This is a genomic window from Rhodococcus sp. SBT000017 (assembly GCF_003688915.1).
Lineage (GTDB): Bacteria > Actinomycetota > Actinomycetes > Mycobacteriales > Mycobacteriaceae > Rhodococcoides.
This window is the reverse complement of record NZ_REFU01000001.1, coordinates 633,390-864,075: the sequence shown is the minus strand read 5'-3', so window position 1 is coordinate 864,075 and position 230,686 is coordinate 633,390. Positions and strand designations below refer to the sequence as shown.

The 230,686-nt window shown below is 64.4% G+C and carries 178 protein-coding genes, 1 tRNA gene, 3 rRNA genes, 1 pseudogene and 1 riboswitch (2 of these 184 only partly in view); of the genes and pseudogenes, 84 read left to right on the top strand and 99 right to left on the bottom strand.

Annotated elements, in window-relative coordinates:
• Positions 1 to 318, top strand: partial view of a cobalt-precorrin-6A reductase gene (locus tag AYK61_RS03720; protein ID WP_121869858.1) — the 3' end only. The gene continues 447 nt to the left of window position 1, outside the view; 318 of the gene's 765 nt are visible here — the last part of the coding sequence; its start codon lies beyond the left edge, outside the window; its stop codon occupies positions 316 to 318.
• Here the strand turns inward: AYK61_RS03720 and AYK61_RS03715 are convergent.
• The 3 genes from AYK61_RS03715 to cobG all read right to left on the bottom strand — a co-directional run bounded on the left by AYK61_RS03715 (position 301) and on the right by cobG (position 3,616).
• Positions 301 to 1,794: a precorrin-2 C(20)-methyltransferase gene (locus tag AYK61_RS03715; RefSeq protein WP_121869857.1), complete on the bottom strand. Its 1,494-nt coding sequence runs from the start codon at positions 1,792 to 1,794 to the stop codon at positions 301 to 303. The genes AYK61_RS03720 and AYK61_RS03715 overlap by 18 nt on opposite strands.
• Positions 1,791 to 2,417 carry a precorrin-8X methylmutase gene (locus AYK61_RS03710; RefSeq protein WP_121869856.1) on the bottom strand — a complete coding sequence of 209 codons (627 nt, stop codon included), beginning with the start codon at positions 2,415 to 2,417 and terminating at the stop codon, positions 1,791 to 1,793. Before AYK61_RS03710 ends, AYK61_RS03715 begins: the two co-directional genes overlap by 4 nt.
• A 68-nt stretch (positions 2,418 to 2,485) precedes the next feature.
• Positions 2,486 to 3,616, bottom strand: coding sequence for a precorrin-3B synthase (cobG, locus tag AYK61_RS03705; RefSeq protein ID WP_121872407.1), 1,131 nt, complete (start codon positions 3,614 to 3,616; stop codon positions 2,486 to 2,488).
• Positions 3,617 to 3,863: 247 nt separating this feature from the next.
• Between cobG and cobN the strand changes: the two genes are divergently transcribed.
• From cobN to AYK61_RS03690, 3 genes are all read left to right on the top strand, one after another.
• Positions 3,864 to 7,469, top strand: a complete 3,606-nt coding sequence (gene cobN, locus AYK61_RS03700; RefSeq protein ID WP_121869855.1) for a cobaltochelatase subunit CobN — start codon at positions 3,864 to 3,866, stop codon at positions 7,467 to 7,469.
• An 18-nt stretch (positions 7,470 to 7,487) separates the two neighbouring features.
• On the top strand, positions 7,488 to 7,868 hold the full coding sequence (locus AYK61_RS03695) for a PPOX class F420-dependent oxidoreductase (protein ID WP_121869854.1): 381 nt from the start codon (positions 7,488 to 7,490) through the stop codon (positions 7,866 to 7,868).
• An 83-nt stretch (positions 7,869 to 7,951) separates the two neighbouring features.
• Positions 7,952 to 8,377, top strand: a complete 426-nt coding sequence (locus AYK61_RS03690) for a VOC family protein (RefSeq protein WP_121872406.1) — start codon at positions 7,952 to 7,954, stop codon at positions 8,375 to 8,377.
• Positions 8,378 to 8,393: 16 nt separating this feature from the next.
• Here the strand turns inward: AYK61_RS03690 and AYK61_RS03685 are convergent, their stop codons facing one another.
• From AYK61_RS03685 to AYK61_RS03675, 3 genes are read right to left on the bottom strand one after another with little or no spacing between them, the layout of a single operon-like run.
• Entirely contained in the window at positions 8,394 to 9,770 is a 1,377-nt protein-coding gene (locus tag AYK61_RS03685) for a metallopeptidase TldD-related protein (RefSeq protein ID WP_121869853.1), read from the bottom strand.
• Positions 9,767 to 11,323, bottom strand: a complete 1,557-nt coding sequence (locus AYK61_RS03680) for a TldD/PmbA family protein (protein ID WP_121869852.1) — start codon at positions 11,321 to 11,323, stop codon at positions 9,767 to 9,769. Before AYK61_RS03680 ends, AYK61_RS03685 begins: the two co-directional genes overlap by 4 nt.
• Positions 11,305 to 12,072: a TSUP family transporter gene (locus AYK61_RS03675; RefSeq protein WP_121869851.1), complete on the bottom strand. Its 768-nt coding sequence runs from the start codon at positions 12,070 to 12,072 to the stop codon at positions 11,305 to 11,307. Before AYK61_RS03675 ends, AYK61_RS03680 begins: the two co-directional genes overlap by 19 nt.
• Positions 12,073 to 12,089: 17 nt before the next feature.
• Between AYK61_RS03675 and AYK61_RS03670 the strand changes: the two genes are divergently transcribed.
• The 8 genes from AYK61_RS03670 to AYK61_RS03640 all read left to right on the top strand — a co-directional run bounded on the left by AYK61_RS03670 (position 12,090) and on the right by AYK61_RS03640 (position 45,873).
• Positions 12,090 to 13,253, top strand: coding sequence for a sensor histidine kinase (locus AYK61_RS03670; protein WP_121869850.1), 1,164 nt, complete (start codon positions 12,090 to 12,092; stop codon positions 13,251 to 13,253).
• A gap of 16 nt (positions 13,254 to 13,269) precedes the next feature.
• On the top strand, positions 13,270 to 13,926 hold the full coding sequence (locus tag AYK61_RS03665) for a response regulator transcription factor (RefSeq protein WP_121869849.1): 657 nt from the start codon (positions 13,270 to 13,272) through the stop codon (positions 13,924 to 13,926).
• Positions 13,927 to 14,008: 82 nt separating this feature from the next.
• A complete protein-coding gene (locus tag AYK61_RS03660; protein WP_121869848.1) occupies positions 14,009 to 14,545 on the top strand; it encodes an FxsA family protein in 537 nt (178 codons plus the stop codon).
• Positions 14,546 to 14,604: 59 nt separating this feature from the next.
• Positions 14,605 to 16,158, top strand: coding sequence for an amidohydrolase (locus AYK61_RS03655; protein WP_121872405.1), 1,554 nt, complete (start codon positions 14,605 to 14,607; stop codon positions 16,156 to 16,158).
• 58 nt (positions 16,159 to 16,216) lie between these two features.
• Positions 16,217 to 17,740, top strand: a complete 1,524-nt coding sequence (lnt, locus tag AYK61_RS03650) for an apolipoprotein N-acyltransferase (protein ID WP_121869847.1) — start codon at positions 16,217 to 16,219, stop codon at positions 17,738 to 17,740.
• A gap of 665 nt (positions 17,741 to 18,405) precedes the next feature.
• Positions 18,406 to 44,772 carry a non-ribosomal peptide synthase/polyketide synthase gene (locus AYK61_RS03645; RefSeq protein ID WP_259467923.1) on the top strand — a complete coding sequence of 8,789 codons (26,367 nt, stop codon included), beginning with the start codon at positions 18,406 to 18,408 and terminating at the stop codon, positions 44,770 to 44,772.
• Entirely contained in the window at positions 44,769 to 45,176 is a 408-nt protein-coding gene (locus AYK61_RS27730; RefSeq protein ID WP_259467922.1) for a hypothetical protein, read from the top strand. The genes AYK61_RS03645 and AYK61_RS27730 overlap by 4 nt, the downstream gene beginning before the upstream one ends.
• 100 nt (positions 45,177 to 45,276) lie before the next feature.
• Complete coding sequence (locus tag AYK61_RS03640; RefSeq protein WP_121869846.1) at positions 45,277 to 45,873, top strand: hypothetical protein; 597 nt, start codon at positions 45,277 to 45,279, stop codon at positions 45,871 to 45,873.
• A 54-nt stretch (positions 45,874 to 45,927) separates the two neighbouring features.
• On the opposite strand, the gene pabB is transcribed toward AYK61_RS03640, so the two are convergent.
• The 3 genes from pabB to AYK61_RS03625 form a co-directional block, all read right to left on the bottom strand.
• On the bottom strand, positions 45,928 to 48,000 hold the full coding sequence (gene pabB / locus AYK61_RS03635; RefSeq protein ID WP_121869845.1) for an aminodeoxychorismate synthase component I: 2,073 nt from the start codon (positions 47,998 to 48,000) through the stop codon (positions 45,928 to 45,930).
• 9 nt (positions 48,001 to 48,009) lie between these two features.
• A complete protein-coding gene (locus AYK61_RS03630; protein WP_237668972.1) occupies positions 48,010 to 48,405 on the bottom strand; it encodes a chorismate mutase family protein in 396 nt (131 codons plus the stop codon).
• 281 nt (positions 48,406 to 48,686) lie between these two features.
• The gene (locus AYK61_RS03625; protein WP_027497120.1) at positions 48,687 to 49,025 is read right to left on the bottom strand and encodes an RNA polymerase-binding protein RbpA; all 339 of its coding nucleotides are present in this window, start codon (positions 49,023 to 49,025) and stop codon (positions 48,687 to 48,689) included.
• A gap of 192 nt (positions 49,026 to 49,217) precedes the next feature.
• Here AYK61_RS03625 and AYK61_RS03620 point away from each other — a divergent pair, with 192 nt between their 5' ends.
• From AYK61_RS03620 to AYK61_RS03605, 4 genes are all read left to right on the top strand, one after another.
• The gene (locus tag AYK61_RS03620; protein WP_121869844.1) at positions 49,218 to 49,550 is read left to right on the top strand and encodes a hypothetical protein; all 333 of its coding nucleotides are present in this window, start codon (positions 49,218 to 49,220) and stop codon (positions 49,548 to 49,550) included.
• A gap of 89 nt (positions 49,551 to 49,639) precedes the next feature.
• Positions 49,640 to 50,095: a tellurite resistance TerB family protein gene (locus tag AYK61_RS03615; RefSeq protein WP_032398482.1), complete on the top strand. Its 456-nt coding sequence runs from the start codon at positions 49,640 to 49,642 to the stop codon at positions 50,093 to 50,095.
• 211 nt (positions 50,096 to 50,306) lie between these two features.
• Positions 50,307 to 51,980: a cation:proton antiporter family protein gene (locus tag AYK61_RS03610; RefSeq protein WP_259467921.1), complete on the top strand. Its 1,674-nt coding sequence runs from the start codon at positions 50,307 to 50,309 to the stop codon at positions 51,978 to 51,980.
• Positions 51,977 to 52,474, top strand: a complete 498-nt coding sequence (locus AYK61_RS03605; protein ID WP_121869843.1) for a DUF6328 family protein — start codon at positions 51,977 to 51,979, stop codon at positions 52,472 to 52,474. The genes AYK61_RS03610 and AYK61_RS03605 overlap by 4 nt, the downstream gene beginning before the upstream one ends.
• Positions 52,475 to 52,510: 36 nt before the next feature.
• Here AYK61_RS03605 and AYK61_RS03600 read toward each other — a convergent pair whose 3' ends face one another.
• The 4 genes from AYK61_RS03600 to AYK61_RS03580 all read right to left on the bottom strand — a co-directional run bounded on the left by AYK61_RS03600 (position 52,511) and on the right by AYK61_RS03580 (position 57,346).
• Positions 52,511 to 53,593, bottom strand: coding sequence for a diguanylate cyclase (locus AYK61_RS03600; protein WP_183130145.1), 1,083 nt, complete (start codon positions 53,591 to 53,593; stop codon positions 52,511 to 52,513).
• 1,251 nt (positions 53,594 to 54,844) lie between these two features.
• Positions 54,845 to 55,684, bottom strand: coding sequence for an SDR family NAD(P)-dependent oxidoreductase (locus AYK61_RS03590; RefSeq protein WP_121869840.1), 840 nt, complete (start codon positions 55,682 to 55,684; stop codon positions 54,845 to 54,847).
• Entirely contained in the window at positions 55,681 to 56,025 is a 345-nt protein-coding gene (locus AYK61_RS03585; protein ID WP_259467920.1) for a nuclear transport factor 2 family protein, read from the bottom strand. The genes AYK61_RS03590 and AYK61_RS03585 overlap by 4 nt, the downstream gene beginning before the upstream one ends.
• Before the next feature lie 169 nt (positions 56,026 to 56,194).
• On the bottom strand, positions 56,195 to 57,346 hold the full coding sequence (locus AYK61_RS03580) for a GNAT family N-acetyltransferase (RefSeq protein ID WP_121869839.1): 1,152 nt from the start codon (positions 57,344 to 57,346) through the stop codon (positions 56,195 to 56,197).
• A gap of 142 nt (positions 57,347 to 57,488) precedes the next feature.
• On the opposite strand from AYK61_RS03580, the gene AYK61_RS03575 reads away from it, so the two are divergent.
• From AYK61_RS03575 to helR, 5 genes are all read left to right on the top strand, one after another.
• Positions 57,489 to 58,019, top strand: coding sequence for a hypothetical protein (locus AYK61_RS03575; protein ID WP_259467919.1), 531 nt, complete (start codon positions 57,489 to 57,491; stop codon positions 58,017 to 58,019).
• Between the two features lie 37 nt (positions 58,020 to 58,056).
• Complete coding sequence (locus AYK61_RS03570) at positions 58,057 to 58,731, top strand: class I SAM-dependent methyltransferase (RefSeq protein ID WP_121869837.1); 675 nt, start codon at positions 58,057 to 58,059, stop codon at positions 58,729 to 58,731.
• Positions 58,732 to 58,827: 96 nt separating this feature from the next.
• Positions 58,828 to 61,188 (top strand): EAL domain-containing protein, encoded by a 2,361-nt coding sequence (locus tag AYK61_RS03565; RefSeq protein WP_121869836.1) that lies wholly within the window; start codon positions 58,828 to 58,830, stop codon positions 61,186 to 61,188.
• A gap of 55 nt (positions 61,189 to 61,243) precedes the next feature.
• Complete coding sequence (locus tag AYK61_RS03560; protein ID WP_121872402.1) at positions 61,244 to 61,660, top strand: hypothetical protein; 417 nt, start codon at positions 61,244 to 61,246, stop codon at positions 61,658 to 61,660.
• A 174-nt stretch (positions 61,661 to 61,834) separates the two neighbouring features.
• Entirely contained in the window at positions 61,835 to 64,012 is a 2,178-nt protein-coding gene (helR, locus tag AYK61_RS03555; RefSeq protein WP_121869835.1) for an RNA polymerase recycling motor ATPase HelR, read from the top strand.
• Here the strand turns inward: helR and AYK61_RS03550 are convergent.
• Positions 63,973 to 64,872: a LysR family transcriptional regulator gene (locus AYK61_RS03550; RefSeq protein ID WP_121869834.1), complete on the bottom strand. Its 900-nt coding sequence runs from the start codon at positions 64,870 to 64,872 to the stop codon at positions 63,973 to 63,975. The genes helR and AYK61_RS03550 overlap by 40 nt on opposite strands.
• Positions 64,873 to 64,944: 72 nt before the next feature.
• On the opposite strand from AYK61_RS03550, the gene dapA reads away from it, so the two are divergent.
• The 6 genes from dapA to AYK61_RS03520 all read left to right on the top strand — a co-directional run bounded on the left by dapA (position 64,945) and on the right by AYK61_RS03520 (position 71,863).
• Positions 64,945 to 65,889 carry a 4-hydroxy-tetrahydrodipicolinate synthase gene (gene dapA, locus AYK61_RS03545; protein ID WP_259467918.1) on the top strand — a complete coding sequence of 315 codons (945 nt, stop codon included), beginning with the start codon at positions 64,945 to 64,947 and terminating at the stop codon, positions 65,887 to 65,889.
• Positions 65,890 to 65,895: 6 nt separating this feature from the next.
• Positions 65,896 to 68,280 carry an excinuclease ABC subunit UvrA gene (locus AYK61_RS03540; protein ID WP_121869833.1) on the top strand — a complete coding sequence of 795 codons (2,385 nt, stop codon included), beginning with the start codon at positions 65,896 to 65,898 and terminating at the stop codon, positions 68,278 to 68,280.
• 6 nt (positions 68,281 to 68,286) lie between these two features.
• Entirely contained in the window at positions 68,287 to 68,853 is a 567-nt protein-coding gene (locus AYK61_RS03535) for an isochorismatase family protein (protein ID WP_121869832.1), read from the top strand.
• Between the two features lie 7 nt (positions 68,854 to 68,860).
• Positions 68,861 to 69,538: a GAP family protein gene (locus AYK61_RS03530; RefSeq protein ID WP_121869831.1), complete on the top strand. Its 678-nt coding sequence runs from the start codon at positions 68,861 to 68,863 to the stop codon at positions 69,536 to 69,538.
• A gap of 23 nt (positions 69,539 to 69,561) precedes the next feature.
• Positions 69,562 to 70,362, top strand: a complete 801-nt coding sequence (locus tag AYK61_RS03525; RefSeq protein ID WP_121869830.1) for a HugZ family protein — start codon at positions 69,562 to 69,564, stop codon at positions 70,360 to 70,362.
• Positions 70,363 to 70,459: 97 nt separating this feature from the next.
• A complete protein-coding gene (locus AYK61_RS03520) occupies positions 70,460 to 71,863 on the top strand; it encodes an NAD(P)/FAD-dependent oxidoreductase (protein ID WP_121869829.1) in 1,404 nt (467 codons plus the stop codon).
• Between the two features lie 78 nt (positions 71,864 to 71,941).
• On the opposite strand, the gene AYK61_RS03515 is transcribed toward AYK61_RS03520, so the two are convergent.
• From AYK61_RS03515 to AYK61_RS03480, 8 genes are all read right to left on the bottom strand, one after another.
• Complete coding sequence (locus AYK61_RS03515; protein ID WP_121869828.1) at positions 71,942 to 72,610, bottom strand: urease accessory protein UreD; 669 nt, start codon at positions 72,608 to 72,610, stop codon at positions 71,942 to 71,944.
• Positions 72,611 to 72,616: 6 nt separating this feature from the next.
• On the bottom strand, positions 72,617 to 73,321 hold the full coding sequence (gene ureG / locus AYK61_RS03510) for an urease accessory protein UreG (RefSeq protein WP_121869827.1): 705 nt from the start codon (positions 73,319 to 73,321) through the stop codon (positions 72,617 to 72,619).
• Between the two features lie 40 nt (positions 73,322 to 73,361).
• Entirely contained in the window at positions 73,362 to 74,018 is a 657-nt protein-coding gene (locus AYK61_RS03505) for an urease accessory protein UreF (RefSeq protein WP_121869826.1), read from the bottom strand.
• On the bottom strand, positions 74,018 to 75,739 hold the full coding sequence (locus AYK61_RS03500; RefSeq protein WP_121869825.1) for an urease subunit alpha: 1,722 nt from the start codon (positions 75,737 to 75,739) through the stop codon (positions 74,018 to 74,020). The genes AYK61_RS03505 and AYK61_RS03500 overlap by 1 nt, the downstream gene beginning before the upstream one ends.
• Complete coding sequence (locus AYK61_RS03495; protein ID WP_121869824.1) at positions 75,739 to 76,371, bottom strand: urease subunit gamma; 633 nt, start codon at positions 76,369 to 76,371, stop codon at positions 75,739 to 75,741. The genes AYK61_RS03500 and AYK61_RS03495 overlap by 1 nt, the downstream gene beginning before the upstream one ends.
• A gap of 85 nt (positions 76,372 to 76,456) precedes the next feature.
• Entirely contained in the window at positions 76,457 to 77,716 is a 1,260-nt protein-coding gene (locus tag AYK61_RS03490) for a DUF6986 family protein (protein WP_121872400.1), read from the bottom strand.
• 5 nt (positions 77,717 to 77,721) lie between these two features.
• Positions 77,722 to 78,183, bottom strand: a complete 462-nt coding sequence (locus tag AYK61_RS03485) for a PaaI family thioesterase (protein ID WP_121869823.1) — start codon at positions 78,181 to 78,183, stop codon at positions 77,722 to 77,724.
• Between the two features lie 225 nt (positions 78,184 to 78,408).
• The gene (locus AYK61_RS03480; protein ID WP_121869822.1) at positions 78,409 to 79,170 is read right to left on the bottom strand and encodes a hypothetical protein; all 762 of its coding nucleotides are present in this window, start codon (positions 79,168 to 79,170) and stop codon (positions 78,409 to 78,411) included.
• Between the two features lie 181 nt (positions 79,171 to 79,351).
• Between AYK61_RS03480 and AYK61_RS03475 the strand changes: the two genes are divergently transcribed.
• The 3 genes from AYK61_RS03475 (at position 79,352) to AYK61_RS03465 (ending at position 82,790) form a co-directional block, all read left to right on the top strand.
• Complete coding sequence (locus AYK61_RS03475; RefSeq protein WP_121869821.1) at positions 79,352 to 80,827, top strand: iron ABC transporter permease; 1,476 nt, start codon at positions 79,352 to 79,354, stop codon at positions 80,825 to 80,827.
• 83 nt (positions 80,828 to 80,910) lie between these two features.
• Entirely contained in the window at positions 80,911 to 81,924 is a 1,014-nt protein-coding gene (locus tag AYK61_RS03470) for an iron chelate uptake ABC transporter family permease subunit (RefSeq protein ID WP_259468160.1), read from the top strand.
• Positions 81,921 to 82,790 carry an ABC transporter ATP-binding protein gene (locus tag AYK61_RS03465; RefSeq protein ID WP_121869820.1) on the top strand — a complete coding sequence of 290 codons (870 nt, stop codon included), beginning with the start codon at positions 81,921 to 81,923 and terminating at the stop codon, positions 82,788 to 82,790. The genes AYK61_RS03470 and AYK61_RS03465 overlap by 4 nt, the downstream gene beginning before the upstream one ends.
• Positions 82,791 to 82,799: 9 nt before the next feature.
• Here the strand turns inward: AYK61_RS03465 and AYK61_RS03460 are convergent, their stop codons facing one another.
• On the bottom strand, positions 82,800 to 85,367 hold the full coding sequence (locus AYK61_RS03460; RefSeq protein WP_397485404.1) for a bifunctional lysylphosphatidylglycerol flippase/synthetase MprF: 2,568 nt from the start codon (positions 85,365 to 85,367) through the stop codon (positions 82,800 to 82,802).
• Positions 85,368 to 85,459: 92 nt separating this feature from the next.
• Positions 85,460 to 86,764: an esterase family protein gene (locus AYK61_RS03455; RefSeq protein ID WP_121872397.1), complete on the bottom strand. Its 1,305-nt coding sequence runs from the start codon at positions 86,762 to 86,764 to the stop codon at positions 85,460 to 85,462.
• 200 nt (positions 86,765 to 86,964) lie between these two features.
• Here AYK61_RS03455 and AYK61_RS03450 point away from each other — a divergent pair, with 200 nt between their 5' ends.
• The 4 genes from AYK61_RS03450 to gndA all read left to right on the top strand — a co-directional run bounded on the left by AYK61_RS03450 (position 86,965) and on the right by gndA (position 91,982).
• Positions 86,965 to 87,381 carry a BlaI/MecI/CopY family transcriptional regulator gene (locus AYK61_RS03450; RefSeq protein ID WP_032398122.1) on the top strand — a complete coding sequence of 139 codons (417 nt, stop codon included), beginning with the start codon at positions 86,965 to 86,967 and terminating at the stop codon, positions 87,379 to 87,381.
• 23 nt (positions 87,382 to 87,404) lie between these two features.
• Positions 87,405 to 88,361: a M56 family metallopeptidase gene (locus AYK61_RS03445; RefSeq protein ID WP_121869819.1), complete on the top strand. Its 957-nt coding sequence runs from the start codon at positions 87,405 to 87,407 to the stop codon at positions 88,359 to 88,361.
• A gap of 277 nt (positions 88,362 to 88,638) precedes the next feature.
• Complete coding sequence (locus AYK61_RS03440) at positions 88,639 to 90,372, top strand: DEAD/DEAH box helicase (protein WP_121869818.1); 1,734 nt, start codon at positions 88,639 to 88,641, stop codon at positions 90,370 to 90,372.
• A gap of 158 nt (positions 90,373 to 90,530) precedes the next feature.
• Positions 90,531 to 91,982: an NADP-dependent phosphogluconate dehydrogenase gene (gndA, locus tag AYK61_RS03435; RefSeq protein ID WP_121869817.1), complete on the top strand. Its 1,452-nt coding sequence runs from the start codon at positions 90,531 to 90,533 to the stop codon at positions 91,980 to 91,982.
• A gap of 69 nt (positions 91,983 to 92,051) precedes the next feature.
• On the opposite strand, the gene AYK61_RS03430 is transcribed toward gndA, so the two are convergent.
• Complete coding sequence (locus AYK61_RS03430) at positions 92,052 to 92,522, bottom strand: DUF4262 domain-containing protein (RefSeq protein WP_121869816.1); 471 nt, start codon at positions 92,520 to 92,522, stop codon at positions 92,052 to 92,054.
• A gap of 145 nt (positions 92,523 to 92,667) precedes the next feature.
• Here AYK61_RS03430 and AYK61_RS03425 point away from each other — a divergent pair, with 145 nt between their 5' ends.
• The 9 genes from AYK61_RS03425 to AYK61_RS03385 all read left to right on the top strand — a co-directional run bounded on the left by AYK61_RS03425 (position 92,668) and on the right by AYK61_RS03385 (position 105,194).
• On the top strand, positions 92,668 to 93,972 hold the full coding sequence (locus AYK61_RS03425) for a DEAD/DEAH box helicase (protein ID WP_259467917.1): 1,305 nt from the start codon (positions 92,668 to 92,670) through the stop codon (positions 93,970 to 93,972).
• Entirely contained in the window at positions 93,969 to 94,865 is an 897-nt protein-coding gene (locus tag AYK61_RS03420; RefSeq protein WP_121869815.1) for a DMT family transporter, read from the top strand. The genes AYK61_RS03425 and AYK61_RS03420 overlap by 4 nt, the downstream gene beginning before the upstream one ends.
• Before the next feature lie 11 nt (positions 94,866 to 94,876).
• Positions 94,877 to 96,313 (top strand): GuaB1 family IMP dehydrogenase-related protein, encoded by a 1,437-nt coding sequence (locus AYK61_RS03415; RefSeq protein WP_121869814.1) that lies wholly within the window; start codon positions 94,877 to 94,879, stop codon positions 96,311 to 96,313.
• A gap of 346 nt (positions 96,314 to 96,659) precedes the next feature.
• A complete protein-coding gene (locus AYK61_RS03410) occupies positions 96,660 to 98,039 on the top strand; it encodes a hemolysin family protein (RefSeq protein WP_121869813.1) in 1,380 nt (459 codons plus the stop codon).
• A complete protein-coding gene (locus tag AYK61_RS03405) occupies positions 98,032 to 99,168 on the top strand; it encodes a hemolysin family protein (RefSeq protein ID WP_121869812.1) in 1,137 nt (378 codons plus the stop codon). Before AYK61_RS03410 ends, AYK61_RS03405 begins: the two co-directional genes overlap by 8 nt.
• A complete protein-coding gene (locus AYK61_RS03400) occupies positions 99,169 to 100,083 on the top strand; it encodes a 3-methyladenine DNA glycosylase (protein ID WP_121869811.1) in 915 nt (304 codons plus the stop codon).
• Between the two features lie 64 nt (positions 100,084 to 100,147).
• Entirely contained in the window at positions 100,148 to 102,322 is a 2,175-nt protein-coding gene (locus AYK61_RS03395; protein ID WP_121872395.1) for a malate synthase G, read from the top strand.
• A gap of 67 nt (positions 102,323 to 102,389) precedes the next feature.
• Positions 102,390 to 104,051 carry a substrate-binding and VWA domain-containing protein gene (locus AYK61_RS03390; RefSeq protein WP_259467916.1) on the top strand — a complete coding sequence of 554 codons (1,662 nt, stop codon included), beginning with the start codon at positions 102,390 to 102,392 and terminating at the stop codon, positions 104,049 to 104,051.
• A 3-nt stretch (positions 104,052 to 104,054) separates the two neighbouring features.
• Positions 104,055 to 105,194: a metallophosphoesterase gene (locus AYK61_RS03385; RefSeq protein ID WP_121869810.1), complete on the top strand. Its 1,140-nt coding sequence runs from the start codon at positions 104,055 to 104,057 to the stop codon at positions 105,192 to 105,194.
• 61 nt (positions 105,195 to 105,255) lie between these two features.
• On the opposite strand, the gene gcvP is transcribed toward AYK61_RS03385, so the two are convergent.
• From gcvP to idi, 12 genes are all read right to left on the bottom strand, one after another.
• Positions 105,256 to 108,108, bottom strand: coding sequence for an aminomethyl-transferring glycine dehydrogenase (gene gcvP, locus AYK61_RS03380; protein WP_121869809.1), 2,853 nt, complete (start codon positions 108,106 to 108,108; stop codon positions 105,256 to 105,258).
• A 193-nt stretch (positions 108,109 to 108,301) separates the two neighbouring features.
• Positions 108,302 to 108,399: riboswitch (glycine riboswitch) on the bottom strand.
• 11 nt (positions 108,400 to 108,410) lie between these two features.
• Complete coding sequence (locus AYK61_RS03375; protein ID WP_052047548.1) at positions 108,411 to 108,968, bottom strand: MerR family transcriptional regulator; 558 nt, start codon at positions 108,966 to 108,968, stop codon at positions 108,411 to 108,413.
• A gap of 397 nt (positions 108,969 to 109,365) precedes the next feature.
• Positions 109,366 to 109,839, bottom strand: coding sequence for a bifunctional nuclease family protein (locus tag AYK61_RS03370; RefSeq protein WP_037189246.1), 474 nt, complete (start codon positions 109,837 to 109,839; stop codon positions 109,366 to 109,368).
• A 99-nt stretch (positions 109,840 to 109,938) separates the two neighbouring features.
• Complete coding sequence (locus AYK61_RS03365) at positions 109,939 to 110,676, bottom strand: MerR family transcriptional regulator (RefSeq protein ID WP_037189245.1); 738 nt, start codon at positions 110,674 to 110,676, stop codon at positions 109,939 to 109,941.
• Positions 110,673 to 111,170, bottom strand: a complete 498-nt coding sequence (locus AYK61_RS03360; protein ID WP_057479400.1) for an FHA domain-containing protein — start codon at positions 111,168 to 111,170, stop codon at positions 110,673 to 110,675. The genes AYK61_RS03365 and AYK61_RS03360 overlap by 4 nt, the downstream gene beginning before the upstream one ends.
• 213 nt (positions 111,171 to 111,383) lie before the next feature.
• Complete coding sequence (gene gcvH, locus AYK61_RS03355; protein WP_094614226.1) at positions 111,384 to 111,788, bottom strand: glycine cleavage system protein GcvH; 405 nt, start codon at positions 111,786 to 111,788, stop codon at positions 111,384 to 111,386.
• Between the two features lie 41 nt (positions 111,789 to 111,829).
• On the bottom strand, positions 111,830 to 112,579 hold the full coding sequence (locus tag AYK61_RS03350; protein ID WP_121869807.1) for a DUF881 domain-containing protein: 750 nt from the start codon (positions 112,577 to 112,579) through the stop codon (positions 111,830 to 111,832).
• A gap of 3 nt (positions 112,580 to 112,582) precedes the next feature.
• Positions 112,583 to 113,011, bottom strand: a complete 429-nt coding sequence (locus tag AYK61_RS03345) for a small basic family protein (RefSeq protein WP_121869806.1) — start codon at positions 113,009 to 113,011, stop codon at positions 112,583 to 112,585.
• Positions 113,008 to 113,877: a DUF881 domain-containing protein gene (locus tag AYK61_RS03340; RefSeq protein WP_183130141.1), complete on the bottom strand. Its 870-nt coding sequence runs from the start codon at positions 113,875 to 113,877 to the stop codon at positions 113,008 to 113,010. Before AYK61_RS03340 ends, AYK61_RS03345 begins: the two co-directional genes overlap by 4 nt.
• Before the next feature lie 35 nt (positions 113,878 to 113,912).
• Positions 113,913 to 114,515 (bottom strand): CDP-alcohol phosphatidyltransferase family protein, encoded by a 603-nt coding sequence (locus tag AYK61_RS03335; protein ID WP_121869805.1) that lies wholly within the window; start codon positions 114,513 to 114,515, stop codon positions 113,913 to 113,915.
• Positions 114,516 to 114,576: 61 nt separating this feature from the next.
• On the bottom strand, positions 114,577 to 115,212 hold the full coding sequence (locus AYK61_RS03330) for a CoA pyrophosphatase (RefSeq protein ID WP_183130140.1): 636 nt from the start codon (positions 115,210 to 115,212) through the stop codon (positions 114,577 to 114,579).
• A gap of 27 nt (positions 115,213 to 115,239) precedes the next feature.
• Complete coding sequence (gene idi / locus AYK61_RS03325) at positions 115,240 to 115,848, bottom strand: isopentenyl-diphosphate Delta-isomerase (protein WP_121869804.1); 609 nt, start codon at positions 115,846 to 115,848, stop codon at positions 115,240 to 115,242.
• Positions 115,849 to 115,892: 44 nt separating this feature from the next.
• Here idi and AYK61_RS27215 point away from each other — a divergent pair, with 44 nt between their 5' ends.
• The 3 genes from AYK61_RS27215 to AYK61_RS03310 all read left to right on the top strand — a co-directional run bounded on the left by AYK61_RS27215 (position 115,893) and on the right by AYK61_RS03310 (position 117,674).
• Positions 115,893 to 116,051, top strand: a complete 159-nt coding sequence (locus tag AYK61_RS27215) for a hypothetical protein (RefSeq protein ID WP_183130139.1) — start codon at positions 115,893 to 115,895, stop codon at positions 116,049 to 116,051.
• A gap of 103 nt (positions 116,052 to 116,154) precedes the next feature.
• Positions 116,155 to 116,412: a hypothetical protein gene (locus tag AYK61_RS03315; RefSeq protein WP_032398144.1), complete on the top strand. Its 258-nt coding sequence runs from the start codon at positions 116,155 to 116,157 to the stop codon at positions 116,410 to 116,412.
• Positions 116,409 to 117,674 carry a cupin domain-containing protein gene (locus AYK61_RS03310; RefSeq protein WP_121869802.1) on the top strand — a complete coding sequence of 422 codons (1,266 nt, stop codon included), beginning with the start codon at positions 116,409 to 116,411 and terminating at the stop codon, positions 117,672 to 117,674. The genes AYK61_RS03315 and AYK61_RS03310 overlap by 4 nt, the downstream gene beginning before the upstream one ends.
• A 3-nt stretch (positions 117,675 to 117,677) precedes the next feature.
• Here AYK61_RS03310 and AYK61_RS03305 read toward each other — a convergent pair whose 3' ends face one another.
• A complete protein-coding gene (locus tag AYK61_RS03305; protein ID WP_121869801.1) occupies positions 117,678 to 118,439 on the bottom strand; it encodes an SDR family NAD(P)-dependent oxidoreductase in 762 nt (253 codons plus the stop codon).
• 25 nt (positions 118,440 to 118,464) lie between these two features.
• Positions 118,465 to 120,261: an acyl-CoA dehydrogenase gene (locus AYK61_RS03300; protein ID WP_121869800.1), complete on the bottom strand. Its 1,797-nt coding sequence runs from the start codon at positions 120,259 to 120,261 to the stop codon at positions 118,465 to 118,467.
• A 317-nt stretch (positions 120,262 to 120,578) separates the two neighbouring features.
• Between AYK61_RS03300 and car the strand changes: the two genes are divergently transcribed.
• Entirely contained in the window at positions 120,579 to 124,106 is a 3,528-nt protein-coding gene (gene car / locus AYK61_RS03290) for a carboxylic acid reductase (RefSeq protein WP_121869798.1), read from the top strand.
• A gap of 42 nt (positions 124,107 to 124,148) precedes the next feature.
• Here the strand turns inward: car and AYK61_RS03285 are convergent, their stop codons facing one another.
• From AYK61_RS03285 to AYK61_RS03270, 4 genes are read right to left on the bottom strand one after another with little or no spacing between them, the layout of a single operon-like run.
• Positions 124,149 to 125,729 carry a regulator gene (locus tag AYK61_RS03285; RefSeq protein ID WP_121869797.1) on the bottom strand — a complete coding sequence of 527 codons (1,581 nt, stop codon included), beginning with the start codon at positions 125,727 to 125,729 and terminating at the stop codon, positions 124,149 to 124,151.
• Positions 125,730 to 125,737: 8 nt separating this feature from the next.
• The gene (locus AYK61_RS03280; protein WP_121869796.1) at positions 125,738 to 126,451 is read right to left on the bottom strand and encodes a cysteine hydrolase family protein; all 714 of its coding nucleotides are present in this window, start codon (positions 126,449 to 126,451) and stop codon (positions 125,738 to 125,740) included.
• The gene (gene atzF, locus AYK61_RS03275; protein ID WP_121869795.1) at positions 126,448 to 128,280 is read right to left on the bottom strand and encodes an allophanate hydrolase; all 1,833 of its coding nucleotides are present in this window, start codon (positions 128,278 to 128,280) and stop codon (positions 126,448 to 126,450) included. Before atzF ends, AYK61_RS03280 begins: the two co-directional genes overlap by 4 nt.
• A 57-nt stretch (positions 128,281 to 128,337) precedes the next feature.
• Positions 128,338 to 129,012, bottom strand: a complete 675-nt coding sequence (locus AYK61_RS03270; RefSeq protein WP_121872391.1) for a GntR family transcriptional regulator — start codon at positions 129,010 to 129,012, stop codon at positions 128,338 to 128,340.
• Between the two features lie 104 nt (positions 129,013 to 129,116).
• Here AYK61_RS03270 and AYK61_RS03265 point away from each other — a divergent pair, with 104 nt between their 5' ends.
• Positions 129,117 to 129,413 carry a DUF503 domain-containing protein gene (locus AYK61_RS03265; protein ID WP_121869794.1) on the top strand — a complete coding sequence of 99 codons (297 nt, stop codon included), beginning with the start codon at positions 129,117 to 129,119 and terminating at the stop codon, positions 129,411 to 129,413.
• A gap of 16 nt (positions 129,414 to 129,429) precedes the next feature.
• On the opposite strand, the gene AYK61_RS03260 is transcribed toward AYK61_RS03265, so the two are convergent.
• Positions 129,430 to 129,993 (bottom strand): dihydrofolate reductase family protein, encoded by a 564-nt coding sequence (locus AYK61_RS03260; protein ID WP_121869793.1) that lies wholly within the window; start codon positions 129,991 to 129,993, stop codon positions 129,430 to 129,432.
• 81 nt (positions 129,994 to 130,074) lie between these two features.
• Here AYK61_RS03260 and AYK61_RS03255 point away from each other — a divergent pair, with 81 nt between their 5' ends.
• The 5 genes from AYK61_RS03255 (at position 130,075) to AYK61_RS03235 (ending at position 132,823) form a co-directional block, all read left to right on the top strand.
• Positions 130,075 to 131,226, top strand: a complete 1,152-nt coding sequence (locus AYK61_RS03255; RefSeq protein ID WP_259467915.1) for an FAD-binding oxidoreductase — start codon at positions 130,075 to 130,077, stop codon at positions 131,224 to 131,226.
• A 19-nt stretch (positions 131,227 to 131,245) separates the two neighbouring features.
• Complete coding sequence (locus AYK61_RS03250; protein ID WP_121869792.1) at positions 131,246 to 131,536, top strand: hypothetical protein; 291 nt, start codon at positions 131,246 to 131,248, stop codon at positions 131,534 to 131,536.
• A gap of 50 nt (positions 131,537 to 131,586) precedes the next feature.
• Entirely contained in the window at positions 131,587 to 132,006 is a 420-nt protein-coding gene (locus AYK61_RS03245) for a hypothetical protein (protein WP_121869791.1), read from the top strand.
• Complete coding sequence (locus AYK61_RS03240) at positions 132,003 to 132,299, top strand: transcriptional regulator (protein WP_121869790.1); 297 nt, start codon at positions 132,003 to 132,005, stop codon at positions 132,297 to 132,299. The genes AYK61_RS03245 and AYK61_RS03240 overlap by 4 nt, the downstream gene beginning before the upstream one ends.
• Positions 132,300 to 132,403: 104 nt before the next feature.
• On the top strand, positions 132,404 to 132,823 hold the full coding sequence (locus tag AYK61_RS03235; RefSeq protein ID WP_121869789.1) for a VOC family protein: 420 nt from the start codon (positions 132,404 to 132,406) through the stop codon (positions 132,821 to 132,823).
• A 15-nt stretch (positions 132,824 to 132,838) separates the two neighbouring features.
• Here the strand turns inward: AYK61_RS03235 and AYK61_RS03230 are convergent, their stop codons facing one another.
• Positions 132,839 to 134,110, bottom strand: coding sequence for an MFS transporter (locus AYK61_RS03230; RefSeq protein WP_121872389.1), 1,272 nt, complete (start codon positions 134,108 to 134,110; stop codon positions 132,839 to 132,841).
• Between the two features lie 13 nt (positions 134,111 to 134,123).
• Positions 134,124 to 134,756, bottom strand: a complete 633-nt coding sequence (locus AYK61_RS03225) for a GyrI-like domain-containing protein (RefSeq protein WP_220709102.1) — start codon at positions 134,754 to 134,756, stop codon at positions 134,124 to 134,126.
• Positions 134,757 to 134,923: 167 nt separating this feature from the next.
• Between AYK61_RS03225 and AYK61_RS03220 the strand changes: the two genes are divergently transcribed.
• On the top strand, positions 134,924 to 136,117 hold the full coding sequence (locus tag AYK61_RS03220; RefSeq protein ID WP_121869787.1) for an MFS transporter: 1,194 nt from the start codon (positions 134,924 to 134,926) through the stop codon (positions 136,115 to 136,117).
• A gap of 52 nt (positions 136,118 to 136,169) precedes the next feature.
• Entirely contained in the window at positions 136,170 to 137,129 is a 960-nt protein-coding gene (locus AYK61_RS03215; protein WP_259467914.1) for a LysR family transcriptional regulator, read from the top strand.
• A 12-nt stretch (positions 137,130 to 137,141) separates the two neighbouring features.
• Here AYK61_RS03215 and AYK61_RS03210 read toward each other — a convergent pair whose 3' ends face one another.
• The 10 genes from AYK61_RS03210 to AYK61_RS03165 all read right to left on the bottom strand — a co-directional run bounded on the left by AYK61_RS03210 (position 137,142) and on the right by AYK61_RS03165 (position 148,560).
• Entirely contained in the window at positions 137,142 to 138,098 is a 957-nt protein-coding gene (locus AYK61_RS03210; protein WP_259467913.1) for a cyclase family protein, read from the bottom strand.
• The gene (locus AYK61_RS03205; protein ID WP_121869785.1) at positions 138,095 to 138,820 is read right to left on the bottom strand and encodes an SDR family NAD(P)-dependent oxidoreductase; all 726 of its coding nucleotides are present in this window, start codon (positions 138,818 to 138,820) and stop codon (positions 138,095 to 138,097) included. The genes AYK61_RS03210 and AYK61_RS03205 overlap by 4 nt, the downstream gene beginning before the upstream one ends.
• Positions 138,813 to 139,787 carry a fumarylacetoacetate hydrolase family protein gene (locus AYK61_RS03200; RefSeq protein ID WP_121869784.1) on the bottom strand — a complete coding sequence of 325 codons (975 nt, stop codon included), beginning with the start codon at positions 139,785 to 139,787 and terminating at the stop codon, positions 138,813 to 138,815. The genes AYK61_RS03205 and AYK61_RS03200 overlap by 8 nt, the downstream gene beginning before the upstream one ends.
• Positions 139,784 to 140,722: a VOC family protein gene (locus tag AYK61_RS03195; protein ID WP_121869783.1), complete on the bottom strand. Its 939-nt coding sequence runs from the start codon at positions 140,720 to 140,722 to the stop codon at positions 139,784 to 139,786. Before AYK61_RS03195 ends, AYK61_RS03200 begins: the two co-directional genes overlap by 4 nt.
• Positions 140,719 to 141,735 (bottom strand): amidohydrolase family protein, encoded by a 1,017-nt coding sequence (locus tag AYK61_RS03190; protein ID WP_121869782.1) that lies wholly within the window; start codon positions 141,733 to 141,735, stop codon positions 140,719 to 140,721. Before AYK61_RS03190 ends, AYK61_RS03195 begins: the two co-directional genes overlap by 4 nt.
• Complete coding sequence (locus AYK61_RS03185) at positions 141,735 to 142,859, bottom strand: FAD-dependent monooxygenase (RefSeq protein WP_121869781.1); 1,125 nt, start codon at positions 142,857 to 142,859, stop codon at positions 141,735 to 141,737. Before AYK61_RS03185 ends, AYK61_RS03190 begins: the two co-directional genes overlap by 1 nt.
• Positions 142,856 to 143,842, bottom strand: a complete 987-nt coding sequence (locus AYK61_RS03180) for a fumarylacetoacetate hydrolase family protein (protein WP_220709101.1) — start codon at positions 143,840 to 143,842, stop codon at positions 142,856 to 142,858. The genes AYK61_RS03185 and AYK61_RS03180 overlap by 4 nt, the downstream gene beginning before the upstream one ends.
• 222 nt (positions 143,843 to 144,064) lie before the next feature.
• Entirely contained in the window at positions 144,065 to 145,459 is a 1,395-nt protein-coding gene (locus AYK61_RS03175) for an IS1380 family transposase (RefSeq protein ID WP_121869780.1), read from the bottom strand.
• A gap of 212 nt (positions 145,460 to 145,671) precedes the next feature.
• On the bottom strand, positions 145,672 to 147,216 hold the full coding sequence (locus tag AYK61_RS03170; RefSeq protein WP_121869779.1) for a sodium:alanine symporter family protein: 1,545 nt from the start codon (positions 147,214 to 147,216) through the stop codon (positions 145,672 to 145,674).
• Between the two features lie 90 nt (positions 147,217 to 147,306).
• Positions 147,307 to 148,560, bottom strand: a complete 1,254-nt coding sequence (locus tag AYK61_RS03165; protein ID WP_121869778.1) for an EAL domain-containing protein — start codon at positions 148,558 to 148,560, stop codon at positions 147,307 to 147,309.
• A gap of 149 nt (positions 148,561 to 148,709) precedes the next feature.
• Between AYK61_RS03165 and AYK61_RS28155 the strand changes: the two genes are divergently transcribed.
• The 10 genes from AYK61_RS28155 to AYK61_RS03115 all read left to right on the top strand — a co-directional run bounded on the left by AYK61_RS28155 (position 148,710) and on the right by AYK61_RS03115 (position 161,688).
• A complete protein-coding gene (locus AYK61_RS28155) occupies positions 148,710 to 150,059 on the top strand; it encodes a serine/threonine-protein kinase (RefSeq protein ID WP_121869777.1) in 1,350 nt (449 codons plus the stop codon).
• Positions 150,060 to 150,089: 30 nt separating this feature from the next.
• Complete coding sequence (locus tag AYK61_RS03155) at positions 150,090 to 151,424, top strand: NAD(P)/FAD-dependent oxidoreductase (RefSeq protein WP_121872387.1); 1,335 nt, start codon at positions 150,090 to 150,092, stop codon at positions 151,422 to 151,424.
• Positions 151,425 to 151,564: 140 nt separating this feature from the next.
• A complete protein-coding gene (locus AYK61_RS03150; RefSeq protein ID WP_259467912.1) occupies positions 151,565 to 153,001 on the top strand; it encodes a sodium:alanine symporter family protein in 1,437 nt (478 codons plus the stop codon).
• Between the two features lie 88 nt (positions 153,002 to 153,089).
• Positions 153,090 to 154,694: a DASS family sodium-coupled anion symporter gene (locus tag AYK61_RS03145; RefSeq protein ID WP_121869775.1), complete on the top strand. Its 1,605-nt coding sequence runs from the start codon at positions 153,090 to 153,092 to the stop codon at positions 154,692 to 154,694.
• Between the two features lie 186 nt (positions 154,695 to 154,880).
• Complete coding sequence (locus AYK61_RS03140; RefSeq protein ID WP_121869774.1) at positions 154,881 to 156,944, top strand: AMP-binding protein; 2,064 nt, start codon at positions 154,881 to 154,883, stop codon at positions 156,942 to 156,944.
• A 547-nt stretch (positions 156,945 to 157,491) separates the two neighbouring features.
• Complete coding sequence (locus tag AYK61_RS03135; protein WP_121869773.1) at positions 157,492 to 157,719, top strand: hypothetical protein; 228 nt, start codon at positions 157,492 to 157,494, stop codon at positions 157,717 to 157,719.
• 81 nt (positions 157,720 to 157,800) lie between these two features.
• Positions 157,801 to 158,226, top strand: a complete 426-nt coding sequence (locus tag AYK61_RS03130) for a carboxymuconolactone decarboxylase family protein (protein ID WP_121869772.1) — start codon at positions 157,801 to 157,803, stop codon at positions 158,224 to 158,226.
• Between the two features lie 68 nt (positions 158,227 to 158,294).
• A complete protein-coding gene (locus tag AYK61_RS03125; protein WP_121869771.1) occupies positions 158,295 to 159,113 on the top strand; it encodes an Fpg/Nei family DNA glycosylase in 819 nt (272 codons plus the stop codon).
• A 155-nt stretch (positions 159,114 to 159,268) separates the two neighbouring features.
• A complete protein-coding gene (locus tag AYK61_RS03120) occupies positions 159,269 to 161,116 on the top strand; it encodes a DEAD/DEAH box helicase (RefSeq protein WP_121872386.1) in 1,848 nt (615 codons plus the stop codon).
• Positions 161,116 to 161,688, top strand: a complete 573-nt coding sequence (locus AYK61_RS03115) for a hypothetical protein (RefSeq protein WP_147458293.1) — start codon at positions 161,116 to 161,118, stop codon at positions 161,686 to 161,688. The genes AYK61_RS03120 and AYK61_RS03115 overlap by 1 nt, the downstream gene beginning before the upstream one ends.
• Before the next feature lie 21 nt (positions 161,689 to 161,709).
• On the opposite strand, the gene AYK61_RS03110 is transcribed toward AYK61_RS03115, so the two are convergent.
• Together AYK61_RS03110 and AYK61_RS03105 are read right to left on the bottom strand one after the other, a co-directional pair.
• The gene (locus AYK61_RS03110; RefSeq protein WP_121869769.1) at positions 161,710 to 162,174 is read right to left on the bottom strand and encodes an SRPBCC family protein; all 465 of its coding nucleotides are present in this window, start codon (positions 162,172 to 162,174) and stop codon (positions 161,710 to 161,712) included.
• 104 nt (positions 162,175 to 162,278) lie between these two features.
• Complete coding sequence (locus tag AYK61_RS03105; RefSeq protein WP_121869768.1) at positions 162,279 to 162,647, bottom strand: helix-turn-helix domain-containing protein; 369 nt, start codon at positions 162,645 to 162,647, stop codon at positions 162,279 to 162,281.
• A 79-nt stretch (positions 162,648 to 162,726) separates the two neighbouring features.
• On the opposite strand from AYK61_RS03105, the gene AYK61_RS03100 reads away from it, so the two are divergent.
• A complete protein-coding gene (locus tag AYK61_RS03100) occupies positions 162,727 to 163,137 on the top strand; it encodes a RidA family protein (protein ID WP_121872385.1) in 411 nt (136 codons plus the stop codon).
• A 57-nt stretch (positions 163,138 to 163,194) separates the two neighbouring features.
• On the opposite strand, the gene AYK61_RS03095 is transcribed toward AYK61_RS03100, so the two are convergent.
• The 5 genes from AYK61_RS03095 to AYK61_RS03075 all read right to left on the bottom strand — a co-directional run bounded on the left by AYK61_RS03095 (position 163,195) and on the right by AYK61_RS03075 (position 168,968).
• Positions 163,195 to 165,186, bottom strand: a complete 1,992-nt coding sequence (locus AYK61_RS03095) for a TerD family protein (protein WP_121869767.1) — start codon at positions 165,184 to 165,186, stop codon at positions 163,195 to 163,197.
• A 132-nt stretch (positions 165,187 to 165,318) separates the two neighbouring features.
• The gene (locus AYK61_RS03090) at positions 165,319 to 166,068 is read right to left on the bottom strand and encodes an amino acid ABC transporter ATP-binding protein (protein ID WP_121869766.1); all 750 of its coding nucleotides are present in this window, start codon (positions 166,066 to 166,068) and stop codon (positions 165,319 to 165,321) included.
• Between the two features lie 35 nt (positions 166,069 to 166,103).
• Positions 166,104 to 166,844: an amino acid ABC transporter permease gene (locus AYK61_RS03085; protein WP_121869765.1), complete on the bottom strand. Its 741-nt coding sequence runs from the start codon at positions 166,842 to 166,844 to the stop codon at positions 166,104 to 166,106.
• Between the two features lie 30 nt (positions 166,845 to 166,874).
• Complete coding sequence (locus tag AYK61_RS03080) at positions 166,875 to 167,735, bottom strand: ABC transporter substrate-binding protein (protein ID WP_121869764.1); 861 nt, start codon at positions 167,733 to 167,735, stop codon at positions 166,875 to 166,877.
• A gap of 228 nt (positions 167,736 to 167,963) precedes the next feature.
• A complete protein-coding gene (locus AYK61_RS03075) occupies positions 167,964 to 168,968 on the bottom strand; it encodes a LacI family DNA-binding transcriptional regulator (RefSeq protein ID WP_121872384.1) in 1,005 nt (334 codons plus the stop codon).
• 172 nt (positions 168,969 to 169,140) lie between these two features.
• Between AYK61_RS03075 and AYK61_RS03070 the strand changes: the two genes are divergently transcribed.
• Genes AYK61_RS03070 through AYK61_RS03050 form a run of 5 tightly spaced genes read left to right on the top strand, consistent with a single transcriptional unit; the run spans position 169,141 to position 173,826 of the window.
• Positions 169,141 to 170,103 (top strand): dihydrodipicolinate synthase family protein, encoded by a 963-nt coding sequence (locus tag AYK61_RS03070; protein WP_121869763.1) that lies wholly within the window; start codon positions 169,141 to 169,143, stop codon positions 170,101 to 170,103.
• Positions 170,093 to 171,241 carry an FAD-binding oxidoreductase gene (locus AYK61_RS03065; protein ID WP_259467911.1) on the top strand — a complete coding sequence of 383 codons (1,149 nt, stop codon included), beginning with the start codon at positions 170,093 to 170,095 and terminating at the stop codon, positions 171,239 to 171,241. The genes AYK61_RS03070 and AYK61_RS03065 overlap by 11 nt, the downstream gene beginning before the upstream one ends.
• Before the next feature lie 13 nt (positions 171,242 to 171,254).
• Positions 171,255 to 171,641: a gamma-glutamylcyclotransferase gene (locus tag AYK61_RS03060; protein ID WP_121869761.1), complete on the top strand. Its 387-nt coding sequence runs from the start codon at positions 171,255 to 171,257 to the stop codon at positions 171,639 to 171,641.
• Positions 171,611 to 173,026: a dihydropyrimidinase gene (gene hydA / locus AYK61_RS03055; protein ID WP_259467910.1), complete on the top strand. Its 1,416-nt coding sequence runs from the start codon at positions 171,611 to 171,613 to the stop codon at positions 173,024 to 173,026. Before AYK61_RS03060 ends, hydA begins: the two co-directional genes overlap by 31 nt.
• A 47-nt stretch (positions 173,027 to 173,073) precedes the next feature.
• Positions 173,074 to 173,826 carry a potassium channel family protein gene (locus AYK61_RS03050; protein WP_121869760.1) on the top strand — a complete coding sequence of 251 codons (753 nt, stop codon included), beginning with the start codon at positions 173,074 to 173,076 and terminating at the stop codon, positions 173,824 to 173,826.
• A gap of 103 nt (positions 173,827 to 173,929) precedes the next feature.
• Here the strand turns inward: AYK61_RS03050 and AYK61_RS03045 are convergent, their stop codons facing one another.
• A complete protein-coding gene (locus tag AYK61_RS03045; RefSeq protein WP_121869759.1) occupies positions 173,930 to 174,712 on the bottom strand; it encodes a class II aldolase/adducin family protein in 783 nt (260 codons plus the stop codon).
• 190 nt (positions 174,713 to 174,902) lie between these two features.
• Between AYK61_RS03045 and AYK61_RS03040 the strand changes: the two genes are divergently transcribed.
• Positions 174,903 to 175,112, top strand: coding sequence for a hypothetical protein (locus AYK61_RS03040; RefSeq protein WP_121869758.1), 210 nt, complete (start codon positions 174,903 to 174,905; stop codon positions 175,110 to 175,112).
• Positions 175,113 to 175,375: 263 nt separating this feature from the next.
• Here the strand turns inward: AYK61_RS03040 and AYK61_RS03035 are convergent, their stop codons facing one another.
• The 6 genes from AYK61_RS03035 to benA form a co-directional block, all read right to left on the bottom strand.
• The gene (locus tag AYK61_RS03035) at positions 175,376 to 176,623 is read right to left on the bottom strand and encodes a benzoate/H(+) symporter BenE family transporter (protein WP_121869757.1); all 1,248 of its coding nucleotides are present in this window, start codon (positions 176,621 to 176,623) and stop codon (positions 175,376 to 175,378) included.
• Positions 176,620 to 177,969 carry an aromatic acid/H+ symport family MFS transporter gene (locus AYK61_RS03030; protein WP_121869756.1) on the bottom strand — a complete coding sequence of 450 codons (1,350 nt, stop codon included), beginning with the start codon at positions 177,967 to 177,969 and terminating at the stop codon, positions 176,620 to 176,622. Before AYK61_RS03030 ends, AYK61_RS03035 begins: the two co-directional genes overlap by 4 nt.
• 152 nt (positions 177,970 to 178,121) lie before the next feature.
• Entirely contained in the window at positions 178,122 to 180,824 is a 2,703-nt protein-coding gene (locus AYK61_RS03025; RefSeq protein ID WP_121872382.1) for a LuxR family transcriptional regulator, read from the bottom strand.
• A 60-nt stretch (positions 180,825 to 180,884) separates the two neighbouring features.
• The gene (gene benC / locus AYK61_RS03020; RefSeq protein WP_121869755.1) at positions 180,885 to 183,608 is read right to left on the bottom strand and encodes a benzoate 1,2-dioxygenase electron transfer component BenC; all 2,724 of its coding nucleotides are present in this window, start codon (positions 183,606 to 183,608) and stop codon (positions 180,885 to 180,887) included.
• Between the two features lie 31 nt (positions 183,609 to 183,639).
• On the bottom strand, positions 183,640 to 184,179 hold the full coding sequence (gene benB, locus AYK61_RS03015) for a benzoate 1,2-dioxygenase small subunit (RefSeq protein WP_121869754.1): 540 nt from the start codon (positions 184,177 to 184,179) through the stop codon (positions 183,640 to 183,642).
• A 1-nt stretch (position 184,180) separates the two neighbouring features.
• Positions 184,181 to 185,566: a benzoate 1,2-dioxygenase large subunit gene (gene benA, locus AYK61_RS03010; RefSeq protein ID WP_121869753.1), complete on the bottom strand. Its 1,386-nt coding sequence runs from the start codon at positions 185,564 to 185,566 to the stop codon at positions 184,181 to 184,183.
• A 205-nt stretch (positions 185,567 to 185,771) separates the two neighbouring features.
• Here benA and AYK61_RS03005 point away from each other — a divergent pair, with 205 nt between their 5' ends.
• The 10 genes from AYK61_RS03005 (at position 185,772) to istB (ending at position 196,505) form a co-directional block, all read left to right on the top strand.
• A complete protein-coding gene (locus AYK61_RS03005) occupies positions 185,772 to 186,698 on the top strand; it encodes a LysR family transcriptional regulator (RefSeq protein WP_121872381.1) in 927 nt (308 codons plus the stop codon).
• Positions 186,695 to 187,798 carry a mandelate racemase/muconate lactonizing enzyme family protein gene (locus AYK61_RS03000; protein WP_121869752.1) on the top strand — a complete coding sequence of 368 codons (1,104 nt, stop codon included), beginning with the start codon at positions 186,695 to 186,697 and terminating at the stop codon, positions 187,796 to 187,798. The genes AYK61_RS03005 and AYK61_RS03000 overlap by 4 nt, the downstream gene beginning before the upstream one ends.
• A gap of 40 nt (positions 187,799 to 187,838) precedes the next feature.
• The gene (gene catA / locus AYK61_RS02995) at positions 187,839 to 188,705 is read left to right on the top strand and encodes a catechol 1,2-dioxygenase (protein ID WP_121869751.1); all 867 of its coding nucleotides are present in this window, start codon (positions 187,839 to 187,841) and stop codon (positions 188,703 to 188,705) included.
• A gap of 5 nt (positions 188,706 to 188,710) precedes the next feature.
• The gene (gene catC / locus AYK61_RS02990; RefSeq protein WP_121869750.1) at positions 188,711 to 188,995 is read left to right on the top strand and encodes a muconolactone Delta-isomerase; all 285 of its coding nucleotides are present in this window, start codon (positions 188,711 to 188,713) and stop codon (positions 188,993 to 188,995) included.
• 3 nt (positions 188,996 to 188,998) lie between these two features.
• Positions 188,999 to 189,931, top strand: a complete 933-nt coding sequence (locus AYK61_RS02985) for a helix-turn-helix domain-containing protein (RefSeq protein ID WP_121869749.1) — start codon at positions 188,999 to 189,001, stop codon at positions 189,929 to 189,931.
• Between the two features lie 160 nt (positions 189,932 to 190,091).
• A complete protein-coding gene (locus tag AYK61_RS02980; protein WP_121869748.1) occupies positions 190,092 to 191,600 on the top strand; it encodes a GMC family oxidoreductase in 1,509 nt (502 codons plus the stop codon).
• A gap of 49 nt (positions 191,601 to 191,649) precedes the next feature.
• Entirely contained in the window at positions 191,650 to 193,113 is a 1,464-nt protein-coding gene (locus tag AYK61_RS02975; protein WP_121869747.1) for a benzaldehyde dehydrogenase, read from the top strand.
• 188 nt (positions 193,114 to 193,301) lie between these two features.
• The gene (locus AYK61_RS02970) at positions 193,302 to 193,943 is read left to right on the top strand and encodes an alpha/beta fold hydrolase (RefSeq protein WP_259467909.1); all 642 of its coding nucleotides are present in this window, start codon (positions 193,302 to 193,304) and stop codon (positions 193,941 to 193,943) included.
• A 130-nt stretch (positions 193,944 to 194,073) separates the two neighbouring features.
• Positions 194,074 to 195,705, top strand: coding sequence for an IS21 family transposase (istA, locus tag AYK61_RS02965; RefSeq protein WP_121869745.1), 1,632 nt, complete (start codon positions 194,074 to 194,076; stop codon positions 195,703 to 195,705).
• Entirely contained in the window at positions 195,702 to 196,505 is an 804-nt protein-coding gene (gene istB / locus AYK61_RS02960; RefSeq protein ID WP_121869744.1) for an IS21-like element helper ATPase IstB, read from the top strand. Before istA ends, istB begins: the two co-directional genes overlap by 4 nt.
• A gap of 517 nt (positions 196,506 to 197,022) precedes the next feature.
• Here the strand turns inward: istB and AYK61_RS02950 are convergent.
• The 23 genes and pseudogenes from AYK61_RS02950 to AYK61_RS02840 all read right to left on the bottom strand — a co-directional run bounded on the left by AYK61_RS02950 (position 197,023) and on the right by AYK61_RS02840 (position 222,373).
• Positions 197,023 to 197,096 (bottom strand) — tRNA-Pro (locus tag AYK61_RS02950).
• An 85-nt stretch (positions 197,097 to 197,181) separates the two neighbouring features.
• A complete protein-coding gene (der, locus tag AYK61_RS02945; RefSeq protein WP_121869742.1) occupies positions 197,182 to 198,630 on the bottom strand; it encodes a ribosome biogenesis GTPase Der in 1,449 nt (482 codons plus the stop codon).
• A complete protein-coding gene (gene cmk / locus AYK61_RS02940) occupies positions 198,627 to 199,310 on the bottom strand; it encodes a (d)CMP kinase (RefSeq protein ID WP_094612204.1) in 684 nt (227 codons plus the stop codon). Before cmk ends, der begins: the two co-directional genes overlap by 4 nt.
• A pseudogene (locus tag AYK61_RS02935) lies at positions 199,310 to 200,504 on the bottom strand (pseudouridine synthase). Before AYK61_RS02935 ends, cmk begins: the two are co-directional and overlap by 1 nt.
• A 12-nt stretch (positions 200,505 to 200,516) precedes the next feature.
• Positions 200,517 to 201,200, bottom strand: coding sequence for an SMC-Scp complex subunit ScpB (gene scpB, locus AYK61_RS02930; protein WP_121869741.1), 684 nt, complete (start codon positions 201,198 to 201,200; stop codon positions 200,517 to 200,519).
• Positions 201,197 to 202,033 carry a ScpA family protein gene (locus AYK61_RS02925; protein WP_037189201.1) on the bottom strand — a complete coding sequence of 279 codons (837 nt, stop codon included), beginning with the start codon at positions 202,031 to 202,033 and terminating at the stop codon, positions 201,197 to 201,199. The genes scpB and AYK61_RS02925 overlap by 4 nt, the downstream gene beginning before the upstream one ends.
• Positions 202,030 to 202,992 carry a ParA family protein gene (locus AYK61_RS02920; RefSeq protein ID WP_259467907.1) on the bottom strand — a complete coding sequence of 321 codons (963 nt, stop codon included), beginning with the start codon at positions 202,990 to 202,992 and terminating at the stop codon, positions 202,030 to 202,032. Before AYK61_RS02920 ends, AYK61_RS02925 begins: the two co-directional genes overlap by 4 nt.
• A 110-nt stretch (positions 202,993 to 203,102) precedes the next feature.
• The gene (gene xerD / locus AYK61_RS02915; RefSeq protein WP_121872380.1) at positions 203,103 to 204,017 is read right to left on the bottom strand and encodes a site-specific tyrosine recombinase XerD; all 915 of its coding nucleotides are present in this window, start codon (positions 204,015 to 204,017) and stop codon (positions 203,103 to 203,105) included.
• 5 nt (positions 204,018 to 204,022) lie between these two features.
• Positions 204,023 to 204,655 (bottom strand): NUDIX hydrolase, encoded by a 633-nt coding sequence (locus tag AYK61_RS02910; protein ID WP_121869739.1) that lies wholly within the window; start codon positions 204,653 to 204,655, stop codon positions 204,023 to 204,025.
• Positions 204,652 to 206,385 (bottom strand): CTP synthase, encoded by a 1,734-nt coding sequence (locus tag AYK61_RS02905; RefSeq protein WP_121869738.1) that lies wholly within the window; start codon positions 206,383 to 206,385, stop codon positions 204,652 to 204,654. The genes AYK61_RS02910 and AYK61_RS02905 overlap by 4 nt, the downstream gene beginning before the upstream one ends.
• Positions 206,386 to 206,535: 150 nt before the next feature.
• Complete coding sequence (locus AYK61_RS02900; RefSeq protein WP_121872379.1) at positions 206,536 to 207,483, bottom strand: copper transporter; 948 nt, start codon at positions 207,481 to 207,483, stop codon at positions 206,536 to 206,538.
• Positions 207,480 to 208,664: a putative cytokinetic ring protein SteA gene (gene steA, locus AYK61_RS02895; RefSeq protein WP_121872378.1), complete on the bottom strand. Its 1,185-nt coding sequence runs from the start codon at positions 208,662 to 208,664 to the stop codon at positions 207,480 to 207,482. The genes AYK61_RS02900 and steA overlap by 4 nt, the downstream gene beginning before the upstream one ends.
• Positions 208,665 to 208,748: 84 nt before the next feature.
• A complete protein-coding gene (gene recN, locus AYK61_RS02890) occupies positions 208,749 to 210,518 on the bottom strand; it encodes a DNA repair protein RecN (RefSeq protein WP_183130138.1) in 1,770 nt (589 codons plus the stop codon).
• A 2-nt stretch (positions 210,519 to 210,520) separates the two neighbouring features.
• Entirely contained in the window at positions 210,521 to 211,486 is a 966-nt protein-coding gene (locus AYK61_RS02885; RefSeq protein WP_121869736.1) for an NAD kinase, read from the bottom strand.
• The gene (locus AYK61_RS02880; protein ID WP_121869735.1) at positions 211,483 to 212,304 is read right to left on the bottom strand and encodes a TlyA family RNA methyltransferase; all 822 of its coding nucleotides are present in this window, start codon (positions 212,302 to 212,304) and stop codon (positions 211,483 to 211,485) included. The genes AYK61_RS02885 and AYK61_RS02880 overlap by 4 nt, the downstream gene beginning before the upstream one ends.
• Position 212,305: 1 nt before the next feature.
• Positions 212,306 to 212,548, bottom strand: a complete 243-nt coding sequence (locus tag AYK61_RS02875; RefSeq protein ID WP_121869734.1) for a hypothetical protein — start codon at positions 212,546 to 212,548, stop codon at positions 212,306 to 212,308.
• Positions 212,549 to 212,625: 77 nt separating this feature from the next.
• Positions 212,626 to 213,615 (bottom strand): HAD-IIA family hydrolase, encoded by a 990-nt coding sequence (locus AYK61_RS02870; RefSeq protein ID WP_121869733.1) that lies wholly within the window; start codon positions 213,613 to 213,615, stop codon positions 212,626 to 212,628.
• On the bottom strand, positions 213,612 to 214,493 hold the full coding sequence (locus AYK61_RS02865) for a hypothetical protein (RefSeq protein ID WP_121869732.1): 882 nt from the start codon (positions 214,491 to 214,493) through the stop codon (positions 213,612 to 213,614). The genes AYK61_RS02870 and AYK61_RS02865 overlap by 4 nt, the downstream gene beginning before the upstream one ends.
• A gap of 73 nt (positions 214,494 to 214,566) precedes the next feature.
• Positions 214,567 to 214,683, bottom strand: a 5S ribosomal RNA gene (gene rrf, locus AYK61_RS02860).
• 134 nt (positions 214,684 to 214,817) lie between these two features.
• Positions 214,818 to 217,972 (bottom strand): 23S ribosomal RNA (locus AYK61_RS02855).
• A gap of 342 nt (positions 217,973 to 218,314) precedes the next feature.
• Positions 218,315 to 219,832, bottom strand: a 16S ribosomal RNA gene (locus tag AYK61_RS02850).
• The 16S, 23S and 5S rRNA genes sit together here, the layout of an rRNA operon.
• 586 nt (positions 219,833 to 220,418) lie before the next feature.
• Positions 220,419 to 221,693: a tyrosine--tRNA ligase gene (tyrS, locus tag AYK61_RS02845; RefSeq protein WP_121869731.1), complete on the bottom strand. Its 1,275-nt coding sequence runs from the start codon at positions 221,691 to 221,693 to the stop codon at positions 220,419 to 220,421.
• 38 nt (positions 221,694 to 221,731) lie between these two features.
• Entirely contained in the window at positions 221,732 to 222,373 is a 642-nt protein-coding gene (locus AYK61_RS02840) for a DNA-3-methyladenine glycosylase (RefSeq protein WP_121869730.1), read from the bottom strand.
• Positions 222,374 to 222,453: 80 nt separating this feature from the next.
• Between AYK61_RS02840 and AYK61_RS02835 the strand changes: the two genes are divergently transcribed.
• Together AYK61_RS02835 and AYK61_RS02830 are read left to right on the top strand one after the other, a co-directional pair.
• Positions 222,454 to 223,185 (top strand): ABC transporter ATP-binding protein, encoded by a 732-nt coding sequence (locus tag AYK61_RS02835; protein ID WP_121869729.1) that lies wholly within the window; start codon positions 222,454 to 222,456, stop codon positions 223,183 to 223,185.
• Positions 223,182 to 223,937 (top strand): ABC transporter permease, encoded by a 756-nt coding sequence (locus AYK61_RS02830; RefSeq protein WP_121869728.1) that lies wholly within the window; start codon positions 223,182 to 223,184, stop codon positions 223,935 to 223,937. The genes AYK61_RS02835 and AYK61_RS02830 overlap by 4 nt, the downstream gene beginning before the upstream one ends.
• A gap of 29 nt (positions 223,938 to 223,966) precedes the next feature.
• Here the strand turns inward: AYK61_RS02830 and AYK61_RS02825 are convergent, their stop codons facing one another.
• The 6 genes from AYK61_RS02825 to argF form a co-directional block, all read right to left on the bottom strand.
• Positions 223,967 to 224,173 carry a Trm112 family protein gene (locus AYK61_RS02825; protein ID WP_032394286.1) on the bottom strand — a complete coding sequence of 69 codons (207 nt, stop codon included), beginning with the start codon at positions 224,171 to 224,173 and terminating at the stop codon, positions 223,967 to 223,969.
• 86 nt (positions 224,174 to 224,259) lie between these two features.
• Positions 224,260 to 227,277 carry an AMP-binding protein gene (locus AYK61_RS02820; RefSeq protein WP_121872377.1) on the bottom strand — a complete coding sequence of 1,006 codons (3,018 nt, stop codon included), beginning with the start codon at positions 227,275 to 227,277 and terminating at the stop codon, positions 224,260 to 224,262.
• 109 nt (positions 227,278 to 227,386) lie between these two features.
• Complete coding sequence (gene argH, locus AYK61_RS02815; RefSeq protein WP_121869727.1) at positions 227,387 to 228,835, bottom strand: argininosuccinate lyase; 1,449 nt, start codon at positions 228,833 to 228,835, stop codon at positions 227,387 to 227,389.
• Positions 228,832 to 230,031, bottom strand: coding sequence for an argininosuccinate synthase (locus tag AYK61_RS02810; protein WP_121869726.1), 1,200 nt, complete (start codon positions 230,029 to 230,031; stop codon positions 228,832 to 228,834). The genes argH and AYK61_RS02810 overlap by 4 nt, the downstream gene beginning before the upstream one ends.
• A 51-nt stretch (positions 230,032 to 230,082) precedes the next feature.
• Positions 230,083 to 230,598, bottom strand: a complete 516-nt coding sequence (locus AYK61_RS02805) for an arginine repressor (protein WP_037192611.1) — start codon at positions 230,596 to 230,598, stop codon at positions 230,083 to 230,085.
• Positions 230,595 to 230,686 carry the end of an ornithine carbamoyltransferase gene (gene argF, locus AYK61_RS02800; protein ID WP_121869725.1) on the bottom strand. It continues 844 nt past the right edge of the window, so the window shows 92 of its 936 coding nt (coding positions 845-936); its start codon lies off the right edge, out of view; its stop codon occupies positions 230,595 to 230,597. The genes AYK61_RS02805 and argF overlap by 4 nt, the downstream gene beginning before the upstream one ends.

Here is a 230,686-nt window from a genome sequence, read left to right as displayed (position 1 = left end):
GTCGAGCACTCGTGGTTTCTGGTCAGGGCGATCGACCCGCCGACCGGCCCGGTGCCGCCGCACATGACGCTGCACCTGAGCCGTGGGCCCTTCGATGTCGACCACGAGTCGATGATGCTCGCGGACAACCGAATCGATCTGTTGATCACCAAGAACAGCGGCGGTGACATGACGCGAGCCAAGCTCGATGCCGCCCGAGCTGCATCGATTCCGGTGATCGTGGTCGACCGTCCTGCGCGAACCGGCTCGGCACCGACGGTGTTCGACATCGCAGCCGCCGTGGACTGGCTGACGAAACGACTACGCTCCACCCTCTGACGGGTACCGGCGGGAGGTGAACACCTTCGGCCCGCTTCCTGTGTCGACCACCGTCGTCATCGATGATCCGATGATGAGAAGGCATCGCATGTCGATCGACTCCGGGTCGAGTTCGCCGAGCGTCACGGTGCGAACGGATTCCTGCGCGCTGCCCACTGCGCGTCCGATGACCACGGGGGTCTGCGGCGAACGATGCTCGAGCAGAATCTCTTTCATGGCCGCAACCTGCCAGGTGCGCGATTTCGACGCCGGGTTGTAGATCGCGATCGCCATGTCGGCTCCGGCGACCGCCGATAGCCGCGCTGCGACGACGTCCCAGGGCTTGAGGCGGTCGGAGAGCGAGACGACGGCGTAGTCGTGGCCGAGTGGTGCGCCCACTCGACTGGCGACGGCGTTGGCGGCCGTCATTCCGGGCACCACCCGTACCGGTACCGAGTTCCACTGCTGCTCGGCTGCCACTTCGATCACGGCGGTCGCCATCGCGAACACCCCCGGATCGCCCGAGGAGACCACGGCTACTCGGCGGCCCTGCTTGGCGAGATCGAGCGCGAAGGCGGCACGTTCGGATTCGACCTTGTTGTCGCTTGCGTGCCGAATCTGCCCGGGCCTCGGAGGTACCCGATCGATGTAGGTGACGTAGCCCACGAGATCGGTGGCGGCGGCCAGTTCTGCGCGCACCTCGTCGGTCGTCCATGCGTCGTCGCCGGGACCGAGGCCGACGACGACCACTTCTCCACTGTCGGTGGGCATTTCGGCTCTGTTGGACGGGCTCGGCACGACGATCATCGAGAAGTAGGGCACGTTGTCGGCGTCTGCGGCGTCGAGTACTCGCTGCTGGGGCGTGCTGGCGCGTTCGACGTAGCGCGCCTCGTCGAGTCGGCCGGAACGCTCCAGGGCCTCGAGTACGGTGGGGTAGGTCCGGCCCAGTTTCATGATGACGGCTGCGTCGGTGCCGCGCAGCCGGCGCGTGAGTTCGTCCGCGGGCAGCGTGCCGGGCAGCACGGTGAACACCTCGTCTCGCTCCACGAGCGGAGTTGCCAGCGCGGCCGAGGCGGCACTGACCGACGTCACGCCGGGCACGATCTCGACCTCGAAGCGGTCGGCCAACCGTTTGTGCATGTGCATGTACGAGCTGTAGAACAGCGGATCACCCTCGGCGAGAAGCACTACGGAGCGTCCCGCGTCCAGATGGGCCGCCAACCGTGCGGCAGCGGATTCGTAGAATTCGTCGATCGCACCCTGATACCCACCGGGGTGCGCCGTGGTCTCGGTGGTCACCGGATAGACCAGATGTTCCTCGAGCTGCCCGTCCCGCATGTACCCGGCCGCCAGTCCACGAGAGATGCTGCGACCGTGCTGTGCACTGTGGAAGGCGACCACATCGGCCTCGGCGATCACGCGAGCCGCCTTGACGGTCAACAACTCCGGGTCGCCCGGGCCGACGCCGACTCCCCACAGTTTTCCGGTGCTGGTCATTCTTGCTCGCTCGCAATGGCATTGACCGCAGCGACGGTGATCGGACTACCACCACGTCTACCTCGAACGACGAGATACTCGACGCCGAGGTCGGCTGCGATCAGATCTTCTTTCGACTCCGCTGCGCCGATGAATCCCACCGGGCCGCCGACGATGGCTGCTGGCTTCGGAGCCCCGGCCGCGAGCATCTCCATCAGGTGAAACAGAGCGGTCGGCGCGTTTCCGATCGCAACGACGGCACCGCCGAGCTTGTCGCCCCACAACTCCAGCGCGGCAGCGGTTCTCGTGGTCCCCATACTCCGAGCCAAGTCCGGCACCCGAGGATCGGACAGCGTGCACAGCACCTCGTTGTCGGCCGGAAGACGGCGACGAGTGATGCCGGCGGCGACCATGTTGGCGTCGCACAGGATCGGCGCTCCCGAGTTCAGTGCCGCGCGAGCGGAGGTCACGACCGCTGGGGTGTAGCCGATGGTCTCGGTCAGATCGATCTCGCCGACCGCGTGAATCATGCGCACGACGACCTGGGCAACGTCCGGCGCGAACCGAGACAGATCTGCTTCGGCTCGGATGGTCGCGAACGATTGTCGGTAGATCTCCGCGCCGTCGCGGACGTAGTCGTGCATGCGTTTCACGATAGGGGAGAGGGGCCCCTCAGCAGAAAGCCGGTCGCACCTCCGGCCGAGGCACCCACTCAGGACACGCGGTAGCCGATTCCCGTCGCGATCACGTCGGTCACCTCGCCCTTGGGCCGGCCGCAACGCCGTTCGCACCCGGACCAGTGTTGCCGCTCGTCGCGCGGAGTCATTCGAGCATCGACTGCCGCGGAGAGGTCGGCTCGCACGTCGGCCATCGACTTCTCGCACCCCGGCGATCCGGTGCAGGCGCTCACTCGAATCCACGGTGATGCCGCGTCGAAGATCAGTCCCATCGGGGCGAGCACGCGGACGACCTGTTCGGCCGGTTCCTCGTCCAGATCACACACGATCAGCGATCGCCACGGGGTCATGATCAGCGGGCGGTCGATGGCCGCGAGGAATTCGGCGAGCCGCGCCCCGAGTACACCGTTGGCCAATCCGGCGGCCAACGCCACCAGGCCGTCGTCCTGGTCGAGCCATCCGATCGGTGGCACCTCCACGGGTGCGGGCATCGGTAGGATGGGGCCGGCCGAGAGCCCGAGACGGTCGACGATCTGTGCCGGTCCATCGTCCAATTCGGCCACCCGCCACTGGGACTGCCGCAGTTCCACGAAGGTGCCCGCGCAGTTCAGCAGCGTCGGCACGACGCTGTCGCGGTCCACGCGAACGCCGCTGTCCCGGCCCGCCAGCAGCACCGCGTAGGACCCGTCGGACTGGGCGTAGGCACCGAAATCCGGTTCGAGGCCGCACAGGTCGCCTCGGCCGTCGTCGAGCGCGAAGAGCGTCCGACCCGGCAGTTCGGCCAGATCGGGCCGCGCACACAGGCCCTCGTCGAGCGCACCGACCAGCGCGCGCACATCGGTGAGGCCGCCCACCCGGCCCGATAGGGGCGAAGCGAGGATGTTGCGCACTCGCTCGTGAGTCGGGGACGGAAGCAACCCTGCGTCGGCCAACCTGGTCGCGAAGCCGTCCGGGTCCGACACCGCACGCACCTGGATATTGCCCCGCGAGGTCAGTTCCAGCGTGCCGTCACCCAGCTCCGAAGCGGCCTGCGCCAGTACCTGCATCTGCCCCGGCAACACGACGCCGCCCGGCAGCCGAACTCGTGCCAGCGGCCCGTCCGCGGCCAGATGGGTCGTCAGGGCTCCAGGGCAGCCGTCGGGCACCGACCTCTCTGGCGAACTCATGGTCACCAGGCTACAAGCGCAACGGGTGGCCCGATTCCACGCTCGCCCCGGTAGCATTCGATGTTCACGGCTCCGGCCGAGAGGAAACCGGCGAAAATCCGGTACGGTCGCGCCACTGTGATGGCCTTCGGTCCTACGGGACGGGGCAGGAGTCAGACCCTCTCGCCGACGAGTCGAAGAGAAGTTTTCACCGATCGTTCGAACTACCGAAGTCAGGGGCGCGAAACCCCCGAGGAGGGCGTTACCCGTGTTCTTGTTGCTGTCCACGTCGGACACCGATCTGCTCAGCGCCCGTGCCAGTGGAGCCGACTTCACCTGGGGCAACCCTTCCCGGCTGCTCGCCGAGGACATTCCGGCGATGGCAGAGTCGGCCGAGTTGATCATCGTGCGCATCCTGGGATCGAGGCGCTCGTGGGAGTCGGGCATCGACGCGGTTCTCGCGACCGGACTGCCGGTCGTCGTGCTCGGCGGTGAGCAGGCACCCGACGCGGACCTGATGGAAATCTCGACAGTGCCCGCCAACGTTGCTGCGCAAGCGCACAACTACTTGGCCGAGGGCGGATCCGACAACCTCCGTCAGCTGTACAACTTTCTCTCCGACACCGTGTTGCTGACCGGCCACGGTTTCGACGCTCCACGGCACCTGCCCACTTGGGGCCACCTCGACCGGCACGCCGCTCCGCAGTCCGCCGGTCCGACGGTGGCGATCCTGTACTACCGCGCCCAGCATCTGGCCGGAAACACCACGTACATCGATGCTCTCTCCACCGCAGTGGAGAACGCCGGAGCCACCGCGCTCCCGATCTACTGCGCGTCGCTGCGCACCGCGGAAGCCGACCTGCTCGACACTCTGAAGTCGGCGGACGCCCTGATCGTGACCGTGCTGGCCGCCGGAGGCACCAAACCGGCCGGAGCGTCGGCCGGTGGGGATGACGAAGCCTGGGACGTCGCCGAGCTGGCCGCGCTCGATGTGCCGATCCTGCAGGGTCTGTGCCTGACGAGTTCCCGCGCGACGTGGGCCGAGAACGACGACGGACTACCCCCCCTGGACGTGGCAACGCAGGTCGCGGTACCGGAATTCGACGGCCGGCTCATCACCGTCCCGTTCTCGTTCAAGGAGATCGACGACGACGGCTTGACCACGTACGTCCCGGACCACGAGCGCGCCGCTCGGGTGGCAGGCATCGCCGTACGACACGCGCGGCTGCGCCACATTCCGGCTGCCGATCGCCGTATCGCCCTGATGTTCTCGGCCTATCCCACCAAGCATGCGCGGATCGGCAACGCCGTCGGCCTCGACACTCCGGCAAGCGCGATCGCGTTGATGTCGGACATGCGCACCGCGGGCTACGACCTCGGACCGCTGGACGGCCCGGATTCTGTGCCGGGTCTGGCTGCTCGCGACGGTGACGCGCTCATCCATGCGCTGATCGCCCGCGGCGGCCAGGACCCCAACTGGCTCACCGACGCCCAGCTCGAGGGCAATCCCATTCGCATCTCGGCCGCGCAGTACGGCCGGTGGTTCGAGCAGCTTCCCGCAGATCTGCGAGATGGCGTCGTCGAGCACTGGGGCCCGGCACCGGGCGATCTCTACGTCGATCGGTCTGCCGATCCGAACGGTGAAATCGTCATCGCTGCCATGCAATTCGGCAACGTGGTGATCATGGTGCAACCGCCGCGCGGATTCGGCGAGAAGCCGGTTGCGATCTATCACGATCCGGACCTGCCGCCGAGCCATCACTACCTGGCGGCGTACCGGTGGATCTCGGCCACGAAGGCCGACGGCGGCTTCGGTGCGGACGCCATGGTTCACCTGGGCAAGCACGGCAACCTGGAATGGCTGCCGGGCAAGACACTCGGTATGTCCGCTTCCTGCGGAACCGATGCGGCTCTGGGAGATCTGCCGCTGATCTATCCGTTCCTCGTCAACGACCCGGGGGAGGGCACGCAGGCCAAGCGCCGAGCGCATGCAACTCTCGTCGATCACCTGATTCCGCCGATGGCGCGCGCGGAGAGCTACGGCGACATCTCTCGGCTCGAACAATTGCTCGACGAGCACGCGAACATCTCGGCACTCGACCCGGCCAAGCTGCCTGCGATCCGCCAGCAGATCTGGACCCTGATGACGGCCGCGCAGATGCACAAGGACCTCGGGCTCGAGGAGCGACCCGACGAGGAAGTGTTCGACGACATGCTGCTCAATGTCGACGGGTGGCTGTGCGAGATCAAGGACGTGCAGATCCGCGACGGGCTGCACATCCTGGGCCAGGAACCCGTCGGAGACGCCGAGGTCGAACTGGTGCTCGCGATGCTCCGGGCCCGGCAGATGTGGGGCGGGGAGCAGACTGTCCCCGGTCTGCGAGAGGCACTGGGACTCAGCGAGGACGGCGACGAGGACCGTACCCGCGTCGACAGCATCGAGGCCGTGGCCCACGGATTGGTCGCGGCGATGCAGGCAGCGCAGTGGGATCCCGCAGCGGCCGCGCGGGTGGCGGGCGAACACGGCAGCGTGGTTGCACAGATTCTCGAATTCGCAGCAGCCGAGGTCGTTCCGCGTCTGCGCGGCACCTCGCGTGAGATCGCCCAGGTACTGCACGCACTCGACGGCGGTTTCATCGCGGCGGGGCCGAGCGGTTCACCGTTGCGCGGGCTGATCAACGTGCTGCCCACCGGCCGCAACTTCTACTCCGTCGATCCGAAGGCCGTGCCGTCGAAGTTGGCATGGGAGACCGGGCAGGCGATGGCGGAGTCGCTGCTCGCTCGCTACCGCCAGGATCACGGGGAGTGGCCGAAATCCGTCGGGCTGTCGGTGTGGGGCACATCGGCCATGCGGACCTCCGGGGATGACATCGCCGAGGTGTTCGCCCTGCTGGGAGTCTCGCCGGTGTGGGACGAGGCGTCGCGCAGGGTGACGCGGCTCCAGGTGATCGACCTCGACGAGCTCGGCCGTCCCCGCATCGACGTGACGGTCCGCATCAGTGGATTCTTCCGCGACGCGTTCCCCCACGTGCTCGCACTGCTCGACGATGCGGTCCGGATGGTCGCCGCATTGGACGAGCCGGCCGATCAGAACTACGTGCGAGCGCATGCGCAGGCCGATCTCGCCGAGCACGGTGACGAACGACGTTCCACCACGCGCATTTTCGGATCGAAGCCGGGCACGTACGGTGCCGGTCTGCTGCAGCTGATCGACAGCAAGACCTGGCGCAGCGACGACGATCTGGCGCAGGTTTACACCACCTGGGGCGGCTTCGCGTACGGCCGCGGTCTCGACGGCGTTCCCGCCTCGGACGACATGCGCACCGCCTACAAGCGGATCGCCGTTGCCGCCAAGAACACCGATACGCGTGAGCACGACATCGCCGACTCCGACGACTACTTCCAGTACCACGGCGGCATGGTCGCAACCGTGCGTGCGTTGACCGGGAAGTCGCCCGAGGCGTACATCGGTGACAGCACACGCCCGGAATCGGTTCGCACGCGCACGCTCTCGGAAGAGACCGCGAGGGTGTTCCGCGCCCGCGTGGTGAACCCGCGGTGGCTCGAAGCAATGCGCAGGCACGGCTACAAGGGCGCTTTCGAGATGGCAGCGACCGTGGACTACCTGTTCGGCTACGACGCGACGACCGACGTGGTGCAGGACTGGATGTACGAGAAGCTGGCCGAAACGTACGTGCTCGACGAGCAGAACAAGAAGTTCATGCAACAGTCCAATCCGTGGGCGCTGCACGGTATCGCCGAGCGGCTGCTCGAAGCGGCCGAGCGAAAGATGTGGGCCGAGCCGGACAAGCAGGTTCTCGACGGTTTGCGCCAGGTGTATCTCGAAACCGAGGGCGAGCTCGAAGGGGAGTAGCGACGTACTCTGAGCGGTATGGCTGCCACCTTCGAAGACATTGCCAAGGGCAAGTACGTACTGCTGACGACGTTCAAGAAGGACGGCACCGGGGTGCCGACCCCGCTGTGGGGTGCCCTCGACGGGGATCGGCTGCTGGTCTGGACGGTGGCCGATTCGTGGAAGGTCAAACGGATACGCCGCAACCCGGCAGTCACCCTGGCACCGTGCGACATGCGCGGTACCCCCCAGGGCGACGCGGTCGACGCGCGGGCCGAGATACTCGACGCGGCCGAGACGGAGAAGGCCCGCTCGGCGATAGCGTCGAAGTACGGCATCATCGGCTGGCTCACGGTCAAGGGAAGCGTGCTGCGCCGGGGCAAGAGCGGCTCCATCGGGCTGGCGATCACCGCGGCCTGAGTCGCGATCGGTGCCATCGATTGCATGCGCGGTTCCGAATGCTTCGTGAGGCAGCTTCCCCTGCTGTCGGAATGGAGCACCACGTGCCTATCGCAGTGACCGATTACAACCATGTTCGCCTCACCGTCAGCGACATCGACCGGTCCCGGTCGTTCTACGACTCGGTGTTCGGCTTCGACGTCGCGTACGCCTGGGATCCCGACGCGGACGAAGAGACCAAGAAGGCCCTGTGGTTCCTCTTCGGCGGCGTCATCTACAAATTCGGTGGCGGTCTGCTCGGTCTGCGCCCGGTCGCGCCGAGCGACGACACGTTCGCCGAGGACCGCTGCGGGCTCGATCACCTCAGTTTCACCGTCGACACCCGCGCCGCGCTCGAGGACGCCGTGAAGACACTCGACGAGTTGGGCATCGCGCACGAGGGCATCAAGGACGCAGGGCCCGGACTGTCCATCCTGGAGTTCCGCGACCCCGACAACATCGCTCTCGAGCTCTCCGGCCCCGACAAGTAGGCCGAGCCACGGCGCCCTACTGAGCGGCGCTCACCGAGGACATGTGGAAGTCGGGGATGCGTAGCGGCGGCATCGCCGTGCGAGTGAACCAGTCCTTCCACTCGCGCGGAAGTGTCGCCTCCGTTGCGCCCGCCTCGGTGACGCGTCGCAACAGGTCGAGTGGGCTCTCGTTGAAGCGAAAGTTGTTCACCGCTCCGGTGATTCGACCGTTCTCGATGGCGTAGACGCCGTCTCTGGTCAGCCCGGTGAGCAGCAGCGAGGTGGGATCGACCTCTCGGATGTACCAGAGCGTGGTCAGCAGCAGTCCGCGCTCGGTTGCGGCGACCATCTCGTCGAGCCGGATGTCGGTGCCGCCGGTCATGACGAGATTGTTGCCCGGGACCGCGACGGGTGCGTCGAATTTCTGCGCTGCTGCGCGCGGGTAGGACAGGGCCGCCACCGAACCGTCGCGAACCCAGTCGACACGCTCGATGTCCATGCCGTTGTCGAACACCGATACCGAATCACTCGACGACCCGGCGACCACGAACGGCGCATACTCGAGTCCGGATACGCGTGGATCGGAGTACAACGTCAGTGGCAGGTCGGTGAGTTTTTCGCCGACGCGCGTTCCCCCGGCCCGCGAGAGTGCGGTGCGGCCCTCCTGTGCTCCGCGGCCCTCCATGGTCCACATCAGGTAGATCATCAGATCGGCCACCGCCGACGGGGGCAGGAGAGTCTGGTAGCGACCGGCGGGCAGTTCGACGGTGTTCCGGGCCCAGCCGAGTCGGGTGGACAGCTCGGCCAACATGGTTCCGGCCGAGACGTCCTGGAAGTCGGTGGTTCCGGTGCCCACCCAGGCGCTCGCACCGGATCGCTTGCCGTTGATCTCGACCGATCCGGTGGGCTGCGTGAACGTACGACGCACACCGGTGGAGGTTCCGAGCCAGACGTTGTCGACGGTGTGCTGCGCGAATCCGTACAGTGTGTCGTCGCCATCGAAACCGACATTCAATTCTGTTGCCAGCGAACCGAACACGTCGATCGACGTGTGCGCCGCCGTGCGGTCCCAGTTCTCCGAGCCGGAGGCAGCACCGACCGAATCCGGAGGCAGCAGCGGCATCGCGTCCTCGGCAGGCTCTGCCGATCGCGCTGCCGCTTCGCTCGCCCGAACCACTGCCGCGATGTCCTCGGGGTCGACACTCGTCGACGACACGGTGCCCACTCGAACGGTGTCGGCCCCGCGCACGATCGAGATGACCTCCCACCGCCGCGAGGTGGCAATTCCGTTGGTGGTCATGGAGTTTCCGGCCCACCGCAGAGTCGCGTCGCTGGAGTCGGTGACGATCACGATGGTGTCGTCGACACTCGCGCAGGCGAGTGCACGTTCGATCACGAGCTGCGGCGCGATCATCGACCTGCCTCCGATCGGGTGTTGAGGACGTTGACGCCGCGGAACAGCGCGACGGGGCAGCCGTGGCTGACGGCGGCCACCTGCCCGGGTTGGGCCTTGCCGCAGTTGAATGCGCCGCCGAGTCGCCACGTGGACGGTCCGCCGAGCAGTTCCATCGAGCCCCAGAATTCGGTGGTCGTCGCCTGGTACGCCACATCACGCACCTGGCCGTCGAGCACACCGTTGCGGATTCGGTAGAAGCGTTGGCCGGTGAACTGGAAGTTGTAGCGTTGCATGTCGATCGACCAGGATTTGTCGCCGACGACGTAGATGCCGTCCTCCACCTCACCGATGACGTCGGCGGTGGATCGATCGGTGTCGGGGTCGGCCTGCAGCGACACGTTCGCCATGCGCTGGATCGGAACGTGATGCGGGGAATCGGCGTACGAGCACCCGTTGGACCGTTCGAGACCGAGTTTCGGGGCGAACACTCGATCGAGTTGGTATCCGACGAGTGTCCCGTCGCGGACCAGGTCCCATCTCTGCGAGGCCACTCCGTCGTCGTCCCAGCCGATGCTGGCCAGGCCGTTGACCTCGGTTCGGTCGGCGGTGACGTGCATGATGGGCGATCCGTAGCGCAATGTACCCAGCTGGTCCGGGGTCGCGAACGAGGTGCCGGCGTAGGCGGCCTCGTAGCCGATGGCCCGATCGTATTCCGTTGCGTGCCCGATCGATTCGTGAATGGTGAGCCACAGGTTGGTCGGATCGATGACGAGATCGGTCGGGCCTGCCACGACGGACGGCGCCTTCACCTTCTCGGCCAACCATTCGGGGATACGGGCCAGCTCGTCGGCCCAGTCCCACGTGCTGTGCTCACCCAGGTACTCCCAGCCTCGTCCGACGGGGGGCGCGAGGGTGCGCATGGTCTCGAACGCACCGGCGGATCGATCCACCGTGGTGGCCTCGAACTGTGGATGGAGTCGCACCCGCTGCTGAGTGATGCTGCTACCGGCCAGATCCGCGTAGAACGACTGTTCCTTGACCTGCAGAACCGAAGCGGTGACGTGGTCGACGCCGTCCGACGCGGCCAGCCGGGACGAGTACTCCGCCAGCAGTGCCACCTTCTCGGCGGTGGGTACCTCGAACGGGTCGATGTCGTACTCCGACACCCACATTGCATTCGAGTACACCGGCTCGGAAGCGAGTTCCACGCGTTCGCGATTGAGTGCGCGCAGCGCTGTGGCCACCTCGACTGCACTCCGGGCCGTGGCTGCGGCTGCGTCGGTGCCGAGTTCGGCGTGCGATGCGAAACCCCAGGTCCCGTCGACCACGACCCGCACGGCGAGACCGATCTCCCCGGCGTCGATTGCGGATTGAACGGAGCCGTCGCGCAGCGAGATCGACTGAGTCGTCAAGCGCTGCACGCGAACATCGGCGTGCGTTGCGCCGGCCGAGCGGGCCGTGCTCAGGGCGGCGTCCGCGAGGGCATGCAGGGGCAGAGCCAGGAAGTCGGCGTCGACCGACCGATCCGATTGTCTCGTCACGCCTGAAGACGCTAGCCGAATTGCTGCCATCCGAGGCGAACTACCATCCCCACCACCACGACGAGTAGGACGATTCTCACGAATCCGGCACCGCGGGCGACCGCTGTCCGCGACCCGAGGACGGCACCGAGCACGTTGCACACCGCCATGACCGCTCCGAGTTGCCAGTAGACGCTGCCGGTGACGGCGAAGAAGGCGAGGGCACCGATGTTGGACCCGACGTTGATGACCTTGGCCATCGCGGCGCTGCGCACGAACTCGGTTCCGAGCATCGTGGCGAAGACGATGATCAGGAACGTTCCGGTGCCGGGCCCTAGGATGCCGTCGTAGAAGCCGATTCCGGCGGCTGCGCACCCGATGACGATCAGAACTTTGCGATGGGTGGGCGGCGACGGTGCCGCGGTCAGACCGATGGTCGGACGGCAGGTGACCAGTACGGCCACACCGACGAGAACGACCATGATGATCGGGATGAACAGCTCGCGATCGATCAACGACACCGCAGCAGCGCCTGCCGCCGAAGCCACGGCGGCGAGGATGCCGGCCGGAATCAGCACCGCCCAGTTCAGCGAGACCTTCCGCGCGAAGGTGACGACGGCGGCGACGGTACCGAATACGGCGGTCGCCTTGTTCGTCGCCAGCGCTGCCTGTTGGGTCAGCTGAGGTGCCACGAGGAGAATCGCGGGCAACAGGATGAGCCCACCTCCGCCCACCACGGCGTCGACCCAGCCGGCGGCCGTGGCAGCGACCATCAGCAATCCCCAGTCGGCAGCAGTCATACGGCAAACTCAATCACATGCGTCGATTCAGTCTGTGGCTCCGCGGGCAGCCGTTCGTGGCCGATGCCCTACTGGCGGCCGGGCTGTTCGTCGTCGACATTCTGGTGTTCGTCAGCTCGGTCGACGGTCTCAACGGACCGTTGTTCCTGGTGTTCTCGGTCGTACTGACGATTCCCGTCGCGTGGCGGCGCCGTCTGCCTCGCTCGATCGCAGCACTCACTCTCGTCACCACGCTCAGCTCCGACATAGCGGGCAGCCTGGTGGGCGACGCGTACAACGGTCACCCGGCCGCTCTGGCCCTGCCGATCATGCTCTACACCCTGGTTGCGTACGTCGGTCGAGTCCAGGGCGGCATCTATGCCGCCGCACTCGCCGCCTACACCGCCGCGAATCTGTACCTGTTCGCCCAACCGGTCTTCACGACACTGTTGTTCAGCGCGCTGATGTACGCGCTGTCGTGGGTCGCGGCGGAATTTCTCGGTGCCCGCAGGGCATACGACGAAGCGACGCAGGCCCGTCTCGTCGTGGCCGAGTACGACAGGGACCGGCGCGCCGAAGAGGCCGTGATCACCGAGCGCACGCGCATCGCACGCGAACTGCACGACGTCATCGCCCACAGCGTCAGTGTCATGGTGGTCCAGGCCGACGGTGCCTCGTATGCCATCAGGCGCAACCCCGATCGCGCGGAGCAGGCCGTGGCCAACATCTCCGCCACGGGCCGGTCGGCGCTCGCGGAGTTGCGTCGCACGGTCGCGTTGCTGCGGACGTCCCCCGACTCGGACGACATGCCCCAGTACGGGACAGCAGGCCTGGCCCGAGTCGTCGAGATGATGGGTCGCGCCGGGTTGAACGTCGAGCTCGAGCAGACCGGAAACCTGGACGACATCAGCCCGGCGATCAGCCTCGGAGTGCACCGGTTGGTCCAGGAATCGCTGACCAATGTCCTACGGCACGCCGGCCATGCGCCGCGCGCCGTCGTCAAGGTCGTTCGCGGAGAAGAGGCCGTCACCGTCGAGATTTCCGACAACGGCACCGGCTCCGGCGCACCGACGTCCGCGGTCGGCGGTGGACACGGACTGCTCGGAATGCGCGAGCGAGTAGCGGTGCTCGGCGGCACCCTGCACGCGGGTCGGACGCCACACGGCAATTGGCTCGTGCGGGCGACGCTGCCGATCGAGTGAGGGCTAGGTTGGGTCGGTGCCGATCACCGTTGTCGTCGTGGACGACCAGGAACTCATGCGCATGGGGTTGAACATGGTGCTCGAGGCGCAGGACGACATCGAGGTGGTGGGGGAGGCCGCCGACGGGGCGGGTGCCGTCGAGGCCGTGGCCAGACTGGCACCTGCAGTGGTGCTGATGGACGTCCGCATGCCCGGCATCGACGGCGTGGCGGCCACCCGCACCATCACCGAATCGGGTTCGGACGCCAAGGTTCTGGTGATGACGACCTTCGATCTCGACGAACACGTGCTCGGTGCGCTCAGGGCGGGGGCCAGTGGATTCCTGCTCAAGGACACTCCACCGGAAGACCTGGTCTCCGCGATTCGCAGCGTGGCCGCGGGCGATGCCGTCGTCTCACCCAAGGTCACCAAGCGTTTGCTCTCGAGGTTCGTCGCACAGACCCCGTCGACCACCGACGCCTCCGTTCTCGACGCTCTCACCGGCCGTGAGCGCGAGGTGCTGGTGCACTTGGCGACCGGCTTGTCCAATGCCGAGATAGCGGCCGGCCTGCATCTGTCCGAGGCAACGATCAAGACTCACATCGGCCGAATCCTGACGAAGTTGGGCGTCCGCGATCGAGTCCAGGCCGTCGTTCTGGCGTACGAAACCGGCCTCGTACGGCCGGGTTCTTAGAGAACTTCCCGGCAAACCGGTCACTTCGGGAGCGATTTCGATGCCCCGCGCGTTGTACCGGTGAAGCGAAGAAAGGACCGTCATGCTCGCTCTGTTCGTACTCTATGTCGTGGTCGAGGTCGCAGCGCTGGTCGCCGTGGGAAGCGCGCTCGGCGTGCTCTGGACCGTCGTACTGCTGATCGGCGGATCGCTGATCGGGTCACTGCTGGTGCGATCGCAGGGCAGACGCGTGTTGGACGGTCTGCAGAGAGCATCGCGAGGCGAGCGGTCGGCCGGTGGGGCCGTGGCCGATGGAGCTCTCTTCGCCGCAGGGTCGGTTGCAATGTTCGTGCCGGGTCTGGTGACCACGGTGATCGGATTGCTGTTGTTGATCCCGCCGACAAGGTGGCTGCTACGCCCAGCGGTGATGTGGGCCGCCGCACGCTGGTTGCCGCAGGTTGCGACTGCGACGCGGCGCATGCGCCCCACCGTCATCGACGGAGAGATACTCGACGATCACGTCGACGACAGCACGCGAACACCGAATGCATCAGGTCCTGCGGCGATCCTCGAGGGACAGGTGATCGAGCCCGACCGATCCGATCCCGCCGCTGGGGATTTCCGGAAGCCACACCGGTAGGGGCAGACTGGTCGTTCGTGACCACCGAATTGTTCTGCGGCGGACGGATCTACAGTCCGATGGCTTCCGACGCCACCGCCATGGCCGTGACCGATGGGATCGTCAGTTGGATCGGTGAGGATCGCACCGGCCGAGCCCTCCACCCAGGGGTCAACGTCACCGACCTGGCCGGGGCCTTCGTGGCACCGGCGTTCGTGGACACTCACGTGCACGTCACCGATCTGGGCCTGTCGTTGATCGGACTCGATCTGTCCGGCTGCACCTCGCTCGAACACTGCATGCGGGTGCTCGCCGAGCATGCATCGTCGTCCTCGGACGCCCTGGTCTGGGGACACGGCTGGGACGAAACCGAGTGGCCCGAACGTCGTGCACCGTCGAGCGCCGACCTCGATGCGGCAGCGCCCGGGCGGCCGGTGTATCTCACTCGCATCGATTCGCATTCGGCCGCCGTCTCGACGCCGTTGCGCGTTGCCGCGACCGGCATCGAATCCACCGCCGGCTTCTCGGGGCAGTCCCCGCTCACCGCTGCCGCGCATCACCTCGCGCGGCTGACGGCACGGTCGATGATCACGGCCGATACCCGGGAGCGGGCTCGAACGGCTGCGCTCGACAGTGCTGCGGCGCAGGGAATCGTGGCCGTTCACGAATGTGCCGGTCCCATCGTGTCGGGTATCGACGACTTCCGCGCACTGATGTCCACCGAACACGGGGTGGAGGTTCGCGGATACTGGGGCGAGCTGGTCGAGACGGCCGAGCAGGCGCGGCAGCTACTCGAAAGCACCGGTGCCCACGGGTTGGCCGGTGACATCTTCGTCGACGGCTCGCTGGGGTCGCGGACCGCGTGGTTGTCCTCTCCGTATGCCGACAGCTCCGGATCGGGCGTGCCGTACGAGGACGTCGATGCGATCGCCGCTCACATCTCGGCGTGCACGACGGCCGGAGTACAGGCCGGTTTCCACGTCATCGGTGACGCGGCGATCTCGGCTGCCGTCACCGCATTCGAGCGGGTGGTGGCCGAGCTCGGAACTCCGGCCGTCGCCGCGCGCGGGCATCGGCTCGAACATCTGGCAATGGTTGCACCCGAGCAGGCCGACAAATTGGCTTCGTGGGGCGTGATCGCCAGCATGCAACCGATGTTCGACGCACTGTGGGGCGGTACGGACGGGTTGTACTCGGCACGGCTCGGCGCAGATCGGGCATCGGCGCTCCATCCGTTCGCGCGCTTGGCATCGGCGGGGGTCTCGCTCGCATTCGGTTCGGATGCGCCGGTGACCCGACTCGATCCGTGGGCGACCGTCAGAGCCGCGGTCAACCACCACACGCCGGGCAGTGCCATTTCGCCTCGGGCCGCTTTCTCGGCCGGTACCCGCGGGGCGTGGCGCGCAGGCGGAGTCCGAGACGGATTGGCAGGGACATTGGTGCCGGGAGCTCCCGCGTCCTTCGCGGTGTGGGAGGTCGACGAACTCGTCGTCCGAGCACCCAAGGACAGCGTTCAACGCTGGTCGACGGACCCACGCGCGGGGGTATCTCCGTTGCCCGGTCTCGACCCGTCGTCCACCAGCCCACAGTGCTCGATGACCGTGCATCGCGGACAGGTCATCCATGAGAACTGAGTCCGCTTCGGGTGCCGGGACGGTGGCCTCGTCAGCGCAGCGGCTACGCCTGGGCGCGATGTCCACGGCGCTCTCCGTTGCCGGTGGTGCACTGATATTCGCGAGCTTTCCGCCGCGAACACTGTGGTTCCTGGCACCGGTGGGTATCGCGCTGCTGGCCCTTGTCCTGACCGGCTTCGGCGGCCGCAGGTCGGTATCGCTGAAAGCGGGATTCGGCTACGGCTGTGCCGCCGGACTCGGATTCTTCGTTCCGCTCCTCCCATGGATCGGTGTGTACGTAGGACCGATGCCCTGGCTGGCGCTCGCCGTCGCCGAGTCCGTCTTCGTCGGACTGTTCGGAGTGCTCGGGGTGTTGGCGGCACGGAGTGCCTGGTGGCCGTTGTCGATGGCATTGGCCTGGAGCCTGACCGAATGGCTCAGATCCAGTGTTCCCTTCGGTGGCTTTCCGTGGGGCAGGTTGGCATTCGGACAACCCGAGGGCTGGCTGCTTCCCTTGGCGAGCATCGGGGGCGCACCGTTGCTCAGTTTCGGCGTGGCACTGACCGGAACCGGAACGGCGGCGCTGCTGGTCGCGGTCGGCCGGCGAGACGGAGCGCGTTCGTTCCTGGGACCGGTCGCTGCCACGACGGCCGCGTCCATCGTGGCGCTGGCGTTGCTACCGACACTGCACAGCAACGACGCGCCGGAGGACGACGAACGGACGGTGACGATCGCGGCCGTCCAGGGAAGCGTTCCGCGTCTGGGTCTGGATTTCAACGCACAGCGGCGAGCGGTACTGGACAATCACGTTCGGGAAACGATGACGTTGGCCGCTGACGTCGAGGCCGGCAGGCAGCCTGCCCCGGATCTCGTCGTGTGGCCCGAGAATGCGTCCGATATCGATCCGTTGAGAAATACCGACGCTGCGACGCTCATCACACAGGCGTCGGTGGCTGTGGGGGCTCCGATTCTCGTCGGCACCGTACTGGTCAATGCCGATGGCACGAACACGAATTCGGTGATTGCGTGGAACGGTAACGATAGGCCCGGTGAGCGGCACGACAAGAAGATAATTCAACCGTTCGGCGAATACTTGCCATTCCGAAGTTTCTTCCGATTGTTTTCGGAATATGCCGACCGAGCGGGCTATTTCGTCCCCGGCAACGGAAATGGAGTGGTACACGCTGGGGGAATAGCGGCCGGAATAGCGACGTGCTACGAAGTCGCATTCGATCGCGCCCTCGAGGAATCGGTCCGATCGGGCGCAGAGTTCATCGCCATACCCACCAACAACGCGACCTTCGGCGACACCGAAATGACGTACCAACAACTCGCCATGTCCAGAGTACGAGCCGTCGAGCACGGGAGAACTGTGGTGGTGGCGGCGACGAGTGGCGTGAGCGCGATCGTGTCGCCGGACGGGCACGTCCTGCAGCAGACGCCGCTCTTCACCCCCGACGTGCTGGTGTCCAGTGTTGTACTGCGACAATCCCTCACCGTCGCGACACGGATCGGCTTCGGATCGGAACTCGTGCTGTGTCTGGCAGCCGTCGGAGCCCTCGGCGCGACGCTGCTGGCCGGACGCCGCCGCTCCGCCTCCTGAAACAATCGCCGAGTTGGTAAATAGCCGGTTTATCGCATCGTCGAGTCGGATACGAGCGAGGCAATGCCGGTCGATGCGGCGTGCGGAGTCATTCGTTCGACCGAATAGCATCTGTTCGGGTAGCACTCGAGGTCACTTCTGTAACAGGCTGGAGACGGCGATCGATGGTTCTTATGATTACTGCACAAAAGAATCTCGCCGATGTTGTATCTTTGTAAGCCGCTGGGGTGCTCGACGCGGAATTTCCGGGTCGGCTTTCAGCGGATGACCGACGGTCTCGCGTTGGTGTGTGAGAACAGTATCGACACCGACATTGTCGAGCGTGTCGTACGCCTGGCGGGGAGGGGAGTTCATGTCGTACCGAACGATGGATTCGAGGATCACCACACACTCATTCATTGAACTCATGGTTTGTTCCATTCGGTAGAACCGGGTTCTCTCCCTGTTTCAATCCGGTCGGCTGTGCGCGACGAATTGATCCAGAGCCATATCACCACCGAACGTGTGTGAATCGACACGAACGCAGACCAGAACGGAAGCCAGAATTGCTCAATCGCGCGCACAGGCCGCCGCGGCTCGACAGTCCGAACCGAACCGAGGGCTCCGAGTCGTTCGACTCGACGTCGGCCTTCGCCGCCGTGACCGTGCCGCCGAAGGGCAAGTGAATGCGCGCAGCAATTACGGGTGGGTCTCAGACGCCCCCGACCGGCCCCGGTTTCGAGAACGGCTTCCCGCTGTCATCCGCTCAGCGTGGCATGTGGTTCGCCCAGCAGCTGGCCCCTGACGTCCCGGTCTGTATCGCACAATACGTCGACCTTCGCGGCAACCTCGACATCGCCGTGCTCCAAGACGCGACGGCTCGCGCGGCACACGAATTCCAATCTGCCTACCTGAGACTTGCCGAGGTGGACGGCGAACCGGTCCAGATGGTCGATCACTCCATCGACCAGTCCGTGCACTACCTGGATCTGCGCGGCGAAGACGATCCCATGACCTCGGCGCTGCACTGGATCGACGAGAACTACGTGCAGCCTGTCGACATGGAACACGATCCCCTCGTCGAGAGCTGGATCATCCAGGTCGAGGACGATCGCAACCTCTGGTACAGCAAAATTCACCACGTCGCTCTCGACGGCTACGGTGCGATGACGCTCGTCAATCGAACCGCAGCCCTGTACACGGCGGCCGTCGAACACGTCGAGCCTGCCCCCAACAAGGCGGCCGAGCTTCGCCGACTCTACGAGCTCGATCAGGAATACCGGACGTCGTCCCGCTTCGAGTCCGACAAGGAGTACTGGACGGCTCGCGCCGCGGACATCCACGACGGGGCTTCTCTGTCCAACACGGCCGGTCGCACGATCGCCGCCAGTAAACTGCGCAGCGTCGCTCTGCCCGAGGATGTCGTCGCCGACCTCGAGGCGTCCGACGCGACCAAGGGCGGAACCGCGGCCGCGGTGTTCATCGCCGCCTTCGGCTGCTATCTCTCGCGAATGACCGGGCGAGAGGACGTCTCGGTCAACATCCCGGTGTCCGCGCGCACCACCGCACTGCTTCGCCGATCCGGTGGAATGCTGGTCAACGTCGCACCCATTTCGATCCACGTGCCGCAGGACGCGACCGTCGGCGAGCTGGTACAGCAGGTGCAGCTCGAACTGATGGGTGCCCTGCGGCATCAGCGCTTCAGCATCGAGGACATTCGGCGCGAGCTGGCGGCCTCGGGCAGCGACAAACAGCTTTCCGGCCCGATGGTCAACATGATGCTGTTCCATCAGCAGATCAACCTGGGCTCGATCGTCGGCGAGTTCAACATCGTGACCTCGGGCCCGGTCGAGGATCTTCTGGTCAACGTGTATCAGAGCGGTTCTCCGGCCAGGACGTTCGTCGACTTCAGGGCCAACCCCAACCGCTACGACGACGACGACCTCACCGCGCACCATTCGAGCTTCGTGGAGATGGTGGAATCCTTCATCGCGGCCGGGCCCGATGTCGCCGTTCTCGACGTACATCCGGACAGCGCACGCGAAGGCCAACGCCGGCGTCGCGCCGCAGCCCAGCTCGCCTACTGGACCGATCGGCTCGCCGATGCCCCGGATCTCCTCGATCTTCCGACCGACCGACCGCGCCCCTCGCACATCGGTCACGTTCGCGCATCCCACGAGGTGATCATCGGATCCGAATCGTGGTCCGGGGTGGCTCGATTGGCGGCCGAACGTTCCACGACTCCGTTCGTGGTCTTCGAATCCGCTCTCGCCGTGTTGCTTTCGCGACTGGCGAACACCGACGACGTGTCGATCGCGGTGCCCGCGGATGACGACAACACCGTGGTACTCCGGACCAGGCCCGACGTTCGCCACTCGTTCGCCGAGTTCGTCGATGCCTCCGGCATCGACTTCGATGCTGCGATGGCGCACGGTCATACGTCGTTCGACGACGTCGCTGTGGCCCTCGGTCTGCCGGGCTCGGAATCGCACAGCCCGCTTGCTCAGGTAGCGCTCCGGTTCGGTCCGTCCGCACTGCCGAGGGACGGGATCGGCATGGATCTGGTCGTCACTGTCGACGAGTCCGATACTCCCGCAGTCGTTTTCGACTACGTCACAGAACTGTTCGACGCCGCGAGCATGGCGCAGCTCGCCCGCCGCCTCGTACGGATGCTCGACGCTCTGACCAGCGAGCCGGATCTGCTGATCGGCGATGTGGACCTGCTGTCCACCGCCGAGCGCGCTCGCCTGGCTCCGGTGCGTGGTCCGCGGTCTGTGGTGGGTGTGGTGTTGCCGGAGTTGTTGGCTGGTGCTGTGGGTGTTGCTGGTGTCGGTGGTGTTGCGGTGGTGTCGGGTTCGCGGGTTGTTTCGTATGGTGAGTTGGATGCGGCGTCGTCGCGGTTGGCGCGGATGTTGATGTCGTGTGGGGTGGGTCCGGGGTCGTTCGTGGCGTTGGCGTTGGCGCGGTCGGTGGAGTCTGTGGTGGCGGTGTGGGCGGTGGCGAAGGCCGGTGGTGCGTTCTTGCCGGTGGATCCGAATTATCCGGTGGATCGGATCGAGCACATGTTGGTCGATTCGGGTGCTGTGGTGGGTGTGACGTTGGGTGCGGATGTGGGTGCGCTCTCGGGTGTGGGTGGGGTGTCGTGGGTGGTGCTCGATGATGCCGATGTGGTGGCGGATCTGGCGTTTCGGTCGTCTGCTCCGGTGTTGGATGCCGAGCGTTCGGGTGTGTTGCGGCTCGATGATGCGGCGTATCTGATTTACACGTCGGGTTCGACGGGTGTGCCCAAGGGTGTGGTGGTCACTCATCGTGGTGTGGGGAACTTGGCTACCGAGGAGCGGGTTCGGTTCGGTGTGGGGCCGTCGTCGCGGGTGTTGGCGTTTGCCTCGCCGAGTTTCGATGCCTCGATTCTCGAGTTCGTGTTGGCGTTTTCGGGTGGGGCGACGATGGTGATTGCGCCGCCGTTGGTGTTCGGTGGGGTGGAGTTGGCGTCGTTGCTGGCCGCCGAGCGGGTCTCTCATGCGTTCGTCACGCCTGCGGCGTTGGCGTCGGTGGATCCGGTGGGGTTGGAGTCGGTCGAGGTGGTGGTGACCGGTGGTGATGTGTGTGCGCCGGAGTTGGTGGCGCGGTGGGCGCCGGGTCGGCGGATGTTCAATGCGTACGGTCCGACGGAGGCGACGATTTTCTCGTCGATTTCGTCGGCGTTGGTGGTGGGGGAGTCGGTCGATATCGGTTCGCCGACGATCGGTTTCGCGGAGGTGGTGTTGGATTCGCGGTTGAATCCGGTGCCGGTGGGTGTGGTGGGTGAGTTGTATCTGGCGGGTCCGGCGTTGTCTCGTGGGTATCACGCGCGGTTGGGTTTGACGGCGGAGCGGTTCGTGGCCAATCCGTTCGGTGGTGCGGGTTCGCGGATGTATCGCACCGGTGATGTGGTGCGGTGGAATGCTTCGGGTGCGTTGGAGTATGTGGGGCGTAGCGATTTTCAGGTGAAGGTGCGTGGTTTCCGGATCGAGTTGGGTGAGATCGATTCGGTGTTGGCGGCGGTGTCGGGTGTCGATTTCGTGGTCACCATCGGTCGTGAGTCTGCTGCCGGGTCGACGGTGTTGGTCTCGTATGTGTTGCCGGTGGCCGGTGCCGCGGTCGAGGCGGATGCGTTGCGCGAGCATGCCGGTTCGGTGTTGCCTGCGCACATGGTGCCGTCGGCGTTCGTGATGTTGGAGTCGATTCCTCTCACTCCGGCAGGCAAACTCGACCGAAACGCACTCCCCGAACCCGAACTCGGCTCGCAGGGTGCATTCGAGGCCGCAGAGACGGAATACGAAGCCGCGGTGGCGACAGTGTTCTGCGACGTTCTCGAGGTCGATCGGGTCGGCGTCACCGACAGCTTCTTCGACCTCGGCGGAAACTCCCTCGTGGCAACGCGTTTGATCGCACGGGTCAATTCGGCTCTCGGAACCGATCTGAAGGTGCTGGATCTGTTCGAGGCGTCGACGGTTCGGACTCTGGCCGAACGTGCCGAAGCCAAGGGCGCGTCGCTGCATCGCCGTCCGGCACTCGTCCCCGTCGACCGGCCCGCCTCGATCCCGCTGTCTCTCGCGCAACAGCGGATGTGGTTCATCAACCAGTTCGATGTGTCCTCGCCCGCCTACAACATCCCGCTCACCGTGCGCCTGACCGGTCGTCTGGACGTGAGCGCGATGGCTGCGGCCGTCGGCGACGTGCTGTCCCGGCACGAGTCGCTGCGCACGGTGTTCCCGACGGTGGGCGATCTGCCGAACCAGGTCATCGCACCGGTCGAGGACGTCACCGGATCGAAGCTCCCCCTCGAGGTGGTCGACGTCGACGCCGGTTCGGTCGATGCGCTCGTCCGTACCGCTGCGACAACAGGATTCGACGTCACGGTCGATCTTCCTTTCCGCGCGGTGCTGTACCGGACCGGCTCGGAGAGCTTCGTACTCTCCATCGTCGTCCACCACATTGCGGCGGACGGTGCGTCGATGGCGCCGCTGGCCCGAGACGTGATGGTCGCCTACGGTGCCCGGTCCGCTGGTGCTGCTCCGATGTGGGAGCCACTCGCCGTCCAGTACGCGGACTTCGCGCTGTGGCAGCACGCTGTTCTCGGCGACGAGAGCGACTCCACCTCGGTGGCGTCGCGGCAGATCGAATTCTGGCAGTCGGCGCTGGCAGACCTGCCGGACGTCTTGCCGATGCCGCTCGATCGCCCGCGCCCCACCCGGCAGTCGATGCGCGGCAGTGTCACACCGTTCACGATTCCCGGCGATGTCGCCGCTCGGTTGAGTTCGGTGGCCGCCGAACAGGACTCGACGCTGTTCATGGTCGTCCATTCCGCGCTTGCGTTGCTGCTCGCGCGCCTGAGCGGCACTGCGGACATCGCCATAGGTACTCCGATCGCCGGTCGAGGCGACGCTGCCCTCGACGACCTCGTGGGCATGTTCGTCGGGACCCTCGTCCTGCGAACACAGGTCGAGCCTCGAGCGACCTTTGCCGAATTGCTCGCCGACACTCGTAGCTCCGACCTCGCCGCCTTCGACAACACCGACATCCCGTTCGAGCGACTGGTCGATGTACTCGATCCGGTGAGGTCGACCGACCATTCGCCGCTGTTCCAGGTTCTGCTCGAGTTCCAGAACAATGCAGCTGTCACGTTGGAGCTGCCCGATCTCACCGTTCGGTTCGAGGAGATCAGCACCGACACAGCCAAATTCGATCTACAGCTGCGCGTGGATCAGGAGCCCGTCGACCCGTCCGGTGCACTGTCGGCTTCGTTCACCTACGCCACAGATCTGTTCGATCCCGAAACCATCGACCGGTTCGTCGATCGCTTCCTGCGGATCGTGTCGACCATCGGAACGTCGACGGACGTACGCACCGGCGACATCGACATCCTGTCCGCCGCGGAGCGCGAACTCGTCCTGTTCGAGTGGAACGACACCGCACGTCTGATCGAACCTCCGGTCCACCAACAGATTCCGGTCGGCGGCGTCGACATGACGCTCAGCAGCCTCTTCGACCGACAGGTGCAGCGCAGTCCGTACTCGACCGCGCTCGTGTTCGAGGACGAGCACATCACCTATCTCGAACTGGACGAACGTGCGAATCAGCTCGCACGACACCTCATCTCGCTCGGCGTGACACCGGAATCCCATGTCGGCCTGGCGATCCGACGGTCGGTCGACCTGCTCGTCGGTATGTACGCGATCGTCAAGGCCGGTGGAGCCTATGTGCCGATCGATCCGGACCATCCGGTCGAGCGTTCGTCCTACGTCCTCTCCAGCGCCCAGCCCGTGTGCATCCTCACCACGAGCCGCGACTGGATCAACATCCCGGTGGCAACTCCGGTCCTCGCTGTCGATCTACTCGACGTCTCCGATCGCGACCACTCCTCGATCACCGATTCGGACCGTCTGGGAAGACTGCACGGCTCGAACACCGCATACGTCATCTACACCTCCGGTTCGACCGGTCGGCCCAAGGGCGTCGCAGTCACGCACTCGGCCATCGTGAACCGGTTGCTGTGGATGCAGCACGAATATCACCTCGAACCTGCGGACACCGTTCTGCAGAAGACTCCGGCCACGTTCGACGTCTCGGTGTGGGAGTTCTTCTGGCCGCTGCAGGTCGGTGCCAAGCTCGTCGTGGCCGAACCCGACGGACACCGCGATCCCGTGTACCTGTCCCGCATCATCGCGGACGAGCACATCACCACGGCGCACTTCGTACCGTCGATGCTCGCGGTGTTCGCGGCAGGAGCACGGGCCGCCGAATGTGTCTCGCTTCGACTGGTCTTCTGCAGCGGCGAGGCCCTTCCGCCCGCCACCGCGGCGCAATTCGCGCAGTTCTCCCTCGCGGAACTGCACAACCTCTACGGTCCGACCGAAGCGGCCGTCGACGTCAGCTACTACCACGTGACCGGGCGCGACGCTGTCTCGATTCCCATCGGCGCACCGGTGTGGAACACGCGTTTGTACGTGCTCGACGCCTCGTTGCGACCGGCTCCGATCGGTGCACCCGGCGAGCTGTATCTCGCAGGCGTGCAGCTCGCTCGTGGGTACGTCGGTCGCGGCGACCTCACAGCGGATCGCTTCATCGCAGATCCGTTCGGCGAGCCGGGCGAGAGGCTCTATCGCACAGGCGATCTGGTGCGTTGGCGCGCCGACGGCGAACTCGAGTACATCGGCCGCACGGACTTCCAGGTCAAGCTGCGTGGCCTCCGCATCGAACTACCCGAGATCGAGGCGGTTCTCCTTCGATCGGAGTCCGTCGCACAGGCGATCGCGTTGGTGCACAAGGACCCGAACACCGGTGAGACCCTCGTGGCCTACGTGGTCGGTGCGCACGGTTCCGCCGTCGACCCCGCGCAGCTGACGGCCGAGGCCGCGCGCCGCCTCCCGGGGTACATGGTGCCCTCACACGTGGTGGTACTCGACTCGCTTCCGGTCAACGCCAGCGGCAAGCTCGACCGCAAGGCATTGCCTGCGCCCGAATTCACCGTCGCTGCATCGGAGTTCTTCGGGCCCGAGAACCCGGTCGAAGAGATCGTCGCCGGTGTCTTCGGTGATCTGCTCGGCATCGCTCAGGTCAGCGTCACGTCGAGCTTCTTCGAGATCGGTGGCAACTCGCTGATCGCGATGCGGTTGGTGGCGCGAATCAACGCGGTACTCGGAACCGACATCGGCATCAGGGATCTGTTCGACGCCCCCACCGTGCGAGCGCTGTCGGCAGGCATCGAGCTCGGCGAGCACGATGCTGCGGCCGCCCCTCGACTGGTTCCGCAGGAGCGACCGGACGAGGTGCCGCTGTCGCTGGCGCAGCAGCGGATGTGGTTCATCAATCAGTACGACACCGAGTCGGCTGCCTACAACGTCGCGTTCGCCATGCGCCTGAGCGGTGTGCTCGATGTCGACGCGATGCACTCGGCCATCGGTGACGTGTTGAGCCGACACGAGTCGCTGCGCACGATGTTCCCGCTGACCGACGACGCTCCGGTGCAGTCGATCCTCGACGTGGCATCGGCACTGCCGGATCTGACTCCGATTCTCGCGAGCGACGAGCGTCACGTCCTCGAGTTGATCGCCGACGTCGCCGGCGCGGGCTTCGACGTGGTGGCCGATGTTCCGCTGCGAGTCCGCCTGGTTCGGGTGCGCGAGAACGAGCATGTGCTCGTGATGGTGGTGCACCACATCTCCTCCGACGGGTTCTCGAGCGCTCCGCTGGCCCGCGACCTGATGGTGTCCTACAGCGCCCGCGCTGCAGGACACGCACCGAGCCAGGAACCGTTGCCGGTGCAGTATGCCGATTACGCCCTGTGGCAGCGCCGATTCCTCGGCGCGGAGTCCGATCCCGAGTCGTTGATGGCCAAACAGCTCACCTACTGGGTCGACACACTGTCCGGCAGCCCCGAGGTCCTGCCGTTGCCGACCGATCGCCCACGTCCCGCGGTGGCATCCCTGCGCGGCGACAGCGTCACGTTCGAGATCGACGCCGCAATTCATTCTCGACTCGCTGCTGTTGCCGCCGAGCACAATTCGAGCTCGTTCATGATCGTGCACGCGGCTCTGGCCGTCCTTCTGGCTCGACTCTCGGGTGCCGAGGACATCTCGGTCGGAACGCCGATCTCGGGCCGAGGAGACGCCGCACTCGACGAACTCGTCGGCATGTTCGTCAACACCCTCGTGCTGCGCACGCAGGTGCCCGGCTCGACTCGGTTCGAGGACCTGCTCTCGGATGTTCGCTCCGTCGACCTGGCCGCATTCACTCATTCGGACGTCCCGTTCGAGCGAGTGGTCGATGCGGTCGATCCCGCGAGATCGACTGCCCATGCACCGTTGTTTCAGGTGATGCTCGAGTTCCAGCAGACCGACCGACCGACGGTGACGTTGCCCGGACTGTCGATCGAGAGCATCGAGCTCCCCAACGACATCGCCAACTTCGACCTGCAGTTGACGATCTCGGAGGAATTCGACAGGTCCGGCGCACCGGTCGGCATCGAAGCCGGATTCCGCTACGCCACAGAACTCTTCGATGCCGATACCGTCCGGGTTCTCGCCGATCGCCTCGTACGAATCCTCGACGCCGTGACGGCCACGCCGGCCATCCGAGTCGGTGACATCGAGATTCTCTCTGCCAACGAGTACGACTCGTTGGCTCCGGTGCGTGGTCCGCGGTCTGTGGTGGGTGTGGTGTTGCCGGAGTTGTTGGCTGGTGCTGTGGGTGTTGCTGGTGTCGGTGGTGTTGCGGTGGTGTCGGGTTCGCGGGTTGTTTCGTATGGTGAGTTGGATGCGGCGTCGTCGCGGTTGGCGCGGATGTTGATGTCGTGTGGGGTGGGTCCGGGGTCGTTCGTGGCGTTGGCGTTGGCGCGGTCGGTGGAGTCTGTGGTGGCGGTGTGGGCGGTGGCGAAGGCCGGTGGTGCGTTCTTGCCGGTGGATCCGAATTATCCGGTGGATCGGATCGAGCACATGTTGGTCGATTCGGGTGCTGTGGTGGGTGTGACGTTGGGTGCGGATGTGGGTGCGCTCTCGGGTGTGGGTGGGGTGTCGTGGGTGGTGCTCGATGATGCCGATGTGGTGGCGGATCTGGCGTTTCGGTCGTCTGCTCCGGTGTTGGATGCCGAGCGTTCGGGTGTGTTGCGGCTCGATGATGCGGCGTATCTGATTTACACGTCGGGTTCGACGGGTGTGCCCAAGGGTGTGGTGGTCACTCATCGTGGTGTGGGGAACTTGGCTACCGAGGAGCGGGTTCGGTTCGGTGTGGGGCCGTCGTCGCGGGTGTTGGCGTTTGCCTCGCCGAGTTTCGATGCCTCGATTCTCGAGTTCGTGTTGGCGTTTTCGGGTGGGGCGACGATGGTGATTGCGCCGCCGTTGGTGTTCGGTGGGGTGGAGTTGGCGTCGTTGCTGGCCGCCGAGCGGGTCTCTCATGCGTTCGTCACGCCTGCGGCGTTGGCGTCGGTGGATCCGGTGGGGTTGGAGTCGGTCGAGGTGGTGGTGACCGGTGGTGATGTGTGTGCGCCGGAGTTGGTGGCGCGGTGGGCGCCGGGTCGGCGGATGTTCAATGCGTACGGTCCGACGGAGGCGACGATTTTCTCGTCGATTTCGTCGGCGTTGGTGGTGGGGGAGTCGGTCGATATCGGTTCGCCGACGATCGGTTTCGCGGAGGTGGTGTTGGATTCGCGGTTGAATCCGGTGCCGGTGGGTGTGGTGGGTGAGTTGTATCTGGCGGGTCCGGCGTTGTCTCGTGGGTATCACGCGCGGTTGGGTTTGACGGCGGAGCGGTTCGTGGCCAATCCGTTCGGTGGTGCGGGTTCGCGGATGTATCGCACCGGTGATGTGGTGCGGTGGAATGCTTCGGGTGCGTTGGAGTATGTGGGGCGTAGCGATTTTCAGGTGAAGGTGCGTGGTTTCCGGATCGAGTTGGGTGAGATCGATTCGGTGTTGGCGGCGGTGTCGGGTGTCGATTTCGTGGTCACCATCGGTCGTGAGTCTGCTGCCGGGTCGACGGTGTTGGTCTCGTATGTGTTGCCGGTGGCCGGTGCCGCGGTCGAGGCGGATGCGTTGCGCGAGCATGCCGGTTCGGTGTTGCCTGCGCACATGGTGCCGTCGGCGTTCGTGATGTTGGAGTCGATTCCTCTCACTCCGGCAGGCAAACTCGACCGAAACGCACTCCCCGAACCGGACTGGTCCGCTCAGGTCACGGCCGGTCGCGATGCGGACAACGCCGTCGAGAAGACGTTGGCGGGATTGTTCGCCGAGGTTCTTCGACTGGACCGCGTCGGCGTCGACGATTCGTTCTTCGCCCTCGGCGGCGACAGCATCATGTCGATTCAGCTGGTTTCGCGTGCCAAGGCGGCCGGACTGTCCCTGTCGCCACGAGATGTGTTCGAGCACAAGACCGTTGCGGCGCTCGCCGAGGTGGTCGCGTCCGGAGACGGCACCGTCCCCGTCGTACTCGAAGAGCTTCCCGGCGGCGGCGTCGGTGACGTTCCGGCTACCCCGATCGTGCACTGGATGCTCGACCGCACCGCCGTGCTCGACCAGCACACTCAGACAGCGGTTCTCACACTTCCCGTCGACATCGAACTCGATGTGCTCGAGGCGACTGTCCAGACCGTCCTCGACCACCACGACATGCTCCGCGGCGTACTGCACCGCGGCGACGTACCGTCGATGGAGGTCCTGCCGGTTGGATCAGTGACGGCTCGGTCCGTCGTGCATCGTGTGTCGTCGACAACGGTTCAGGGACCAGCCTTCTCGGAGCAGGCCACCACCGAGGCCGCCGCTGCCGTCGGGCGTCTGGCTCCCGATTCCGGTGTGATGATCCAGATGGTGTGGTTCGACGCCGGCTCCGAGGGGAGCCGTCTGCTCGTTGTCGCCCACCACCTGGTCATCGACGGCGTGTCCTGGCGAATCCTGGTTCCGGACCTCGCGTCGGCATGGGCCCAGATCATCGGCGGAAGCACTCCTGAGCTGGCTCCGGTCGGCACCTCCATGCGTCGTTGGTCGCACGGGTTGCGTGAGGTCACCGCCACCCGCGGCGACGAGCTGGCGATCTGGCGCGACGTTCTGGCACAACCGGATCCACTCATCGGATCGCGCGCACTCGATCGCGAGATCGACGTGTACCGGACAGTGGACAAGGTCGAGTTGACGCTGTCCACCGACGTCACCGAGGGGTTCCTGACAGCACTGCCCGACGCGTTCCACGGCAGCGTCAACGACGGCCTGCTCGCGGCCCTCGCGCTCGCTACAGCGGTGTGGCGACGTGGTCGAGGAGTGCCCGTGGACGACGCTCTCATCTCGCTGGAAGGTCATGGCCGCGAGGACCACGTGGTACCCGGTGCCGATCTCGGCCGGACCATCGGTTGGTTCACCACGATTTACCCGCTCAGGCTGACTCTCGCCGGTCTGGACCTGGACGATGCACTCGCCGGCGGTGCCGACGCAGCGCGACTGATCAAGTCGGTCAAGGAGCAGTTGCTGGCAGTTCCCGATCACGGCATCGGTTACGGCATGCTCCGCTACCTGGACGAGGACGGTGCCGCTGCTCTGCGCGACTTCCCGGCTCCCCAGGTCAGTTTCAACTATCTCGGCCGCTACAGCACCGATGTCCCGGACGAGCTCCGCGGACACGGCTGGCTGCCGGTCGACGACTCCGGTGTCGGCGATTCGCAGGACCACGATCTACCGGTCGCAGCGGTCCTCGACATCAATGCCGTCACCACCGCGACGCCGACCGGCCCGCGGCTCGAGGCGACGTTCGCATTCCCCACCGGAGTGCTGGACGCCGACGAGGTCGCCGAACTGGCGGAGCTGTGGCGTCAGGCCCTCACCGCGCTGACGCAGCTCGCCCAGCGACCGGGGGCCGGTGGGTTCACGCCGTCCGACCTCGATCTGGTGCGGCTCGATCAGAGTTCCATCGACGACCTCGAACGTGTCTATCCCACGCTGGACGACATCTGGTCCATGACGCCCCTGCAGGCCGGTTTGCTGTTCCACGCCGAGCTGTCGGATCAGTCCGTCGACGCCTACATCGTCCAACTCGTGTTGGACTTGCGCGGAAGTGTCGACGAAGCGCGGTTCCGACGTGCTGCTCGGGCGCTCCTGCGTAGACACGCGAATCTGCGGACTGCCTTCGTGCACAACAACGACGGCGAGTCCATCCAGATCGTCCACCACGACGTGGACGCTCCCTGGTCGTCGATCGACCTGACCGAACTGGACGTCGAAGATCGAGCTGTCGAGCTCGATCGCATCGAACACGAGGACCGAGCCACCCGATTCAACATGGCGCAGGCACCTCTGTTGCGCTTCATGCTCATCACCGTGGCACCGGGCCAGTGGCGTCTGGTGATGACCAACCACCACATCCTGCTCGACGGTTGGTCCACGCCGCTGCTGCTCAAGGACCTGCTGACGCTCTACGTGGTCGACGGCGATGAAACCGTGCTCCCGCGGGTTCCCGCCTATCGCGACTACCTGTCGTGGCTGGCCAAGCGCGATCGCTCGTCGGCTCTGAAGGCGTGGACGAACGCGCTCGCAGGGTTGGCCGAGCCGACCCTGTTGACGCCGGTCGAGAGCCGACGCCAGGAGTCGACTTTGGCCGGCCGTTCGTTGGTCTCGCTCGATGTGGAGCAGACGAACCGCCTGCGCAGCGTCGCTCGTGCCCGTGGCGTCACGATGAACTCCATGGTGCAGGCGTCGTGGGCCCTGGTTCTCGGCAGTCTGACCGGACGCACCGACGTCGTGTTCGGTGCCACCGTGTCCGGACGCCCACCGGAGGTCTCCGACATCGAGTCGATGGTCGGTCTGTTCATCAACACTCTGCCGGTGCGGATCGTGCTCGATCCGTCGGAGACACTCGGCGAGTACCTCGAGCGGGTGCAGGCCGAACAGGCCGCTCTGCTCGATCACCACTACCTCGGCCTCACCGATATTCAGCGAGCAGTGGGACCGGCCGTCGCCTTCGACACCCTGACGGTCTTCGAGTCGTACCCGATGGACCGCGCGGGATTGTCGGCGGAAACCGACCTCGCCGGAATGCAGGTGCACGATGTGCACGACGGCAGCGACACAGCGCAGTATCCGCTGACCTTGGTCGCCATGGTCGACGACCGGCTGCACATCGAGGCGAAGTACCTGCCGGAGTTGTTCGAGCACAGCGTCGTTGCGGCGACGGTCGACAGGATCGTGCGGGTTCTCGAGGCCATCGCCACCGACACCGGTAACCGTGTCGGAGCGCTGTCGTTGCTGTCCGAGGAAGAACTGCGCCGTCTGGCACCGGTTCGGGGACCGGCATCGTCGGGTGCACGACTGCTTCCCGATATCCTCACCGACGCCGCTGCTTCGAACCTGCACGGCACCGCTCTGTGGAGCGAGGGTCGCACCGTCGACTACGCCGAACTCGACGCGCAATCATCAGCTCTTGCACGAACATTGATCGCACGCGGCGCCGGCCCGGAAACCGTCGTTGCCCTGGCTCTGCCCCGGTCCGTCGAATCGGTACTCGGCATCTGGGCAGTCGCCAAGACCGGGGCGGCATTCCTGCCGATCGATCCGAGCTACCCACGCGATCGCGTCGAACACATGCTCGTCGACTCGAACGCGTCGATCGGCCTTACCCTGTCCGAGCACGTGGCTGCGGTCGCAGATCTCGGCTCGGCTCGGTGGACCGTGCTCGACCACGAGGACACGCGCGCCGAACTCGCGGGTCACTCGACCGCGCCGGTTCTCGACGTCGGCCGTGTTCGTCCGATGCACATCGATCAGGTCGCGTACCTGATCTACACCTCGGGCTCGACGGGTGTTCCCAAGGGCGTCACCGTCACCCACCGCGGGCTGGCGAATCTGGCCGAGGAGGAGCGGACTCGTTTCGAGGTGACCCCGAACGCCAGGGTTCTCGCGTTCGCGTCCCCGAGCTTCGACGCCTCGATCCTCGAACTGCTCATGGTGTTCTCGGGTGCCGCGACCATGGTCATCGCGCCGACTTCGGTCTACGGCGGCATCGAGTTGGCCGAACTGCTCGCAGCACAGCGCGTCACGCATGCGTTCGTCACGCCCGCCGCACTGGCATCGGTGGATCCGGACGGCCTGACCGAGTTGGCCGTGGTCGCCACCGGTGGCGATGTGTGTCCGCCCGAGCTCGTGGCCCGCTGGGCACCGGGTCGTCGAATGTTCAACGCGTACGGTCCGACCGAGGCGACGATCTTCTCGTCCATCAGCGATCGACTGCACGTCGACTCCGCCATCGACATCGGTGCTCCGACAATCGGTTTCAGCGAGGTCGTTCTCGACGCGCGGCTGCATCCCGTCCCGGTCGGGGTTGTAGGTGAGCTCTATCTCGCCGGGCCGGCACTGGCACGTGGCTACCATGACCGATCCGGTCTGACCGCAGACCGTTTCGTCGCGAATCCGTTCGGAGAGAACGGTGCCAGGATGTACCGCACCGGCGATGTGGTGCGGTGGACCGAGTCGGGAACGCTCGAATACGTCGGGCGCAGCGACTTCCAGGTCAAGGTGCGTGGTTTCCGCATCGAACTGGGCGAGATCGACGCTGTCCTGACCGACGATCCGACGGTCGAGTTCGCGACCACTGTGGGTGTCGACGGCCCGACAGGCAACACGATTCTGGTCGCCTACGTTCTGCCGAGGTCCGGCGAGCAGGTCGATGCGGCAGCTCTGCGCACTCATGTGTCGAATTCGCTACCGACACATATGATCCCGACGGCCTTCGTCGCGCTCGAGTCGATTCCGTTGACACCGGCCGGCAAGCTGGACCGCAACGCCCTGCCTGCGCCCGATCTTCATCTCGGGGGCGACTCGCGTGCACCGCGCAACGACACCGAGCAGGTCATTGCCGACATCTTCGGCGAGGTACTGGGGATCGACGGCGTCGGAATCGATTCGAGCTTCTTCGACCTGGGTGGGGACTCGCTCAGTGCCACCAGACTCACTGCGCGAGTCAATTCTGCCCTGGACACCACGATCAGCGTGCGCGCATTGTTCGAGGCACCCACCGTCGAGTCACTTGCGGTGCGGGTGCACAGCAATCCGGCCGGCACCCTGCGCCGTCCCGCACTCGTGGCGAAGCCGCGACCGGATTCGATCCCGTTGTCGCTGGCGCAGCAACGGATGTGGTTCATCAATCAGTTCGACGTCGATTCTGCGGCCTACAACATCCCGCTAGCGGTAAGGCTCACGGGTCGACTCGACATCGCCGCGATGAGTGCGTCAGTCGGGGACGTCCTCGAACGTCACGAGTCGCTGCGCACGGTGTTCCCCACCCACAGGGAGCGCCCCGAGCAGAAGATCCTCGACGCGCAGACGGTGAGAACCGAACTCGCTGTCGTCGATCTGGATGCCACCGAGGTCGTTGCGGCCATCTCGGCCGCTGCCGCAACAGGATTCGACGTCTCGACCGATCTGCCGTTCCGCGCGGTCCTGTACCGGGTGGCACCGGACGAGTTCGTGCTCTCGATCGTCGTGCACCACATCGCCGCTGACGGCGCGTCCATGGCACCCTTGGCGCGCGATGTCATGGTCGCCTACGGTTCTCGCGTAGCCACCGGCGCTCCGATGTGGACACCGCTCGACGTTCAGTACGCGGACTTCGCGATCTGGCAACGCACCGTCCTCGGCGACGAGTCCGATCCCGCGTCCCTTGCCGCGCAGCAGTTGGACTTCTGGAAGACCACCCTGGCGGATCTTCCCGACGTGCTGCCGTTGCCGCTCGATCACCCGCGGCCCACTCGGCAGTCCATGCGCGGGAACAGCGTTCGATTCGAGATCGACCGAGCAACCCATGCCGGACTGGTCGAGATCGCACGCGCCAACGTGGCGACCGTCTTCATGGCCGTGCACGCGGCATGGTCGATTTTGATGGCACGCATCAGCGGCACCGAGGACATCGCTGTGGGAACGCCGATCGCCGGTCGAGGCGACGCCGCACTCGACGACCTGATCGGCATGTTCGTCGGCACCCTGGTTCTGCGCACGCAGGTGGCACCGGGGCTCTCGTTCACCGATCTGCTCCAGGCCACGCGCACAGCCGATCTGGCTGCGTTCGAGAATACCGATGTTCCGTTCGAGCGACTCGTCGACGTTCTCGACCCCGCACGTTCGACCGATCGTTCGCCGCTGTTCCAGGTGCTCGTCGAATTCCAGAACAACACGTCGGCCGCACTCGAACTGCCGGAGCTCACGGTCGAGGCCGTCGACATCGACGCGCACGTCGCGAAATTCGATCTGCAGCTGACCGTCGCCGAACAGTTCGACGAATCCGGTGCGCCTGCCGGGATGACCGCCGCGATCACCTACGCGACAGATCTGTTCGAGGAATCGTCCGTCGAGGAGTTCTCGGCACGATTCGGCGCTGTGCTCTCCGCCGTGACAATCGCTCCCGAGCGCGCCGTCGGCGATATCGACCTCCTGCTCCCGGGCGAGCTCGACGCCATGACGGGTGAGTGGAACCACGCGGGCCTCGAGGCATCCGACGCGACGTTGGCCGATCGATTCGCCACCGCTGCAGCGCGATTCCCCGACTCGCGTGCAGTCGTCTTCGGCGATCACTCGCTGACCTACGCCGAGTTGGACGACCGGTCGAGCCGACTCGCACGACTGCTCGTCCGGCGCGGTGTGACTTCGGAATCGCTCGTGGCGGTCGCGATGCCGCGCAACGAGGAGCTGATCGTCGCGCTGCTCGCGGTGATCAAGTCCGGTGGCGGCTACCTTCCGATCGACGTGTCCTACCCAGCGGATCGGCTGGCGTTCATGCTCGAGGACGCTTCACCCATCTGTGTGATCTCCACGGTCGCCGACAGTGCGGCAGTGCCGGCCTCGGATCTCGATGTCCTCGAGATCGATTCGCCCGAGCTGATGGCCGAACTGGACGCCATGTCCGGTGCCCCGCTGACCGATGCGGACCGCTCGGGTGGCACCAGTGCCGATTCGATCGCGTATGTCATCTACACCTCGGGCAGTACCGGTCGCCCCAAGGGCGTGCAGATCGCGCACCGCAACGTGGCGACGCTGTTCGCGAACACCGCTGATCTCTTCGATTTCGACGATCGCGACGTCTGGACGATGTTCCACTCGTATGCGTTCGACTTCTCGGTATGGGAGCTGTGGGGACCGCTGCTGCACGGCGGAACGCTCGTCGTCGTCGACTACTACACCGCACGCTCGCCGGAGCTGTTCCGCGAGTTGCTGGTACGCGAGAAGGTCACGGTGCTCAACCAGACACCGACGGCGTTCTACCAGTTCGCGGAAGCGGATCGAGTGGCCACCGGAAACCTCGCCGGAACCGCGGACGCCGATCTCTCGCTGCGCTACGTGATCTTCGGCGGCGAGGCACTCGATCTCGGTCAGTTGGCTCGCTGGTACGCCCGACACGACGAAGCTGCGCCGACCCTGGTCAACATGTACGGCATCACCGAGACGACCGTCCACGTGAGCCACCTGGCCCTGACCGAACAGTTCGCCGCCTCGGCCTCGGCCAGCGTCATCGGCCAGGCGATTCCGGCGCTGCACGTCGCTGTTCTCGACACCCGTCTCAATCCGGTTCCGCCGGGTGTGACCGGTGAAATGTACGTCTCGGGGGCACAGCTCTCTCGCGGCTACCTCGGCCGGGCCGGGTTGTCGGCCACCCGATTCGTCGCCGATCCGGCCGGCGAGTCCGGTGCCCGGATGTACCGCACCGGTGACACCGCGCGGTGGAATCGTGACGGGGCACTGGAATACCTGGGCCGCAGCGACATGCAGGTGCAGTTGCACGGTTTCCGCATCGAGCTCGGCGAGATCGAAAGTGCTCTGCTGGCATACGACGGTGTCGCCGCTTCTGTGGTCTCGGTCCGCGACGACGGGTCAGGTGATCGACTGATCGGATACGTCGTCGCCGAGGCGGGTCGAACCCTCGACCACTCCGCCGTTCTCGAATTCGTCGGACACTCGCTGACGTCCTACATGGTTCCGGCTGCGCTGATCGTGCTGGAAGAGCTACCGCTCACCGCCAACGGAAAGCTCGATCGCCGAGCACTGCCGGCTCCGGACTTCTCCGCCAACGTGACCGAAAGCCGTTTGCCGGCAACCGAAGTCGAGTCGATCCTCGCCGGATTGTTCGCCGACGTCCTCGGCCTCGACACCGTCGGCGTCGACGACTCGTTCTTCGCACTCGGCGGCGACAGCATCATGTCCATCCAGCTGGTCTCACGTGCCAAGGCCGCCGGTCTGGTCCTGGCTCCGCGCGACATCTTCGAGCGCAAGACCGTCGCGGCGTTGGCCGAGGTCGTCGTTCTCGGGGGCGACGCCGTCGTACTGGATGAACTCGACGGTGGGGGAGTCGGCTCGCTGCCTCTGACACCCGTCGTTCGCTGGATGTTGGACCGCAGCACCGACTTCGGTCGCTACACCCAGACTGCCCTGCTTCAGCTTCCGGTCAGCATCGAGAGCGAGACGCTCGAGCGCACCGTCCAGTCCGCGCTCGATCGTCACGACATGCTCCGGTCGAGGCTGTTCCAGGATGCCGACGGCATCTGGCACGAGGAAGTATCGCCGATCGGCACCGTGTCCGCAGCGTCGGTCATCCACGCGGTCGCGGTCGATTCCGTGGAGGGAGCCGAGTTCTCCTCCTGCGCCGCAACAGAACTCGACGCCGCAGCAGATCGACTGGTCCCAGCCGACGGGGTCATGGTGCAGATGGTGTGGTTCCAGGGCCCGAACGGGTCCGGCCGACTGCTCGTCGTCGCGCATCACCTCGTGATCGACGGCGTTTCGTGGCGCATCCTCGTCCCGGATCTCGCGACGGCATGGAGCCAGATCATCGCGGGCGACGAGCCTGCGCTCGCACCGATCGGCACATCGATGCGGCGGTGGTCCACCGGATTGACCGAGGTCACCGCGAGCCGCGCCGACGAGGTCGAGCTGTGGCAGCGGATTCTCAGCGGTGCCGATCCGACGATCGGTTCGCGACCACTGGACAAGAGCATCGACGTCGACGCCACCGTGCAGCGCATCCGCACATCACTGCCCGTCGAGGTGACCGAGCGCCTGCTGACCACGGTGCCGAACGTCTTCCGTGGCAGCGTCAACGACGGCCTCCTGGCCGGGTTGGCATTGGCACTGACCGCGTGGCGTCGCGAACGGGGAGCCGCTGTCCGCAGCGCGCTGATCACGCTGGAAGGCCATGGCCGTGAAGACGCCGTGGTTCCCGGAGCCGATCTCGGCAGAACCGTCGGCTGGTTCACCACGATCTTCCCGGTGCGACTCGACCTCGGTTCGGTGGACATCGCCGACGCGTTGTCGGGTGGAGACTCCGCCGGTGCACTGATCAAGGCGGTCAAGGAACAGCTGCTCGAGATCCCGGATCACGGAATCGGCTACGGCATGTTGCGGTACCTCGATTCCGCTGGAACCGCAGCGCTGTCCGACTTCGCCGCGCCGCAGGTCAGCTTCAACTACCTCGGGCGATTCTCGACCGGAACCACCGAAGGCATGGCCGACGTGGGCTGGATTCCGGTGGCCGATGCCGAACTGGGCGACGCGCAGAATCCGGACATGCCCGTGCCGGCTGCGCTGGACATCAACGCCGTCACCACGTCGACACCCGACGGTCCGCAGCTCGACGCCACCTTCGCGTTCCCGGCAGGCATCCTCGATGCCGACGAGGTCGATCGGTTGATCGAACTGTGGACGCAGGCACTGACAGCGATCACTGAGCACGCCTCGACCGAGGGTGCCGGCGGCTTCTCCCCGTCCGACCTGGAACTGGTCGACATAGATCAGCGCTCCATCGAGGTGCTCGAGAAGCAGTTCCCCGACCTCGACGACGTGTGGTCGATGTCGCCCCTGCAGGCCGGGTTGCTCTTCCACGCGCGCCTCGCCGGCGAGGTCGGCAGCGACAGTGCAGGCGTCGACGCCTACATGGTGCAGCTCGGTCTCGAGCTGCGCGGCGTCGTCGATGCCGAGCGGATGCACTCCGCTGTGAACAAGCTCGTCTCTCGCCATCCGAACTTGCGAGCAGCGTTCGTGCACAACAGCACCGGCGAATCTCTGCAGATCGTGCAGAGTTCGGTGACGGTTCCCTGGTCCGAGGTCGATCTGCGCGGCGAATCCGATGTCGATGCGGCCTTGGAAGAGGTCCTCGCAGCCGACCGCGGTGTGCGGTTCGAGATGGACTCTGCGCCGCTGCTTCGGTTCACGCTGATCACCCTCGCCGACGATCACTGGCGACTGCTGCTGACCAATCACCACATCCTGCTCGACGGCTGGTCGACGCCGCTGGTCGTCAAGGAACTGATCACGCTCTACGTCACCGAGTCCGACGATTCGATGCTGCCGCGGGTGCCCGCGTACCGGGACTACCTCGCGTGGATGCGGCAACGCGACGTCGCCATCTCCACTGCGCAGTGGGTCAGCGCGATGGCGGGTGTCGAGGAGCCGACACTGCTGGTCACCGGTGATCGGGGTCGACAGTTGTCCACCGTCTCGAGCGAGACAGAGCGGTCGCTGTCGATCGAGACCACAGCGGCACTGCGCGATTTCGCGGCGCGCCGCGGTTCCACTCTGAACACCCTCGTTCAGACCGCGTGGGGCATCGTGCTCGCCACTCTGACCGGACGCGAAGACGTCGTCTTCGGTGCCACCGTGTCGGGTCGGCCGCCTGAGGTTCCTGGCATCGAAGGCATGATCGGGCTCTTCATCAACACGTTGCCCGTCAGGGTCACGCTCGATCGGACCGAGACTCTGGGCGCTCTGGTCGATCGCGTGCAGGCCGAACAGGCAGCGCTGCTCGACCACCACTACCTCGGTCTGACCGACATCCAGCGCGCAGCCGGTGCCGGCGTCGCCTTCGACACGCTCACGGTGTTCGAGTCGTACCCGGTCGATCGCGCCGGAGCCTCTGCGGCAACGGATTTCGCAGGAATGCAGGTGACGGACATCCTCGGAACCGACGCCGCGCACTACCCGCTCACTCTGGTGTCGTCGGTCGACGAGCGCTTGAACCTCAAGGCCAAGTACCTGCCCGAACTGTTCGAGCTCGAGGACGTACACGCGATCGTCGATCGAGTCGAGCGGGTACTCGATGCGGTGCTGACCGACGAGCAGCAGCCGCTGGCTCGACTCAGCCTGCTCGCCGATGCCGAATTCGGTTCGCTGGCTCCGGTATTCGGACTCGAAGGCCGCTCGACTCGGTTGCTGCCGGAGATCTTCTCCGACGCAGCCGCCGTCGACCCGGATGCCATCGCGGTGCGCAGCGTCGACGGCGAGTTGACGTACCGCGAGCTGGATCGACAGTCGAACCGGCTCGCGCGCATTCTGCTCGGTCACGGTGTGCGCACCGAGACGTTCGTCGCTCTCGGGATCGCACGATCCATCGAGTCGGTGCTGACCGTCTGGGCCGTCGCCAAGTCCGGCGCCGCGTTCGTACCGGTCGATCCGAACTACCCGGCCGATCGCATCGAGCACATGCTGGCCGACTCCGGCGCAACATTCGGTGTCACCACCCGCACCCACCTCGACGATCTGCCGTCGACCGTGCCGTGGATCGTCCTGGACGACCTCGCCACCGACGGTCCGAACGCGGTGAGCGACGAGCCCATCGCCGACTACGAACGCCATGGTCGCGTCACCCTCTCGAGTGCCGCGTACACGATCTACACGTCGGGTTCGACGGGTGTTCCGAAGGGGGTCGTGGTTACCCACTCCGGCCTCGACAACTTCGCGACCGAGCAGCGCGAGCGCTATGGGGTCACGAAGGACTCACGCACACTTCATGTTTCGTCGCCCAGTTTCGACGCGTCCGTGCTCGAGTACCTGCTCGCGTTCGGCGTCGGAGCCACGATGGTGATCGTTCCGCCCACGGTGTACGGCGGAGCCGAGCTGGCTACGCTGCTGGCCGAGGAATCGGTCACGCACGGCTTCATCACCCCGTCCGCCCTGGCCTCGGTCGATCCTGCCGGGCTCGACACGTTCGCGGACGTCGTCGTCGGCGGCGAGGCCGTCCCGGCCGAGTTGGTCACCAAGTGGGCTCCGGGCCGCAACCTGTTCAACGGGTACGGACCGACCGAGGCCACGATCATGTCCAACATCAGTGCACCGATGGTCGCCGGCGAGCCGGTGTCGATCGGCGGACCGGTGCGAGGTGTGTACGAGGTGGTCCTCGACTCGCGACTGCAGCCGGTTCCCGTCGGGGTGGCGGGTGAGCTGTATCTCGCAGGCGTCGGGTTGGCCCGCGGTTACCACGATCGGATGGGACTGACGGCCGAACGATTCGTCGCCGATCCGTTCGGCGCTCCCGGTGCCCGCATGTACCGCACCGGAGATGTGGTGCGCTGGTCGCCGGATCTGACCATCGAGTACGTCGGTCGCAGCGACTCCCAGGTCAAGGTCCGCGGCTTCCGCATCGAACTCGGTGAGATCGACGCCGCGCTCTCCACACATCCGTCGGTCGACTTCGCGGCAACATTCGGAACTCCCGGGCCGACCGGTGCCACTGTTCTCGTGGCGTACGTGCGCCTGACGGGGGACAACCCGGCAGAGACGGTCGATACCTTCGACACGGCGGTTCTGCGCGATCATCTCGCCGACGCGTTGCCGTCGCACATGGTGCCCAGTGCCATCGTCGTGCTCGAGTCGATACCGCTCACTCCGGTGGGCAAGCTCGACCGCGCCGCACTTCCGGTACCGGAGTTCGGCTCGGCGACGTCCTACCGCGAGCCGGGCTCGCCTGCCGAGCTGACGGTCGCGGCGGTCTTCGCCGAGATCCTCGAGGTGGATCGAGTCGGTGCGGACGATGGCTTCTTCGAGCTCGGTGGCGACTCGCTCAGCGCAACGCGGGTGATCGCTCGCGTCAACGCCGAGTTCGGTACCTCGATCGGTGTCCGCACCATCTTCGAGACCCCGACGGTGTCGGGACTGGCGAGCGCAGTCGGAACTGCCGACACGAGCGCGCAGCGGCCGGCTCTCGTTGCCGCGGCGCGTCCGGAGCACATTCCGCTCTCGCTCGCTCAGCAGCGGATGTGGTTCATCAACCAGTTCGACACCTCGTCGGCGGCGTACAACGTGCCGTTGGTCGTCAAACTGACCGGACGGCTCGACACCGCTGCGCTGGCCGACGCGGTGGTCGATGTTCTGGGGCGCCACGAGTCTCTACGCACGACCTTCCCCGACGGTCCGGAGTTCCCGGTGCAGCTCGTGCACCCGGCTGCCGAGGTCGCGCCTGCGGTCGAATCCGAACGGATCGATGCTGCTGTTCTGACCGATCGAGTGGCTCTGTTGGCCGGTCGAGGATTCGACGTGAAAACCGAAATCCCGGTGCACGTCGAGCTGTTCGAGGTGCTCGACGCCGGCGTCGACGCGTCCGAGGATCACGTCTTCGTACTCGCCATGGTGGTGCACCACATCGCCGCCGACGGCGCGTCGATGGCACCTCTCGCTCGCGACGTCGTGCTCGCGTACTCGGCGCGCAGTGCAGGCCAGGAACCGAATTGGCAGCCGCTTCCCGTCCAGTACGCCGACTACACGATCTGGCAGCGTTCGCTGCTGGGAGACGAGCAGGACCCGTCGAGCGTGGCAGCGGCTCAGCTCGAGCACTGGTCCACCGCGCTCGCGGGTCTTCCCGATCTGCTGCCGTTGCCGACGGACCGACCGAGGCCGACCACTCAGGACTTCCGCGGTGGCCGAGTTCGCTTCACGGTCGATGCCGACATTCATCGGGCGCTCGGCGATATCACACGCGAGAAGAACGTCAGCATGTTCATGGTTCTGCACGCCGCGTTCGCGGTCGTGCTGGCTCGTTTGAGCGGCACCGACGACATCGCGATCACCACCCCTGTGGCCGGGCGCGGTGACGCGGCGCTCGACGACCTCGTGGGTATGTTCGTCAACACGCTCGTGCTGCGCAGCCGGGTGGACGAATCCGCGACGTTCGACGATCTGCTGAACCAGGTCAAGGCACACGATCTCGACGCGTTCGGTCACACCGAAATGCCCTTCGAGAGAATCGTCGAGGTTCTCAATCCCACTCGTTCGACGGCATACGCTCCGCTGTCACAGGTCGCGCTGTCGTTCCAGAACAACGAGAGGGCCTCGCTCGAGCTTCCGGACCTCCGCGTCGAAGGCTTCGACTTCGACGTTCCGGTAGCCAAGCAGGATCTGCAGTTGCTGCTGTCCGAGACCTTCGACGAGGCGGGGCGTCCGTCCGGCTTCGAGGCCGCATTCGACTACGCCACATCGCTGTTCGACGCGGCCAGCGTCGAGGCCGTCGCGGCGCGACTGATTCGCGTTCTCGATGCCGTCGGACGCAACCGGCACACGGTGGTCGGAGACATCGAAATTCTGGGCACCGACGAGCAGCGCACGTTGGTGCCGGCGCGAGGTAATGCGGACGCGGCAGTCCGGACGTGGCCGGAGTTGCTCGCGGCGGCGGTCGCGCTCGACCCGTACGCAGTCGCCGTCACCTACCGAGGCATCAGCCTTTCCTACGCCGACCTCGACAGCTGGTCCAACCGGATCGCTCGGATGCTGATCGATTACGGCGTCGGTCCCGAGACGTTCGTCGCGTTGGCGCTGCCTCGATCGATCGAGTCGGTGCTGTCGGTGTGGGCTGTGGCCAAGACCGGTGCCGCATTCCTGCCCGTCGATCCGAACTACCCGGCGGACCGAATCGCGCACATGCTCGAGGATTCCCATGCCGCAATGGGTCTGACCGACATCGACAGCATGCAATCGCTGCCGGACACCGTCCCGTGGCTGGTTCTGGACGATCCGGAAACGTCCGCGGAGTTGTCTCGCTACCCGGCAGACGCGGTGACCGACGTCGAGCGCACGGCGACCCTGCACATCGACCACCCCGCCTACCTGATCTACACCTCGGGTTCGACCGGTCGCCCGAAGGGCGTTGCAGTGCGGCACCGTGGCTTGGCCAACCTCCAGGCCGAGGTGCTCGAGCGGTTCCGCCCCACACGGGATTCGCGTGTTTCGCACATCGCGTCGCCGAGTTTCGACGCATCGATCTACGAGCTGACGATGGCGTTCGGAGTCGGTGCCACCGTCGTGATCGTGCCGCCGGGAGTCTTCGGCGGCGGCGACTTGGCCGACCTGCTCGAATCCGAGCACGTCACGCATGCGTTCCTGACGCCCGCGGCGCTGTCGTCGATCGACGAGACACGTCTGGGCAGCGTTCGGGTCCTTGCCGTCGGAGGTGAGGCCTGTACTCCTGAGTTGGTGGCGAAATGGGCACCGGGCCGCAAGATGTTCAACGGCTACGGTCCGACCGAGACCACCATTCAGGCAAGTGTCGGTGGACCGTTGGTGCCCGGTGGCACAGTGGACGTCGGCAGGCCTGGAACCGGATTCCGGTTCCTGGTGCTCGACGCACGACTGCGGCCGGTCCCGGCCGGAGTGTCCGGCGAGCTCTACATCGCCGGTCCCGGTACTGCCCGCGGATACCTCGGTCGTTTCGGGCTGACATCCGAGCGCTTCGTCGCCGATCCCTTCGGCACTCCGGGCGATCGGATGTATCGAACCGGCGACGTCGTGCGCTGGGGAAGTGCAGGGGCCGTCGAGTTCGTCGGACGCAGTGACTTCCAGGTCAAGGTGCGCGGTTTCCGGATCGAACTCGGTGAGATCGACTCCGCCCTCACCGAGCACGACCAGGTCGGGTTCGCCGCCACGATCGGCCACACGGCAGCGTCCGGTGACACCGTCCTCGTCTCCTACGTCCTTGCGGCCGATGGCGAAACTATCGACACCGAGGCTCTTCGCGATCGCGTCGCCAAACTGCTTCCACGGCATATGGTTCCGTCGGCGATCATCGAGCTCGACGACATTCCGCTCACTCCGGTGGGCAAGCTCGACCGGCGAGCACTGCCGGTTCCGGAACTGACGACGTCGACAACTCCGTACCGGGCACCGACCACCGATGTGGAAGCGGCGATCGCCGATGCGTTCGCACAGGTTCTCGGGGTCGATCGAGTCGGCATGGACGACAACTTCTTCGAGTTGGGCGGAACGTCGCTGGTGGCCACGAAGATCGTGCCCGCCATCGAGAACGCCATCGGAGTTCGGGTCCCGCTACAAGCGCTGTTCGTCGATCCGACTCCGGCAGGTTTGGCCGCACGGGTCGCAGCGGATGCCGACACCGGCGGCGCGGATCTCGATTCGGTGTTCGGTGTGGTGATTCCGCTGCGCGGCAGCGGGTCCAAGGCCCCGTTGTTCTGCGTCCACCCGGGAATCGGCTTGTCGTGGGGATACGCCGGTCTCGTCTCACACCTGAGTGACGACCGGCCTGTTTACGGTCTGCAGCTGCCGAGCATCGTGGAAGGGTCGAGCTTCGGATCCATTCGCGATCTCGCTCACCGCTACGCCGACGAGATTCGTGCCGTCCAGCCGGTGGGTCCCTACCACCTTCTCGGCTGGTCACTCGGCGGCTCGCTCGCTCATGCGATAGCGGTGGAACTACGCAGCAGCGGCAGCGATGTTCAGACTCTCGCGCTGTTGGACAGCTACGTCGACGGCCACGACGGCGAACCGGCCGGGGAGCGTTGAGTGTCGAGAATCTGCTCGCGGGATTGGGGCTCGACCTGACGGCTCAGCCGTCGACCGAGCCGTTGACCTACGAGCGGGGCGTCGAACTGCTCGACGAGTCGTTGGGGCAGACGACCGGCGTTTCCGCCGATCATCTCCGGCGTATCAATGCGGGATTCGAGAACTCGACTCGAATAATGGCCGAGTTCGTCCCTGACGTGTTCGACGGAGATGTTTTGTTCTTCTCCGCAACGAAGGGTGCGAGCGATGGAATTGTTCGATCCCCGCAAGAATGGCGGCCGTATGTGACAGGAGATATCGTCATCCACGATGTCGACGTTTTCCACAACGAGATGACCAATGCAGACGCTGCCTCGGTGATCGGGCCGGTCGTCGATTCTCATCTCGGTAATACACCTGAATAACAATTGGTGTGTTCTTCACATCGAAGGGCACATCTACGAATACCATCGGCATTCGACACGAATGCGATCGAATACGAATCACTACCACCAGGGGACAGAAGTGAAACTGATCAGAACAGCAACGGTCGCGGTGGCGTTGACCGCTGCGGTGGCCACCGGAGCGGGCCATGCTGTAGCAGACCCGTCGTCGGACCCGGTGAACTACGAGACGTCGGTCAACCCCGACGGAACGGTCACCACCATCCTCGATGCCGGACTGTTCCGGGTCGACGCCACGAGCGAGACCGTGTCCGTCATCGACCAGGCAGGCACCACGCTTGCATCTGTTCCGCTGGAATACACCATCAACGGCACCGTCTACTCGATCGCACCGCTGATCGGTGCCGAGGGTCGCGAACTGACTTTGACTCCGCAGACGGTTCCCGTCGCCGAGGTCGCAGGTCCGCGGACCAAGCAGCAGGCATTCGACAACATGGTCAACCAGCTCGCGATCGGCTGGAACAACGGCGGCGGTGTCAGCACGGCGATCGGCGCAGGCCTCGGTTTCGCCATCGGCTGTGTGTCGATCTTCCCGAACTTCATCTCCGGGTGCATCATCGGAACCGTCATCGGTACGGTCGCCGGCGCGGTCATCGGCACTGCCAACGGAAACCCGCAGGCTCAGCCTGCCGTGTTCGAGTACTTCACCACTCCGTAGGGCAGGACGGCCTCGAGCCGACGAACAACGAACAGCGGGTGGAGCGCGTGCGCTCTACCCGCTGTTCGTTGTTCGACCGGTCAGCGCTCGGCGCATCGACACAGCCTTGACCATCGTCTCCTCGAACTCTTCGTCGGGATCCGACAATGCCACGATCGCGCCACCCACCCCGTAGGTCACTTCGTGTTCGGTGGCCACGATCGTGCGAATGACGATCGAGAAGTCTGCGGTGCCGGTGATCGAGAAGTAGCCGATAGCACCCGAATACACCCCCCGCGGTCCGTCTTCGAGCTTGTCGATGATCGCCATCGTGCGGATCTTCGGGGCTCCCGTCATCGATCCACCCGGAAACGCAGCCCGGATACAGTCCGCCGCCGACGCGTCGTCGCGCAGGCGACCACGAACGGTCGAGACCAATTGGTGTACGGGAGCGTAGGTTTCGACATCGAACAGCTTCGGCACGTGCACCGACCCCGGCACGCAGACCTGGGCGAGGTCGTTTCGCACCAGGTCCACGATCATGAGGTTCTCGGCCTTGTCCTTCTCGTTCGCGACGAGATCGGCCTTGAGCGCGTTGTCTTCCTCCGCGGTGGCCCCGCGGGGACGCGTTCCCTTGATCGGCTTGGACTCGACTATGCGGTCGGCGTCGATGCGCAGGAAGCGTTCCGGAGACGCACTCAACACGGACAGCTCCGGGAACTTCAGCAGAGCACTGTACGGAGTTGGATTGATTTCGCGCATGTACGAGTAGGTGGCGGTCGCGTCGATGGAACCGGCTACGGTCGCCGTGTTGGTCAAACACACCTCGTACGTCTCACCGGAGCGAATCTCGGCGAGGCACTGGGAAATCAGATCGAGATAGTGGGCACGGTCGTGGCGTAAACGGGGCTCGAGCGAGCGATCGGCTCCGAGCAGGGGAGTGCCGGACGCAGGCACACCCGGACGGTCGTTCGGGGCAACCTTTCGGGACAGGCCATGCAGGGTGTCGGTGACCGAGTCGAACCACTGCGCCAACACAGGATCCCCGGGGGTGGTGGCCAACCCCATCAGATAGAGGGTGCCGGCCTCGTGGTCGAACACCAGCGCGCGATCTGCGAAGACCATCGACGCGTCGGGAGTCGCAGCGGTATGAACCAATTGCCCACCGGTGTCGGCCTTGAGTTCGTAACCCAGGTAACCCACGTAGCCGAGACCGAAAGCGAACGGTAGGTCGTGCCGAGGGGGAGTGGCCCGCTCTCGCAATCGGTCGTCGATGTAGTCGAAGAATGTCGAGTGAATGCGCTCGGTCGTACCGTCGGCACCTTGCACGGTCACCGTGGTCTCGGCAACCGAATAGGTCACGTACTCCGCGTGGGGACCCGAGCAGTCGCCCATGACGGTGAATCTGCAGTCGGGTTCGAGAGCCGCGCTGCCGTCGAGCCAGAAACTCTTCGAGCCATCCGCAAAGAGAGCTTCGAATACCTGCTCGGAGTCGAAAGCCTCGTCGAGCGAACGTGTTTCGATGGTGAACATCGAATCCTGAGTACGCGACGCGCTCGATGCGCTCGACTGTGCCAGCGTCAGATCGCGGAAATTGGCGAGCAGTTCGCGGCCGTATTCGGTGCTGATCGACTCGGGATGGAACTGAACTCCCCACATCGGCTTGCTGCGATGCCGAACGGCCATGACCAGTCCGTCGGGCGTCCACGCAACTTCCTCGAAGTCGGCGGGGGTGCGTGTCACTACGAGTGAGTGATACCGCACTACCGAGTACGGCGACGGGATCCCGGCGAACAGATCCACACCGGTGTGAGTGATGTCGGTGATCCTGCCGTGCATCGGTGCGGGCGCGAGATCCACACTGCCACCGAACAGATGGCACAGACCCTGATGCCCGAGGCACACACCGAGTATCGGTAGACCGGACTCGAGTATCACCCGGGCACTGATCCCGAAGTCCTGCTCCAGATCCGGGCGCCCTGGGCCGGGCGAGATCACGACATTGTCGTAGACGTCGAAATCCAGCGACGTCCACTCGACGTCGTTCTTGACCACCGTCGGCGGTCGACCGTTCACCTCCGCCAGAAGGCTGTAGAGGTTGTAGGTGAACGAATCGTAGTTGTCCACCAGGAGCGTATGGATCGTCATCGGGTGCTTCTACCGTTCACTGTCGAGGCCGGGCCCGGGCGTCGGAGAATCGATGATCGAATCCTCGACGCGACATGCCTCTGCGATCATCGATCGGTACAGATCTTCGAGAAAATCGGGAGACAACCCATTGGCCGACGCGAATTCTCTCGCACGCTCGGTCACCAGTCCGACACGGCCCGGTTGCATCATCGGAATGGCGTGTTCACGCTTTACGTGTGCAACACGTACACACACATCGATGCGGTCTCGAATTGCAGCGCGCAGAACTTCGTCGATTCCGTCCAACTCGCGCCTCAACTCCGCAAGTTTCTGCTCGCCGACTGCGCGATGACCTTCCGATTCCGCTTCGGAGGCCGCCGTGCGCAAAGCGTCGGTCGAGCGCTGATCAGAATCCTGGCTCACGAGTTAATGCCCCCTGATTTTTTCGACTCCGGTGCTGCTGTTTATCGGTATTCTCCGACAACTGTTACGGCGACCGTTCACGAATCGTCCACCTGTGTGACAACCGATACTCGATGATGGCACCTCGGACTGTCACGCCGCCACTCGATCGTATTGGAATCCGCGTTCGGGCGACAATGAATGCAACAAAGCGCGGGAAAACATCTATTGGGTTTCGAATTGCATAAAAAAACTGCACCGCCGGATTGTTTCCAATCAGGCGGTGCAGTGAGCGACGACTGTCATGCGCCGCGGCGCTTCACCTTCAGCAGGTCCAAACGCTCCTTGAGGAGTTCTTCGAGCTCGTCGACCGAACGACGCTCGAGCAGCATGTCCCAGTGGGTGCGGGGAGGCTTGACCTTCTTGGCCTCCGGCGCAGTGCCCTCGATCAGCGACCCTTCCAAGCCGTTGCGGCATGCCCAGGTTCCGGGAATCTCGGCATCGTCGGCGAACGGTACGTCGAACTCCTCACCGTTGTCGCACCGGTAGCGCGCAACGCGGCGGGGTGCCAGGTCGTGATCACGGTCGGTCTCGTAGCTGACCGCTCCCAGCCGGCTACCTCGAAGTACACGATCTGCCATGGTGAAGTCCTCTCCATCGATAGTAGGTACGTGCGCCGAAGCCATCCGTCGACATCGAACTACACCGTCTACCCACTGATCTACAACGTCGCCGCGCGTCGGTTCGTTCCCGGGCCGATGAGTCCCGGTGCGATCCCATCGGCGCAGCTTATCGGGCGATCTTACCTCGCGGCCGCAGTAGGCTGAACGACCATGTCCGTCAGAACCCGCCGCGACCAGACATGCGCCTGGTGCGGGCGCCCGGTCGCCGATACCGGAACCGGCCGTAAGCGGCGGTACTGCCGTCAATCGTGCCGTCAACGCGCCTACGAGCAGCGCAGCGCAACGAAAGGGACGTCGATTCCCGACGACGCCGTTGTGCTGACCGCGGAGGAGGTGTCGGCGGCGGCCGACAGAGCGTTCGAAGTTCGGTGTGCCGCCGAGGATGTCAGTACGGCGGTGACGGAAGGGGCCGACGCCGCGGAACTGCATCGGCTGTGCGTCGAACTGTTGACCAAGGCGCACGACGCAGAACGGCTGCGCTGAACTGGGGTTCCTTTCTCGTTCACCGACTCCATGGACAATGGTCGAGGCCCGCGCGACTGCGCGGGCGGTACGACCTAGTGAGGAGCTCCATGGCGTTCTGGGATCAACTCAAGTCCAAGGCACAGGAATTGAACGGCCAGCTGCAGACCAAGACCAGCCAGTTCAAGAACAAGGAATTCGCCAACGGCAGCATGGCAATGTGTGCCCTGATCGCGGCGGCGGACGGCACCATCGATCCTGCCGAGCGCCAGAAGACGGCATCTTTGATCGCCGGCAACGAAGCCCTGCGAGTGTTCGAGCCCGACGAGCTTCGGCAGAAGTTCGACTGGTACTGCGACAAGCTCCAAGGAGACTTCGACTTCGGGAAGGTCGAGGCGACAGCCACGATCGGCAAGCTCAAGTCGAAGCCCGACCAGGCCCGAGCCGTCATCCAGATCGGCATCATCATCGGCGGCGCCGACGGCCATTTCGACGATCACGAGAAGGCTGCTGTGCGCAATGCGTGCTTCGCAGTCGGAATCGATCCGGCCGAGTTCGAGCTCTGAGGCCTTCCGCACGGAAGGACCGCGGTAGTCGATCGTGCCCACGGCGATCGACGAAGTCACCAGTCGACTTCGTCGATCGCCGTTCTCGAAGGTTGCCGTCCGCTGTGAAATATCCGGAATGCCGGGATACTGGGGACACTCCGACGGCATGTGCCGATGCCGAAAGATCCGTTGGAGATCCGGTTGCAGCCCACCAGCAAAGGGACCGTGCATGACAATTGCCGCGATCTACCTCGTCATCGCCTTCGGTTTGGGCGGGCTCGCCATGGTGGTACGGCTACCTCCCCTGGTCGGGTTTCTGGCTGCCGGATTCGTCATCAATGCACTCGACGTCGGTGAGGTGCCCCAGCTCGAGCTGATCGCCGATCTGGGCGTGACGCTGCTGTTGTTCGCCATCGGCCTCAAGCTCGACGTTCGTATTCTGCTGCGCCGGGAGGTGTGGCTGACGACCTCGGTGCATCTGGTGGTGAGCATCGCGGTCGGTACCACCGTTCTATGGCTCGCCGCCGTCGCTGGTATGGCCATGTTGTCCGGCCAGAGCCTGACGACGATTGCGTTGCTGGCCTTCGCGATGTCGTTCTCGAGCACGGTGTTCGTGGTCAAGGTCCTCGAAGAGCGAGGGGAGTCGCACGCCCTCTACGGACGCGTGGCGATCGGTGTCCTGGTGATGCAGGACATCGTTGCCGTGGTGTTTCTGACCGTCACCAGCGGCACGTTGCCCAGCCCCTGGGCGCTGACGCTGGTACTGCTGTGGCCCGTTACTCGCGTCCTCCGAAGAATATGGAGCGGACTGGGCCACGGTGAGATGCAGTCACTGTTCGGCATCGTGATGGCGCTGGTCCCCGGTTACGCACTGTTCTCCGCCCTCGGACTCAAGGGGGACCTGGGCGCGTTGGTCATCGGCGTGTTGCTGGCGTCGCATTCGGCCTCGTCCGAACTGTCACGATCGCTGTTCCACATCAAGGAACTGCTCCTGGTGGGCTTCTTCGTCTCGATCGGTCTGTCCGGGTTGCCGGACCTACCCAGTCTCGGTGTCGCCCTGCTCATGGTGCTTCTGCTGCCTCTCAAATCCGTCCTGTATCTGGCGCTGTTCGCGATGATGAAGCTGCGATATCGGACTGCCCTCCTGGCTGGACTGAGCCTGATGAACTACTCCGAATTCGGTCTGATCGTCGTTTCGGTAGGAGTGACGACCGGCCTGCTCGCACCGGCATGGCTGGTCGAGATGTCGATCGCCGTGGCGTTGAGTTTCGTAGCGTCGGCTCTGGTGAACGGCCGTGGGCACCTGATGGTCGAGAAGATCGCGACACGTCTGCCCGAGCAGGACGAGCAGAGCCTGCACCCCGAGGAACGATCCGGGGATGCCGGCGACGCCGAGGTCGTCGTGATCGGAATGGGTCGTGTCGGGTTCGCGGCCTATCAGCGGCTCACCGATCACTACCGTCTCGATGTGGTGGGGGTCGATTACGACGGGCCTCGTATTCGTCGCCTCGCCGATCAAGGTCTGCGAGTCATCGAAGGAGACGCAACCGATCTCGATTTCTGGCATCAACTACGCCATTCCGAGTCGGTCCGCATTGCCGTGCTCGCGATGCCACGTCACGGTGCCAACGTCACAGCACTCGCCTGCCTGCGCGAATCCGGGTTCAGTGGAACAGTCGCCGCCGTGGCTCGCTACGACGACGAAGTGCAGTGGGCCAAGGAGCACGGTGTGGACATTGCGTTCAACGTGTACGCAGGTGCGGGATTGGAGTTGGCGGATCAGGTAGGCACTACGTCCCCCGATCCCGTGGGCGAAAAATTCGACCCCGACCTCGGTCCCTCCGAAACCGAGAAGTTCCCTCGACCGACTACAGGACCGGTACCTCTCGAGGAGCGTCCGTGACCGACGCGCCTGACCCACCCAACGCCGAGTGGAACGCGCAAGCCAGGGGAGAGACGCCTACTCAGCAACTCGACCGCAACTGGCTCGGCCTGCTCCAGGAACTGCGCGTCGAACAGACCGGGGTACAGCTACTGACGGGATTTCTGCTGACCCTGCCGTTCCAGCAACGCTTCGACGATCTGTCTGCGTTCGGCCGCACGGTGTATCTGATCACTGTGAGCGCCTCGATCATCGCGACCATACTGCTGATCGCGCCTGTAGGAATGCACCGAATTCTGTTCCGTCACAGAGAAGTCGGTGTACTCGTACGGGTGGGCAACCGACTCGCCATCGCCGGCTTGGTCATGCTCGGCATCGCACTGGTGGGAGTCGTCACTCTCACGTTCGACTTCGTGGTAGGTCCAATGGTCGGCATCGTAGCTGCACTGGTCGCTCTGACCCTTCTCCTCGCGTTGTGGGTAGCACTGCCACGGTGGTACCTGAAATCTCGATGACGTTGCGGTGGTGAGCGATTCGCTCAGCCTGCACTCTCACGCCGGCCAGCGACTGCGTTTCGCGCGATACATCTCCGAGTCCGCGATGCGCAGTACGTCGTGCGCAGACTGCCGCACATCACTGTCCGCATCGAGGTGTACCGCTGCCGACCCGACGCTGACGGTGAGTCCGGACAACATCCGGGCCTGCGTCAGGCTCGCTACGAGGTCCGCCGTTCGGGCAGCGAGGTCGGCAGGCCGACCGACGGCGATGCACGCGAACTCGTCACCGCCCAGTCGTGCGACGATCCAGCGGTTGGCGGCCAGTGCTCGCAGATGCTGGGCCACATCGACGAGGACAGCGTCGCCGGTGTGGTGTCCGTAGTTGTCGTTGACGCCTTTCATGCCGTCGACATCGGCGGCGACGGCGCACATCACCCTCGGTTCGACATCCGGCGTTGTCATCGTGGTAGCAGTCACCGCAGCGAACAGCCCGCGACGATTGTGCAGACCGGTCAGCGGATCCACCAACGATTCCCGTGCGCGAGATCGGAGCTCGCTCACGTACACCATCAGAATGAGTGGAGACGCGAACATCAACAGCATGGTCAAACTGTGTGCGGCGACGACCCAGCCGCTGGCGACGTCTGCGTGCACCGAGAGTACGGCCACCACCGCAAGTACGACTGTGGCGAAAGCCATGTGCACGAGACAGGGGAGTAGCGGCACCGCCACCACGGCCAGAGTGGTGATGACGGCAAACAGAACCGTGCCGCCGATCGCTGTCAATGTCGTGTCCTTCATCAACAGACTGGCGGCGATCGATACGTCCGAATACACGATGAACGCAATCAGCAGACGCGGGCCGGGCCATCGCCCGAAGAACCAACGCAACGCGACCGGGAAGGCGGTCAGACTGATGGCGACCACCACATGGACTCGCCAGCCGCTGTACTCCTCGGACGGTGCGCTGAGCAACCCGATGAGACCGATCGACAACGTCCCCAAGCCCACGAGCAAGCGAATGACGCGGGTTCGAGTCGCATCCAGATCCAATAGTCCCGACACCGTGGTGTCCTCGTGTGGTTGTGACGACACAAATCGACCCGCGGGCGAGATGAACGGACGAACGGCGGACATCGAGTGACCTTCGGCTGGTATTTGCCCCGAGCAACAATTCTCCGGAGCGTAGCAGGAACGGGCAATTCGACTACTCGATCGGCCGATACCGACCACAATGACTGTTTGCCAATCAATCGATTGCCGGTGATGTCGCGCGGAAACAAACTGTAGCTCGAACTCCATCGCTCCGAATCGTCACTGTGACGTTTTGCGGTGATGGAACGGCGACACGGAAGCGACCCGAAGGGCGGCCCGGATTCCGTTGGATCCACGCAATCCATCCATTCGCAGCTAGAGCCGCCGGATAGCAACGAGCGCCCGTGCGGCGTTCCAGAAACCGGCCATGCCGATGGACAGTCGACGCAGGCCAACCCTGAACGTGTCAGCCCACGCGAACGAGACTGTCGTGTGGACCATCGACTCGGTCTCCGACCTGCGGCCACTTTTTGCCGATAATCAACATTATGTCAACTAACCGATCCCTACTGCTCTACGCCAGCAGCCAGCGTCACCGCGCGCTCACAGTGAAGCAAGACGGCAGGTTCAGATATGCAGGGTTTCCAGAAAACTACTGCACATTGTTGCAGCGCAATACCTCTCGCCGTCCGAGCGTCTCCAAGTAGGGACAATGCCAGAGGGCGCTGAGACTCCGACCAGTTACCGACCTTGCGCTGCGTGCTCGGCTTCGGCGCGGTGCCTGATGAACTCGTTCCGAGTACACAGGATGCGTCGAAGGTACAGCCTTCCTGGGATGTCCAGAATCAGAGCGGCGAGTCGTCCTCCGCGAAACTGTACCGACATGACGTCGACCATCTGGGTGTGATCACGTGTTGCGAGAAAGAAGTGTTCGTGACGCATCGAAGCGAAAGGGCCGGTGACTTGTTCGTCCACGAAATATCGAGGACATTCGTGCTTTGTGATACGGCTGGTCAAGGTGAACCAGAACCCGAGGTGTCTGGAGCGGATCTGGATCTCATCCCCCAGGCGGAGGTTACTGCGATCAGATGTGAACCGAACACTTTCTCTGAACGAACCCTGAGACTCCTCGTGGACCTGGGCATCCGACTCCAGCTCGAAGACTGCTGTAGGGTCCGCGGCGATCGGTGTCGACAGCGTAATGGTGAAGGCCATTCGCACAGCTTTGCAGGCTGTTGTTGTGCCGTGGTGACGGCCGGGTCGTTGAGAACGACCTGGCCGTCACCACCGTGGGATCGGTAGAATCTGATGCTCTGGACCGGTCGCTATCGAGTTTTGTTTCAGCGGGCCTGGCTAGGCCGGGAAATCCGCGCTGCGAGATAGTGTTTCGTTCGACCGGATGTCGCTCAGATTTTGTTCCAACGCGTCGATCACGGCGTCGTACCCGCTGTTGCCCAGAATCAGCCGGCGTGGCGGCGGGTCCTGGGTCATCGCTGCGATCACCGCACGGGCACCGCGATGCGGATCGCCCGGTTGCACCCCGTTCATGTCGACGAAAGCGGCCCGCACCTGTTCCAGCATGCCGTGGTATTCCGAAATCGCCTCCGCGACCGGCTCTTCGGCGAATCCGGCGTAGGCGTTCGTGCGGAACGCCCCTGGTTCGACTGTCAACACAGCTATGCCTTGCTCGGCAACCTCCTGGCGCAGCGCATCGGTGACGGCCTCGATCGCGTATTTCGTCGCGCTGTAGTAACCAAATCCGACCGCCGCCAGAAGCCCGGCCACCGAGGACACGTTGACGATCCACCCGCTTCCGCGGGCGCGCATACCTGGAAGCACTGCTCGCGTCACGGACAGCACGGCGAAGAAGTTCAGCTCGAACATCGCCCGTATCGAGGTCTCGCTCATTCCCTCGATCGATCCGTACCAGCCGCGGCCTGCGTTGTTGACCAACACATCGATACCGCCGAAATGCTCCTCGGCTGTTCGTACCGCTCGTAGTACCTGATCCGCGTCGGTGACATCCATGGGCACGACGAGAACGCGGTCACCGTACTGATCGGCCCAAGACGCCAATTCCCCTGGACGCCGGGCGGTGAGTACCACGCGGTCTCCCGCCTCCAGCGCCACCTCGGCGTAGGCCATGCCGAAACCGCCAGGTGTGCCACCGGTGATGAACCATCGCTTGCTCATGGCTCGATCACCAGCCGCTGGATCAGCGCGCCGTCCAGCGTGAAGCGGTAGTGCAGGTCGACGACTCCCCCGGGGAAGTTGCCTTCCAGGTGCTGCACGACGTCGACAGTCGTGCCGGTCGTGGTCGCCCCGGTGAACTCTGTTGTGTAGGTGTACTGACTCTCACTGACCGAGGCGGTCAGCCAGGCCTCGATCTCGTCGCGGCCCGAGTGATCGTGGCCCTCGTCGGTCACCACGGCATCCGCGGTGAACAGAGTGAGCGCTCGAGCGCCTTGTCGGGAGTCGAGTGCGGTCATGAACTTCTTCACGTTGTCCGGGAGTCCATCCCATTCTGTTGTCATGACCCCACGGTGATGTCTCCCCCAAGGGGAGTGTCAACACCAGGTCAACTCTGGTGTCCGTGCCCGGATATTCGGTCCCGGACCAGCTCCTACGTCCGGACCGATTCTTGGTCCTCATTCACTCCTGCGGCGACGAAGGCCTGGACCGCAGACGCTGCTGTACATCTGTTCAGACAGATCGTAGAAAACAACGAGCAGACTCGAGTCGATCAGCGTCGTAGTCTTCCCATTTTGCAGCAGGGACATCCTGATGACCGACCTCGACAAAGCTACGTTTGATGAAGAACTCCGCTGCTTCACTGCTGACGGTGACCGCGAAGAGATTCGCGATACCCCTGGTGCGGCAGACCTCCAACAATCCGTCCATCAGCAAGCCACCCGCTCCCAGTCCGGAAAACTCGGCGACTGTGATCAAACCCGACACTTCGGCGAATCCTGTTCCGGCGTAACGGTCCACCTCCAGTCCGACGATTCCGGCGAGGTGCCCGGTGCGCAGCACCCGCGCACCGAGTCCTCCGACCGCCATCCTGGCAATCTCGATCCGACTGCGCTGCTTGAGAACCCCTTCTCGCACTCCCTGTGCGACCAACGCCTCTATTGCAGGGAAATCGTCGACCTGCAGCGAGGCCAAGTGGAGGTAGCGCCCCTGGGTGAGGACGGTCCCCCGGCCGTCGAATGTGAACAGCTCGAATTCGAGATCGTCAGCACGGCATAGGTTCACGCTGTATGCACCGCCGGCAAGTGCCGCCTCGGCCGCGGGCGGGAAATCGTCGAGTCCCCGTTCGGCCAGGTGTGCGACCAGACGCTCGCGGTGCAGGTCGATGTCGGCGAAGCTACGAGGAGGATCGCCCCAACCCCCGCCCGGATCGGTCAGGACCATCTTCGAGGCCCGCACGCTCGCAGACACTGCCCCTGCAGTGCGCGCGACAGCGGCTACTTCCGCCCCGATCACGACGTATTCCGAATCCGCGATTGCGAGCCACAGCCGGGCGACGGACTCATCGTTCCAGACAGTCGCACTCGCCATGGCTACACCACCGACTGCAGCGCTGACTTCCGGAACGTAGTCGGCCGGAACCACGAAAATGAACCGCGTATCGCCGGTTCCGAACTCCCCGACCGTTCGTTCCACTGCCTCGAGCGCCGCGATGCTCAACACGGGAAGGGCGATCACGATCGTGACCCCGCGGAACTCCTCGATGAAGAAGTCGCGCTCGGCAACAGGAACCCCACTGGACGTCAGCTCGACCGCCACCTCGCGCGGTACCGCTGGCCGCGGCCGCAATTTCCGTGGGTTCGCGCGTAGATCGTAGTTCGTCATGATAGGTCCCAGTTTGGACTGCTCTCTCTCACCCCGCAACGCTCACGAATGCTCGACGGGGTCGCTACCCCAATTCGCATGAAGCGCACCATCAGCTCGACGTGGCCGTCCATCCATCCGGTCAACGCGATATCCTGACCCCGTGCCCATCGATCCCGCCGTCCGAATGTCCAGGCTGCAGGCCTTGATCGATCACCCCCGCACGGGCATTTCGGAACGAGATGTGGCGCAGCGCATGCTGAATCGACTGTTCCGCTCGTTGCGTTCGACCGCCGATCGCAGCCGACAGTACGGTTCCAATCACGGCAGACTGGGCCGACACGCGGGCCTCGAAGACGTCGCCGAGATGATTCGCTACGACCTTCTGCTGGCGCGCACCGACCCGGCCGAACCCCACGGCCTGGCGACGATCGATCCGGTTGCAGACGCGCCCGCCGACATACGGTACGAGGTCGAGGCCCGCCACGACTGCGAGATCGTTGTCACGATCAGCGGCGTCCCTACCGCATGGGGTTGGCAGCACGACGACGGAATCGACGTCCACTCCCCTGCGCTGAGCGCTCTAGTCGATGAAATCGCCGTAATTGTGAACAGCTACAACCACTTCGGGGACGACATCACCCCTCGATTCTTCGGTCGCGTTCGTGTCGAGGGGCAGACGGTGGTGTGGTGACCGTTCGGACGCCCGACAACTCCGAGGCAACGATTCGATGACCGCGCCATCCACCCGGCCTGGGGCTGCCCCGTACAGCAAGCTGTTTCTCGCCATCTACGACCTCTGGGTGATCAGGCTCTCGAACGACTACGGGTGGCGTTGCAACAGAGGATATTTCGTCGACCTGTATCGTGAGCGTATCGGTCGGCGTCACCTCGAGGTCGGCCCCGGATCGGGCTGGGTCCTCGCCAACATCGACCTACCCACCGATATCGACCTCACCCTCGTCGATCTCAATGCCAACTCACTCGAGCACACCGCCTCGCGCCTGAACGTCTCGCCCACACTGATCGAACACGATGTGATGCTGCCGTTGCCCGAGAACGTCGACACATTCGATTCGGTGTCGATCAATTACGTCTTGCATTGCCTCCCCGGCGACTGGTCGACCAAGTCCGTAGCGCTGACGAACCTGGCCGATGCGATGAACCCGGAAGGCGTGTTGTTCGGATCGACCGTGATCGGCGTCGACCAGAACTACACAGCACTCGGTGCGGCGCTGATGTTCGTGTACAACAGAATCGGCGCCTTCGGTAATCGGCACGACGATCTGCCCGGTTTACGACAAGTCCTGACCGACAGATTCGCGCAGGTCGAGGTGACGATGGTGGGCAATGTGGCGTTCTTTGTCGCTCGACATCCCCTCGACGCACAACAGCGGACAGGCTGATACGCGGCGAGGACTATTCGGGCACATGGACCGCGAACGGCGAATAACATGGGCCCGGTGCCGCTCGTATCCCGAGCGAAACGGATCGGAGGGCCGATGTTCGATCTCCCGGACGATCCGGTGAGTCTTCGATCCTTCCTGGAACGTTCTCCGGACTTCGTTGCGCTGTCCGACTTCACGGGGAAGATTCTGTACATCAATCCAGCGGGTTCGGAGCTGATCGGGCTCGAGGACGTGGCCGATATCGGCCAACTGTCGGCGTTGGAACTGCTGACCTCCGACGGACTCGATCTCACCGACGACATCGCCGCCGGTTTGGTCTCCGAAGGCAAGTGGGAGGGCTACTGCGAGCTTCGCCATCACGTGACCGGTACCGGCATGCCGGTGGTGGTGTCTGCCTATGTGATCAGTCGTGCGGACGGCGGCCCCGACGTGGTCGTATCCACCATTCGGCACCGACACACGGTGGAGCAGCGCAGTGCCAGGATGGCAGCCGATGCAGTGATCGCCGGTCGTCACGCTCAGGAGCAGAAGGCTCTGGCCGACCTGAGCCGGTTCGCCGTCATCGCCGAGCTACCCAGATTGCTCACTGCAGCAACCGACACCGCCGCCACCCTGATCGGCGTGGGGAACTCCGCCATCGCCCATCTCGAGCACCCGACCGACCTGTACTTGACCATGGACGCGGCCAGCGGTGCACTCGGCATGCGCCAGGACATTCCGTCAGGGGACGGTTCGTTGGTGGGATTCGCACTGACGCTCTCGGAGCCTGTCGTGTGCAACGACAGTCACGCCGAGAAGCGTTTCCGTACCGACACGATGATCTCGCTCGGCCTCCGCAGCGGCGTCGGAGTTCCCATCTTCACCGCCGCAGGAAAAGCATGGGGAGTTCTCTCCATTCACAGCGTCGAGGCCCGTCTCTACCGCGACGAAGAAGTGTCGTTCCTCAGTTCGGTTGCCGGCATCGTGTCCGCAGCGATACGACGCATCGACCTCGAACTCCAACTGCGACGACGTAGTACACACGACGCCCTGACCGGTCTGCCCAACCGCACCCTCGCATACGAGGTCATCGATTCGGCACTGGACCGCGCGAGACAACAGTCCGGCACCGTAGCACTGTTGCTGCTCGACATAGACGACTTCAAGATCATCAACGACAGCCTGGGACACGACGCCGGAGACAGGGCGTTGGTCAAGTTCGTCGAACGGCTCGCCTCGGCAATCCGAGACGCCGACACCATCGCGCGCCTGGGCGGAGACGAATTCTTGATCGTCTGCGAGGGCGTGGACAGCGTTGCTCATGCCGAGGAACTCGCACGACACATCACGAGCTCCATCGCGGTTCCCTTCTCCGCCGAGGACGTGCCCATCCCCTTGAGCGCCAGCATCGGTATCGCATTGTCCGAACCTCATTCGACCCGGCACGAGCTGATCCATCGCGCCGACCTGGCCATGTACCGCGCAAAGGACAGTGGAACCGGTGGGCATGCAGTTTTCGATCCCACCGATCTCTACGACGCGGATCGCATCAGGTCACTGTCGATCGATCTGCGAGCGGCGCTGCGCGCCGACGAACTCACTCTCGCCTACCAACCATTGGTGGACATCGCCACACGGAAAATCGTTGCGGTGGAGGCACTCGCCCGCTGGAATCACCGCGAGCTCGGCCCCATCGAAACGAGCGAGTTCGTCGGCGTCGCCGAAAGAACCGGCCTTGCAACGCCATTGGGCGCATGGGCGCTGCGTACCGCATGCACGGCCGCGGCGCGGTGGCGAACGTTCTCCGACATCGTGGTTCGCGTCAACGTCAGTGCGCTTCAACTTCGCGATCCCGACTTTCCCACCGAGGTCGCGTCCGTACTGGCAGAGACGGGACTGCCTGCCTTCGCTCTCGGACTCGAAGTGACCGAAACCGTGTGGGTCGCGGACACCGAACGGGTCGCCGACACCGTCTCTGCCCTGCACGCCATGGGTGTGGCTCTCCTGCTCGACGATATGGGTAAAGGCCACAGCTCCATGTCGTATCTCGACCGCTACCCGATGTTCGAGTGCTTCAAGATCGACAAGTCGTACATAGCCCGGCTGCCTGCACCTCGGGCTCGCGCGATCGTCTCGGCCATCGTTGCGCTCGCACGCGCATTCGACGTCACCGTCGTCGGGGAGGGAGTCGAAACCGAGGAGCAACTCGACGCACTGGCCGCCACCGGCTGCGACTTCGCGCAGGGATATCTCTTGGGCCGGTCGGTGCCGGCGCCATCGCCGATCTGCTTCTCGGCGATCGATGAATCCCGGGTCGTCCCGACGTTCGTGATACCGTGCCGAACCAGAGCTACTCGCATAGCCACCCCAGCTGCAGCAGGCACCCGCGTCGCCTCCGTCAGCGTTCCACGGGCAAGGTCCTTCACGGATCTGCGATCGACGAAGCTGGTTTCTTGTTGCACGCCGTGTTCATGACTTCCGACCGGTGCAGCAGTGCGCGGGACTGGTGCACACAGGGATTGGAACTCTCGTGACCAAGAACCACGCCGACAAGCGCGCAGCGCGGAGCTATGCGCGAGCACACGGACTCCCCTACCGTCAGGCTCTCGCGTCGGTACGCGCTGCCCGTGCCGATCGAATGTCGTTGTTGCCCTTCGCAGAGCGCCTATTGATCGAGGCCATCGAGGGATGCGGAATTCGACATTGGGCTCGTGTCGACGAATGGGACGGCGTTGGCCGCGCAGTGATCACCGACCTCGGCGGCGAGCGATTCGTTCTCACCGTCGACACCGTTCTGCTGGTGCTCAGGCAACACCTCGACGACCATCCGAGACTGCGGCCCACAGACATCGACAGCTACTTCGCCGACGAGGCAGTTCAACGGCTCCTGTTCGGCGGCGTGATCTATCGACTCGAACTCCACCGCGGCAGGGGTCTGGTGGCCTGATTCGAGGCCGGATCATCGATTGTGCAGCCCGATTTCGTCGGTGCGATATGGGTTGGGACAGCTGAGGTTCCCTCTTCCCACTTTCAATGTATAGCGCACCCCGGGGCTTGCGGCAAGACCCCGTGCAGGGCTCAGAATGCTCGCTGCAGCCACGTAGCAATCGATCGGAGTCCTGTGAAAAATCCGCACCCCCGTGTTTTCGACCTACCCGACAATCTCGCACGCAAGCGCGACTCGGCATTGATCGGCCAAGACGAACACCACTTTTCAGCGGTCCACTCGAGTATCGAGAAGTCTCGTTTCGATACGGTGGCGCGGCTCGAGGCCGCGCAGAAGTCGTCGGGCCGAATGGGCCGAGAGGTGATGGAACGAGACTTCGAGATCCATCGCTTGGGCGGTCGTCTCCGTTCACTCCGTCGCTACGGGGTCGATCTGTGTCTGGGTCGCGTCGCGACCACCGACGCGGCCGAGCCGGTGTACATCGGACGACTCGGACTGCTGGGAACTGCGGGCGAGCAACTCCTCGTGGACTGGCGCTCCCCCGCGGCCGAACCCTTCTTCGGTGCCACTCACGCCAATCCCATGGGTCTACGAAGTCGTCGTCGATACCGGTGGACGAACGGCACCATCACCGACTATTGGGACGAGGTGTTCGACCTGACCGGACCGATCACCGAGGCTGCTCTGGACGATCAGTCTGCCTTCATCGCCAGTCTCGGTACGGCACGTTCACCGCGAATGCGTGACGTGCTGGGCACCGTTCAAGCAGATCAAGACGCGATCATTCGAGCGGACGCCCGCGGCGCGCTGGTGGTCGACGGTGGTCCGGGAACCGGGAAGACCGTGGTCGCCCTGCATCGCACCGCGTATTTGCTGTACACGGAGTCGCGTCTCGGACACAGCCGCGGCGGCGTGTTGTTCGTCGGCCCACACGAGCCGTACCTCGCCTACGTCTCCGACGTCCTACCGAGTCTGGGCGAGGACGGTGTGCGGACCTGCACGCTCCGGGATCTCGTCACCGAGGGAACGAACGTGATCGAGGAGACCGACCCTGCTGTGGCGCAACTGAAAGCGGCCGCGAACATGAACGTGGCGATAGAGGCGGCCGTTGCGTTCTACGAGCAGCCGCCGACTCGGACCATGATCGTGGAGACCGAATGGGCCGATCTGACGTTGACTCCGGCCGATTGGGCCGAGGCGTTCGGGGCACCCGATCCCGGCACTCCGCACAACGAGGCTCGTGAACAGATCTGGGACCTGCTGCTGACGGTTCTGACCGACCGCTACGACGGCGACGAGGCCCCGACCGACATACGAAACTCTCTGCAGATCAACGAGTCTCTACGCGCGGAGCTGGAACGATCCTGGACGATCATCGATGCTGCCGACCTCGTCGCAGACCTGTGGAGTGTGCCGGCGTACCTTCGCTCGTGCGCACCCTGGCTCGGCTCCGAGGAGATTGGTTCACTCCAGCGACCGGATCCGACGCAGTGGACGGTGTCCGATCTGCCGCTGCTCGACGCCGCAAGAATGCGGCTCGGAGATCCCGAGCATTCACGCCGCACCCGGCGTCGCGAGGTGGCCGCGGCTGCGGAGCGGGTGCGAATGGACCGCGTCGTCGACGAACTCATGGCCGCGGACGACGACGAGATGATGGCTGCACAGTTGCGGCAGGACGGAATTCGCGATGCACTCGTCGATGCGGCGGGCTTCGAGGAGATCCCGTCCGATCCGTTGGCGGGGCCGTTCGCACACATCGTCGTAGACGAGGCGCAGGAGTTGACCGATGCGCAGTGGCAGATGGTCCTGCGCCGGTGCCCGTCGGGCAGCATCACCATCGTCGGTGACCGTGCGCAAGCGCGGCAGGGGTTCGCCGAGTCCTGGCGCGAACGGCTTGGACGGGTCGGACTCGACCGGGTGAGAATTGCGACCCTCGGCGTCAACTACCGCACCCCGCAGGAAGTCATGGCCGAGGCCGAGCCGGTGATCCGCGCGGCGCTGCCGGACGCCAATGTTCCGGTCTCCATCCGCAGCACCGGTGTGCCCGTCGAGTACGGTGACGCGGCAGATCTGCCATCGATCCTCGATCGATGGCTGGACTCGAACGTCGACGGAATCGGTTGTGTGATAGGCAATCCGACGTTCCCGCCCTCGGAGCGCATCCGCTCGCTGACACCACAGATGACGAAGGGGCTCGAATTCGACCTGGTCGTCCTGATCGACCCGGACTCGTTCGGATCGGGAATCGCCGGTGCCGTCGACAAGTACGTGGCGATGACGCGAGCAACCGGACAGCTGGTGGTTCTGAATAATCAGCGCGAGGCCGCATCGAGGACGTCCAGCACGGCATGAATTGCCGGGCTGGCGTCGGCGCTGCGCCGCCACGCGGCCTGCACCTCACGAGTGGGGGCGCGCTCGAGCGCAATCGCGACGAGACCGGGACCGAGCAACGGGCGCGCGAGGCGAGGCACGAGAGCGAGCACATCGTCCGCTTCGACCAGCGTGAGTTGCGTGGAGAAGTCGTCCACGAGATGGCGAACGTCGACCTCGGCGGACGTCTCGGCGAACAGCCGACGAAACCACTGGTGACATACCGTCCCGGCCGGGCTCGTCACCCACGGGTACCGAGCGAGTTCGGCAGGGGTCAAGGCGGTCTCGCGTCGGGCGAGGGGGTGAGTTCGTTTCATGATCACGTCGCCGAAGTCCGTGTGAATCGGTCGCCGAACAACCGAGGGAGGAGCGGGCACCGATACTCCGTCTGCGTCGTGCACCAGCGCCAGGTCTGCGGCCCCGGCGTACACGCTGTGCAGTGCACGGTCCGGATCCTCCTCGCTGATGTGCACCGTCAGATCGGGGCACCGTCGATTCAGCTCGATCAGCGACGGTGCCAGCAAGCCGCGCACCGCGGTCGAGAATCCGACCAGCCGAACGACCCCACGTGCGACGCCCTCGTCGGCGGATCGAGCCGCCTCGACGCACCGTTCGAGAGCGTCGAACACCTCTCCCGCGGACTCGACCACCGCCCGACCTGCGGGGGTGAGCACGACTCCCCGACCGGCCTGTGCCAGCACCGGGGTGCCGATCTGTCGTTCCAGTCGTTTGATCTGCTGGGAGATCGCCGAGGAGGTGTAGCCGAGCTCGTCGGCGGCCCGAGCAAGAGTGCCGAGGGCTGCCACAGCGCGAAGGGCGTGCAGGGCACCGACGTCGATCATGAAGCAACAGTACGCAGTAATGCGGAAAATGCATCGCTGGACCTCATGTATCGAGCGGTCCACACTCGGACCATGACCACCACTCCGTCGCCGAGCTCGACGATCTTCGGCACGAACATCGTCGCAATGGCGACCCCCATGCACCCCGATGGATCGATCGACCGAGCGGGCGTCGATGCCCTTCTCGCGCACCTGTCGGCGACACGATGCGATGGCGTCGTCATCGCCGGAACGACCGGTGAAGCACCTACCCTGACTGTCCACGAGATCTCGCAGCTGATCGCTCGAGCTCGCAGGCACTCGGATCACGCACTTCGAGTGATCGCGGGAGTGGGCACCAACTACACCTCCACAGGGATCGAGATGGCTCGGTCCGCAGCGGCAGCCGGCGCCGACGCACTGTTGATCACCGCTCCCTACTATTCGCGCCCCACCCAGGCCGGCATCGCGGAGCACATCGTCGCCATCGGCGAGGCAGGTGGGCTGCCCACCATGGTGTACGACGTCCCGGCGCGCACAGGTGTGGCCGTCGAGGCGTCGACGCTCGTGGAGCTCTCCCTTCACCCCCTCATCGGTGCCGTCAAGGACGCAAAGGGTGATCTGTACGAGGCCATGACAGTGATGTGCTCGACGGACCTCGCCTACTACTGCGGAATCGACGAACTCGCGCTCCCCTACCTCGCCTGCGGTGCAACAGGATTGGTCAGCGTCACCGGCAACGTGGTGGCAGACCGCTACGCCGAGCTGATCGCTGCAGTCGGCGTGGGCAACCTGGACCGAGCGAAAGCAGTACAGCGATCGCTGCTGCCGTTGACCGACGCCGTGATGCGCACGACGCAGGGAGCCGTCATGGCCAAGGCTGCGCTCGTCAGGATCGGCGTCATCTCCGACGCGACCGTGCGGCGCCCACTTCTCGAGTCCTCGGCGGCCGATCTGAGACGACTCGACGCTGCCCTGTCCGCCACCGGAATCGATCAGGAATCGAGAAGCGTGCACGTTCCGGTACGACTAGCGTGACTGCTCATGGCGACGAAGAAGGTCACGCAGGGCTCGGCACCGCACGCTGCCGACAGTCACGATTTGATTCGTGTACAGGGGGCGCGGCAGAACAATCTTCAGGACATCGATGTCGAGCTGCCCAAGCGGCGACTGACCGTATTCACCGGCGTCTCCGGCTCCGGCAAGAGCTCGCTGGTCTTCAGTACGATTGCGGCCGAATCACAGCGCATGATCAACGAGACCTACAGTGCCTTCGTTCAAGGGTTCATGCCCACGCTCGGCCGCCCGGATGTCGACGTCATGGACGGACTCACCACAGCGATCATCGTCGATCAACAGCGTATGGGCGCCAATCCCCATTCCACCGTCGGCACCGCAACCGATGCCAACGCCATGCTCCGAATTCTGTTCAGCCGAATCGGAAAGCCGTACATCGGCTCCGCACAGGCCTTTTCGTTCAACGTCGCGTCGGTGTCCGGTGCAGGCGCGTACAAGGTGGACAAGGGCGGCAGGCAGACCACCGAGAAGAAGTCGTTCTCCGTGACCGGTGGCATGTGCCCGCGTTGTGAGGGCAGAGGCTCGGTCGGCGACTTCGATCTCACCGCTCTCTACGACGCGAGCAAGTCACTCAACGAGAGCGCGATCACGATCCCCGGTTACAGCATGGAAGGCTGGTACGGCCGAATATTTCGCGGCTGCGGGTATTTCGACCCGGACAAGCCCATCTCGAAGTACACCAAGAAGGAACTCGACGATCTGCTCTATCGCGAGCCCACGAAGATCAAGGTCGAGGGCATCAATCTGACCTATTCGGGACTCGTGCCGCAGATCCAGAAGTCGTTCCTGTCCAAGGACGTCGACGCCATGCAGCCCCACATCCGGACCTTCGTCGAACGCGCGATCACCTTCACCACCTGCCCGGACTGCCACGGAACCAGGCTCAACGAAGGTGCTCGGTCGTCGAAGATCAAGGGCGTCAACATCGCCGACGCATGCTCGATGCAGATCAGCGACCTGGCGAAATGGGTGGGCGGCCTGAAGGAACCGTCGGTGGCACCGCTGCTGACCACGCTCGGGGAAACCCTCGACTCGTTCGTCGAGATCGGGCTCGGCTACCTGAGCCTGGATCGTCCGTCGGGAACGTTGTCCGGAGGAGAGGCTCAGCGCACCAAGATGATTCGTCACCTCGGATCGTCGTTGACCGATGTGACGTACGTATTCGACGAGCCGACCACCGGCCTGCATCCCCACGACATCGAGCGAATGAACAACCTGCTGCTTCAGCTGCGGGACAAGGGAAACACCGTACTCGTGGTCGAGCACAAGCCCGAGACGATCTCCATCGCAGACCACGTCGTCGATCTGGGTCCCGGTGCGGGAAGCGCAGGCGGGCACGTCTGTTTCGAGGGCACCGTCGACGGGCTGCGCCGGAGCGACACCGTCACCGGTCGGCATTTCGACGATCGGGCATCACTGAAAGAGTCGGTACGCGAGTTCTCCGAAGTGCTCGAAATTCGCGGCGCGGACTCCCACAATCTGCGCGAGGTGGACGTCGACGTTCCACTCGGTGTGCTGGTCGTCGTCACCGGCGTCGCAGGCTCGGGCAAGAGTTCACTCATTCACGGATCACTCTCGGGGACAGACGATGTGGTGTCGGTCGATCAGGGGGCAATACGTGGGTCGCGCCGAAGCAACCCCGCGACGTACACCGGCTTGCTCGAACCGATCCGCAAGGCGTTCGCCAAGGAGAACGCCGTCAAACCCGCGCTGTTCAGCTCGAACTCCGAAGGCGCGTGCCCGACGTGCAACGGCGCGGGCGTCATCTACAGCGACCTCGCGATGATGGCCGGGGTCGCCACGGTGTGCGAGGAGTGCGAGGGCAAGCGATTCCAAGCTTCGGTACTGGAGTACCACTTCGGTGGTCGCAACATCGACGAGGTGTTGTCGATGTCGGTCGCCGAGGCCGAGGAATTCTTCTCCGACGGAGCCGCCAAACTCCTTCCGGCACACAAGATTCTGCAGCGACTGAACGACGTCGGATTGGGCTATCTGAAGATCGGGCAACCGTTGACCACGCTGTCGGGTGGAGAACGCCAACGCCTCAAGCTGGCGACGCACATGGCCGACAAGGGCGGAATCTACGTGCTCGACGAACCCACCACCGGACTGCATCTCGCCGATGTGGACAAGCTCCTCGGGCTGCTCGACCGGCTGGTCGACTCGGGCAAGTCGGTGATCGTCATCGAGCATCATCAAGCCGTCATGGCCCACGCAGACTGGATCATCGATCTCGGTCCCGGTGCCGGGCACGACGGCGGCCTCGTCGTGTTCGAGGGAACACCCTCCGATCTGGTCGCGGACGGTTCTACTCTGACCGGCCGGCACCTGGCCGCGTACGTCGGGAGCTGAGTTACCGTGACCACCCTGCCTCAGCGGCCCGCAACCGCACTGGTGATCATCGACGTTCAGAACGACGTGATGGTCGGCGTCCACGAGCGACAACGCGTCGTCGACAACGTCCTCACGCTGGTGTCCCGCGCACGAGACACCAGCACTCCGGTGATCTGGGTGCAGCACTCCTCCGACGGGGATTTGGCCTTCGGAACGCGAGGGTGGGAACTTCTCGACGAGTTGCCCGTCGATCCAGGCGATCCGATCGTCCACAAGAAGCACGGCGACGCCTTCGAGGACACAGGTCTCGAAGCCGAGCTCGCCGCCTCCGGCGTGGGGCACGTCGTCATCGCCGGCGCGCACACGGACTTCTGCATCAGGTCCACATTGCACGGAGCCCTGGTACGCGGATACGACGTGACGCTGGTGAGCGATGCCCACACCGCCGAGGATCTGACCGAATGGGGCGCGCCCCCACCCGAGCAGGTCATCGCGCACACCAACATGTACTGGGACAACCAGACCGCTCCTGGCCGGACCGCCGTGGCAGTAGTCACCGAGGAGGTCGGTTTCACCCGACCGATATCCTGAACCCTCCATGGTGACCTTGCTGCTCGCGCTCGTCGGATTCGCGCTACTCGATTCGCTCGACGTGTTGCTGATCGGCGTCACCGCTGCCATCGCAGTGCACGCGAGAACCACCCGCCGGTCTCCGTTTCGAGCCGGGCTGGCCTTCGTCGGCGGAGTGTTCACCGCTACGACAACGTTCGGCATCCTCACCGTTCTCGGCATCGACTTCTTCACCGATCTGTTCGACTTCACCATCACTCCCACGGTCCGGTATCGCACGGAACTCGCGGTCGGGCTGGTACTGATCACTCTCGGTGCTCTGCGCACCACCGAACGCCGCCCACCGGAGTGGGCAGCTCGAGCCGGCTCCAGCATTCCCGTCGTCGCCCTGACCGGACTGACGATCGGTCTGGTGCAGGGCCCGACGGCAGTGCCGTATCTCGCCGGGCTGACGATGCTCTCGACCTACGATCCCCGCCCGACGTGGTGGCCGGCCATCGTCGTCACCTACTGCCTGATCGGGCTGCTACCGCCCATCCTCGTTCTGATTCTGGCGTCGAGGAAAAGTCGACGTTCCAGGCGCGCGTTCACCGCGACCGTCCGAGCCCTGATGCGGTACGGCCCGCCGACGGTGCGCATCATTTTCGTCGTGCTCGGCGTCGCACTCGTCGCCGACGCTCTGATCCATGCCGGAGACCTCCTGTAGGTCATCGTCGTAAGCTTCTGCGCATGGCACTCGATCACGGCGACCCCGGTGACGCCCCGTCCGTTCCCCCTCCCCTGGCCCCGGTCGTCGACGACCGTCGTCCCTCCGCAGCCGAGGAAGCGCGCACGATCGCAGCGTCCACCAACACCGCGACTCTTGCGAGCCTGACCGCGGACGGCGATCCCTGGGCTTCGTTCGTCACGTACGGATTGCTCGACGGCGCTCCGGTTCTGTGTGTCTCGCGCATGGCCGAGCACGGACGGAACCTCGCAGGCGATCAACGGATGAGCCTGTCGATCGTGGCGCCGCAATCGCAGACCGATCCACTGGCGTCGGGCCGAATCACGCTGGCAGGCGTGGTCGAGCGGCCCGAGGGGGACGAGTTGGCCGCAGCACGCGCGGCGCATCTCGACGGCGTACCAGCGGCGAAGTACTACCTGGACTACAGCGACTTCACGCTCTGGATCATGCGGGTGCATCGCGTCCGGTGGGTCGGCGGATACGGCCGGATGGATTCGGCAACCGCCGAAGCGTATTCCCGGGCCGCGCCCGATCCGGTGTCGCCGACCTCCGCGTACGCGATCGAGCACCTCAACGCCGACCACTCGTCGTCGCTGACTGCCATGGCCCGCGAGCTGGGCGGTTTTCCCGATGCCACGTCCGCCGAGTGCACGGCCGCCGACCGCTACGGACTGGATCTGAAGGTGCTCACACCGCGCGGAATCGCGTACACCAGGGTCGGCTATGCAACTCCGATCGACTCGGCTACCGAACTGCGGGCCGCGACCGTGGAACTGGCGAAGCGCGCAGCGGCCGGCCGGTAGGTGTGCGTTGCCACCACAGACACGACGACCTTGTCGAGACGTCGAGATGGATGGCGACTACCGTTGACCTCACACCGCAATCGTTAGGGAGCAGGTAATGAGCATCCAACCGCTCGAATCGAAGCGTCACCGCGTCGTCGTCATCGGTTCCGGGTTCGGAGGTCTGTTCGGCGTCAAGGCGCTCAAGAAAGCCGACGTCGACATCACCCTCGTCGCGAAGACGACACACCACCTTTTCCAGCCTCTCCTCTATCAGGTCGCGACAGGCATTCTGTCGGTCGGCGAGATCGCTCCCACCACCCGCGTCATTCTGCGCAAGCAGAAGAACGCCGAGGTGCTGCTCGGAGACGTGCTGAACATCGATCTCGAGGCCAAGACGGTGACGTCCAAGCTCCTCGAACGCATCACCGTCACTCCGTTCGACAGCCTGATCGTCGCAGCAGGCGCTCAGCAGTCGTACTTCGGCAACGATCACTTCGCCGAGTTCGCGCCCGGCATGAAGACCATCGACGATGCACTCGAACTGCGTGGCCGCATCCTCGGTGCGTTCGAGCAGGCCGAACTCTCCGACGATCAGGAGGAGAAGGACCGCCTCATGACCTTCGTGGTCGTCGGCGCGGGTCCCACCGGCGTCGAGCTCGCCGGGCAGATCGCCGAGCTCGCCGATCGCACCCTCGACGGAGCCTTCCGCAACATCGATCCGCGTGACGCCCGCGTCATCCTGCTCGACGCCGCGCCCGCTGTACTGCCGCCGATGGGCGAGAAGCTCGGACGCAAGGCTGCCGAACGGCTCGAGAAGCTCGGCGTCGAAATTCAGCTGAACGCGATGGTCACCGATGTCGACAACGACGGACTGACGGTCAAGGAGAAGGACGGCACGACGCGTCGCATCGAGGCGCAGTGCAAGGTCTGGTCCGCAGGCGTGCAGGGCAGCCCCCTCGGCAAGCAGCTCGCCGACCAGTCCGGATCGGAAACCGATCGCGCCGGACGAGTGCTGGTCGAACCGGACCTCACCGTCAAGGGCCACCCGAACGTGTTCGTGGTCGGCGACCTGATGTCGGTCAAGGACGTCCCCGGCATGGCACAGGGTGCCATCCAGGGAGCGACTTACGCCGCCAAGCTGATCAAGGCGTCGGTGAAGGGCGAGGACGATCCCGCTCAGCGTGCGCCGTTCAAGTACTTCGACAAGGGCTCGATGGCAACGGTGTCGCGATTCAACGCCGTCGCCAAGGTCGGTAAACTCGAATTCGGCGGATTCATCGCCTGGCTCATGTGGCTCGCGCTCCACCTGTACTACCTCGTGGGCTACCGCAGCCGCATCACGACCGTCATCTCGTGGTTCGTGACGTTCCTCGGCCGAGGTCGGGCTCAGATGGCGTCGACCGAGCAGCAGGTGTTCGCGCGACTGGCCATCGAGCAACTCAACTCACTCGAACGTACGGGTGCCGTCGAGGCTGCCGCCGCTGATTCGGAGCAGGAACGAGAAAAGGCAGCTGGCTGAAACCAGCTTTCACACAACGCATCGGCCGACGGGACACCGTCGGCCGATGCGTTTGTTCGTTGTGCAGCACGCCGGGTCTCACACATCCAGTTCGGCGTGCTGAAGGCGACGACCCACAGAGGTACTCAGCGAACCGCCTCCGGCCAGCGCCAGCCGGACGGTCCCGTCGGCCAAGTCGACCTCGGACGCCCGTGTATCGGGATATCGCAGCGTGCTCGACATCGACAGCGGTGCCGACAACGCATCGTGCGCAATCGATCCCGCGCCCAGTTCCACTCGATGGCGTAGCAACGGGCTACCTCCGACATCGCATCGCATCGCACTGCTCCAGTGTCCCGACGCTTCCTCGAAGCGGCCGATCTGCGTACGTTCACGCAGTCGCAGGGTCGAATCCTGTTCCAGCACAACGGTGTTGACTACCGAATGCGAGGCGTCGGAGACGACGACCATCGGTTCGGGATCGAAGACCAGCGACGCGCCTGCACCGACCTCGAAGTGCCACTGCGCGGACGAGTGACGGTGCAGCCCACCGGGCATCGCCAACGAGGCCGCGACACTGCGCACCTCCAGGTGCGCCCCGGCCGCCACCGATATTCTGACCACGATGGTGTCACCGCCGAGAGGAGTTGCGGCGGTACCGATCAGGTGGACTGTGTCCGGTCCCGTCTGGCGGCCGGCGAGTCCGCCCACCGAGGTGATGCGCGGGCTCCGGCTGCGGCTCGCGTCGATGCAGAGCTCTGTGTGCATCGACGCTCAGTGTGTGTGGGCATGCGCGTCGGCGTCGGCGATCACCTTCAGCTGCTCCCGCACCCACTCGAGCACCGTGGTCGCCGACGGATCGTCGGTGAGGGAGATCAACGCAGTCGGTCGCCCCTCACGCACCTGGGCCGCGTCCCGCTCCATGACACCGAGGTCGGCTCCGACGTACGGAGCGAGATCCGTCTTGTTGACGACCAACAGATCGGAGAACGTCACACCGGGACCACCCTTGCGCGGCACCTTGTCTCCCCCGGCGACATCGACGACGAAGATCTGTACGTCGATCAGACCGGACGAGAAGGTCGCAGTGAGGTTGTCGCCACCGGACTCCACGAGAATCAGGTCCAGGGGCGGGTTGTTCTCGATCAGATCGTCGATGGCGTCGAGGTTGGCGGTGATGTCGTCCCGAATTGCCGTGTGCGGGCAGCCACCGGTCTGCACCGCCGTGATGCGCTCGTCGGGCAACACTGCGTGCCGACGCAGGAAGTCCGCATCCTCGGTGGTGTAGATGTCGTTGGTGAGCACGGCGAGCGAAAGCTCGTCGCGCAGTTCGCGACACAGCGCAGCCACCAACGCCGTCTTTCCGGAACCGACGGGTCCACCGATCCCGACGCGCAGCGCGTCGCCTGCCACCCGTGCGCGCTTGGGCCGATCCAAACCGTGGTCGTGGGGCTCACCGTCGATCAGGTGCGGGGGCATGTCGAACTCCTTGTCGCTAGAGAAAAAAGTGGATCGGTATTCAGGATACGAACAACGGCCGATCACGGACGGCGTGGGCTTCGGCGAACATGTCCAGCAACGGATCCGACAACTCCATCAGCTCGGGCAGGCACTCGCACACCGCAGCGGTCACGTCGTCGCAGAAATCGCCCAACCGGATGGTGCACGCCGCGACCTCGGCCGGATCGAGCGCGAGCAGACGCTGCGCGGCGATCGCCGACCCGGTCATGGTGATGTACACCTGCACTGCGGCCGTGTCGGCAACCGACAGGCCCGCCGCGAGCCCGACGTGCCCAGCGGCAACGGCCAGGTGCGGCCTCCGCCCGATCGACGTCCAATCATGATGCGGCCAGGCGGACTTGGCCAACCTGAGCAGTCCACGGCCCTGAGCACGCGAGGCAGACCTGGCAGCCGGGGATGGGGTTCGTGCGTCGGATTCGGCATCGGCCTCGCTGGTGCTCGACGACCCGTGCACCAGCGATGCGGCAATGGATGCCGTCGTGGCCCCGGATGTTCGGATACGGCGTCGCAGAAACGCCTCGAGCGTCGTGATGTCTCGAACGAAGCCCGAGGCGATCGCTTCCTCCACTCCGCCGGAGTGCACGTGTCCGCCGGTGGGCAGGCGCGAATCGGCAAGCGAGAGAAGCGTCGTCACCTGCAGTCGGGCATCGGGCATCAGAAGAGGAAGTATCGCTGCGCCATCGGCAGTTCGGTTGCCGGCTGCTCCGTCCACACGTCACCGTCGATACGGACGGTGAAGGTGTCGGGATCGACTCGAATATCGGGCAGAGCGTCGTTGAGTGCCATGTCCGACTTCCTGACACCGCGCACGTTCTTGACCGGAACCAACCGGCGATCGCAGTTCAGACGCCCGGCCAGTCCGTCCTCGATCGCCTGCGGGGCAACGAAATGCAGTGACGTCGCGGCCGCCGCCTTGGGCGACGCACCGAACATCGGCCGAGGTAGTTCGGGTTGCGGGGTCGGGATGGACGCGTTCGCGTCGCCCATGGCAGCCCATGCGATCATGCCGCCCTTGATGACCATGTGGGGACGGACACCGAAGAATGCCGGATCCCACAACACCAGGTCGGCGAGTTTGCCCGGCTCGATCGATCCGATCTCGTCGTCGAGGCCGTGGGCGACGGCCGGGCAGATGGTGTACTTCGCGACGTAGCGCATCACTCGATTGTTGTCGGCTCCGTTGTCGCCGGCCAGGAAGCCGCGACGAGACTTCATCACGTGTGCCGTCTGCCACGTGCGCAGAACCACCTCACCTATCCGGCCCATTGCCTGAGCGTCGCTGCCGATCATCGAGATCGCACCCATGTCGTGCAGCAGGTCCTCGGCTGCGATGGTCGACGGCCGAATCCGGCTCTCGGCGAAGGCCAGATCCTCCGGAATCGATGGACTGAGGTGGTGGCACACCATCAGCATGTCCAGATGTTCGTCCAGGGTGTTGACGGTGTGGGGACGCGTCGGGTTGGTCGAGCTGGGGAGGACGTGCGGCTGCGCCGCCACGGTGATGATGTCGGGTGCGTGCCCGCCGCCCGCACCCTCGGTGTGATAGGCATGGATTCCGCGACCCTTGATCGCATCGAGGGTGGTCTCGACGAATCCGGCCTCGTTCAGGGTGTCCGAGTGCAGTGCTGCCTGAACTCCTGCGTCCTCGCACACTCGCAGGCACGCGTCGATCGCGGCAGGGGTGGATCCCCAATCTTCGTGCAGCTTGAATCCCGATGCGCCGGCGCGCAATTGCTCCCACATCGAGTCCGGATTGACCGTGTTGCCCTTGCCGAGGAGCACGATGTTCATCGGCCAGTCGTCCAGCGACTCGAGCATCCGGGACAGGTGCCATGCACCCGGGGTGACGGTGGTGGCCTTGCTGCCTTCGGCGGGGCCGGTACCGCCTGCGATCACGGTGGTGATGCCGCCGCCGAGAGCCTCCTCCTTGATCTGTGGGCAGATCAGGTGGACGTGACAGTCGATGCCGCCGGCCGTGACGATCTTCCCGTTGCCCGCGATGATCTCGGTGGACGGTCCGATGACGAGATCGGGATGCACCCCGGTCATGGTGTCGGGATTGCCTGCCTTGCCCAGTGCCACGATGCGTCCGTCGCGAATACCGAGATCGGCCTTGATGATTCCCCAGTAGTCGACGACGACGACCCCGGTGATCACCGTGTCGGGAGCACCGTCGGCGCGGGTGGCTCGGGACTGCCCCATCGATTCACGGATCACCTTGCCGCCGCCGAACACCGCCTCCTCACCGGCGTTGCCCGGGCCACCACTGCGGTCCTCGGTGACCTCGATCAGAAGATCGGTGTCTGCCAAGCGGATTCGATCACCTGTGGTGGGGCCGAACAACTGGGCGTATCGACTGCGACTCATGCGCGCCATCAGCTGTCCAACTTTCCGGGAGGTGTCATGCTCAATCCGTATACCTCGCGCGTGCCACCGAGTGGCACGAGCCGAATCGTCTGTTCGATGCCGGGCTCGAACCGCACCGCCGTGCCCGCGGGGATGTCGAGGCGGAAGCCGTGCGCCCGCTCGCGGTCGAATTGCAGAGCTGCGTTGGACTGTGGGAAATGCACGTGGCTGCCCACCTGTACCGGTCGATCTCCCGCGTTGACGACGGCCATGGAGATCACCTCGGCGCCGTCGTTGATCTCGATGTCGCCTGCGACGGTGATGATCTCGCCCGGAATCAGGTGGCCGTCACCCCGCTTCGGTGAGATCGGCTCGTGCACCGTGATCAGCTTCGTGCCGTCCGGAAAGGTCGCTTCCACCATCACCTCGGGGAGCAACTCGGGCACACCGTCGAGCACGTCGTCGGCACCGAGAATCTCGCGACCAGAGGACATCAGGTCTGCGACCGATCGGCCGTCGCGGGCACCCTCGAGGAGGTGATCGGTGATGACCGCGATCGCCTCGGGGTGATTGAGTTTGAGGCCGCGTGCCTGGCGACGCCGAGCGAGTTCGGCCGCGTAGCTGACGAGCAGTCGGTCCTGCTCGTGCGGAGACAACCGCATTGGAGTTCTCCGTCCCGATCGGTGATGGTGCCCGGCAATTCTGACACGCTTGCGACCCGTCGGCAGCGGAGCGCGCCGACGCACCTCATCCGAGCGGCACGGTCACCGATCGATCGAGCAGTCCCCGCAGCACGTCTCGGTCGATACCGGCAGCCACGTTCTGCAGTTCGGCGATGCCGAACGCGCCCGAATCCAACCCCCGCACCAGAACGCCTGCCAACGCCTGCGCCGTCGCCGGCTCGTCCATCACCTCACCACCCTGGCGATCGAGGTAGCTGCCCAGCCGAGCAGCAGCTACCGGCATGGCCTGACGGAAGAAGCCGAAGGTCGCCAACCATCGCGTCACCAGATGCCCGGGATGCATGTCCCAGCCCTGATAGAAGCCGCGTTCGAGGGATCTGGTCACCAGCTCGAAGTGTCGACGCGCGGACGCCGCCACCTGTGTTGGGTCGCCCGTCGGCACCACCTGGGTCGAACCGTCGCACACCCACACCCCGGTCTGTGCCGCTGCCACCAACATGACGTTCTTCGCATGGTCCGCCACCGGATGGGCCAATGATTGCTGCGCAGAGGTGATTCCGCAGGCGGCGCTGTAGTCGTAGGTTCCGTAGTGAAGGGAGGTGCAGCGGCCGTCCGCCCTGGTGATCGCCCGCGCGAGCGTCGCCGTACCGTCCGCCCCGATCACCGCCTGCGGGCTCTCGATCTGCAGCTCGAATCGAAGGGCTCGATCGGGCAGGCCGTGCGCACGCTCGAGCTCCTCACACAGCGCGACCACAGCGGCTACCTGCGCGGCGGCACGGAGCTTGGGGACGGTGAACACGAAGCCGTCGGGCACTCCCCCGGCTCCGTCCAGGACCAGCTCCAGGGTGCGGATTCCGCGCCGACGCTCATGTGCGGCAAGCCCTTTGGCGCGAATTCCCAGCCACGTCGGACCTGCCGAATCTTCGGCCAGGGCGGACAGCGCTGCCCCGACCGCCCTCGCATGGGTGTCCTCGACGGCATCGGATCGCCACCCGTAGCCGTCCTCGAAGTCGAATCGGAGGTCCTGGATGGGCGCACTGCCGAGTCGGTCGCGCACGAGGGGTAGTGCGTTCTCGGTGTCGAGTCCGGCGAACGCCTCGGGGTGGGCGTCCAGGATTGCCAGGGCGGCGGCACCCCATTCGGCGGGCACAGCTGCCGAGGCATCCGCGGCCGACACATAGACGGTGTGAGAGGGCTGGCCACCGACTCGGTCACCCGGATAGTGCTGCGCGAGTTCGTCGTCGATGGGACCGAACAGTGATTCGAGGCGATCGAACGCGTCGGAAGTCAGCGAGGAAGCAGCATGGTCGTTGTGGCCCGTCATGGGCATCACTGTCCCAGATGTGCGGTGTTTTCGATATTCGCCAGCCGGACCTTGCCCTGAGCAACCAGGCGTCCACTCTCGTCCGTCATGTCGACCTGCCAGAGCTGCTGCGTACGTCCCCGATGAATCGGATGTCCGTGCGCGGTCAGGGTTCCCGACCGAGTCGCGCGTAGGAAGTCGGTGTTGTTGTTGGTTCCGACGACGTGGCCGCGCGCGCCGAACCAGGCCGATCCACCGATACTGGCCACCGACTCGACCACCGAGCACAGCACGCCCCCGTGCATGATTCCGGCCGGTTGATGGAGCTGCGGGGTGACGGTCCATTCCGCGCGCACCTCGTCGCCGGAGACCTCGAGGTATCGCAGGCCGACGACCCCGTCGAACCCTCGTGCACACAATTCGGTGAGCTGTTCCGGCGTCATGGTGTCGAAGGTGGTCTCCCCCGTGGTGCCGCTCGAGTCCGTCATAGCTGTGCCTTCCGGTTGCGTCGAGATGGTCCGGCCGACTCGGCTGTCGACTCTCGTTCAGAGATACACGACGCTCGACCCACAAAAATCGGTGGGCCTCTCGTTCGTCGAAGAACGAGAGGCCCACCGTGGCAAGGACCGGGAGTCACTGCAGCCCTCAGGACTCCGGCGCGATCCGTTGGTACGAAGTCAGCATAGGCAAACCTTAGTTCCAGCGCAAGACCTTCACGATGCCCGGAGTCTCGCGCGCCCCGGAACCCCGACGCGTGAACGGACGGGAGCCCCAGCGGCGACCATGGCGTCGAGGAGCAGCTGACCTCGGCGGGCACCTGCCGATGCACTCGCCCCCGCCAGAATCGGCACATACGTCGAGGCCCCGAGGATGGCGTCACCGACCAGGGCCCAGAAGACACGCGCGTCCAACGGAGCACGATCGGCGATCGCGCGGAACACCGCGCCGAGCGACGTCGTGCAGCGATGTGCAGTCCAGACCAACAGGGCCTGTTCACACGGAAGCGTGACCGTGCCGGGCTCACCCGCGGCGGAATCCTCGGGTAGCACTCGCAGGATCGGCGATGCCACTCCCGCCCAATCGATCCCGCCGTCGCTGTCCATGTGGATCCACAGATTGTCGATGCCCGGATCCCATGCGCGTGCCTCCAGGACCAGCAGCGCGGACACGCGTCCGACGACGGCGTGAATCAGGGCCGTCGCTACCTGCACTGCCGCAGCCTCGGGAACATCGAGATCCTCGAGCGATCGTCGGTACATCTGCTCGACGCGACCGTCCTCGAGACCTACCGCCAGCTGCCACCAACGGCGTTTGCCCTCGTTCGCCATGGCGGCCACCGCGTACATCCGCGGGTAGTCGGGATTGAGTGCACGCAGGGTCGCGCACGAGTCGGCCAACAGCGCCGCCCCGCCGGATCGATTCGAGAATCGATGAACATCGGCCCAGCCCGTGTACGACGCTGTTGCAACTGACACCTGATCGCTCCTTACGTTCTCGGCGGGTGCACGCGTCGCACCCCTACCCTTGAATGTAGGTTAGCCTAACCAGATCGTAAAGCGGGTCAGGCACCGCTACCCTTACCTCGCCTCACGTGTCGAGCAAGGGTTCCGTAACCTAAACCGAGTCCCTTCGAAACAGCGAGGAGTCACGAGCACTGTGACCACAGCTCCGCTACTCGGCCCGCACGGCGCACGCCGGTCGTCCGACGAGTCCTACGGGACCGAGGACGTGCCGACCGGGCCGCCGCCGCGTGGCTCTCGCATCGCTGCGGCCGCGATCGACGCACTGATCGTGCTGGTCCCCTTGTTCGTCGGCTGGTCGATCGTCGACGCGCTTCGTGACGACAACGGTGGCGGCCAGGCGGACCGATTCGTGTTCGGCACCATCGCGGTGTGCGTCGCGCTGGCTCTGTTCGTCTGGAATCGCGGCTACCGCGACGGCAACGAAGGCCAGAGCACCGGTCGACGCTGGATGGGACTGACACTGCGCGACACCGCCACGCACGGTCCGATCGGTGCTCGTCGTGCCCTTCGCCGGCAATTCCGGATCGGCGCTGCATCGTCCGAGGTGGTGCATGAAAAGGCTGCTGCGGCAGAAGGATTCGAGCCCATCCCCAAAGACGGTTCGGTCGCGGCCATTCGGCGGCGGAGGTTGCTCGGTTTGGCCGTCCTGGTCGCCGCACTCGTCGCCGGCATACTCGCCAGCATCGCCATCGGCGCGCGGCCACTGACCTTCGCCGAAATCGCCCATGCACTGCTGAATTCGACGGGCACCGACACCGACATCATCGTGCGCACGCTGCGCATTCCCCGCACCGTGCTCGCGCTGGTCGTCGGTATCGCGCTCGGTATCGCAGGCGCTCTCATCCAGGGGCACACCCGCAATCCGTTGGCCGACGCCAGCCTGCTCGGTCTCAACGCCGGAGCGGCGTTCTTCGTCGTGATGGCCATCTACCTGTTCCGGTTCACCTCGCCCAGTCAATACCTGTGGTTCGCCTTCGCCGGTTCGGCGGTGGCGAGCATCGTCGTATTCGGACTCTCGTCGATAGGGTCGGGCAGATCCAGTCCGATCAATCTGGCCCTCGCCGGTGCGGGCGTCGCGTTCTTCCTGATGGCGATGACGAATGCCGTCGTACTGCTCGATCAGACCAGCTTGGACGGCTACCGCTTCTGGGTGGTCGGATCCGTTGCCGGACGCGGCCTGGACGTACTGTGGCAGGTCTTGCCGTTCCTGGTGATCGGCGTCCTCATCGCACTGGCGAGCACGCCCGGCCTCAATGTCATGAGCCTCGGCGAGGACGTCGCACGATCGCTCGGAACCAACATCGCGATCACCCGAACCGTCGGCATCCTCGCCATCACGCTGCTCACCGGTGCCGCGACCGCAGCGTGCGGGCCCATCGCGTTCGTCGGCCTCGTCGTTCCGCACATCGCCCGCGCGGTGACCGGACCCGACTACCGCTGGCTCGTGCCCTATGCCGGCCTCATGGGCGGAGTCATGCTCATGATCGCCGATGTCATCGGCCGGGTCGTGGTGCGCCCGGGCGAACTCCAGGTGGGCATCGTTCTGGCACTGATCGGGGCGCCGTTCTTCATCGCTCTCGTTCGACGCCGGAAGTTGGTCGGCCTGTGACCGCCGACCTGCAGTCCCCCACACCGACGCCCGGCCCTGCTGTCGTTCGCACCCGGCCTGCGTTCCGCCTCGGTCCGATCTCGATGGTTCGGCGGCCGCTGATGGTGTTGACGACCGTCCTACTGGCTGTGGCGCTGGTGCTGGTCATGTGCGTGAATATCGGACGAGGCGATTTCCCGCTGTCGATCACGGCGGTCCTCGACGTGCTGCTCGGCGGCGGTTCGAGGATCGAACGGTTCATCGTGATGGACCTGCGACTGCCCCGATCACTGACCGGCCTCCTGGTCGGTGCTGCCCTCGGCATCTCCGGCGCGATCACTCAGTCGATCTCTCGCAACGCCCTGGCCAGCCCCGACATCCTGGGCATCACCGCCGGTTCCAGTGCCGCAGCCGTCGCTCTGATCGTGCTCGGCGGTGGCAGCAGCTTCAGCGGGCTGCTCGCCACCCTCGGCCTTCCTCTCGCAGCACTGATCGGCGGGCTGCTCACTGCGATCGCGATCTATGCCCTCGCCTGGCGCAAGGGCGTCGACGGGTTCCGCCTCATTCTGGTCGGCATCGCCGTCAACGCGATGCTCACCGCGGTGATCGGCTGGCTGCTGATCAGCGCCGACATCAACGACGTGTCCCGCGCTCAGGTCTGGCTCAACGGTTCGCTCAACGGAGCGGACTGGGCAGCGGTCTGGCCGGTTGCCGCAGCGGTCGTCCTGGTCGGCGGCGGCACCGTCGTTGCGACGTTCACGCTTGGTGCCCTGCGACTCGGCGACGACAACGCGAGGTCGCTCGGTGTTCGTCTGCAACACAGTCAGGCCATGATGTTGCTCGCTGCCGTCGCACTCGCCGCGATCGCCACCGCCGCCGCGGGACCCATCGGATTCGTTGCGCTCGCCGCTCCCCAGATCGCGCTGAGGGTGCTGCGAACGCCAGGCCCGCCGATCATCGCGTCGGCACTTCTCGGTGGATTGCTCGTCGTGGCAAGCGATCTGATCGCTCGCACCATTCTGCCGGTGGAGCTCCCGGTCGGCATCGTCACCTCGGCCCTCGGCGGACCGTTCCTGCTCTACCTACTCGTTCGCAGTAATCGAAAGGCCTCCGTATGACGACCAGCCACACCTCGCGTCTGATCGCGAACGATCTGAGCCTCGGTTACGGCGACCGCACCATCGTCGAGCACCTCGATCTCGAGATTCACACCGGAGTCATCACCACGGTCATCGGGCCCAACGGCTGCGGAAAGTCGACGCTGCTGCGTTCGCTCGGCCGTCTGCTCAAGCCCAAGGCAGGCAGCGTGATGCTCGACGGTCGAGCGATCTCCTCGATGAAGACGAAAGAGGTGGCTCGCACCCTCGGCATGCTGCCGCAGGCACCGACCGCCCCCGAAGGACTGACCGTCGCAGATCTCGTCTCACGCGGTCGTCACCCGCACCAGTCGTGGATCCGGCAGTGGAGCTCGGACGACGAGGCCGAGGTGGCGAACGCACTCGAATTGACCGGTGTCGGCGACCTCGCCGACCGACCCGTCGACGAGCTGTCCGGTGGCCAGCGGCAACGCGCCTGGATCTCGATGGCACTGGCCCAGGGCACCGATATCCTTCTGCTCGACGAACCGACCACGTACCTCGATCTGGCGCACTCCATCGAGGTACTGGATCTGGTCGACCGCCTGCACGACGAACTCGGTCGCACCATCGTCATGGTCCTGCACGATCTGAACTTGGCGATTCGCTACAGCGACCGGTTGATCGTGATGAAACAGGGAGAGATCGTCGCCTCCGGTCGGCCGCAGGACGTCATTTCCGAGCAGCTTCTGCTCGACGTGTTCGGCCTCGAGGCCACCGTGATCGACGATCCGATGTCCGATCGTCCTCTCATCGTTCCGATCGGGACCCGACACGTCTATGGGTCGGTCGGTGGACCGGTCCGGTCCGAAAGTCGTTCCGCCGCAGTTGCATCCACCGAGGGGTAGGGCGGAGCCTCACCGCTCGATCATCGTGCGTACCAGCTTCACACCCTGACCGATCGACACGTCCGGCAGATATGCCCGGCCGATCGCATTACCGATACTGGGCAGAGCGGCCGGATCCGCGAACGTCATGTGCATCGGTTCGTAGCGGGGCTGGAACTTCGACTTGAACGCCAACAACGAACGGAATCCGTAGACGGGTTCGAGGGTGCGTCCGAGGACGTCGAGCAACCGCTCGAGCAGTCCCGACAGCGTCGACTGCTCGGCACTGGAGACGTGTTCGGGTTGCTTCTCGTCGACCTTGGCCAGGGGTGCGCCGGAGAGACTGAGGAATCGAGCCCCCTCCTGTTCGAGCAGCAGAGCGGCCGATGCGATGAGGAATTCCATCGTGGGCCGGAAGCCCTCGGATCTGCGTCTCATGAAGTCGAGTGTCCATCCGACGATGACGCCGTCCTCGTACACCGGCATCCACGAGGTCACACCGTGCACGGTCCGGTGCTCGTCGACGGCGATCAGGCACCGTACGTTCTCGTCGTCGACCTCCTCGAGACCGCCGAGAGTGAAGCCCATCTCGGGCATGCCCTTGTCCGCGACCCATTCCTCCGAGATCGCAGTGATCTGGTCCGTGATCGCCAGCGGGGCCGAAGGAAAGCGAATCCACTCGGCGACGACGCCGGCCTTCTTCGCTCTGTTCAAAGCAGTCCGTACGTCCTGGAATCGCTTGCCGGTGAATGCAATTCCGTCGAGGTCGAGAACCGTTTCCTCACCGACCTGGATTCCTCCCCAGCCGAGGGAGTCGGTGATGCGGCGGACGTCGGGCGTGACGGAGTAGAAGCACGGGATCCATCCGTTCTCGGACGCGAACTCGGCGAATTCGACGACGTTGTCCCGCAAGGACTCCCGCGGACCGACGGGATCCCCGGTGGTCAGTGCCACGCCGGCGATGACCCGGTAGGCGACATAGCTGCGGCCGTCGGCACCGAACCAGTACTTGTTGCCGCGCCAGGTCGTCATCCACGACAGAGCGGACCCGCTGCTCGACATGAGCAATCCGCGGGCCCGTTCGGTGGCGTCGGTCTCGGTGCCGTACACCGGGGTGAGGAAGGTACTCGCGGCGAGCACACAGACCACCACCCAGAACACCACGCCGGTCCACTCGAAGAGCAGGGTGGTCGGTGTGCTCTGCGGGAGCAGTGCGGGCTCGAGCCACTGCAGGTAGACCGGGGGAATCAATCGTTGCGGGAAGTCCGCCAGCAAGCCGCCGAAGGACGGCGAATCGGCGAAGCCGTCTCGGGCCAGATACCCGCCGATCGAGTAGATGAGGGCGAGTCCCACCCCCACCCCGACCACCGAGGCCGCCCATCGACGATAGGTACCCGACGGTGCCGACACGTCGAAGAACTTGCGGGTGACGATCAGGACCAGCAACACGATCAGTGGCAGCAGGAACGGCACCGCAGTGCGGTACGCCGTCGGCGATTCCAATCCGTAGAACAGGGACTGGTCGTCACCGGACTCGAGGAACCGGATGGCGAAGTTGGCCACCGACAATGCGAGCAGAATGCCCTGCGAGACCACCGCCATCGCCCATGCGAAACGCCTGCCTCGACGCAGGCCGTCACTGACCACCAGCAGGAACAGCGACGGCATGATGCTCAGGATGGTCGGGCCGACTCCCCCGAGTCTGAGATCGAGCAGACCACGCCGACACTCGACCGGGTCGGTGGTCGCGTCGGCGCAGATTTCGCGCACCTCGGCCGCCGTGTACGGAACCCCCCGCACCACGTCACGAAGTACCGCGAACGGCCCGACAGCGTTGGGGCTCAGTGCCGCCAGCACCGGACCCAGGGCGCTCGCGGCGACGATCAGCGCGACCAACACCCGGCCTTCGCGCTGGGTACCCGCCAATCGAGGTCCACGTGCCGATCGGCCGACGATCCACGGGCCCGCGATCAGGCCGATCACCGCCGCAGCGAGCCGAACGACGTCCTGCAGGTGCCCACCGAACAGTGCCAACGTCACCAGCAGGGCCAGCACGCCCACACGGATACGCCTGCGCCACAACGTATCCATCCGCGACGTCGCGACCAGCACCACGCCGAAGATCCAGGTCGTCGGGCCCACAGCGGTTCCGACGTGCAGCCGGAATCCCCAGTCCGCGTCGAAGGTCTTGGCCAGGACCGCGAGGCCGAGGCCGAACAGCGAACCGGCCACCTGCGTCACGAACGCCGCGACGGCGAAGCGACGGGATCCGATACGGCGTTCGATCGGTGCGGCGGCGAGCAGCACCCCGACCGTGGCCACCACGCATCCCGCGATATTGGGCGCTGCCAGTCCCGAGGTGAGCGGGGTCCATAGATGCCAGTGCTCGAACGGCATGATGCCCACGGCGAAGTACTTGTCCATCTCGCCCCGGTTGTCCACGACAGCGGCGACGATGCCCATCACCCAGACGACGGCGAGCAGGGTGAAACTGACCGGCGCTCCCACGGCACCGAACACGATGAGCGCCCACAACCGCCGAAGCTGGCGCATCACCGCAGACGCACCCGACCTCAGTGACTCGGTGCGCTTGGACATCCACGACGGTTCGGCGGGATCGTGCGCTTCTCCCACCGCCGAGGTCGGTGCTTCGGCGTTCGCCGCGGACGGTCGTTCCGGATCGGTCACGTTCACGAAATCAACCCTGTCCTCGTTGCCAACCATGGGAGCTCACGTCGGAGGCCTTCCGACCACACCGCGAAGCTGTGTCCGCCCGGTACCTCCACGTACTGCACGTCCATTCCGGCGGCCTTCGCCGCGTCGTACATCTCCTGTTGGCCCGGCTTGTAGTCGTTGTCGTCCGACCCCACGACGAAAATACCGGCCGAGTCGGGGTACTGACGTGATTTCAGCAGGTCGAGCGGGTTGATGGCGGTGAACGCCGCAGAGTTTCCTCCGAAGGCCTGTTGCACCGTTCGGTCTCGATCGCCGAGAGTCGGCTCGCGCTGGCCGGAGAGGTCGAGAAACGTGGGATAGACATCGGGATGATTGGTCGCCATCTGAATCGAGCACGTACCGCCGTAGGACAGTCCACCGATCGCCCAATGCGCGCGATTCGGGTCCACCTGCAGCGCGCTGTCGATCCAGTCGGGAACGTCGCGGGAGAGATACGTGTCCACGTTGCCCAGCGGCGAGTCGACACAGAGCGGATTCGCCATCGACGACCCGGTTCCGTCCGCGACGACGACGACCGGCGCGAGACCTGCATGATCGCGAGCGAAGTTGTCCATGGTCTCGGCGAGCTTTCCGCCGTTGAGCCAGTCCTCGGGTGCTCCCGGCTGACCGGCGAGCAGTACGAGAACCGGAAGGAGCGGACGAGGATCGGCGAAGTAGGCGGGCGGCAGGTAGATCTCCGCATCTCGGGCGGAGAAGTTCGACGCGGTGGCCGGAATGGAGGCGGAGGTGATTCTCCCGGCGGCGCCCAGGTCGGCGGGCGCGGTCCAGATCGAGTCCAGCGGCGTGCCGGTGACGGTCTGCTCCACCGGAGCGGGCACATCCGAGAACTGAATGCGCGCCGCGGACTCGGCCCCGAGAGCGTTGCCCACGGTGGGATAGGCGTCGAACTCGAGGTTGACGTGCAGGGCCGACGCCGCAACCACGAACACCATCGCCAGCACGGACGCCACGGTGCCCAGCACCCCCCGGGCGGCCACCGACCTGGGAATCACCGCGAACAGCGCAGCGAAGCCGACTCCGATCCACACGTAGATCGCGGTCTCTATCGGGTCCGGGAACGGTCGCCACACCTTCTCGACCACCACGTAGCCGATCGCCGTGACGACGATCGCTGCCGTCGCGGCGATCGGCAACGCCCGCGTGGCGTATCGCCGCGATCGCGGCGATAAGAGCAGCCACAGACCACCGAGGGCACCGAGAACGGACACGATCACCGGTACCGGGCCGTCGATCAACGACAGGGAATCGAACCACTCCACGCTTTCGTCTCCGCTCACTTCTGGCAAAGTCGGGCCGAGGGCGGCACGATCACAGCACAGAATATTCTCCACGGGATTCCTGCGGTCGAGACCCGCCGATTCGTGACGAGCAGGTCTATGACCGATCCCACACCACCTGACCGGTCGTTACTACCACCAGTAGTACGCATCCGCGTCGGACTAGCCGTAGACTCGGACGAATGGCTGGTCTTGGTGAACTAGAGCGCGCAGTGATGGACCATCTGTGGGAGTCGTCGGATCCCCAGACCGTTCGACAGGTCCACGAGGCACTTGCGACGCATCGCGAACTCGCATACACGACAGTGATGACGGTGCTGCAGAGGCTGGCGAAGAAGAAGTTGGTCGTGCAGCAACGCGACGACAGAGCGCACCGCTACGCACCGTTGCACGGCCGCGACGAACTGGTCGCCAGCCTCATGGTCGACGCGCTGTCGCAGGCACCGGCGTCAGGTGGACGTGCAGCGGCACTGGTGCACTTCGTCGGTCAGGTCGGGGCCGACGAGGCCGCCGCCCTCCGTGAGGCGCTCGCCGCGTTGGAAGTGGCACAATCGACATCGAAGTCCCCTTCGGCTGGAGATGGCCGTCCGACGGACTGACGCTCGCGGCAGTAAGTGAGGACATGAACTCGACGACTGCGCTGGTATTCGCAGTACTCGCGCTGATCCTGGCTGGGCCGGTTCCGGCGGTGCTCGCTCGCGCGAGTTGGCCGTACCGGTCACCCCGCGCGGCTCTGGTGCTGTGGCAAGCAATTGCCCTCGCTGCTGTGCTCTCGGCTTTCAGCTCCGGCCTCGCGATCGGCGGACTGCTACTGGTCCCCGGTCCTGACGGTCGTCCTACGACTGCACCGACCGACGAGATCGACGCGCTCGGCCTGCCCCTGTGGATCCTCTACGTCGTCGTCCTCGCCATCACTCTGGGTATCGGTGCCAAGCTCATGTTCTCCATCGTTCAGGTAGCGGTCAGAACCCGTCGTCGACGTTCCAGGCATCGCGTGCTCGTCGACCTGCTGGATCGAAGTGACTTGGGCGAGAACCCTTTCCGTGGTCTGCGCGATGCAGACATCCGCGTGCTCGACGCGGCCGAGCCGATCGCGTACTGCCTACCCGGTCTGCGTCAGCGGGTAGTTCTCAGCCGGGGAACATTGGCCAATCTTTCCGAGGCGGAAGTCACTGCCATCCTCAGTCACGAGCGGTCACACCTGCGCGCCCGCCACGACCTGGTCCTCGAAGCATTCACCGCCGTCAACGAAGCGTTCCCCCGGATCGTCCGCAGCAAGTCGGCACTCGGCAGCGTGCAGCTACTGGTGGAGCTGCTCGCAGACGACTCGGCGGTCAAGGTCACCGGACCCACTCCGTTGGCCAGGGCACTGGTGACCTGTGCCGGATCCACCGCACCGCGTGGTGCGATGGCAGCCGGCGGGCCGCACACCCTCATCCGTGTTCAGCGCTTGAGCGGCCCGGGCAGTGATGTGCGCATCGCCGCGGCTGCCTACGCGGCGGCCGTGGTGATCCTCGTTCTTCCGACGATCTACGTCGCTATGCCGTGGCTGGAGGAACTGAGCAAGCTCTTCGGGTGAGTCCGCCCGCGATCGGGGTCGCACAGGTCACATCGACTCGAGTCGAACAATTCGCGGTACGTCCCGTACAGTAGAGACCGGTCGCCATCGCGACCTAGCAATCGAAATGGCACAAACAGCCCCACTTTATGCAGTTCTCATCTGCATTCTGATGGCCAGGTGACAGTGCCCTGGCTCGTATCAATGTGTTCTGGCTGTTTTTCGTGTTTCCCGGTTCTTCGGGTGCTCTCAGCTTCGGGCTTATTGGCGTGCCCGTAATCCGGAGAGGCTTTACTGCGTGACCCACGCTGTTTCCAACACACCCGTATCCACCACTTCCGACACCACGGCAGTACCGACGCCCGTAGCGGCACCGGCCTTCACCTTCGCCGATCTCGGACTGCCCGAGGCAGTCGTCGCCGCATTGGCGCGCAACTCGATCACCGTGCCCTCCCCTATCCAGGAGAAGGCACTTCCCGACGCGATCGCCGGTAAGAATGTCCTCGGTCGTGCGCAGACCGGCTCGGGCAAGACCCTTGCCTTCGGCCTGCCGATCCTGCAGCGCCTGTCGCTGCACACCGACCGCCCGGCGGCCAAGCGCCCGCGTTCGCTCGTGTTGGTCCCCACCCGCGAGCTCGCGTTCCAGGTTGTCGAATCCCTCGCTCCCTACGCCAACGCGCAGGGCCTGCGAGTCATGCCGGCCGTCGGCGGCACCCCGTTCAACAAGCAGGTCGAGCAGCTCCGACGCGGAGTCGACGTCCTCGTCGCCACCCCGGGCCGCCTCGCCGATCACCTCCGCCAGGGCACCTGCATCCTGGACTCCATCGAGATCACCGCCCTCGACGAGGCCGATCAGATGGCCGACATGGGCTTCCTGCCCGAGGTACGTGCCGTCCTTGCCGACACACCGGCCGACGGACAGCGCATGCTGTTCTCGGCCACCCTGGACCGTGAGGTTCAGTCGCTGGTACGCCAGTTCCTGCCTGATCACGTCGAGCACTCCACCCAGGACGGCAAAGCCAGCGTCCGGACCATGGATCACTACGTCCTCATGGTCGACCGGGGTCAGAAGGATCTTGTTCTCTCCGAGATCGGCGCCCGCGAAGGCGGCCGCACCATCATGTTCGCGCGTACCAAGCTGGGCTGCGACGGAATCACCGATCGCCTGCGTGCGCTCGGAATCGCCGCGGAATCACTGCACGGTGGCAAGGCTCAGAATCAGCGCACCCGCGTTCTCGAGCGCTTCAAGAACGGCCGCACCCCCGTCCTCGTCGCCACCGACGTTGCCGCTCGCGGAATCCACGTCGACGGTATCGACCTGGTCGTCCACGTCGACCCGCCCGCAGACCACAAGGACTACCTGCACCGCGCAGGACGCACGGCACGCGCCGGAGAGAAGGGCACCGTCGTCGCGATCGTGCTCCCCAACCAGCGTCGTCAGGTTCTGCGTCTGACCGGCATGGCCGGCGTCAAGGCGACCGCCGTCAACGTCTCGCCCGGTTCGGCCGAGCTGAACAGCATCACCGGAGCGAAGAAGCCGACCGGTGAGCCCCTGCGCGCCGAGTCCACTCCCCGCGATCGGAACAGCCGTCCCGGCTACCAAGGATCGAACCCGCGCAGCGGCGGCGGATACCAGGGCTCCAACCCGCGCAGCACTGGCGGGTACCAGGGCTCGAACCCCCGCAGCGGCGGCGGATACCAGGGCTCCAACCCGCGCAGCAGCGAGGGCTACCAGGGAGATCGTCCCCGCACCGGCTACCAGGGTTCCAATCCCCGCAGCGGCGGCGGATACCAGGGCTCCAACCCGCGCAGCGAGGGCTACCAGGGTGACCGCCCGCGTCGCTCCGACTCGAGCTCGTACCGCGGCTCCGAGGGTCGTGGCTACGAAGGTCGCGGCTCCGACAACCGTGGCTCCGACAACCGTCGTCCCGCGTCCGGCCCCCGCCAGGACGAGCACCGCTCGGGAGGCTTCCGCAGCCGCACGGAACGCCGTTCGTACGACGGTTTCGACGGTCCGGCTCGCAGCCACTGATCGCTTCGTCACCGTGAGGTCGTGATCCGACCGGAACTGCACAAACGGGTGCCGCATTCTTCGCGAATGCGGCACCCGTTGTCGTTGCCGGTGGTCGGGTTCGACACCGGCCGGGGGGTTGGCTCGCGCGAAATCTCTCGGCAGGGAAAGCTGTCGGTATGACCTCAGCAGCAGAACCGACAGAACTGGCTCAGATCGGAGTCACCGGACTCGCCGTCATGGGCTCCAACATCGCCCGCAACTTCGCCCATCACGGCCACACCGTCGCATTGCACAACCGCAGTGCCGCCAAGACCGATGCCCTGATCGCCGAGCACGGCACCGAGGGCAACTTCGTTCGCACCGAAACCATCGAGGAGTTCGTCGCCGCTCTCGCGAAGCCGCGCCGAGTGCTCATCATGGTCAAGGCAGGCGACCCCACCGACGCGGTGATCGAGGAGCTTGCAGGCGCGATGGAGGAGGGCGACATCATCATCGACGGTGGTAACGCCCTCTACACCGACACGATCCGTCGCGAGGCGGCCATGAAGGAGCGCGGACTGCTCTTCGTCGGTGCCGGTATCTCCGGCGGCGAGGAAGGCGCTCTCAACGGACCGTCGATCATGCCGGGTGGTCCGGCCGAGTCCTACAAGGCCCTCGGACCGCTGCTGGAATCCATCGCAGCGCAGGTCGACGGCACGCCGTGCTGCACCCACATCGGACCCGACGGCTCCGGACACTTCGTCAAGATGGTCCACAACGGCATCGAATACGCCGATATGCAGCTCATCGGCGAGGCGTACAACCTGTTCCGCGACGCCCTCGGTTACACGCCGGCTCAGGTAGCGGACGTGTTCACCGAGTGGAACAACGGTGATCTGGAGAGCTACCTCGTCGAGATCACCGCCGAGGTTCTCCGCCAGGTCGACGCCAAGACCGGTCAGCCTCTCGTCGACGTGATCGTCGACGCTGCGGAGCAGAAGGGCACCGGTCGTTGGACCGTCAAGGCGGCCCTGGACCTCGGCGTTCCCGTCACCGGTATCGCCGAGGCGGTGTTCGCTCGGGCGCTGTCGGGGTCACGCGCTCAGCGCAAGGCAGCCGTCGGGCTCGCCTCGGGAACTCTCGCCGACAAGCCGACCGATGCGGAGCAGTTCACGCACGACATCAGTCGGGCTCTGTACGCGTCGAAGATCGTCGCCTACGCACAGGGCTTCGACCAGATCGCCGCGGGCAGTGCCGAATACGACTGGAATCTGCATCCCGGTGACCTCGCCACGATCTGGCGCGGTGGCTGCATCATTCGAGCTCGGTTCCTCGATCGCATCAAGGACGCGTACGACGACAACGCCGAACTGCCGAGCTTGATCCTGGCCCCGTACTTCCGTGACGCCATCGAGAACGCCATCGACAGCTGGCGTCGGGTCGTCATCACCGCGGCCTCGTTGGGCATTCCGGTCCCCGCGTTCGCGTCCTCGCTCTCCTACTACGACGCGTTGCGGGCAGAGCGTCTACCGGCCGCTCTGACCCAGGGACAGCGAGACTTCTTCGGGGCGCACACCTACGAGCGAACCGACTCGGAAGGAAAGTTCCACACTCTGTGGAGCGGCGATCGTTCCGAGATCGAAGCCTGACCGACGACCGTCCGCCGGTGGCGCTGCGTTCACCACGCAGCGCCACCGGTACAGCACCGGGGAACCCGGTCAGACGGGTACCGGCCCGAGGACCGGTTGGACCACCGTCGACGGGATGCCCTCCCACGGCAGAGCACCGTCCAGGTCCTTCCACACCGCCTGCACGGCACTGAAGCGCCCTCGGCCGTAGACGTCGGACGCTGTGTAGAGAATTTCGGCACAGTCCGGTACGTCGATGGTGAACAGCTCGAATCCTGCTGCAGTGCACCCAATTCCGGATTCGAGCTCCAGCATTCCCGAGACTACCGAGGCGCCGAGCGAATTGAGAATTCGCGAGGACTCATGCGGCCCGCGCCCCGTCGTGACGATCTCCGGGCTGCCGAAATTCGTGAGACCGACCGTGTAACAGAACGCCGGGTGGATACCGTCGGGATCGACTTCCGATTCGACGTACTGCAGAGCCCACCCACACCTGTCGATGGTGCGTTTCACACCTTCGATGTACTCGTCGACGCTGTAGCCCTGACACATCTTGCACATAGCTCCCCCACACTCTGCGTGCGATCGCCCCCTCGGCGATCACGGTGTCGAACGCCGATCGAACATGCGTTCTACGCCGAGTATCGCGCGGGGCACCGACAAGAAGATTCCGACGCGTGGTCGACGCAGCGGTAGGGTCACATCCATGCCGGGTCAATCCGTTCGATCGTTCGCAGAACTGGGACTGCCCGTGGTTCTCGTACACTCGCTGAGGAAATCGGGTGTCTCCGAGCCGTTTCCGATCCAGTCCGCCGCCCTGCCCGATGCGCTCGAGGGCCGCGATGTGCTCGGCCGTGCTCCGACAGGATCGGGAAAGACTCTCGCGTTCGGGCTTCCGCTGCTCGTGCGGCTCGCCGGCCGTCGCAGTGAGCCCGGTGCACCGCGTGGACTCGTACTGGCTCCCACTCGCGAACTCGCGCTCCAGATCCAGGAAGTGCTCGACGTCCACGGGGCGACGTTCGGCTTACGCAGCGTCGGTGTGGTCGGCGGCGTTCCGCTCGAGCGCAATGTCCGAGAGATCCAGCGCGGAATCGACATCGTGGTTGCCACCCCCGGTCGCCTCAACGACCTGCTCCAGCGACGCTCGATCACGTTGGATCGTGTGGAGGTGACTGTGATCGACGAGGCGGATCGCATGGTGGACATGGGATTTCTACCCCAGGTCGATTCGCTCCTCGCCGCGACACCGGCCGGCGGGCAACGGCTGCTGTTCTCGGCGACCCTGGACGAGGACGTCGACCGCCTGGTCGAGAAGTTCCTGAACGATCCGGCCGAACATTCCACAGCGGAGTCGGTGAGCGAGCCCGACATTGCCCACTACGTGTTTCGGGTCGATGCTGCCCGCAAGACCGAAGTAGCTGCCGCACTTGCCAACAGAGACGGTCGCACGTTGCTGTTCGTCCGCACCACTCACGCGGTCGACCGACTCACCGACGACTGCCGCCGGCTGGGTGTATCGGTATCGTCGTTGCACGGCAACAAGACTCAGGCGCACCGCACACGCTCGCTGGCTGCTTTCGGCGACGGCGCATCGACTGCACTGATCGCGACCGATGTCGCAGCACGTGGGGTTCACGTCGACGACGTCACCCTCGTGGTCCACGTCGACCCACCGTTGGACTCCAAGGACTACGTGCATCGCGCAGGTCGCACTGCACGCGCCGGAGCCAGCGGAACCGTCGTGACGTTGGCCACCGCCGAACAGCTGGATCAGGTGTGTGCCATGGCCGGCGATGCCGGTGTCACGGCAACGGTGGTCGATACCGAGACCGATCCCACCTCGTGGCGTCGATTGACCGGGGCTCGTACACCCATCGGCAGGCCGCTCCCGGCCGAGGCGGCGGAACCACCAGCACCTCGCAGTTCTCGACGCGGTGCCGCACCCGTCCGACACGAGCGAAGCGGGCGGGCCGGAGGCAGGCGCGGCGGCAGCCGAGGACGACGCGGGTGACCTCCTCCTGGTTGCCGATCGCGCTCGCCCTGGTTTCGGCATTCCTGTTCGCCTGCGCGTCGGTGGCACAGCAGAGCGCCGCAGCATCGGTTCCGGAGGGAACGTCGCTGCTCTCGGCTCTGATCCGAAGCCCGAGATGGTGGGTGGGCGTACTCGGCGATGCGGGCGGCTACGCGGTCCAGATCGCTGCACTGTGGGTCGGTTCGGTCCTGGTCGTGCAGCCGTTGCTCGTCACCGCCCTGCTGTTCGCCCTCCCGATGTCGGCGAAATTGGCCGGCCGCGCACTCCCAGCTTCGACGTGGACGCTCGCCTTTCTCCTGGCCGCCGCCCTCGCGGTGTTCATCGTGGTCGGCGATCCCAGCGAAGGCAATACCGACGCCCCTCTGTCCGACTGGGCGTTTCCGCTGATCATCGCCGCGGTCGTGATCGGCGGCGCTGCGGTGGGCGGGCTCATGCTGAGAACTCCCGGCGCGCGGGCTCTGTTGCTCGGAGCCGCGGGAGGAATGCTGTTCGGGCTGGCTGCGGCTCTGACGAAGTTCGTCACCGATCTCGTGGAGAGCGACCTGCTCGGAGCACTGGCCGCCTGGCAGACGTACGCGCTGGTCGGATCCGGAGCTCTCGGGTTCTATCTGCAGCAGCGAGCATTTCAGGTCGGTCCCCTGTCCGCGTCACTACCGGCCGTCACGATCGGCGAGCCTCTCGGTGCGGCGTTCATCGGCATCACGGTCCTGGACGAGCGAATCAGGACCGACGGGGCTGCCCTCGCCATCATCGCCGTGGCGGTGTTCGTCATGGTCGTCACGACGATTCGACTGTCTCGGACCCAGGCGTCGACCCGCATCGAAACGGAGACGGTGGACGGGGCTTCGGCCCCGACTGCGCCCGACCGGTAGTCTCGATCAACGTGCAGTTCCTCGATGGTCACCGACCGCCCTACGATCTCACCTACGACGATGTCTTCCTCGTCCCCAACCGAACCGACGTCACGTCGCGGTTCGATGTCGACCTGAGTACGGTCGACGGTTCGGGAACCACCATTCCGATCGTCGTGTCGAACATGACCGCGGTGTCGGGACGGCGGATGGCCGAAACCGTCGCACGTCGCGGAGCGATCGCAGTGATCCCCCAGGACCTCCCCACCGAGGCCGTCGCCGAGACCGTCGCATTCGTCAAGAGTCGTGACCTGATCGCGGACACACCTGTCGTACTCGGCCCCAACGAGTCCGTGTCCGACGCCTTGGCTCTGGTGCACAAGCGCGCACACGGGTCCGTCGTGATCGTCGAACACGGCAAGCCGATCGGCGTGGTGACCGAGAGTGCCTGCGCCGACGTCGACCGATTCGCCCGGCTCAGTTCCGTGGCGTCGGCCGATTTCGTGCGCGTCCCTCGCCATGCGTCGCCCAAGGAAGTCTTCGAGCTGATGGAAGCGGCACACGCCCACCTCGCCGTCGTCGTCGAGAACGACGGCTCCCTGGCAGGTGTCGTGACCAGGACCGGCGCAGTTCGGACCGGTATCTACGCGCCTGCAGTCGACGCGTCGGGACGCCTCCGTATCGCTGCCGCCGTCGGCATCAACGGCAACGTGGCGGAGAAGGCGACCGCACTGGTCGAGGCCGGTGCGGATGTGCTCGTGATGGACACCGCGCATGGGCATCAAGAGAAGATGCTCGAAGCCCTCGCTGCTGTGCGCGCCCTCGATCTCGGTGTTCCCCTGGCGGCCGGCAACGTGGTGTCTGCCCAGGGCACACGCGATCTGGTGCAGGCGGGCGCAGACATCGTCAAGGTCGGCGTCGGACCAGGAGCGATGTGCACGACGCGAATGATGACCGGTGTCGGACGCCCCCAGTTCTCGGCTGTGGCCGATTGTTCGGCTGCGGCAGCCGAACTCGGAGCTTCGGTGTGGGCCGACGGCGGTGTGCGCCATCCTCGTGACGTTGCTCTCGCACTGGCTGCCGGTGCTGCGAACGTCATGATCGGCTCGTGGTTCGCCGGCACCTACGAGTCACCGGGCGACCTGAGAGTGGACGCATCCGGCAATCGGTACAAGGAGAGCTTCGGCATGGCGTCCAAGCGGGCCGTTGCCGCGCGTACCGCCACCGACGGGGCGTTCGATCGGGCTCGCAAGGCCTTGTTCGAGGAGGGCATTTCCAGTTCGCGGATGCGACTCGATCCCGATCGGCCGGGTGTCGAGGATCTGATCGATCACATCTGTGCCGGAGTTCGGAGCACGTGCACGTACGCGGGAGCCCGTTCCCTCCCGGAGTTGGCCGAACGAGCAGTTCTGGGAGTCCAGTCCGCTGCCGGATTCGCCGAGGGACGGCCCCTGCCCTCCGGGTGGTGACGGTCGGGCACGGTTAGACTCGCCTACAGCAAACACAGTTGTTCGCGCTCGTCATTCGTCGAAAATTCGAGCATTCGATTCTCGACGTGTGGCAGAACGGTCGGCTCCTCACGGGGTGGGACCACAGCGCGAACCGACAGAAGGGAATCAGGTGCCCGAGGCACCCACTATCTCGGTTGCCGCCACGGCAACTGCGGAACAACACGACGACGGTTCCACTTCGGAGGGATCCTCTATCGAGCCGGGAGAGAAACCCGGCGACACCGATTTCGGCAGCCACGTCCACTCCGGCGGCGCGATGCTCCTGTCCCAGCTTCGACGGTCCCGGCTCAGGCGGAGTTGACGCGTGGCTCTTCTTCTCACCATCGTCAGCCTGCTCGGTTTCGTCGCCCTGACGGCCGGCACGGCGCTGTTCGTTGCGGCCGAGTTCTCCCTCACTGCTCTCGAACGCAGTGCGGTCGAGTCACAGGCCGACAACGGCGACCTGCGCTCGCGCCAGGTTCTGCACGCCCACAAGACACTGTCGTTTCAGCTGTCCGGTGCCCAGCTCGGCATCACCATCACGACACTGATCACCGGCTATCTCGCCGAACCGGTGCTGGCCGGGTTCATTCGGCCGGTGGCCGACGCGCTGGGCGCATCCGAAACCCTCTCCGCCGGCATCTCACTTGCGGTGGCGCTGATCCTGGCGACCTCGTTCTCGATGATCTTCGGTGAGCTGGTTCCGAAGAACATCGCCATCGCGAAACCGATGTCGACCGCGCGGGTCACCGCCGGTGCGATGGCCGGGTTCTCGCTCGTCTTCAAGTGGGCCATCAACGGACTCAACGGCTCGGCGAACTGGCTGGTACGCCGGCTCGGGATCGAACCGGCGGAAGAACTGAGATCCGCGCGGTCGCCGCAGGAATTGGGTTCGCTGGTCCGCACGTCGGCACGGCAGGGATCGATCGACGAGAACACCGCCCGACTGGTGGATCGGTCGTTGCAGTTCGGCGACCGCACGGCCGAGGAACTGATGACGCCGCGAGTCAAGATCGAAACGCTCGCCACCGACGCGACCGTGGCCGATCTGATCGAAACGGCCGCGCGGACCGGCTTCTCACGCTTTCCGGTGGTCGACGGCGACCTGGACGACACCATCGGCGTCGTTCACATCAAGCATGCGTTCACTGTCGCCGGAGCGCACCGTCGCTCGACGACGGTCGAGTCCCTGGCGCGCGACGTTCCCGTCGTACCGTCCAGCCTCGACGGCGACGCGGTGATGGAACGGGTACGTGCCGACGGTATGCAGGTCGCGCTCGTCGTCGACGAATACGGCGGCACCGCGGGCATGGTCACGATGGAGGATCTGATCGAGGAGATCGTCGGTGACGTGCGCGACGAACACGACGAGCCGGAGCTCGACGTCTCCAGATCGGGCGACGGATGGGATTGCGCAGGTCTGCTGCGTATCGACGAGGTCGCGTCGGCCACCGGGTATTCGGCACCGGAAGGCGAGTACGAAACCATCGGCGGCCTGGTACTGACGGAGTTGGGTCGCATACCGACCGAGGGGGACGCAGTTCTGTTGCCTCCCCCGGCGAACGAGGATCCGCTCGAACGAGACGGCGGTTGGGTGGCACGGGTGATTCGCATGGACGGCCGTCGCATCGACCGGGTGGTGCTCCTGCCCGTCGACGCGGCAGCGGTGGCTCGGATGAAATCGGACGGTGAGATCGATGGGTGATTTCCTCGGAGTCGGTCTCGCCGTTCTGCTGCTCGCCGGCAACGCTTTCTTCGTCGGAGCCGAGTTCGCTCTGATCTCGGCCCGGCGGGACCGCCTCGAAGCTCTGCTCGCACAAGGTAAGAAGCGCGCTCAGAGTGTGATCGAGGCCGGTCAGAACCTGTCGCAGATGCTCGCCGCGGCCCAGCTCGGCATCACGATCTGCTCGATCCTTCTCGGGCGTGTGGCGGAGCCTGCGGTGGCACACCTGATCGAGGTTCCGCTCGAGGCAGTCGGCATTCCCGAGTCCTTCCTGCACCCGATCGCCTTTGCCATTGCGTTGACGCTCGTGGTCGTTCTGCACATTCTCATCGGCGAGATGGTGCCCAAGAACATCGCCATCGCGGGCCCGGAGAGCACTGCAATGGTTCTGGTGCCCATCCATCTGCTGTTCATCAAGGTCGCGCTGCCGCTGATCTCGTTCTACAACATGTGTGCCAACCTGACCCTTCGACTGCTGCGGATCGAACCCAAGGACGAGCTCAGTTCCTCGGTGTCGGCGGTCGAGTTGTCGCAGATGATCGGCGAATCACGATCCGAGGGATTGATCGACGCCGAGGAGCATCGACGATTGCGGCAGGCGCTCGAGACGTCCGGTCGAACGGTCGCCGAGGTTCTGATTCCCTCTCACCAGGTTCGCAGTATCGAGTTGTCCGGGCCCGATCACACACTCGGACCCACCCTGGGTTCCGTCGAACGCGCTGTCATCGAAACGGGATTCTCTCGTTATCCGGTCCGCGACGCCTCGGGGGCGCTCGTGGGCTACCTGCATCTCAAGGACGTTCTCGACGACATGGCCGACGAGTCGGCAGGACCGGACACGGTCATTCCCCGCAGCGATGTGCGAGCACTCCCGGTGGTCTCCATCGACACGGTGCTCGACGACGCACTGACCAAGTTGCGTCGGGCCAGCAGCCATCTCGGTGCCGTGCACGACGCGACGGGTGCCACGGTCGGCATCGTCGCGCTCGAGGACCTGGTCGAAGAGTTCGTCGGTACGGTTCGGGACGGCACGCACCGGGTGGCCGGTCCTCGTCCGGGCCAATCGTCGTCCAGTTTCAAATCCGCGGCCGCTCCCCCACGGAACGCGTGAATGACCTCCTCGACGTTGCTGAGCGAACAGCAGTGGACCACTCGTCGTGCGGCGCATGCGGCACGGGTGGAGAACCTCGTCGGTGACTATCTGACCGACCGGGGCCACGGCGGCGTCCATCCGGTGCTCGACTTTCTGTTCACCTACTACAGTCACCGCCCGGGTCAGCTGCGTCGATGGAATCCAGGTCACGGCGTCGTCCTCACCGGTGATCGTGCTCAGGATTTCGCGGCGTTCGCGTCCTACGAGCAGGTGGACACCGACGACGGCCCGGGCTTTCGGGTGCGGTCGGATCTGGTGGAGCGTCGACGATCGAGCATCGAATTCACCCTCGGCCTGCTCGTCGCCACCCGAGACAGGCCGCCGGTGCTCGGCTGTTTCGGACTGCACGAGTGGGCGATGGTCTACCGCGGGGGCACCTCGGCGCAGCGGCACGAGCAGGTGCCACTGCGTCTGGGGCACGACGGAACCGACGCCGTGGTCGATTCGATGACGTTGCGCTGCACCCACTACGACGCCTTCCGGTTCTTCACCCCCGATGCAGCGCCGCGCAACGCTCTTCCGCTGTCCCCGGAGTCTCGTCTGACGTCCGAGCAACCCGGTTGTATTCATGCCTCGATGGATCTGTACAAGTGGTGCTACAAGCTGGGACCACTGATCGATTCCGAGTTTCTCACCGACTGTTTCGAGCTGGCCCTGCACGCGCGAACGATCGACATGCGCGCGAGTCCGTACGACCTGAGCGGCTACGACCTCGAACCCATTCGGATAGAGACCGCGGCCGGACGAGCCGAATACGTGCGTGCGCAGGGCGAATTGTCGAGCGAAGCGGCACCTCTGCGCTCGGCGTTGATCGCTCGATGCCAGAATTTACTGATCGGCGGCGAGTTCGGCGTCGGACCTACCGCCGAGTAACATCGACAGCGTTGTCGTGGGGACACCGTCACCGGTGTCCGTGACCGGAAAGAGTGAGGAATTCATGACCGATCGTGTGCAGGCTGGTGGACTTCAGGTCGCCAAGGTCCTATTCGATTTCGTCGAGAAGGAGGCGCTGCCGGGTACCGACGTAGACTCCGATGCCTTCTGGGCCGGTGCCGCGTCGGTGATCGCCGATCTCGCTCCCAAGAACAAGTCACTGCTCGCTGTCCGCGACGAGATCCAGGGCAAGGTCGACGCCTGGCACGGCGAGCACGCAGGCCCGAACTACGACCGCGCCGCCTACAAGGCATTCCTGAAGGAAATCGGCTACCTGCTCGACGAGCCGGCCGACTTCCAGATCAGCACCTCCGGTGTCGACACCGAGATCACCACCACCGCAGGCCCGCAGCTCGTGGTGCCGGTGCTCAATGCCCGGTTCGCGATCAACGCCTCCAATGCACGGTGGGGCTCGCTGTACGACGCCCTCTACGGAACCGATGCCATTCCCGAGACCGACGGCGCCGAGAAGGGCACCAGCTACAACAGGGTCCGCGGCGACAAGGTCATCGCCTTCGCGCGGGACTTCCTCGACGAGGCACTGCCCCTGAGCTCCGGCTCGCACGTCGGGACCACCGGATACGTCGTCGACGCAGCATCGCTGACCGTCACCCTCGCCGACGGCAGCACGGTCGGGCTGAAGGATCCCGCACAGCTGCTCGGCTACCAGGGCACCCCGGACGCACCGTCGGCAATCCTGTTCGTGCACAACGGCTTGCACTTCGAGATCCAGATCGACCCCGAGAGCCCGATCGGCAAGACCGACGGCGCAGGAGTCAAGGACGTCCTGCTCGAGTCGGCTGTCACCACCATCATGGACTTCGAGGACTCCGTCGCTGCAGTCGATGCCGACGACAAGGTTCTCGGATACCGCAACTGGCTCGGCCTGATGAAGGGCGATCTGACCGAGGAAGTCTCCAAGGGCGGCAAGAGCTTCACTCGCGCGATGAACAAGGACCGCACCTACACCTCGGTCGACGGTTCGGAATTGACGCTGCACGGACGCTCGCTGTTGTTCGTCCGCAACGTCGGTCACCTGATGACCTCGGATGCGATCCTCGACGCCGACGGCAACGAGGTGCCCGAAGGAATTCTCGATGCCCTGTTCACCTCGCTGGCCGGTATGCACTCGCTCACCTCGGACAACGTGCTGTCCAACTCACGGACCGGTTCGCTGTACATCGTCAAGCCCAAGATGCACGGACCGGACGAGGTCGCGTTCACCGCGGAGCTGTTCGGCCGGGTCGAGCAGGTTCTGGGGCTTCCGACCAACACGCTCAAGGTCGGCATCATGGACGAGGAACGCCGCACGACGGTCAACCTCAAGGCATGCATCCAGGCCGCATCCGAGCGGGTCGTGTTCATCAACACCGGCTTCCTCGACCGCACCGGCGACGAGATCCACACCTCGATGGAGGCAGGCCCCGTCGTACGCAAGGGAGCGATGAAGGGCGAGAAGTGGATCGCCGCCTACGAGGACTTCAACGTCGACACCGGTCTCGCCGCAGGACTCGAAGGCAAGGCACAGATCGGTAAGGGTATGTGGGCCATGCCCGATCTGATGCACGACATGCTCGAGCAGAAGATCGGCCACCCCAAGGCCGGAGCCAACACCGCGTGGGTTCCCTCGCCCACCGCTGCGACCTTGCACGCCCTGCACTATCACAAGGTCGATGTCTTCGCCCGTCAGCACGAGATCGCACAGGCCAAGCGCGCCACCGTCGACGACATCCTCGAAATTCCTCTCGCACCGTCCACCGACTGGACCGACGAGGAGAAGCAGAACGAACTCGACAACAACTCGCAGTCGATCCTGGGCTACGTCGTGCGGTGGATCGACCACGGCGTCGGCTGCTCGAAGGTTCCCGACATCAACGACATCGCACTCATGGAAGACCGGGCGACGCTGCGCATTTCGAGCCAGTTCATCGCGAACTGGCTGCGCCACGGCATCGTCACCGAAGACCAGGTGCGCGAGTCGCTGAAGCGGATGGCCCCGGTGGTGGACCGTCAGAACGAATCCGATCCGACGTACAAGCCGTTGGCTCCCGACTTCGACACCAACATCGCCTTCCAGGCTGCCAGTGACCTGATCTTCCAGGGCACCAGTCAGCCCAACGGCTACACCGAGCCGATCCTGCATCGTCGCCGACGGGAGTACAAGGCCGTCAACGCCTGACGGACTTGCCGATCACGTGGGTGAACATCGGAACACAGGGCGCGGGCGTTCGATAGCCGCCGGACCCGTGATCGTCGTGATAGCGATCGCGGTGCTGGCTGCGGCCGTGTTCGGATGGTTTCAACTGCGGGATCGAATCTTCGATCAAGGGGTCGAAGCTGCCGACACATGTGTGGAGGGATCGGCGGTGCTCACTGTCGCCGCCGATCCCGACATCTCCGGGCCGGTCGAACAACTGGCTGCTCGGTTCAACGACACCGCACCGGTGGTACGGGATCACTGTGTGACAGTGCAGGTTCGAGCTACGGCCTCCGATGCCGTGCGAATGGCTCTGAACACCGGTATCGACAACTGGGACGTCGGAGCACTCGGCGCTCGGCCGGGCCTGTGGATACCACAATCGTCGGGTGACGTCGAAGCCGTGACCGACCGAGGAGCCGTCGACGGCACCCCGCGGCCACTCGCGACGAGTCCGGTCGTACTCGCGGTGCCGTCTGCGGTGGCCGACGCTCTGACCACTGCGAGCTGGGCCGATCTGGTCGGCCTGCAACGCGACCCACAGGCGCTCGGTCTCGGCGAGTGGGGCGCACTTCGCCTCGCACTACCGACCGGATCCGATGCCGGCGCAACGACACTCGCGGTCGCCGCCATCGCTGCCGGGGTACGCGGTGATCCGACCACTGCCCTGACCGTCGAACAGGTCTCGTCGAGGGAACTGGTCTCGGCTGTGTCGGAGCTGGCCGTCACCGACACCGGAGCCTCCGCAACGTCTGCGTCCACCACCTACGACGCACTCGCGGCCCTCGAGAACGCGCCGGGCCCCGACGCTCCAGTCCACGCGGTTCCGGTCACCGAACAACAACTGGCCTCGACCGATTCGTCGACGCTGACCGCCGTCGAACCTCAGGGTCCCACTCCCGTTGCCGATCATCCCGCGGCCGTACTCTCCGGCGACGAGACATCGACCCGGGCCGCCGCCGCATTCGTCGATTTCGTCCGGCAGCCCGACGGCGCGCAGTTGCTCACGGATGCGGGCTTCGGCGTCGGCGAGACCGTGAACCCGGACGTCGTCGCTGCTCCTTCCGGACCGGTTGCCGACGCACTGCTCTCGGTGCTGCGAAATCCGGTCCTGCCGCGCCGAGCCACGGTACTGCTCGACGTGTCCGAGTCGATGGGCACGACCGAAGGCAGTGCGACTCGGCTGCAGAACACGGTTCGCGCGCTCGACGAGCAGTTCCAGCGAGTACCCGACTCCACCGAGCTGGGCCTGTGGAGCTTCAGTGAGGATCGAGGCGACTCGCTCCCCTACCGCGTCGACGTTCCGACCGGCCCGATGGCGGCTGCGATCGGGCCGACTCCCAGGCGTACTGCTTTGACTGCCGGTGCGGCGGCGTTGACACCCGAATCAGCGTCGTACTCCGCCGAGTCGTTGCTGGCCGCCTATCGCGACGCAGTGGCCGGATTCGTCCCCGGACGCGTCAATTCCGTCGTGCTGATCACCGACGGCCCCAACGACGACCCGTCGCTGTCCACCCAGGACCTGCTCACCGACCTCGACTCGGCATCCGATGCCGCGCGTCCGGTCGCGGTGAACGTGGTGATGATCGGCGAGAACACCGATGCGACCGCATTCACCGACCTATCGGCCCGGACGGGCGGCACTGCGATGACCGTGCCGACGTCTGATTCACCGGATTTCTTCGATCTACTCGGAAAGTTGCTGTACTAGAACATGTCTCGTGTAATTTTTGTCGGCGTCTTCTTGCTCCTCGTGACCCTGTTCCTGCACTGGCGGTTTCTCTCCGTCACCAGGATGCCGACACGTCCCAAACGGGCTGTCGATGCTGTGCTGGCGCTCCTGTGGCTGGGTGCGGTGATCGGCTTCGGCAGCGGCGTCGAATTCGATCCGTCCTGGGCACGAGGACCCGCCTTCGTCGGGCTCAGTTGGCTCGCCGTGGTGCTGTACCTGTTCCTGGGAACGGTGCTGGTGGCCGTGGTCTGCACCGTCATGAGAGTGGTTTTCGCGGCGAGGCGTCGCGATTCGTCCTCGGCTCGACTGCGTGTGACGAGGATCGGCTCAGCTGCGGTGGCACTCGTCAGCGTGGTCGCAGTGGGGTACGGACTCGTCGAGGCGGCAACTCCGCGGGTGACGAACACCGACGTCGCGCTCGACAGGCTGCCGGCCGAATTCGACGGCGTCCGAGTGGCGTTGGTGTCCGATCTGCACGCCGGGCCCTCCCGCGGCGCGGACTTCGTGCGCAAGGTCGTCGATTCGATCAATGCGCAGAATCCCGATGTCGTCCTGCTCGACGGCGATCTCATCGACGGAACGGTTCCGTTGGTCGGTGCCGACCTCGCACCGCTCCGCGACCTCGACGCCCCGCTCGGTGTGTTCGCTGTCAGCGGCAACCACGAGTTCTATGCGGGAGACGGCGGTGAATGGCTCGATCTGTGGTCGACGCTCGGAATCGACGTCCTACGCAACGAACGCACGACCCTCACCCGTGGCGGCGCCGCGATCGATCTCGCCGGCATCAACGACGCCACTGCCCCCGCACCGTACGAACCCGATCTCGGTGCGGCATTGGAGGGGATCGATCCCGACCGTTTTGTGCTACTGATGGCCCACCAGCCGTTGCAAGCGGTGGAGGCATCGGACTTCGGAGTCGACATGCAGGTCTCCGGGCATACGCACGGGGGTCAGATATGGCCGATCCGGTACCTGGTGCCGCTCCAGCAGCCGAGTGTCGAAGGCCTGGACACTATCGACAACACCACGTTGTACACCACCAGGGGTGCGGGCGCGTGGGGTCCACCGGTCCGGGTCGCTGCTCCGCCCGAGATCGCGATGCTCGAGCTCACGCAAGGCTGAGTTTCTCCGACTCGAACAGAACAGAGCCCACCACGTCGCCGTGGCGGGCTCTGTTCTCGGCTCAGGCGAATGCCTCGATCGGTGGGCACGAGCACACCAGATTGCGGTCGCCGTGGGCACCGTCGATGCGTCGCACCGCGGGCCACACCTTCGGACGGTCGTAGCCGGCCGGATAGGCAGCGAGTTCCCGTGAATACGGGTGATCCCACTCGGCCACCAGACTCCGAGCAGTGTGGGGTGCGCCTCGAAGTGGGTTGTCCTCGACAGTCCATTCACCCGACCCGACGCGATCGATCTCGCCCCTGATGGCGATCATCGCATCGCAGAAGGCGTCGATCTCCTCGAGGTTCTCGCTCTCGGTGGGCTCGACCATCAGAGTTCCGGGCACCGGGAAGCTCATCGTGGGCGCGTGGAAGCCGTAGTCCGCCAACCTTTTCGCAACGTCGTCGACGGTGACTCCGGTGTCCTTGGTCAAACCTCGCAGATCGAGAATGCACTCGTGGGCAACCATGCCGTTGTCGCCGGTGTACAGAACCGGGAAGTACTCGTCGAGGCGGCGGGCGATGTAGTTGGCCGACGCGATCGCCGTCAACGTCGCCTGCCGGAGTCCCGTCGCACCCATCATCGCGATGTAGGCCCACGTGATCGTCAGGATCGAAGCGCTGCCGTATGGGGCACCGGACACCGTCGGTCCCGAACCGAGCTGCGGGGCCAGTGGGTGACCCGGCAGGTACGGCTGCAGATGCGACCGCACACCGATGGGTCCGACACCGGGCCCGCCGCCGCCGTGCGGGATGCAGAAAGTCTTGTGCAGGTTCAGGTGGCTGACGTCGCCGCCGAATCGGCCGGGGCGCGCCAGACCGACGAGAGCGTTGAGGTTGGCACCGTCGACGTACACCTGACCGCCTGCGTCGTGGACCGCTGCACAGATCTCGGAGATCTCGTGCTCGTAGACGCCGTGGGTCGAGGGATAGGTGATCATGATCGCGGCGAGGGTGTCGGCGTGTTCGGCGATCTTGGCGCGCAGGTCATCGACGTCGACGTCGCCGTTGGGACGGCAGGCCACGACGACAACGCGCATGCCCACCATCACCGCCGAGGCTGCGTTGGTGCCGTGCGCGCTCGACGGGATCAGGCAGACGGTGCGCTCGGCATCGCCGTTGCCGAGGTGGTAGCGACGAATGGCGAGCAGTCCCGCGTACTCGCCCTGGCTTCCCGCGTTCGGCTGCAGGCTGACCGCGTCGTAGCCGGTGATGTCCACCAGCCACCGTTCCAGGTCGGCGATCACCCGCAGCAGACCGGGCACATCCAAGGAGGGAGCGAAGGGGTGCTGACGGGCGAACTGCGGCCAGGTGATGGACTCCATCTCCGCGGTTGCATTCAGCTTCATCGTGCACGAACCCAGAGGAATCATGCTGCGGTCGAGCGCAATGTCCTTGTCGGACAACGCGCGCAGGTAGCGCAGCATGGCCGTCTCGGTGCGGTACCGGGTGAATGCCGGGTGCGTGAGGTACTCGGAGGTGCGAGCCATGTTCGCCGGCAACGACTCGCTCCCGGAACCGGCTGTTTCTGCGCCGAACGCGGCGAGCGCGTTCGTGATGTGCTCGGGCGTCGTCGCCTCGTCGCACGCGACGGCCACGTGGTCGGCGTCGACCAGCCGCAGATTGATGCCGCGCTGCTTGGCATGGTCGACGACTTCCTGAGCCTTGCCCGGGATCGCCGCGAGGACGGTGTCGAAGAATTCCGTGTGCACCACGTCGATGCCTGCCTCCCGCAGACCTGCCGCCACGGTTCGAGCGTGCGCATTCACCCGAGTTGCTATGGCCCGCAATCCGTCTGCGCCGTGGTAGCTGGCGTACATCGCGGCGACGATGGCCAGCAGGACCTGAGCGGTACAGATGTTAGAGGTCGCCTTCTCCCGGCGGATGTGCTGCTCGCGGGTCTGCAGCGCCAGTCGGTAGGCGCGGTGGCCGTCCGCGTCGAGCGAGACCCCGACCAGTCGGCCCGGTAGTTGACGGGAATGACCGGACCGCACTGCGAGGTATCCGGCGTGCGGTCCGCCGTAGCCCATCGGAACACCGAACCGCTGGGTGGTTCCGAAGCAGACGTCCGCGCCGATCTCACCGGGCGGAGTCACCATGGTGGCAGCGAGCAGGTCCACTCCCACGGCAACCAGCGCGCCACGCTCGTGCGCGGCCTCGATGATGGCCGTGTGATCGATCAGACGGCCCGACGCTCCCGGCAGTTGTGCCAGCACACCGAAGAATTCTCCATCGGGCAGGCCGTCGGTCAGATCGGCGTAGACCAGTTCGATCCCCAACGGCTCGGCGCGAGTGGCCAGTACGGCCTCGGTCTGCGGGAAAATGTCGGAATCGACCAGCAACCGAGGCGACTTCGACGCCCTGTTGGCACGCCGCATCAAGGTCATGGACTCGGCGGCCGCCGTCGACTCGTCGAGCATCGACGCATTCGCCACGTCCATGCCGGTGAGGTCGGCGACCATGGTCTGGAAGTTCAGCAACGCTTCGAGTCGCCCCTGGCTGATTTCGGGCTGATACGGCGTGTAGGCGGTGTACCAGGCCGGGTTCTCCAGAATTCCCCGGGTCAGCACCGGCGGGGTCAGCGTGTCGTAGTACCCGAGGCCGATCATCGACGTCGCCACGGTGTTCTGCCCGGCGAGATCGGCCAGTGCGGCGAGCACCTCGTGCTCGCTCAGGGCAGGCGGCAGCGTCGCCAAGCCGTCGGGAACGCCGTCGACCACGGTGTCGAGGATGGAGGACGGAACGGCTTTGCTGGCCAGCTCGTCGAGACTGTCGACGCCGATCGTGTCGAGGACGCGGACCAACTCGGTGGCGTCGGGGCCGATGTGGCGATCGACGAAAGTGTGTGCGGACGAGGCAGTTCGGTCGGTCACGATGTGCTCCCAGGTGCCGGAAAGACGAGGCGTCGGACGACCGAGGCAAACGCTCCGGCCGCTCCTCCCCCTCTGTCGTGTGCCCGCTGACGCGTGCGCCTGAGAGATTCGGTCGGACACGGCGCGCCGAAAAAGCGCGCCGGCACCTTTCCCCTTGGGCGGGTGGGTGCTCCCACCACTTTCCAGAGTTGTCGAAGCCCACACGGTCCGTGTGCCTGAGAGATTGACGGGGAGGTGTTGCTCCTTCGGCGTCCGAGACTGGATGCCTCGGAACTCTCCCGCGCGGGCGCGACGAGGAAAGTCTAGCCGGTCTTGCGGCTAGCGCGATTCTTGCGGCGCGAGGCCAGCTCGTCCTCGGGGCTCGGCTGGCTTTCACCGCCGTCGGCACGTTCGGCCGGGAAGTCGGCGATGGTGCCGGTGAGCTCGCGCATCGCGCCGTTCACGGCGATACCGAACACGCCCTGTCCGCCTTGGAGAAGGTCGACCACTTCTTCGGCCGACGTGCACTCGTAGACGGTGGTGCCGTCGGAGAACAGCGTGATGTTGGCGAGATCGCCCACGCCGCGCTGGCGTAGGTGATCGACGGCGACGCGGATGTTCTGCAGTGAGATACCGGTATCGAGCAGCCGCTTGACGATCTTGAGGACGAGCATGTCCTTGAACGAGTACAGCCGCTGGCTTCCCGACCCCGCTGCTCCGCGGATGGACGGGACGACGAGCCCGGTGCGGGCCCAGTAATCGAGCTGGCGGTAGGTGATGCCGGCGATCTGGCAGGCACTCGGCACGCGGTAGCCCACGAGTTCGTCGGGCACGGAGTCGTCGGGGAACAATCCCGGTTGGATGTCCTGGGGCGCTTCGATTCGGGCGCTCGACGCCTGGTCGGGGGTGTCGACCCGAGCATCGGCACCGACGGGCGTGTCCTCGGTCCGGCCTGCGGCTTCGGACTCTCGACTGCCGTGATGCTGCTGCGGCTGATCTCCCACTGACTGCTCCCTCTCGGATGTCTCACTGCGTTCGGATCGAGTCAGTACTGCGATCCGTCCGAGACACTGGAAATGCCTCGGTGTACTCGCGTGAAGTCATACCGTGTACCAGGCCAGAGTACGCCTCGGTAGCTGTCGACGAGGCGTGAACTGCACCGGATCGGACCAGCAGCGGCGATGAACTTCACTGGCACGAACGTTATGGGGACGATCGTGCAGATTCAACGCAACGCGCCGTAAACCTGAACCTAAAGTTGAGGTTGAGACTCTTCTGTTACCCGTCGGTGGCTTTGAAGTCGTCCGGAGACACCGATTCGAGGAACTCCTTGAACTTCTCGACCTCGTCCTCGCGCTCGTCGGGCATGATCAACCCGGCTTCGGCGAGCACGGGCTCCTCGGCGAAGATCGGCACCCCGGCCCGAAGTGCGATGGCAACGGAATCCGACGGCCGAGCGGAGACTCTGATGTCCTTGTCGAACACGAGATCGGCGTAGAAGGTGCCCTCCTGCAGATCCACGATGCGCACCTCTTTGAGCTGGTGCCCGAGAGCCGAGATCAAATTCTTGACGAGATCGTGAGTGAGCGGCCGGGCGGGTTGCACACCCTGCTGCTCCAAAGCAATTGCAGCAGCCTCGGTTTGACCGATCCAGATCGGGAGGTACCGGTCGCCGTCGGCCTCGCGCAACAGCAACACGGGCTGGTTCTGCGGCTGTTCGACACGAATACCGACCACACGCATCTCACTCATCGTGTCTGCCTCTCACCTCGAGAAATCCGGGCTGCACTGAAAACGGGCTCAGCTCGTCGCTGCCGAGTCTATTGGAATTCGAAACGACGCGAGCGAACGTCACCGATCGAGTGCACCTCGCACCGCCGCTTTGACCAGGCAGGTATGCAAGGTCAAGGACAGTGCGGCCAACTCGCGAATCATTTCTTCTGCGCGATCGCGCGCACCGGCGTCTCGGCCCTTGGCCACGGGTCCGGCAATCTGCGCAACCAGGCCGGCTTCGCGGTCCGCCGCGAGCTTGAAGGCGCGAAGGTGGCGCACTTCGAGACCGAACTGCAACATCGCGTGTGCCGTTCGAGCGAGCGTCACGGCTCCGTCGTCGTAGAAACCGGCCTGCCCGGGGGTGATCAAACCGGCTCGCAACAGCTCGGTCAGGAACGCATCGTCGATCCCCGCCTGAGCGAGTAGATCTGCTTTGGCGATGCGAACCTCACGATCGGGCAGGAACTCCTCGGGAGAGACCTCACCCGCGGCAACCGTGAGCGACCGCGGACGCTTGACCGACGCATCGGCCCGCTCAACGGTGGCTACTCCATGATCGATGGCTTCGAGCTGCTCTTTGATCACCTTGAGCGGCAGGTACTGGTCGCGTTGCGCGGTCAGCACGAAACGCAGACGCTCGCAATCCGCGATGGAGAACCGCCGGTACCCCGACGGAGTGCGCTCCGGCGAGATCAGCCCCTCGGCTTCGAGGAATCTGATCTTCGAAATGGTGACATCAGGAAAGTCGGGCCGAAGTCGATCGAGGACGGAGCCAATCGACATCCCCCCGTTGGACTGCTGCCCGACGGCGGTCACTGGCTTCCTGCACCCGCAGACGTGTCGCCGACCTGAGATCCGTTGCCGCCGCGCGGTCCGGTGAGGAACACCAGCCGGAACTTGCCGATCTGGACCTCGTCGCCGTTGGCCAGCACAGCGGAGTCGACCGGCTCCCGGTTGACGTACGTGCCGTTGAGGCTGCCGACGTCGACGACCTGGAAGTCGTCCTCGTCCTGCCGGAACTCGGCGTGCCGACGGCTGACGGTGACATCGTCGAGGAAGATGTCACTGTCGGGGTGCCGACCGGCCGAGGTGGTCGGCTGGTCGAGCAGGAACCGTGATCCGGCGTTGGGTCCTCGCTTGACGACGAGCAGCGCGGCACCGACAGGCAACCCCTCGACACCCGATACCGGAGCTTCGGTGCTCTGGGCGGCCGCGGAGTTGTCCAGCTCCTGCAGGAAATCTGCACGGAAGACCGAGGTGGTCTCTGCCGGTGACTCCCCGTAGTTGCTGTCGTTGTCGTTCTGGCTCACCGTTACTCCTTCTCAGTCCGTTCACCCGGGGCAGAGAACGCCGCGGGTAACGCAGTACATGGTCTTCACATCAGGTGTTGCTTGGCGTTCGGTGTTGCGTAGCGTCGTACAGCTTGCTGGACCTTCGCCCCGACAGGGTATTCGCTCGGTGTCGACCGTACCCTGCGCAGCGGGGGCCGTGTGGCCTGTTGGCCGGTGTCGACAGCCGGCCGATCACTCGGCCGTGATGAGAGCATATCCGGCGGCATCGAGCATCTGTGCCAGTGCCGCGTCCAACTCCTCCGGTGTCGAAACCTCGAGGTCGATCAGCCAGCCTCCGGTGTAGGGTCCCGAGTTCACCTTCTCGGGTTCGCCGTCCAGATCCTGGTTCACGGCAACCACTTTCGCGGTCAGCGGGCTGAACACGTCGGAGACACTCTTGGTGGATTCGACCTCGCCGAGAGACTCGCCCGCGGTGACGGTGTCGCCGATCGAGGGAAGCTGAACGAACACCACGTCGCCCAACTGCGCCTGCGCGAAATCGGTGATCCCGATGCGCACCGTTGCAGGCCCCGTGCGCTGCACCCACTCGTGCTCGGGGGTGTAGTACAGATCAGCTGGTGTGTCGATGTCGCTCAACGCGGCATTCCCTTCGATCGTGGCCCGGGGCGATCGGGCGGTCAGTTACCGGGCTGAGCGTATTGACGCGGGCGCGGGTCCCGCAAGGCGGACACCGTGACCTGGTCCGACTGCGCGATGTTCGACGTGGCACCGTTGCGGGTCACCGTGTCCACGACCCCGCCGGGAATGTTCAATGCCGACGCGAGCGTCGGCGGGTCTCCGATGGCAGTGAAGGTGTACGGGGCTCGTAGTTCTCGCCCGTCGACCACCACCCGACCCGCGGAACCGGCGATCCACGAATCGACACCGATGCGGACGGCATTTCCGCCGCCCTCGAGCTGCATCGCTTCGGCACCTGCGGCGCGCAACTCCTGCATGGCGTCGAGCAGCACCTCCGATCCCACGCCCGAGTTCGGGTCCTCGATCACCAATGTCACACCCGGCCCCTGGGCCGCGACGGTGCCCACTTGAATCGACAACGCGGACAATCGTTCCTGCGCTTCCGCCACTGCCGCCTCCGATCCCGAACCGGACTGGCGCAGCGTCGCCAGAGTGGCCTGCAGGGTGCCGATCTCGTCCCGGATCGACGCCTCACGTCGGGTCAGGGTGTCCAGCACGACCAGTAGGTCCTCGGGCCGGGAGTTCTCCAGGCCATCGGTGGTGCTCGTCTCTCGTACCTGCGTGGCCAGGCCGATTCCCAGGACGCACAGCAGCGCGAGCGCGAGAACGCCGAATGCCGCTCCGCGCCTTCGCACCTGCGCATCGGGACGTCGCGCGCGCCATCCGTGCCGTCCGCCGCTTGCCGTCATTTCCTAGGCACCGAACAGACGTCTGCGCAGAGCGGCCGCGTTGCCGAAGATGCGAATTCCGAGGACGACGACGATTGCCGTGGACAGCTGGGTCCCCACCCCGAGCTGGTCGCCGAGCCACACGATCAAGGCCGCGACCAGAACGTTGAAGACGAACGAGATCACGAACACCTTGGCGTCGAAGATCCCGTCGAGAAAAGCCCGAACACCGCCGAACACCGCGTCGATCGCCGCCACGACGGCGATCGGCAGATAAGGAGCAACCACTGCGGGAACCTGAGGACCCGCGACCGTCCCGATGACGACCCCAATGATCAGCGCGGCGATCGCGGCGAGCGCGTAGACGCCGTGGGTGGGGGTGATCGGCGCGTCTGTCGACGCCTGCACCTCGGACTCGGCCGGTAGGGCACTCGGTGGATCGTGCTCCGTCATCGTGGGCCTGCCTCCTCTGCCTCGAACGACTCTCTCACAGCGGCGGGACCGAACTCGAGATTCGTAGCCGGACGCACCGTGAATCCGACGCCGTACAACTGCGCCACCGTGCTCATCCGCAGATAGGCGTCGCTGACGACGAACTGGACCTGAATGCGCTGCGGCGGCCCGATCGCGTCGATCTCGTAGGGCGAGTCGATCGGGCGATTGTCCAGCAGCATCGCCCCGCCTGCCTGCCGGATGGTCACGTTCGGGCCGACTCGAATACCGTCCACCGACACCGCCTCCGCACCGCTCGCCCACAACGAATTGACGATCGCAGCGATGTCCCGATCGAGTACGGCTGCGCCCGAACCCCGGCGAACCGACCGATCCGACGTGTCGCCCTCGGCCGCCGGTTCGGTGACGACAACAGAGAGCCCAGGGCCGGACACCGAATCGATGCCCGCGGCGGATTCGACTGCACTCAATCGCTCCAGCAGCGCACTGCCCGAGACATCGGACTGAAGGGCTCTGTCGCGCTCCGAGGACACCTGTTCGGCCAGTGCCTGTTGCGTTGCTTCCAAATCGGCGCTGCGATCCTGTGCGGCTCGGACCGCAGCCGACGCGTCGGCACCCGCGCGGTCGACATCGGCGGCACCGGACGCCAGTTGCGAGAACGCGATACCGAAGATCACCCCGACGACGACGGCCCCGCCCAACAACCAGAGCGCCGCAGGCACCCGCGGCTTGCGGGTGTGGAGCGCGCTACGTTCGGCGGCCGCTGCGCCGTATCCCGGGTCCAGATGGTCGGTCAGCAACGACGTCAGCAGCGATGGGACGGGATTCCTTCTGACCTGTGTCCCCGGTCGTTCCGCAGGCTCCACTCCTGTCCGCCCTGGTCGTTCCGCAGGCTCCACAGTCAGGTGCCGGCCACTGTCGGATCGACTGCCCTGGCGACAGCGATCGCTTTGCCGAGGTACAGCAGACCGGTCCAGGTGTACAACGCCGTACCCCAGATCAGCAACGCGTATCCGAGCGGTCCTGCGGCGTCGGCCACCGAATTGCTGCCGGCCGATACGAGCAGGACCGGCAACGCGATCATCACCACGAACGTGGCGGCCTTGCCGAGGTAGATGACGTCCGGAGGCGGGAGGGACCTGCGGCGGTAGACGAACATCGTCAATCCGAGTACGGCGTCGCGCCCGATGAGTATCGCTGCAACCCACCAGGGAATGATGCCGCGCAGAACGAACGCCACCAGAGTGCTGACGACGTAGAGCCGATCGACCAGTGGATCGAGGATGGCACCGAGCTTCGATGCCTGGCCGAGCATGCGAGCCAATTTGCCGTCGAGCCAATCGGTTCCACCGCTGACGAGCAATATCACCAACGCCCACCCGTCGGCCTCGGGGCCAAGCATGAGATAGAGGAACAGCGGAACGCCCAACAGCCGGACTGCGCTGAGCAAGTTGGGAATGGTCGCGATGCGATCCGACACCTCGAGCTCATGGTTGTTCGTCATCGGCGATCACCTCCTTCTCGTCCTGCTCGTCGCAGTCTGCCCACCGGGGCTTGCGGCCACGTTAGCGCCACGCGAACACCGGCTGCTCGAAGTCCGCGACTCGGGTGTGTCGACCGTGCAATGCCACTTCACGAAACTGGTGGACGATCGCGCCGGTAGGAGCATGGATGGCCCCGGTTCGGTACGGCCACCGAATGACCGGACGCGTCGATTCGGGGATCGACACGAATTGGGCGTCGACGTCGAGTTCGTCGACCGTCACCTCGAACACTTCGGCCACCTCGTCCGCACTGGGGAGCAAGGTGGACGAGTAGTCGCCGACCCACACCACGAACGGAGTGATGACGTACCCGGATCGAGTGACGTAGTCGTCCAACCTACCGAGCACGTCGGACTCATCGGCTCGAATCCCCAACTCCTCGGCCAATTCCCGCAGACAGGCCTGCATCGTGGATTCGCCCGGGTCCACACCGCCGCCGGGCAACGCGTACTGGCCCGGATGCGCGCGCAACCGATCCGGCCTCCTCGTCAGGAGCATGCGCCTGTCCCCCGGCAGTCCACCGACCGCAACGGCGACGGCAGCGGCGCGCAGTCCGTCGGATTCGGCGGTGCGATGGGAGAAACGGGCGAGTTCGCGCGCGACGGAGACTCGATCGAGCAGGTCCTCGTTCGGCCTACCGGAATCGTCGACAGTCACAGTACGAACCCTAGAGGCCCGGCGAGATCAGCGGGTATCGGCAGGCCGGGCGGCGGGTGGGAGCAGATCGTCCGGCGACGCAGGCCAGCCGAATGGCTCGTCGGCCAGAGCGGTCAACTGCTCCACCTGCGTTCGGCACCAGGGCGATACGTCGATGGTGCCGCCCAGCACCCCCGCGGAGAACTCACGCCACGACACCCATCGTGTCTCGTCCACCTCGGCCGGATCCGGATCGAGTGTCGCGTGCTCGTCGACTCTCACGCGGTACACGGGACATATCTCGTTCTCCACGATTCCGTTGTCCATGACGGCCCGGTATCGGAAGTGCGGCAGTACCAACTCGGCGGTTTCCGCACGCAGGCCGAGTTCTTCCCCGATTCGTCGCAGCACGGCGTCGTCGAGCTTCTCGCCGGGAGCCGGGTGGCCACAACACGTGTTGGTCAGCACCCCTGGCCACGTCGTCTTGCTCGACGCTCTGCGGGTGAGAAGAACAGCGCCGTCCGATCTCACCACGTAGCTGGAAAATGCCAGGTGAAGTGGCGTGTCCAGCGTGTGGACGGTGGTCTTGTCATGCGTGCCGACGGCACGGCCTTCGTCGTCGAGCAGCACCACGTGCTGCGCTCGGGATCGATCCATCGTTCCATGGTCCCACGGCCTGCGTGGCGGTCTACTGTCGAACCATGGGACGTGAGAAGAACACCGACGACGAAAACCCGACTGAGTCCGAGAAGGCATCGGACACGCCGAAGGGCGGCCGACCAGGACCCGTGGACGGCGGCGGCGGAGGCGGGATGGCGACGCGGGAGAACGCGCCCGAGATCGCCGACGATTCTGCCTGAGATTTGCGGCACGACTGCTGTTTGAGAAACAGAGTTTGCGTCAATACCTCCGATGTTCTCGCGCTGCGCGAGCACACGAACCTCCACGACCGGAAGGACTTCGATGAGCATCAACGACGACGACATCACCACCACGGGCGGAGCCGCAGGCGAAGGACCCGCTGACGGCGGATCGAACCCCGGTGGTCATGACGGCGGAGCAGACGGCCCCGCCGGAGCCGGTGAAGGACCCGCCGACGGCGGATCCAACCCCGATGGCCATGACGGCGGAGCAGACGGCCCCGCCGGAGCAGGCGAAGGACCCGCCGACGGCGGATCCAACCCCAACGGGCACGACGGCGGTGCGGACGGCACCGCTTGAGCACTGAGCCGAGCGGCGAGCGCGGATCGGGAAACCGGTCCGCGCTCCGTCGTCTGACCGGTATCGATCTCGGGACCTTCGCAGATCGGTTCTGGGGCGTTGCTCCCAAGCTGACCAGATCAGCTGATCTGTCGGACTCGTTCGACGATCTGATGACGCTCGACGCGGTCGACGAGCTGATAGCCGAACGCGGTGTACGAACCCCGTTCGTGCGCATGGCCAAGGACGGCCGGCTGCTGGACAAGTCGCAGTTCACGGCATCCGGCGGGTTCGGTGCCGAGGTGACGGACCAGGTCGACTCCGCAGCGGTGCTGGCAGCCTTTGCAGCCGGAAATACGCTGGTACTTCAGGGCCTGCATCGACTGTGGCCGCCGCTGATTCACTTCGTCGGCGATCTCGTTCGCGAGCTGGGCCATCCGGTGCAGGTGAATTCGTACGTCACACCTGCTGCGTCCCAAGGCTTTTCACCGCACTACGATGTGCACGATGTGTTCGTCGTGCAGATCGCGGGGACGAAGCGGTGGAGCATTCACTCACCGGTGCACGTGCATCCGCTCAACAATCAACCGTGGTCGGATCGACGATCGGCCGTCGAAGACCACGCATCGAACACTCCCGAACTGGACATCGTCCTCGAGCCCGGCGATGTGCTCTATCTTCCGCGTGGGTGGATCCATTCGGCGCAGGCGCTCGGCGACACCACCGTGCACTTGACCATCGGCGTCGCGTCGTACAACGACTACGACCTCGCCCACCATGTGCTGAAGTCGCTCGGCGACGTCGAGAGTCTGCGTGCTCCCCTCCCTGCCGGACTCGACCACTCCGACCCGGAGTCCATCGTTCCGCATGTACGCCGAGTTATGGACGCCATGCGCGCCGCGCTCGACGAGATCGACCGAGACCCCGACGCGGTACGTCGACTCGCCGAATGCGTCGCAGATCGTCACGACGACCTCGTCCGACCGGAACCGGTGCGCCCACTGGCGAGCGTCGCCGCGATGGGAGCGTTGCGGGGCGAGGATTCGATCCGACTTCGGCCCGGCATGTTCGCGCGGATCGCGCACACGAGAGACGGCGTATCGATGGTTCTTCGGAACAAAACGGTCACGCTGCCGTCTCAGTGCGCCGACGCGATCGAGTCCCTGATGAAGGGCGCTCCGTGCCGCCTGGATGCGCTGCCCGGACTCGACACCGACGACTCGCTGGTGGTTGCGCGCAGACTGATCCGCGAGGGCATCGCCGTGGCGGCCGTCGAGGGATAACCGTCAGGTGATCGTGATCCCGCCGTCGACCGCGATGGTCTGACCCGTCACGTATCCCCCGGCGTCCGAGGCGAGCCAGATCGCGGTTGCGGCCAGTTCTTCGGGATCGCCCTTGCGTCCGAGAATCATTCGCGGAGCCATCGAGTCGAGATATCCCGGCTGATACGAGTCCGTCATCTCGCTCTGGAAGAAACCCGGCGCAATAGCGTTGACCCTGATGCCTTTTCGAGCGCCCCATTGCTGCGCGAGATCGCGGGTGAGGCCGATGATGGCTGCCTTGCTGGCACTGTAGGCCGCTTGCGGAAGGCCTGCGGTGGTCAGCCCCAGAATGCTGGAGATGTTCACGATCGAACTGCCGGGTGCCATCACCCGTCCACAGGCCTGGGCTGCCCAGTACGACCCGTTCAAGTTGATGTCGATCACCGAGCGGAACTGCTCGGGCGTCTCACGGGTTGCGGGGTAGGCCGTGCCGACTCCGGCATTGTTGATGAGAACGTCGACCTTTCCGAACTCCGTCACCGCGGCCTCGACCATCGCGGTGCACTGATCCGGGTCGACCACGTCGGTGGCTACTGTGATCGAGCGCCCTCCGACGCTGTCGATCAACTCGGCGGTCTGCGCCAACTTGTCCACTCGCCGTGCGGCGAGCACCACATCCGCTCCTGCCTCGGCGGCTGCTTTGGCGAATGCCACGCCCAGTCCCGAGGATGCACCGGTGACGATGACGACGCGACCGTCCAGGCGAAATTTGTCCAAGATCGACATGTTGATGAATCTCCTTGTACTCGACTCAGAACCAAGCGGGTGACATATCGAGGGTCGTGCGGTCCAGTCTCGCCAACAGGTCGAGCTGGACGTCCACCTTCGGCAACTCGTAGACGTAGAAATACTTTGCTGCAGAACGCTTTCCGTCGTAGAAGTCTCCGGCTTTAGTGCCGACGGCCAGCAACTGCTCTAGCCACATCCAGGCGATGACCGTGTGCCCCATCGCCTCGAGGTAGGCCGTGGAGTTCGCCAACGCCACAGCGGCATCGCCGGTACCCCACACTGCAGCAGTGACCTCGACGATTCTGCCGACGCGCGCGTGCAGTTCGTCCGCGTACCGAGCAGCGTCACCGTCCGCTGCGTGCGCCCGATCGACTGTCTCCGCGATGTGTTCGGCCAGCAGAGCCAATCCCGCGCCGCCCTGCATGATCACCTTGCGCCCGAGCAGATCCAAACCTTGAATACCGTGTGTGCCCTCGTGAATGGGATTCAGGCGATTGTCGCGGTAGTGCTGCTCGACGTCGTAGTCGCGGGTGTATCCGTAACCGCCGTGCACCTGAATGGCCAAACTGTTGGCTTCGAGGCACCACTGCGACGGCCAACTCTTGGCGATGGGCGTCAGTACGTCGAGCAGCAGTGTCGATCGCGCAGCTTCGGCATCGTCGGACGCCGAGTCCTGATGATCGACCAGACGCGAACAGTAGAGTCCGAGCGCCAGCGCTCCCTCGACGTAGGACTTCTGCGCCAACAACATTCGACGAACGTCGGCGTGTTCGATCAGCGCGACCGCAGGCGCAGCCGGGTCCTTGGCACCGAGTGGTCGACCCTGAGTACGGGTCTTCGCATACTCCACCGACTTCAGGTAACCGACGTAGCCGAGGGCGATCGCGAGGAATCCGACGCCGATCCGGGCTTCGTTCATCATGTGGAACATGTACGACAGTCCGCGGTTCTCCTCGGCGACGAGGAAGCCGACTGCTCCGGGTTGCCCACCGGGAGAGTGGGTTCCGTCGCCGAAGGCCAGCAGAGTGTTGGTGGTGCCGCGGTTGCCCATCTTGTGATTGAGGCCGGTCAACACGATGTCGTTGCGCTCGCCCGTACCGCCGTCGCCATTCGGAAGGAATTTGGGAACGATGAACAGGGAGATTCCCTTGACCCCCGGCGGTCCGCCCGGCGTCTTCGCGAGCACCAGGTGAACGATGTTCTCGGTGAGTTCGTGATCTCCACCCGAAATCCACATCTTCGTACCGGTGATACGAAAGCTTCCGTCGTCCTGCGGTACCGCCTTGGTCGTGATGTCCGCCAGTGACGATCCGGCCTGCGGCTCCGACAGACACATGGTTCCGAACCAGCGCCCGTCCAGCATGGGCCGGACGTAGTCTCGCACCTGATCCGGCGTGCCGTACGTCGCGATCAGGTTGGCGTTGGCCATGGTGAGAAACGGGTACGAGGAGGTCCCAGCGTTGGCGGCCTGGAAGAACGCCATCGCTGCCCGGGAGACGGTCGCGGGCAGTTGCATGCCGCCGATCGACTCGTCGAACTGCCCGGCGATCAGGCCCGCCGACGCATAGACATCGAGTGCTTCCTTGACTTCTGGTATCAGCTCGACCGAACCGTCCGCATTCATCGTCGGCTCCTGCGCGTCTGCCTTCTTGTTGTGCGGAGCGAAATGCTTGCGGGCGATGTCCGCGCTGAGGTCGAGGACCGCGTCGAAGGTCTCCCTCGAGTGCTCCGCGAAGCGAGGTCGAGCAGTCAGTGCCGCCACGTCCAGCCATTCGTACAGCAGAAAATCCAGGTCGCGTCGCGAGAGGACGTCCGACATTCACTTCTCCGATCGCGAGGGGTGACACGTGCGCACGATGGTGACGAGCACTGTGACGCACATGACTGTGGAATCACCATACAAGTCGCGATCTCCCGCCTTCACCGAGTACCCGCGTGAGCTGTCAGCGCAGATCCGCGTCCGCGATCCGGACTCGAAAAGCGCAGTCAGGCAGACATTTACGACCAATCGGACTATGAGGAGCGTCACGACTACCGACGAGCACCGCGGCATATACTTACCTTTGATAACGAAATGAAGCGGACAATCGCGAGGTGCCCCGAACGATCGGTGTGCTTCGTCGGAGGGAGTCGAGCATGACGCACACACTGGCCGTCGACAGCCGACAGGATCGTCAGAGCAGGCAACGCAGTCGATTCCAGGAACTGCACGAGTCCGACCAAGAGTTTCGAGCCGCCGAACCGGACAGCGCAGTGGCCGACGCCGCACAGGAGCTGTCGCCCAACCTGGCCCGCGTGGTTGCCGAGATCATGACGCGCTACTCGGATCGGCCTGCCCTCGGCCGCCGAGCGCGAGAGGTCGCCGGAATCGACGGTGCGAACACGCTGCGGCTGCTCCCCCGCTTCGACACTGTCACCTACGGCCGAGCGTGGAAAGACGCCGGTGCACTGGCCTCGGCGCTCACGCACGACGCATTCGGTATTGCTTCAGGAGACTTCTTCGCAACCTTGGGATTCGCGAGTGCCGACTATGTCATCGCGGAACTGGCCACGATTCGACTCGGCGCGATTGCCGTTCCGTTGCAGGCCGGTGCCACCGCGGGCCAGCTCTCGGCCATCGCCGACGAGGTCGAACCCGTCGTCCTCGCAGCCGATGTCGACAACCTGTCCGTCGCGGTCCAGGTTGCCACCCATTGTCGGTCCATTCGGCGAATCGTCGTTCTCGACTACGACGGTGCAGTAGACGCGCACACGCGAATCATGAAGTCTGCGCGTACCGATGCCGAACAGGTGGGAGTCTTCGTTCGGCCGCTCACCGAGCTGGTTCGCGACGGCGCGCAACTGCCGCAGGTTCCACTACCCGATGGCGAGGATCCCGACCGACTCGCAACGCTGATCTACACCTCCGGCAGCACCGGCACCCCCAAAGGGGCGATGCACACCGAAAAAATCGTGTGCGGAGCCTGGACCGGGGCCTGGCACCACACCGGAGCCTCCTCCGAGTCCACGGACCGGCCGGCCTTCCCGGTCATCACTCTCGACTATCTTCCGATGAGTCACCTGGCCGGCCGTGGCCTCGTCTTCTCGACGCTGGCCGCCGGCGGCACCGTCCACTTCGCAGGGGCGAGCGACCTGTCCACCCTGTTCGAGGATTTCGCTCTCGCCCGGCCCACGATGGCACTGTTGATCTCGCGGGTCTGCGAGATGATTCGCCACAACGTCCTGGCCGAGATCGACCGCGAGGTCGAGCGCTCTGCCGGTGGCGATGCCGACAGGACGCGTCGGGAGGTCCTCGAACGCAACAGGATCGAACAATTCGGCGGACGTATTCTGGCTGCAATGGTCGGCACCGCACCGATCGCCGAGGAGGTCAAGGACTTCGTCACGGAGCTGCTCGATATCGAGGTGCGCGACAACTACGGCTCCACCGAAGCCGGAATGGTGTTGCACGACGGTGTCGTTCAACGCCCGCCGGTGATCGAATACAAGCTCGACGATGTGCCCGAACTCGGCTATTTCTCCACCGACACACCGCATCCGCGCGGTGAGCTCCTGCTCAAGACGGCGTCCATCATTCCCGGCTACTACAAGCGCCCGGACGTCACGGCCGATGTTTTCGACTCCGAGGGCTTCTATCGCACCGGTGACGTCGTCGCCGAGATCGAGCCGGACCGACTCGCATACGTCGACCGACGCAAGAACGTTCTGAAACTGGCGCAGGGCGAGTTCGTCGCGCTGGCGCGCCTCGAAGCCCTGTTCGGTACCAGCGAGCTGGTCGACCAGATATTTCTGTACGGCAACAGCCAACGGGCGTATCTCCTGGCAATCGTCGTACCGGCCCACCCGGATACGACTGCGGGTTCGGTCATCGAATCGTTGCAGAGGATCGCGCGCACCGAAGCGCTGAACTCGTACGAAATTCCGCGCGAGGTCATCGTCGAGCACCAGCCGTTCACACAGGAGAACGGACTGTTGTCCGGTGCAGGCAAGCAACTGCGTCCCAAGTTGGTCGAGCGTTACGGGGACGAACTCGAGCGTCGTTACGCAGACCTCGAATCCGGTCAGAACGAGCGCCTGCGCGAGCTCAGGCGCACTGGTGCCGATGCCCCTGTCCTGACCACCGTCGGCGATGCCGCGCAGGCCCTGCTCGGGTGCGCCGGGTCCGATGTTCGCCCCGATGCCCACTTCAGCGACTTGGGCGGAGATTCGTTGTCGGCGTTGACGTTCTCGACGCTGCTCCGTGAGATCTACGACGTCGATGTTCCGGTCGGAGTGATCACCGGACCCGCCATGGACCTGGCAGCACTGGCCGAGTACATTTCCTCGGCTCGCGACAATGATTCCGACACAGCGACATTCGCCTCGGTGCACGGCCGCGGTGCCGCCGTTGCACGCGCCGCCGACCTGCGTCTGTCGGCATTTCTCGACGACGCGCTCCTGGACGCCGCACACCATGTTCCCGGCCCACGAGAACAGACCAGCACGGTCTTGCTGACCGGTGCCAACGGGTACCTCGGCCGCTTCCTCTGCCTGGAATGGCTGGGGCGCATGGCCGAGGTCGGCGGAAAGGTCGTCTGCCTGGTGCGCGGACGCTCCGATTCCGACGCGCGAGCTCGTCTCGATGCAGCCTTCGACAGTGGAGACGCGGAACTGTCGGAGCGTTATCGAACCTTGGCCGACGCCGCTCTCGAGGTCGTGGCAGGCGATCTCGGGACACCTCACTTCGGCCTGGACCACAAGGCATTCGAGGCGCTGGCCGAACGGGTGGATCGCATCGTCCACCCCGCAGCGCTGGTCAACCATGCCCTGCCGTACGAGCACCTCTTCGGGCCCAACGTCGTCGGCACGGCCGAGGTGATCCGGCTGGCGCTGACCGACCATGTCAAGCCGGTGACCTACCTGTCGACGGTGGCCGTCGCAGCGGGCGTCGAGGAATTCCGGGAAAACGGCGACATCCGTGTCGACAGTCCGTCGCGGGCCGTGGACGATTCGTACGCCAACGGCTACGGCAACTCCAAGTGGGCCGGTGAAGTGCTGTTGCGCAATGCGTTCGACGAATTCGGCTTGCCCGTCTCGGTCTTCCGCTCGGACATGATTCTGGCGCACAGCACCTGGACGGGTCAGCTCAACGTCCCTGACGTGTTCACGCGTTTGATCCTGTCGGTCGTCGCAACCGGTCTGGCTCCACACACGTTCTACGCCACCGACACCGGGGCACCGACCGACGAGAAGGGGCGACCGCTGGCCCACTACGACGGACTGCCGGCCGATTTCAGTGCGTCGGCCATCACGTCGATCGCGGGTGGGGATACCTCGGGCTACCGAACCTTCGACATCCTCAACCCACACGACGACGACATCTCGCTGGACACGTTCGTCGACTGGATCCGTGACGCAGGTCGCGACATCGAGACTGTCGAGAACTACGACGAATGGTTCGAGCGTTTCAGCGCCGCAGTCGAGGCTCTTCCGGAGAAGCAACGTTCACACTCGCTGCTCCCCCTGATCGCCTCGTACGCAGAGCCGCAACACCCGTCGTCCGGGGCGATACTGCCTGCCGACGAGTTCGCCTCGGCCGTCGGGGATATTCCGCACCTCGGGCGCGAACTGATCGAGAAGTATCTCTCCGATCTCGTGGCGCTCGAGCTCGTGAGCAAGCGCTAGCGAAGTTCCCGATGCGGGCCGTGCGGCCCGCATCGGGATGCCCTACTCCCCGACCGGTTGTGGCTCGGTCGTCGGCTTCGGCGCGGGAATCAGCCGCGAGTACGCCAGACACACGAGCCCGAAGGACAGATAGCCGAGTGCGACTTGGGGATTGGCTGCCCACCCCACCTCGTGCGAGTGGATCAGACCGACCCACGACAGTGCCGCGGCCACCCCACTCGCTGTTGCGGCGGCGAGAAACCGTTTGTCGAGAACGAACGTGACGATGGTGCCCAACATGAGTCCGGCGAGTACCGCTCCCGACCCGAATGTCTTCAGCCCGTCGTAGACGACACCCGCCTGACCCAGTGCCGCGCTTCCCACTTCCGTCGCCGACGTGCCTGCCGCGCTGAGTGCGTTGTCGATCAGACCCACCGCCCACTCCGCGAGGTTCGGTAGCAGGGCCACGACCACCGCGATGGCGTGCAGCTTGGGCACCGACTGGAATGCTTGGGCACCGATCAGCAGTCCGATGTACAGCAGAATCGGGACGATCGCGGGAATCGGAAGCAACGTTGCCAGCAATCCGAACAATCCGAGAAAACACATCACCCCGATCGCGACGCCCGACGCGACCGAGTATCCGGTCCGGCCGCCTGCGTCTTTCCAGCCGGGATGGCCGATGTAGACCGCGGGCGGGAACGGCGATCCGAACGCCGAGCCGACGACCGCACCGAAGCCGTCGGCGAGCAGCACACTGCGCAGGTTGTAGTTGTCTCCGGCAGCAGATGCGCTCTCGACGTTGCTCATCGCCTCGGTGAAGTTGTACACCCCCAGAGGAATTGCCGTCGCGAGCAGCGGTGCCAGATTTCCGAGCCCGTCCAGAAGTAGGTCGAGGCGTAGATCGGGAAGGCCGAGGGCGATGTTGCTCGCCGCCTCGGTCACGTCCGGCACGGACATGTACCCGCCGATCCAGCCGATCGCCGTGCCCACCAGGAGCGCGGCGAGCCCCACCGGAATATTGCCGGGCAACTTCACATCGGTGAAGAAGCCGATGAGAATGATTGCGAGAACGGGCAACCCGATCCAGGCGGCCTCCCACATCTGCGCGGCCGGGCGCATCGCGATGAACGTGATCGAGATGCCGGCCAACGTACCGAGCATCGCCGCGCGCGGGGTGATCCTGCGAATGTAGGGCCCGACGAACGCTCCGATCATGACGATGATCCCGATCATGAAGGCCCAGGCGAGCCCAGCCGCCCACGCCTGAACCGCGTTACCCGTCGCCAGGTAGACCGGGAGCATGACGACGAACACGACGATGAACATGTGCGGAACGCTCGGACCGTACGGTAGCGCCGTCACGTTGGTTCGGTTCTCGCGCTTGGCAAGTCGACGAGCGAGAACCATGTAGTACAGGTTCCCCAGGATCAGGGCGATCCCGAGGGCAGGCAGCAGGGTCCCGAGGACGTCGCTTCCTGGAATTCCGACGACCGCGATGCTCAGTGTCGTCAGAGTGAGCACATTGACGAGGATGTTGAAGCCGAGTCCGAAGAATGCGTTGGTGTCGCCCTTCGTCCACCACGGGAGCGTGAACGAGGACGAGGAGCCTGCAGCGGGTGAGTCCTTGACGTCCATGGTCATGTTCGGTCCTATCGACTTGCCGAGGTGGGGACGGGTGCAACCAACGCGGCCACGACGTCCTCCGACGGCGCGGTCCAACCGAAAATGCCGCCTTGAGCCGAAATCATCTCGAGGCCCACACGCTGAAACTCCGGGAAGTACGAACCGACACAGTCCGTCACCACGAGGCACTCGTATCCTCGATCATTGGCCTCCCGAACCGTGGTGTGCACGCACACCTCGGTCGTCACACCGGTGACGAGCAGAGTGGTGATTCCGGCGCGCGTGAGGATCTCGGAGAGCTCGGTGGCGTAGAACGCCCCTTTGCCGGGCTTGTCGATGACTGCCTCGCCTTCGAGCGGTGCCAGCTCGTCGACGATGTCGTGACCGTACTCACCGCGAACGAGGATGCGGCCGAACGCTCCTGGATCGCCGATGCGCTGTGACGGGTTGCCGCGGCGCAGCTTTGCCGGCGGGCAGTCCGACAGGTCCGGTAGATGCCCCTCCCTGGTGTGGATCACGGGTATCCCGGCTTCCCTGGCCACTGCGATGAGACCTGCGAGTGGTTCGATCACGGTTCGGAGCAGGCCGACATCGTTGCCGAGGCTCTCACCGAAACCGCCGGGGAGCAAAAAGTCCCTCTGCATGTCGATGACGAGCAGTGCCGTCGTCGCGGCATCGATGGTGAACTCCGATGGTGACGCCGACGGTATCGACGTTTCCCGAGTGTGTGCTGAGGTCATGAGATCTCCTGTGCTGCAATGGAAGTGTCGTGAGCAGAACTGATCGCCCGGGAATATGCCCGCCAGCCACCGAACTCGCTGATGTCGTCGACGGTGTGCCGCTGCGCGCCGGTCTGCACAGTGACGTCGCAGACGTAGCCGAGAACGTCGGAACCGTCCGCCAGCAGTACTCGTCCCAGAGCGAGTACCGCCGGCATTCTGCCCGCGAGTACCGCAAGAGAAGTAGCGGGCAGACGCCACCTCTCCACGTCGATTGCGCTGCCGCCGAGGGGAACTCGCAGCAGGCCGGGTGTCGGATCGGCGGTTCCGATCCGAAGCAGTGTGTATGTCGGGGCGGTGGACGTGGCCTCGACCAGGGACCCGCCCAGCTCGAGCAGCTGCGGGTTGGCCCGCTCCCCGGACAGGTGGTGCCCGGCAACGACGATGTCGATGGTCTCGACTGTCGACCCATCGGCTGCGCGGTGCGGCGAGTCGGCGCGCCCTTCTCCGAGCAACCGAGCCGCGACCGCGAGAATCGTATCGTCGGCCAGCGCAGGCCCGATCACCATGAGACTGACCGGTCGGCCGTCCTCGGTGAGCCCCACGGGAACCGCAACTGCGGTCAGGTCGAGAAGGTTCCCGAAGTGGGTGTAGTGACCGAGCTTCGTATTGCACGCAATGGGGTCCGCGAGTACCTCCGGCACGGTGAAGGTGGTGCCGATGGTCGGCACGATCATCACGTCCATCGACGTCCAGAGCTGTGCGACGCGAGCGCGGAGGTCTTGCAGCGTCTGCAGTGCACGGAAGGCATCGACGGCGCTGTACCGGCGCCCACCCAGAAAGATCTCGCGGACGACGGGAACGATGGAATCGGGTTTCTCGATGAGGAATTCATCGAACTCGACCAGTCGCTCGGCGACCCACGGCCCCTGATACAGCAGCGAACCGGCTTCGAGAAACGGCGTGAGATCCACTGTGGTGGTGTGTAATCCACGATCGGCGAGCGACAGGCGTGCGACCGAGTGCGCGTCGAACATGGCTGCGTCGCCGAAAAAGTCCAGCTGCTGCAGGTCCGGTAGTCCGACAGTGATCTCTCGCCCGTCGTATCTCGCTCCGCGCGGGCGTGCCCACCCGTCCGCTGGATCCTCGGCGCACATGACGTCGAATACGAGATCGAGGTCCTCGATCGTGGTCGCCATCAAGGTGATGCAGTCCAGCGACTTGCACGCGGGGACGAGTCCGACGGTGCTGATCAGGCCGCGGGACGGCTTGTATCCGACGATGCCATTGAGTGCGGCAGGCACTCGACCCGATCCTGCGGTGTCGGTGGCCACGCTGAACGGCACCTGTCCGAGGGCGACGGCCAGTGCCGAACCGGAACTCGAGCCACCGGAGATCATGTCGTTGCCGTAGACGCTCCGGGGAATCGGGTGCGGCGTGCGGGTTCCGTTCAGCCCGGTCGCGAACTGGTCGAGGCTGGTCTTGCCGACGAAAATGGCTCCGGCGTCGACCAACGCCTGCACTGCGGGGGCCGTCGAATCCGCCGTGTACGCGTAGTCGGGACAGGCGAGGGTGGTCGGGTATCCGGCCACATCGATACTGTCCTTGACTCCGAAGGGAATTCCGTACAGGGGTAGCGACATTGCGCCGGGTCGCGCTTCGAGAGCAGCGGCGGCCGCGAGCAATTCTGCTCGGCCGACGACGGTGATCCATGTTCCGTCGTCGCCGCGGGCAGCCACGGCGGTCGAGAACGCCTCCACCGTTGCAGTGGGAGTCGTTCTTCCGGTTCTGTACGCCGCGAGCATCTCGGTGACGGTCGGGCCGAGTGCAGGTCCCAGGTCTGAATTCATACCGTCGATTGTCGACAGTTTCCTGTTACTGCAGGTTGTTGCCGTGTTTCGAGTCTGTTAGGAAATACTCTCGAGATGTAGGTAGGTCAGTTCGCCGTGCTGCTTCAACGCAGCGAGCGCCACCGACACGTCGTTCGATTCGATGGCATCGAGCAACCACTCGTGACGCCGAATCCCGTCGACCGGGTTGGCGACTCGGGCTTCTTCCCTGAGATTGCGCGCCATCGGTAGCTGCAACTTCAGCAGGATGGGCGCATACGCCATATCGAGCTGGCGACTGCCGGCCAACGCCACGATGGCCTCGTGGAAACGCCGGTGGGCGTCGTCCTTCTCGAGGGTGTCCCCCCGCGCATCGGCGTCACGCATCTCGTCGAGCGCCGTTCTCACCGGCGCGAACGCACCGTCGGGAGACGATGCGAGCGGCAGCGCACGCTCGAGCGCATGCCGTTCGAGAACCTGACGCAGCTCGAAAAGTTCGAGAATGTCCTCTGCCGACCACACCGTCACTCGGAACCCGCGACGTGGGAGATGCTCGACCAGACCCTGCTGAGCCAACAGGCGCAACGCCTCACGTACCGGTGCTCGGCTGATCCCGAGGCGCGCGCACAGGGTTTCCTCGACCACGCGGGATCCGGGCTCTAGCGCACCGCTGAGCACCTCGGATCGAACCTGGCGAGTCGCCATTTCGACAAGGCTCGGCGGCAAAGAACCGTGTCCCGCCGGTGCAGCCATGACGCCAGTGTACGAACATGTCCGGCGAATGGTGCGCATCCGAAGCATCGCCGAGTCGAATTCCGACCGCTCGGGTATCGCTCCAGCGTTAGAATGGTCGGCATATGTGGATTGGATGGATAGAATTCGACTTCCTTCTCGGAGATGTTCACTCACTCAAAGAGAAGCGCTCCGTGATCCGGCCGGTGATCTCCGACATGCAACGCAAGTTCGTGGTGTCGGTCGCGGAGACCGATCATCGCGAGTTGCACAGACGAGCAGGTATCGGCGCGTCCGTCGTTGCAGGCGATCGCGACCACGTCACCGATGTCCTCGACCGAATCGAGCGCGTGGCGGCCTCACGTCCCGAGCTGCAACTCGTCTCCGTTCGGCGGCGCACCATTCGAAGCGACGACATCTGAGACCCGCCCCGCCGGGTCAGCGACGTACGTCGAACACCTGCTTCTGAATTCCGTTGCCGTAGACCTCGTGTTCGACCAGTTCGAGATGCGTGGTGTCCTTGTCGGCCTCACTGAACAGTCGCTTCCCCGCCCCGAGCAGGAGCGGAAAGACGAGCAGGTGGTACCGATCGACGAGCCCGGCGTCGGCCAGGCTTCGCCCCAGGGTGGCGCTGCCGTGTATCGAGATCGGCCCACCATCGGAGTTCCTGAGCTCGGCAACGTCGTCGACACTGCGCAGAATGGTTGCCGGCCACCGTGAGTCGTCCTGCTCGAGCGTCGTCGACACCACGTACCTCGGTATCGCGTTGTACCCGGCGAAATCGTCCATGGTGGGCCAGATCGGTGCAAATGCCTCGTACGAGGTGCGGCCCAACAGCAGCGCGGTGGCCTCATCCTGCTCGCGTCCCTTGATCTCGTACGCTGCCGGATCGAATTCGATGCCCTGAAACGTCCACCCGGAGTTGCGATAGCCCACCTCGCCGCCCGGTCCCTCCATCACGCCGTCGAGCGAAACGAACGCGGTCACGATCACAGTGCGCATGGACGGTCCTTACCGGAGCTGGGATGCGGGTGCCGGAATCGTAAACCATCCGGCCGCCGAATCCGTCGATACCATCGACCGATGATTGCCAGCGACATGAACCGCCCGGCGTGGGACGACGATCCGGCCGTGTCCGGCTGGCCGGGCCTGCCCGTTCTCGAGCGTGACGACACCGCCGACGTCTGCGTCGTCGGCCTGGGAGGCTCGGGTCTGGCCGCTGTCGCCGAACTTCTCGACCGTGGTCTCGATGTGGTCGGAATCGACGCAGGGCGGGTCGCTGCCGGTGCCGCGGGTCGGAACGGCGGCTTTCTGCTCGGTGGTCCTGCGACCTTTCTGCACACAGCGCTCGCGACATGGGGTCCGTGCGCGGTGGATCTGTATCGAGCGACCCTGGCCGAGATCGACTCGCTGGAAAGGCTTCTCGGATCCGACGTCGTCCGACGCACCGGATCCATCAGGCTCGCGGGAGTCCCCGGTGCGCCGATCGAACTCGCCGACTCGGAGGACTGCGACGCGCTGGCACAGTGCCTGCGCGAGAACGACGTTGCCGTCGAGCAGTATTCCGGCGATTTGGGGCGCGGCATCTTCCTACCGGACGACGCGGTGATGAATCCCGCGCGTCGCGCGCTCGGGTTGGCATCGATTCTCGCGGGCCGCGCCCGGCTGTACGAGTACACGCCCGCAACTGCTATCGAGCCAGGAGCGGTCACGACGCCGAATGGAGTGGTTCGGTGCGGCCTGATTCTCGTTGCCGTCGACGGTCGCCTCGAACAGCTACTCCCCCAGCTCGACGGCCGGGTTCGGACCGCACGTCTGCAGATGCTCGCCACCTCACCCGTCACGCCGGGCCGGCTGCCGTGCCCCGTATACGGACGATGGGGGTACGACTACGCACAGCAGGACGCGTCGGGACGGCTGTATGTCGGGGGTGGTCGCGACCTCTTCGCCGTGGACGAGTGGACACCGTCCGGCGAACCGACCGCTCAGGTTCAGAAGTACATCGAATCCGTCGCGACATCGTTTGCAGGAGAACCTGTCTCGGTCGATGCGCGGTGGGCTGCATCCGTCGGATTCACCACCGATGGGCGGCCGCTGTGCACGTCGGTCGACGACACCGTGATCGCGTTCGGCGGTTACAACGGGACAGGCAATCTGGTCGGACCGGTCACCGCTCGTGCCGCCGTGGCGCTCGGACTCGACGGGCTTGCAGTGCCGCAGTATCTGAGCAGCTGACGCATGGCAGTGTGGACCCATGGCCGAGGAACCGGAACGCACCGAGGACGGTCACTACATCGTCATCAAGGGTCGACGTTGGCGCGCAACGGATCCTGACATCCCGGAGGATCGCAACGCCGAATTGCGATCGATTCTGATGGCGTGGCGCAGGGAGGTCAAACGTACGTCGGGTGCACCGGAATCTCGTGCAGGTGTGCAGGCCACCAAAGTCGCCCTCGGCGAGCGAGGAACACCGTGGTGGGAGCAGTCGGACGACGAGCGACGAGCTCGATGGGAAGCGGAAGTGCCGCGGCCGGTCGAGACCTGATCCTCGCCAGATTGTTGCCATAGTGGAAACTATCCAATACAGTTTCCACTATGGAAAGCATCGGAGAACCCACACCTGCCGAAGCACGAACAGCTCTCGACGACATCGACCGAGTTCAACGCGCGGTACGAGACACTCCCTGGCCGGTGTGGCTGTATCCGGTCAACGCCGTACTGCTTGCAGCATCCGCACTGACCGCACTGCTCGACAGCCCCGCCTCGCTGCTCGGAGTCGCCGCGGTGATCATCGCAGTCAACGTCATCACCGGATACCGAATGGGGACGCCGTGGGCCCTACCCACCAACCGAGGCTTCCTCGCCTGCGTGGCGCTTTCGGCGCTCTGCGTCGCACTGGCGCAGGCTGTCGGCAATCCCAGCGGACCGGCCGGGCCGGTGGTTCTGCTCGCGGCCGCGGCCGCGTCGATCTACTCGATCGGCTCGATCCTGCACTACCGCAGTACACGTCGATGACGAGCGATCTCGATCCGATCATTCACCCCGCCCACCGGCTGCGAATCTGCGCCCTTCTGGCCGCGGCGACGACGGTGGAACTCGCGATCGTCAAGGAACACAGCGGGTTGAGCGCATCGGCGCTGAGCAAACAGGTCGCCGCTCTGGTCGATGCGGGATACGTCGAGCAGCAGCGATCACGCACGGACTCGCGTCGACTGTGGTTGTCGTTGACCAAGGACGGAAGAACGGCGTATCGCCGTCACGTGGCGGCACTGCGCGCGATTCTGGCCGACACCGACGCCTCCATCTAGTCGTCTGCGGTGACTTTCCGTCGTAGGGCGTGTCTATTGTTTCGACGGATGTCGTCGATGCAGTTCAACGAAGTAGCTCGTCCAGCGAAGAAGGAGACCGGCTCATGTCCATTCTCAATCCCTATCTGTCGTTCCGAGACAACGCCCGCGAGGCCATGGAGTTCTATCGGTCGGTCTTCGGTGGCGAGCTCACCGTCACCACGCTCGGCGAGGCGAATGCCAGCGAGGATCCCGCCGACCAGGACAAGATCATGCACGGCCAGCTGACCACCCCGAACGGCTTCACTCTGATGGGAGCCGACACGCCGTCGTCGATGGAGCACACCCCAGGCAACACCATGAGCGTCTCGCTCAGCGGCGACGAAGAGGACGAACTGACGGGCTACTGGAACGCGTTGGCCGTCGACGCACAGTTCACCATGGGTCTCGAGAAGGCTCCGTGGGGCGACACCTTCGGTATGTTGACCGACAAGTTCGGTGTGCAATGGATGGTCAACATCGCCGGATCCCCCAGCGGGAGCTGAGCACAGCGGCCGCCGCTACCGGACGACGGTCTTCGGCGGGATCACCTGTCGGAGACCTTCGGGCCCCCAGCCTCGGTCGAGTGCCACCAGTAGCAATGCACAGCCGATACCGGACAGGACGAGCGCGGAACCGAACATCGCCGTGTATCCGAACAAGTCTCCGACCACTCCGGCGGCAATCCCGGCCGCGCCCTGCGCGAAGACGATCGCGCACGCCATCAGCGTGTAATCGCTTCCCGCGAAGCGCTTCTCCGACGCGTCCATCATCAGCGCGAACACCGCGACGGTGGCCGCACCACCGAGCACGTGTTCGGTGATGTTGGCGGTGACCAGAAGTGGAAAGCCGCCGACGCCCAGGGACGCAACGACATACAGACCGAGGCTCAGCGTTTGGCTCACGCCGCCCACCAACAGCGCCTGGCGACGTCCGTGCCGAAACGCCAACCATGCCCCGAGTGCGGCTCCCCCGACCGCCGCCACCGACGACAGACCGCCCTCGACCAGTGCTATCTGGGGCAGTGACAGTCCACTGTCCGACAGAAACGGACCCACGAGGGCCGACCCCATCGAGTTCCCGAACTTGAACCCGATGATCAGCAGAATGAATGCCACCATTCCGGGTCTGCGAAGCCGCGACCACCATGCACCGGCAAGCCGCCCCGGCGCCGGGCGCTCGGCCCGAGGATCGGAGTCCACGTCGGCCGCGTCGAGTTGTCTGCGCATCCACCACACGGGGATCGTCGTCAGCACGATCAGCAGTGCCATCGCGACGAACAGCGCCCGCCATCCGGCAAAGGTGAACAGCCACAACAGCAGTCCGCCACCGCACACCATCCCGATCCGGTAGGCACCGACCTGGAGACCGTTGCCCAACCCGCGCTGCGCCGCGGTGAGCGTACGCACCGCGATGCCGTCGGTCGCGATGTCCTGCGTCGCCGAGAGAGCATTCATGACGAAGATGCCGACGAACAGCCAGCGCAATGTCGAGGACAGGTCGAGGAACGACAACGCCAGTGCCACCGCCGCGGCCGAACACTGCAGCGACAGCAGCCACCGCCGCCTCGATCCGTACCGATCGACGTACGGAGCCCAGAGAAACTTGAGTGCCCACGGCAGGAACAGCACACCGGTCGCGCTGATCTTCACCAAGGAGAACCCAGACTCCCGCAGTACCACCGGCAGGGCCTGGGTGAAGAATCCGAACGGCAGTCCCTGTGCGAAGTAGAGCGCACCCAGGAGAGTGAGGGTCCCGGCGGTGAACGATGCCGGGCGCACCGCGTTGGTCATGACGGTCATCGTGTCAGAGCGACGCCGACTCCGCTGAATGCGCAACAGGCTGGCGAAGAATGGTGCGGAGCTTCGCGGGTTCGACGCGGCGCGCATCGCTCAGGTAGATCTCGTGATGTCTGCCGGTCATCGTCAGTCCGGAACTGGGAATGTATCGGTGGTGGAGCTCGTCGAGTACCGGCGTCTCGTCGTCGTAGGACCCGATGTGCAGCGTCTGCACGCACAGTCCCTCGTCGAGAGTCTCCAATCGAATACTGCTCGACGCATCCGAGTGGCTCCTCGCGTCGGCGGACGCCTTCGCCACCTCGAACATCGATCGGTCGATCCAGTCGGGCACCATGATCATGGCCGTCCAGTTCCACTTGTTCTTGTCCCTCTCGGTGGTGAACGAGGCCATGTTCTCGGCCCACCACAACGCCTCGAGCGGCATGACGACGTAGTCGCGGTCGAGGGTGTTCTTGCTGGCGAACTTCAGTGCGTAGGCCACGGGGTAGAGCGCCCCGATTGCTTCGGCGTACTCCGGAGCGGTGTTCGGATCGCCGCGACCGTCGATCATCAGGTAGGTCAACGGCGGAACGACGAGGGTACGAAAGGTGTTGTGCCGCGCCGAATATGCGTCGAGCGTCTTCTTGAAGTCGATTTTCACCGCTGGTCTCTCCCGATCGATTTCTCGATCGCACTGGTCCAGTGCGACCGGCCCCATAGATTCGACTGATACCCACCGTCAGCAATCACGACTTCCCTGATCGCGCGGTGCACCCGAGACTGTGATTCGACCGTGATGTACCTCACTCTAAATCCTGGAGATGGCAGATGACACACCTTGGATCCAGACTCGAGTCCACCGAAAGGCAGGCCGGACGCAAACACGGGCTGTTGCTCGTATCGATGAGCTGTCTACCCGTTCTCGGGGCTGTTCTGCTTGCGCCGCTGCAACCGCAGATGCTCGAGCATTTTTCCGAGACCGCGGGCGTGAACGCGCTCGTGCCGCTCACGATCACAGCTCCAGCACTCATGATCGGTCTTCTCGCGTTCGCGGCAGGACGAATCGCGGACAGCCTCGGTCGCATACGGCTACTCACCGTCGCCCTCGTCCTGTATTCCGTGTGCGGCATCGCCCCGCTTCTGCTCGATTCCCTGCCACTGATCGTCCTCTCGCGTCTCGGTGTGGGAATCGCGGAAGCCGGGATCATGACGTGCTGCACCACCCTGATCGCCGACTACTTCACGGGCAAACAGCGGGCTCGGTACTTCGGACTGCAGATTGCGTTCACCTCGTTGTCGGCAGTCGTCTTCATCGCACTCGGTGGGGCGTTGGCACAGGACACGTGGCGGACGCCGTTCTGGCTCTACTCGGTGGGCATCGTCTTCGCCGTCGTCGTGCCGTTCGTACTGTGGCAACCCAACGCAGATACCGAGTCCGGCACGGTGCACAGCCTCGCGTGGCGGCCCCTTGCCTTGCCACTGACCGTCACCTTGTTCGGAGGAGCCGTCTTCTACACACCGATCGTCCAGATACCGCTCAAACTCGACGGCGTCGGCATCGACAACCCGGGGACGATCGGGGCGATCAGCGCCATCGTCGCGGTCGCGACCGCGGCGTCTGCCTTCATGTTCGGACGGATCTCCGATCGTGGCCCGAAGGTGCTGCTGCCCATGGCGTTCGGAGTTGCCGGTGTCGGTCTGGTCGTCGTGGGCCTTGCCCCGAGTGCAGCGATGGTCGCCGCCGGAGGCATCGTGGCCTCGGCCGGATCGGGAATGCTGCTGCCGACCCTGCTGATGTGGGTGATCGGTGAGCTCGAGTTCGCGCAACGCGCTCGCGGTACGGGAGCCTTCACCGCATCGATCTTCCTCGGGCAATTCCTCAGCCCGCTCGTGGTGCTCGCCTTTGCGCTCGCATTGGGCGGATTGACCGCAGCCCTCGCAGCTTTGGGAGTACTGGCAGTGCTCACCGCGCTCCTCCTCCGTAGTTCGCAGAGCGTACGGAAACTGTCACTGCAACCGTGACATCGGCTGCGCCCCATATATCGAACCCGCTGCTTCACGCAGTCGAGCGAAGATGGCTAGCTCAATGCGGGAAGTGCACAGTGTCGCCAATCTGGATCTCAATCTTCTCGTCTCACTCGATGCACTGCTTCAGCATCGCAGCGTGACGAAGGCTGCGAATCAATTGGGATTGAGCCAGCCTGCGCTGTCGGCCGCACTCGGCCGGCTGCGCAGGCATTTCGACGACAACCTGCTCTACCGCGTGGGCAACGAATATCACCTGAGTCCCTTGGCTGCCGAGCTGCGGCAACGTGTGCGCCTCGCACTCGACGGCGTCGAACGCGTCTTCTCCGCACAGCCTGATTTCGACCCGGCGGAGAGTACGCGTGAATTCAGTATTCTGGTGAGCGACTACGGAATCGGAGTTCTGGGTGACACACTGGCAGGACTGTTTGCCGACGCCGCGCCCCGAGCGCGTCTGAGATTCGGCCCTACCAGTCCGGACCTGGTTGCCCGCGCCGAGCATTCCTTGCTCGGATCAGACCTGATGCTGGTTCCCCACGGATTCGTCACCGATCTTCCGCACCAGGATCTGTACCGGGACCGGTGGGTGATGGTGCTCTCGTCCGACAACGACGACGTGGGCGAATCGATGACCACGGACGATCTGAGAACGTCACCCTGGGTCGTGGTCTATCACGGTCAAACCGCGTCGACGCCTGCTGCGCGGCAGTTGCGCATGCTCGGGATCGAGCCGACCGTGCAGGTGATCACCGAAAGCTTCCTCACGGTGCCGCAACTCGTCGTCGGCAGCAAACGAATTGCGCTGCTACAGGAGCGCTTGGTTCACTTGCTGCCGTTGAACGTCGGGCTCCGGACCGTCGCCTGCCCCGTCGACGTCGGGGAACTGGTGGAGGCCATGTGGTGGCACCCGGTCTACGAGCGGGATCCCGAACACCTGTTTCTCCGCGAACTGGTCACCCGAGCGGCCTCGATGGCCACCGACGAGCCCGGCGTCCCCTGGCCTACTTGACGGCTATCGGATTCACCGGGCCCCGACCGCACCCGTCACCGGAATCGGTGCGGCGGTGAGGAAGAACTCGTACGTACCGTCCCCCGCACAATGCTCCGCCAGGGCATCGAGGTCCCACATCTCGCCGAGGAACAAGCCGATGTTGGGGATCGCCACCTGGTGCAGCGGCTGGAACGCCACGTCGAACTCGTTCGGCCGAACCTCGAATCCCCAAGTATCGGTGGCGATTCCGGCAATCTCACTGTCGTGCAACCAGTCTGCGGTGGTGAACGACAGGCCCGGTGCCGGACCGCCCGCGTACTCACCCCAACCGCAACGGCGCGCTCGGGTGAGCTGCCCGGTGCGGACCAACACCAGATCTCCCCGCCGGACCGTCGACGACGGTCCCTGCGCTTCGATGGTGGCCTCCAGATGCGCTGTGGTGATCGCGAATCCGTCGGGTAGTTCACCGCTTTCACCGCAGTGCCGGCCCACATCGAGCAGGACTCCGCGTCCGACGATGCCGTTGGCGACGGTTTCGATTCCGGTCACGGAATCGCCGAGCGAGGTGACGACCTTGTCGGCGTCGCGTCCGTTCCACGCCTTGCCGTGATCGAAGATGTGCCCCAGCCCGTCCCATTGCGTCGAGCACTGCAGGGGCATCGACACCACGTCGTCCGCTCCCCCCAGTCCGTGCGGGAAGCCCTGAATTCCGCTGACGGCGTCGGTACCGGTGTCGAGCATCGTGTGGACCGGATTGGTTCGCCGCCGCCAGCCGCGCTGAGGGCCGTCCATGTCGAAGCTCTGAGACAGCGAGAACGAGACGCCGGAACGGACGAGACCTGCTGCAGCGCTACGTATGTCGTCGGTGAGAAAGTTCATGGTTCCCAGGACGTCGCCCTCACCCCATCTGCCCCAGTTCGAGTTTCGTGCAGCCGCGGTGGCGATCTCACCTTCGGGATCGGTTCGATCGAGCGAAACATCGCTCATGTGGATTCCTTTCGATTGTCGGCGCGGAGCGCGTCCGCGATGGATTTGACGCCGCCGTGCGAACTCGCTCCGCCGTCGACGGGGATTTCTGCACCCGTGACGAACGACGAGTCGTCTCCGAGCAGGAACACCGCGACTCGCGCGACTTCCTCGGCGTCGCCTGCTCGACCCAGCGGAGTCTCCGCAATCGATGACTCGCGAAAGACCCCGGGAGCCGAGCGGGTCATCGCGGTATCGATGAATCCCGGATGCACGATGTTCACTCGCACACCCCGTGATCCCCATTCGAGGGCAGCAGCCTTGGTCAATCCGCGCAACGCCCATTTGGCGGCGGTGTAGGCCACCGGGTAGTGCGCGGTCAGTGCCGCAAGCGATCCCAGGTTCACGATCGAACTGCCCGAGGGCATTCGAGCACCGACGGCCTGGACAGCCAGCAGGGTGCCGATCACGTTCACCGAGTAGATCCTCGCCATGTCGTCGGGCCGCACGTCGGAGAGGCGGGATCGCCACGTGATGCCCGCGCAGTTCACCAGCCCGTGTACGGGGCCGTCGATCGAGTCCATCAGTGCGGCCCAGTTCTGCTCGCTCGTCACATCGAATCCGCTCACGTGGTCCACCCCGACGACCGTTGCGCCGTGGTCCCGCGCGCACGCGGCCACCGCACGTCCGATGCCTCCATCGGCACCGGTGACCACGACGACCCGACCCGTCAGATCAGACATGACTCGTCCGTGCTCGATTCTGCTCACGATCGGGACGCCTCGCCGGCGGCACGCGCGGCGTCGATCGCGGGCGACCGACGGTGTTGGTGATCGATCCGATTCCGTCGACCGTCATCGTCACCACATCCCCGAAGGCCAGGGGCTCGGGACTCTGTTCTCCCCTTCGACCCCACAGTTCGGCCAGACACCCACCGTTGCCTACGGTTCCACTGCCCAACACGTCACCCGGATGGACCCAGGAGTCACGTGAGGCGTAGGCCAGCATGGAATCGAAGGTCCACCCCATGTTCGCGAGCGAATCGCGTCCGATTTCCTCACCGTTGACCTCCACCGAGCAGCCGACCTCGAAGAATCCGTCCTCGGTGCGAAACGCGTCGAACTCGTCGGCCGTGACGATCCAGGGCCCGAGCGTGTTGGCGAAATCCTTGCCCTTCGCAGGCCCCAGGCTCACTTGCATCTCGCGCCGTTGAATGTCGCGAGCCGACCAGTCGTTGAGGATCGTGTATCCGAAAATGTACCCACCGGCATCGTCCACGGACACGCTCGAGCCCGATCTTCCCACCACCGCAGCGACTTCCAACTCGAAGTCGAGATCGACACATGCCTCGGGCGGACGAACGGTGTCGCCGGTCCCGTGCACCGTGTACGGGTTGGTGAAGTAGAACCGAGGTGCCTCGTACCACGCATCGACCACACCTACCGCACCGTCGACGCTGCGGCGTACTCCTTCGACGTGTTCCTCGAACGTCACGAAGTCTCGAATGGTGGACGGCTGCAACGGTGCAACGAGGCGGACATCCGATATCGGAACCCCGACTGCTTCGACCGCCCGCGCTCCTGCTTCGAGCGCTGCGGGCAGGCCTGCCGCGAGCAACTCGGCCATGGTGCAGTCCAACGAGTGGACCATGCCGTCGTCGACGACGCCGGCCGTCGTCTCGCCGCCGTGAACGTACGTTGCGAGAATCATGCCGGCGGTGCCACGAACAGACCCTTGTCCGGATCGTTGAAGGATCTGGTGGCTACGAATTCGTTCATCGCATTCGCGGTGCCCCACTGGTCCGAGACCTCCGGCAGCGAGAAGTCGAGCAGATGGGGATGCCACGTGTCCTCGTCGAGAGTCTCGAGTTCGGTGGTGTACTCCATGGTGTTTCCGTTGGGATCGAGAAAGTAGGAGAAGGTGTTGTTTCCGGCCTGGTGACGGCCGGGACCCCAGATCTTCTCCACCCCAGCCCTCAACATCCGGCCGGTGCCGCGCATGTATTCGTCGAGCCCACGCAACTCGAAGGACGCGTGGTGCAGCGAAACGTGCGGTCCGCGGGCGACGGCCATGCTGTGGTGCTGCGCGTTGGTGCGCAGGAACCACATCATGTTGCCCATCCGTGGATGCATCAGAGTGTCGGAGAGCTTGAAGCCGAACCACTTGTCGTAGAACTCGACGGTCTTCTCGGGGTCGGGCGAGTTCAGAACGACGTGCGAGAGTTTGACCGGAATGGATTCGCCCTCTTCGACTTTTCGATGCCGGCGCACCGCGACGTCGGACGACACCTCGATCGTCCTACCGTCGATGTCGAAGAATCGGAACCCGTACCCGCCGCCCATGGTCTGCAGGGTGTTCGGCTCGTTCACCAACTGCACTCCTCCCACCGCGAGGCGCTCTGCCAAGGCGTCCACCGCTGCGGCGTCCGACATCCCGTAGGACACCAGGTCGAGTCGCTTGTCGGAATCCTTGCGGATCCGCACCACGTACTGCTCGGGCGAACCTTCGGCGGCGAGATACGTGATGTCGCCGTCGGTTCCGACCGCGGTCAGTCCCCACTGGCGGGTGTAGAAGTCGAGTTGCTTGTCGAAGTCCGGTACCGCGAGATCGACATGGCGGAGGTGTGTGAAGGCGTAGTCGTTCATGAGTTCACTCCTGTTGGTGCGGGTGACAATCCGAGACGTTCGGCGTTGCCACTGAGAATGGATCGGGTGACGTCGGCAGAGAGTTCGGCCGCGCGTAGTTCGGCAACCGGGTTTTCGTTGCCCATGTCGAACGGATAGTCCGAGCCGAGAACCACGGACTGTGGCCCCACGGCATCGATCAGCGCGCGCAACGCACCGGGACCGTGGACGAGGCTGTCGAACGTGATCCGACCGAGATAGTCACTCGGCGGTAGCGCGCAACGCCGAGCCTCGGGTCGGACCCGCCATGCATGGTCGGATCTCCCCAGGTACGTGGGGAGGTACCCGCCGCCGTGCGCGGCAACGACTTTCAGGCCCGGGTGGCGGTCGAGCACACCGGAGAAGATCAGATGGGACAGGGCGACCGCGTTCTCCACCGGCTGTCCTACGGTGTTGGACAGGTAGTACCTGTCCAGGCGCTCGTCCAGCGAGCATCCGAAAGGGTGCAGAAAGACCACTGCACCCAGATGCGCTGCTCGGCTCCAGAACGGCTCCAGACGTTCGTCCGACAGCTCCACACCCGGTGCGAACGAGGATATTTCCACACCGGCGAGCCCGCAGGTGAGCACAGCGTCGTCGAGCGCATCGACGGCTGCATCCGGGTGTTGCAGAGCAATCAGTCCAAGGCCGGTCAATCGGCTGGGCTCCTCCGCGACGAGTGCGGCGATTCCGCGATTCGCACTCGACGTCACCACTTCGGCCAGTTCGCGATCGGCCCAGTAGTGATACTGCGAGGGCGAGGGAGACACCACCTGCGCGTCGATTCCAGCGGCATCCATGTCCGCGATCCGACGATCGATCGAAGTGAGCTGCGGAATTCTCGACGCCACCATCCGGCCCGAAACCTGCTGCGACTCGGAACCGTTGCGCAGCGCATCGAGTGCGCGGTGCGCGGTCAGGCCAGGGTGACCCGCAACCACGGCCTCGACCTCGGGCACGATGGCATGTGCGTGGACGTCGATGATCGGACGCATCAGGGCACCTCGGTGACGAGTGCGGACACCTGCCCCATCACTGCGGGTACGTCGGCGTGAGGATCGCACTCGAGCATCCAGGTACAGATCTGCCGTGAGGCCGCCACCACCTGTTGCGCACGGGGTAGCCGACGCGCGACGAAGGCATCGAGAACCGCGTCGTCGACGGTGTCGGCGGCGAGCACCATCTCGGCGAGCACCAGCGCGTCCTCGAGCGCTTGTGCCCCGCCCTGAGCGACGGTGGGTGGGCAGCAATGTGCCGCATCGCCGATCAGCACGACGCGGCCTCGATGCCACCGTCCTTCGAGGACGTGGCTCTCGAACCAGGTGTAGTTGATCTTCGTGGAATCGCGCAGTTGCTCCCGGATCTCGTCCCAGGGCCCGTGATACTGCGAGGCCAGGTTCTGCATCACCGCGAGTCGTTCCTCTGCCGTCGAGTGCGTGTGGTCCTGCGCGGCCTCGACGATGTATGCGTACAGCGAGTCCTCACCGGTCGGGCAGTAGCCGGCGATGAAAGCTGCTCCGCCGTAATAGAGCTCGGTACGGACGACGCTTGCCGGACGTGGTCCGACCAGACGCCAGATACCCATTCCGGTGCGCTCGGTCTCGAGTTCGATCCCGAGTGTGCGACGCGTCCACGACCGCACCCCGTCCGCGCCGATCACCAGGTCGTAGTGGCTCTCGGTGCCATCCGAGAACGTGACCGATGTACCGGTCTCGCTGTGCGCCAATCCATCCGCGACAGTGTCGAATCGAATCTTCGCTCCCGCGCGTTCGGCAGCGTCGTGCAGGATTCCGGCGAGGACGGGTCGTTCCATACCCATTCCGGCAGGAAGATCCGGTCCACCGGTGCGGGCGTCGTCCATCTCGACGATGACAGTGCCGTGGGCGTCGGGGGCGCGGATCCCGATGGTGTCGAATCCGTAGCCGCAGGCCCGAACGTCGTCCCAGACCCCGAGCTCTCGCAGTGCGCGCAACGCGTTGCCCTGCAAAGTGATTCCGGACCCGCTCGCGCTCGACCGTGGCGCGGCCTCGACGACGTCCACGGACGCTCCGCCTCGAGCCAGTGCGATGCTCACTGCCGACCCGGCGATTCCGGCTCCGATGACCAACACCGATGTCATGACGCGCTGCCCACGACCGGTGTCTGCTGGTAGCCCAGACCGGTGATGGTCGATGTCATCACGTCGCCGTCGCGCAGCAACCGACCCCAGTGCATTCCGTTGCCCGCCGGACTGCCCGTCAGAACGAGGTCGCCGGGCAGCAGTCGTACCGTCTGTGAGACGGCAGAGACCAGAGCGGCCACGTCGAAGAGCATGTCCTGGGTGGATTCGTTCTGCATTGTCGTGCCGTCGAGTTCGAGGGTCAGCCGCATCTGCGCGACGTCGCCCGCGTCGTCCTTCGGCACGATCCACGGACCGAGTGGCAGAAAGCCCGGTGCGTTCTTCGCCCGCAGCCAGTCGGTGCCGATTTCGGGCATGTCGCGCCGGAACACCAACTCACGGGTGGTCAGGTCGTTTGCGATCGTATAGCCGGCGATCACGTCGAGCGCCTCGGATCGATCCAGGCGGTAGCCCGAACGTCCCACGACGGCAACGAGTTCGAGCTCCCAGTCGTTCTTGGAAGTACCGGGAGGCAGGACGACCTCGTCGTACGGGCCGGTGATCGCCGAGGGCAATCCGACGAAGAAATACGGATCGCCTTCCGCCGCACGCTTGTCCATCATGGCCGCGGCCTCGGCGCGAACCTCGTCCTCGGTCCTGCCGTCCGCGATGTCGGCATGCTTGACCGCGAGATCGATGACGTGAGTGCGGTAGTTGGCTCCGGCCTGCAGAATCTGGCGGGGTTCGACGGGCGCATGCACCGTGGCATCGGAGGCGTCGGTCCATTGTCCGTCCGCATCGTCGAACGAACGCAGAACCGGCAGTACCCGATCCCAGACCTCGAACAGATCACGGGTTGTGATCGGTGCCGAGAGGCCGAGCCGATCGGCCACCGAGTCGAGATCCAGCAGCCGACCGCTCTTCAGTAGAACGGCGTGCGGCTTGCCGCCGGTTTCAGCGGTACCGACCGCGAAGTTGGGCAGAGAAATTGTTGAAATGTCCACGAAGGCCGACTTTCGTTGTGGCGTGTATGTGACTACCACCACTGTCGAGCACTAGCCTCGATCTTGCATGAGGCCGATGTGTCGGCCTGAGCGGTTCGAGATTGCGGTTTTCGAGCTCGATGGTGACTTCGGGCGTGGTGACTCTGCCGATATCGTTCGGCTGGGCGCTCGGTTCCACTGTCCGAGACGGGTCTTTCGGGTCGATCGGTCGGTGGGTTGGGGTCAGGCGGGCGCGGGTAGCGCCGCCAACCGGGTCAGTGCGGTGATGATCAGGTCGGACCAAGTCGCATCTTTGGATAGTCGCAGGTGGGTGCGACGGGCGTGGTTGGCGATGCGGCCGGCGATCGAGAAGATTCGCAGACGTAGCCGTTTCGGTTCCCACCTGCGGGCGTCGTGGTCGGTGAAACCGAGCATCTGAGTCCACGCGGTGAGTTCGAGGGCGAGAGCGACGATGGCAAGCCAGATTCGGTTCTGGTCGAACCCGTGCAGCGGAAGATTGCTCAGCCCAGTATCTTTCGCGATACGGATCCGGTCCTCGCAGCGGGCACGGCGGCGGTGCCGTAGTTCGAGGTCTTGAACTTTGCCTCGTACGGTGTTCGTGGCGAATGCAGTGAGCCGCAGTCCGTCGGTGTCGGTGAAGCGCAGTTGCGCACCGGGGTGCGGGCGTTCCTTCCTGATCACCACACGCATCCCCGGTGGCCAGGTCGACAGGTCGAGGACGCCGGTGGCGTCGATGACCCATGCCCCGTCGCGGACCTGTTCTTCGGCGTCGACTGCGACCGACCAGGCGTCATCGGGGACCTCGCTCAGCGCCGTGACCATGGCGTCGGTGAGTCCGAACCCGATCGAGTAGGAAACCCGTTGCTTGTGCAGCCAGGACAGGTACGCGTGGCTGGCTCCGGCTCCATCGGTGCGGACCAGCACTTTCTTGCCGGGCCGGCTGCCGTTGGTGAACGTTAGTTGCGCGAGCGCGGCGCGGGTGACGTCGATGTGGTCGGCGGCGGTGTTCGAGCCGGCGTTGCCGGCGCGCAGCAGCGCGGCGACGGGCTCGCCGGTGCCGGACTGTCCGTGGTCGACGAAGGCGAGTAGTGGGTGAAAGCCGTACCCTCGCTTGTATGTCGGTGCTGCGAGCTCTTTGTCGGAGTGTGCGGTGACGAGGGTCGCATCGAGGTCGATGACGATCGGATTGTCCGCGGTGATGTCGTGATCGGGTGCATGCTTGCCGGCATGTTTCCATGCCGATGCGCGTGCTGTCGCGCGGGCGGTGTCGATCGCGGTCAGCACTGCGGGTGCATCGGCGGCCAACGTGGCGATCAGTCTGGAGACGGTCGCATCGGACGGCACTTCCCCGAACACGCCGGTGTGCTCGCGCAGGGTCGCGATGTCGGCGAGGCAGTCGCCACCGAGCGCTAACGACACTGCGAGGTCGGTGATGATCTTGCCGGGATCGAACTGCGCCAACGGTTTCCGCCACGGCATCAATGCCGCGGACAGTTCGGAGCTCAGGCCTGTGACCTCAGCTGTTCGGAGCAGTGTCACCGCGCCGGCGTGCGACACGATTCCGGTTCCGGTGGCATCGACGGACAAGGTCGGGTACGACGACGTAGACTTGCTCACCTGAAGGGTGCTCCTCGATCACGTGAATATTCAACCTTAGACAAGTCGAATTATCGCAGGTCGGAGCACCCTTCTTCAGTTTTGACACGGGACGAAGACAGATCACCATGAAAGCGCCAGGCTAGGGAACATCAGTCAAAGAGATATACCTGATAACCGAAATCGACGAGACTGATACCATCCAGTCTCGCCGATTCGGTTCGTTCGACCCGTCACACCTCGGCGTCGACCTTGTCCGGCTCGCCTCGGCGCATCGCCAGGTACTCGGAGAGCTCGCGCTTGACCACAGGCAACAGCAAGTACAGGCCCGTGATGTTGACCAGCGCCAGCAGGAACAGGGTCGCGTCGGCGAAGTCGAGCACCGAACCGAGCGACAGCACAGTTCCGATGACGGTGAACACGCAGAACATGATGTTGAAGAAGCTGCGCGACAGGCGGCTGCGTCCGAACAGCGACGTCCACGCCTGCAGCCCGTAGTAGGCCCAGGTGATGGCAGTGGACAGTGCGAACAGCGCGACTGCAACCGTCAGTACGTACGGGAACCACGGCAGCACGGTCTCGAAAGCGTCGGACGTGAGGGTGACACCTCCGGCGGGAAGCTCGCCCGTCTCGGCGACGATCGCCCGCTGGTCCTGCCAGGTGACGGTATTGGCGATCACGATGGTCAGTGCCGTCGCGGTACAGATGACGACCGTGTCGATGAAGGGTTCGAGCATGGCCACGAAGCCCTCGGTGACCGGATGCCTGGTCTTGACGGCCGAGTGCGCGATGGCAGCCGAACCCAGTCCGGCCTCGTTCGAGAACGCGGCGCGCTGGAATCCGATGATCATGACGCCGAGTACACCGCCGGCCACACCCTCGGGCGAGAACGCACCCTCGAAGATCGCGGTGAACGCCGTGGGGACCGAACGGAAGTTGACGGCGATGACGACGCCGCACGCGACGATGTAGACCAGCGCCATGGTCGGCACCAGCTTGGCAGTGACCGCCGAGATCGACTTCATGCCGCCGATGATGACCAGTCCGATGATCAGCGCGATGACGATACCGAAGACTGCCTTGGCTCCGTCGGAGCCGAGGAAGCCGTCGTCGCCGCCGGTGACCGAACGGACCTGCGCGTACGTCTGATTGGCCTGGAACATGTTTCCGCCGCTGATGGCGAAGAACGTGATGACGATGGCGTAGAAGACGGCCATGACCTTGCCGACCTTGGCAAGTCCCCGCTCTGCGAGACCCTTGGTCAGGTACTTCATGGGCCCACCGGAGACGGTGCCGTCCTCGTTGATGTCGCGATACTTCACGCCGAGTGTGCACTCGACGAACTTCGATGCCATGCCCAACAAGCCGGCGAGGATCATCCACAGGGTGGCACCCGGTCCACCGAGCGTCACTGCGACGGCTACACCGGCGATGTTGCCGAGCCCGACGGTTCCGGACACTGCGGCGGTGAGCGCTCTGAAGTGGCTGACTTCACCGGGCGCGTCCGCCTCGTCCTCCTTGCCGCTGACGAGAATCAACGCACGTTTGATTCCGCGGACCTGGATGAACTTGAACGCCACCGTGAAGACGACGGCACCGACGATGAGCCAGAGGACGATCAGCGGGACGGCGGCTCCACCGATATTCACGGTGAAGAAGACGACATTCGACACGGCAGCGGAGATCGGATCGAAGGCATTGTTGATCGCCGTCTCGATGGAGCTGATCGTGCCTCCGTCCGCGGCCAGTAAATCGGTTGCGAGGGGGTGAGAGCTCATGGCTTCGAGTGAACAGCACGTGGACGGCAGAGGACGCGATTTACCGAATTTCGCGAGATAATTTACGTGATCTTGACCGAGGCCGGAGACTCACTCCGCAGATCTGGCCGGGATTCGCCTCAAAAGCACTGTTGCAGCATCCAGTACGACATGGCGGTCGTAGGTGAGGCGGTAGTCGTACATCGGGGTGCCGTCCTCGGCCGTACCTCGCTCGACCGCGATGAGCGCCACGCTCGACATAGGAGCCACGATCACGATCGACCGTTCCAGCGCCAACGGTTCGTCCGCGCCCACGACCACGGTCCGGAAGCCGGCGGCGGGCGGGGCGGCATGGGAGTCGAAGACCGCCGTCAGCGCGGTACGTGCAGCAAGGTCTTCGAAGATCGCTTCGCGCGCAGGCGTCAGGCCGGTGGACGCGCTCACCGTCGCCAGTACGACGGTCGAGGAACCGGTCCCGTACGCACTGTGCAGCAAACTGTTCTCGATCGCGTCGAGCAGAGTCGAATCCGCGTGCCTGCGAGCGCCGAGCACATGAGTGAGGCCGTACGGCGTGACCGCCACGGGGGCACGCACGGTCACCGTTCCATCCAGCTCGAGCGAACGGGCCGGCCCCTGCACCTCACCGAAGTCCGGGAGAGCGTCCGGTGCGCCGTAGAGGTATCCCTGACCGAGAACGGCGCCCATGGCTCGCGCACAACTCTCGTGTTGCTCGGTTTCGATTCCCTCGGCCAGGACCAGCGCACCGGTGCGTTCGGCCTCGGCGGCGACGGCAGCGACGATCGCGGCGGTCTCGTTGCTCGAATGCCCCTGTACGAGTGCCATGTCCAGCTTGATCACATCGGGACGCAGCAGTGGGATCAGCGCCAGGCTGGACGAATCTGCCCCCACATCGTCGATGGCGACTCGCCACCCCAGGTTTCGAGCGTGCTCGGCCGCCCTCAGCAGACCGGCCGGATCACCCATCAGGTCTCGCTCGGTGATTTCGACGAAGATGGACAGCCGCGACGCGTCGGCGAGAATCGGTAGGTAGTCCCGAGGAGGCGGTGCATCGAGGGCGATGGGTTCGGCATTGACGAACAGTGCGAGCTGGTCGGGATAGCCGGAGTCGACGGCACCGCGCAGCGCGCTGAGTCGGCACCGCCAATCGAAATCGGCAGTGACGCCCTGTTCCCGAGCCACGCGCAGCAGTTCCGGCGGCGGAATCAGGGAACCGTCTCCACAGGTCCGCACCAACGCTTCGTAACCCACGACGACGCGTCCGTCCAGCGTGACGATCGGCTGATAGACCGACGTGATATCGACCGACATCGGCGAAATCTCGGCACCCGTCGAACGTCGGTGCATGGGTGGACCTCCCTCGAAACTGCTCGATCGGTCCCCACCCGGGGCATCATCATGCCCGACCGCACCGTGATGTCGATACCCGACTGCGGTCTGCCCGTCGATTCTTTGGCTATAAGGTGCTCCAAGGACTCGACGAACGGCGGTGACCGATGGTGGAAGCGGACTCTCGTCCCGGTGCCCCTCACGACCACCTCTTCGCGGGTCGATACCGGCTGGGCACGGTGTTGGGGCGCGGCGGAATGGCCGACGTGGTGCACGCCGCCGACCACGTTCTCGGCCGATCGGTAGCGGTGAAGATATTCCGCCACGGTGAGCCGCCGGACACTGCCCAGCGCATCGATGCAGAAATTCGGACTCTCGCGTCGCTGTCGCACCCTGGTCTGGTGACGCTGTACGACGCGGGCACTGCACTCGATGCCGGCGGGATGCCGGTGCCGTACCTGGTGATGGAGCTGATCGACGGTCCGACGTTGAGTGCGTATCGCCAGGGCCGAACAATGGACGGTGCCCACGTCGCGCGAATCGGATGCGAGCTGGCGGAGGCTCTCGCCTACATTCACGATCAGGGTGTGATGCATCGCGACATCAAGCCCGCCAACATCCTCGTTGCGCAGGCGCCGGACGTCGGTGTGGGACAGTGCGCCAAACTTGCCGATTTCGGCATCGCCCGTATCGTCGACGCCGAACGACTCACCGAACACGGCACCACGGTCGGTACTGCGCACTACCTCAGCCCGGAGCAGGCGACGGGCACTTCGGCAGGCCCACCGACGGACATCTACACACTGGGGCTCGTTCTCATCGAGTGCCTCACCGGCACAATGGCATTCGAGGGAAGCGCCGTGGCAGCAGCGGTGGCGCGCCTGCACCGCGATCCCAGCGTCCCCGAGGGGCTCGGATCGGACTGGCACGCTCTGTTGACGGAGATGACATCCAGACGCCCGGAGGATCGACCGACCGCAGCTGCGGTCGCCCACCGATTGCGCGGGATCTCGCACAGGGCGACTCTTCTTCCCCGCACCGCCGCTATGCCCGTCGAGCCCACGAACATGGTTGCGCACCCGGCAGTTCCAGCGTCCACCGACGCGAAATCTGCGCGCCGAGCATGGATCATCCCGGCGGCAGCAACTCTGTTCGTTTCGCTGGGAGCGGCGATCGTCTGGATCGCAATCGGCACGGGCGACGAGCCCGAGCCCATGTCGCCGTCGACACCGACTCCGACACTCGTGGAGTCGACCACAGTGGCACCCACGACCCCTACGCCTGCACCTGCACCTGCGAGTTCGATTCCGGTCATCTCGAACCCGCCCGAACCTGCTCCCGTACCTACGGCGAATCCGGTTCCGATCGAGCCCGCTGCGCCGGCCCCGCTACCGCCGGGTAACAGCAACGGCAATTCGGGGAACGGAAACGGAAACTCCGGCAACGGCAACTCGGGAAACGGAAACAGCAACGGCAACGGCAACAGTGGCAACGGCAATTCCGGCCGAGGGAACTGACCCCACGGCCGTCGACGGAAAGGAGTGACGGTGACACACGTCGATACCCTCGTGGTGGGCGCAGGTATTTCCGGCTTGGTCGTTGCGACACTTCTACATCGCGCCGGTCAGCGCGTCGTCGTTCTCGAGGCCAGAGATCGCGTGGGCGGTCGGGTCTGGACGATGCGCACCGACGACAGCACCCTCGACGTCGGTGCGTCCTGGATTCATGGAACAGACGACAACCCTCTCGCCGATGCCGTGCACGCTTTCGGAATGCGGACCGTCGAATTCACCGTCGGTAGCTACCAGCCGGACGGCAGGCCCATCGCGTACTACTCCCCCACCGGGACCAGGTTGAGCGAGCAGGCGGCCGCACAGTTCGGTGCCGACGTTCACCACTTCGACGAACTGTTCGCCACGACGATCGCGAAGTCGTCCCCGGGAACCTCGTTCGGTGACGCGATGGAAGCTACTCTGACGCAATTGGATTGGAACGAGGACCGACTCGAGCGAGTTCGCGAGTTCCTCGGACATCGGGCCGAGGAACAGTTGGGGGTAGGAAAGGATCTCCTCGACGCGCACGGTTTGGACGACGACGCCATCGAGGGCGACGAAGTCGTGTTCCCGGACGGTTACGACGAATTGGCCGTTCGGCTGGCCGAGGGACTCGACATCCGGCTCGAACACGCGGTGACGCAGGTCCGTTGGGGTCGAGACGGAGTGCTGGTCGATACCGGGGCCGGGACGTTCTCGGCAGAGCGCGCTGTGGTGACGGTGCCGATCGGAGTACTGAAGTCGCCGCCATTCACTGTTAAACCCCCACTGCCGGAACCTGTTTCGGGCGCACTGAAACGACTGGAGATGAACGCGTTCGAGAAGGTGTTCCTCAGGTTCCCCACCAAGTTCTGGGACGAGAACGTCTATGCCGTAAGGCAGCAGGGCGAAGCCGGGCACTGGTGGCACTCCTGGTATGACGTGAGCATGCCGCTGGGACGTCCGACGCTTCTGACTTTCGCAGCGGGCGCATGCGCGCAGCAGACTCGGCACTGGTCGGACGAGCGCATCGCGGACTCGGTTCTCGAAGCACTGCGTGGTCTGTACGGCGACCGTGTCGTTACACCGGACCGTGTGTATGTCACTCGCTGGCAGGACGATCCGTTCTCCTACGGTTCGTACTCGTACATGACGGTGGGTTCACGTACGCGAGATCACGACGACCTGGCCACTCCGATCGGCGATGTACTTCACCTCGCCGGTGAAGCGACCTGGACCGATGACCCGGCAACGGTCACCGCAGCCTTGAAATCGGGACACCGTGCAGCAGAACGCATTCTGGGGCGTTCGATACCGTTCGGCGACATCTGGGGTCCTGCCGAGCACTGACAGCATGCACGGAACTGCACCCGTGCGTCTTTGTTCGGTGCAAACTTTCGGCCATCTGCGAGTAATGTGCTGTCGACGCACCCACACACCGAGCACTCCAGGATGGCACCGTGGATACCGTCAGTTCGATAATCGACTTCTTGGCAGATCGTCTTTACAGCGTCTTCCTCATCTACTTGTTGATCGGCGTCGGGCTGTACTTCACCGTCCGCACCAAATTCGTTCAAGTTCGACTTCTTCCGTCGATGTTCAAGGCAATCGGCGGATCTCGGTCGAACGCCGAGGGCGGCATCTCGGCGTTCCAGGCCTTCTGTGTCGGCCTGGCGTCCCGAGTGGGTACGGGAAACATCGCAGGCGTCGCCATCGCGATCACTCTCGGCGGACCGGGCGCAATCTTCTGGATGTGGCTGGTCGCAGTGGTCGGCATGGCGACGGCGTTCATCGAGGCGACTCTGGCGCAGATGTACAAGGTGCGCAATCCCGACGGCAGCTTCCGGGGCGGTCCCGCCTACTACATCCAATTGGGTCTGGGTTCGCGTCGATGGGGAATCGTCTTCGCGTGCCTGCTGATCTTTGCTTTCGGCTTCGCGTTCAACATGGTTCAGGCGAACACCATCACCGAATCGTTCTCGTCCACGATGAACATCGATGCGGGCTGGATCGCGGTCTTCCTGGTGGTGCTGTCTGCTCCGATCCTCTTCGGTGGCGTCCGGCGAATCGCGCGGGTGGCCGAATACCTCCTCCCCGTCATGGCGCTGGTGTATGTGCTGCTCGCGCTGGTGATCGTGGCGATGAACATCGGCGAGATCCCGACGGTCTTCGGTCAGATCGTCTCGAGCGCATTCGGCCTGAACGAGGCGATCGGCGGGACGACGGGCGGAATCTTGGCCGCCATGCTCAACGGCGTCAAGCGTGGCCTGTTCTCCAACGAGGCAGGCATGGGCAGCGCACCCAACGCCGCTGCGACCGCAACGGTGTCCCATCCGGTGAAGCAGGGTCTGATCCAGTCGCTCGGAGTCTTCTTCGACACCATCGTCATCTGCAGTGCGACAGCGTTCATCATCCTGGTCTCGGGTGTGTACGACATCAGCAACCCGAGCGGGGTGGCCGGCGCGGTTCTGACTCAGGACTCGATCTCCGCTCAGTTGGGGACCTGGACGGCGATTCCGATGACACTGTTGATCTTCACGTTCGCGTTCTCTTCGATCCTCGGCAATTATTCGTACGCCGAGATCAACCTCAACTTCCTCGGAGTCGAGGGCAAATTGCTGAACCTGTTGCGCACCATCGTCCTTGCGGCCATCGGCTTCGGCTCCTTGTCCGCGCTGACGACGGTGTGGGCGCTGGCGGACGTCGCCATGGCTGCGATGGCAACCGTGAACCTGGTAGCCATTGCGCTGTTGGGCAAATGGGCCTTCGGCGCGCTGGCAGACTTCGAGGCCATGCGGCGCGAAGGTCGCGACGACAAATTCGTCGGACGCGGCAACAGCTATCTACCGGGCGACCTACCCGGCGACGTGTGGGATCCGGTGCTGGACAACGATTCGGCCGCGAACAAGCCCGACATCGCCCGGTAGGCGACGCAGACGTCGACGCTGTTCGATTCGGACCTTCTGGACAATTCACGCGTTAGGGTGATGAAAACGTCCACACCGAGGAGGTTCCATGACGCAGGTCGGCGACGAGGAGAAGGCCGGGCGCTCATCCGAAGGCCACGACTTCGACGAAGTGGATCAGAGATCGGCCGGAGAACGCGAAGAGGAAGTTCAACCCGGTCGCCGCAAACGTCAATGGGTCGGGCTCGGCGCAGGAATCCTGTTGGCAATTCTCGTGTACCTGGTTCTCCCCGACGACGTAGCGCATCCGGCACGGTTGACCGCAGGCACCGCGGTATTGATGGGCATCTGGTGGATGACGGAGGCGGTGCCCATCCCAGCGACCGCGCTGCTGCCCCTCGTCATCTTTCCGGTCTTCGATTCCGGCGTCGCCGTCAACGACGTCGGTGCTTCGTACGGCAACAACATCATCTTTCTGTTCATGGGCGGATTCCTGTTGGCACTGGCCATGCAACGGTGGAATCTGCATCGCCGCATCGCGCTGCTGACGGTCAACGCCATGGGCACGAAGCCCACGATGGTGATCGCCGGGTTCATGATTGCGACAGGCTTTCTGTCGATGTGGGTTTCGAACACCGCCACCGCCGTGATGATGATTCCCATCGGAGTCTCGGTCCTCGTCCTGGTACTCGACATCGGCAAGAAGGCCGGAGCTGTTCCCGGCTCCGACGGTGAAACGACCGCAGACGCCGAGAACATCACTCAGGCCATCATCAAAAGCAACTTCGGCACCGCGCTGATGCTCGGCATCGCCTATGCGGCGTCGATCGGCTCGCTCGGAACCATCATCGGCACTCCACCCAACACCCTGCTGGTGGGTTACCTGGAGGGGCAGGGAATCACGATCGGGTTCCTCCAGTGGATGATCGCCGGCGTTCCGCTCGCCGTGATCCTGCTCGTGATCGCCTGGTTCCTGTTGACCCACGTGATGTTCAAGCCGGAGATCGACGACATCCCCGGGGGCAAACAGCTGATCAGAGGTGAACTCGACGCCCTGGGCAGGATGTCGCAGGGCGAGATCCGGGTCGCGATCATCTTCTGCCTGGCGGCCGTGTCGTGGGTGGGTGTTCCGCTGATCTTCGACGATGCCCCGATCTCCGACACCGGGATCGCCATGACAGCAGCACTGCTGCTGTTTCTGCTGCCCAGCGGAAGCAAGAAGGGCGTCCGCCTGATCGACTGGGAGACCGCCGTCAAGCTGCCCTGGGGCGTGTTGCTGCTGTTCGGCGGTGGGCTCGCCCTGTCGGCCCAATTCGAGTCCAGTGGCCTGACGGAGTGGATCGGGAGCGTTGCAGGTGGCCTCGACACCATTCCGGTGGTCATGTTGGTCGTCGTCGCCACGGCCGCGATCATCTTCCTGACCGAAATCACCAGCAATACCGCGACGGCCGCGACGTTCCTACCGGTCGCAGGTGGCGTCGCGATGGGCATGAACATCGATGTTTTGGTCCTGACCGTCCCCGTAGCGCTTGCGGCCACCTGCGCGTTCATGTTGCCCGTGGCGACTCCGCCGAACGCGGTGTCCTACGCCAGTGGCTACATCACGATCGGCCAGATGATGCGAGGCGGCTTCTGGCTCAATCTGATCGCGATCTCACTGATCACCATCGCCGCATATACCGTCTTCGCGTGGTCGCTCGGCATTCAGTTCTGACGCTCACTACAGAAGAAAACAGCAATTCGAGACCGACTTCGGCCGATTTCGTGCACACAACCGTGCGCCGGGTTTACGATGACGACTTCATCCAGGCGGATGACCCGTTCCAGGTGCGCGCCGCCATCCCCTGGTCGGTGCTGTGTCGGCGTTGCTGTCGACTCGGCAAGGTACGGGGGGTGGGGCATGGTCTCGGACGTCATCGACTGCAGCACGGTCTTCGCACACGACATCGAGCAGGTGTGCGGAGTCTTGAGCGCGGTCGAGTTGTTCCCACGCTACTTCCCCGGGCTCGACCACTGCATGCTCCGTGAATCCACGGCCGGTTACCTGTGCGGAGTCAACGGTGTCGAGCACGCCCTCGACCTGGTGGTGAACAGACGAAACCGGCCGATCATCACCATCGAGCATGTCGAGTCCGGCGGATTCGTCAGGTTCACCCTCACTGCGCGCTCGGCCGGCGAGACGAAGATCGATGTCACCGTGTTCAGAGCGGGGCTCGGCGGGTCCTACTCACCCCAGCCCGAGCACAACCGCGCCGTCGTCGATTGGGTCATGGGCGGTCTGCGCCGACTGGAGAACTCCCTGTCCGGCACCTCGACGTCGATCGTGACCAACACCGGGGATTCGCGGTCGCTACCGCTGGCGATCATGAAGACGATGGTGGGAACCGGCGTCATTCGTGCTGCACGTCCCGACCGCGCGTACAGGCAGCTGAACTCACTGGCGAAGTGGGGCTTCACTCTGGGCGGTGGTTTCGCAGCCGCTGCAGCGAAGTCCCCGAACGAGATCGCCTTGATCGACGACCGAGGGACCCGGACCTTCGCAGAGATCCACCACCGATCGCACCGTATCGCGGCAGGTCTCGACGCGTCCGGAATCAGTCCGGGAAGTACCGTCGGAATTCTGGCCCGCAACCACTCGGCGATGATCGAGTGCACCGTCGCGTGCGGCATGCTCGGAGTCGAGGTGGTCCTTCTCAACACCGGTCTCGCTGCCCGCCAGATCGAGACGATCGCCGCCCGCCACCAGCTCCGAATGCTGTTCGTCGACGACGAGTTCGACTCGATGGTGCGCTACCTGCCCGAGAACGTCACCCGTGTGAGCCTGTCGTCCCATACCGCCGTTCCGCGTCGGCGCACCCTCGAACACTTCGTCGCAGCACCGTCCGCCACGTTCGCGAGGCCGGATCGCCCCGGGTCGGTGGTCGTGCTGACCTCCGGAACCAGCGGGTCACCCAAAGGTGCGGTTCGTCCCACGCCGAAGGGCTTCGGAACAGTGGCAGCCATGCTGTCGCGCATGCCCCTTCGGATGAACGAGAGGATGTTGATCGCGGCACCGATGTTCCACAGCTGGGGGCTGGCGGCACTGCAGATCAGCACTCCGTTGCGCGCCACGGTGGTTCTCCAGGATCGATTCGATCCAGAGGACTGTCTGCGTGCGATCGAGGCGCACAGATGTACCTCGTTGATCGCGGTTCCGATCATGCTGCAGCGGATACTCGACCTGCCCGACGAGGTTCGAGCACGGTACGACACCTCGAGCCTGCGGGTCGTCGCGTGCAGTGGGTCGGCATTGACCGGATCGACCGTCAGCCGTTTCATGGATGTCTTCGGTGACGTCCTCTACAACTTCTACGGTTCCACCGAGGTCTCGTGGGCCACGATCGCGACCCCCGCAGACCTGCGCGCAGCCCCCGCCACCGCCGGCCGCCCTCCCCTGGGTACGACGGTCGCCGTGCTCGACGCGAACGGTACTGCCGTTCCGGTCGGAACCCTCGGCCGAATATTCGTCGGCAACGACATGTTGTTCGACGGCTACACCAACGCCGAACCGCCGTCGACGGCGTCCGCCCGCGGAGCTGCCCTGATGGACACCGGCGATCTCGGGTACATCGACTGCAACGGACGGCTGTTCGTCTGTGGCAGGGACGACGAGATGATCATCTCCGGAGGCGAGAACGTCTTTCCCGGCCCCGTCGAGGATGCCATCGCCAATCTTCCTCAGGTCGGCGAGGTCGCGGTCGTCGGTGTGCCCGACCCTGAATACGGGCAGCGTTTGGCCGCCTTCGTCGTCGGCCGCGGATCGGCAGGCCTCGACGCGGACATGGTGCGCGCCTACATCCGAAATCGGTTGAGCCGCTTCTGCGTTCCTCGCGACATCACGTTCCTCGACGAACTGCCCCGAACCGCGACCGGCAAGGTGATCAAGAGAATGCTGATCGAACCGCCTACCGCCGCTGGAACGTAACCTTCATTCGAAGGCTCGGCCGCGATGCACGCTCCGGCCACTCTCGATGCCGACGAGCGCGAGTTGCACCGCGACCGGACCCCCATCTCGACGACGAAGCTCTCCTTGCGCTGCAGCTTCTGGGCACCCTCGCCGCCCACGGACACCGCTGAAAGTTGCTCGATCGCCACCTCCTTCTTTCGTGCCACGGATTGTACTTACTGTCTCAGTTGCTTAACTATTCAGAATCTGAGACTGTTGTTCGCGGACACGGGAGGAGAGCGAATCGCTATGTCGAGGGCATCGGAAGACCCCCGAGAGGGAAGTACGGCGCAAGAACGAGGCGCGCATTCTTCCTTTCTTCAGCTGTTCCTCGAAGCAACGCGCGCAGAACAAGCCTCCGACGACACACCGCCTTCGCGCGACGACCGTGACGGTGGGCCGGTTTCTCCGCGCTGAGCAGATCGACCGACACCGTGTGTCCTGGTTTCGTCCCCCGGAGTCGCTCCCATGCCCGATAATCGATAGCGACCGGTCGGGTTTACGACGGTGAGGATCGGAGACTGCTATGGACACATCGTTGGCGCTGGTTGCCGTAATCGCCGGGTTCGCCGTCGTTCTGGGTGTCTTCGTTGTCATCGCGCGCATACTTCGCTCGCGCATGCGGCGCGGTCGCTTCCACGGAATCGACAGTGCTGTCGGAGGATCGGCCTACATGGGCGCGCCGCGCGAAAGTGGGATCACCCCACCCGATCACGGTGAACCACGCACGAACACCGAACAGATCGAACCCTAGCCGAGCTCCCCTCCGCCTTCTGTTCCACTGAAACCCCCTGCCATGATCTGTCGACAACGCAGACGACGGAGAGGGAACACCATGATCGACGACGAAGCGACCAATCGGAACAGGGGACCGCGCTTCGAGGACGGACTCGAGGTCCGTCGGAACGTGATGGGCGAAGAGTACGTCGACAAAGCGTTCGCCAATGCCTCCAGCACTGACTCCGCTGCACTGCAAGACTTCGTCACCGACACCGTGTGGGGCGGCGTGTGGACGCGTCCCGGTCTCGATCACCGCAGCCGGAGCCTGCTCAACCTCGGAATCCTCATCGCGTTGCGCGCCCACGAGGAACTCGCAGGACACGTGCGTGGAGCTCTCCGCAACGGCCTCACCCGAACCGAGATCACCGAAACCGTCGTCCATACAGCGGGGTACTGCGGCGCGCCTGCTGCGCTGGCGGCGATGCGCGTCGTACAGAAGGTGCTCGACGCCGAACTGGGTCCACTGATGCCTGAAGGGTGACACGAACGCGTCGAACGACCGTTGACGGCACCCGCGCATAGTGCCCACGAATCGGGTACACCGGATGAATGCCGGAACTACCCGAAGTGGAAAACGCCCGACAGGTCGTCGAAAAGGCTCTCGGTCGCGTCATCGTCGACATCGACGACACCGACACGTTCGAGTGCCGACCGCACATGCCAGGCGATATTGCCCGTGCCCTGACGGGCGGGAAACTCACCGAGGCGCGTCGACGCGGCAAGGCGATGTGGTGCGAAACCGTCACGGCCGACGGCTCGAGCGGCCCGACGTTGGGCATTCACCTCGGCATGGGTGGACGCGTCATCGTCACCGCTCCCGACGGTGAGCGCACCTCGCAGTACGGAGGCGGCGATCCTCATGTCGGTGAGCGCCCGACCGACAAGCCGGAGTGGACGCGCTTCTCCATGACGTTCGACGACGGGGGGCAGCTCCGACTGTTCGACAAGCGCCGCCTCGGCCGGGTTCGACTCGAACCCGACATCGACGCTCTCGGTCCGGACGCCGCGGCGATCGGTCGCGACGACTTCCGCCACCGAATCGGTTCCAGCGGTGCACCTCTCAAGGCACGACTGCTCGACCAAGCCGCGATAGCGGGAGTCGGCAACCTACTGGCCGACGAGGTGCTCTGGCAGAGCGAGCAATCCCCGTCCAGGCGAGCCAAGTCGCTCACAACGGAGGAGCTCGACGAACTGCGCGTTGTTCTGCGCCGCGCGATCCGATCAGCGATAAAGAAGGGTGGGGTACACACCGGAGAGATCATTCCGTTCCGGAAAACCGATGCGGCGTGCCCCCGATGTGGTGCGCCGATGGCTCGCGGAACGGTGGGCGGCCGTACGACGTGGTGGTGTTCTCGAGAGCAATCCTGATCCGATCCATCACGCGGGATGATGCTCGATAGCGCTGTAGGACAGCATTTTTGGGAATTGTCAAACGCGATCGGATGCAGCGAAAACCAACCGGACGGCGTACGGTGTTAGCAGCCTCGGACCTGGCCGAGGCAGCGAACTTCGCCGGAGAGTGCATGCTTTCGACCGCCGACACAGACTCAGCTCCGCACGTCACCTACCTGCCGCACCGTCACTGTTTCGCCGTCTGGCACAGCACACCGGGGGCGACGCCTGTCGGAGAGTCCACTCCCGTCGAGCTTGCGGTCCCCGGCGCGGACGGAACGATCGCCGTGCGCACCGTTGGCGCGCACCTCGTCGCAGCGAACCCTGGCGAGCTCCGAAGCGCAACCAGCTCTGCGGAAGGTCCATCGGCACGCGGATGGTTGGCGATTCTGAACCACGTCGAGCAGAACCCCGACGTGAGCGGACTTCCCTCAGCGCTCGTCGATGCACTCCCGCCTGCGGCGCACGCGGTTCCCAACGCAGGCGGGTCGAGCGTGTCGACGGCACACGGTGCCGCTGACGCACTCCGCGCCAGCCTGCACCTGCAGAACCATCTGCTCCAGCGTGCCTCGGCCTTCACGCCCAGGCCCTATCAAGTGCACGGTGCCGCCTGGATCCCGACCGTTCACGAGGTCGGAGGCGGCGGAATCCTCGCTGACGAGATGGGGCTGGGCAAAACGCTCCAGGCCATTGCGCACATGATCGTCGGAGCACGGCGAGGCGAGGGCAACTACCTTGTCGTGTGCCCGACGTCGTTGATCAGCAACTGGAGACGAGAAATCGAGAACTTCTCCGACGGCGAATTGGTCGTCAACGTGTACCGCGGACCGTCCCGCACCCTCGAGTTATGTGCCGACGCAGGCTCGGTGACAGTCACCGGGTACCCCACCCTGCGCACCGACACGGACCGATTGAGCGAAATATCTTGGAGCACAGTGTTCTTCGATGAGGCGCACGTCATGAAGAACTCCCGGACCAAAATAGCCCGAGCAGCGCGTCGGCTGAATTCCACCACGCGCATCGCCCTGACCGGCACTCCCGTCGAGAACCGCATGGATGAACTCTGGGCCTTGATCGATCTCACCAATCCCGGTTTGCTCGGAACCCGAGCTCGGTTCACCCGACGATTCTCGGCACCCATCGAGCAGGGAGGCTCAGCGGCCGCACTGGCACAACTGTCGAGCGCGATCGCGCCGGTCGTTCTTCGCCGGACGAAGGCCGAGGTTGCGACAGATCTGCCGCCGAAGAACCACATCGATGTTCTGTGTCCGATCTCGAATGAGCAAGCAATGCTGTACAACTCGGCCATCGAGGAAGCATTCGATACCGGCTTCGGCACCGACCGAGGACGAGGGACAGCAGTGCTGGCGCTACTCACCCAGCTAAAACTGATCTGCAATCACCCAGGCCTCGTCAACGGAGACTTGGCTCGACTTGCTGATCGGTCCGGGAAACTCGACAGGCTCACCGACATCGTCGAGGAACTCGCCGAATCCTCGCGAGCTGCGCTCGTGTTCACTCAGTACCGCCGGACCGGGGAAATCCTGGCGGAGCATCTCGAGCGCCTCACCGGGGCCCCGATTCCGTTCTTTCACGGCGGGCTCGACGTGGACAAGCGCGACAAGATGGTCGACCGATTCCAGAACAGCGACCGATCACCCGTCATGGTTCTCAGTCTGAGGGCGGCGGGGTACGGCCTCAATCTCACCCGCGCCAGCACGGTGATTCACTACGACCGATGGTGGAACCCCGCGGTCGAGGCGCAGGCCACCGACCGGGTGCACCGAATCGGACAGAAGTCGCAGGTGACGGTCATGGCACTCACGACGGAGGGAACACTGGAGGAGCACATCGCATCACTCCATACCCGCAAGAAGGCGATCGCTGGTTTGACCGAGAGCAACAACGAGCTGGCTCTGGCGGCGCTCGACGACTCGACGTTGCGCGAGACGCTGTCGCTGAGGGCGGTGTCGCGCTGATGGCTATCACACCGCAGCCCGCGGCATTCGGGTCGACGCCGTGGGGGAAAGACTGGATCCGGCGGGTGGAACCCATCGCCGTCACCAGGCCGAACCCGATGCTCCCGCGGGCACGCAGCCTGGTGCGCAACGATGCAGTTGCCGTAGATCACAACAAGGTCGGTGAGTTTCGATGCGTCGTGTCCGCGGGCAAGAAGAGCGAGACGGCTGTGCTGTCACTCCCCCGCTATTCGGCGACGGAACGAAAGTCGGTGCTGCGCATTCTCGCCCGCCACACGCGCGGGGGTGCAACCAGCGGTGACCTCCCCGACGAGGTCCACGCCGAACTGATAGCGAGCAAACTGTCGCCGGTCCCCGACGCCACCGAAGCGTCCTGCACCTGCTCCGGAAGAATCGATCCGTGCCTCCACGTGACGGCCGCTACCTATGCCGTCGGTCTGATCGTCGATCAGATGCCGACGTCGGCGCTGGCCGTCCGTGGAGTCGATCTGTCGGCTACATCTGGGCCGGCGGACTTTCCTCGACGCTGGATGTCGATCGAAAGTCTCGACAGCACAGCGTTCTTCGGCTGACCTGAGACCTGCGGCCTGAAATCAGGACGTCGCTTCGACTGCCAGTCGAGCGAGTGTGTCGTTCAGCTGATCTTCGGTCACCAGCGGGAACTTGATCTGCTGGAGCAACTTCTTGTCCGTGACCTTGGACCAGTCGTAGGTGTGGCGGACCAGCGTCTCGTTGGGGCCCTGAGATTCGAGCTCCCACAGCCACTCCCATCCGGGAGGCTCGTTACCTGCGGGGGCCGTCTTCCATGCGACCAGCTTGTCCTTGATGTAGCCGGTCACGTGGTTGTCGGTCTGGTACTCGCCACCCATGTGATCGCCCTGCATGTTCATCGTGAACTTCTCGCCGACCTTCTGAATCCGGTCGGCGTGGTCCACGCTGCGTACGAAGCCCGATCCATCGAGCGCCTGATGCCGCTCAGGATTGGACAGGACGTCGAAAACAGCGTCGACGGGTGCCTCGATGGTGCGTTCCACTGTCAGCTTTGCGTTATCTCTCATACCTTCTCTGTGCCCAGAGTTCGGCACCTTCAACCGCATCGTCGCTCGTCGGTCATCTGCTGTTCGGGTCATCCCGAGTCTCGAGGTGCTGACTCGGACCGTTGTCACAGAAGGTCGAAGTCCGCGCGAGCTCGTTCGATCTCCGGCATATGGTCGGTAGCCCATTGCAAGATCACGTCGATCGGCGTCCGAAGCGTCTTCCCCAGTCGCGTGATTCGGTACTCGACGGCGACGGGACGCGAACTGAGCAGGACCCGTTCGACAATTCCGTTTCGTTCGAGCTTGCGCAATGTCGCGGTGAGCGATTTCTGTGTCACGTTCGGGATCGCGCGACGCAGTTCGTTGAAGCGGGAGGGTTGTTCGCAGAGTTCGTTGAGTACGGCCAGCGACCATTTGTCGAGTACCTGATCGAGCAGCTCGCGGTGGGGTGCGCTGATGGTGAGTTCGTCCTGCGCGGCCGAGGTATCGGTCATGAAACCACGTCTCCTTGAAGTGACTTTCGTCTACCAGGTATCAATGTTATACCTAGCCGCAACCACCGAGGAGAAGTCGATGTCCGTCATCTATTCCAGTCCGGAAGGCATGACTCAGCACGTGCCGTACCACCATGTCGCCGTAGGTACCGGAACGCGCCACGTACACGTCAGCGGTCAGATCGCACGCCTCGTCGACGGTGCCCCGGTGGCCCCTGGCGACCTTGCGGGTCAGGTTGCACAGGCGCTGAGAAACACCGCCATCGGATTGGCGGGTGCGGGCGCGACATTCAGCGACGTAGTGCGGTTGACGTTCTATGTCACCCATTGGGCACCGGAGAAGATCGCCGAGTTCATGGCAGGTGTCGAACAGGTGGCCGTCGAGATCGGAATTCCGACTCCCATGCCGCCCGCCTCGCTCATCGGAGTCGACTACCTCTTCGAACCGGACGTACTCGTGGAGGTCGAGGCGACAGCAATCCTCGACTGAATTTCACTGCGGGCCCGGATTCATGGAGACGTCGGGGCTAGTCGTGCAGTAGGGCGCTCAGTCGTCCGCAATGTCCGTGGACGACGATTCCGGGGCCGACGGGACCCATGGCTTCAGCGGTTGCACGACGTCGCGGTAGAAGGCGTCGAGACCGTCGGTCACGCTACCGATGAAGCTGGCCGCAGATCCGGAGCGCTTGCTACCCATCTTGGTCGGTGACGTCAGCGTGAAGTACTGCAGTTCGCTGATCCGGCCTGCGGTCAACGATTTGGTATCCGCTCGCACGGTCGCCAAGTTCTCGCAGGATATTTCGCCTGGGTCTGAGAACACGGCTTCGACCAGGATGTCGGCGGGAGCGTTCTTCAATTGCTTGAGCAGCCATGCCGCTCGTCGAAGCGCGGTCCCGTCGGTCGGCGCGTCGATAGCGGTACTGCACTGAATCTTGTTGGTACGCATGTCCGCTTCGACAGTGACATCTCCGGCGGCATCAGGAATGCGCAACGTGGCCGAGAGGCACCCGGAGGAAACGAGCTGCTCGACGATGTACTCGTTGCGTGCCTGGGGATCTCCGCTGAACTTCCTCGGAAGGTGATGCTTCACCGGAACGCCGAGATCGGCAGTCATCCGCAACGCCAGGTGCCTGGACAGCGACGCCCACGTGTTCGCCACCGACAAGGCCTTTACATCACTGGAGCGGAGGGTTCCGGCGGTGACGGAGTCGCGAACAGAAACCCAGTGGCGACCCATATCGACGAACTCCGTCGCGCCGGACTTCGGATGCGTCAGATACCGGACGAATTCGCTCAGAATCCATACCTGCAATGAATCTGCAAGGTCGCCGTGCGACAACAACATTCGGGCCTCGTGAATGACCTCGGACCACGAGATATGCCGCAGCGATACCTTGTTCAGCTTGGTCTTGTTCACCTGGACCGGGAGCTCACCGGCGGAGGCCGGTATGTCGTTGGACAAACTCAGCACGGTCTCGTACCTGTGACGTTTCGCGACGTCGAGGTAGTTCTCGAGCTGCTCCTTCTGTAGCTTGCCGGTGCCGGTCTTCACTTCCAGCAACGCGGTCCACACTTGCCCCGCGCGCGATACCCGAAACACACCGTCGGGGATGACCTTGCCCTCGCCCTTGGCGAACTGCACTTCGAGGTAGCCCTCGAAGGGACCGGACGGCGCGCCGGCATGTGCGCAGATTGCGCGAGCGAACGGACGAACCGCCTGCATCGTCGCGATCAGTGCCGAGGTGGCCCTCTTCTCCTGCTCCTCACCGGATCCGACACCGGCAACGGAGAACAGGCGAGCCGTCTGCCAGCCTTCTCCCCCTGCCAAGGTGAACTGCGGCGGCGTGACCTTTTTGGCAACCGGCTTCTTGGTGCGTACCCCGCGTTTCGGCGGTTCGACGTCGACAACCGAGACGTCGACGATCTCACCGGTCGTGTCGACTGCCTGCACATGCGAGTCAGCGACCTCGACAACGACAACATCGTTCGCCGACGCTTCCGGCTCGGTGTCGTCGACGTCGACGCCGAAGTCCTGCGCCAAACCACCCAACCCGGATTCCCAGCCCTGCCCGACCGCGCGTAATTTCCACGCGCCGTTTCTCCGGTACACCTCCCCGAACACCAATGCTCGTTCCGACGACGCATCGGCGGTGAGGAACTCCCCGAGTACCGAACCGGTTTGATCCCGCACCTGCATCGACAGTTTTCCGAAGTCACCCAACGGAACATCGTCCGAGCTACCCGCGATGACCACCTTGTCGACTTCGGCGGCGAGAGAATCGAGATGGATCGACACTCGTTCCTGTTTGCCCTCGTCGGTGCTACTGCTTCCGCGGTAGCGCACGGTCGCGTCCGCGGACTCCGGCTGGTTGTAGAAGACGAAGTCTGCATCGGACCGAACGTGACCGCTCGAATTCACCAGCAGTGCAGACGCATCGAGATCTCGCTCCGGGTCTACCCAGGACACGATGACATCCAGTTCGGTCACGTCGTCCGGCAGGGAAATGTTCTGGCCCTTGACGAGAATGGGTGAACTCACGCTGACACGCTCCTGTCGGACAAATCGGACTCCGACTGCTCACCCTATGCACCGCGTGGCAATGTGAGTCGTCCTCGCTCGACATTCATTCAATCGATCTACCTCGCGCAAAGTTCGCAGCACTCTTGCCTGTCAGAGTATGCGACTCAAAAATTGTTGTGTGCGAGGATTTTTGGGGCTATCGAAGAACTGGCCGGGAGGTGCCTCTTCCACGATCTTCCCGTCGCTCATGAAGACGACTCGGTCTGCGGCCGCTTTCGCGAAGCCCATTTCGTGGCTGACCACCACCATCGTCATGCCCTCGTCTCGCAGTCGAAGCATGACGTCGAGAACTTCGTTGACCATCTCGGGATCGAGCGCCGACGTGGGCTCGTCGAACAGCATCACCTCCGGCTTCATCGCCAATGCCCGGGCGATCGCCACGCGTTGCTGCTGTCCACCGGACAGTTGCGACGGGTAGTTCTCCCCCTTGTCCGCCAGGCCGACGAGGTCGAGCAATTCCTGAGCTTGCCTGCGCGCCTTGTCCTTCTGAGTGCCGAGGACATGGCGTGGACCCGATGCGACGTTGTCCAGAGCTGTCATCATGGGAAACAGATTGAAACTCTGGAACACCATTCCTGTGTGATGCCGCTGCTTTGCGATCTGCGCCTCCGACAGCGGCGTCCGCTTGGGCCCTTCAGAGAAGCCCATCATCTCCCCGCATACCCGTACGGTTCCGGACTCGATCGTTTCGAGACAGTTGAGCGCGCGCAGCAAGGTGCTCTTTCCACTTCCCGACGGACCGAGGAGTAGGACCACTTCCCCTTTGTCCACCGTGAAATCGATGTCGTCGAGGACGACGAGATCGTTGTAGGCCTTGGTCATATTCCTGACCTCGACCATCGTCGTAGCCTTTGTGGTCGGAAAAGTCGCACTCGTCATCGGTTCACAGCCTCGGCTTTCATCGCGCTGTCGTCCAGTTTCGGGTTGGACGGGCCACCCTTACGGCGGTAATTGCGGTCGTATCCACGCCCGACTCGTACTTCGATCATCTTCTGAATCAACCCCCACAGAGTCGTCAACACCAGGAAGTACAACGCAGCCGCGCAAAGCCCCTCCAGGACTCGGAAATTCACCTGCACCAAGAACTGGGTGCGTCGCAGCAGTTCCTGCACAGAGATGACCGACACCAGCGTTGTGGTCTTGAGCAATCCGTTGAAGCTGTTCCCGAGTGGAGGAATCATCACCCGCAGCGCCTGAGGAAGAACGACCACGCGGAAGACCTTCGTGGGTGACATACCGAGTGCACGTGCTGCTTCGGTCTGTCCGGTCGGAACCGACAGCAATCCGGAACGGACTATTTCCGACAGATAGGCAGCTTCGTTGAGTACCAGGCCGACGAGGGCCGCCTCGATCACTCCGAGTTTGATGCCGATCTGAGGCAGTCCGGTGTAGATGATCACCAGTTGGACCAATAGAGGCGTGCCGCGCATCAGCCACACGTAGAACCCAGCGACTATCCGCAGGGGTACGAACTTGGATGATCGTGCCGAGGCCACCACCACGGCGAGAGCGAGTCCGAGGATCATGCTGACTACGGTGAGCCAGATCGTGACCCACGCGCCCTCGAGCAATTGGGTGCTCGTCAGGATGGAGAAGAATGCGTCCCAGGACCACATGGGGCTGCCTTTCGACGTGCGTTGTTCGGATCAGCTGTCGAGAGGACCGGTACTGACTGCAATATCGCCGTTGTATCCGGTGACGTCGTACTGCTCGAACAGTTCGGGCAGATAGCCGTCGCTCCTCATCTCGGACAGCACACGAGCAACCTCTGCCGAGGACTTGCTGCCCTTGGCGAATCCCATTGCCAGGGGTGCCTCGTTGATTCCACCGACGGCCGTCTCGAAGCGTCCGTCTTCCTGGTAGAACGACGTGACCGACTCGACGATGGAGGTGCCGTCGAGCTGGCCTGCTGAAAGTGCCTGGTAGGCATCGGCATTGGTCTTGAAGGTCTGCACTGTCAGCGCGGGCTTGCCTTCGGCCGCAAATTGCTCGGCCATTGCCGTCAACGTGTCGAATTCGTATCCGGGCGCTTCGACTCCGATGGTCTTGCCCGCCAGATCGTCCACCGAGGAGATCGATTCCGGATTACCCGAAGGCACAGAGATCGAGACCGCTTGAACCTCGTATGGAACCAGATCGATCGTCTCGGCCCGTGCCGGCGTATAGAACATTCCGGTGTCGATCATGTCCCACCGGCCGGCTTGCACACCGGGGATCTGCGCCTCGAATTCGATGTTGACGAACTTCGGTGTCAGACACAGGCGCTTGGCGATCTCTTTGCCGAGGTCGACGCGCATGCCGATCACGTCGCCGTTCGGATCGACATACTGCATGGGCGGAAGCGTTGCATTGGTGGCCATGGTCAGTACGCCTTCTTCGGCGAGGTCCGAAGCTCCGAGAGTGGGTGTGCAGTCCGTCGGCGCGGCATCGGTCTCGTCCGAGGAACTACAGGCGGTGAGGCCGGCAGCCACGACGGCGACGGCGGCGATTCCCATTAACTTACGCATTGAGCGAGCCTTTCGATATCGACTGCAGCGCATCGTGTTCGACAACGGGGCGGCAGCGATTGTGACGGAGTGATTCGGAGAGGAACGATCCGTTGGGATCGATTGCATCAAGCGTCGCAGACGAATTCGGAGGCGTCAACGCGGTTAACATTGCTGACACGCGGTACATCAACTGTTAACCGTTCGCACGTAGTCGAGCTCACGAGAGCCTGAATCTCACGACTCCTGTCACAACTGGGCACACGACGACCGCTCCACCAGTCGAGCGCCGATTCGATACGTGCGCCCATCGGGTTCGACCGAGTCCTTGATCTGCTGGAACAACAGGTCCATCGCCACATTGGCCAATTGGGCCGCGCCGTTGTCGACGACGGTGATCGGGGGCTGCCACATCGCGAGCCACGGCATGTCCTCGTGGCAGATCAGCGACAGCTCGTCCGGCACGGACACACCCCTGCCGACGAGTGTGGGCAGGATGCCGAAGACCGCCTCGTGGTTGGCCGCATACAGCGCGGTCATCGCCTGAGGTGCGTCGAGCAGCGAATTGATCGCATCACCACCGAATTCGGTGGTGAAAGGACCTTTGCGGACTATCGTCTCGTCGACCGCGATGCCGGCATCGGCCAGTGCCAGTCGATAGCCCTCGTAGCGCTCACGTCCGGACGTCGCATCCTCGCTTCCACCGATGTAGCCGATACGGGAGTGCCCCAGCTCGATCAGGTGCGCTGTCGCGTCGCGAGCACCCGTGACGTCGTCCGCCAGCACCGTCGACGCCGAACTACCCTTCACCGACCGGATCAGATTGACCACCGCGCGCCCCTGCGCCAGTAGCGCGTTCGAGGCGGACGCACTTCGTCCACTGCCGATCACGATCGTGCCGTCCACGCCGTGTTCGCCGAGCATGGCCAGTACGTCGTTCTCACGCGCCGGATCGGCGTCGGTGATACAGAGCAGGACCTGGAATCCGCTGGCGGACGCCCTCTTCTGCACGACCTCGGCGACGGTGTGGAAGGTCGCATTGATCAGGTTGTTCATGACCAGGCCGACCAGGTGCGATCGGTTGGAGCGCAGCGCACTCGCAGCCCTGTTCGGCCGGTATCCGAGCACCCGAGCCGCATCCTCGACCGCCGCCCGGGTCTCTGCGGAGATCAGTGACGATCCACTCAACGCACGTGAGGCCGTGCTGCGCGACACCCCCGCAGCGCTCGCAACGTCGATCAAGGTGACCGCCATCGGTTCTCCGTTCTCTTGCTTCACGCCTCGGACAGACATATTCGACCGCGGTCGCGTTACAAGTACGTTTCCGGCTTGACGACTCGACCACCTCGAAGGCAGTCTATGCAATCGATCCCATAAATGCGGGTACGACGCGGCGACGATCGTCCCGAGCCCGAAAGGCACTCCCATGAATCGCGATGATGTCGCGTGGTCCGGTTACTGGCCCGCTGCTCCCACACCGTTCACGCAGTCGGGTGAAGTCGACACCGAAGCAATTTTCGACCTGATGAATCTGTACGCGCAGACGGGTGTTCACGGAGTCCTCGTGAACGGCAGCACAGGCGAATGGTTCAGCCAGAGCGACAACGAACGAAAGACCGTCGCGGAAGCATCGATCGAGGCAGTCGCAGGCCGCTTCCCTGTCGTGATCGGTGTCAGCGCGTACACAGCTGCGCAGTCCTCCGCGCTGGCGAAGCACGCTGCTTCCGTCGGCGCGGACGGCATACTGGCAACGCCTCCGCCGTACGTGCACACCTCAGCGGAAGAGACACTCCAGTACTACCGAAGTGTCAGCACCGCAACATCATTGCCGTTCATGGTCTACAACTGGCCACGCGGCGTTGCCGTCGACATGGGTGACTCGCCCGGTTTGTTCTCGCGGCTGGCCGACCTGGAGAACGTCGTCGCAATCAAGGACAGCACCGGCGATTGGCTCGCCATGCTCGACACTGTCGAGGCCGTGTCCGACCGCGTCCGCGTGTTCGGCAGCTTTCTGCATCGACGCGGCCTTGCCGCACTGCTCGAGCTGGGCGGGGACGGGAACATCGACGGCGGTGGAGTGGGTGCGCCCTTCGCGGTGCCGTTCTACGAGGCCGTCGCTGCACGTGACGCCGACACCGCGCGCATATGGGTGGATCGCTATCGCGCGTTCTCCGGCCGGCTCATCGCCTCGGATTACAGCGGTGTGTATGCCTCCCCCATCCCCCAGTTGAAAGCCGTGATGAACCTCCTCGGCCAACCGGGAGGTACCGTGCGCGAACCCTTGCTTCCGGTCACCGACAGCGACACGCTTGCCGCGCTGCAATCCGTCGTCGTCGAATCGGGTATCGCCGATGCCTACGCGACCGCAGGAGCTGTCCGTGCGATCTGATGTCGACGTCGTAGTCATCGGAGCCGGAATCGTCGGTGCTGCAACGGCTCTCGCCCTCACCCGCGCAGGATTCCGCGTTGCTGTGCTCGATCGCACCCTGCCCAACACCGCCGGCTCGGGCACTACTGCGGGCAACCTGCACATCCAGACCATTCATACGCGCAGGCCCGGGCAGGGCACAGCCGTAGACGTCGAACAGCTGCTTCCGTTGCAGAAGTCGGCGAGCACTCTGTGGAACAGACTGGACGAGACGGTGCCCGGTCTCGGGCTGAACCGGTGCGGCGGCTTCATGGTGGCAGAAACCGAAGAGCAGGTCCACGCCCTCATCACCAAGCACCGATGGGAACGCGCTGCGGGGATCCCGACGGAGGTACTGAGCGGCGACGAGGCGCGGCAGGCGCTACCCCTGCTCGGCCCGAGCATTCGGGCCGCAACCTGGTGCCAATGGGACGGATTCGCCGAACCCGACCTAGCCGGACCTGCCCTGCTGCGGCAGGCCGCGGCCGAGGGAGCGTCGGTACACCCGTCGACACCGGTGATCGGACTGACCCGCGAAAGTGACGTCTGGACAGTAGGCACCAACGGTGGAACGTGGATTGCACCCGCGGTGGTAGACGTTGCGGGTCCGTGGATGGCTCCGATCGCGGCTATGGCAGGGATATCGCTCGATCTCGTTCCGACCTCGTTGCAGATGCATGCGCTAAAAGCCGCTCCTCGGACACTCGAGGTGCTGGTGCAGCACGTCGGGGAGGGAATGTCGATCAAACAGGACAGAACGGGACGCCTCGTACTTGGGGGCGGTTGGCCTGCAGGTGCGTTTCACGATACCGAGACGGCCCCGAGCAGACCCGACAGCACCACAGGGAATCTGGAGCAGGTTCGACGGCTCCTGCCGGCGCTCGGCCAGAATCCGCTGGTCGATACCTGGACCGGGCCCGTGCTCACCACACCCGACGAGATGCCGGTCATCGGCGAACTCGCCGGAGCCCCGGGCCTTTTCGTGGCAGGCGGCACCTACTCGTTCACTTTCGCCCCGTTGTGGGGGCGTGTTCTCTCGGCTCTGGTGCGCGGCACCGAACCCGAGGTCGATGTATCGGCATTCTCTCCGAACCGTCTCGTCCGGCTCCGGACTCACTGAAAGAAGGCTACGCATGGCACTGGTCACGATGTTCGTCAACGGACAGGCGATGTCCGGCGGCACCCTGAACGACGCGCTGCACAAGGCGCGATTCGTGGGGAAAGCCGATACTGCACCGACATACCGCTTTTTCTCCGTGCGCGACGAATTCCCCGGTTTGCACCCGGTCACAACCGATGGATTCGTAGTACCGGGCGAACTGTACGAGGTCGAGTACGACGTATTGCGCGACGAACTCCTCCCCAGGGAACCGAAGGAACTCGAACTCGGGGTGATCGAATTGGCGGATGGCTCGGGCTCGCTGTCGATGCGAATGCGCGAGAGCTACCTGACCGCCACGGGCGTCACCGACATCAGTGACCGTGGCGGATGGCTGACCTACCTCGCGAGCACCCGATGAAGGTCGTGCGCGGCGGAACGGTCGTCGAATCCCACTGGGCCGCTCCGGCAGACCTGCTCATCGAAAACGGCAAAGTCGTTGCGGTGCTGACCCCAGGGAGCGAAGTCGACGCGTCAGCAGAGGTCATCGACGCAACCGGGAAAATGGTCATGCCGGGAGGCGTCGATCCACACTGCCACGTCGGATTCACGTCCGGCGAATTCACCTCGCTCGACTCGTATCTCGAGTGCACGACGGCCGCCGTGTTCGGCGGTACCACCACGATCATCGACTTCGCCATTCCGCGCCCCGGTCAGCGGCCGCTCGACGCCGCCGAGGTACAGCGCGCGAAAGCGACGAGCGGACTGTGTGATTCGGCTCTGCACGCCTGCGTCGTCGAGTGGGACGACACTACCGCTGCCCAACTGAAGACCATGGCGGACGCAGGCATTCGGACGGTCAAGATGTTCACCACCTACGCCGGTGAGACGATGGCCAACGAACACACCATCCTCAACACGATGCAGGCCACTCGCGATCTCGGCGGAATGGTCATCATCCACTGCGAATCCGACGCGATCGTCACCGACGCGCAGAACCTCGCGGCGGCATCCGACGGTGTCGATGCAGCACACATGTCGCAAACGCGGCCGGAACTCGCCGAGACTGCCTCGGTCGCAGCCATTCTCGCGATCGCCGAATCACAGAATGCGCCGGTCTATTTCGTGCATCAGTCCACTCCGGCTGCCGTCGAACTGGTCGCGGATGCCCGCAAGCGAGGGCTCGTTGCCTTCACCGAATCGGTCGCCCACCATCTGATTCTCGACGACTCGGCCTACGAGGGTGAGCAACCGGAAAGATTCGTCTGCTGCCCACCTCTGCGTTCGGCCGAGGTGGTCGAGGAACTCGGACGTCACCTGTTCACCGGACACATCACCACTATCGGTTCCGACCATTGCTGCTACGACACTGCGCAGAAGCGGGTGCACAGCCATGACGTGCGGCATATGCCCAACGGGCTTCCCGGAGTCGAGACGCGTCTCCCGGTCATCTACTCACACTACGTCGACGGAATGGGTCTCACTGCTAGCAGATTCGTCGAGTTGACCTCGACCAACCCTGCCCGCACCAACGGCCTGTATCCACGTAAGGGATCTCTGATGCCGGGATCCGACGCCGACATCGCGATCTGGGATCCAGAACTGGAATGGACGGTGACCACCGAGACTCTGCACATGGCCACCGACTACAGCCCCTACGAGGGACACCAGCTTCGAGGAAAACCTGTCACGGTTCTCGTCGGAGGTGAGGTCGTCGTCCACGAAGGCGAACTCGTGGATGCCACTCCCCGCGGCCGGCACCTCGAAGCAGCACCACTCGACTTCGGGGGCGCCTTCAGTATGTAGATCTCGGACACGGGCGATCTGATCGACACGCAGTACAGTCCCGGCCCATGAACTATCGGCAATGTGCGCGAGCAACCGAGTGGCCGCTCGCCGGATCGGCTCTGACGTTCCTGGCGATCTACACCTGGACCGTGCTGAGTCAACCGACTGGCACGGGCGCACGCGTCGCCGAGTACGCAATCCTCGCGATCTGGGCCATGTTCGGGATCGACTACCTGGTACGACTGGCCCTTGCCGATCAACGCGCGCGCTGGTTCGTTCGGCATCTGCACGAACTCGCAATTGTGGCGCTGCCGATGCTGCGCCCACTGAGACTGCTTCGGCGTCTCACCTTGGTCAGTTTGCTGCAACGCTCCATCGGCGGCGCGCTCCGTGGGCGGGTAGTGACTTATGCCGTCGCCGGAACCGCAGTGCTGGTTTTTGTTGCGTCACTCGCGATGTTCGACGCCGAACGCGCAGCACCGGCCGGGAGTATCAAGACGTTCCCCGACGCCTTGTGGTGGGCAACCGCGACGGTCACGACTGTCGGCTACGGGGACTACTCGCCCACCACAGCGACGGGCCGCTTCATCGCCGTCGGACTCATGGTGGCAGGCATCGCCTTGCTCGGTGTCGTCACAGCCACCTTGGCGTCCTGGCTCGTCCAAAAGGTGGCCGAACAGGACGACGCGAACCAGGCGGCGACGCAGCAACAGGTTGCGGAGCTGACCTCCCAAATTGCAGCGCTGCGAACCGAACTCGCGTTGCGACCCGACAGGCGATGTTCGGCGGTGTCTTCGGCACCCGATGGCACAGCGTAGACAGACAACCGCCGATCGAAGTCGAACCATTTTCCGATGCCGGAAAGCCGCTCGCTGAGCGGGGTTTCGGCTGTTCGGACGGAGACCGCGTCGCTGATGTCGTTCAGTCCATCAGCTCCGGGTGCTGCGCAACGATTCGGTCGTACATCGGCTGGAACTGGAACCACCCCGCGTACTCGAGACCCACCTGGTTGTACGTCAGCTTCGCCGTCACGTCATCCAACGGTTTCGGTTCACCCGCCGCCATGGCGATGAGCTGTGCCTGACTGGATCGCTCCATTGTGATGAACCACCATGCCGCGGAGTCCACGGTCCGACCGACCGTGAGCAGACCGTGGTTCGACAGAACGATCGCCTTGCGCTGACCGAGCGCCGCACCAATTCTCCTGCCCTCCTCCAACTCTGCAACGACACCCGTGTAGTCGTCGAACACGGCATGGTCGTCGTAGAACGCGCAGGCGTCCTGGGTCAGAGGTGCCAGCCCCATCCGCAAACTCGACAGCGCTTTCCCGTACAACGAATGTGCGTGAGCGGCCGCAACCACGTCCGGCCGAGCCGCGTGCACCTGGGAGTGGATGACGAACGCCGCACGGTTCACCGGACGATTGCCTTCGACGATCTGACCCTCGTGATCGACCAGGATCAGATCGCTCGATTTGATCATGCTGAAATGCATACCGAAGGGGTTGACCCAGAAGTGGTCGGTCTTCTCTGGGTCACGAGCGGTGATATGCCCCGCCACCCCTTCGTCGAAGCCGCACTGACTGAAGAGCCGGAAAGCGGCCGCCAGTCGTTGCTTTCGGTGCTGCCGTTCGTCGTCGACCGACTCGAAAACGGGCGGAGCGGGTACGTCGATTCCTGGGCGGGTCTGTGCCAGTTCGGACATGGTGTTCCTTCGAGTCGCAGGTGTCGTGCCCACGCTCTACAACGCGCATGGCCGACGCGTAGCGGACGGTCCGCATGACAGACCTCGCAGTGGAGCATCCGCTCGGTCATGCTTCAGTTCTACACCCGCGAGTCGCACCTTGAATCGCGAAAGCCCATAAGCAATACGATGTGCCTCTTGCTGTCCCGGAGTGGTGACATTCGCTGACACTCGTAGCTTCTCGGTCGCAGGGTCATCGGCCGTCCACCACGCGGAGCTGTCCGAACGGTTCGTTGCACCACCTGCAGCTCGCGTCGACGTAGTCGTGGCCGTCTTCACGTTCGCACTCATCCACTGCGCACCCGCTGCCGCACGAGAGCATCTGGCCACACCGGCACCGCTCGCCGTCACACCCGGGTGATGAAGCGCTCCCGGTGGGGTGCGGCAGTCGTGACACTTGCTCCTCCCGTTTCGTATTCGACTGGGCCGCCAAGTACAACCCACCGAATCGAGCATTTCCAGATCGCACGCCATGCACATCGCCATGCCGTGCAGAGTCGCACAGGGCACCGACAGCAAAGGATTCTCGCGCTCGACAGTCCCGGCGTCTCGGCAAGGTGTCCACCGCCCCGTACGGTCTGTCGTGCTGTGGAGTTCGGAGCGATCGAACGACGGCGCAATCCCCTACTGTCGGCGATCGAGCAGGTAAGTCACCGCAACACCTGCGACCAGTCCCCAGAACGGTGCGCCGAGTCCTCCGACATCGGTGCCGGAGATGGTGACCAGCAACGTGATCAGCGGCGCGAGCACCGGCCGGCCGGCCGAATCGGAGAACGCGGCAGTGAATGCACCGCGCAGCGCCTCGAGCATGGCCAATCCTGCGAGAGCGGCGATGAATGTAGCGGGTACCACGGACAGCCCTCGCACCAGCAGCGGCGCAAGTAGACCCACCACGATGGCCAATGCGCCGCAGGTCATTCCGGCGGTGTACTGCCGCGACCGTTCACCCACAGCAACGAGCAAGGCATTGGTCGGACCGGCCAGACACGTCGACACCGCGCCCAGCGACGCAACCAGAAGCGACCAAACGCCGCAGGCGATGGTGACAACGGTCATCGGCGGTCGGTGGCCCGCAGAGTTCAGTACCGCAGCACCCTGACCGTTCTGTACCGCGATCACGGTGATGGCAAGCGGTATCACCAACTGGGCCATTGCCGCCCCACTGAACGACGGCGCAACGAGTTCGGGCAGACCGACGAGGGGCAGCTCGGCCGCGGGGCCGCTCACTCGGGTGTACCCGCCGGATGCTGCGAGAGCCACGAGCCCGGCAACCAATGCGGCGAGGACAGGAGGCACCCGTTTGGACCACGTATCGGAGCGGGTCAGAGCCAACCACGCCACGACCATGCAGCCGGCGACGAGTACGTCGGACGAAACCGACTGCACGAGTCCGGTTCCGAACGACAGAAATGCTCCGGCAACCATCGCCATCACCACCCTGTGCGGCAGAAAGGCCATCAATTTCGAGACCACGCCGGTGGCTCCCAGCACGACGATGAGGACCCCGGTGGCGAGGTACGCCCCGACGACTTCCGGCCAGGTCAGCGACGCCAGCGACTGACCGACCAGAACGGTGCCCGGAATGGTCCAGAAGAAACTCAGCGGCATCCGGTACACCCAGCTCGCCACCACGGTGAGAATGCCGTTGAGCACGAACACCCCGAAGACCCACGACGCGGTCTGCGCTGCGGTGAGCGAGCCGGCGGCTGCGGCGCCCATGATGACCGCAACGGGGCCGGTCGCGCTGAACAGCACGCCGGTTGCCCCCGCACCGACGTACTGCCCGCCGAAGTCGACGCGCAGGACACGCAGACTCGGCGGGCGACGCTCCGGCAGTTCGCTGGAGGCCGTTCTCTCGAACATTTTTGTCATTCAGCCACTTTCACCGGTTGGCCGGCCGCTAGATCGGACCGACGCAGTGCCCGAACCGCGGGGACAGCGGTCGTGACGAGCGCTCCGAGCAGCGCCACGACAGCGAAGATGTAGAACGCCGTGGACGACGCGATGCCGGCCCCGAGCAAGATGCCGCCGAGTAGCGGTCCGAGTATGCCGCCGAGCCGGCCGAATCCGGCGCACCACGCAACACCTGCTGCGCGGGCGGTGGTGGGATAGTAGTTCGAGACGAATCCGTAGATCAGGACCTGGGTGCCGATGGCACCGATGCCGGCGCCGGCAACGGCGACCAGTAGGACACCGAGCGGGAAGTTCAGCGTCAGCAGAACCAACGACAGTGCGGCGAGGCAGAAGGTGACTGCGATGACGCGTTGCGGTCCGGTGCGATCGGCGACACGAGATGCAATCAGCCCGCCGATGATGGCACCGCCGTTGAGCACCAACAGGAATGACAGTGAGCCCTTCGCGTTGTATCCCGCCTCGGACATGATCTGTGGAAGCCAGGTGTTGAGGCCGTAGGTCAGCAGTAGGCCGGAGAAGCTCATCAGACCCAGAAGGGCTGTCGGGCGCAGAAGGGGTTTGCGAGCCAGAGCGGCAAACCCGACGCGATCCCCGGCGATGGCGGGCTCGACCTCGGGCATCGGAATACCGGTTCGATCACAGATCTGCTGGGCGTCGGCGACGCGTCCGTGTGCCAACAGCCATCGCGGCGACTCCGGCATCCGAAGCAGAGCCAGCGGCAACAGCACGAACAGCGGGAGTGCTCCGATCCAGAACAATCCGCGCCACCCGATCGAATCCTGCAGGGTGATCGCGGCCAGCGATGCCAGCACACCGCCTGCCGGGATGCCGCTGTAGACGATGGCGTTGAACAGGTTTCGTCGTCCTGGCGGTGCGAATTCGGCGATCATTGCACCGACGGTGGCGACGAGGCCACCGACTCCGATACCGGTCAGGAACCGAAGTAGGCCGAACATCGTGATGTTCTGTGCGAGTGCAGTTGCCCCCATCCCCACCGAGAACCAGACGATGCACGTCAACATCGTTCTACGACGACCGATCCGATCACCGAAAGCACCGGCCGTCAAGGCACCGACCATGACGCCGATCAGGGCGTAGGAACCGAGTGCTCCAGCGGTTTCCGGATCCAAGGCACCCAGCTGAGCGGAATCGGCGAGCAGAGTCGGCAGCACGGTACCGTAGACGACGAGGTCGTAGCCGTCGAAAACAATTGCTGCCGTGGACAGTGCAACGATCCACAGAACACTTCGGCGGTGTCGGTCACTGGCCCAACTGGTGTTGGCGGTGGAGTCCGGGGCATTCATCGGGGATCCTTTTCGGTCAGGGAGTACCGCTTCGCGACTGCATCGGCACTGACGGCCGAGCGGGTAGCTTTACTGTTCCAGACTGTGCGTTGAGTCACACCAGAGCTTTGCCTAGCGCCTACCTCGACATTACGAAAGTTGTTGTCTTCCAATCATGTTGCCGAGGTTTCATCGGTCGCTCGGGCGGCGGCCAATTCGGCTCTCGAACGGATGCCCATCTTGGCGTACACCCTGGTCAGATGAAACTGAACAGTCTTGACCGACAAGAACAATTCGGCGGCGACCTCGCGATTGGTCATTCCCGTGGCGACCAGGCTCGAGACTGCATCTTCCTGCGGGGTCAACGCGTCGTGGGCCCGATTCTTCAGAACGGCGTGCACGCCACCCGCTTTCAGCTCACGGTCGCACCGTCGAACGTACGTTGTGGCACCCAGCGCGAGATAGCCCTCGCGAGCGGCGCTCACGACGGCGTCGGCCTCGCGCCGCTTACCTGCCCTTCGCAGGGTCTGACCGTAGGCATAGTTGACTCGGGCGCGATCGTACGTCAGGGGTAGCGGTGCGAGCGATGCCAGCGCATCCTCGAATGATGCTCGCGCAGAATCGAGGTCACCGATCGCACCATGCAGGCGTCCCCGCGCACAGGCAAGACGTGCGTGTGCGGAGCGATGACCGCGATCGCGCACTCTGGCCTCGTGCGGAGTCAGAAACTCGTCGGCCTCGTCGAGTCTGCCCTCGACTATCAACGCGTTGGCGTACACATCGGGCCACGCCCAGAACCCTGGCTCGGACACGTCTGCGTGAGCCCACTGCTCGGTCAACGGTGCAAGAGCGCGTAGGACGCCGGCATAGTCGGCCTGCGCCTCCGCGATGGCAGCACGTCCGAGAGCCGTAGGCACCCGCATGATCGCGTAGTCGCGCGCGCCGGAATTGCCTCGGTGTGCACTGTTTCCAGCGGCCTCCCAATCTCCGCGGAGCGCGTGGATCTGCGTTGCGGTCCACTGGAGCAGAGGAACGATCAACGCGGCGCCGGAGCGGTCGGCCAGGTCGGAACCAGCTCCGACCAACCGAAGCGCCGCATCCCACTCGCCGGTGACGAAATAGGTGCGCGCCAGCCAACCATGAGCCCACAACGAGATTCGCGTCGAACCGCCGAGAAAGTCGGTCGGTGCTGCGGCTTCGAGCTCCGAGCGCGCGAGATCGATGTGGTCCGTTGCGAAGTGCAGCCAACCGGCACCCATCTGCACCCGTTGCCCGACGGCCCCGGTACTGGCGTGACCCCACAGGTCTCGATAGCTGCTCAGTGCTTCTGCAACACGGCCCGTACCCGCCAGACCGAGGCCTCGAATGGACTGCGCCTCCACCGCAGTTGCGTGGTCGGCTCCGACGAGCTCGACTGCGCGATCGGCCCACAATACGAGGTTGGCACCGTCGCAGCGCGCCAGATTGTGCAATACCTGCCGATGACAGATCACAGCGGCGACCTCGGGGTCGTGCCGCGTCCGGACCAACTGCCACGCCCGGGTGAGTCGAGCTTCGGCTTCGTTGGGGCGGCCGCGCAGGATGGCCAGGTATCCGAGAACGGCATTGCGAGCTGGTGTCTCGCGAAGGCTTTCGATCTCGGCAATGTAATCCGAGGCCGTGCGCATGTCCCCCGCACCGATGAGGGCATCCACCGCGCGAACCAAGCGATCCTCTCGCGCGGCCGGCTCCTGTGTCGACCGACTGGACAGGAGGTAAAGCTTTGCTGCCGTTGCCCATTCGCCCTTCCCGGCCCGAAACGCAGCGAGCGTGTCCAATCGGTCCGACACCAGTGGATCGGGCAGTGGCGACGCGTGAACCAGATGCGTCAGCTGGTCGGCCGGGTCGGCCTCGGCTGCTGCAGCGGCTCGGTGCAGGTGCGCACGCTCGACTCGGCTCATTGTCGAGAGCACCGCGGCGCGAACCGTCGGATCGGGAGCCTCGAGGATGGTTGCTGCAGAGCTACGTCGGACGGTCACCAGTGCGAACTGCTCCGCGAGATCGACAGCAGGCCAGGGGTCGTCGATGCCGGCGACCTGGCACACCGTCGTCAACGGTCGGCCGCATTCGAGAACTGCGACAGCCGTGATCAGGCGTCGAGCCTCGTCGGTACACAGCCCGAGCGTCGTCCGAACCCCCGCCGCCACGAAGGCAGGCGCCGGCAGCTCGGGGCGAACGCCCTTCCAGGTCTCGCCAGGCACCTCGTCCAGCAGCGCCACTGCATACCGAGGGCGTCCGCCGGTGTGTCGCGTCAAATGCGCAGCCGAGGACGGCGACAGAATGATCCCCTGCAGCGCCGCGATCTCGGTCACGGCCGACACTGTCAGTGGCGGTACCGCCAGCGACAGGTCTGCGGCGCGATCGAGAACATCATGGGATTCGATACTGCCTTCGGGCAACGGCTTTCGAGTACACACCACCGCCAACTTCGCAGACCGATGATGCCGAACGGCGGAGGCGAATGCACGGAGCGAGTCCGCATCGCAGTCGTGTGCATCATCGATCAGCAGAACTGTCAGACAGTCCGGCGGCAACGCGTCGGCAATTCGGTTTCCCCAATCGACCGGCTCGGCCCCCTCCATGTCGATAGCTGGGACGAACTGCCTGACGAGGGCGAACGGCACCTGCGTTTCCCACGAAACCGCACCGATGCGGCGCACCACCGTGCGCTGCACCTCGGTACCGACCGTCCGCTCGAGCTGCCGCAGAATCGACGACACGCCGATGCCAGGCGGTCCGGTCAGCACCGCGAAAGTCGACGCAGTCGCGGACGCATCGACTGTCCGGAGCAGGACGTCCAACAGTTCACCGCGGCCGATCAACGGTGAAGGTGACATGACGTCACCGTATCCGCGGAGCCGGAGTGCGTCCGGCGATCGAACCAACACCGCCATGACTCAGCCCGGATCGCCGCCGGCCACCGGGAGTACGGTGCCGGTGATGTACGACGCCTCGTCGGAGGCGAGGAAGCAGATCGCTGCGGCCTGCTCGTCCAGTGTTCCGTAGCGTTTGAGCAGCGAGGACTCCACCGTTTGGTCGACGATGGCCTGGTACCAGTCCTTTTCTTGCTCGGTAGAGGGCGCGGGCCCGCGAGCGACGCGTCGTGCCGGTGCATCGGTACCGCCTGGAGCGGTGGCCACCACACGAACACCGTGCGGTGCCGCCTCGACTGCCAGAGTCGCAGTGATGGCGTTGACGCCGCCCTTCGCTGCTGCGTAGGGGACCCGGTGGATGCCGCGGGTGGCGACCGAGGAGACGTTGACGATGGTACCGGCACCGCGTTCGATCATGTATGGGATCACGGCTCGGCAGGACCACAGCGTCGGAAAGAGCGAGCGGGAGATTTCCTTCTCGATCTGCTCGGGCGGATACTCGGCGAACGGTTTCGCCCAGATGGTGCCGCCGACGACGTGAACCGACACGTCGACACGTCCGTGTCTTGCGAGTGCGGCGTCCACCACCGCCGAAGCACCCTCCCAGGTTTCGAGGTCGGCGATCACAGGGGCGGCCTCGACGCCGTCTCGTTGAAGTTCCTCGGTGAGCTGTTCGACCAACTCGGACCGGTCGGCCAGGATCAGTGCTCCTCCTTCGGCACCGATCCGTCGGGCGACGCATTCGCCGATGCCCTGGGCGGCACCGGTGATCAGCACGATCTTGCCTGTGAATCGGCCGGGGCTGACGAACTTGGGACGTTTGTTCGCACGGGATTCGTGCATGGCGCGCTTCATCGTGGCCTTCGAGCGGTCGGCGTGATCGGCGATCAGTGTCCGTGCGCGCCCACGGTCCCCGGCCTCGAATGCGTCGACGATGTCCAAGTGGTCCTGGGCGCACAGCGGATCGCACCAGGTCGCGTTGCGCAGCACGTCCTCCATCGCCGCTTTCACCCCGAGAGCCCGATAAGCCTGCAGCAGGTGCTCGTTGCCCGTCTGTGTGAAGAGGTAGTCGTGGAAGGCAGCGTTGGTCTCGGTGTAGGCGGCGGCGTCGACGAACCGATCACCGTCGACGTAGCGAGTGGTGGTCTCGGCCAGCAATCGGTAGCCGGAAATCTGCTGTGAAGACAGTCGGCCGATCACCAGCTCCAGGGCACCGAGTTCGAGAGCGCGCCTGGCCTCGAACACTGCATCCGACTCGTGCACCGAGGGATGTTCTTCGCCGATCTCGTACTCCGAGCCCGAAACGGACGCCGGTACCGGAGTTCGCCGGACAAGTGGCTCGACGTCACTCGAGGTCCAGATACGTTGTGCTGCAACGGAGTGCGCTTCGGGTGTCAAGAGTAGATCTGGACTTTCGTCCAACCCGACCCGCTCGGCCGTCGACCCGGCTACGGCGACGCGCTGCCCCGCGATCGAGCGCATGGTGTTTGCTTCCTCGGAGGCCGAGAGCCCACCACTGTGGCGTAGCGGTTCTCCTACGCGACTGCCGAACACTGATCGACCGAAGATACTCCTGCCGTCCGAGGCAGGCGTCCCGGAAGCGCAGTCTGCAGCCAGTTCCGTCGGAACGACTTTCGCGTCGACCTGTGGTTCCACCGGTTCGTTCACCGTCGTCCGGTGGTCGTTCACCAGATCCTCTGTGAGCGAACTCGTTTCGTCGTCGACACTCTCCTTCGCAGCTGCCGACGACGGCGCGAACTTCTCGTAGTAGAAGCCGGTCGGTTCGATGCCGGCTTCGGTGAAGTGCGTTCGGACTGCCTCGACCATGGGAGGCGGGCCGCACAGGTAGACCGCGACATCACCGCCATTGAGATGTGCATCGGTCAACAGTGCAGTGACGTACCCCTTGTTCGCAGCGGTGCTCGAGGGGTCCGAAACGCAGTGATCCCACGTGAATGCGTCCAATGCCGAGGCCAGGAGTTCGAGCTCGTCCAGCTGGACGACGTCGTCGTCGGTGCTGGCTCCATATACGAGATGCACTGGACGAGTGCTCGCTTCGGCCGCCATCGTACGCAGAATCGACAGGATCGGGGCCAGCCCGGTACCGCCGGCCAACAGCAGCGCAGGTCGCTGTGCTTCGCGCAGAAAAAAGCTCCCGTGTGGTCCGGTGAACGAGATCTTGTCGCCCGCGGCCGCAGTGTCGCTCAGATAGGTCGACATCAGGCCACCAGCTGTGAGCTTGACCAGGAACTCGAGTTCGTCCGATCCCGACACGCAACTGAACGAGTAGGACCTGGTCTCCTCGGACCCGGGGACGGTGATGTTGACGTACTGACCGGGGAGGAATGCGAGCGAGCCACCTGCCGGTGCCTCGACAGCGAGCCTGACCGTCGTGGGAGAGAGTTTCTCCACGGCGGTCACCACCGTCTCATGCGTCGCAGCTTGGGTTTTCGCCACCGCCGAGGTGCTGGCGATCTGAAGCACCAGATCGGACGTGGGCTTCATACTGCAGGGAAGGCAGTAACCGTCGTCCGATTCGGACTGCGAGAGCGCGTCGTCGAGGTAGGTACCGCCGTCGTACTCACCCGATTCGCACAGGGCCTTGCACGTTCCGCACGCTCCGTCCCGGCAGTCGAGAGGGATGTTGATGCGTGCCCGGTAAGCGGCGTCGGCGACGGTCTGTTCGTCCTCGCAGGTGATGAAGCGGGTGACGCCGTCCTCGAAAGACAGTGCGACGGAATGGCTCACGATGGAACTCCTCGGGGTTACGACAGATGAATCAGAAGTGGTAGATGTCGACGACGTGGTGGATGTAGTCGTTCTTCAGCACCACGGTCTTGCGCCGGATGAGCGGCGAGTCGCCGGAGAAGTCGATCGTGTAGAACGATGTTCCGTAGTACGGATCGATGGTCTTGTAGCGGAAATACATGGTGTGCCAGTTGAATCGGACGTCGACGATATCTCCTCGACGTTCGATGACCTCGACGTTGCTGATGTTGTGACTGGTCCGTGGTTCGGGTATCGACGTGGCACTGGACCGTTCGGTCCTGATGCGGAACACCCGATCCTCCAGCCCACCTTTGTTCTCGTAGTAGATCAGCGAGATGTCGGTCTGGGGATCCTCGGTGAGGAGATCGTTGTCGTCCCAGCAGGGCATCCAGTACTCGACGTCGTCCGCATAGCACGTGAGCCATTTCTCGAACTCGCGATCGTCGAGGTAGCGCGCTTCGCGGTAGAGGAACTGCTCGATGGATGACTGGGTGATCAGGCGCGACGATGCGGCCTGCTGAATATCGGTGTTGTCGACAGTGGCAGTCATGTCAGACCTCCTGTGCTGCAGCGGTTGCGGAGTCGGCTGCGCGCTGCTTGTCGAGGGCGGCAAGTAGGGTCTTGCGCCAGTAGCCGTGCTGAACGGGGAACAAGCCCTCGTCTTCGTTCTTGACTCCCGCCGAAATGACACCGGGCATGTCCAGTGCCTCGGCCACCGGATCGGGTCCGGTGAGCCAGTGCTCCGCGCCGCGGCTCATGTCGTTCCACGGCGCATTGGTCGCCTGGAACGTCAGCTGACAGGAGCGAAACTCTTCCAGGTCGTCGGGTGTCGCCATGCCGGAGGCGTTGAAGAAGTCCTCGTACTGCCGGATCCGATGTGCGCGAGCCTCTTTGCTCTCGCCCTTGGGTGCGATGCAGTAGATGGTGACCTCGGTCTTGTTGGGCGCGATCGGCCGGAAGTGCCGGATCTGCGTGCTGAACTGATCCATCAGGTAGACGTTCGGGTACAGGCACAGGTTGCGTGAACCCTTCACCATGAATTCGCCCTTGGCGTCGCCGAACTTCTCCTTCAGCGCGTCCATCTGGTCCCACAGCGGGCGGTCCTGGGGGTTGGCCGCCCAGGTCCACAGGCAGAGATGGCCGTTGGGGTAGGACCAGTAGCCGCCGCCGGACTTACCCCAGCCGCCGGCGTCGAGCGCCTTGGTGGTGTTCTTGGATTCGCCGTTGTTGCGGCGCGAGGTGGTCGCGGCGTAATTCCAGTGCACGGCACTGACGTGATACCCGTCGGCCCCGTTCTCCGCCTGTACTTTCCAGTTCCCGTCGAAGGTGTACGACGAGGATCCGCGGAGTACTTCGAGTCCTTCCGGTGACTGGTCGACGAGCATGTCGATGACTTTCGTCGTGTCACCGAGATGCTCGGCCAGGGTCGAGACGTCGTCGTTCAGGCTCGCGAAGAGGAAACCGCGGTAGCTCTCGAATCGGGGGACCTTGGTGAGGTTGTGCGATCCATCGACATCGAACGTGTCCGGGTAGCCGGCACCGTCGGGATCCTTGACCTTGAGCAACGTGCCGTCGTTCCGGAACGTCCAGCCATGGAAGGGGCAGGTGAGCGTGGTGCGGTTGTCCGTCTTTCGTCGGCACAACATCGCGCCACGATGTGCGCAGGCGTTGATGAGGCAATGGAGTTCACCGTCCTTGCCACGGGTGATCACGACGGGCTGACGACCCATGTGCACGGTGAAATAGTCCCCGTTGTTCGGGAGCTGACTTTCGTGGGCGAGGTAGATCCAGTTGCCCTCGAAGATGTGCTTCATCTCGAGCTCGAAGACCTCTTCGTCGGTGAAAATACTGCGGTTGGCGCGGTAGATGCCCGCCGCTACATCGTCGATCACCGCTCCGTCGATCGTGTTCTGTACGTGATCCAGCATTTCGGTCATATCGGTTCCTCCAGGCGCTTCGAGTTCGACTACAAGCGACTGTGTCAGGGAGTGGTTGCCGTCACACCAGGGCTTTACCTAGGCCCAACCTGGGGACCTATTCATCGTTTCTGCTTATCAATCGGACGAAAATAGGTCTTTGTCAACGATGGATCGGCCCCCTACTGTGGTCAGGGTCACCCACCACGCACAGAGAGGCACGGTCATGGAACTTCGGCACCTGTACCACTTCGTGGCCGTCGCCGAGACTCGGCACTTCGGGCAGGCCGCCACCCGGTTACACCTGGCTCAGCCCGCACTGTCGCAATCGGTTCGCCAATTGGAAGCCGAGTTGGGTGTGACGCTGTTGGCCAGGACAACCCGCCAGGTCAGCCTGACTCCGGCGGGAGAATTCTTCTACCGCGAAACGCTCCGCAACCTCGACAGTCTTGAGCAGAGCGCGCGAGGAGTGCGAAGGATCGCCGATGGCCGATATGGGTTGGTACGCATCGGCTTCACCGGTACCGCCGCCTTCGACCAGCTACCGCCGATTGCGCGAGCGATCAAACAGAGACTGCCTGGCATTGCCTTGGAAATTCACGGCGACCTGCTCACCTCAGCGCAGGTCGACGGTCTGCGCGCGGAACATCTCGACGTCGCTGTGCTGCGACCACCTGTTGCGGGCGACGATCTGGTGTTGCGCACCATCACCACGGAATCGTTGGTGCTCGCGCTGCCCGTCGATCATCGGTTCTCCACCGAACCGGCGCTCGACGTCGCCGATCTGGCCTACGAGGACTTCGTCATGTACTCCGACACTCATTCGGTCGTCAACGAAGCAGTGGTGACAAGTTGTCGCGCAGCAGGTTTCAACCCCCGCCGTGAACACGAGGCCCCGGATACTTCGGTCCTGCTGGCACTCGTCGCTGCGGGATTGGGTGTTGCGTTGGTTCCGGAATCCGTTCGCGCCCTGCAGTTGAACGGCGTCGTGTTCCGCGACATCGCCGGCGCGAGCACCATCGATCTGGCGTTGGCCTGGCGCCGCGACCGGCCTTCTGCACTCGTCGATGCGCTCGTCGGTGCCCTCGAGGACGCGGGCGTTCTGCCGCGCCTCGAATCATCCGTTTCGTCCAAGCCGAAGGACATGTCATGAAGATCGTCGCCGTCGACGCGATCCCGTATTCGATCCCGTACCGAAAACCGCTGAAGTTCGCCAGCGGTGAGGTCGCTGCGGCCGATCACGTGTTGGTTCGGGTGCACACCGACGACGGCGTTGTCGGTATCGCAGACGCTCCGCCCAGGCCGTTCACCTACGGCGAGACCCAGCGCGGTGTGACTGCGGTGATCGAGACCCTGTTCGCGCCGGCCGTCATCGGCCTTCCGCTCACGGCCCGTGAGATGGTCAACGCGAAACTTGCTCGTACAGTTGGTAATCCGGTTGCCAAGTCCGCCGTGGACATGGCAATCTGGGATGCCCTCGGGCAGACTCTGGACCTACCGGTCACCGAACTTCTCGGCGGCTACACCGACCGCATGAGGGTGAGCCACATGCTCGGATTCGATTCGCCCGCAGCAATGGTCGACGAAGCCAACAGGATGCGAGAGACGTACGGAATCGACGTCTTCAAGGTAAAAGTCGGCCGCCGACCGATAGGCCTCGACATCGCAGTCGTCCGCGCACTCCGCGAGGGCCTCGGTCCCGACACCGAACTGTATGTCGACGGTAATCGTGGCTGGACCGCCGCTGAATCTGCGCGCGCCATGAAAGAGATGTCCGACCTCGGACTGACCCTCGCCGAGGAACTGTGCTCCGCCGACGACGTGCTCGGCCGACGATGGCTCGTCCAACAACTCGACGTCCCCTTCGTGGCCGACGAATCGGCGACCACCCCGGCCGAGGTCACCAGGGAAATTCTCGGTGGATCCGCGACCGCGGTGAGCATCAAGACCGCTCGTACCGGCTTCACCACGTCACAGCGGACCCACCACCTGTGTGAGGGCCTCGGCATCGATGTGGTGATGGGAAACCAGATCGACGGCCAGCTCGGCACGGCCTGCACCGTCGCCTTCGGTGCTGCCTTCGACCTGACGTCGCGTCGGGCAGGCGAGCTGTCCAACTTCCTCGACATGAGCGACGACCTTCTCACCGAGAGCCTCGAAATTCGGGACGGCACGCTCAGTGTCCTGCCGGGCTCGGGACTCGGTGTGCGCATCGACCCGGACAAACTCGCGAAATACCGAACCGACCAATGATTTTCAGTCCCCGAACACATCTTCCACACAAGGAGCAGACATGAGTGTCGATCACGCAGAGACGAACAACCTGACCGGCGAGGTCGCCACTGCGGCCGCGTCCGGCGCGAATGCCACCCAGCGCTTCACCTCCGACAAGCAGGCCGCTGCCCACACTCCACCCGAGCGCGTCAGTCTGCTTGCCCGCCAGGTGCTCTCGGCCGTCCACGACACGGTCCGCGAACACAAGGTGACCTACGAAGAGTACAACGCACTCAAGGCATGGCTCATCAACGTCGGTCAGACCGGTGAATGGCCGCTGTTCCTCGACGTCTGGGTCGAGCACGTGGTCGAAGAAGTTGCCGGTGAATCCCGGGAGGGCAGCAAGGGCACCATCGAGGGCCCGTACTACGTTCCGGACGCTCCAGAGTTGGGTTCGGCCGCAATCCTGCCCACCCGCGACGGCGAGAAGGGCACCCCGTTGCTGTTCCAGGGCCAGGTCAAGGCCGTGGACGGAACGCCGCTGCAGCATGCCGTCATCGAAATCTGGCACGCCGACGCAGACGGCTTCTACTCGCAGTTCGCACCGGGAATCCCCGAATGGAATCTGCGCGGCACCGTGACCACCGACGATCAGGGCCAGTTCTGGATTCACACCATGAAGCCTGCGCCGTACCAGATCCCGACCGACGGGGCATGCGGCAATCTCATCTCTGCCGCAGGATGGCACCCGTGGCGTCCGGCACACCTGCACCTCAAGGTCGCTGCCGACGGCTACCAGCAGATCACCACTCAGCTCTACTTCCCCGGTGACGCGCACAACGACGACGATGTCGCCAACGCCGTCAAGCCGGAACTCATCCTCGACCCGCAGGACGTCGCCGGTGGCCAAGAAGTGACGTACGACTTCGTACTCGACAAGGACTGAGACACATGCTGTTTGCTGTGAAGATGGATGTCGCGCTGCCGCAGGATCTCGATGTGGATGTACGAACCGACACTCTCGCCCGAGAGAAGGCGTACTCGCAGCAGCTGCAGCGCGACGGCGAGTGGGTGAGCATCTGGCGACTCGTAGGTCAGTACTCGAACCTCAGTATCTTCGATGTGCGGGACAACGAGCGACTGCACGAGATTCTGTGGAATCTGCCGCTGTTCCCGTACATGAGTATCGACGTGAGCCCACTGGCCCAGCATCCGTCGGACATTTCCGCGGTGTAAGAGATGATGTGGCAGGACGAGCAGTGGCGAGACGAGCGCTGGCGGGGCGAACTCGGGGACGCGTTCGCGGGACTGGTGCCCGAGTGCATCGACGACCGACCGTTGACCGGACGAATCGAGGGCACCACAGTCGGTGAGCTGGGCGCATTTCAGATCGCCGGCTCGCCGCAGACGGTGCGGCGGTCCCGCTCGGCCGTGCGCAGACGACCCACCGATGCCGTCAAAGTATGTGTGCAACTACAGGGCAGAGCAATCGTGCGGCAGGGCGACCACGAACTGGTCATTCGTGCGGGGCAGCTCGGAATCTACGACACCCGCCGAGCATACGATCTGCGGCTGGAGGGCGATTGGCAATGCGCGGTGATGGCATTCCCGCCCAGTGCACTTCGGCTGCCGCACAAATTGATCGATGCCACGATGCAGCGTGCGCATGACGTCGGCTCCGGCCCCGGCGCGGTACTCGACTCCTTCGTCCGGGCAGCGCTCGCGCAGACGGCCGACGACGCAGTCGATTCCGGCTCGGCCCTGCGTTTCGCCGACGCCGGGCTCAGCCTCATCAGCAGTGCCCTCACCTCGGGCACTCACATCGATGTCGACGAAGCAGGTGAGCACGCCAGGAAGCTGGCCGTCCTCACCTACATCGATCAGCACCTCCTGGACCCCGACCTGTGTCACCATTCCGTCGCCGCCGCATTTGCCATGTCGCCGCGCAGTCTCGACAGATTGTTCGATGGCGAAATCGCCACTGTGACAGCGACTATCCGCGAGATGAGACTCGATGGTGCCCGCCGAGATCTACTCGCGGCCCGAGCGGCGAGGTCCACGGTCGGTGCTGTTGCCGGGCGTTGGTGCTTCTCCGACGCGGCGCACTTCAGTCGACTGTACAAGCGCAGATTCGGTATCAGTCCGTCCGCGGAACGGACCGCGCTTCGCTGAGCTTCGGTCTGCGAACGAAGCTGTCCGGCAACGGATCCGCCGACACTCGGCGTGAATCGGCAAGAAACCCGACGGAAATAGACAACTGCAGTGCCATCTCCCTCCGCACACTGAATACCTACCGGTGTGGTGCCGGTCACTGGTGAGAGGATTGACCGAGATGGACGATGCATTCGACTACGTGATTGTCGGTGGCGGATCCGCCGGCTGCGTACTGGCGTCACGACTGAGCGAAAACCCCGATGTGACAGTGCTGCTGCTGGAAAGCGGTGGCCGCGACGATCACCCGGACCTCGCAGTTCCCCCCGCCTGGCCGTCGCTCTGGGGTAGCAACGTCGACTACTCCTACAACACGGTTCCGCAGGAGGCGGCTGGCGGCGGTGCGCACAATTGGCCGCGGGGTCATACCCTCGGCGGGAGCAGCTCCATCAATGCGATGGTCCACCTGCGCGGACACCGAAACGATTTCGACACCTGGGCGCAGGTAGCGGGGGAATCGTGGTCTTACGACGCAGTGCTGCCGTACTTCATGAAGTCCGAAACGGTACCCGACGGAGACGCAAAGGTTCGCGGCGACAAGGGCCCGTTGAGACCGGCTCCGTCGTCCTCGCCGAATCCGGTGTCGCAGACGTTTCTCGATGCGGCCGCCGAGGCCGGGCATCCAGCCACAGGCGACTTCAACGGCACCGAGCAAGAAGGTGCGGGTTGGCACGATCTGGCGATCTCCGACGGTGCCCGGCTCAGCGTGGCGTCGGCCTACCTGGCACCCGTCGAGGCGCATCGACCCAACCTGACCGTGTCGACGGGATCGCGGGCGCAATCGCTGGTGGTGAAGGACGGCCGCTGCGTTGCCGTCAGATACCGGCGCGACGGCGAGCCGATGACAGCGTCGGCTCGACACGACGTCATTCTGAGCGCGGGTGCCGTGGATTCACCCCGGTTACTGCTGCTGTCGGGAATCGGACCGGCCGAGGAACTGCAGGAGCTTGGAATCCCCGTCGTACACGATCTACCGGGTGTAGGACGAAACTTGCACGACCATCCCCTGTGCAGTGTGGTTTACGAAGCAACGCAACCGATTCCGCCCGCGTCCACCAATCACGCCGAGGTGTCCATGCTCTGGCGTAGCGATGACGATCTCGATGGTCCGGACATGCAGCTGATGTTCATTCACGTGCCGTTCCATCAACCGACTCTTGTCGCCCCGGAGAACAGCATCACGTTCGGTGTCACCACCGTGCCCGACAGTCGCGGCAGCGTACGACTTGCGACGGCGAATCCGGAAGATCTGCCACTGATCGATCCGGCATATCTCACTGCGACATCGGACGTGGACCGATTGGTCGATGCTATTGCGGTTGCCCGCAACATTGCTGCGACCGACGCCTTCGCGACGTGGGGTCTGACGGAGGTACTTCCCGGTGCCGCTGTGGATTCGGACGCAGCACTGCGGGATTACGTCGCCCGAGGGACTGGGACCTACTACCACCCGGTGGGTACCTGCGCGATGGGAACGGGCCCTGATTCCGTCGTCGGGCCCGATCTTCGGGTACACGGCATCGACGGCCTGCGCGTGGTCGACGCGTCCGTCATACCGAGAGTCGTGTGTGTCAATACCAATGCCGCGACGGTGATGGTTGCAGAGAAGGCCGCGGACCTGATCGGTTGACCGGCAACGCATTTCGAGACCAAGATACTTCGAGAGAAAGAGAATCAGCGTGAGCAACACTTTGTTGGGTACCACCTGGCACGGTCAGATCTACAGTGGCGGTTGGCGTGCGGGTGGTGGCGGCACCACAAGCACAGTAGAACCGGCGACCGGTGCGAGTCTGGGCGAGATCGGCCTGGCGAATGCCGGCGACGTCGACGATGCCGTGGCCAGGGCCCGCGCTGCGCAGCCCGCGTGGGCGGCCACCCCCGGACACGAGCGAGCGGCTGTGATCCGGGAAATTGCAAAGCTGCTCGAGGCGCATCGCGGTGAGTTCGAGGAATGGCTCATCCGTGAGGGTGGATCGGTACCGGGCAAAGCTGCGTTCGAGGTCGGTCTCGTCCTGAGTGAGTTGTGGGAAGCGGCAGCTCTGCCCACCCAGCCCTACGGCCATCTGCTGCCCACCAGCGAGACTGGACGCTCCAGCATCGGCCGTCGCGTGCCGATCGGCGTCGTCGGCGTCATCAGCCCGTGGAACTTCCCGCAGATTCTGTCGATGCGCGCAGTCGCTCCCGCGCTGGCTCTCGGCAATGCGGTCGTCCTCAAGCCGGATGTGCAGACCGCCGTGTCCGGTGGTGTGTTGTTCGCCCGCCTCCTCGAGGAGGCCGGCGTTCCGGAGGGTCTCTTCCACGTGCTGCCCGGCGACGCCGAGCCCGGGGCCGCCGTTGCCGAACATCCCGGCATCGGCATGGTGTCGTTCACCGGATCCACCGCTGTCGGTCGAAAAGTAGGTGAGGCAGCCGGTCGCACGCTCAAGCGCGTCTCTCTCGAACTCGGTGGCAACAACGCACTGATCGTGCTCGATGACGCGGATCTGGACGCCGCCAGCTCCGCAGGCGCGTGGGGATCGTTCCTGCACCAGGGACAGGTGTGTATGACGGCAGGTAGGCACATCGTGCTGGAGTCCGTCGCCGACGAGTACCTCGATCGTCTTGCCGCTCGCGCGAAGAACCTTCCGGTGGGAGACCCGTTCACCGAGCAGGTTGCGCTCGGACCACTGATCAACGAGACGCAACTGAAGAACGTGGACCGCATCGTCTCCGAGACCGTGGCGGCCGGAGCGGAAGTTCGCGCCGGTGGCACACATCGCGAATTGTTCTACGCGCCGACAGTTCTCGCTGGAGTGACATCGTCGATGGCCGCATTCCGGGAAGAGATCTTCGGGCCGGTGGCACCCGTCATCGTCGTGCGCGACGAGGACGAGGCCGTTGCCGTCGCCAACGACACCGAGTACGGTCTGGTCGCCGCGATCCAAACCGGATCAGCCGATCGGGGCAGGCATCTCGCAGACCGCCTGACCACAGGAATTGTCCACGTGAACGACCAGACACTGAACAACGATGCGTATGCCCCGTTCGGTGGAACCGGTGCCTCGGGCAATGGTGCACGATTCGGTACCCAGAGCAGTTGGGACGAGTTCACTCAGTGGCAGTGGCTCACTGTTCGCGACCACGCTCACCCGTTCCCGTTCTGACCGACGCCGATCTACGCCGAACTCGAAGCTAGGGATGATCATTCGCCGAAATGCGTCCACAACTTCGAGTTCGGCGTGCCCTGTCCGGACGCGGTCAGGCCCTGCACAGGCCGGGTCGGCGCTTGCATCCGTGGATTCTGCCCGCCACCGATGAACATGGTTTCCACCTTACTGGAAGGAGAGTTTCTGTGGCACAGCCTGATTCGGTCGTAGCCGACATCATGACCGAGACGATCATGTCGACCGACGGAACGCCGATCGGAGTACATTGCCTCGGATCCGGTTCACCTGTCGTGATAGTTCACGGCAGCATCTCGACAGCGCAGTCGTGGCTACAGGTAGCCTCACATCTCGCCGTCGACCACCGGGTTTTCGTTCTCGACCGCCGAGGACGTGGCCTGAGCGGCGACGCACCGGAGTACACCCTCGCCACCGAGGCCGCCGACATCGGGACCGTCCTCGCCCGAGTGACCGAGTCGACCGGTACCGTTCCGACTCTGGTCGGCCACTCCTACGGCGCCATATGCGCCCTCGAAGCCGCTCGACGTGGTTCCGAGCTGGCAGCTCTCGTGTTGTACGAACCACCACTGCCGGTGGACGGTCCGGTCGCGGGTGAACATCTCGCCCCGTACGCTGCAGCGATCGCTGCAGCCGACAACGATGCGGCGATACGAATCGCCATGGAGCATTTCATTCGCATACCCGCGGCCGAGACCGAAGCTATTGCCGCAACACCGTTGTGGAGGCAGTTCCTTGCGTTGGCACCCACCTGGACTCGCGAGTTGGAACAGATTGTCGTCTGCCATGAGCATGGGACCAGCGTGACCTGATTTCTGCCAGGGTGATGGGACCACCTGGATTGCCAGTTATGGGACCACCGGCGCGCCTTGCCGGTGGTCCCGTCGTTTGCTCGTTCGATCGTCTGTGACAGCACGAAGTCCGTCACGGAGGTCGGTGAGCATGGCTTTTCGGGAGATCAGTGTGAACGAAATCAGAGAAGTACTACGGCTGTGGCTCGGGACGGCGGCACTGCCGGCTCCGGGGCTGCGCACGATCGCCGAGCATGCCGGTGTGGATCGTAAGACGGTCCGCCGTTACGTCGAGGCAGCCCAAGCAGCCGGCCTGAGCAGAACCGACGATGCCGGCGCGGTCAGCGACGAGGTGATCGCAGCGGTCGTCGCCACTGTCCGGCCCGACCGGCCGCACGGTCACGGCGCGGCATGGGAGCAACTGGTGCCCCATCAGGAGCAGATCACCAAGTGGGTGGCAGGCGACGGTGAACGCAAGCCGCTCACGATCGCGAAAATCGAAGTCCTCCTTGCCCGTCAAGGATGCGTGGTGCCGTACCGGACGTTGCACCGGTTCTCCACCGAGATGTGTGGTTTCGGCCGCAAGAACCTCACCGTCCGCGTCGTCGACGGCGAACCGGGGATCGAATGCCAGGTCGACTTCGGGTATCTGGGGATGCTCACCGACCCCGACGACGGGCGGGCCCGCAAAGTCCACGCCCTGATCTTCACCGCGGTCTACAGCCGGCACATGTTCGTGTGGCTGAGCTATTCGCAGACGTTGGTGGCGGTCATTGCCGGCTGCGAAGCAGCATGGAAGTTCTTCGGCGGCGTGTTCGCGGTCTTGATCCCGGACAATCTCAAACCTGTTGTCACGAGGGCGGACCCGATCGCTCCGCGGTTGAGCGATGGATGGCTCGACTACAGCGCCCACGTCGGGTTCATCACCGACCCGGCGCGGGTGCGCTCGCCGAAGGACAAACCGAAAGTCGAACGCACCGTGCAGTATGTGCGCGGAAACTTCTGGGCCGGTGAACGATTCAACAGTCTAGAGCAAGCGCAGGAGGCGGCGGTTCGGTGGTGCAGCAGCACCGCGGGTATGCGTATTCACGGCACGACATGCGCCCGACCGCGCGAGGTATTCGAGGACTCCGAACTGCCGGTACTGCTTCCGGTGCCGCCGGAGTACGACGTGCCGATCTTCAAGGACGTCAAAGTCCACCGCGACTTCCACGCGGAGATCGGGCGGGCACTGTATTCGTTGCCGCAGCAGTGGATCGGCTCGACACTGTCGGTCCGGGCCGACACCGAGCTGGTCAAGTTCTATCACCGCGGCACCCTGGTGAAGATCCATCCCCGCCAACCTGCAGGTGGGCGCAGTACCGACCGCGCCGACCTCCCCGAACACAAGTCCGACTACGCATTACGCGATGTCACCTCACTGATCAGAACCTGCAACGGCCATGGCCGCAACATCGGGATCTACGCCGAACGGATCCTCGATGACCCACTGCCCTGGACGCGGATTCGTAGTGTCTACCGGCTGCAAGGGTTGGTGAGACGTTACGGAGCCGAGCGGGTCGAACAGGCCTGCTCACTGTCGTTGGATCTCGATGTCGTCTCGGTCACCAAGATCGCGTCCATGTTGGAGCGGGCCACCGAAAAGACAGCACCGTCCTTACCGGCAGCGGTCGGACAGGCATCGACGCGATTCTCTCGTGACCCATCCGAATTCCGTTCCACCACAACACCATCACTGACCGTCGTAGACGCCGGCTCCGCATCCACGGAAGGACACTCATGACCACCACTCGCACCCCAGCCACCACCGAACCGGTCGGCACAGACCTCGTCCGACTGCTCAAGGCCCTCAAACTCGGCGCGCTCACCGACACGCTCCCCGAACGAGCAGCCCTGGCTCGGCAACACAAACTCAGCCACATCGGGTTCCTCGAAGTACTCCTCTCCGACGAAGTCAACCGCCGCGACTCCCGTTCGGCGACATTGCGATCGACCAAAGCAGGACTGGATCCGGCGATGGCGTTCGAGGACTGGAACACCCACGACGATCTCCGATACGACCGGACCCTGCTCGGAGATCTGACCTCACTACGCTTCCTCGATGCTCACCAGTCCGCGATCATCCTCGGACCCGTCGGAGTCGGCAAGACGCATCTGGCAACAGCATTGGGACACATGGCCATCCGCCGTCGACACAGTGTCCTGTTCGCACGATCGGACAAACTGTTCACCCGACTCCGAGCGGCCCGACTCGACAACACCGTCGACGCCGAAATCCGGCGACTGACCGCCATCGAAGTCCTGATCATCGACGACTTCGCGCTGCGCCCACTCGATGCCACCGAAACCAGCGACTTCTACGAACTCATCGTCGAACGCCACCGCAAGAAGACCACCATCGTCACCTCCAACCGGGAGCCGGCGGAGTGGCTGACCATGACCGCCGACACCCTCCTCGCTCAATCCGCCATCGACCGACTGACCTCCACCGCGCACACCCTCGTCATCGAAGGACCGTCCTACCGCCAACGCACCCGACCCGGAACAGTTGACGCCACCACCGACAACGAGCATCCTCAATAACGCGCCACGGTGGTCCCTACCCACTGGCAATCAGGTGGTCCCATCACCCTGGCAAGCGACACAGATCGACGCATGCGTCTCGGTGATGTCCCTGTACGGCGAACTTACAGCCAGAACTCTGCTCCTCGTGGGCGAACACAGCCCACCGCACCTGGTCAGGGCTTCTGCACAACTGGAATCCAGTCTCCGCGACGTATCGAAACAGGAATTGACCGGACAAGCGCACTTCGCGAATCTCGTTGATTCAGGTTCGGTCGCCTCAGCGATCGACACCTTCCTCGGTCACTGACACTCCTGCGGGGATCATCGGTACCGTTGGCCGGCAGACCTTTCCGAGACTGCCGGACGATGGTTTAGCTCGACTGCTGAGCACCGGAGCCACGTCTCGGTCGACGACACAGCTGATCGCGGGTTCAGGATCCGGCCCGTCGGCTCGGACCGAGAGGATGCGTCGTTGAGAGAGTCCGCAAAAAAGCGGCTCCGAATTTCTTCGGAACCGCTTTTGAACTGCACTGTGTCGGGCTGACAGGATTTGAACCTGCGACCACTTGACCCCCAGTCAAGTGCGCTACCAAGCTGCGCCACAGCCCGCCGCGCCTCGAAAGGCGCTTGCTGAGATTACCCCAGCCCTACCCCTGAGAGGAAATCGCCTGCTCAGGGGCGGGGCCGGGCTACATCAGCGGTTGTTGCCCTTGCCCGGCCGTTCCCGCTTCTCGCGGATACGCACCGAGACGCGCACGGGGCTGCCGTCGAAGTTGAACTCCTCACGCAGACGCCGCTCGATGAATCGGCGGTAGCCGGCCTCGAGGAAGCCGGTGGTGAACAGCACGAACGTCGGCGGCCGGGTGCTGGCCTGCGTCGCGAACATGATGCGCGGAAGACGTCCACCACGCATCGGCGGCGGAGTGGCCGCCACGACCTCTTTGAGCCACGTGTTGAGGCGTCCGGTCGGCACACGCTTGTCCCACGACTCCAGAGCCGTCTCGAGCGCAGGTACGAGCTTCTGCACCGCACGGCCCGTCTGCGCCGAGATGTTCACGCGCTGCGCCCACGGCACCCGAGCGAGATCGCGGTCGATCTCCTTCTCGAGCTGCTGACGACGATCGTCGTCCACCAGATCCCACTTGTTGAACGCCAACACCAACGCGCGGCCGGCATCGGCGACCATGCTGAGCACGCGCATGTCCTGCTCCGAGATCACCTCGGAGGCATCGAGAAGCAGAATCGCGACCTCGGCCGCCTCGATGGCAGACTTCGTCCGCAGTGACGCATAGAACTCGGCACCACTGGCATGGCTGACGCGCTTGCGCAGTCCGGCGGTATCGACGAATCGCCATGTCTTGCCGCCCAAGTCGACCAACGAGTCGACAGGATCGACTGTGGTTCCGGCAACATCGTGCACCACCGAGCGCTCGTCACCCGAGAGCTTGTTGATCAGCGACGACTTGCCCACGTTCGGCTTGCCGACCAGAGCGACACGCCTGGGTCCCCCACCGGGGATGCCCTCACGCGGGGTCTCGGGCAAGGCCTCGAGCACACGGTCCAGCAAATCACCGGTACCGCGGCCGTGAGTCGCGGAAACCGACAACGGCTCCCCCAGACCCAGCGACCACAGTGCGGCGACCTCGGACTCGGTGCGTCCGTCGTCGACCTTGTTGGCCACCAACAGAACCGGAGTCTTCGACCGGCGCAGCACTCGCGCCACTGCCTCGTCCGTCGTCGTCGAACCGACACGCGCGTCGACGACCAACAGGATCGCGTCGGCGGTGTGCATGGCCAATTCGGCCTGGCGCGCAACGGATGCCTGCAGACCCTTGGCGTCGGGTTCCCAACCGCCGGTGTCCTGCACCAAGAAGCGTCGACCACTCCAGTTCGCCTCGTACGACACCCGGTCGCGCGTGACGCCGGGAACGTCCTCGACCACTGCTTCGCGTCGTCCGATGATGCGGTTGACGAGCGTCGACTTGCCGACGTTCGGTCGGCCCACCACGGCGAGAGTCGGTACGGCTACGGCATCTTCGCCGTCTTCGCCCTCGTTGAGGTCGACGTACTCCCACTCGCCCTCGTCGCTCCATGTTCCGTCGCCCGCGGTTTCCGCTGCGCCGGAGAAGAATTCTTCACTCACTGCACTGCTCCACTTCTGTCGTTCACCACGAGCAGCAAACGCTCGATCACGCCGTCGAGATCCAGCTCGCTGGTATCGACGATCACCGAATCCTCGGCGGGACGAAGCGGTGACACTGCTCTTGTCGAATCTGCGTGATCGCGTCGTTGAACGTCCGCGAGCACGGATTCGTAGTCGTCTACGCGACCCTGTTCTATGTTCTGCTTGTTGCGACGCTCTGCCCGCGCTTCCGGTGAGGCAGTCAGGAACACCTTCACGTCGGCGTCGGGAAGAACGACGGTGCCGATGTCGCGGCCTTCCACAACGATTCGCGTCGACGAGCTCGCGAGGTCGCGCTGCATCTGCACCAACAGCTCGCGCACCGCGGGCACTGCAGACACGGCCGAAACGGCCTTGGTGACTGCGTCGCCGCGGATTTCGCCGCTGACATCTTCACCGTCGAGCAGAACGGTCTCGGACAGCGGGTCCTTGCCGATCTCGAGGGGAAGCGCCGCAACAGCTTTCGCAACAGCGTCTGCATCGGTGGGCTCGACGCCCGAGCGCAGCACCCACACCGTCGCGACGCGGTACATCGCACCGGTGTCGAGGTAGCTCGCTTCCAGTGCCGACGCGAGCCTGCGCGATACCGACGACTTACCGGTGCCCGAGGGACCGTCCATCGCAACGACGAGCGCACTCATCACAGGCCCACGGATTCGTAGAGCTTGCCGATCTCGCCGCGACCGAGAACACGCAGCGTTCCCGGACGCTGATCACCGAGCACGATGTTGCCGACATCGGTACGTACGAGGCGTCCGACCGGGAAGCCGACCTTGTCGAACAACCGACGCACGATGTGCTTGCGGCCCTCGTGCAGGGTCACCTTGACGAGCGACTTGCCGTCCGAGATGTCGAGCAGCTGGAAGCCGTCGACCTTCACCGGGCCGTCGTCGAGCGTGACGCCTTCACGCAGCTGCTTGCCGAGCGTGCGGGGAATGGTGCCCGACAACGTCGCGAGGTAGGTCTTCGACACCTCGAACGACGGGTGCATCAGGCGGTGAGCAAGATCACCGTCATTGGTGAAGAGCAACAGGCCCTCGGTGTCGGCATCGAGGCGGCCGACGTGGAACAGTCGCTGCCCCGCCTGGACCCGCTCGGAGACGATGTCGCCGACGCACGGGCGTCCCAGATCGTCGGACATGGTGCACTGCCATCCACGCGGCTTGTTCATCGCGAGATGAACCAGTTCTTCCTTCACGACCACGCGAGTGCCGTCGACACGGACCACAGCGATGTTCGGATCGATGCGGATGCCCTGTTCGGTGACGATGCGTCCGTCGACCTCGACGCGGCCGTCGGCGATCAGTTCCTCGGCTGCGCGGCGCGATGCGACGCCGGCCTGTGCGAGCACCTTCTGCAACCGGACGCCTTCACCGACGGGCACGTGCTTGCGCGGTGAGGAATCGGTGTGCTGATGCTTCGCCGGCTTGGCGTTGCTGATCGTGGTCGACGGAACCTGCTTCTTCTGCGGCTTCGGCGGCTTGGGACGCGACGGCTTCTTGCGAGGAACGGCGTCGTTACTACGGTCGTTGACACCGGTCTCGACGGGCGTGAAGTCTGTCGATTCGTCCTGTTCGACGCCACGGCGAGGGGCAGGTCGGGCTCCTGTGCGAGGGGCTCCGGTGCGTGGTGCGCCTGCGCGGGGTCCCCGGTGCGCGGGGCTCCAGTGCGAGGTCCCCGGTGCGGGGAGCGCCGTCACGGGGCGCATCGTCGCGGGTGCGATCTCCGCGGCGCGCGTCACGCGGAGTGTCCGACCTACCTGCGGTCGGCTTCCTGCGTGGGTCTTGTCTCTTGTTACGGTCCGGTGTGCCATCACGGCGAGCGGGCTTGTTCACTTGTCTTACCTATCAGTCGTCCGAGTCGAGCTCGGCTGCCGGATCGGGTTTCGATCCGCGGTTCTTGGTGGAGCGGGTCGTTCTCGGGTCGGTGTCCATGCTGTCACTGATCTCGTCGATCAGGTCCACACCCGGCAACAGCGGTGCCAGTTCGGGTAGATCACCGAGCGATGCGAGCCCGAGCCGTTCGAGGAACAACTCGGTGGTGCAGTACATCGTGCCGTTCGTCTCCGGGTCCGTTCCTGCTTCAGAGATCAGTCCACGGGCGAGCAACGTACGCATCACTCCATCGACATTGACTCCTCGCACGGCGCTGACTCGCGCGCGGGTCAACGGTTGACGATATGCGATCACGGCCAGGGTTTCCAATGCCGCGCGTGTGAGCTTGGACCGAGCGCCGTCCAGAAGCAGCCGTTCGACGTACGGCGCATAGGCGGTTCGGGTGTAGAAACGCCATCCGTCACCGGCGTAGCGAAGGTCGATTCCGCTGGCTCGTTCGGTCAGTGCAGCGGCCATCGCCGTCAATGCTGCGCGCACGCGGGCCACCGACGCACCCACGGCCGAGGCGAGCTGCTCGTCCGAGGCCGGTGTGTCGACGATCAGCAACACGGCTTCGAGAGCCGAGGCGAGGGTCGCGTCGTCGAGCTCCTCGGAATTTTCGGCGTCCTCGAGCTCGAGTTCTGGGTCGACACTCATGCGTAGTCCTCTTCCGTGACCACGATGGGTCCTTCGTCCTTACCGGTCCAGCTCACTCGAAGATCGCCGAGCGGCTCGGGCTGCTCGAAGGCGATCACCTGTTGCCGGAACAGCTCCAGCAACGCCAGGAATCGCGCGATTATTTCGACCTGCACCTCGCAGTCCTGCACCAACTCGGAGAACGACGCCCACTCGTTCAGTCCTCGGCCCTGCAGGTTCTCGAGCAGCCACGCCGCCTGCTCGGGAATCGAGACCGCGTGCTGATGAATGTGATCGAGCCCCACCTGCGGAATCGGCTTGGGTCGAAACGCGGCAGCGGCGATGTCGGCGAACGTGGCCGGATCGACGCCGAGCAGCACCTCGGGAATCAGATCGGCGTATCTGTCCTCCACCGATACCGATCGCGGATACCGCCGTAGCGCAGCAGCTTCCAGCTCACCGAACAGCAGGGCGACCTGCTTGTAGGCGCGGTACTGGAGTAGCCGGGCGAACAGTAGATCTCGCACTTCGAGCAGCGCCAGATCCTCGGCGTCCTCCACATCACCCGAGGGCAGCAACCGTGCTGCCTTGAGATCGAGCAATGTCGCGGCAACGACGAGGAATTCCGTCGTCTGATCGAGGCCGACATCGGCACCGAGCGACTTGGTGAACGAGATGAAATCGTCGGTGACGGTGTGCAACGCCACTTCGGTGACGTCCATGCGGTGCTGACTGATCAGCGACAGCAACAGATCGAACGGGCCCTCGAAGTTGAGCAACCGCACCCGGAATTTCGACGGATCCGCGTCGGCGGGAACCTCGATCGGGGCCTCGTCTGCGGCGTCGACGGTCACGGACCCGACCGGTAGATCACCTCGCGCGCGAGGGCGCGGTACGCCTGTGCGCCGCCGGATTTCGGAGCCCACGTGGTGATCGGCTCTCCGGCCACACTGGTTTCCGGGAATCGCACGGTACGGGTGATCACCGTGTCGTAGACGACGTCGCCGAACACCTCGACCACTCGCGTCATCACCTCACGCGAATGCAGAGTGCGCGCGTCGAACATCGTCACCACGATGCCGGCCAACTTGAGCCGGGGGTTGAGGCGGTCGCGCACCTTCTCGACGGTGTCGTTGAGCAACGCCAGCCCGCGGAGGCTGAAATACTCGCACTCCATCGGGATCAGCACTTCGTCGGCGCACGTGAGCGCGTTGACCGTCAACAGACCGAGAGACGGCTGGCAATCGATGAGGACGTAGTCGTAGCGATCGAGAATCGGATGCAGCACCCGCCCGAGTGTCTGCTCCCGGCCGACCTCGGTGACCAGCTGAATCTCGGCTGCGGAGAGATCGATGTTGCTGGGCATCAGATCGAGATTCTCGACGCGAGTGCGCATGATGATGTCGTCGGCAGAGACCTTCGCTTCGACGAGGAGGTTGTAGACCGTCAGATCGAGCTCGTGATGTGCGACGCCCAATCCCGCGGACAGTGCGCCCTGCGGGTCGAGATCCACGAGCAGCACCCGACGGCCGTAGCCGGCCAACGAGGCACCGAGATTGATGGTCGACGTCGTCTTGCCGACGCCACCCTTCTGGTTGCACATCGCGATGATCTTGGCCGGGCCGTGACTGGCCAACGGCTGCGGATCGGGGACCGCCCGGGTCTTGCGACCGGTGGGCCCGAGCTCGTTCGGCGCGGGAAGGATGTCGCGTGTCTCCCGACTGGATTCCGGTTGACGCGTCTGGAACAGGGCGCCCTCGAGATGCGGATGATCCAAGCCTGACTCCGCCGCTGGCGGCTGCGGTGTCGACACGTTCCAGCGCTCCCCTGTCCCGTTCGTCTTCGAGTAGTTCACGCAAACGCTACCGCTTGACGCTCGTGCAATGTCATCGGACACGCTGACGCACGGTCGCCGGCCTCGTGCTACCGAGCCCGTGGATGCGCTCCCGCCCACACTTCACGAAGTGTGGTGACGGTGACGAGAGTGTAGATCTGCGTCGTCGTCACCGATGCATGCCCTAACAGCTCCTGCACGACGCGGACGTCGGCACCACCGTCCAGTAGATGAGTAGCGAACGAATGCCGAAGGACGTGCGGCGACACTCCTGCGGTGATTCCGGCCCTTTGTGCGGAGTCTTGGAGCACCTGCCACGCACTCTGCCGAGACAACCTGCCGCCCCGGACGTTGAGGAACAGCGCAGGATTCGAGCGCGAGACCAGCCCCGGCCGCCCACGCACAAGGTATGCGTCGACGGCCTCGATCGCGGGCCGCCCGACCGGGACGATGCGATGCTTGCCGCCTTTGCCTCGCAACAGCACCGAACGGGCCTCGGTGTCGATGTCGTCGACGTCGAGCCCGACTGCCTCGGAGATACGAGCCCCGGTGGAATACAGCAGTTCCAGCAGGGCCCGATCCCGCAATCCGCGCGGGGCATCGGGACCGGCGATCGACGCCGATTCGAGCAACGCCACCACCTGATCGACGGGTAGCGACTTCGGCAATCGCTTCGCCGGCTGGGGCGGCTTGACCTCGCTCGCGACGTTGCGCTCGACCATTCCCTCCGCGAGCGCGAACCTGTGCAGACCGCGCACTGCAATCAACGTCCGGGCAGCCGAACTCGCTGCGAGAGCCGGAAATTCGTCATCCCCGCGCCGCAGGTAGAGCACGAACTCGGTGATGTCGTTCTCGGCGACCTTCACCAGATCGGTGATGCCATAGCCGCTCAGGAACCGCTCGTACCGCACCAGATCGCGACGGTAGGACGACACCGTGTTCGGTGCCGACCCGCGTTCGACCACCAGATGGTCGAGGTACGTCTGAATCTGCTGGCCGATCACGGTGGCTACTTTCGTGAACTCTTCCGCTTCTCGAATGCCGTCGGCAGATCCGTCCACGGCGCATCTGCGGGGCGCAGTTCGGTACCGGCAGCGCGCGCTGCAGCGAACGCGAGAACGCCCGCAACGGCGGATGCGTTGACGATCTCGCCCGACAGCGCGCGACGGACAGCCTCGTCCATCGGCACGTAGGAGAGCTCGATGTCGGCTTCTTCGTCGTGCGCCTCGGGCCGATCGACCTCGGTCAGGCCCTGAGCGAGGAAGATGCGCACGGCCTCGTCGGTGAACCCGGGCGAGGCGAGCACATCGACCAGAACCGACCACGACTGAGCGGCGAGCCCGGTTTCCTCGGCGAGCTCACGCTGAGCCGCCAGCACCGGCTGCTCCCCCGGCTCGTCCAACAGACCGGCAGGCAACTCCCACAGTCGACGACCGACGGGATGCCGGTACTGCTCGATCATCACCACACGATCCTGATCGTCGACGGCCAGGATCCCGACCGCGCCGTGATGCTCGATCACCTCACGCTCGGCCTGACGACCGTTCGGCATCGCGACCTGATCGAGCCGGAGCGCAAGAATCGCACCGGAGTACGCCGCCGTCGAGTCGAGGGTGGTGAACTCGTGCCGAGGCTCGCTCATCCGACGGTCTCGGCGGCGGTGTCCGATTCCTCCGTCTGAACCGTATCTCCGTGCACGTCGACCGGCAGACGCTCCGCGGCCTTGTACTTCAGCGCCGCATTGATCAGCGACGCGAACAGCGGATGCGGACGGGTGGGCCGGCTCTTGAGCTCCGGATGCGCCTGGGTGGCCACGAAGAACGGGTGCACCGACGCAGGCAGCTCGACGAACTCGACCAGGTGGCCGTCCGGAGAAGTACCGCTGAACACCAAGCCGCTCTTGGCAATTCGATCCCGGTAGTCGTTGTTGACCTCGTAACGATGACGGTGACGCTCCGAGACGCTTTCGGTGCCGTACGACGCTGCGACAACCGAACCCTTCTGCAGGGTCGCCGGGTAGGCACCGAGGCGCATCGTGCCACCGAGATCGGCGTCACCGGCGACGGCGTCTTCCTGATCGGCCATCGTGGAGATCACCGGATCCTTGGTGTCCGGGTCGAACTCGGCGGAATTGGCGTCGGTCAGACCGACCGATCGGGCCGCCTCGATGACGACACACTGCAACCCGAGGCACAGCCCCAGCAACGGGATCTTGCGCGTACGTGCGAACTCGATGGCACCGAGCTTGCCCTCGATACCGCGGATACCGAAGCCGCCGGGAATGAGCACGGCATCGACATCGCCCAACGCGGCCTGCGCCCCCGCAGGCGTCGAGCACTCGTCGGACGGAACCCACTTGATCTCGACCTTCGCGCGATGAGCGAATCCACCGGCACGCAGCGCCTCGGTGACCGAGAGGTAGGCGTCGGGCAGGTCCACGTACTTCCCGACCAGGCCGACGCGCACGGTTTCACGCGGCTGGTGGACGCGCTCGAGCAGTCCACCCCAGATGGTCCAGTCGACATCGCGAAACGGGAGACCGAGCTGACGGACGACATACGCGTCCAGGCCTTCCTTGTGCAGCACCTTGGGAATGTCGTAGATCGACGGCGCGTCGGGCGTGGAGATGCAGCCGTCGACGTCGACGTCGCACATGAGCGCGATCTTGTTCTTCAGTCCCGGCGGCACATCGCGATCGCAACGCAGGATCAACGCATCGGGCTGGATGCCGATGCTGCGCAGTGCCGCGACGGAGTGCTGGGTGGGCTTGGTCTTGAGTTCACCCGACGGAGCCAGGAACGGAACCAACGACACGTGCAGGAAGAACACGTTGTTGCGGCCGACGTCGTGGCGCACCTGCCGCGCTGCTTCGAGGAACGGCTGCGACTCGATATCGCCGACGGTGCCGCCGATTTCGGTGATCACGACATCCGGCTGGTGACCCTGCAGGTCCGGGCCGTTCATCGCGAGAATGCGACGCTTGATCTCGTCGGTGATGTGCGGGATGACCTGAACGGTGTCGCCCAGGTACTCACCGCGGCGTTCCTTGGCGATGACCGTCGAGTACACCTGGCCGGTGGTGACATTGGCGAAACCGGACAGATCACGGTCGAGGAATCGCTCGTAGTGTCCGACGTCGAGGTCGGTCTCGGAGCCGTCCTCGGTGACGAAGACCTCACCGTGCTGGAACGGGTTCATCGTGCCGGGATCGACATTGAGGTAGGGATCGAGCTTCTGCATGGTCACGCGCAGTCCGCGTGCGGTCAGTAGCTGGCCGAGGCTGGATGCCGTCAGGCCTTTTCCGAGCGAGGACGCGACGCCCCCACTGACGAAAATGTGCTTGGTGTCGGAACGCGACTGAAGGCGTGACAATGAGGCTCCCGTGACGAATCTGCAGGGCTTGCTCCTATCAGGGGGCTGATAAGAGAGGTGAAGCGTGGAAATTGGGCCTGCTACCCACGGGACTTCACGGTAACACCAGTACCTACCTCACCGCCAACGACACGCTCGTTCCGACGACGATCAGCTCGCCGGCGCTCCGACGGTCACGGCGTTCGCATTGGCTCCGGTGCCGTACCGGCCCGACGCCCCGTCCAGCTGCTCCGCCAAGGCGAGAACCGTGGTGATCCGTCCTGCTTCACGGTCGACGTTGTCGACCGTGCTGAGAGCGGACGACAACGCCGAATCGGCTCGCACGACAGCGATGGAACCGTTGCCCTCTGCCGCGCCGGATCGGCCCGCGAGCACCGCGCCTGCACCGCGTGAGTCGAGTGCGCCCGCGAACCGCGCGACGATGGCACCGCGATTGCCGTCCTCCACGTCCGAGGTGCCGGAACCGGTGACGACCACGGCCAGTTGAGCGGGCGCGACGGCACCGTTGTCGTAGGCGATGAACCCGCCGCTGCGCAACGTCTCCAGCGCCAGCGAGAGCTCCTCGGGAGTCGACTGCGGCTGGGCTGTCTCTGCATTGAGCAGCAGCACCGAACCCAGCAGATCTCCGGCGAGGCTGCCCTGGTCCACCGCGCCGGTGCGCAACTGCACGCCGGCCGGAATGACGTTGGTCAGACGCGTACGAAGATCGTCACCGTTCGCAGCGGAGACGAACGAATCGGTCAGCGACACCCGGCCGGTGACGGTGGCACCCGACGCTCCGATCGACCGCGTGACTCCGTCCACGTCACCGGGATCGGCGTCCGGGGTGGTGATCACCACGACGCTGCGATCGATCAACGCGTCACGCAACACCCGGCCCGATACCGCAGCGTCGAAGCCGTCGGCCGAGTTGAGCTGCTCACCGAGCTGATTGTTGGTCGCCTGCAGATCGTCCACCTGAGTTTCGAGACCGGTCTTGTCGTCTCGAAGGCCCGATACCAGTCCGCTCGAGAGCAGACCCGAACCGAGCACGATGCCGATGGCCAGTGCCACGAAGACCGCTGCCAGCGAAATGGCATGTTGGCGAAGCGAAATCACGAAAGCAACCCCTGGAACCACAGAGCGAACCGGTTCCACAGATCGATTGCCCAATCCAACGCTTCACCGCCGATGTTGGACACGGCCAACGCCACGATCACAGCAACAAGCGCAGCCAGAATCAACAGAGCGATCGCACCGCCGGACACGCGGCTGCGATACAGCGTCGCAACAGCTTTGGCGTCGACCAGCTTGGCACCGACCTTCAGGCGCGTCATGAATGCGGCCGGGTTGGTGTTTCGCCGACCGCGGTCGAAGAACTCGTCCAGGCTGGCCGGGCTACCGACCGACACGATCAGTGAGGCCCCGTGATGATCGGCCAACAACAGCGCGAGATCGGCAGCGGCGCCGGTGGCCGGGAACGTCATGGCACCGATGCCGAGATCCTGAATGCGTTCGAGACCCTGCGCATGTCCGTCGGAATCCGCCGGAAGGACCACCTCTGCACCGCATTTGAGCGTCTGCGCAGTGACGTCCTCGGGATCGCCGACGATCAGGTCGGGGCGATGACCGGCCTTCATCGCAGTGTCGGCACCCGCGCCGACGCCGATGATGACGGGCGAGTATTCCTTGATGAACGGCTTGAGGTTCTTCAAATCCTCGGCGTGACCGGGACCGTCGGCCACGATCACCACATGGCGACCCTTGAGGTCGATGTCGATGTCCGGCACACCGACGCCGTCGATGAGCAACGGGCTCTCGGTTCGGATGAACTCGATCGTGTTGCCCGAGAACGCTTCGAGATGGTCGACCAGACCCGTCTTGGCCTCGATCATCTTGTCCGAGATCTCTGCTTCGCTCTGCTCGTCGCCCTTGGCGAGGCGCCGGTCGCCGGTGTAGACACCGCCGTCGTTGAGACGAATCTTGGTGCCGTCCTTGATCTTCTTGAAGATCTCGGTGCCGGCCGAGTCGATCAAGGTGATCCCGTTGGCCACGATCGCCTCGGGACCCAGGTTCGGGTAGCGCCCGGAGATCGAGGGCGACGCGTTGACGACCGCGAGCACCCCAGCCTCGACGAGTGCATCGGCGGTCAGGCGGTCCAGGTCGAGCTCGTCGAGCACGACGATGTCACCGGGGCCGACCCGTTTGAGGAGCTTGGCCGTGTTGCGATCGACTCGCGCGATACCGGTGATTCCGGGCAGCGAATCCTGACTACGTGACAGCAGAGCCGGCATCTTCATGAGAACCATGATGACCCGATCGACACGCCCGGCGATGGAGGCGCGCCGAAACAACTACCACACTGATCACATCAGCACCAAAAGTTACAGCGCGGCTCGATCGGCGTTTGCGGTGGCCAGCAGCTCCTCGGCATGCGCGCGACCGGTCTCCGTGTCGTCCAGACCCGCGAGCATTCTCGCCAGCTCGACGACGCGCTCCGACGACGACAGTGTCCGAACCCCACTGTTCGCCGCACCCTTTTTCGCATCGGTCTTGTCGACCACCAGGTGCGTATCGGCAAACGCTGCGACCTGAGGCAAGTGGGTGACCACGATGACCTGGTGCGTGCGAGCCAATCGGCCGAGCCGACGCCCGACCTCCACGGCCGCACGGCCACCCACTCCGGCGTCGACCTCGTCGAAGACCATCGTCGCGCCCTTGTCCGAGCCCGCCAGCACCACTTCGAGTGCCAACATCACCCGCGACAGCTCACCGCCCGACGCACTCTTGCTGATCGGAAGAGCCTGGGCACCGTCGTGCGCGGACAGACGAAACTCGACCTCGTCGACGCCATTGCTGCCCGCATGCAGCTCGGCCCCGTCGACAACGATCGGAGCCGTGTCGGACGGCCCGGCAGCAAGTGCCCGAACATCGATCTGCAGCTTGGCTTTTCCCATCGCCAAGCCCGCCAACTCGACGCTCACCGCCTTCGAGAGCTTTACAGCAGCCTTCGCACGAGCCGCACTGAGCTTCGACGCAGCTGCCGCGACGTCGACCGCAGCCGCGTCGACCTTGGCGCTCAGCTCGGCGAGCGCATCGGCCGAGGTGTCGATGTGCGAGAGCCGCTCACGGGCGTCCTCCGCCCACGCGATGACGCCGTCGACATCGGCGGCGTACTTGCGCGTCAACGACTTCAGCTCGGCCTGCCGATTCAGGATCGCGTCGAGCGCACCCGGATCGGACGGCAGGTCCGCCAGATACGAGGTGAGGTCTGCGCCGATGTCCCCCACGATCGCCATCGCGTCGTTCAGTCGCGGCAGCAGCTCGGTCAGAGCCGCGTCCTCGGCATGTTCGAGGCGAGAGCGAGCCTCGCCCAGCAGATACAGCGCGGACGTCGTGTCCGACGCCTCCTCGGTACTCCCGACGAGTGCCGCCGAGGCACCTTCCGCGGTCTCACGCAGCGAATCGAGGTCCCCCAGCCGACGCACGTCCTCGGCCACCGAGCGATCCTCGCCCGGCTCCGGTGCCAGGGAGTCGATCTCCTGTAGGCCGAACTGCAGCCGGTCGGCCTCCTGCGCCAGTTCGCGGCTGCGTTCGGTGCGGTCGATCAACTCGTTGCGAGCATCGAGCCACGTCTTGCGCGCGGTGCGGTACTTCGAGACCAGGGACGCCACCGCATCCCCGGCGAATCTGTCCAGGGCGGCGAGTTGCTGATCGGGACGCAGCAGACGCAACTGGTCGTTCTGACCGTGCACCGTCAGCAACGAGTCGGTGAAGTTCGACAGCACCGACGCGGGCACGCTGCGCCCACCGAGGTGCGCACGAGAGCGGCCGTCCGAGTTGACGGTACGCACAGCGATGATCGAATTGTCCTCGTCGCGTTGGCCTCCCGAGGACTCGAGTACCTTGTCGACGTCGTCGATCACCTGCTCCGACGCGGTGTCGGTACTGAATCGCCCTTCGACCACAGCACGCTGCGCGCCGAGTCGAACCCGGCCTGCGTCCGCGCGGGCACCAGACAACAGGTGCAGACTGGTGACAACCATGGTCTTACCGGCACCGGTCTCGCCGGTGAGTACGGTCAGCCCCTCGTGAAACTGTGCGCTGGCACCGGAAATGACTCCGAGGCTGTCGATCCGAATCTCTTCGAGCATCCCTACCTCGCTCTCCCCCGCCACCCGGTCACGGGCAGTTCGAATTTCTTGACCATGCGATCGGCGAACGGTGCCGAATCGAGTCGTACCCATTTGATCGGTGACGCTCCCCGAACCACCTCGACGCGAGCGCCGGCCGGCAGGCTCAAGGTGCGCCTGCCATCGCAGAATACGAATCCCGCGTGTCCGCCGGCATCGATCTCGACCGCGACGATCGACGCGGGACTGGTGACGAGCGGCCGCGCGAACAGAGCATGTGCGTTGCTCGGAATCACCAGTATCGCTTCGAGTTCCGGCCACACCACCGGCCCGCCGGCCGAGAACGCGTATGCCGTCGAACCCGTCGGTGTGGAGACCAGCACACCGTCGCACCCGAATGCCGACACCGGTCGACCGTCGACTTCGAGGACCACCTCGAGTACTCCGAGCCGGGACCCGTTCTCGATGCTGGCTTCGTTCAGTGCCCATCCACGATCGACCACCTGGTCGCCGACGCGAATCGCGATGTCCAACGTCATGCGTTGCTCGATGCGGTAATCCCCGGCGATGACGCGGGCCAGGGCATCTTCGAGATGGTCGGCTTCGGCCTCCGCCAGGAAGCCGACGTGGCCGAGGTTGATGCCGAGCACCGGTATGGACGCTGCTTGCGCGAGTTCGGCTGCGCGCAGGAAGGTCCCGTCACCGCCGAGAACGAGAACCATCTCGCAGCCTGCGGCCGCGTCCGGTCCGAACTCGACGACGTTGAGCTTCATGTCGGCGACGAACACGTGGTCGTGTTCCTCTGTTTCGGACGCCTCGATCTTCGATGGCTCGACCTCGTCCACGAGCACGCGAAGGCAGATGCCCGCTTCGTCGAACACCTTGCCCACACGACGCGCAGTTTCGGCGATGTCCGGTCGACCAGGATGGGCGACGAGAAGAATCTCTCGAGTCGACTCCCGTTCCGGTGCTGCGTGGGACGGAGTCACTGTGGTCCTTCCTCGATCGCGAGCCGGACGAGTTCCGTGATGTCGGCGCTCGGCGAGTCCTCGCCTGCACCTGCCCTCAGCCACAAAAAGTACTCGACATTGCCCGACGGCCCCGGCAGTGGGCTTGCTGCAACGGCCTGGACAGTGAGATTCAAGCTGACGGCCGCGTTGGCCACATCCTCGACGGCCTCGGCTCGCAGCGCAGGATCCCGCACCACACCACCGGCACCCACGCGATCCTTGCCGACCTCGAACTGTGGCTTGACCATCAACACCATGTTGGTGCCCGGCTTCGAGCAAGCAACGAATGCGGGAAGAACGAGCTTCAACGAGATGAACGACAGATCTGCGACGATCACGTCCACCGGTCCACCGATCGTCTCGGCGTCGATCGACCGAACGTTCGTGCGGTCGACTACGTGGACACGGTCGTCGGATTGCAGGCGCCACACCAGCTGCCCGTATCCGACGTCCACGGCAACCACCTCACGCACGCCTCGACTGAGAAGAACGTCGGTGAACCCACCGGTGGATGCACCGGCGTCCAGGCAACGAGCGTGCTCGAGGGTCAAGCCGAGCGGCTCGAAAGCGTCGAGAGCGCCGAGCAACTTGTGGGCGCCGCGGGATGCCCACGAGACCTCGTTGTCTTCTTCTGCCACCAGCAGCGGGGTGCCCGGCTCCACCGCGGTCGCGGGTTTCGAGGCAACGGTCCCGGCAATCTTCACCCGGCCTGCTTCGATCAACTCCGAAGCGTGCTCCCGTGATCGAGCGAGTCCACGACGCACCAGCTCGGCGTCGACACGTGCGCGACGAGCCACGTCAGGTCTTGTCGACTGTGGTCAGGGCGCGCACAAGAACCTCGTGCGCGCGGTCGAGCAAACTCGCGTCGCGCGCGAGGGCGTCGGAGTCCACAGCATCGGAACCGTCGTCGTCCGTCGACTCGATGGTGAGCTGATTCAGCAGCGAGGAAACTTCGGCGCGAACAGTGTCCGGATCTGCCGACGACTCATCGCCGACACCGCTCGGCCGGTGCTGTCCTGGTAGTGGAATAGAGGCGCTCATCGCCTGTCACGCTATCGGATGGGTACGACGAACGCCCGATCGCCGCCGCCCTCCGAACGCTGCTGTCGAATGCTGCGTCAGCACCCGAGCAGCGAACGCAGATCGCCGAGTCGATCCCCCTCGAAGCGGACGTCCGAGAAGGCCGAACCGGACCAGGCGACGTGCAGTGTGGCGAGCGCACCCTCGAACGCATCCGGCGTACCGTCCCCGCTGTACCGCACCGACAGCACCTCGTTCTCGATGCCGACCGTCCAACCGGTCTTGCTACCGACGCTCGACGCGATCTCGTCCCTGTTCAGGACTCCGAGATCGGGGCCGATGTGAGTGGGCCGCAGATGCCGAGGAGCACGCAGCAGCTCGGCAGCAGTACTTACTCCGGTCAACACCAGCAACGACGGCAAGCCGATTTCGTTCGCTCCGGCGATGTCGGTGTCTAGCCGGTCTCCGACAACCAGGGCCGAACGTGCTCCGCTGCGCTCGATGGCGTCGTGCATGATCGGGGCGGCCGGCTTGCCGGCCACGATGGGCTCGATATCGGTGGCGTTGCGAACCGCCGCGACCATCGAGCCGTTCCCCAGCACGAGTCCTCGCTCGGTCGGCAAGGTGGCATCGATGTTCGTAGCCACCCACAGCGCACCCGCACGGATGGCGAGGACGGCCTCGGCAAGCATCTTCCAGCCTGTATCGACCGAGTGACCCTGCACCACCGCAACCGGATCGTCGTCGGCAGATCTGACCGGCACCAGACCGACCTTGGTGATCTCGTTCGCCAATGCGTCGGTGCCGACGACGAGCACTCGGGAACCCGGGTCCAGCCTGCCCGCGAGCACACGGGCACCGGCCTCGGAACTGGTGACGACGAACTCTGCAGAGGTATCGAAGCCGAGACTGCGCAGATGTTCGGCAACGTCCGCGGGGGCGCGACTGGCGTTGTTCGTGACGAAGTACTGCTTCTCCGAACCACCCGACAGTGCTTCGACTGCACCGGGAATGGGGTCCTTGCCTGCATAGACGGTGCCGTCGAGGTCGAGCAGTAGCACGTCGTGCGCGTCGCGCAGCAGCGTCACTGACTGCCTCCCGACAACTCCTCGACCCGCTCTTCTGCGTCGGTCTCACCATCGACATCGGCCGCCGCAGCGTTGAGGAACCACTTCACACCTTCGTCGACGCGACCTGCCGCAACCAGCGCGTCGGCGTAGACGTAAAACAGGCGAGCAGCAGCGGTTCCGGATCGCGACGCGTCGAGATCCGGGGTCTGCAGCGTGACGACGGCCTGGTCGTACTGGTTCAGATCCATCCGAGCACCTGCCACGACGATCCGAAGCTCCGACGCTTCCTCGCCGGTCAACTCACGAGCCTCGTCGCTGCGACCGAGTTCGATAGCGCGCTCGGGACGTCCGAGTCCGCGCTCGCAGTCGGCCATCACCGCAATCAGACCCGGCCCGCCTGCCATGCGTCGGGCGGCGCGAAGCTCGGACAATGCTTCTGCCCACTCACCGGCGTGGTACGCCGCGATGCCTGCGGTCTCACGCACTACGGCGATGCGGCCGGCTCGCTGACGAGCAGCGCGCGCATGCAGCAGCGCCAACTGCGGATCGTCGTCGAGCAGCTTGCTGGTCATCACGAGGTGACGGGCAACGGCGGTTGCGTTGTTCTTGTCCAAGCTCAACAGGTCTCGACGCACCGCTGGTTCGAGCTGTCCGGCTTCGACCTCGTCGGGCAGATCCGGCTCATCGGGACGCGGCGGTCGACGGTCGGACGATGCGCTGTTTCCGCGCCGGTCTCCGGAGAACCCACCTTCACCGCCACGTCTGCGGGGAGGACCGTCGGAACGACGCGGGTCTCCGCGGCGGTCCTGAGCGCGGGGGTTGCGGTCTCGGGACTCGCTCGGGCGGTTGCCGCCGTCCCCTCGGGAGGGTCGACGATCGTTGTTGTCTTCCGACACGGGCGTCCTTTCGGAATTTCGATACAAACGCAAAAAGGGGACCCACCAAGTGGGTCCCCTTCTTACAACGGGTGTTCGGCGGTGTCCTACTCTCCCACACCCTGTCGAGTGCAGTACCATCGGCGCTGGAGGGCTTAGCTTCCGGGTTCGGAATGGGACCGGGCGTTTCCCCTCCGCTATGGCCGCCGTAACTCTGCGAAACAGTGTCACGAGCGAAACCTCTCACCCACACGCGTGTGGGTAGCGGATTCGTGTATTCGATTGTGCTTGCTGAATCAACTCGTGTGTTGTTTCAGATATTGCACAGTGGACGCGTAGCTTCTTTGTGGTAAGTCCTCGGCCTATTAGTACCAGTCACCTGCACCCATTGCTGGGCTTCCAGTTCTGGCCTATCAACCCGGTGGTCTGCCGGGGGCCTTACCCCCTCGAGGGGGTGAGAAACCTCATCTTGGAACAGGCTTCCCGCTTAGATGCTTTCAGCGGTTATCCCTTCCGAACGTAGCCAACCAGCGGTGCTCCTGGTGGAACAACTGGCACACCAGAGGTTCGTCCGTCCCGGTCCTCTCGTACTAGGGACAGCCTTCCTCAAGTTTCTTACGCGCGCGGCGGATAGAGACCGAACTGTCTCACGACGTTCTAAACCCAGCTCGCGTGCCGCTTTAATGGGCGAACAGCCCAACCCTTGGGACCTACTCCAGCCCCAGGATGCGACGAGCCGACATCGAGGTGCCAAACCATCCCGTCGATATGGACTCTTGGGGAAGATCAGCCTGTTATCCCCGGGGTACCTTTTATCCGTTGAGCGACACCGCTTCCACTTGCCGGTGCCGGATCACTAGTCCCGACTTTCGTCCCTGCTCGACTTGTCAGTCTCACAGTCAAGCTCCCTTGTGCACTTGCACTCGACACCTGATTGCCAACCAGGCTGAGGGAACCTTTGGGCGCCTCCGTTACATTTTAGGAGGCAACCGCCCCAGTTAAACTACCCACCAGGCACTGTCCCTGAACCAGATCATGGTCCGAGGTTGAGGTATCCAATACGATCAGAGTGGTATTTCAACAACGACTCCACAGTAACTGGCGTCACCGCTTCACAGTCTCCCACCTATCCTACACAAACCGAACCGAACACCAATACCAAGCTGTAGTGAAGGTCCCGGGGTCTTTTCGTCCTGCCGCGCGTAACGAGCATCTTTACTCGTAATGCAATTTCGCCGAGTCTATGGTTGAGACAGCTGAGAAGTCGTTACGCCATTCGTGCAGGTCGGAACTTACCCGACAAGGAATTTCGCTACCTTAGGATGGTTATAGTTACCACCGCCGTTTACTGGGGCTTAAATTCTCAGCTTCGCTCTTACGAGCTAACCGGTCCTCTTAACCTTCCAGCACCGGGCAGGCGTCAGTCCGTATACATCGTCTTACGACTTCGCACGGACCTGTGTTTTTAGTAAACAGTCGCTTCTCACTGGTCTCTGCGGCCCCACCCAGCTCACACTGCAAGAGTGATCACCGGACAGGGCCCCCTTCTCCCGAAGTTACGGGGGCATTTTGCCGAGTTCCTTAACCATAGTTATCTCGATCGCCTTAGTATTCTCTACCTGACCACCTGTGTCGGTTTGGGGTACGGGCCGTGTAACAACTCACTAGAGGCTTTTCTCGGCAGCATAGGATCACTGAATTCGCCTCAATCGGCTACGCATCACCTCTCAGGCTTGTATGAACGGCGGATTTGCCTACCGTTCGCCCTACAGGCTTACACCAGTACAACCACTGACTGGCCCAGCTACCTTCCTGCGTCACCCCATCGCTTGGCTACTACCAGATCAGGTCCCACGCATCCACCACACGCCTCACTCTCGAAAGAGATCAGTCACGTGGATTCAGGGTGGTTAGTGTCACTGATTCACCATGGGCGCGGTTACACGGGTACGGGAATATCAACCCGTTGTCCATCGGCTACGCCTGTCGGCCTCGTCTTAGGTCCCGACTCACCCTGGGCGGATTAACCTGGCCCAGGAACCCTTGGTCATTCGGCGGACGAGTTTCTCACTCGTCTTTCGCTACTCATGCCTGCATTCTCACTCGCGCAGCCTCCACACCTGGATCACTCCGATGCTTCCATGGCTGCACGACGCTCCCCTACCCACCCACACACCTGGCTGAACCCTCGCAAGAGAACAGCGGGCTATTGTGTGAGTGCCGCAGCTTCGGTGGTGTACTTGAGCCCCGCTACATTGTCGGCGCAGGATCACTTGACCAGTGAGCTATTACGCACTCTTTCAAGGGTGGCTGCTTCTAAGCCAACCTCCTGGTTGTCTTCGCGACCCCACATCCTTTTCCACTTAGTACACGCTTAGGGACCTTAGCTGGCGATCTGGGCTGTTTCCCTCTCGACTACGAACCTTATCGCCCGCAGTCTCACTGCCACGCTCTCACTCACCGGCATTCGGAGTTTGGCTGATTTCGGTAAGCTTGTAGGCCCCCTAGACCATCCAGTAGCTCTACCTCCGGCGAGAAACACGTGACGCTGCACCTAAATGCATTTCGGGGAGAACCAGCTATCACGGAGTTTGATTGGCCTTTCACCCCTACCCACAACTCATCCCCTCAGTTTTCAACCTAAGTGGGTTCGGTCCTCCACGACGTCTTACCGTCGCTTCAACCTGGCCATGGGTAGATCACTCCGCTTCGGGTCTAGAACACGCCACTACACCACACAAGGTGGATACGCCCTATTCGGACTCGCTTTCGCTACGGCTACCCCACACGGGTTAACCTCGCGACATGCCACTAACTCGCAGGCTCATTCTTCAAAAGGCACGCCATCACCAGCAACAGTAAACTGTTCACCAGCTTTGACGGATTGTAAGCGCACGGTTTCAGGTACTATTTCACTCCCCTCCCGGGGTACTTTTCACCTTTCCCTCACGGTACTAGTCCGCTATCGGTCACCAGGGAGTATTCAGGCTTATCGGGTGGTCCCGACAGATTCACAGCAGATTTCACGGGCCCGCTGCTACTTGGGTATCCACAACGACAGTTGCAATGTTTTCGTCTACGGGACTCTCACCCTCTACGACAGGCCGTTCCAGACCACTTCGACTAACACCACAATTTCTCACTGTCGGCCGATCCGGCAGAATCGACAATGCAAACCCCACAACCCTCCATACGCAACCCCTGCCGGGTATCACACGCACAAAGTTTGGCCTCATCCGCTTTCGCTCGCCACTACTCACGGAATCACTATTGTTTTCTCTTCCTGTGGGTACTGAGATGTTTCACTTCCCCACGTTCCCTCCACACACCCTATATATTCAGGTGCAGGTAACACGACATCACTCGTGCTGGGTTTCCCCATTCGGACACCCTCGGATCACAGCTCGGTTGACAGCTCCCCGAGGCTTATCGCAGCCTCCTACGTCCTTCATCGGCTCCTGGTGCCAAGGCATCCACCGTACGCTCTTCATTACTTACAACAAAGATGCTCGCGTCCACTGTGCAATTCTCAAACAACACACACCACCATGTTCGCGCCACCCTCAGACACCGAGAAATTCTCACCCCTCGGCCGATAGAACCAGCCATGACAGCCTGTATATGTCTTGCCTAGAAAGAAACACTCGCGTGTTCTCTCAGGACCCAACAGTGCATCGATATAGTTCCTGCCGGCGAAACATGGTTTCGCGTTCTGCAGGATCTGATTGTCAGTGTTCCACCCGTGAGCTCCCGCCGTTCCACGTGTGGGAACGAAACGGGCTCTGCCAGACCATCATCCGAGCACCTGTGTGCTGGTACATGGTCTGGAGAATGCTCCTTAGAAAGGAGGTGATCCAGCCGCACCTTCCGGTACGGCTACCTTGTTACGACTTCGTCCCAATCGCCGATCCCACCTTCGACGGCTCCCTCCCACGAGGGGTTAGGCCACCGGCTTCGGGTGTTACCGACTTTCATGACGTGACGGGCGGTGTGTACAAGGCCCGGGAACGTATTCACCGCAGCGTTGCTGATCTGCGATTACTAGCGACTCCGACTTCACGGGGTCGAGTTGCAGACCCCGATCCGAACTGAGACCAGCTTTAAGGGATTCGCTCCACCTCACGGTCTCGCAGCCCTCTGTACTGGCCATTGTAGCATGTGTGAAGCCCTGGACATAAGGGGCATGATGACTTGACGTCGTCCCCACCTTCCTCCGAGTTGACCCCGGCAGTCTCTTACGAGTCCCCGCCATAACGCGCTGGCAACATAAGACAAGGGTTGCGCTCGTTGCGGGACTTAACCCAACATCTCACGACACGAGCTGACGACAGCCATGCACCACCTGTACACCGACCACAAGGGGGACCGTATCTCTACGGTTTTCCGGTGTATGTCAAACCCAGGTAAGGTTCTTCGCGTTGCATCGAATTAATCCACATGCTCCGCCGCTTGTGCGGGCCCCCGTCAATTCCTTTGAGTTTTAGCCTTGCGGCCGTACTCCCCAGGCGGGGCGCTTAATGCGTTAGCTACGGCACAGATCCCGTGGAAGGAACCCACACCTAGCGCCCACCGTTTACGGCGTGGACTACCAGGGTATCTAATCCTGTTTGCTACCCACGCTTTCGTTCCTCAGCGTCAGTTGTTTCCCAGAGACCCGCCTTCGCCACCGGTGTTCCTCCTGATATCTGCGCATTTCACCGCTACACCAGGAATTCCAGTCTCCCCTGAAACACTCAAGTCTGCCCGTATCGCCTGCAAGCCCGAAGTTGAGCCCCGGGTTTTCACAAACGACGCGACAAACCGCCTACGAACTCTTTACGCCCAGTAATTCCGGACAACGCTCGCACCCTACGTATTACCGCGGCTGCTGGCACGTAGTTAGCCGGTGCTTCTTCTGCAGGTACCGTCACTCACGCTTCGTCCCTGCTGAAAGAGGTTTACAACCCGAAGGCCTTCATCCCTCACGCGGCGTCGCTGCATCAGGCTTCCGCCCATTGTGCAATATTCCCCACTGCTGCCTCCCGTAGGAGTCTGGGCCGTGTCTCAGTCCCAGTGTGGCCGGTCACCCTCTCAGGTCGGCTACCCGTCGTCGCCTTGGTAGGCCATTACCCCACCAACAAGCTGATAGGCCGCGGGCCCATCCTGCACCGATAAATCTTTCCACCACAACACATGCATGCTGTAGTCATATCCGGTATTAGACCCAGTTTCCCAAGCTTATCCCAGAGTGCAGGGCAGATCACCCACGTGTTACTCACCCGTTCGCCGCTCGTGTACCCCGAAAGGCCTTACCGCTCGACTTGCATGTGTTAAGCACGCCGCCAGCGTTCGTCCTGAGCCAGGATCAAACTCTCCGTAAAAGACCTGCGAAACAACAACCCCACCCCCGAAAAGAGAGCAGAAGCTGCGAATCAGTCAAAGACATCAAGTCAAATCACTAGCAGAAAAACTCAACTAGCATTCAAAACAACACCCGACAACAACCACCACAAGCGGATGATTGATACATCGAATGCATTCACCAAAACAAATAACTTCGGCACTGACATTCATCGACACACTGTTGAGTTCTCAAAGAACACGCACACACCATTCACCTTCGAGCTGAAGCTCGTGGGTGTCCGGGGCAACCGTTCCAGCTTAGATCAGATGATCCAACACAGTCAAACTGGCTTCTCATCCGTGAAGGAGTCGAACCTTGCGGCTCATCTACCTTCATTGTGTCGGGAGCGAACTCCGCGTTGCTCAGGCCTTGCGGTCTGGGCTGGCGTCCGTGTCGCTCTGACCTGGACAAAGTTACGCCGCGGATAACAACGCGTCAAATCCCCAGGTCGTTCACGCGTGATTCGCGTGAACAGCCTGGTCGCAACCGGTCACTTACCCACCTGACGGGCCTCGTAACCAAATTACATGGATGTGACTCCGGCCACTGACAACGACCGAGATTCAGCCGGCGATTCGGGCACCCGCGAAGTTCCGCTTTCCGCGTCGGACCACCAACCACCGGCCGTGCAGGAGATCGTCCGCACCGGGCGTCCACTCTTCGTCCGAAATCTTGACGTTGTTGACCGACGCGCCGCCCTCCTTGACCGCGCGTCGGGCAGCGCCCTTGCTCTCACTCAACCCCGTCGCGACGAGCAGATCGACGATGGTGTTCGGTGCACCGGCTTCGATGTCCGCGACGGACGCTTCCTGCAGCGCTGCGGCGAGCGTCTTCTCGTCGAGTTCCGTTAGTTCGGCCCGGCCGAACAGTGCCTGGCTGGCGAGTTCGACCGATCGCGTCGCCGCTTCACCGTGGACGAGCGTCGTCATCTCGGCGGCCAGGCGCTTCTGCGCTTCGCGCGCATGCGGACGCTCAGTGGTCGCCGACTCGAGTTCTGCCAACTCGTCCTTGGACAGGAAGGTGAACCAGCGCAGGTACTTCACCACGTCCGCGTCACCGGTATTCACGAAGTACTGGTACCAGGCGTACGGGCTCGTCATCTCCGGATCGAGCCACAGACTGCCGCCTCCGGTGGATTTACCGAACTTCTTACCATCGGCGGACGTGACCAGGGGAACCGTCATGGCGTGGACCGACTCTGCGTCCTGGCGCCGGTTCAGTTCCACCCCGGCGATGATGTTTCCCCACTGATCGGAGCCACCGATCTGGAGGCTGCAGCCGTATTGCCGGCGAAGCTGCACGTAGTCGTTCGCCTGCAGCAGCATGTAGCTGAACTCGGTGTACGACATTCCGTCGCTTTCGAGCCGGTTCTTCACCGTCTCGCGAGCAAGCATCACGTTGATCGAGAAGTGTTTACCGATGTCCCGAAGAAAATCGATCGCGGACAGCTCCCCCGTCCAGGACAGATTGTTCACCACCACTGCGCCCGTCGGGCTCTCGTCCATATCGACGAATCGCTCGAGCTGGCCACGGATGCGCGACGCCCACTCGGTGACGACCTCGCGGGAATTCATGGTCCGCTCCCCCACGTCGCGAGGGTCACCGATGAGTCCTGTCGCACCGCCGGCGAGAATGATCGGGCGGTGGCCTGCCCGCTGAAAACGTTTGAGTGCCAGCAACGGCACGAGGTGCCCTGCATGCAGCGAGGGACCTGTCGGATCGAAACCGGAGTACAGCGTGATCGGGCCCTCGGATGTGGCCTTCTTCAGCGCGTCCACATCGGTGGACTGCGCGATCAGTCCACGCCAGGTCATTTCGTCGATGATGTTCTCACTCACGACGTCGATTCTCCTGCATGGACGCATCCAGGCGTCGGTCAGGCCTCCGAGGCACCGGGAGCGGCGGCGCGGGGACTGCGTTTGTAGCTCGATACCGCCGGCGACCCGAGCACCCAGAAGCGCCACGGACGATCGGCCGCCGCACTCACCCCTACCCGTGGCCCCGACGCGACTGCCTTGTCGTGGAGCGGGCGCTCGAGAAGTTCGAGGGTGATGGCCGACGACGCGTCGAACACGTCCGTTCCGTTGTCTGCCAGCGAGACGCCCACGGCTCGACCGAGATTGCCCGGCCCGCGGGCCCAACCTGCCTCGACCCGTGCCGATCGACCGCGGCCGGTGCGCCTGCTCTCGACGACGTCGTGGCCCGCCACCACTTCCCCCGCTCGAAGCAACACGGCAGCGGCCGTTCCGTCCGGGCCACAGCTCACGTTCACACAGAGGTGCATTCCGTAACTCAGGTAGACGTAGAGACGCCCTGCAGGACCGAACATCACCTCGTTGCGAGCAGTCGGCCCCCGGAAGGAATGCGCGGCCGGATCGGGCCACGGACCGTCGAGCGGCCCACCGTAGGCCTCGACTTCCACAATGCGCACGGACACGTCGCCCACGGTGACGGTTCCACCGAGGATGCGTCGGGCTGCGTCGTCGGGCTCCCCGATCTCCAAGTCAGCGACATTCATCCCTCCCATGATGCTTCGCCCTTGACCAACGAGCGCAGACGGGGCTATGACTTCAATATCCGATGAGGCTGGAGGCCGATATGGCGTTCACCGGCGAACATGCCGTCGAGATCACGGGGCTGACGGTTCGCCGCGGTAAGCGAACGGTGCTGCGCAGCCTGTCCCTGACGATCCCTCGTGGTGCCATCACCGGGCTTCTCGGTCCCTCGGGCTGCGGCAAGACGACTCTGATGCGTGCGATCGTCGGCACTCAGATCGTGAGCAGTGGAACCGTGACAGTTCTCGGATCGCCGGCCGGCTCGCCGCCGTTGCGCCGCACAGTCGGCTACGTGACCCAGGCACCGAGCGTCTACCGAGATCTCACCGTTCGCGAGAACGTGCAGTACTTCGCGTCGCTGTACGGTCGCCGGCGTGCGGACGTCGCTTCCGCCATCGACTCGGTCGGACTGGCCGACCACGCGTCGTCGCGGGCGGGCGAACTCTCGGGTGGTCAGCTGGGGAGGGTCTCCCTGGCCAGCGCGCTGGTTGCCGAACCCGAGCTGATCGTCCTCGACGAACCGACGGTCGGCTTGGATCCCGTGCTGCGCTCGGAGCTGTGGTCGCGTTTCGCCGATATCGCGGCAAGCGGTACAACGGTGCTGGTCTCGAGCCATGTGATGGAGGAAGCGGAGCACTGCAGCCGTCTCGTTCTGATGCGCGACGGCACCGTGCTCGCCCAATCGAGCCCGGACGCGCTACTCGCGCGCACGAACGAAACGACCCTCGATCGCGCATTCCTGTCCCTCATCAGATCTACGGAGCAGGCATCGTGAACGCGCGGATCTACGCAGCCGGCACGGGCCGCATCCTGCGACAGCTCAGAGCCGACCATCGATCGGTCGCCATGGTTCTGCTCGTTCCGTCCCTGCTGATGGTGTTGCTGTACTACCTGTACCGAGACGTGCCGACCCCGCCGAATCAGCAGTCGTTGTTCGATCGGATCGCCATCACGATGCTCGGCATCCTGCCGTTCGTCGTCATGTTCCTGATCACGTCGATCTCGATGCAGCGTGAACGCACCTCGGGAACGCTCGAACGCCTGCTGACCACACCGATGTCCAAACTGGACCTGCTCGCGAGCTACGGGTCCGCCTTCTCGCTCGCCGCCATTGCACAGGCGCTGCTCGCGTGCACCGTCGCGTTCGGATTTCTCGGGCTCGACATCGAGGGCTCGGTCGGTTGGGTTCTGGTGATCGCAGTCCTGGGAGCGATGCTCGGCGTCGCCATCGGACTACTGTGCAGCGCATTCGCTCGCACCGAATTTCAAGCCGTTCAGTTCATGCCGGTCGTCGTGATTCCACAGCTGTTTCTGTGCGGACTCCTGGTGCCGCGTGACCAGATGCCGAATTGGCTGAGCACGATCAGCAATGTTCTGCCGCTGAGCTACCTGGTCGATGCGCTCCAGGAGATATCCCAGTACGCCGGAGTCACCGGGCGCATGTGGACCGACATCGCCGTGGTCACGGCGTTCACCGTTGCCGCACTGACCGGAGCCGCCGCCACATTGCGTCGACGAACCCAGTAGTCGACGAAGCCGGTGACCGGTCGAAAGTTCTAGGACGTGGCGCGCGACAGAATCGACTCGTGCTCGGCGTCGTCGACATCGCGGGCGTCGTCGGCGAGCAACACCGGGATTCCGTTCTCGATGGGATACGCACGCCGCAGACGCGGGTTGTAGAGCAATTCCCCTTCGATCAACAGCAGCGGGCCCTTGTCCACTGGGCACGCGAGAATGGAAAGCAGTGTCGAATCGATTGCCACAGGTGTCCTTCGTTCTGATCCGGTCGAACCGGAATGGTGTACTCGCTTACGCTACCGAACACGTTCAATTCTGTGCGGACTCTTTCCTACGACGATTGTTCGGCGGGAGCCTCACGTCCGACGAACCGTTCGGCCACAACCGCTTTCGTCATTCGGCGGTAGCTGTTCGACTCGGAGTCGTAGTACCACGAACGCGCACTCGGCGTCGGAATGCCGACCTGCTTCAACGCCGTCGCGGTCGGTCGGTACGCGCGTCCCACCGGAATCTCGGGCACCACGTGCACGATCGCCGGACGCTCGGCCGGAAGCAATACTCCGAGCGCGTCGGTCAATGCACGAGCGGTGATCACCGCCTCCGGTTGCAGCGAGATGGCGCAGACGGCCACCTCGGTGGCCGACGCCTCGACGCGCACCGATCGCGGCCGATCGGACGTCACCCGCACTCCGTAGACCACAGCCGAATCGACCTGATCCAGGTCACCTACCGCGTCGACGATCGGCTGGGTGTACACCGGACCGCACGCCGAACGCACCACGGTGTCCTTGCGGTCGACGAGCCAGTAGTCGCCGTCGGAATCGCGACGGAACAGGTTCTCGGTGGGGATCCAGGCGTCCGTGGGCTCGAAGACTCCGCGCATGACGTGACTGGTCGCTTCGCCGTCTCCGCTCGGTCGACCGAGGAGCAGCCCGATCTCGTCGTCGCGGCACTGTCGGACGAAGCCGTCGTCGTCCTCTTCGAGGCGGCCGGTGATCGGATCGTAGGCCGCCAGCGCAACCCGTGCACTGCCGGGCAACGGACGGCCCTTGGAGCCGATCTTCGAGCCGGCCACGTTGGCCAGAATCACGTCGTTCTCGGTGGATGCGTAGAACTCGAGCACCCGAGCCGGGCTGAACCGCGCCAGCGTGCGACGCCACAGCCCCACCGGCATGCCGGAGCCGATGAACAGCCGCACCGGGTGACCGGAGTCGACCGGGAACCGACCGTCGTCGAGGATCTGCCGCATCATCGTCCACGTGTAGCTCACGACGGTGACGCCGTAGCGGTACACCTCTTCGCTGAACCGCTCGGGTTCGAGACCACGGGAGAGCGCGATGCGTGACCCGCCCGCGAGCGCACCACCGATCGTGACGAGAATACCGGCCGAATGATGCAGCGGGGCAAGGCAATAGACAGTATCGCCGGGTCCGAGAGCGGCTGTGGTCGCAGTACCGAAGGCCGACAGAGCCCAACGATGATTGGTGATGTATCGCGGTTCGAGACCGCGATCGGTCGTCGTGAACAGGATCATCGCCAGTTCGCGGGCACGACCCGGATCGGGCTCGTACCACTGAGGCAAACGCACCGCGTCGGGATCGATGCCCTCGAGATCGATGACCTCGTAGCCGGACGGGATGTCGAGTCGCCGAGTCTCTCCGCCGCCGAGTACCAGGACGTTCGGTGCCACCGGGACCGCCGCGGCAGCATTCTCCGGATCGGCGATCACCGTGTCGACGTCGACGGTTCGCAGGGCTGCGGTCAGGTCGCTGCCCGGCTGCAGCAGAACAGGTACTGCCCCGATCCGCGAGAGCGCCGCCATCGCGGCCAACGCGCTGGGACGAGTCTCCATCAGCACACCGATGCGCGAGGCAGGTCGCACCCCGACGCTGATCAGACCGCGCACCACGTTGTCGATGCGGACGTTGACCGCGTCGTAGGTGTGCACTCGGTCGTCGAACAGGAAGCACTCACCGTTCGGAGATTTACGGCCCTGTTCGGCGATCAAGCGGCCCAACGAGACTCGACTGTGCGGCTGCATCTGCCCGAGGCGGGCGAGCCTCGGCAAAGTACGCACGGCCTCGGACGAGATTTCGCGGGTACCGCGCACCGCGCCGGTCGCCGCCGATGCCAGCCCACGGCCGACACCGACGCCCACCTCGGCAATGGAGGCTGCAGTGTGGATCAGTCGATTGGTGATCGACACACCGCTGTCGGAATCGCTGTGGTCCTCGCGCTCCATCACGCGAACCGCCTCCGGCTTGGGTCCGAGATCCTCACGCCACCGAATCCAGTTGCCCGTTGTCGGCCAGGTCTGCGCAGCCGCGGTACTGCCGACAACCAAGCCGAAATGGCCTGCGCGCAAGGTCGTTTCGAAGACCTGCGCACGCGGGGCAGCGCGCTGGATACCGCGCACGGCCAACGGTTGACCGATGTCGTCCACCTCGCCGACGAATGCCAACACCGGCACCGTGAGTTCGGCCAGCGTCAACAGTCTGTCCTTGATAACGAACCCACCGGTCATCATGCGGTTGTGCACGACGAACTGCTTCAGCAACTCCGCCACGGCCGGGCCGGACCAGGCCACCCACCCGTCCATCGCCAAAAAGCGTCGCTGCGGCTCGCGTGGCAACAGCGCCTCGCGGTCGTGCAACTGCCTCAGGAAATCCAAGCGCGACCGCACGGTCTTCGCCGGGTCGAGCAACTGGAATCCTGTCCGCGCCATCCACCCCGACACCGCAAGCCGGGTGAACACGTGGTCGGCCAGGAACTCGGCACCCCGCGTGGCTACTCCGGCCGGGATCCCGAGAGGCAAACCGGCGAGCGTGTCGACCGGAGCCCCGAACGTGATGAGGCTGGACAGATTTCGGCCGCCTCGGTAGGCAGCCGCTTGGTAGCAGAACATTCCGCCCTGGGAGTAGCCACCCAAGTGGACGTCGCGACCGGTGTGCTCGTGCACCTTGTCGACGACCTCGCTGATCGCCACGACATGATCGGCGAGCGTACGGCCCCAACCGCCTTCTTCGGTATCCGGCGAACCGAAATCGACAACCCACGGATCCAGACCCATGCCGTGCAGAATTCCGGCCGCGCCTTGCTCGGTCGTGACGTCGTAGACGTCCGCGGAGACCATCATCGGTGGAATCAGCACCACCGGAGGACTGTCCGCAGGAACATCGTCGGGAAAATAACGACGAAGCCGATACATCGGTTCGCGGTCCATCACCCGAAACGGTGACGGGTCCACCTCGGTCTCGAGACCACCGAGACGGATGACCTCGAGACCGTTCTGCGCCGTGGCGATGGCACGGCGCAGTGGGCCACGTACGGCGTCTGCATTCAGTCCCACAAATACACTCCTGCGTTCGGCCCCGACGGAACGACCGGCATCGGTCTTCGCGTGACGAAAGCTTCTCACATCACACTCGGGGAAACCGGCACGGATATCGATTGCGCACTCAGTGCCGCAACACCGGTTCCTCGGCCCACGTACGCAGCGTCGACGCCGTGGCTCGCACGCCCCCGAGCTGATGCGCCACCTGCACCGCGGCGGTGCCACCGCGAGCGTCACGCGACGAGATCGAGCCCTCCACCGTGAGCACCTCACGAACGGCCGGGGTGAGGGACGGATCGATCGCGGCGAGCTCGTCGTCGGTCAGATCCGCCAGCCCGACGCCTCGCGCCTCAGCCGCCCGGACACAGGCACCCGCAGCCTCGTGAGCAACGCGGAACGCAATCCCCTGCCGAACCATCCACTCGGCGATATCGGTGGCAAGAGTGAACCCGGCCGGTGCCAGCTCGGCCATCCGTTCGGTGTGGAACTCCAGCGTCGCCGTCAACCCGGTGAGCGCCGGGAGCAACAACTCGAGCTGCGCCACCGAATCGAACACCGGCTCCTTGTCTTCCTGGAGATCACGGTTGTAGGCCAACGGTTGCGCCTTCAGCGTGGCCAGCAGGCCGGTCAGATTGCCGATCAATCGGCCGGTCTTTCCGCGGGTCAACTCCGCGACGTCCGGGTTCTTCTTCTGCGGCATGATCGAGCTGCCCGTCGACCATGCATCGGCGAGGGTCACGTAGCCGTACTCGGGAGTGCTCCACGAGATGACCTCCTCGGCGAACCGAGACAGATCGACCGCCGTCATCGCCAACACGAACGCCGCCTCGGCCGCGAAGTCGCGCGAGGACGTGGCATCGATCGAGTTCTCGGCGGACGAGTCGAACCCGAGCTCCGCTGCGATCTTCTCCGGACTCAGACCCAGTGACGAACCGGCGAGAGCACCGGAACCGTACGGCGACACCGCTGCTCGCGTGTCGAAATCCGCGAAGCGTTGCACATCACGCAGCAGCGGATGGGTGTGCGCGAGCAGATGATGCGCCAGCAAAACCGGCTGCGCCGCCTGCGAATGCGTCTTGCCCGGCATGACGGCCGTCGGATGCGCCGCTGCCTGGGTGGCCAACGCGTCGACCACATCGAGAACGCCGACCGACACCCGGCGGACGGCGTCGCGCAGCCACATGCGGAACAGCGTGGCCACCTGGTCGTTTCGTGACCGGCCCGCACGCAGCCGACCACCGGTCTCGGGTCCGACGCGATCGATCAGACCGCGTTCGAGAGCGCCGTGCACGTCCTCGTCGGATTCGGCTGCGACGAACTCGCCCGAGGCGACATCGTCGGCGAGGCGCTGCAAACCGTCGAGCATGGTCTCGAGGTCCTGCGGGGTGAGCAGTCCGGCACCGTTGAGCACACGAGCATGCGCCATGGATGCGCGGATGTCATAGGGCGCGAGAACCCAGTCGAAGTGCGTCGACTTGCTCAGCGCTGCCATAGCGGCGGCCGGCCCGGATGCGAATCTGCCGCCCCAGAGCGAACCTTCGTTGGTTCCGTGCGAGGTCTCCGGATTCGTCACAGGCCCAGGTTCCGCTTCGCGGCGATCTTCGACGAGAGTCCGTGCAGCTGAACGAATCCCTTGGCCGCGGACTGGTCGAACGTGTCGCCCTCGTCGTAGGTGGCGAGATTGAAGTCGTAGAGCGACTCGCCACTGCGGCGTCCGTTGACGATGATCCCGCCCGCGTGCAGAACCAGGCGAATGTCGCCGGAGACGTGCTCCTGCGTGTGCTGCACGAACGTGTCGAGAGCGCCCTTCAGCGGGGAATACCACAGGCCGTCGTACACCATCTCGGCCCACTTCTGGTCGGTGTGGCGCTTGTAGCGACCGAGTTCGCGCTCGAGGGTCACGTGCTCGAGCTCCTCGTGGGCGCGGATGAGCACCATGGCACCGGGTGCCTCGTAGATCTCGCGACTCTTGATGCCCACGAGCCGATCCTCGACCACGTCCAGGCGACCCACACCCTGCGCACCCGCACGAGTGTTGAGCTCCTGAATCGCTTCGAGTACCGAGACCGGCCGGCCGTCGATCGCGACGGGACGACCCTTGTCGAACGAGACGATGAGCTCGTCCGGAGCCTGGAAGTTGACCGTCGGATCCTCGGTGTAGTCGTAGACATCCTTGGTCGGCGCATTCCACAGGTCCTCGAGGAAGCCGGTCTCCACCGCGCGCCCCCAGACGTTCTGGTCGATCGAGAACGGCGACTTGGTGGTCACGTTGATCGGGATGTCGTTCTCCTCGGCGAACTTGATCGCCTTCTCGCGCGTCCACGCGTAATCGCGAACCGGAGCCAACACCTCGAGCTCGGGGGCGAGGGTGTTGAAGCCCACCTCGAACCGAACCTGGTCGTTGCCCTTGCCCGTGCATCCGTGTGCGACAACGGTTCCGCCGTGCGCGCGCGCGTTCTCCACGAGGTGCTTGACGATCAACGGACGGCTGATGGCCGACACGAGCGGGTACCGATCCATGTACAGCGCGTTGGACTGCACCGTCGGCAAGCAGTACTCGTCGGCGAACTCGTCCCTGGCATCGACGACGACGGATTCGACTGCGCCGCAATCGAGTGCGCGCTGACGCACGACGTCCATGTCCTCGCCGCCCTGCCCCAGATCGATGGCGACGGCGACGACCTCCTTGCCGGTCTCCCTCCCGATCCAGCTGATGGCGACGGAGGTGTCGAGTCCGCCGGAGTAGGCGAGGATGACGCGTTCGGCCATGGTGTTCAAGCTCCTTCGTTGTTCTTGTTGCGCATGATGGGTAACCGGATCTCAGTTACCGCGTCGAGCAAGCTTTTCGATCTTGTCTGCGACCTCGCCACCGGTGTGTGGCTCGCGGGCGATCAACAGAATCGTGTCGTCCCCGGCGATGGTCCCGACGATCTCGGGCATCGCCGCGCGATCCAGAGCGCTGGCCAGGTAGTGCGCCGCGCCGGGTGGCGTCCTGAGGACGGCCTGGTTCCCGCTGTGATCGGTTGACACCAGCAACTCCCCCAGCAACTTCAGGAGGCGGTCGGTGCCGCCGGACACTCCCCGGACCGGGCTGCCGTCCTCGGGCACGACGTACACCCCCACTCCACCGTCGGGTGCGCGCAGTTTCACCGCACCCAATTCCTCGAGATCCCGCGAGAGCGTGGCCTGGGTGGTGTCGATCCCCTCGGCCGCGAGCAACGACGCCAGCTGCGGTTGACTGCGCACCTGATGCGTGGCCAGCAATGCGATAATCCGTGCTTGCCTGCCCGCGCGGGTCGACGCGGTCAACGGCACCGCAGTGACGTCCTCGCTCATGGTCGTCGGGCCTGTTCGAGGAGCCACACCAGCAGCGCCTTCTGCGCGTGCAGGCGGTTCTCGGCCTCGTCCCAGACCACGCTCTGGG

Excerpts from the sequence above, each read along its gene's own strand:
- AYK61_RS03715 (WP_121869857.1), bottom strand. The coding sequence starts at position 1,794 with ATGACCAGCACCGGAAAACTGTGGGGAGTCGGCGTCGGCCCGGGCGAC.
- AYK61_RS03710 (WP_121869856.1), bottom strand. The coding sequence starts at position 2,417 with ATGCACGACTACGTCCGCGACGGCGCGGAGATCTACCGACAATCGTTC.
- cobG (WP_121872407.1), bottom strand. The coding sequence starts at position 3,616 with ATGAGTTCGCCAGAGAGGTCGGTGCCCGACGGCTGCCCTGGAGCCCTG.
- AYK61_RS03695 (WP_121869854.1), top strand. The coding sequence starts at position 7,488 with ATGGCTGCCACCTTCGAAGACATTGCCAAGGGCAAGTACGTACTGCTG.
- AYK61_RS03685 (WP_121869853.1), bottom strand. The coding sequence starts at position 9,770 with ATGATCGCGCCGCAGCTCGTGATCGAACGTGCACTCGCCTGCGCGAGT.
- AYK61_RS03680 (WP_121869852.1), bottom strand. The coding sequence starts at position 11,323 with ATGGCAGCAATTCGGCTAGCGTCTTCAGGCGTGACGAGACAATCGGAT.
- AYK61_RS03675 (WP_121869851.1), bottom strand. The coding sequence starts at position 12,072 with ATGACTGCTGCCGACTGGGGATTGCTGATGGTCGCTGCCACGGCCGCC.
- AYK61_RS03670 (WP_121869850.1), top strand. The coding sequence starts at position 12,090 with ATGCGTCGATTCAGTCTGTGGCTCCGCGGGCAGCCGTTCGTGGCCGAT.
- AYK61_RS03660 (WP_121869848.1), top strand. The coding sequence starts at position 14,009 with ATGCTCGCTCTGTTCGTACTCTATGTCGTGGTCGAGGTCGCAGCGCTG.
- AYK61_RS03655 (WP_121872405.1), top strand. The coding sequence starts at position 14,605 with ATGGCTTCCGACGCCACCGCCATGGCCGTGACCGATGGGATCGTCAGT.
- lnt (WP_121869847.1), top strand. The coding sequence starts at position 16,217 with ATGTCCACGGCGCTCTCCGTTGCCGGTGGTGCACTGATATTCGCGAGC.
- AYK61_RS03645 (WP_259467923.1), top strand. The coding sequence starts at position 18,406 with ATGCGCGCAGCAATTACGGGTGGGTCTCAGACGCCCCCGACCGGCCCC.
- pabB (WP_121869845.1), bottom strand. The coding sequence starts at position 48,000 with ATGACGATCCATACGCTCCTGGTGGACAACTACGATTCGTTCACCTAC.
- AYK61_RS03625 (WP_027497120.1), bottom strand. The coding sequence starts at position 49,025 with ATGGCAGATCGTGTACTTCGAGGTAGCCGGCTGGGAGCGGTCAGCTAC.
- AYK61_RS03620 (WP_121869844.1), top strand. The coding sequence starts at position 49,218 with ATGTCCGTCAGAACCCGCCGCGACCAGACATGCGCCTGGTGCGGGCGC.
- AYK61_RS03615 (WP_032398482.1), top strand. The coding sequence starts at position 49,640 with ATGGCGTTCTGGGATCAACTCAAGTCCAAGGCACAGGAATTGAACGGC.
- AYK61_RS03610 (WP_259467921.1), top strand. The coding sequence starts at position 50,307 with ATGACAATTGCCGCGATCTACCTCGTCATCGCCTTCGGTTTGGGCGGG.
- AYK61_RS03600 (WP_183130145.1), bottom strand. The coding sequence starts at position 53,593 with ATGTCCGCCGTTCGTCCGTTCATCTCGCCCGCGGGTCGATTTGTGTCG.
- AYK61_RS03590 (WP_121869840.1), bottom strand. The coding sequence starts at position 55,684 with ATGAGCAAGCGATGGTTCATCACCGGTGGCACACCTGGCGGTTTCGGC.
- AYK61_RS03585 (WP_259467920.1), bottom strand. The coding sequence starts at position 56,025 with ATGACAACAGAATGGGATGGACTCCCGGACAACGTGAAGAAGTTCATG.
- AYK61_RS03580 (WP_121869839.1), bottom strand. The coding sequence starts at position 57,346 with ATGACGAACTACGATCTACGCGCGAACCCACGGAAATTGCGGCCGCGG.
- AYK61_RS03570 (WP_121869837.1), top strand. The coding sequence starts at position 58,057 with ATGACCGCGCCATCCACCCGGCCTGGGGCTGCCCCGTACAGCAAGCTG.
- AYK61_RS03565 (WP_121869836.1), top strand. The coding sequence starts at position 58,828 with ATGTTCGATCTCCCGGACGATCCGGTGAGTCTTCGATCCTTCCTGGAA.
- AYK61_RS03550 (WP_121869834.1), bottom strand. The coding sequence starts at position 64,872 with ATGATCGACGTCGGTGCCCTGCACGCCCTTCGCGCTGTGGCAGCCCTC.
- dapA (WP_259467918.1), top strand. The coding sequence starts at position 64,945 with ATGACCACCACTCCGTCGCCGAGCTCGACGATCTTCGGCACGAACATC.
- AYK61_RS03540 (WP_121869833.1), top strand. The coding sequence starts at position 65,896 with ATGGCGACGAAGAAGGTCACGCAGGGCTCGGCACCGCACGCTGCCGAC.
- AYK61_RS03530 (WP_121869831.1), top strand. The coding sequence starts at position 68,861 with ATGGTGACCTTGCTGCTCGCGCTCGTCGGATTCGCGCTACTCGATTCG.
- AYK61_RS03525 (WP_121869830.1), top strand. The coding sequence starts at position 69,562 with ATGGCACTCGATCACGGCGACCCCGGTGACGCCCCGTCCGTTCCCCCT.
- AYK61_RS03520 (WP_121869829.1), top strand. The coding sequence starts at position 70,460 with ATGAGCATCCAACCGCTCGAATCGAAGCGTCACCGCGTCGTCGTCATC.
- AYK61_RS03515 (WP_121869828.1), bottom strand. The coding sequence starts at position 72,610 with ATGCACACAGAGCTCTGCATCGACGCGAGCCGCAGCCGGAGCCCGCGC.
- ureG (WP_121869827.1), bottom strand. The coding sequence starts at position 73,321 with ATGCCCCCGCACCTGATCGACGGTGAGCCCCACGACCACGGTTTGGAT.
- AYK61_RS03505 (WP_121869826.1), bottom strand. The coding sequence starts at position 74,018 with ATGCCCGATGCCCGACTGCAGGTGACGACGCTTCTCTCGCTTGCCGAT.
- AYK61_RS03500 (WP_121869825.1), bottom strand. The coding sequence starts at position 75,739 with ATGGCGCGCATGAGTCGCAGTCGATACGCCCAGTTGTTCGGCCCCACC.
- AYK61_RS03495 (WP_121869824.1), bottom strand. The coding sequence starts at position 76,371 with ATGCGGTTGTCTCCGCACGAGCAGGACCGACTGCTCGTCAGCTACGCG.
- AYK61_RS03490 (WP_121872400.1), bottom strand. The coding sequence starts at position 77,716 with ATGACGGGCCACAACGACCATGCTGCTTCCTCGCTGACTTCCGACGCG.
- AYK61_RS03485 (WP_121869823.1), bottom strand. The coding sequence starts at position 78,183 with ATGACGGACTCGAGCGGCACCACGGGGGAGACCACCTTCGACACCATG.
- AYK61_RS03470 (WP_259468160.1), top strand. The coding sequence starts at position 80,911 with ATGGTTCGGCGGCCGCTGATGGTGTTGACGACCGTCCTACTGGCTGTG.
- AYK61_RS03465 (WP_121869820.1), top strand. The coding sequence starts at position 81,921 with ATGACGACCAGCCACACCTCGCGTCTGATCGCGAACGATCTGAGCCTC.
- AYK61_RS03460 (WP_397485404.1), bottom strand. The coding sequence starts at position 85,367 with ATGTCCAAGCGCACCGAGTCACTGAGGTCGGGTGCGTCTGCGGTGATG.
- AYK61_RS03450 (WP_032398122.1), top strand. The coding sequence starts at position 86,965 with ATGGCTGGTCTTGGTGAACTAGAGCGCGCAGTGATGGACCATCTGTGG.
- AYK61_RS03445 (WP_121869819.1), top strand. The coding sequence starts at position 87,405 with ATGAACTCGACGACTGCGCTGGTATTCGCAGTACTCGCGCTGATCCTG.
- gndA (WP_121869817.1), top strand. The coding sequence starts at position 90,531 with ATGACCTCAGCAGCAGAACCGACAGAACTGGCTCAGATCGGAGTCACC.
- AYK61_RS03430 (WP_121869816.1), bottom strand. The coding sequence starts at position 92,522 with ATGTGCAAGATGTGTCAGGGCTACAGCGTCGACGAGTACATCGAAGGT.
- AYK61_RS03425 (WP_259467917.1), top strand. The coding sequence starts at position 92,668 with ATGCCGGGTCAATCCGTTCGATCGTTCGCAGAACTGGGACTGCCCGTG.
- AYK61_RS03405 (WP_121869812.1), top strand. The coding sequence starts at position 98,032 with ATGGGTGATTTCCTCGGAGTCGGTCTCGCCGTTCTGCTGCTCGCCGGC.
- AYK61_RS03400 (WP_121869811.1), top strand. The coding sequence starts at position 99,169 with ATGACCTCCTCGACGTTGCTGAGCGAACAGCAGTGGACCACTCGTCGT.
- AYK61_RS03395 (WP_121872395.1), top strand. The coding sequence starts at position 100,148 with ATGACCGATCGTGTGCAGGCTGGTGGACTTCAGGTCGCCAAGGTCCTA.
- AYK61_RS03385 (WP_121869810.1), top strand. The coding sequence starts at position 104,055 with ATGTCTCGTGTAATTTTTGTCGGCGTCTTCTTGCTCCTCGTGACCCTG.
- AYK61_RS03370 (WP_037189246.1), bottom strand. The coding sequence starts at position 109,839 with ATGAGTGAGATGCGTGTGGTCGGTATTCGTGTCGAACAGCCGCAGAAC.
- AYK61_RS03350 (WP_121869807.1), bottom strand. The coding sequence starts at position 112,579 with ATGACGGCAAGCGGCGGACGGCACGGATGGCGCGCGCGACGTCCCGAT.
- AYK61_RS03345 (WP_121869806.1), bottom strand. The coding sequence starts at position 113,011 with ATGACGGAGCACGATCCACCGAGTGCCCTACCGGCCGAGTCCGAGGTG.
- AYK61_RS03335 (WP_121869805.1), bottom strand. The coding sequence starts at position 114,515 with ATGACGAACAACCATGAGCTCGAGGTGTCGGATCGCATCGCGACCATT.
- idi (WP_121869804.1), bottom strand. The coding sequence starts at position 115,848 with ATGGATCGATCCCGAGCGCAGCACGTGGTGCTGCTCGACGACGAAGGC.
- AYK61_RS27215 (WP_183130139.1), top strand. The coding sequence starts at position 115,893 with ATGGGACGTGAGAAGAACACCGACGACGAAAACCCGACTGAGTCCGAG.
- AYK61_RS03315 (WP_032398144.1), top strand. The coding sequence starts at position 116,155 with ATGAGCATCAACGACGACGACATCACCACCACGGGCGGAGCCGCAGGC.
- AYK61_RS03305 (WP_121869801.1), bottom strand. The coding sequence starts at position 118,439 with ATGTCGATCTTGGACAAATTTCGCCTGGACGGTCGCGTCGTCATCGTC.
- AYK61_RS03300 (WP_121869800.1), bottom strand. The coding sequence starts at position 120,261 with ATGTCGGACGTCCTCTCGCGACGCGACCTGGATTTTCTGCTGTACGAA.
- car (WP_121869798.1), top strand. The coding sequence starts at position 120,579 with ATGACGCACACACTGGCCGTCGACAGCCGACAGGATCGTCAGAGCAGG.
- AYK61_RS03285 (WP_121869797.1), bottom strand. The coding sequence starts at position 125,729 with ATGACCATGGACGTCAAGGACTCACCCGCTGCAGGCTCCTCGTCCTCG.
- AYK61_RS03280 (WP_121869796.1), bottom strand. The coding sequence starts at position 126,451 with ATGACCTCAGCACACACTCGGGAAACGTCGATACCGTCGGCGTCACCA.
- atzF (WP_121869795.1), bottom strand. The coding sequence starts at position 128,280 with ATGAATTCAGACCTGGGACCTGCACTCGGCCCGACCGTCACCGAGATG.
- AYK61_RS03270 (WP_121872391.1), bottom strand. The coding sequence starts at position 129,012 with ATGGCTGCACCGGCGGGACACGGTTCTTTGCCGCCGAGCCTTGTCGAA.
- AYK61_RS03265 (WP_121869794.1), top strand. The coding sequence starts at position 129,117 with ATGTGGATTGGATGGATAGAATTCGACTTCCTTCTCGGAGATGTTCAC.
- AYK61_RS03260 (WP_121869793.1), bottom strand. The coding sequence starts at position 129,993 with ATGCGCACTGTGATCGTGACCGCGTTCGTTTCGCTCGACGGCGTGATG.
- AYK61_RS03255 (WP_259467915.1), top strand. The coding sequence starts at position 130,075 with ATGATTGCCAGCGACATGAACCGCCCGGCGTGGGACGACGATCCGGCC.
- AYK61_RS03250 (WP_121869792.1), top strand. The coding sequence starts at position 131,246 with ATGGCCGAGGAACCGGAACGCACCGAGGACGGTCACTACATCGTCATC.
- AYK61_RS03245 (WP_121869791.1), top strand. The coding sequence starts at position 131,587 with ATGGAAAGCATCGGAGAACCCACACCTGCCGAAGCACGAACAGCTCTC.
- AYK61_RS03240 (WP_121869790.1), top strand. The coding sequence starts at position 132,003 with ATGACGAGCGATCTCGATCCGATCATTCACCCCGCCCACCGGCTGCGA.
- AYK61_RS03235 (WP_121869789.1), top strand. The coding sequence starts at position 132,404 with ATGTCCATTCTCAATCCCTATCTGTCGTTCCGAGACAACGCCCGCGAG.
- AYK61_RS03230 (WP_121872389.1), bottom strand. The coding sequence starts at position 134,110 with ATGACCAACGCGGTGCGCCCGGCATCGTTCACCGCCGGGACCCTCACT.
- AYK61_RS03220 (WP_121869787.1), top strand. The coding sequence starts at position 134,924 with ATGACACACCTTGGATCCAGACTCGAGTCCACCGAAAGGCAGGCCGGA.
- AYK61_RS03215 (WP_259467914.1), top strand. The coding sequence starts at position 136,170 with ATGGCTAGCTCAATGCGGGAAGTGCACAGTGTCGCCAATCTGGATCTC.
- AYK61_RS03210 (WP_259467913.1), bottom strand. The coding sequence starts at position 138,098 with ATGAGCGATGTTTCGCTCGATCGAACCGATCCCGAAGGTGAGATCGCC.
- AYK61_RS03205 (WP_121869785.1), bottom strand. The coding sequence starts at position 138,820 with ATGTCTGATCTGACGGGTCGGGTCGTCGTGGTCACCGGTGCCGATGGA.
- AYK61_RS03200 (WP_121869784.1), bottom strand. The coding sequence starts at position 139,787 with ATGATTCTCGCAACGTACGTTCACGGCGGCGAGACGACGGCCGGCGTC.
- AYK61_RS03195 (WP_121869783.1), bottom strand. The coding sequence starts at position 140,722 with ATGAACGACTACGCCTTCACACACCTCCGCCATGTCGATCTCGCGGTA.
- AYK61_RS03190 (WP_121869782.1), bottom strand. The coding sequence starts at position 141,735 with ATGCGTCCGATCATCGACGTCCACGCACATGCCATCGTGCCCGAGGTC.
- AYK61_RS03185 (WP_121869781.1), bottom strand. The coding sequence starts at position 142,859 with ATGACATCGGTGTTGGTCATCGGAGCCGGAATCGCCGGGTCGGCAGTG.
- AYK61_RS03170 (WP_121869779.1), bottom strand. The coding sequence starts at position 147,216 with ATGAGCTCTCACCCCCTCGCAACCGATTTACTGGCCGCGGACGGAGGC.
- AYK61_RS03165 (WP_121869778.1), bottom strand. The coding sequence starts at position 148,560 with ATGCACCGACGTTCGACGGGTGCCGAGATTTCGCCGATGTCGGTCGAT.
- AYK61_RS28155 (WP_121869777.1), top strand. The coding sequence starts at position 148,710 with ATGGTGGAAGCGGACTCTCGTCCCGGTGCCCCTCACGACCACCTCTTC.
- AYK61_RS03145 (WP_121869775.1), top strand. The coding sequence starts at position 153,090 with ATGACGCAGGTCGGCGACGAGGAGAAGGCCGGGCGCTCATCCGAAGGC.
- AYK61_RS03140 (WP_121869774.1), top strand. The coding sequence starts at position 154,881 with ATGGTCTCGGACGTCATCGACTGCAGCACGGTCTTCGCACACGACATC.
- AYK61_RS03135 (WP_121869773.1), top strand. The coding sequence starts at position 157,492 with ATGGACACATCGTTGGCGCTGGTTGCCGTAATCGCCGGGTTCGCCGTC.
- AYK61_RS03130 (WP_121869772.1), top strand. The coding sequence starts at position 157,801 with ATGATCGACGACGAAGCGACCAATCGGAACAGGGGACCGCGCTTCGAG.
- AYK61_RS03125 (WP_121869771.1), top strand. The coding sequence starts at position 158,295 with ATGCCGGAACTACCCGAAGTGGAAAACGCCCGACAGGTCGTCGAAAAG.
- AYK61_RS03120 (WP_121872386.1), top strand. The coding sequence starts at position 159,269 with ATGCTTTCGACCGCCGACACAGACTCAGCTCCGCACGTCACCTACCTG.
- AYK61_RS03115 (WP_147458293.1), top strand. The coding sequence starts at position 161,116 with ATGGCTATCACACCGCAGCCCGCGGCATTCGGGTCGACGCCGTGGGGG.
- AYK61_RS03110 (WP_121869769.1), bottom strand. The coding sequence starts at position 162,174 with ATGAGAGATAACGCAAAGCTGACAGTGGAACGCACCATCGAGGCACCC.
- AYK61_RS03105 (WP_121869768.1), bottom strand. The coding sequence starts at position 162,647 with ATGACCGATACCTCGGCCGCGCAGGACGAACTCACCATCAGCGCACCC.
- AYK61_RS03100 (WP_121872385.1), top strand. The coding sequence starts at position 162,727 with ATGTCCGTCATCTATTCCAGTCCGGAAGGCATGACTCAGCACGTGCCG.
- AYK61_RS03090 (WP_121869766.1), bottom strand. The coding sequence starts at position 166,068 with ATGGTCGAGGTCAGGAATATGACCAAGGCCTACAACGATCTCGTCGTC.
- AYK61_RS03085 (WP_121869765.1), bottom strand. The coding sequence starts at position 166,844 with ATGTGGTCCTGGGACGCATTCTTCTCCATCCTGACGAGCACCCAATTG.
- AYK61_RS03080 (WP_121869764.1), bottom strand. The coding sequence starts at position 167,735 with ATGCGTAAGTTAATGGGAATCGCCGCCGTCGCCGTCGTGGCTGCCGGC.
- AYK61_RS03075 (WP_121872384.1), bottom strand. The coding sequence starts at position 168,968 with ATGGCGGTCACCTTGATCGACGTTGCGAGCGCTGCGGGGGTGTCGCGC.
- AYK61_RS03070 (WP_121869763.1), top strand. The coding sequence starts at position 169,141 with ATGAATCGCGATGATGTCGCGTGGTCCGGTTACTGGCCCGCTGCTCCC.
- AYK61_RS03060 (WP_121869761.1), top strand. The coding sequence starts at position 171,255 with ATGGCACTGGTCACGATGTTCGTCAACGGACAGGCGATGTCCGGCGGC.
- hydA (WP_259467910.1), top strand. The coding sequence starts at position 171,611 with ATGGCTGACCTACCTCGCGAGCACCCGATGAAGGTCGTGCGCGGCGGA.
- AYK61_RS03050 (WP_121869760.1), top strand. The coding sequence starts at position 173,074 with ATGAACTATCGGCAATGTGCGCGAGCAACCGAGTGGCCGCTCGCCGGA.
- AYK61_RS03045 (WP_121869759.1), bottom strand. The coding sequence starts at position 174,712 with ATGTCCGAACTGGCACAGACCCGCCCAGGAATCGACGTACCCGCTCCG.
- AYK61_RS03035 (WP_121869757.1), bottom strand. The coding sequence starts at position 176,623 with ATGACAAAAATGTTCGAGAGAACGGCCTCCAGCGAACTGCCGGAGCGT.
- AYK61_RS03030 (WP_121869756.1), bottom strand. The coding sequence starts at position 177,969 with ATGAATGCCCCGGACTCCACCGCCAACACCAGTTGGGCCAGTGACCGA.
- AYK61_RS03025 (WP_121872382.1), bottom strand. The coding sequence starts at position 180,824 with ATGTCACCTTCACCGTTGATCGGCCGCGGTGAACTGTTGGACGTCCTG.
- benB (WP_121869754.1), bottom strand. The coding sequence starts at position 184,179 with ATGACTGCCACTGTCGACAACACCGATATTCAGCAGGCCGCATCGTCG.
- benA (WP_121869753.1), bottom strand. The coding sequence starts at position 185,566 with ATGACCGAAATGCTGGATCACGTACAGAACACGATCGACGGAGCGGTG.
- AYK61_RS03005 (WP_121872381.1), top strand. The coding sequence starts at position 185,772 with ATGGAACTTCGGCACCTGTACCACTTCGTGGCCGTCGCCGAGACTCGG.
- AYK61_RS03000 (WP_121869752.1), top strand. The coding sequence starts at position 186,695 with ATGAAGATCGTCGCCGTCGACGCGATCCCGTATTCGATCCCGTACCGA.
- catA (WP_121869751.1), top strand. The coding sequence starts at position 187,839 with ATGAGTGTCGATCACGCAGAGACGAACAACCTGACCGGCGAGGTCGCC.
- catC (WP_121869750.1), top strand. The coding sequence starts at position 188,711 with ATGCTGTTTGCTGTGAAGATGGATGTCGCGCTGCCGCAGGATCTCGAT.
- AYK61_RS02985 (WP_121869749.1), top strand. The coding sequence starts at position 188,999 with ATGATGTGGCAGGACGAGCAGTGGCGAGACGAGCGCTGGCGGGGCGAA.
- AYK61_RS02980 (WP_121869748.1), top strand. The coding sequence starts at position 190,092 with ATGGACGATGCATTCGACTACGTGATTGTCGGTGGCGGATCCGCCGGC.
- istA (WP_121869745.1), top strand. The coding sequence starts at position 194,074 with ATGGCTTTTCGGGAGATCAGTGTGAACGAAATCAGAGAAGTACTACGG.
- istB (WP_121869744.1), top strand. The coding sequence starts at position 195,702 with ATGACCACCACTCGCACCCCAGCCACCACCGAACCGGTCGGCACAGAC.
- cmk (WP_094612204.1), bottom strand. The coding sequence starts at position 199,310 with ATGAGTGCGCTCGTCGTTGCGATGGACGGTCCCTCGGGCACCGGTAAG.
- scpB (WP_121869741.1), bottom strand. The coding sequence starts at position 201,200 with ATGAGTGTCGACCCAGAACTCGAGCTCGAGGACGCCGAAAATTCCGAG.
- AYK61_RS02910 (WP_121869739.1), bottom strand. The coding sequence starts at position 204,655 with ATGAGCGAGCCTCGGCACGAGTTCACCACCCTCGACTCGACGGCGGCG.
- steA (WP_121872378.1), bottom strand. The coding sequence starts at position 208,664 with ATGAAGATGCCGGCTCTGCTGTCACGTAGTCAGGATTCGCTGCCCGGA.
- recN (WP_183130138.1), bottom strand. The coding sequence starts at position 210,518 with ATGCTCGAAGAGATTCGGATCGACAGCCTCGGAGTCATTTCCGGTGCC.
- AYK61_RS02875 (WP_121869734.1), bottom strand. The coding sequence starts at position 212,548 with ATGAGCGCCTCTATTCCACTACCAGGACAGCACCGGCCGAGCGGTGTC.
- AYK61_RS02840 (WP_121869730.1), bottom strand. The coding sequence starts at position 222,373 with ATGAATGTCGCTGACTTGGAGATCGGGGAGCCCGACGACGCAGCCCGA.
- AYK61_RS02835 (WP_121869729.1), top strand. The coding sequence starts at position 222,454 with ATGGCGTTCACCGGCGAACATGCCGTCGAGATCACGGGGCTGACGGTT.
- AYK61_RS02810 (WP_121869726.1), bottom strand. The coding sequence starts at position 230,031 with ATGGCCGAACGCGTCATCCTCGCCTACTCCGGCGGACTCGACACCTCC.
- AYK61_RS02805 (WP_037192611.1), bottom strand. The coding sequence starts at position 230,598 with ATGAGCGAGGACGTCACTGCGGTGCCGTTGACCGCGTCGACCCGCGCG.